Raw genomic sequence first — 230,686 nt, 5'->3', positions numbered from 1 at the left:
TGGAGCGTCTTCTGGCCGCGCCCGCCCCCTTCGCCGACGACGACGGCTCGATCAGGCCGGAGGTGCGCGACGCCCTGGAGGCCGTGGACCTGCCGCGTCATCAGTACCTCGATGAGCTGTGGACGGCTCTGACCGGTGGCCGGCTGATCGTTCCCGTGGCCGCTCACGCCCTTCCCGGACGCCTGGAGGGGAGTCTGGCGCAGTCCGCGGGCCTGCCGCATGGCCCGTCGGGCGATGGTGCGCCGCAGGTCCCGGCTCATGAGGTGCACACTGCTGACGCCTGTCAGGATGCGGCGACCCTGGCGGTGAACCTGCCCGACGGGCACATCGCCCTGCCGGTATTCACCAGCGCCGAGGCCATGAACCAGTGGCGCAGTGACGTGCGTCCCGTGCCCGTCTCGCCCCAACGAGCGGCCCAGGTCGCCTGCCTGTCCACCGACCAGCTGTGGGTGCTCGACCCCGGCAGCCGGGACCTGCGTCTGCCGCGCCCCGCCGTCGTGGCCCTGGCCGGGGGAGAGGCGTGGGTGCCCTCATGGCGCAACGAGCCGGTTCAGGCCGAGGCACGCGCCCAGCTCCAGGAGGTCGACGGAGTCACCGGTGTGGCCTTCGGACCCGGTGAGAGCGCCGAGCTGCGGGTCTTCATCCGCATCGACGCCGCAGGCGGTCGCGCCGGCGTGGCCCGCAGCCTGGAGGGCTGCCAGCACGTCATGGTCAACCCGGCCTGGGGCGACCTCATCGACACCGTGGAGCTGTGCCCGCTTCCCGCCTGATCCGAGCGGCTGGCACCCGATTTCAGGAGCGGCCCAGGATGAGGGCCTCCCACTGCTCGACCTGTCCGTAGTGGTCCTCCAGCGGCCCAGCCACCTGGTCGAAGCGCGCAACGACATCGCGCAGAGCCTGGCCGTCCTGGGGACGTTCGTTTCTCTGAGCGATCCGGGCGCAGGCCTCAGCGATCCCACGGATCTGGGCGAGATCCCGGGTCGAGACCATCACCCGACCGGGGCCCGGGTCCCTCGTGGTGCTCCAGTCGGTCCCTGCCTCACGGGAGAGGGCGGAATCGTCGTCGGACGCGCCATTCGGGTCCGTGGTCCTCACGCTGTTCCAATCCATGACAGCGGAGCGTAAGGCATCCGATTCGACCAGGCCACCGAAAAAAACGTGTGTTGGAATAGTACCGATGAGCACGAAGTCGACCGCCTCAGTCCCATCTCGTCCAGACTCGGCGTCAACACCCGGTTTCCGGCATGATGTCAATGGCGGTACCCAGCCCCCGGCGGGGAGTCGTGAGCCGCTGGTGAGCGCTCGCGACCTCAGTGTCGGATACGGTGACCAGCCGGTCTGCGCCCCGGCGACCTTCGACCTGCTTCCCGGCCAGGTGCTGGCCCTTGTCGGGGTCAACGGGGCCGGCAAGTCGACGATCCTGCGTACCTGCTGCGGGCTACTGCGCCCGTTGTCGGGGCAGGTTCACGTACTCGGACACCTTCCGGATCCCCGTTCAGGCGCCCAGCGCACCGCCCTCGCCACGGATCTGGGGCAGGAGTCCTTCTTCCCCACCCTGACCGTCGCCGAGCACCTGCGGATGGTCTGCTTCGGGCATGGCGTCGTCGAGGCCGATGAGCGGGTCAGTGACCTGCTGGAGGACCTGGAGCTGCGACGACTCGCGGGACACCTGCCCGAGGAGCTCTCCTCGGGGCAACGGCGCCGACTGGCACTGGCGTCAGTCCTGGTCCGGCCCCGCAGGCTGCTGGTCCTCGACGAGCCCGAGCAGCGCCTGGACCGGGTGACCCGTCTGCTCCTGGCCGACATGCTCGTTGAGGAGCGTGAGGCCGGCGGGGGAGTTCTCATGGTCTCCCACGACCCGGAGATCGTGGAGGAGGCGGCCACCGACGTGCTCCTCGTCGGACGCGACACCCGGATGCTCAGTGTGGACGACGGCGTGCGCGCCATTGAGGAGGGGCTGCGGTGACGCCGCCGGGTGACCGGACGGCGCCGGTCCTCTCCACTGAGCTGGAAACGATGGCCTTTCCCGATGGGGCCGCGTTGCGTAGGTGGGTGCGGCGCCGTACTCGGCGGCACCTCCACGGTGTCTGGGCGCTCGTGGGGGACGTCTACTCCGTACTCCTGACACTCATCGTCGTCGTGACGATCCTGGCCCCGTATCTGCGTCGGGTGGTTGTGACCCCGCCTGGTTCAGCGGTTGGGGCCGGTGCGCTCGGCGGCTTCGCCACGGTGGGCCTCGACCCCGGGTGGGGGCTCCTGGCGCTGCTCATGCTGCTGGTCGCGGTCGGTGTCGGTTCACTCGGCCGGCTCGGCCCACTTTTCCTGCGCCCCCACGAGGCGGCCTGGTGGCTGCCCATGCCTGGAGACCGGGGCAGTCTCCTGGTGCCGGTGGCCCGCGTCGAGTACCTCATCGCGGCCACCGTGGGAGCCACGGCGGGCGTGCTCCCGGCGGTGGCGGCCGGAGGCGGCTGGCTCGCCGCCATCGCGTGGCCTGCCCTGCTTTCGGCCGGGACTTGCCTGGTCCTCACCGAACTCATCAAGGCCCAGATTCTTGACCGCGATGTCGAGCCGCTGCGGCGCCGTCTCATCCTGGCGGGGGCCGCAGCATGCCTGGCCGGTGTGGTGCTTGCCTTCCCACGCTCCTTGCTCGGCAACACGGCGGTCGCCCTGCTGGCCGGCGTGCTGGCCTTCCTGGCTGTGCTGGGATGGCGGCGGGCCAGAGGCGGCCTGGGACAGGTGCATGATGCTGCCCTCCTGGCCGTCGTCGCGCGATCCTTCGGCGCGCACGTCTCGCTGCTGTCGTTGGACACCAGGGCCCTGGGGCGGCTGCTCTCCCCGGATCCCACCCGGCCCGCCGATCCTTCATCGCTGCGGGCGGCGCGGATCGGGAGTCGACTGCCCCGACCCCTGGGGGTGCTGACAGCAGTGGCTCAGGCGGACTGGATCCTGCTGCGCCGCCAGCGCCGGCGCCTGCTTCAGATGGGGGTCGGGCTGGCCATTGCGATGCTGCCGCTCCTGTCCGGGGCGGTCGGCGCCCCGCTGCGCGCCGTCGGGTACCTCATCGGAGGCTGGATCGCGACCCTGGCCGTTGCCGAGCCGGCGCGCCAGGCCTGGTTCGACGGCGGTCCTGACGCCTCCTGGCCGGTGGCGCCGTGGGTGGTGCGAGCAGGCCACCTGCTCGTGCCGGCCGTCCTCATGAGCGCCTGGTCCCTGCTGAGCTTGGCTCCGGCCCTGGCGGCCCTTGGGGCCGCGGCCGCCTGGAATGAGCTGGGAATCGTGGTGGCCCTGGCCCTGGTGAGTGGCTGGGCCTGGGCCGGGGTGGCGCTGCGTTCCGGGTACCGGGAGATGCCTGACTTCGCCGCCGGACTCATCGCCTCTCCCATGGGGTCCCTGCCGCCGGGAGTGCTGCAAATGCTGACTCAAGGGCCCGACGCCGTCGCCGTCGGAGCACTGACCGTGGCGCTGGTCGCCAGCGGTATCGCGGTACCGACGACGATGCTCCTCGGGATCCAGGCCGCCGCCGGTGCCGTCGTCGTCATGTGGGGAGTCCGCACGAACCGCCGGGCCTTCTGACGACCTGCCTCGCCTCGACGCCCGCCTCACACGTGGGAGGACTCACGTCAATAGGGGTGAGGGAGCGGTGGGAGAGCGAGCCCGTGTCCTGGTAGTATCCCTCACTGACCACCCGGGGTTCGCCCCGGTGCGCAAGCGGAGCGATCCCACCTGGGTTCCTTTCGGGAATCGGGTTCATGCGAGGGTGACCAGCCCTTCGCGGTCCCTGCTCGGCCACGGCCGTGCCGAGATCGCGCTCATCACGAGGCCTCCGACCTGCGCGGCAGGAACGGGGGCCTTTCCTCGTTCCGCAACCATCCGTGACTCAGAGTGAGGAACCGACATCAGCGAGCCCCGTATCAACGAACGGATCCGCGTTCCCGAAGTGCGTCTCGTCGGCCCCAGCGGCGAGCAGGTCGGCGTTGTCCGCGTGGAGGACGCCCTGCGTCTGGCTGAGGAGGCCGATCTCGACCTGGTCGAGGTGGCACCCGACGCCCGCCCCCCGGTGTGCAAGCTCATGGACTACGGCAAGTTCAAGTACGAGTCGGCCATGAAGGCGCGCGACGCGCGACGCAACCAGGCAAACACCCAGCTCAAGGAGATCCAGTTCCGCCCCAAGATCGATGAGCACGACTACGCCACCAAGCGCGGCCACGTCGAGCGATTCCTCAAGGGCGGGGACAAGGTCAAGTGCATCGTCCGCTTCCGCGGCCGTGAGCAGTCCCGGCCCGAGCTCGGTATCAGGCTCCTGCAGGGCCTGGCCGAGGAGATGGCCGAGCTGGGCACTATCGAGTCCCACCCCCGTCAGGACGGCCGCAACATGGTCATGGTCCTGGCCCCGGTCCGCAAGAAGGCCGAGGTCAAGTCCGACCAGCGCCGCCGCCGCGAGGAGGCCCGCGCCGCCCGCCGTGCCGAGAAGCACGCGGGCCGGGCACCCAAGGGCGCCAAGGCCTCGGACGGGGCAGCTGCCGGCGAGAACGCCTGAGAGCGCCCGAGGGTGCACTCGACACTCACCTGACACCACCGACCCACCCCCTCGCCACCGTGAGCGGGGTCCGCAGTCCCGGCGACCACTGGTCTCCCAGGGACCGAGAAGAGGAAATTACCCATGCCGAAGAACAAGACGCACTCCGGTGCCAAGAAGCGCTTCCGGGTCACCGGCAGCGGCAAGCTCATGCGCGAGCAGGCCAACAAGCGCCACCTGCTGGAGGTCAAGTCCTCCCGCCGCAAGCGCAAGCTGTCCCAGGACCAGCCGGTCGCCCCGGCCGACGTCCGCCAGGTCAAGAAGCTGCTCGGTCGCTGACCGCCCAACCCACCAAGGAGTCTCACCATGGCACGTGTGAAGCGGGCTGTTAACGCCCAGAAGAAGCGTCGTTCCGTTCTCGAGAAGGCCTCGGGCTACCGCGGCCAGCGCTCGCGCCTCTACCGCAAGGCCAAGGAGCAGGTCACCCACTCCGGCGTCTACGCGTTCCGCGACCGTCGCGCCCGCAAGGGCGACTTCCGTCGCCTGTGGATCCAGCGCATCAACGCTGCCGCCCGCGCCGAGGGTCTGACCTACAACCGCTTCATCCAGGGGCTTGGCCTGGCCGGCGTGGAGATCGACCGCCGTATGCTCGCCGAGCTGGCCGTCAACGAGCCGGCGGGCTTCAAGGCCCTCGTTGAGGTGGCCCGCAAGGCCCTCCCCGAGGACGTCAACGCCCCCAAGGCCTGAATCACCAGTGCAGCCGGGCACCAGCTCTGCTGACACAACATCGTCGAGTCCTCGCCACACACCCTGAACCGGTTGGTGGCGAGGATTCGGCGCTCTGGGAGGCTGCTCGCGTAGGCTGACGGCATGAGCCCTACCGCCTCCGCCGTCCCCGATGAGTTCCTCGACGACTCCGCCGAGCGTCCTCAGGCCCGCGGGCCGCGGCGGCGCACCGTCAGCGAGGGGCCGGCCGCCGGCCACGAGGTGCTGAGCAATCCGGCATCGGCCCGCATCTCCCGAGTGGCGGGCCTGTCCCGCCGCAACGCGCGGGCCAAGCACCGACGCTTCCTCGTCGAAGGCCCCCAGGGCGTGCGCGAGGCCGTCCGGCACGTCCCCGGCCGCGTGCTCGATGTCTACCTCACCGAGGCGGCCCTCGAGCGCCACAGCGAGATCTGGGACCAGGCCGTGGCAGCCGGGCTCTACGTGCACGTCACCACCCAGCAGGTCATGGACGCCATGAGCCCCGACGCCCAGGGCCTCCTCGCCGTCGTGGCCACCGAGGAGGCCACCGGCTCCGAGGCGCTGGCCGCTGCCCTGGAGGGGGCCAGGCTCGTCGCCGTCCTCACCCAGGCCCAGGACCCCGGGAACGCCGGCACCATCATCCGGGCCGCCGACGCCGCCGGCGCCGACGCCGTCGTCCTCGTACGCGGCAGCGTGGACCCCACCGCACCGAAGGTGGTGCGCTCCACCGCCGGAAGCCTCTTCCACCTGCCCGTGGTCACCGGCGTGGCCCTCGACGACGCCGTCACCGCCCTCCACAACGCCGGACTCACCGTCCTCGCCGCAGACGGACGCGGGGACTTCGGCCTCTTCGAGGCCGAGTCCCTCCTGGAGGCCCCCAGCGCCTGGCTGCTCGGCAACGAGGCCCACGGACTGCCCTCAGAGGCGTTGAGCCGAGCCGACGCCGTCGTCTCCATCCCCATCTACGGCAAGGCGGAGTCCCTCAACGTCGCCGCGGCCGCGGCCGTCTGCCTCTACGCCAGCGCCCGGGCACAGGCCCAGAACTCTGGCCACAGCTGACTCACAGCAGCTCGCAGATCGCCTCAGCGGCCCGGCCCGGTCCGTCCAGTCCCTCCATGAGCCCGGCCATCCGCCTGGCGCGTGAACGCATGCCGTCGTCGGCCAGGGCCTGGCGCACCAGCTCCGCCCAGTCGGTCCTGCGAGCCTCCCGCTGCGACACGAGCCTGGCCGAGCCGAAGGCCGCACAGCGCTGCACGTTGAAACGCTGCTCGAACTGCAACGGAATCCCGATGAAGGGCCACCCCTGGACGCAGCTGGTCTGCACCGTTCCCTCCCCGCCGTGAGTGATGGCCAGGTCGACGGCGTCGCCCAGCTGGTGGGCCGGAAGCCAGTCAGTGACGTGGACATTGCGTGGAAGAGTCCCCAGGTCCTCCTGGCGAAGGTGGGAACGCACCGGAGCCAGCACCTGGCAGTCCGCCCGGCCCAGGCCTGCCAGCACGTCAAGGACGAGGTCACGGTTCCCCGATGAGCCCATGGCGAAGTACACCAGGGGCTGGGGGCCGGCGGCCAGGTCGGCCAGGAGCTCGGGGAGCTCCCCGGGCAGGCGGGCATAGACCGGCCCCACCACCCGGTGCCCCTGAGGCATCCTCAGCCACCCGGGCAGCAGGTGCGGGGCAGTGGCGATGAGATTGAGATCGGCAGTGAGTCCGTTGAGCACCCCCTGGGGCAGCGAGACGCCGTTGGCTCTGGCCACACAATGGAAGGAACGAGGCAGGGGGAGCCGCGTCCCGAGCGCATGGAGCGCGTGAGCGGCCACGTTGTCGACCAGGCACTCCTCCGGGGAAGTGCGGGGCAGGAAGCCGGTGGCCCCGGCGGCGCGCGCTGCTTCCAGATGCGCCAGGGAGTAGGCGAAGGGCCGTACGAAAACCAGCGGCACGCACTCGGCCCGCGCAGAAATAAACTGGCTGGGAGTTACTCCGATGACAACGGCGTCCGGACGCAAGGAACGCAGCAGCACGCGCTCACTCGTCACCCGCTGGGCGAGCATCTTCTCCGTGAACGGGTGACGCAGGCTGCGACCCTGGTCGAAGTCCAGCGCCAGCCTTCCCTCCTCCTCACTGAGGTAGGGGGTCAACAGACGGAACTCGAAGCCCGCGGCCCTGATGTACTCAGTGTTGCGTGGCGAGAAGCCGGCGAAGACGCACTCAACGTGTGAAGGCATCCGGCGGGCCACCTCGATCGCACGGGTCACCTCGGCGAAGTTGAATGTCTCCGGAGCGAAGAGGACGCGCGACGTCCTGCGGCGTACAGCCACCACATCTCCAGTGGTGCCTTGAGGCATGATCGGCTCTCCTTCTGAGAGCGAGGGGTGCCACAGTGCGGGTGAGCCCTCATCGTTGTTCTATTGTACGTCTTGTACAACCGGGGGAGAGAGTAGCACGTTCGCGCCTACGCGAACGCCTTTTTTACGATAGGTTCGAAATACTGGAAGAAAGTGTGAGCGGCCCCGGAGAAGGTCTGAGTCTCGATGCGGCTCGGTTCGCCCCTAGTGATCGCCCTCAGCGGTCGCTCACCGGCTCGGGGGCAGTGGCCGGCGTCGCGGCTGGCTCGGGGGTGTGCTCGGCGCCTTGACGAGCCTGGGACACCAGGCTCCGCAGTGTCTGGGCGGACATGTTCGTGATGGTCTCCTGGCTGATCTCGGGGTGATCCAGCCAGGCCAGGCACAGGGAGATCATGGTGCTGATCCACACCCGGGCGGCGAACATGGCGCGCGTGTCGGGCTCGGGGATGCCCATGAGCATGAGGACGAGGCGTTCGTAACGCTCGAAGCTGGTGGCCAGCGCGGCCGCGATCTCAGGGTCCTGGTCAAGACCTCCGGTGTGAAGCGCTCGAAGGCTGTCTGGCCTGGCCTTCACGTAGCCCGCGAACGTGGAGATCGCCCCTTCCAGGGTCAGTGCCGTCTGCTGCTCGACTAGGCCGTGAAGGTGAAGGATCTCGTACTCCACGATGGCTCGGGCGAAGGCCATCTTGGAGGGGAAGTAGTGATAGAAGAGCGTGCGTGAGACGCCGGCCCGCTTGATGATCTCGTTGACGTGAGTGCGGTCGAGCGTCCCCTCCGCGAACAGCTCGACGCCGACTCTCACCAGCTCCTCCCGACGCTGCTCGGGCTGGAGGCGGCGGCGCGGATCGGTGGTATTCGCGGGGCTCATGCAGATGAGACTACGACCGCGTGGTCGGCGTACGCGGTTAGGCGCTCTGTATGGCGTGTGAGCATCGTCCCAGGTTCGGGGGAGTTGTGAGACGATTGACGCTCCGGTTGGAGACGGTGCTACTCTTCCTGACGAGAGGTTGGAACTCTCTGATATGTGTAGGCCGACACAAGCCAAGGAGGAATGCAGTGCGCATGCGGATGTGTTGCTGTTGCTGTCGATGAGACAGATGACGCTCCCATACCCATGTTGAGACGAGGTACTCGTGACCGCATCCGCACCCTCTCCTGACCAGACCGCCGCAGACCGGGACGATGACGTCCTGGTGCGGATCAGCAACGTCACCAAGTACTACGGCCGTTTCAAGGCTCTCGACGACGTCTCCCTCGACATCCACCGTGGTGAGGTTGTCGCCGTCATCGGTGCCTCCGGATCGGGCAAGTCGACCCTGTGCCGTACCGTCAACCGCCTCGAGCCGATCCAGGAAGGGCAGATCGAGATCGACGGAATCCCGCTGCCTCAGGAGGGCCGGGCCCTGGCTCAGCTGCGCGCCGAGGTGGGAATGGTCTTCCAGTCCTTCAACCTCTTCCCGCACCGCACGGTCCTGGACAACATCACCCTGGCGCCCATCAAGGTGCGCGGCATCCCCCGGGGGCGGGCTGAGGAACGTGCCCGTGAGCTGCTGGCCCGAGTCGGCCTGGAGGACCAGGCCGACAAGCGTCCCTCTCAGCTCTCCGGAGGTCAGCAGCAGCGCGTCGCTATTGCCCGAGCGCTGGCGATGGACCCCAAGCTCATGCTCTTCGATGAGCCCACCAGCGCCCTGGACCCGGAGATGATTAACGAGGTCCTCGACGTCATCAAGGACCTGGCGGCCTCGGGTATGACCATGCTCGTCGTCACCCATGAGATGGGCTTCGCCCGCTCGGTCGCCGACCGGGTCGTCTTCATGGACGGCGGCCAGATCGTTGAGTCCGGCCGGCCTGCCGAGTTCTTCTCCTCCCCGCGCACGGAGCGCGCCCGCGACTTCCTCTCCAAGGTGCTCAGCCACTGAGCCCCGAACCGCATCCTCTCCCGAGTGCGGCGACCACCGCAGGCCCAGCGCCTGGGACGGCCCCTCCCCGTCCGAACGAAAGGAACACCATGACCACCCTCTCCCGCCGCGGACTCCTGGCCACGACCGGCACCCTCTCCCTGGCAGGCGTCCTGGCCGCCTGCGCAGACACGGGCGCCGATGGCAAGGCCGTCGCCTCGTCGTCGGCCTCCGACGCCGACTACGACAAGGCCATCAACTCCGGTCCGGTGGCCGCCGACGACGTCGTGGCCGCCTCCCCCTGGGCCGCCTCCGTGAAGCAGGCGAAAAAGCTCGTCACCGGTGGGACCAAAACCTCCGAGGTCTTCTCCTGGGAGGACTCCAAGACGAAGAAGATCTCCGGCTTCGATGCGGCCATCGCCCAGGCGCTGGCCCGCTACATCATCGGCGGAGACGACGCCCGCTCCCTCCTCGAGGTCCAGCAGGTCACCTCCGAGACGCGCGAGACCGTCCTGACCAACGGCACGGTCAAGGCCGTCATCGCCACCTACACGATCACCCCGGAGCGGGCCAAGAAGATCGACTTCGCAGGCCCCTACTACGCCTCCAGCCAGGCCATCCTGGTCAAGGCCGATAACAAGGACATCACCGGCGTCGACACCCTCACCGGGGACGTCGCGGTCCAGTCCAACTCCTCGTCGGCCGCCGCCCTGAAGAAGTACGCCCCCAAGGCCACCGCCAAGCCCTTCGACACCCAGGCCAAGTGCGTCGCCGCCGTCGAGAGCGGGCAGGTCAAGGCCTACGTCGTGGACCAGTCCCTGCTCAAGAGCGAGGTCCTGTCCAATGACAAGGTCAAGATCGTCGGTGCGACCTTCGCCGAGGACCCCTACGGCATCGGACTTCCCAAGGACTCCGGGGCACAGGCCTTCGTCAACACCTTCCTCAAGACGATCGAGGATGACGGCACCTGGAAGAGGATCTGGGAGGCGACGATCGGCAAGTCCCTCGGTGGCACCGCCCCTCAGCCCCCGGCCCTCGGTTCGGTGCCCGGGTCCTCGGCCGGCGGCGACGCGACCCCGCAGAGCTCCTGAACGACCTCACTGCCTGTCAGGCTCGCTGCGTCGTCGACTCGAGCGGACCCGCCGCAGGGCCGACGGCGCAGCAGCCGACAGCATTCCCGTCATGGTGACGACCCGCATCGTTCAAGGAGGCGACTGTGAGTGCCATTACCGACAATCTCCCCGCTATCGGTTGGGGGCTGCTGGTCACGCTGGTGATCTCCGTCCTGTCCTACCTGGGTGGGCTGCTCCTGGGATCGCTCATGGCCATCTTTCGGGTCGGTCCCATCCCTCCGCTGCGTGCGCTGGGTGCGGCGTGGGTGACAGTGGCCTGCAATATCCCCAATCTGTGCCTCATGGTGCTTGTCGGCCTGGCGCTGCCTCATGTCGGCATCACCATCCCGCTGTTCTGGTCGGTGATCGTGGCGCTGGTCTTCTCCTCATCGGGATTCGTGTGTGAGACGGTCCGCAGCGGGATCAACTCGGTGCCCAAGGGGCAGATCGAGGCCGCCCGTGCACTGGGCATGCCCTTCGGGCTCATCATTCGCGGCATCGTCCTGCCCCAGGCGCTGGCCCGCACGATCCAGCCACTGGTCAACATCTTCATCGCCTGCCTCATCGGCTCCTCGCTCGCCGCGGCGATCGGCGTCGTCGAGCTGACGGCCGTGACGCAGAGAATCAACCAGGAACGAGCCGCGGGAGTCATCACCTTCCTCACCTCCGGCCTTACCTATCTGGCCATCGCCTTCGCCGCCACAAAGGTCGGCGGGCTCCTTGAGAGGCGCCTCGAGTTCATGGGGAGGGGGCGAGCATGAGCTCAGACATCATGCCGATGACAGAGCCCCGTCCACGCCGTCAGCGGAGTCAGGGCTCCGGGGCGGCGGATGCGGCACTGCTCTTCGATGAGCCCGGGCCGCGGGGGCGCATCCTGATCGCCATCGGATCAGTCGTCGCCGTCATTGGAATCGCGGCGCTGGCGGCCGCGGTCCTCTACCGGCTCGACCTCGCGGGACAGCTCGACTATCCCAAGTGGCGCTACTTCCTGGGGCAGTCGGTGGTCAGCCAGCTCCTGGAGGCGGCCGGGACCACGTTGACCCTGGGGGGTGTTGCCGCGGTGCTCACCTTCCCTCTGGGAATCGCCTTGGGCTGGCTCCGCTTGCTGGACAACCGCCCCATCAAGTGGCTGGTAGGCCTGTGGATCGATGCCATGCGAGCGGTGCCGATGCTGCTGCTCGTCTACTTCTTCCTCTTGGTGGTTCCCCGCTTCGCCACGATCTCGGACTTCTGGAAGCTGGCACTGCCCATCGTCATGTGCACCTCGGCGACGACGGCGGAGGTCTTCCGCTCCGGTGTTCGGGCGCTGGACCGTGGTCAGACTGAGGCCGCTTGGGCACTGGGGATGAGTCCATCGCTCACGATGCGCCTCATCCTGGCGCCGCAGGCCCTGCGCCTCATGCTCCCAACCCTTATCACGCAGATGGTGACCATCATCAAGGGGACGACGCTGGCATACGTGCTCGCCTACCCCGAGCTCATGTATCGCGGCTCCACCATGATCGGCCAGGCGAAGATCGATGCCCATTTGTCGGTCTTCTTCCAGACCTACGTCATCATCGCCGTGCTCTACATCATCGTGAACTGGTCCCTAGGGGCACTGGCCCGCTACATCGAGTCGCGTACCCGCTGAGGGCGGGGCGACCTCTTGCCCCACCCTTGCCAGCGGAGTCAGCTCTTAAGAGGGTGCCACTGGAGAGAGGTTGCAGTAACGTGCGCCATTTTGCATCTCGATGTCATAGGTGATGATGGCGTCTGCTTGAATATCCAGTGCCACTGTCAGGTGGATGGCGTCTGCTGCCCTCAATCCCAACGATGTTCTAGCTGCGTCAATGAGCTGCGACCTTGATATGTCGATAAGGTTGATCCCTGAAAGGAGAGATGCGACCGTCTCCTGATCGAGTTCACTACGTCGTCGAGCGGCGCAGTGGAGCTCAGTGTGCAGGAGGAAAGAGGAACATAGTGAGTCTCCATCGGTTGTATGCGATGTGAGCCAGGCAGCCAGTGGCTCAGACTTCTTCTCCTCAATGAGGAGCTTCAAGGCCGCGGAGGTATCGAGGTAGTAGACGCTCATTGTTCCCCGCGAAGATCGTCCAGTACGGCTTGGGAACTCACGTCTGCTGTGCGTTTCAGGGCCCTGAAGTCGACATGCGTCGCTTCACGGACCGCTCCTTGCCGCTTGAGGATGGAGAGCCGGTCCCGGGAAATAGGAGAGAGTATCGCAACAGGTTCACCATTGTTGGTGATCTCAAACGTTTCACCAGCCTGAACTCGGTGGAGGATCGCGGCGCTGTTGTTGCGCAGTTCCCGGTGCATGATCGTCTGCATGTACATCACCCCGTAGCAACTGTAGCACCGCCTTCCGTCGTCAGGCGGGCAGGTCGCGTCGGGCGTAGGCGACCAGACCGGTCATGATGCCGATGAGGCCAACCAGGGCCTGGACGGCCAAGGGCTTCCAGTCCGGGGTTCCGACGACGTCGAGATGGTGGCCGAGCACGCTGAGATCCTTGGCCCAGTCCTTAAGCTCGACGAGTCCGCCGAAGAACTGGGCGAAAGCGCTCCAGGTGACGGCCGCCCAGGACAGGCCGGCCAGTTTTGGCGCCAGACCCACCAGGGCCGTCGCGATCCCGATGGCTGCCACCATGCCGGGCAGCTGGCTCACGGTGAACACGAAGGATCGCGCCACGGCGTGGTCGTCGGTGAGCTGAGTCGCCGTCGTCGCCGCCAGAACCGTCGCCGAGACCAGCAGCAGGACGATTGACTCGATCAGTGCGCACAGAACCTGGGAGAGGAGCACTCGGCCACGACTCACCCCGACGGCCAGCTCGACCTCCACCAGTCCCGCGCGCTCCAGGCCCGCCAACCCGTTCACCCGTCGCACTGCCGCCACGGCCACAAGCAGCGTCGTGACCACCGTCATGAGGGACATGAACTGCTCCACCGGGGACCCCACGGCCATCTTGCCGACCCAGGAGGCCGTCGGAGAACCGGGGGCCAGCAGATCCTTGATGCTGCCGGACACCGAGCCGTACAGGAGTGCCAGAGCCGTCGAGGCCAGGGCCCAGCCGACGAGGCTCCGCCATGACAGGCGCCCGAGCAGATCCATGTGCCCCCGCACCCGCCACCGACGCCGAGACGAGCTGCGGTCGGGCAGGTAGCCGTCCAGGTACTCACGGCGCGCGGCGAGCACTGCGGCGCTGAGCATCACAGCGATGGCGATGGCGCAGCAAGCCAGGAGCACCGCGAACCGGTCATCGGTATAAGGGCGCACGAGGTCGCGCCACCCCAGGGGAGTCGGCCACCGGAGCCAGTCCGAGTCGGTGCCGTCGGAGATCTGGTCGGCGCTCACCCGTATCGTGAAGGCAAGTGCGAGCACCAGCATGGACAGGCCCCTGGCCTGGCCCACTTGACGACCCAGCTGGCAGGCCACTGCCGCGATTGCCGAGAACGCCCAGCCCGTCACGCAGATCGTCCCGGCCAGTGCCCAGGCCCCGCTCACCGTCAGCTCCTCGATGCTCCCGGTCTGCCAGGTCAGAAGGCCTCCGACGCCCGCAGACAGGGCGCCGACCACCACCCAGACCAGGGCCACCGGTACGAGAAAAGGAACCGACCTGCCCGCGCCCGTGGCGCGCAGAACCTCGACGAGCCCCTCATCCTCATCGGCCCGCAATACCCGGCAGGTCAGCAGAATCGCCATGAGTGCGGTGCACACGAGCAGGAAAGTCCCCGTCTCCCACTGCAGGAGCTGACCGAGCCGGCCGGGCAAGGGGACATAGCCGTAGAGGAGGCGCGTTCCCGGAGACTTGCGCATCTGCTCGATGAGCACCGTCCGGGTCGCCAATGAGGGGTAGACGCTCTCGTAGCTCGGTGCGGTGACACCGACCAACAGCCACAGGGGCGCCAGCCAGGCCACGATCTGAAACCGGAATCGTCTGAGCAGAATCCACAGGTAGGCGTCCCAGCTGGCAAGGGCGCTGGTTGCGTTAGAGCTGATAGCTGGTGCTGACACGCCCGCAGCTGTGCTCAATGCGGCGCTCATCAGGCCTCCTCGTAGTGACGCAGGAAGAGATCCTCCAGGCTGGCCGGCTCGCAGGTGACGTCCTGGATCCGGTGCTCACCGGCAAGGCTCAGCACCGTCGGCACCTGCTCCGCCGCCACCTCAAGGCTCAGGCGGCCACCGTCCTCGACGACATCGAGCCCCAGGGCCTCCACTGCCTGCCTGACGGTGCCGAGCTCAGCGTCCGCAGCGCCCAGCTCGATGCGGGTGCGCGACAACCGCCGCAGGGTCCCCAGGTCGCCCTGCTCGACGACCCGGCCGTCCTTGATGATCGTCACCGCACTGCACAGGTGTTGGACCTCGGCCAGGATGTGACTGGAGAGCAGAACCGTGCGGCCCTCGGCAGCGGCTCTGGCAACCTCCTCGGTGAAGACCCGCTCCATGAGCGGATCCAGACCGCTGGTGGGCTCATCGAGCACCAGCAGGCTTGTCGGCGCGGCCAGGGCGGCCACCAGCGCCACCTTCTGCCGGTTCCCCTTGGAGTAGGTCCGTACCCGTTTGCTGGGATCCAAGTCGAAGCGCTCAATGAGCTCGGCCTCCCGCTTGGCGTCGCGAGAGCCGCGCAGCCCGGCCAGGGCGTCGAGCACCTGGCCACCGGTCAGGGCCGGCCACAGCGCCACGTCACCGGGAACATAGGAGACCTGCCGGTTGATGAGCGCGGCCTGCCGCCACGGTTCGCTGCCCAGCACGTTCACGCTTCCGCCATCGGGCCGGTAGAGCCCCAGCAGGACACGGATCGTGGTGGATTTCCCCGCCCCATTGGGGCCGAGGAAACCGTGGACGCTGCCCGCCTCCACCGTCAGGTCCAGGCCGTCGAGCGCCCTGAAGCGCCCGAAGTGCTTGACCAAGCCGTACACGCGCACCGGCGGCTCGCCGCCGGCGCCCAGATCACGGACCGCGCCGGGAGAGGAATCCGTGGTGGGCTCGTCCGTATCCGAGCGGGACGTCGCTGCTGACATACTCGTTGCCTTCTGCACCTTGGCGCTCTTGACTCTCACAGCACTGGCTCCTCTCCCGCCGAGCGGCGGATCGTTGCGGCGAAGTCCGGATCGGTGAGCATGAGCTCGATGAGCTCAGCCACGAAGGCCTGCTGAGCCGGATGGGGGTAGCTGGAAGTGGTCAGCACATGGGTCAGTCGCCACATGGCGCGCCCCAGAGCGCCCGAGGGAAGATCGTTCAGGACGGCCAGGGCGTGCTTCTTGTGGCGGCAGGCCAGACGCCAGCTGTTCTGTGCGAGCCGGTGCGCCTCAGCGCGCCCCTCGGCCTCGCTCAGCGTGGCCAGACGGGCGAAGTCCGCGACCTGCTGAGCGGACAGCTCGCGATCATCCTCATCGAGCGCCTCGATGAAGGGGATCGCACTGTCGGGCACCATGCCCAGAGAGGCGAGCACCACCATCATCTGACGCTCAGCCCGCAGGCCTCGCACATTGCCGCCCAGCCTGGTGATCCGGGCCTCGATGTCGTCGTAGAAACGGGTCAGGGCGCTGGGAGCGGGGGACAGGCCCTCACCGCGCTCCACCCGGGCGATGAGCTCATCGACCCGGGAGGCCTGCTCGGCCAGGCTGCGCTGCTGCGCCTCGATCGTGCCCCGAGTGGCCCTCAGGTCGCGCAGCACCGCCTCGCGACGGGAGTCCTGATCGGTGCCGATCGTGTCCGAGGCGAGCATCTCCGCCACCTGGGTCAGCGACAGTCCGCCGTCGGCCAGCCACCGGATACGCAGCAGGCGCGCCACGTGCTCGACGCCGTACTCGCGCCGCCCGCGCACCGTGGGCGGAATCTCCAACAGACCCAGGTGGTGGTAGTAGCGCACCGCCCTCGGCGTGGTGCCGGCGATCCGGGCGAGCTCCTTGACGTGCATGAATCCATGACAGCAGGTGACGTTACGTCGCCGTCAAGTCCCACGTGGCGGCAACCTCGTCGGAGCCCAGAACCAACCCATGCCCAACCCACGACCGAGTTGGGTAGCGGCCACCGCGCCACCCCGGTGACGGGACGATTCACACCCACACGACGGCGCGGACTACCCTTAAGGGCGGACAACTCCGGAGACACCTGGTGGAAGGCACCGCAATATGACTGACGCTCCCGGCGCGCTCTCGCCCCTGGACGAGGACGGCATCAACGCCGCCGTCGAGGAGGCCCTGGCCGCCTTCGCCGCAGCCGGCACCCTCGCCGAGCTCAAGGAGGCCCGCCTGGCCCACACCGGCGACGCCTCGCCCCTGACCCTGGCCAACCGGCTCATCGGCACCCTGGACAAGGCGGACAAGCCCACCGCCGGCAAGCTCCTGGGCGGCGCTCGCGGGCGCATCGCCAAGGCTCTGACCGCTAGGCAGGAGACCCTCGAGGCCGCCGCCGAGGAGGAGATGCTGCGCACCGAGGCGGTCGACGTCACCATCCCCACCTCGCGGACGCAGGCCGGTGCCCGTCACCCCCTCGACGTCCTCATCGACGAGGTCTGCGACTTCTTCACCTCCATGGGCTGGTCCATCGCCGAGGGGCCGGAGGTCGAGCACGAGTGGTTCGACTTCGACGCCCTCAACTTCGACGCCGACCACCCCGCCCGTCAGATGCAGGACACCTTCTACATCGACGGTGCCAGTGTCGGGGCCGGAGAGGGGCAGGCTGCCAACCTCGTGCTGCGCACCCACACCTCCCCGGTCCAGGCCCGCGTCATGCTCGAGCAGCAGCCCCCGCTCTACGTGGCCTGCCCCGGCAAGGTCTTCCGCTCCGACGAGCTCGACGCCACCCACACCCCCGTCTTCCACCAGGTCGAGGGCCTGGCCGTGGACAAGGGCCTGACGATGGCGCACCTCAAGGGCGTCCTGGACCACTTCGCCAAGGCCATGTTCGGCCCCGAGGCGCGCACCCGCCTGCGCCCCTCCTTCTTCCCCTTCACCGAGCCCAGCGCCGAGATGGACCTGTGGTTCCCCCAGAAGAAGGGCGGCGCCGGCTGGATCGAGTGGGGAGGCTGCGGCATGGTCAACCCCAACGTGCTCACCGCCTGCGGCATCGACCCCGAGGTCTACACGGGCTTCGCCTTCGGCATGGGGCTGGAGCGCACCCTCATGCTGCGCCACGGAATCGCCGACATGCATGACATCGTCGAGGGCGACATCCGCTTCTCCCAGCAGTTCGGCACCACCGGAAAGGGAAACTGACATGCCTTACGTCCCCATTGAATGGCTGCGCGAGCACGTCGACGTCCCCACCGGCCTGGGCGCCGAGCAGCTCGCCGCCGACCTCGTGCGCGTGGGCCTGGAGGAGGAGCGCATCGTTCCTCCGGCCGTCACCGGCCCCCTCGTCGTCGGCAAGGTCCTCACCCGCGAGGCCAAGGAGCAGTCCAACGGCAAGGTCATCAACTACTGCCGTGTCGACGTCGGCCCCGAGCACAACGACGCCCCCGGCACCGGCAAGGAGCCCTCCGACCTGCCCAGCCGTGGCATCGTCTGCGGCGCCCACAACTTCGACGTCGGTGACTACGTCGTCGTGTGCCTGCCCGGCGCCGTCCTGCCCGGCGACTTCCGCATCGCCGCGCGTAAGACCTACGGGCACGTCTCCGACGGCATGATCTGCTCGGCCCGCGAGCTCGGCATCGGGGAGGACCACTCCGGCATCATCGTGCTCCAGCAGTGGCTGGCCGAGCACGGCCACGAGGGAGAGGAGCCGCCCGCACCCGGGACCGACGCCATCAGCATCCTCGGCCTGGGGGAGGAGGTCCTGGAGATCAACGTGACCCCGGACCGCGGCTACTGCTTCGCCATGCGCGGCGTGGCCCGCGAGTACTCCCACTCCACCGGCGCCCGCTTCACCGACCCTGCCGACGCCACCAACACGGGGCTGTACCCCAACGGCGTGGCCCCCGCCGGGCAGGGCGGCTACGACGTCGTCGTCCCCGAGGACCCCCAACCCATCCACGGGCGCCCCGGATGCGACCGCTACGTCGCCCGCCTCGTGCGCGGCATCGACCCGAGCGCACCGTCGCCGACCTGGATGCAGGACCGCCTCACCGCCGCAGGCATGCGACCCATCTCCCTGGCCGTGGACGTCACCAACTACGTCATGCTCGACCTGGGCCAGCCGCTGCACGCCTTCGACGCCGGCAAGCTCACCGCCCCCATCGTCGTTCGTCGGGCGAAGGACGGCGAGCGCCTCACCTTCCTCGACGAGGTCACCCGCAGCCTCGACCCCGAGGACCTGGTCATCGCCGACTCCCCGGACGGCGAGGGCTCACGGGCACTGGTCCTGGCCGGTGTCTTCGGCGGGGCCCTCAGCGAGGTCGACGCCGACACCCGCGACGTCCTCATCGAGGCCGCCCACTTCGACCCGGTCAGCGTGGCCCGCTCCTCGCGACGCCACAAGCTGCCCACCGAGTCCTCCAAGCGCAACGAGCGCGGCGTGGACACCGAGCTGGCCCCCATTGCCGCCCAGCGCGCCGTTGACCTGCTCGTGGAGTACGGCGGCGGCACCGCCGAGCCCGTGGCCACCGACATCAACCGCACCCGGGCCCCCGAGCCCATCACCATGCGCGCCGACGCCGCCGAGCGCCTCACCGGCGTCGCCTACGGAACCGAGCGCGTCACCGAGCTGCTCACCACCATCGGCTGCACCGTGGAGCGCGGTGGCTCCGCCGACGACGGAACCGCGCTGCTGACCGTCACCCCGCCGACCTGGCGCCCGGACCTGGTGGGGCCTGCCCACCTGGCCGAGGAGATCGCCCGCCTCGACGGATACGACGCCATCCCGGTCATCGTGCCCACGGCCCCCGCCGGCACGGGGCTGAGCGCCGACCAGAGGGCCCGCCGCGACATCGTGCGCGCCCTGGCCGACGCCGGACTCACCCAGGTCCTGTCCTACCCCTTCATCGGGGACATCCACGACCTGCTCGAGATTCCCGCCAACGATGCTCGCCGACAGACGGTCCGTCTGGCCAACCCCCTGGCCGAGGACGCCCCCTACCTGCGCACCAGCGTGCTCGACTCCCTGGTCGACGTCGCCCGGCGCAACGTCTCGCGCGGCCTGACTGACGTTGCCGTCTTCGAGGTCGGCTCCGTCACCCACCCGGCCGGTACCGTTCCCGCCCCGATCCCCGGAGTCTCCGGGCGCCCCAGCCAGTCCGAGGAGGCAGCCCTCGAGGCGGGCATTCCCGCCCAGCCCACTCACGTCGGCGCCGTCATGACCGGTGAGCACGAGCGCTCCGGGGTGCTCGGGGTCGGCCGGCCCTGGGACTGGGCCGACGCCGTCGAGGTGGTCCGCACCGTGGCCGCCGCGCTCGGGGTCACGATCGAGGTCCGCGCCCCCGAGTACCCCTATGCCCCCTGGCACCCCGGCCGCACCGCGGAGATCCGCCTGCCTGGCCGACGTCGGGGCAAGGAGATCGAGCCCGGCAGGCTCGTCGCCCACGCCGGCGAGCTCCACCCGCGGGTCGTCCGCGCGCTCGGACTCCCCGAGCGGGCCTGCGCCGTCGAGATCGACCTCGGCCCGCTGCTGGAGACCGCCCGCGACGCCGGGGCGCTCCAGGTCAAGGCCGTCTCCACCTTCCCTGCGGCCAAGGAGGACATCGCCCTGGTTGTCGACGAGACCACCACCGCCGCTGAGGTTGAGGCCCTGGTCAGGCAGGCCGCCGGGGACCTGGCCGAAGAGGTCCGCCTCTTCGACGTCTTCCGCGGCCCCCAGCTCGGCGAGGGCAAGAAGTCGCTGGCGTTCTCCCTGGTGCTGCGAGCCCCTGACCGCACGTTGACCGCCGAGGAGACTGCCGGCGTGCGCAAGCGCGTGGTCAAGCGCGCCGCCAAGCTCCTGGGAGCCGAGCTGCGCAGCTGATCCACGCAGGTCATGCCAGTTGTCCTGGCAGCACTGAAGGCCGTGATGTGATGCACATCATGGCCTTCAGTGCTCCTTCCGTGCTTTTGTCGAGCAGAGGATCCCGGACAGCGGGTGTGGTCTCGGTAATACTAGGCGGCATGAAGATCCTGCTGACCTCTTCCTCCAAGCACGGGTCCACCGATGAGGTGGCCGCGGTGATCGCTGAGCGGCTCCGGGCCGCCCACATCGATGTGGAGACCAAGCGCCCCGAGGATGTTGACAACGTCGATGGGTACGACGCCTTCGTCCTGGGCAGTGCGGTCTACATGACCACGTGGATGCCGGAGGCCGTCGACTTCACCACGCGTTTCCGAGACACCCTCAGAGGCAGGCCCGTGTGGGCCTTCTCCGTGGGGCTCTCCGGCCTACCCAAGGGCAAGGTCTCCGACCCCATGCGCATCGGACCGGTGCTGCTGGCCATCGACCCGGAGGATCACATGACCTTCGCGGGCCGCTTCGACCCCTCCAAGCTCAGCCTGCGGGAGCGCTCCATTGCCAAGCTCGGGGGAGCGACCGAGGGCGACTACCGCGACTGGGACGAGGTGCGCCAGTGGGCCGACGCCATCGCCACCTCCCTCTATGACGACACACTCACCAGTCGCCGCGACCGCTCCTAGCCCCCGGCGTCCCTGGCGTCCCCGGCCCTGAGGGTGGAGGGGAGATGAGTCACAGCAACCGACGATGAATGCATTTCTATGCATGCGGATGTATGGTTGTTGCATGACTTGGTCAGTTGCTGTTGCTGGAGCCACCGGGTACGCCGGTGGTGAGGTTCTGCGCCTGCTCACGGCCCACCCGGAGGTGGAGGTCGGTGCACTCACCGCGGCCTCGTCCGCCGGCAGTCGGCTCGGTGAGCACCATCCGCACCTGCTTTCCCTGGCGGACCGCATCGTCCAGCCCACCGAGGCGGAGATCCTCGCCGGGCACGACGTCGTTGTCCTGGCCCTGCCGCACGGGGCCTCCGGAGCCATCACGGCGGCCCTCGAGGAGCTCGCCTCGGGCGGCAGCAACGCACCGCTACTCATCGACTGCGGCGCGGACCACCGTCTGACCAGTCAGCAGGCGTGGGAGGCCTTCTACGGCTCGGACTACGCCGGTGCCTGGACCTACGGCATGCCCGAGCTCCTGCACCACGGTGAGACGCGAGCCCGCGCCCAGCGCGAGGAACTGGCAGCCTCCAGGCGCATCGCCGTCCCCGGCTGCAACGTCACCGCCGTCACCCTGGCGGTCCAGCCCGGCATCGCCGCCGGACTTCTCGACCCCTCCCGGCTGACCGCGGTGCTGGCCGTCGGATACTCCGGCGCAGGCAAGGCTCTCAAGCCCCATCTCACCGCTGCCGAGGCGCTGGGATCGGCTCAGCCCTACGCCGTCGGAGGCACCCACCGGCACATTCCCGAGATCGTCCAGAACCTGGAGGTGGCCGGAGCCGCCGCCGGTGCAGCACGCCTGTCCTTCACCCCGGTCCTGGTCCCCATGAGCCGCGGCATCCTGGCCACCGTCACCGCCCCCATGACTGCGGCTCTGCGCGAGGCCCCCGACCCCGAAGCCGCCCTGCGAGCCGCCTGGGATGACGCCTACGGAGCCACCGGTAGTGGCGAGAGCCTCATCCAGCTGCTGCCCGAGGGGAGCTGGCCCACCACCGGCACCGTCCTGGGGAGCGGAACCGCCACCGTTCAGGTCACCATCGACCGTGGTGCGGAGGCCGTCGTGGCCATGTGCGCCATCGACAACCTCGGCAAGGGCACCGCCAGCGCCGCCGTTCAGTCCCTCAACCTCGCCCTCGGGCTGGAGGAGACCACCGCCATCACCACCCAAGGAGTCGCACCGTGAGCGTGACTGCAGCACAGGGTTTCCGCGCCGCCGGCGTGCGTGCCGGCCTCAAGGCCTCCGGCAAGCCCGACCTCGCCCTTGTCGTCAATGACGGGCCGCTGGACACCGCGGCCGGGGTGTTCACCACCAACCGCGTCGTTGCAGCCCCCGTGGTCTGGTCACGCCGGCTCCTGGCCGGTCCTGAAGGCGGGCAGGCGGGCCATGCCCGCGCCGTCGTCCTCAACTCCGGCAGCGCCAACGCCTGCACCGGCGCCCAGGGCCTGGAGGACACCGAGGCCACCGCTGTCCGTGCCGCCGGCCTGCTGGACACCGAACCGGACCAGGTCCTGGTCTGCTCCACGGGCGTCATCGGGGAGCGTATCGACATGCCCGTCCTCCTGGAGGGCGTCGATGCCGCGGCCCTCGCCCTGGCCGATACGCCTCAGGCCGGTACCGACGCCGCCACCGCCATCATGACCACCGACACCGTCTCCAAGGAGGACGCCCTCACGGTCGGTGCCGGCGAGCAGAGCTGGACCATCGGCGGCATGATTAAGGGCGTGGGCATGCTGGCCCCAGGGTTGGCCACCATGCTCGCCGTCATCACCACCGACGCCGTCCTCACCCCTCAGCAGGCCCAGGACGCCCTGACCTCCGCCACAACGCGAACCGTCAACCGGATCAACTCCGACGGGTGCATGTCCACCAACGACACGGTTGTCCTGCTGGCCTCCGGAGCCTCCGGCACCACGCCCTCCCAGGACGAGCTCGACGAGGCGCTCACCGAGGTGATGAGCCGGCTCGGCCGGCGCCTGGTGGCCGACGCCGAGGGGGCCACCCACGACATCGCCATCACCGTCTCCGGCGCCGTCAGCGAGGAGGCCGCCGAGGCCGCGGCCCGCACCGTCAGCTCCTCCAACCTCCTCAAGTGCGCCGTCGCGGGGGCCGACCCCAACTGGGGGCGCATCCTCTCCCAGCTGGGGACCGTGCCCGAGGACGTTTGCCCCTTCAACCCCGACGAGGTCGACGTCGCCATCAACGGCATCACGATCTTCAGCCACGGCGCCCCCCAACCCAATCGGGGCGCGGTGGACATGAGCCCACGCGAGACCCGCATCGACATCGAGCTGTCGGCGGGCCCGGCCCAGGCCACCGTGTGGACCAATGACCTCACTCACGGATACGTCACCATCAACGCGGACTACACGACATGAAACGTACCCCTCTTGACCCACAGACCAAGGCATCCGTCCTGCTGGAGGCCGTGCCGTGGCTGCGCACCTACAAGGGCGCCACCATGGTCATCAAGTACGGCGGCAACGCCATGGTCAACGATGAGCTCAAGCGCGCCTTCGCCCAGGACATCCTCTTCCTGCACCAGGTCGGGGTGCGCCCCGTCGTCGTTCACGGTGGCGGGCCCCAGATCAACGCGATGCTCAAGCGGCTGGGCATCACCTCGGAGTTCCGCGGAGGACTGCGCGTCACCACACCCGAGGTCATGGACGTGGTCCGCATGGTGCTCACCGGCTCTGTGCAGCGCGAGCTCGTCTCCCTGCTCAACACCGACGGCTCCGCCGCCGTCGGCATCAGCGGTGAGGACGGCGGGCTCCTACGAGCCCGGCAGCGCCTGGCCACGGTGGACGGGCACAAGGTCGACGTCGGCCTGGTCGGCGACGTCGTCGACGTCAGCCCGCAGCCCATCATCGACCTGCTCGACCAGGGCCGCATTCCAGTCATCTCCTCGGTCGCCCCGTTGACGACGGACTCCGAGACCGTCCTCAACGTCAACGCCGACACGGCCGCCGCCGCGATCGCCGTGGCCCTCAAGGCCCGCACCCTGCTCATGCTCACCGACGTCGAGGGGCTCTACTCCGCCTGGCCAGACCGCAGCACACTGGTGCCCTTCATCAGTACCGCCGCGCTGGAGGATCTCCTGCCCACGCTCGAGGCCGGGATGATCCCCAAGATGGAGGCCTGCCTGCGGGCCGTCTACGGGGGAGTCGCGCAGGCGCACGTCGTCGACGGACGCCAGGCCCACAGCATGCTGCTCGAGATCGTCACCGACCAGGGAGTCGGCACCGTCATCCACCCCGGAGACGCTCCGGTCCCGCCACTGAACGGAGGCAAGAGCCTATGACCCACTCCTCGCAAGCACCGGCACCCACCGCGGAGGCGAAGGGACCCGGCACCGGCAACGCCGGCTGGCTGGCGCGCTACACCGACGCCGTCATGAACACCTTCGGCACCCCCGGCCGGGTCCTGGTCCGGGGGAGGGGCGCCCACGTCTGGGACGCCGACGGTCAGGAGTACATCGACCTGCTGGCAGGCATCGCCGTCAACTGCCTGGGCCATGCGCACCCCGCAATCATCCGGTCCGTCACCGAGCAGCTCTCCGAGCTGGGGCACGTGTCGAACTTCTTCACCACCCCCGCCCAGGTCGGCCTCGCCGAGGAGCTCGTCAGGCTCACCCTCCCCGACCGTCCCGCTCACGACTCCCGCGTCTTCCTGGCCAACTCCGGCACCGAGGCCAACGAGGCCGCCTTCAAGATCGCCCGCCGCCACGGCGGGAGCCGGCGCCCCCGCGTCCTGGCCCTCCAGGACGCCTTCCACGGCAGGACCATGGGCGCGCTGGCCCTGACCCACAAGGCCGCCTACCGCGAGCCCTTCGAGCCGCTGCCCGGAGGAGTCGAGTTCATCCCCGCCGGCGACATCGAGGCCCTGCGCACCGCGCTGGGGCCGGATGTGGCGGCACTCGTCATCGAACCCATTCAGGGCGAGGCCGGGGTGCGTGAGCTGCCCGCCGGATATCTGGAGGCGGCCCGCGAGCTGACCGAGGCCGCCGGCGCGCTGCTCATCATCGATGAGGTCCAGACCGGAATGGGACGCACCGGCGCCTGGATGGCCCACCACCTGCTGGCCCCGGGCGTCGTCCCCGACGTCGTCACCCTGGCCAAGGGACTGGGCGGAGGAATCCCCATCGGCGCAGTCGTCGCCACTGGGCAGGCCGCCGCTCTTCTCGAGCCGGGGCAGCACGGCACCACCTTCGGCGGCAACCCGGTGGCCTGTGCAGCAGCCCTCGCCGTCATCGGTACCATCCGCAGCCAGTCTCTGCTGGAGCGGGTTCAGCAGCTCGGCTCGGCCTGGTCCAGGCAGCTGGCAGCCGTTGACGGAGTCGATCAGGTGCGCGGCCGGGGCCTGCTGCTCGGCGTCGGGCTGGAAGACGGGCTCCCACCCGCTGCTGAGATCGCCGCTGCCCTGGCGGCCGGCGGCTTCATCGTCAACACGCCTCGCCCCGACACGATCCGCCTGGCTCCCCCTTTCATTCTCTCCGACGATGATGCCGGGGCGTTCACCACCACGTTGTCCGAGGTTCTTGCTCGGGCACAGTCAGAGAAAGCCGGTTCATGAGCACCACCATCGAGGCCTCTCAGCGCGATCTGGAGGCAACGGCCCCCCTGGTGCCCGGGACCAAGACCGCCAGGCACGCCAGCATCGTCCAGATCCTGTCGCGCGAACGCATCCGCTCCCAGGCCCAGTTGCGCAAGGCCCTGGCACAGCGCGGCATCAGCACCACTCAGGCCACGCTCTCACGGGACTTGGTGGAGCTGCGGGCCACGAAGATCCGCGCCCCGGGCGGAGAGCTCATCTACTCCATGCCCGAGGCCGGTGCCCCCGGCCAGGTCCCTACCGGTGCCCTCTTAGAGACGGAGGAGACCGAGGACTCCCTGCGCGCCCACACCACCGCCCGCCTGTCCCGGTGGTGCGCCGAGCTGCTGGTCACCGCCGAGTGGGCCGGCCCCCAAGTGGTCCTGCGAACTCCCGCCGGCGCCGCCCAGCTGCTCGCCGGGGCCGTCGACGACGCCATGATGCCCGGTGTCATGGGGTGCATCGCCGGCGACGACACCGTCCTGGTCATCACCCGCGGCGCCCAGGTCGCGGCCGACGTGGCCAGACACCTGCTCGCCCTGGCCGACCCCTCGGCCCGAGCCTGACCTCTCCCCACCGCCCTTGACATCCCCCAGTCACCTCGGCGCCGCTGCGGCGGCGTCATCATGAAGAGAAGAGTGATCCCATTGAGCATCCACAAGGACCGTGTCGTCCTGGCCTACTCCGGAGGCCTGGACACGTCCGTCGCCATCGGCTGGATCGGCGAGGCCACCGGTCGTGAGGTTGTGGCCGTCGCCGTTGACGTCGGCCAGGGCGGCGAGGACCTTGAGGTGATCCGTCAGCGAGCCCTCGACTGCGGCGCCGTCGAGGCCTATGTCGCCGACGCCCGCGACGAGTTCGCCAACGACTACTGCATGCCGGCGCTCAAGGCCAACGCCCTCTACGAGGGGACCTACCCGCTCGTCTCGGCCCTGTCCCGCCCCGTCATCGCCCGCCACCTGGTCAAGGCCGCCCGCGAGTTCGGCGCGCACACCGTGGCGCACGGCTGCACCGGCAAGGGCAACGACCAGGTCCGCTTCGAGGTCTCCATCACCTCCATGGCCCCCGACATGGACTGCATCTCCCCGGTACGCGACCTGGCGCTGACCCGTGACGTAGCCATCGACTACGCCGAGAAGCACAACCTGCCGATCGAGACCACCAAGCACAACCCCTTCTCCATCGACCAGAACGTCTGGGGCCGCGCCATTGAGACCGGGTACCTCGAGGACCTGTGGAACGCCCCCACCAAGGACGTCTACGTCTACACCGACGACCCCGCCTACCCGCCCCTGCCCGACGAGGTGATCCTGACCTTCAAGGAGGGCATCCCCGTAGCGATCGACGGTCGTGACGTCAGCCCCCTGCAGGCGATTCAGGAGCTCAACCGCAGGGCCGGCGCCCAGGGCGTGGGGCGTATCGACATGGTCGAGGATCGGCTCGTGGGGATCAAGTCCCGTGAGATCTACGAGGCCCCCGGCGCCGTGGCCCTGATCGAGGCGCACCGGGCGCTCGAGGCCGTCACCCTGGAGCGCATGCAGCTCCGCTACAAGCGGAGTATGGAGCAGACCTGGGCCGATCTCGTCTACGAGGCCCAGTGGTACTCCCCGCTCAAGCGCTCCATGGACGCCTTCATCGAGGACACGCAGCGCTACGTCAACGGTGATATTCGCATGGTCCTGCACGGCGGTCGGGCGACCGTCAACGGGCGCCGCTCCGAGACGGGCCTGTACGACTTCAACCTGGCCACCTACGAGAGCGGAGACACCTTCGACCAGTCCTCCTCGCGGGGATTCATCGAGATCTACGGGATGCAGTCCAAGCTCGCCGCCGCCCGCGACGTGCGCGCCGGCAACGGTCGGGGATTCTGACTGAGCCGCACCGCCGGTCCCACCACCTCGAAGCACTCGGCTACGTGGCCGCCTGCGCCTCGTTGTGGTGGGGCTGGCGGCGCAGCCAGCGGGAGTCGTCATTGGCGTAGGCGTAGTAGCCGCCGATCAGCAGCCCTCCGCCCACGAAGTTGCCCAGCAGGGCCACAGCCACGTTCCCCAGCGCCGGCAGGACATCGATCCCGTGCGTCAGGCCGACGACGGTGAACAGGACCGTGTTGGCCACGGAGTGCTCCAGGCCGAGGAAGGCGAAGACGAACACTGAGATGAGCATCGCGAAGATCTTGGACCAGTCCTCGTGGATGAAGCCGTTGTAGATGAGGAGCATCGCCAGGTTAATCATGAAGTTGCACAGGACCGCCCGCACGAAGAGGTCCCCGATCCCCGAGGCCGACGACAGGTAGTGGAGCTTGGCGGCCACGGAGTGCACGGCCTGCTCGCCGGTTGCCGCCCCCACGAGGGTGGAGAAGCGGTACATGGCCGCGAAGACCAGCCCTCCGGCGAAGTTGCCGGCCAGGCACATGACCAGCACCCTCAGGGCCCGCCACGTCGAGATTCGCTTGTAGTAGTGGCCGATGGCCACCACCATCATGTTGCTGGTGAGCAGCTCGGACTTCGTGTAGTAGATGAAGACGAGAGCGGGGCCGAAGGACAGAGCCCCGAGCATCTTCCCGAGCCCCGCCAGCGAGGTGTTTCCGACGCGCAGGCCGTCGAAGACGCCGACGATGGCGTAGTTCACGATATAGAAGACCGCCACGATCATGCCGGCCATGGCCGCGCGCATGAGATAGCGGTGGGCGATCACACCGGTCATCCGGGTCTTGGTCTCGAGGGCCTCAAGCACGGTGGAGATGAACTGCTTGCCTGGGAAAAGTGCGTCTTGTTCGGCGGGCATTGGCTCATCATGGCATTGCGTGCCAACCGAGATACAGGCCTTTCTTCCTTCCCGTTGGTCGGGGTCGCTGGTCCTGGTCCCGCTTCCGTATCTTCCTCAAGATTGCGTGGGTCGTTTTGTCTACGAGCCACGACAGGGCCTGTCCAGACTGATCGTTGAGGAACCTGTGCGGGCAGATGGGCCATGATGGAGCCATGAGTCAGTTCTCCAGCCAGTCCGCTCAGCCATCCGCTGCCCAACCCGTCGCCTCAGAAGCTCAGCAGGACGCGACCCCCGCCGGCGTCAGCCTGTGGGGCGGACGCTTCTCAGGAGGACCCGCCGAGGCGCTGGCGGCCCTGTCGGTGAGCACCCACTTCGACTGGCGCCTGGCCCGCTACGACATCGCCGGTTCCCGGGCCCACGCCCGCGCCCTGGCACAGGCCGGTCTGTTGGATTCGGGCCAGCTGTCCGGCATGCTGGAGGCCCTGGAGCGTCTCGAGGCCGACGTCGTCGCCGGCATCTTCGTCCCGGAGGCCACCGACGAGGACGTTCACACCGCCCTGGAGCGCGGCCTCATCGAGCGTGCCGGTGACGATCTGGGGGGCCGTCTGCGTGCCGGGCGCAGCCGCAACGACCAGATCGCCACCCTCATCCGCATGTACCTGCGCGACCAGGCCCGCCACGTCGCCGGACTCGTCCTTGACGTCGTCGATGCCCTCATCGACCAGGCCGCCCAGGCCTCCGACGCCATCATGCCCGGACGCACCCACATGCAGCACGCCCAGCCGGTGCTCGTCGCCCACCAGCTGCTGGCTCACGCCTGGCCGCTCATGCGTGACGTCGAGCGCCTGGAGGACTGGGACTCCCGTGCCGCCGTGAGCCCCTACGGCTCCGGCGCGCTGGCGGGCAACACGCTCGGCATGGACCCCGATGCCGTGGCCGCCGACCTCGGCTTCGAGGCGGCCGTGGAGAACTCCATCGACGGCACGGCCGCCCGCGACGTCGTCGCCGAGCTGGGCTTCGTCCTCGCGATGGTCGCGGTGGACGTCTCGCGCCTGAGCGAGGAGATCATCGTCTGGAACACCAAGGAGTTCGACTTCGTCACCCTGGACGACTCCTACTCCACGGGCTCGTCCATCATGCCGCAGAAGAAGAACCCGGACGTGGCCGAGCTCGCCCGCGGCAAGGCCGGGCGCCTCATCGGCGACCTGACCGGGTTGCTCGCCACCCTCAAGGCCCTGCCTCTGGCCTACAACCGGGACCTGCAGGAGGACAAGGAGCCGGTCTTCGACGCCGTCGACACTCTGGCCGTCCTCCTGCCGGCCGTCAGCGGCATGGTGAGCACGATGACCCTCCACTACGAGCGCATGGCGGAGCTCGCCCCTCAGGGGTTCTCCCTGGCCACCGATATCGCGGAGTGGCTGGTTAAGAACGGTGTGCCATTCCGCAGCGCCCACGAGATCTCCGGTGCCTGCGTGCGCGAGTGCGAGAAGCGAGGCACTGAGCTGTGGGACCTGACCGATGCCGACTTCGCCGCCATTGATGTGCGGCTCACCCCGGGGGTGCGGGAGATCCTCTCAGCCGAGGGGTCGGTGGCCGCCCGTACCGGGCACGGCGGCACCGCCCCGGTGCGAGTAGTGGAGCAACTCGCCCGCGCCATCGCCCGCAGCGCCGAGCTGCGAGTCTTCGCCTGGGAGGGATCCTTGCTGGACGGCCCCGCCGGTCCCCAGTGGCCCGAACCCAGTGAGACCGATGAGGAATGGGGCGAGGAGGACCAGGACTGAGCCGGGGCGGCAGGACGATGTCAGACGCTTCCCTGAGAGAGACGGCGATCGAGCTGAGCGCCGAGGTCGCCTCACTGCTCAGATGTGACAGTCTGGAGGCGGCCCCGGCGCTGCTGGGCGCCGTCATCACCGTTGCCGACTCGGCCGGGCGTGTCGCGATCCGCCTGACCGAGGTGGAGGCCTACCGCGGCGAGAAGGACCCGGGCTCCCACGCCTTCCGGGGACGCACGGCGCGCAACGGCTCCATGTTCGAGGCCGGCGGGTGCATCTACGTTTACTTCACCTACGGCATGCACCATTGCCTCAACATCGTCACCGGACCTGCCGGGGTCTCACGCGCGGTGCTGCTGCGCGGGGGAGAGGTCGTCGAAGGGCTCGAGCAGGCCAGGGGACGCCGCCCCGCAGCCCGCACTGACCGCGACCTGGCCCGTGGCCCGGCCAGACTGTGCGCCGCACTGGGACTGGACCGCTCCGACGACGGCGCGCTGCTGGGCGGGCCGGGATCACGCATCAGCCTGACGCTGCCGCAGCAGGCACCGGATGCCGGACGCATCCGCCGTGGGCCACGCACCGGGGTGGCCGGCCCCGGGGGAGACGGAGAAGCCTTCCCGTGGCGCTTCTGGCTAGACGGAGAGCCCACCGTCTCGCCATACCGGCCGGCCGTCACCAGGCGACGCTCACAGGGCTGAACCTCGCCGAGCCGAACTCCGATGGGTCTCCACTTGCCCGCGCCACTCCTGTCCGCTAATAATGGGTACACAGATTATCGCTACAAAGACTATTTGTGGTGCGGAACCGCCGAGCGCGGAGGACGAGGAAGGGGACGGCCATGTGGTCGACTGAGTGCCAACGGACAGTGGATCTCCCGGCGGAGGTCCTGTGGGAGACCTGGATCAAGGTTCTCTCCGGTGACATCGAGCTCCCCCAGGGAGATCGCTACGAGCCGCGCGAGCCTGTGGGACCCGGCGCCTCGATCACGATGACTCCGGAGGGGCAGGACAGTATCGAGATCACGGTGATCCGCTGGGAACCCCCTCATGTCCAGGCGGACCGGGTCTCCTACGGGGGAGTGGAGCTGACCTTCACCCACTCCTTCATGCCCGCGCAGACACAAGGGAAGAGCGTTGTGACCACCCGCCTCGACATCGACGGCCCCGGTGCCGACGATGTAGGCCCGACGATCGGTCCGGGAATCGCCGAGGACTTTCCGCAGGCCATCGACTCGCTCGTTGAGGCTGCTAGGGTCGATATGTGAAGACAAGGTTCCAGGGTCCTGAGGCGAGCCCCGGCTTCCTCATGTGGAGGGCCGCGCTGGCCTGGCAGCGAGACATCGCTGCCGCCCTGGAGCCAGTTGGACTGACACACTCCCAGTTCGTCCTCCTGGCCTGCACGCAGTGGCTCGAGGAGCACGGGGACGGGGCCAGTCAGGTGATGGTCGCGACCCAGGCGGGAATGGACGTGAAGACCACCAGCCAGGTGCTGCGCCGGCTGGAGCGGGCCGGTCTGGTGTCGCGGCAGCCGGATCCCAAGGACGCCCGTGCCCGGATCGTGACCATGACAGCGGCAGGGAGAGATGTCGGGGCCCGGGCAACGCGTTTGGTGGAGGACGCCGATGAGGCGTACTTCGCAGCAGTGCCCCACCTGCGCGAGGCACTGCTGCGTGAAGCCGGCGTCGTAGCGCGCGGATCAGCGACGCAGCCCAACGAGGAGACCGCTGCGTCTACCGACCGGGCTGAGAGCCCCAAGACCTCGAGCGACACAGCCAGTCCGACCACGGCGGCTGCTCCACCAGGCTCCCGCAGTGGCCAGTGACTACTGGAACCACAACGTCGCCTTTCACCGGCGCATCGTGCGGGACGCGGCGCTGCGCGGTGGAAGCGCGCTCGATGTCGGATGCGGTGACGGGCTCCTGCTCGCACGCCTGGCGGCGGTGTGCCGGCGCGCCGTCGGACTTGAAACCGACGGGCAGGCAGTTGCTCGAGCGCGCAGACGTCTCGAGCGGACTCCGCAGGCCGAGGTGCTGCTCGACGACGTCATGGATCTGGACCTTCCTCAGCGCATCGGCACCTTTGAGACGGTCACCTGCGTGGCCACGCTGCACCACCTCCCACTGGAACCCGCCCTGGTGAGGCTGAGTCAGCTGGTGGCACCCGGCGGGCGTCTGATCGTCGTCGGCTTGGCCGCCAACAAGAGCCTGTGGGACTGGACGCTGTCCGCACTGGCCGTCCTGCCTCTGCACGTGGTCGGCGCCCTTCGACGGGAGAGCTCAGACATCGGTGTGGTCACTCGTGTTCCACGAGAGTCCCTGTCCGAGATTCGTCGGGCGGCAGTCCGGCTGCTTCCAGGGGCCAGGACTCGACGGCGCTTCTACTACCGATACACCCTCATATGGGATCGCCCGACTGAGGGCTCGTGAAGGCTCCCCGTATCCGGCTCACGGCTCCGTAGCCCGGCCTCTTCGTGGAAGCCGAGCCGGAGCATGGCAGACTATCTGCGCCGGAGGTATCAGCCGGACCCGAGCGTGACGCGCCGGGATCATGCGTGCGGCAAGCACGACAACCCACGGAAGGCGACTGGACAGTGACGGACATCCTGGACGAACTGCAGTGGCGCGGGCTCATCGCCCAGCACACCGACATTGACGCGCTGCGAGCGGCGCTCAGCAACGGGGCCGTTACCTTCTATTGCGGGTTCGACCCCACGGCACCGAGCCTTCACCACGGGCACCTCGTAGCCGTCAAGGTCATGCGCCATCTTCAGCTGGCCGGGCACCGTCCGCTGGCGCTGGTGGGTGGGGCGACCGGCCTCATCGGCGACCCGCGCGCCAAGGGGGAGCGCAGCCTCAACACCAAGGACGTCGTTGCCGGCTGGGCGGCCAGCCTGCAGGAACAGCTCGAGAACCTTCTCGACTTCAGCGGGGACAACCCGGCACAGATCGTCAACAACCTGGACTGGACCCAGGCGATGAGCGCCATTGACTTCCTGCGGGACCTGGGCAAGCACTTCCGCATGGGCACCATGCTCTCCAAGGACATCGTCGCCCGGCGCCTGGCCAGCGAGGAGGGCATCTCCTACACCGAGTTCAGCTACCAGGTCCTCCAGGCCAACGACTATCTCGAGCTCTACCGACGCTACGGATGCACCCTGGAGGTCGGCGGCAACGACCAGTGGGGCAACCTCGTGGGCGGGATGGACCTCATCCACAAGGTCGAGGGCGCCTCGGTCCACGTCATGACCAACCCCCTCATCACCAAGGCCGACGGCACCAAGTTCGGTAAGTCCGAGGGCGGGGCGATCTGGCTCAACCCCGAGATGCTCAGCCCCTACGCCTTCTACCAGTTCTGGCTCCAGGTCGACGACGCCGACGTCGTGCGCTTCCTCAAGGTCTTCACCTTCCTGGAACGCGAGGAGATTGAGCGCCTGGAGGCGGTGACGGCCGAGAACCCGAAGGCACGTGAGGCGCAGCGGGTTCTGGCGCACGAAGTCTGCACGTGGGTCCATGGAGCCGACGCGACTGCCCAGGCCGAAGCGGCGACCTCCGCACTGTGGGGCCGCGGCGACCTCGCCGACATCGATGAGGCGACGATCCTGGCGGCCACGGCTGATCTCGCCTCCGGTGACGTGACAGTCGGACAGACCACGATCGTGGACCTGCTCGTGGGCACGGGGCTGGAGCGCGGGCGCAATGCGGCCCGCAAGACCATTGCCGGAGGCGGGGCCTACATCAACAACGTCAAGGTGGCCGACGAGACCGCGGTCATCGGTCCCGAGCACCTGCTCGCCGGGGGAGTGGTGCTGGTGCGCAAGGGACGGCGGAACCTGGCCGTCGGACGTGCGGTTTAGGCTCCACCGTCAAGGGAAAGCCTTACTTTGCGAACACGGTTGTTGAGCGGTGACGATGCCTTGTGGGCACCGTCACCGCTCAACAGTTTGACGGGTTGGTGGTCGGTGCGTAATGTTCTCTCCGGCCCGAAACGGGGAGGATGAATTTCCTCAGACCGGCCGGGGACTGAGAACTGAAGAGAGCCGAAGAGAGACGAGGGTCACCGCCCATTCGTTTGACTCAGAAAATCCGGCTCGCTAAAGTTTCTCAGGCGCTTCTGAGAGCGAAGCGAAAGGCAAAATGCCTTACGATAAGTTCTCGGTGGGTGTGTTGTTTGAGAACTCGATAGTGTGTCATGTTTTTTATGCCATGGCCCTGGGGGCTGCGCATGGTTTTGGTTGTGTGTGGTTTTTGGGGTTTTGTTTTGTTTTGGTTTGCCTGGCCCTGTGTTTGGGGTTGGGTTGGGCCTGGTCTGGTTTTCTGGACTGTTGTACTGACTGTGGGTTCTGGCTGGCTGTTTGTGGTTGGTTGGGGCCTGGTTTTGTTGGTTTTGTTTGGAGAGTTTGATCCTGGCTCAGGACGAACGCTGGCGGCGTGCTTAACACATGCAAGTCGAACGGTGAAGGGATCAGCTTGCTGGTTCTGGATGAGTGGCGAACGGGTGAGTAACACGTGAGTAACCTGCCCCCTTCTTCTGGATAACCGCATGAAAGTGTGGCTAATACGGGATATTCTGCGCCTGCTGCATGGTGGGTGTGGGAAAGATATTGTTTCGGTGGGGGATGGGCTCGCGGCCTATCAGCTTGTTGGTGGGGTGATGGCCTACCAAGGCGGTGACGGGTAGCCGGCCTGAGAGGGTGGACGGTCACACTGGGACTGAGACACGGCCCAGACTCCTACGGGAGGCAGCAGTGGGGAATATTGCACAATGGGCGCAAGCCTGATGCAGCGACGCCGCGTGAGGGATGGAGGCCTTCGGGTTGTAAACCTCTTTCGCCAGTGAAGCAGGCCTGCCTCTTTTGTGGGTGGGTTGACGGTAGCTGGATAAGAAGCGCCGGCTAACTACGTGCCAGCAGCCGCGGTAATACGTAGGGCGCGAGCGTTGTCCGGAATTATTGGGCGTAAAGAGCTCGTAGGCGGCTGGTCGCGTCTGTCGTGAAATCCTCTGGCTTAACTGGGGGCTTGCGGTGGGTACGGGCCGGCTTGAGTGCGGTAGGGGAGACTGGAACTCCTGGTGTAGCGGTGGAATGCGCAGATATCAGGAAGAACACCGGTGGCGAAGGCGGGTCTCTGGGCCGTTACTGACGCTGAGGAGCGAAAGCGTGGGGAGCGAACAGGATTAGATACCCTGGTAGTCCACGCCGTAAACGTTGGGCACTAGGTGTGGGGGGCCTTTTCCGGGTCTTCCGCGCCGTAGCTAACGCATTAAGTGCCCCGCCTGGGGAGTACGGCCGCAAGGCTAAAACTCAAAGGAATTGACGGGGGCCCGCACAAGCGGCGGAGCATGCGGATTAATTCGATGCAACGCGAAGAACCTTACCAAGGCTTGACATGTGCCGGTCGGCTCCGGAGACGGGGTTTCCTCCTTGTGGGGCCGGTTCACAGGTGGTGCATGGTTGTCGTCAGCTCGTGTCGTGAGATGTTGGGTTAAGTCCCGCAACGAGCGCAACCCTTGTCCCGTGTTGCCAGCACGTTGTGGTGGGGACTCGCGGGAGACTGCCGGGGTCAACTCGGAGGAAGGTGGGGATGACGTCAAATCATCATGCCCCTTATGTCTTGGGCTTCACGCATGCTACAATGGCCGGTACAGAGGGCTGCGATACCGTGAGGTGGAGCGAATCCCTTAAAGCCGGTCTCAGTTCGGATCGGTGTCTGCAACTCGACACCGTGAAGTTGGAGTCGCTAGTAATCGCAGATCAGCAACGCTGCGGTGAATACGTTCTCGGGCCTTGTACACACCGCCCGTCACGTCATGAAAGTCGGCAACACCCGAAGCCCGTGGCCCTACGGGGAGCGGTCGAAGGTGGGGCTGGTGATTGGGACGAAGTCGTAACAAGGTAGCCGTACCGGAAGGTGCGGCTGGATCACCTCCTTTCTAAGGATTGGTTATGCGGGGGTGGCTTCCTGGTCGTGTGTTGTCTGGATCGTTGAATGGGTCTGGGCCGGCCGGGGCTTGCCCTTGTGGAAGGCTGGGCGGCTGACCGTGTCTCGTGGGTTTGTTCTCGCGGGGTGGTTGGCTTGCCTGGTGCTGGCATAGAAGACACGCCCGCTGTGGTGGGCTGCTGGGGCTGTTGTGGTCGTGGTGGTCTGCTGGTGGTGGGTGCCCCTGCGTGTGTGGGGGTGGCATGCTGTCGGGGTTCTGGGGCAGTGCGCCCTGGTTGCCTGGCCTGTCTGGGGCTCCTGGTTGTTGGGGGTTGTGGGTGGGTGTGGGTGGGTTGGTTGTGAACTGTATAGTGGACGCGAGCATCTTACTGTAAGATTTCTGCGACAAAGTGTTTCTTGTTTTGTTCGTGTGTCTTTGTTGTTTGTTTTTTTGAGCGTTCGGTGGATGCCTTGGCATCAGGGGCCGATGAAGGACGTGGTGGCCTGCGATATTCCTCGGGGAGCCGGCTGGCGGGCTGTGATCCGAGGGTTTCCGAATGGGGGGACCCGGCACGAGTTATGTCGTGTCACCTGCATCTGAATTGTATAGGGTGTGGGGGGTGACGCGGGGAAGTGAAACATCTCAGTACCCGTAGGAGAAGATATTCCGTGAGTAGTGGCGAGCGAAAGCGGATGATGGTTAAACCGTGTGCGTGTGATACTCGGCAGGGGTTGCGTGTGCGGGGTTGTGGGGCTGTCCTGTTTCTCTTCTGCCGGAGAGGGGGCGCGTGTGCTGGCTGGTAGCTGAATCGTCTGGGAAGGCGTGGCGTAGTGGGTGATACCCCCGTAGGCGGAACTGGTTGGTGCGTGTCTGGGACGGTTTGCCCGAGTAGCACGGGGCTCGTGGAATCCTGTGTGAATCTGCCAAGACCACTTGGCTGCCTGAATACCTCCTGATGACCGATAGTGGATAGTACCGTGAGGGAATGGTGAAAAGTACCCCGGGAGGGGAGTGAAATAGTACCTGAAACCGGGCGCTTACAAGCCGTCAGAGCCTTCCGCACCTTGTGTGGGGGTGGTGGCGTGCCTTTTGAAGAATGAGCCTGCGAGTCAGTGGCGTGTCGCGAGGTTAACCCGTGTGGGGTAGCCGTAGCGAGAGCGAGTCCGAATAGGGCGTTTGTAGTGGCGCGTTCTGGACCCGAAGCGGGGTGATCTACCCATGGCCAGGTTGAAGCACGTGTAAGAGCGTGTGGAGGACCGAACCCACCTAGGTTGAAAACTGGGGGGATGAGCTGTGGGTAGGGGTGAAAGGCCAATCAAACTCCGTGATAGCTGGTTCTCCCCGAAATGCATTTAGGTGCAGCGTCGCGTGTTGCCCGGCGGAGGTAGAGCTACTGGGTGGCTGATGGGCCCCACAGGGTTACTGACGTCAACCAAACTCCGAATGCCGTCGGGTTGTAGCGTGGCAGTGAGACCGCGGGGGATAAGCTCCGTGGTCGAGAGGGAAACAGCCCAGATCGCCGGCTAAGGCCCCTAAGCGTGTGCTAAGTGGGAAAGGATGTGCGGTCGCGCAGACAACCAGGAGGTTGGCTTAGAAGCAGCCATCCTTGAAAGAGTGCGTAATAGCTCACTGGTCAAGTGATCGTGCGCCGACAATGTAGCGGGGCTCAAGCACACCGCCGAAGCCGCGGACCCATGACGTTGTTCCCTTCACTGTCCGGCTTGCCCGGGTGGTGGCAGGGGTTGTGGGTGGTAGGGGAGCGTCCTGCACCGGGGGAAGCCTGTGGGTGACTGCTGGTGGACGGTGCGGGAGTGAGAATGCAGGCATGAGTAGCGATACTAGGGTGAGAAGCCCTAGCGCCGAATGACCAAGGGTTCCAGGGCCAGGCTAGTCCGCCCTGGGTGAGTCGGGACCTAAGGCGAGGCCGACAGGCGTAGTCGATGGATGACGGGTTGATATTCCCGTACCGGCGAAGCACCGCCCATGCTGACGCGCGGGTGCTAACCCACGCCCAACCACCATAAAGGCCGCATGTGTCAGGTTCGCCTGACGGTGTGGTTGTGGTGGTGGGGTCTGGGGATCCTCCGTGCAGGTAGGCAAGCGTGTTAACAGGGGTGACGCACAGTGGTAGCCCGGCGGACCTGATGGCTTGGTCCGTTCAAGCGCGCAGCCCGTCTCCCAGGTAAATCCGGGGGACTGTCTTTGATGACGGGGGTGAGGCGTGATGGTGACCTCACACTGGTGGGGGATAACAGGGTGATCCTGGGGTGCCGAGAAAAGCCTCGACGCGATGGTGCCAGCCGCCCGTACCCTAAACCGACACAGGTGGTCGGGCAGAGTATGCCTAGGCGCACGAGTGAATCATGGTTAAGGAACTCGGCAAAATGCCCCCGTAACTTCGGGAGAAGGGGGGCCTGATCCCTGAAGCCCCATCGCGGGCTAGGGGGGAGGGTCGCAGAGGCCAGGGGGAAGCGACTGTTTACTAAAAACACAGGTCCGTGCGAAGCCGTAAGGCGATGTATACGGACTGACGCCTGCCCGGTGCTGGAAGGTTAAGAGGAACCATCAACCCCCTTGTGGGGTGAAGTGGTGAATTTAAGCCCCAGTAAACGGCGGTGGTAACTATAACCATCCTAAGGTAGCGAAATTCCTTGTCGGGTAAGTTCCGACCTGCACGAATGGCGTAACGACTTCCCCGCTGTCTCAACCATGAGCTCGGCGAAATTGCAGTACGAGTAAAGATGCTCGTTTCGCGCAGAAGGACGGAAAGACCCCGGGACCTTTACTACAGCTTGGTATTGGCGCCCGCTATAGCTTGTGCAGGATAGGTGGGAGACTGTGAAGCCGCCACGCCAGTGGTGGTGGAGTCGTCCTTGAAATACCACTCTGGTTATGGCGTGCGCCTGAACCTGGGCCCGTGATCCGGGTTAGGGACAGTGCCTGGTGGGTAGTTTAACTGGGGCGGTTGCCTCCTAAAGTGTAACGGAGGCGCTCAAAGGTTCCCTCAGCCTGGTCGGCAACCAGGTGTTGAGTGCAAGTGCACAAGGGAGCTTGACTGTGAGACCGACGGGTCGAGCAGGTACGAAAGTAGGAACTAGTGATCCGGCGATCCCGTGTGGGTGGGTCGTCGCTCAACGGATAAAAGGTACCCCGGGGATAACAGGCTGATCCTGCCCAAGAGTCCATATCGACGGCATGGTTTGGCACCTCGATGTCGGCTCGTCGCATCCTGGGGCTGGAGCAGGTCCCAAGGGTTGGGCTGTTCGCCCATTAAAGCGGTACGCGAGCTGGGTTTAGAACGTCGTGAGACAGTTCGGTCCCTATCCTCTGCGCGCGCAGGAGACTTGAGAAGGCCTGTCCCTAGTACGAGAGGACCGGGACGGACGAACCTCTGGTGTGCCAGTTGTCCCGCCCGGGGCACGGCTGGTTGGCTACGTTCGGGAAGGGTAACCGCTGAAAGCATCTAAGCGGGAAACCATCTTCAAGATAAGGTCTCCACAGAACACCTTTGGTGTTCTGGTAGGCCCCCAGCAGACTACTGGGTTGATAGGCCAGAAGTGGAAGACCGGCAACGGTCTGTGAGCTGACTGGTACTAATAGGCCGACACAAACAACAACACCCCCCAATCACACGCGCCCAGCGTGCCTGGGAGTACCGGTGGGGGGTGAGTGATACGGTAAACGCGAGCGTCCACTATACGGTCCACACCCAACCCAACCACCAACCACACACGCACGCGCAAGCGCGTGTGCGGGTTGAGAGGCGAGCCGACAACAGAATCAAGGAACACACTGACGCACTGCCCATGTAGTCGTCTCGGTGGTCACAGCGACAGGGAAACGCCCGGACCCATCCCGAACCCGGAAGCTAAGCCTGACAGCGCCGATGGTACTGCACCCGCCAGGGTGCGGGAGAGTAGGACACCACCGAGCACACACTTGAATAAGGTTCAGCCCCCGGGGGACTCCACAAAGGAGCACCCCCGGGGGCTGAACCGTTGTCTGTCGGAGCGCTCATCTCGCCTCGAATCTCCACAACGCTACGGCCCGCCCCTCCGCCCCCACCCAGACACGCACCACACCACGTGTTGCCGAGTCCCGTTACGCCTGAGCACCTCGGCCCAGGTAGGCTCCTCTCAGGTAAACGACAGCACCAAGGCAACTGGCGGCAGTGCCGGAGTGAAAGAAGGACCATGGCGTATCAGGACCGTCAGCACGGCTCGGACCACAGCGAGGCAGGCCGGCGTCGCCGCAACGATGAGCGTCACGGCTTCGGGGCACGTCGCCGTTTCACAGGGGAGGAAGGTCGTTCTCGCCGCAGTGATCGGGCGGGACAGGACGACGATTCCTCGGGCTCTCGGGTGCACTCCCAGCGGTCGTACCGCGGGGAGCACTCTGCTCGCGGCGATCGTCGGCACCGTGACGACTGGCGCGACGAACGGCGTCGAGACGGTGAGGGCGGTAGCAAGCGTGGCGACCGCAATGGTCGCAGGCCAGGTCGTTTCAACGACCGCTCCGGGAGGAATGACTCGCGTGACAGGCGAGACGATCGTCGCGGTCGTCCTCCGCAGCGTCAGCGCGTCCCCGAACCCAAGGTCCCGGACAACGTCGAGCCGGCTGATCTTGAACGGGGCGCCAGGGCCGAGCTGCGCGCCCTGGGGCGTGCCAACGCTGAGAACGTTGCCCGGCACCTGGTCATGGTTCAGCGCCTCCTCAACGACGATCCTCAAGCCGCCTACGAGCACGCGCGCTACGCCGCCTCCCACGCGGGCCGGGTGGCCGTCGTCCGGGAGACGGCCGGAATCGCGGCATATCTCGCCGGCCACTACAGCGAGGCGCTCCGAGAGATTCGCGCCGCCAGGCGCCTGTCCGGTCTCGACCTGCACCGGGCCATCGAGGTCGACTGCGAGCGAGCACTGGGTAACCTCGACAAGGCCCTCCAAGCCGCTCAAGCGGCAGACCCTCGCCAGCTCGACGACATTGAACGGGCCGAGCTGGCCATGGTCGTCTCCAGTCTTCGCCACGACATGGGCCAGACTGATCTTGGCCTGCTCATCATCGAGGACGCCATCAGGGCGCGTCCCTCCGACAGCGACACCCTCAGGCGCCTGCACTCTGTGCGTGCCGACAGGCTCGCAGAGCTCGGACGCAACCGGGAGGCTGAGGCCATCCGTGACCGGATCGGTCCAGAGCCGGTTGAGGAGGATGAGGTCGAGGTCTTCGACATCGAGGACGACTATGACTCCGAGGCCCACGAGGAGAGCACCCCGGAGAGTTCCGGCACTCAGTCCGCCACGGATTCCGATGGGGACACGATCGGTGATGCAGTGAGCGAGACGACCGAGACCTCACAGGCTCCTGGAGAGTCGGCTCAGGACGAGGCCTCACTGGACCTCGAGGAGCACGACGAGCCTGTGGACCGGGATGAGGACGCTCAGTGGTCGCAGTCCTTCGCCGAGCGCGTTGAGGCCGAGATGGCCGAGTTGCTCCAGGATGCGCAGGACGCGCCGACGCCTTCTACCAACGCTTCTGAGGAGCCCCGATGACCATGCCCCAGGCCTGTGATACCGCCGCCCCTGCGACCCTGCTCGGCAGCGAGCAGCCCCTGTGCACCGCCTACGATGTCGCCCTGCTGGACCTCGACGGCGTCTGCTTCGCCGGTCAGGCTCGGGTTCCCCACGCGGCGGACAACGTCAACGCCGCCCGCAAGGCCGGAATGCATCTGTCATTCGTCACCAACAACGCCTCACGGGCGCCCCAGACGGTCGTGGACAAGCTGGTGGACAACGACATCATTGCCGAGGCGTCGGAGGTCTTCAGCGCCGCCATGGACGCGGCCGCCATGCTCACCGAGCATGTCGAACCGGGCTCCATGGTGCTCGTCGTCGGCGGCGACGGCGTCCGCCAGGCCCTCCTCGACGAGGGCTTCCAGGTGACCAGCAGTGCGCAGGACGGGCCCGTGGCCGTCGTCCAGGGCTGGGACCCTGCGGTCGACTGGGCGCTGCTGTCCGAGGGCGTCTACGCCATCAATGCCGGGGCCCTGCACGTGGCCACCAACCTTGATGCGACCCTGCCCACCGAGAGGGGCTTCGCCCTGGGTAACGGCAGCCTCGTGGCCGCCATCGTCCATGCCTCGGGCAAGGAGCCCCTGGCCGGGGGCAAGCCCTTCCCAGGCATCTACACGCGTGCCCTCAAGCGGGCTGGTGGTACCAGGCCCTTGGCGGTCGGCGACCGGCTCAACACTGACCACGTCGGGGCCCGGGCCGCCGGGATCCCGGGGCTTCACGTCCTCACTGGTGTCTCCGACGCGCGAGACGTCATCTGCGCGCCGGCCACCGAGCGTCCCAGCTTCCTCCACACCGACCTGCGTGGCCTGACCGAGCCTCACCCCGAGGCCATGCGAGTCGAGGTCGACGGCCAGGTGTGGTGGAGGGTCTGCGACCGCAGTGCCCGAGTCCTCGGCTCCCGGCTCGAGCTCCAGGGCTTTGGCGCTGTGACGTCCCCGGACGGCAGTGCGGTGCGTATCGACCTGGACTCCTACCGGGCGCTGGCCGTGGCCGCCTGGGACTGGGCAGACGCTCAGGGCCGCCAGGGTGAGGCCGCGACGCTGGAGGTGCCCGAGATCGAGGTGATTGAGCCCTGAGATCCCGGCCGGGGCCGGTGAGGCTCCTACCGGAGGAGATGAGGAACCACAGCGTCAACGCGAGCAATGTCGATGGGAGTCAGGAATGAGCGGCAACGAGTCGAGAACCGACGTCGGGGAGGAGACGCCGGCGACGGCGGACTCCGCATACCGGCCGGCTCATCGGCCGCCGGTGCCTGCACCCCCGCGAGCCGACGTCGCCCTGACGGCGGCCCAAGGCCTCCACGACCACACCGATGAGCTCGCCCAGATCGCTCAGATGCCCCTGGAGGAGCGCGCAGCCGCCCTGGCCGCCATTCACGAGGACCTCGCCTCCGTCCTTCACAAGGCGGAAGGCTGATATGGCCAGGCTCATCCGCATCGACTCAGAGCTCGTGCGCCGCGGGCTGGCCCGCTCCCGCACCCATGCCGCCACGCTCATCGCCGACGGTCACGTCACCCTCGACGGCGAGGTCGTCACCAAACCCGCCCGTCAGGTCAACCCGGCCCAGGCCATCGAGATCCTCGTGCCCTCCGGAGACGACTACGTCTCCCGCGGTGCCCACAAGCTCGCCGGCGCGCTGGACGCGCTGGGCCGCCGCGGCCTAGCACCCCGCGTCGAGGGACGCCGCTGCCTGGACGCCGGCGCCTCGACCGGCGGCTTCACCGACGTCCTCCTGCGCCGCGGTGCTGAGCACGTCGTGGCCGTCGACGTCGGCTACGGCCAGCTGGCCTGGTCGCTGCGCTCCGACCCCCGCGTCACCGCCCTGGACCGCACGAACATCCGCACACTGGATCCCGAGGTCGTCGCCCCCGCCCCGGAGCTCGTCGTGGGAGACCTGTCCTTCATCTCCCTGACCCTGGTCCTCGAACCGCTGCTGCGCGCCGCGGCCGACGACGCCGACCTCCTGCTCATGGTCAAGCCCCAGTTCGAGGTGGGCAAGGACCGGATCGGGCACGGGGGAGTGGTGCGCGACCCAGAGCTCCATGTGGACACCGTCATGACGGTGGCCGAGCGGGCCCACTCCCTGGGCGTGGGAGTCGAGGCCGTGACAGCCTCCCCTCTGCCTGGACCGGCCGGTAACGTTGAGTACTTCCTGAGCATGCACGCCTCCCGCGCCGGTTGCCCCGGGGACCTGAACGGGGACGAGCTGCGCTCCAGCATCGAGGACGCTGTCGCCGCCGGCCCCGCGGCGGGCGGTACACGACGACGCAGAACAAGGACCCACCCATGAGCAAGCTGAGCCCCTCAGACACCAGTGCTGCGGCGCGGCCGGCCGACTCCGTCGACCCTTCCGACTCCGCCGCTCTTCACCGGTCCTCGCAGCAGCCGGGTACGGAGCAGCACGGCCGGAGGATCTCGCGTGTCATGCTGCTGCAGCGCGAGCTCAATGACAAGCCCGTCCCCGTCCCCAGGCCCAGTGCTCCCACGGCCAGCGCCGTGGCCCGGGCCTCGGAGGCGCTGCGCGCCCGAGGTGTTGAGCCGGTCGGACCGGACTGCACCGACCACATCGACCTCGTCCTGGTGCTCGGTGGCGACGGCACGATCCTGCGCGCCTTCGAGATCGCCCGAGAACGGGACATCCCCCTGGTGGGTATCAACACCGGCCACGTCGGCTTCCTGGCCGAGGCCGACCCCGACGGCATCGAGCAGGTCGTCGCGGATCTGGTCGCCGGCCGCTACACGGTCGAGACCCGCACCACCCTGGACGTGGAGGTCATCTGTCCTGACGGGACGGTCACACGCGACTGGGCACTCAACGAGGCTGCCTTGGAGAAGCGCGACCGCGCCCGCATGATCGAGGTCGCCATCGGCGTGGACGGCCAGGCCGTCTCCTCCTTCGGCTGCGACGGCCTCATCATGTCCACCCCCACCGGCTCGACCGCCTACGCCTTCTCCTGCGGGGGCCCCGTCATCTGGCCCGAGGTCGAGGCGCTCCTCCTGGTGCCGGTGGCCGCGCACGCCCTGTTCACCCGCCCCCTGGTCCTGGGCCCCAACTCCTGCATGGAGGTCGTCGTCCAGCGGGTGGGCTTCGGAGGCGCCGAGATCTGGTGCGACGGCAGACGCAGCCTGGACGTGCCGGTCGGCGCCAGGATCCGGGTCACCCGGGCGGAGCGTCCGGTACGCCTGGCACGTTTCAACCAGGCCCCCTTCGCCAGCCGCCTGGTGCGCAAGTTCGACCTGCCCGTGGAGGGCTGGCGGGCCTCCAGCAGCGCCGATGAGGCCTACTCACCCGAGGAGGACGCGCTGCACCAGCCGATGGTCTCCTCCGCCGACACGAGCACCGACGGCGGAAGCCGGCCGGACTCCTCGGGAGGGACAGCGTGATCGAGTCTTTGCACATCGAGGACCTCGGTGTCATCGAGGAGGCCGATCTTCCCCTCAGCCGCGGCCTGACCGCCCTGACCGGTGAGACCGGCGCCGGCAAGACGATGGTGCTCACCTCGCTCGGGCTGCTGCTGGGGCAGCGGGCCGAGACCACCATCGTGCGCACCGGTGCCGAGCGCAGCCTGGTCGAGGGCGCGTTCCTGGTCGACCCGGACTCGCGTGTCGCCGCCCGCGTCGTCGAGGCCGGGGGTGATCTCGACGATGACCTCCTCCTGGCGTCTCGTACGGTCCCTGCCTCCGGACGCTCCCGCGCCTACCTGGGAGGGCGCTCCGTGCCGGCCTCGGTCCTCAGCGAGGTGGGCGGCCGGCTGGTCTCCGTCCACGGCCAGGCAGACCAGTTGCGACTGCGCTCGACCGCGGCCCAACGCGCTGCCCTGGACTCACTGGGCGGCCAGGATCACGCCGCCCTGTGCCGCCGCTACGCCCGGGCCTACCAGGCGCGCCGACAGGCCGACCAGGAGCTCCAGGAGTGGCAGGCATCCGCTCAGGCTCGAGCCGTCGAGGTCGCCCAGCTGCGCACCTGGCTCGAGGCCCTGGAGGAGGTCGCCCCCCGCAGCGGTGAGGACCGGGAGCTGACGGCGGAGGCCGAGAGGCTCGACCACGCCGAGGACCTGCGCCGGGCCGCCACCGGGGCCCGCACCGCACTCAGCGGGGAGGAGTCCGCCACCGGGCAGGCGCCCGATGTCGTCTCCCTCATCGCCTACGCCCACCGCAGCCTGGCCGCCGAGTCCGACCGCGACCCCGCCCTGGCTGAGCTGGCCACGCGCACCCAGCGACTGGGCATCGACGCAGCCGATATCGCCGCCGAGCTGGGCGGGTACCTGTCCTCGCTGAGCGCTGACCCGGCTCGCCTCGCCCAGGTACAGGACCGCCGCGGAGAGCTCGCCCGCGCGTGCCGGGAGATCGGCGGGCCTCAGGAGCAGCTCGACGACGTCGATGCCCTCCTGGCCTGGGGCGAACGGGCGGCCGCGCGTCTGGCCGAGCTCGACGGTCCCCAGGACACCGCCACCGTCCTGGCCGAGCGCCTGGCTGCTGCTGACGAGGAGCTGGCCGGTGTTGGTGCCGAGCTGAGCCGGGCCCGTCAGCAGCTCGGCGAGCGTCTTGAGCAGGCCGTCACCGCAGAGCTGGAGGGCCTGGAGATGAAGGGCGCTCGGCTCGTCGTCGAGCTGGACCGGCTTGATGAGCCCGGGCCCACCGGCCTCGAGAGCGTCGCCCTCTTACTCGTCTCACACCCCGGCGCGCCAGCCCTGCCCCTGGGAAAGGGGGCATCGGGAGGCGAGCTGTCCCGCATCATGCTCGCCCTGGAGGTGGTGCTCGCCGACGCCGCCGCCCTGTCTCGCCCCTCGACCCACACCCGCACCCTCGTCTTCGACGAGATCGACGCCGGGGTGGGAGGCCGGGCCGCCCGGGAGATCGGCAGGCGCCTGGCCCGTCTGGCGCGACACCACCAGGTCATCGTCGTCACCCACCTGGCGCAGGTGGCGGCTTGGGCAGACACCCACCTCGTGGTGCGCAAGGAGACCGTGACCGAGCCTGAGTCCCGTCCCGGCCCCTCAGAGGCGGCCGCAGGGAATGTGAGAAAGTCCCAGCCGGGGCGCGCCCGCACACAGGTGTTCGTCGTCGAAGACCAAGAGAGACAACGAGAGCTGGCCCGAATGCTCTCCGGGCACGAGGACTCCCAGGCCGCGGTCCGGCACGCCGCTGAGCTTCTCCAGGAAGCAGTCATGGGACAATCCGAGCCGTGAGGAATCCCTTCCGCAGAAAGTCTGCGTCCGTCTCCGAGCATCCCAGCGGTGTTGTGCGCGTCGATGCGCGCACGAAGAAGCTCACCAAGCGTCTCCAGCCCGGGGAGATCGCCATCATCGACCACACCGACCTCGATCGGGTGGCCGCGGAGGCGCTGGTGGAGTGCGGCGCCTCCGCGGTCCTCAACGCCTCACCGTCCATCTCCGGGCGCTACCCCAACCTCGGCCCCGGAATCCTCCTCGACGCGGGAATCCCGCTCGTGGACGACCTGGGCCCCGACATCATGCGCCTGCACGACGGCCAACGCATCACCGTCGAGGACGGCTCGGTGCGGGTCGAGGGCAAGGAGCAGGTCATCGCCGAGGGAGCGGTCCAGACCAAGCAGACCGTCGCCGAGGCCATGGACGAGGCTCAGAAGGGCCTGTCCGTCCAGCTGGAGGCCTTCGCCGCCAACACCATGGAGTACATGCGCGGGGAATGGGACCTGCTCCTCAACGGCGTCGGCATGCCCTCGCTGACCACGCAGATGAGCGGCAAGCACGTCCTGGTGGTCGTGCGCGGTTACTCCTACAAGGAGGACCTGCAGGCGCTCAAGCCCTACATCCGCGAGTACAAGCCCGTCATCATCGGTGTCGACGGAGGCGCCGACGCCGTCCTGGACGCCGGCTTCAAACCGACGCTGATCGTGGGCGACATGGACTCCGTATCCGACAAGGCACTGACCTGCGGCGCCGAGATCGTCGTCCACGCCTACCGCGACGGACGCGCCCCCGGCCTGGCCCATGTCGAGGAGCTCGGGGTCGAGCACCACGTCTTCGCCGCCACCGGCACCAGCGAGGACATCGCCATGCTCATGGCCGATGAGGCCGGCGCCGAGATCATCGTGGCCCTGGGGACGCACGCCACCCTGCTGGAGTTCCTCGACAAGGGACGCGCCGGCATGTCCTCGACCTTCCTGACCCGGCTCAAGGTCGGCGGCCGCCTCATCGACGCCAAGGGCGTCTCCCAGCTCTACCGCACCCGTATCTCGGGATGGTGGCTGCTGTTCCTGGCCCTGGCAGGCACCTTCGCCCTGGCCATCGCCCTGATGTCCACCCCCGGTGGACAGACCTTCCTGGGCCTGTCCGGCGCCGTGTGGGACGACATCGTCAACTTCTTCCGCTCACTGCTGGGCCTGGCCCCGAACTCACCCACCGTCTAACGACCCCCGCCCATCTGAGAGGCAGCCCCTCTCACGGTCATCTTCAAGGTCTTCAACCATGATCGACTTCCGCTATCACCTGGTATCGCTCATCTCCGTGTTCCTGGCCCTCGCCGTCGGGGTCGTCCTGGGTGCCGGCCCGCTGCAGAACTCCCTGGGAACCGCGCTCAACGACCAGGTCACCGCCCTGCGTGAGAACCGCAACGCCACCCAGGCCAAGCTCGAGCAGACTGAGACGGCCGTCAACGAGCGGGACTCCTACATCACTCAGGCCGCCACCAGCCTCCTGCCCGGGACCCTGGCCTCCAAGAACGTGGCCATGGTGCTGCTGCCGGACGCCAAGGCTGAGGACGCCGACGCCATCGCCGCCCAGCTCAAGAACGCAGGCGCCACCGTCACCGGCCGGGTGAGCCTGACCAGCACCTGGGTGGACCTGTCCCGGGAGAACTACCGCTCCACCTTCTCCGGACAGGTCCAGGGGCACCTGGGCAGCACCAACTCCAAGGACGCCAACGGCATCCTGGGGGAGGCCCTGGCCAAGGCCCTGACCGCCAACGACGACTCCTCCCGGGTCCTTATGGACATGCTGTCGGTGACAGTGGACAAGTCCGGCACTCCCTTCATCTCCGTGGACTCCACGCCCACCGCTGCGGCCGAGATGATCGTCGTCGTTGGGCCGCGTCCGCAGGCATCCTCCGGCAAGGGAGCAACCGTCGAGGCCTCGCCGGGCGAGGACCCCAAGGCCTGGGCCAAAGCGCTGGAGGGCACAGCCGGTAGGGCGCCCACAGTCGTCGTCGGCTCCGCCGACGGTGACGGCGGCGTCGTCGGCATCATCCGCTCCGAGAAGGCGAAGGTGACCACCATCGACTCCGTCGGCCAGATTGCCGCCTCCGTCTCCACGCCCCTGGCCCTGGCCTCCACCCGTGCGGGAACCACCGGGCACTACGGCTTCGACAAGGGGGCCGAGGCAGTCATGCCGCCAGTGACCAAGTAGTCCCTGTCCCCAGCGACGCAGGTGACTCGGCCGGCCCGGACGCTGCGGCCGCGTCATGGGTGGCGACGCCGCGATCGGTCCCCGCCCTGCCTTAGGCTGAGTCCATGGCTGGCACGATCACGCGAGTAAGCTCCTGCGCCCGAGACCTGGCGAGGACGGGTCTCAAGGCGGCGGGCACCGCCCTGTCCTGGTCCACCTGTCTGGCGCCCATTGCCCAGAGACTGGAGCGCACCAACTTCCACGGCCGCACCGTGAGCCTGCGCGGGGGAGTCGGGGCAGCAGCCGGCGCCGTGACGACTGGGATCGAGGCCGGCAGGCTCCTGCGGGGCAGGACGGGCTCATCCTCACGGGCAGGACTGGCCGCCACCATCGCGGCTGGGGCCGGGGGATGCGCCGGCCTGGTCGACGACCTCGATGCCGGGGCCCACGACGGCGACACCCCCGCCAAGGGTCTCAAGGGTCACCTCACCGCCCTCGCCCACGGGCGCGTCACCACCGGAGCCCTCAAGATCGCCGTCATCGGCTCAGGGGCGCTCGTCGGCGGTGTCCTCCTGGCCCGCCACCGAAGCACGGGCGCCGGCGCACGTCCGCTGGCGTCCAGCGCCGTCGACGCCGTGTCCAGCGCCGTGGTCATCGCAGCCTGGGCGAACCTGCTCAACCTGCTCGACCTGCGCCCCGGACGGGCGCTCAAGACCGCCTGCATCGTGAGCACCCCGCTGCTGGCCACCCCCGGACGCGACGGCGAGCCCAGCCGGATGCTGGCCGCGGGCACTCTGGGCGTCAGCCTCGCAGCCCTGCCGGAGGACCTCCTGGAGAACACGATGCTGGGGGACACCGGGGCCAATGCCATCGGCGCCCTGCTGGGAACCGCTCTGGCCTGCCACCCCCACGCCGCGGTGCGTGCTGGGGCCGCCCTGAGCGGGGTGAGCCTCATCCTGGCCAGCGAGAAGGTCTCCTTCTCCCGCGTCATCAGTGAGACCCCGGTGCTGGCCGCACTCGACGGGCTGGGACGCCGCCCCTGATGGCATCCCAGCAACGCCGCGGCGGACTGCTCTCAGTGGCCGGGTCCGTCGCCGGCCTGACCCTCGTCTCCCGCATCCTGGGGTTCCTGCGCTGGCTCGTCCAGGCCGCCACCGTCGGCACCGGTACGGTGGCGGGCGCCTACACCACGGCCAACCAGCTGCCCAACACCCTCTACGAGGTCGTCGTCGGCGGGGTCCTGGCCGCCACCGTCGTCCCGCTCCTGGCGGCACCGATCGCCGCGGGCAGGCGTGAGGAGGTCACCGCCACCGCCTCGGGGCTGCTGGGCCTGGTCCTGGCGGTCCTGACCCCACTGTCCCTGGGGCTCATCGTCCTGGCCGCCCCGATCGCCTCCCTGTTCCCCACCTCCCAGGGCGTGGATCCGACGCTTCAGCATGAGCTCGTCGCCTCCTTCCTGCGCATGTTCGCCCTGCAGGTGCCCATGTACGGGGTGGCCGTCGTCCTCACCGGCGTCCTCCAGGCTCACAACCGCTTCACCTGGCCGGCGCTGACACCGATGCTCTCCAGCCTCGTGGTCATGGCGACCTATGGTCTCTACGGGGTGCTGGCCGGCGGCGACGACGCGGCCGCCTCCAGCCTCGCCCTCCAGGTGCTGGGTTGGGGGACGACCCTCGGGGTGGCCGCCCTCAGCCTGCCGCTGCTGTGGCCGGTCCACCGGCTGGGGCTGGGACTGCGCCCCACCCTGAGACTCGGGGGAGCCCAGGCCCGGCGGGCGCTGCGGCTCGGCGGGGCCGGGGTGTGGACGATCCTGGCCCAGCAGGTGAGCGTCCTGGTGGTCCTGGCCATGGCCCGTTGGGGTGGGCAGACCGGAACTGCTGCGGTCTATCAGTACACGCAGGCCGTCTACGTCCTTCCTTACGCGGTGCTGGCCGTCCCCTTGGCCACCGTCCTCTACCCCCGCCTGACCGCCGCCTTCGAGGCCCGCGAGCTGTCGGCGGGCAGTCCCGGTGCCACAGGCGAGGAGAACGTCAGGAGGCTGGTGACCACCTCCACGGCCCTGGTCACCGCCGTCGCCGTGGCCGGAACCGCCATGCTGCTGGCCGCCAGCGCCGCCGCCGAGCGCTTCTTCTCCTTCAAGCAGGTCGATGGGATGGGCCAGGCGCTGGCCGTCCTGGCTCCGGGACTGATCGGCTACGCCCTCATCTACCAGGTCACCCGGGTCCTGTTCGCCGCCGACCGCTCTCGGCCCGCCGCTCACGCCACCGCGGCCGGCTGGCTGACCGTGGCGGTGGCCTGTGCCGCCTGCGTGCGCCTCATGGCGCCCGCAGGTGGGGACGGGCGCGCCACCCTCGTGGCCCTGGGAATGGGCACGACCATTGGGATGACGGTGGCGGGAGCGAGCCTGCTGATCGTTCTGGCCCGAGTCATGGGGGGCCGGGTGCTGCGCGCGACCCTGACCGCGCTCGGTGCGGGGCTGCCCGTGGCCCTCGTCCTCGGGCTGGCCGTCCGAGAGGCGACCACCCGCGTCACCTCCCTGCCCCTGGCCGTCATCACCGCCGTGATCGGTGCCGCTGCGGCCGCGGCCCTCGTCCTGGTGGTCATCCACCTGGCTGACCGCAGCCTCCTGACATCGGTACGTGGTGGCAGGCCGACGGTGACAACGAAGGACGACAAGGAGCAACCATGAGCGACGTCGACGCCACGAATGAGCCCGGTGCCGTACAGGACCCTCAGGTCGGGCGCCGGAGGATCCTCCAGGTGTGCGGATCGGCCGCTGGAGGGGTGCGGGCCCACCTGGCTGACTGCGCCCGCCTCCTGGCCGCCGACGGCCACGACGTCATTGTTGAGGCCCCCGCCGCGGTCCTTGACGGACTGGATATCGAGCCGGCTCGCGCCGAGCCACTCGAGATCGGCCCCCGCCCCAGCCTCAACGACACCCTGGCCGTGGCCAGGCTGCGTCGCCTGGGCCGGCGCGCCGACGTCCTTCACGCCCACGGCCTGCGAGCCGGGGCCCTGGCCGCCCTGGCCCTGGGACGACGCCGCCGCGGACGCACGCGGCTGGTCGTCACCCTCCACAACCTCACCGTCGGGGGGCGCCTGACCACCTTGGTGGGGGACAGGCTCGAGCGGCTCATCGCTCGGCGCGCCGACCTCGTCCTGGCGGTCAGCCCCGACCTGGCCGAACGGGCCCAGGAGCTCGGTGCCCCACACGTCGAGCTCGCCATCATCCCCGCGGTGCCACCACAGCAGCCCGCTGAACCGGGCGCCTCCGACGCGGCCGCGGCGGAGGATGCCTGGCCGCGAAGCGGGGCCCGCCTCCTGACCGTCGCCCGCCTGGCTCCCCAGAAGGGCCTGCCGCTGCTGCTCGAGGCCGCCGCGATCCTCTCCCGCGAGGTTGACGCCGGCCGGCTGACCGCCTTCACCTGGGCCCTCGCCGGGGACGGCCCCGGCCGCGAGCAGGCCGCTGAGCGCATCGCCGCCGAACAGCTCCCGGTCACCCTCCTGGGGCGGCGAAGCGATGCCCCGGCCCTCATGGAGGTCGCTGACGTCGTCGTCCAGACCAGCCTGTGGGAGGGCCAGCCCCTCACCATCCAGGAGGCTCTGCGCGCAGGCACCGCGATCGTGGCCACCGACGTCGGAGGCACCGCCGTGACCGCCAGAGGAGGAGCCGTCCTCGTGGACCCTCAGGCCCAGGCCATCGCGGAGGCACTTCGAACCCTCCTGAGCGACCCCGAGGCCCGCACCCGCGCCGTCGAGCGCGCGCAGGCGGCGGCCAGAGGCCTTCCCGGGCTCGAGGACCTGGCGGCCCAGCTGCGACAGACGGTCCTCGACCTGCACTGAGCCGCCCTGTCCCGAGCGGTAGCATCGTGGTGCCCGAGCGCCCAGCAGCGACGACGCCGGCAGCGAGAATGAGGAGCCAATCGTGGATCATCCGGTGATGAGGACCCGCAGCGGCGAAGGCTTAGAGAACAGCCTCGCCGACACGCGCGAACCTGGGCGGGAGCTGGTCTCCAGCGAGCGGGTCTGGAGCGGGCCGATCTTCGCTGTCGACGCCGACCAGGTGCGCCTGGGTCCCGGTCAGGAGCCGGTGGCCCGTCAGGTCGTCGTCCACCACGACGCCGTCGCTGTCGTCGCCCTGCGCGAGGGCGAGGCATCCTCCCAGGCCGACGGTGCCGCGGAGATCCTCATGATTCGCCAGTACCGTCATCCCGTGCGCGCCTGCCTGTGGGAGATCCCCGCGGGACTGCTCGACGTGGCGGGGGAGGAACCGGCCGTCGCCGCCGCCCGAGAGCTCGCCGAGGAGACCGACTACGAGGCGGCCACCTGGCACACGCTGGCCGAGTTCTACGCCTCGCCCGGCTTCACCACCGAGGGGGCCCGGATCTTCCTCGCCCAGGACCTGAGCCTGCTGCCCGAGGACCGGCGCACCGTCCGCGAGGACGAGGAGGCCGAGTTCGTGCCCACCTGGGTCCGCCTGGACGAGGCCCTCGACGCCGTCATGGGCGGCCGCCTGCACAACCCCTCCACGGTGCTCGGAGTCCTGGCCACGGCCCAGGCGCGCACCCGCGGCTGGGTGGGACTGCGTCCCGCTGACGCCCCCTGGCTGCGCAGCCCGGAGAGCCTCTAGAACCCGCACCGGAGTAACGGCTGCAGGAGTAGCAGACAGTACAGGGCAGCAACGGGCCTCACAGCCGTGGAATCAGCGCCATTCTACTAGTTAGGTATTCCTAAGTGAGGCTCACCTTTGATTAGGTGGCGTGTTCAATCCCACCCTGCGACGCTCCGTCGTGAACTTGCCAGTGTTGAATTCGGCAAGCAAGATCTTGGTTAAACTCGTGGCACAACGACCAGCGACGCCTCGCAGGTCAGTGCCTGGAGCCGGTCCAGGGCATGGCCGAACCGGCCGCAACGGGGCAGGCCGTGAGGCGTCGGAAGCGACTAGGGGAGGAGAACCGTCATGACGCAGAGCGACGACGACTCTACCCGGGCACGCGTTCTCGACCTCATCGCCGAGAAGGGGCCGGTGTCGGCGGCGCAGCTCGCCAAGGTCCTGAGCCTGACGCCGGCCGCCGTGCGCAGGCACATCACCGCCCTTGAGGACGCTGAGCAGATCGAGGTGCACACGCCGGCCCAGACGGGCAAGCGCGGCCGCGGTCGCCCGGCCCGGCACTACGTCCTGACGCCCAAGGCCCGCACCTCCTTCGCGGAGGGCTACTCCGACCTGGCCAACCGTGCCCTGCACTACCTGTCCCAGGTGGCTGGTGACAAGGCGGTCGACTCCTTCGCCGCGGCCAGGGGCCGTGACCTCGAGCGCCGCTACGCCACCGTCGTCGAGGCGGCCGGCAAGGATCCCTCGGAGAGGGCCCGCGCCCTGGCGGACGCCCTGACTCTCGACGGCTACGCGGCCTCGGTGCGCGACGTCGGGGACGGCTCCTTCGCCGTCCAGCTGTGCCAGGGCAACTGCCCGGTGCGCGATGTGGCCGGGGAGTTCCACGAGCTGTGCGACGCCGAGACCCAGGCCATCTCCCGGCTCGTGGGCGTCCCGGTCCAGCGTCTGGCCACCCTGGCCGGAGGCGAGCACGTCTGTACCACCCACATTCCGATCGCCATGCCCGCGCTGCGCAAGCGCGCGGTTCGGGCGGCGGCTAAGACGCGAGGCCTTGAGACCAAGCGAATGGAAGGAACCCGATGACACTGCCGACAACCGAGACAACGCGTAGCACCGACGACGAGATCATCGACTCGATCTCGACGAGCTACGACTTCGGCTGGCACGACTCCGACGAGGCCGGTGAGAAGGCCAAGCGAGGCCTTGATGAGCAGGTGGTCCGCGAGATCTCCGCCATCAAGGGAGAGCCGGAGTGGATGCTGGCCAAGCGTCTCAAGGCCTACTCCACCTTCGAGCGCAAGCCCATGCCCACCTGGGGCGTGGACCTCTCCCAGCTCGACATGGACGCCGTCAAGTACTACGTGCGCTCCACGGACCGGCCGGCCAACTCCTGGGACGACCTGCCCGAGGACATCAAGAACACCTACGACCGCATCGGCATCCCCGAGGCCGAGCGCGAGCGCCTGGTGGCCGGCGTGGCCGCCCAGTACGAGTCGGAGGTCGTCTACCACCAGATCCGCGGTGACCTGGAGGAGCAGGGCGTCATCTTCGTGGACACCGACACCGCCGTGCGCGAGTACCCCGAGCTCGTCAAGGAGTACTTCGGGACCGTGGTGCCCGCCGGCGACAACAAGTTCGCCGCCCTCAACACGGCCGTGTGGTCCGGGGGCTCCTTCATCTACGTCCCCAAGGGCGTCCACGTCGAGATCCCGCTCCAGGCCTACTTCCGCATCAACACCGAGAACATGGGCCAGTTCGAGCGCACGCTCATCATCGCCGACGAGGACTCCTACGTCCACTACGTCGAGGGCTGCACCGCCCCCATCTACTCCACCGACTCCCTGCACTCGGCGATCGTGGAGATCGTGGTCAAGAAGAACGCCCGCGTGCGCTACACGACCATCCAGAACTGGTCCAACAACGTCTACAACCTGGTGACCCAGCGCGCTACCTGCGAGGAGGGCGCCACCATGGAGTGGATCGACGGCAACATCGGCTCCAAGCGGAACATGAAGTACCCGGCCGTCTTCCTCATGGGCCCCCACGCCCGCGGCGAGGCCCTGTCCATCGCCTTCGCCGGCGCGGACCAGCACCAGGACACCGGCGCCAAGATGGTCCACATGGCGCCCCACACCTCCAGCCACATCGTCTCCAAGTCGATCGCCCGCCACGGTGGCCGCAGCGCCTACCGCGGACTGGTGCAGATCATGAAGAACGCCCGGCACTCCAAGTCCAACGTGCTGTGCGACGCGCTCCTGGTCGATGAGATCTCCCGCTCGGACACCTACCCCTACGTCGACGTGCGCACCGACGACGTCGAGATGGGCCACGAGGCGACCGTCTCCAAGGTGAGCGCCGACCAGCTCTTCTACCTCATGCAGCGCGGGCTGACTGAGACCGAGGCCATGGCCACGATCGTGCGCGGCTTCGTCGAGCCCATTGCCCGGGAGCTGCCCATGGAGTACGCCCTCGAGCTCAACCGGCTCATCGAGTTGCAGATGGAGAACTCGGTGGGCTGACCCACCGCAGCGGATCCTCCCTCGTCAGCCCACTCAGCCTTCGACCCACACCTCATCACACCGGCCTGCTACCGGCCAAGGAGCACCTCCACATGCCTGAACTCTCGACCGACCACTCGAGCGCCACGCTCGACGGCGCCCACTCCCACGGCGGGCCGCGCTACGTCTCCTCGCGCGCCGACCGCCCCACCTCCTTCGACCCCGCCGACATCCCGGTGCCGCGCGGCCGTGAGGAGGAGTGGCGCTTCACGCCGATGAAGCGCTTCGCCCCACTGTTCGACCTCGACGCCATCCGCGCGGCCACCGCCGGCCAGAGCGATGCCGGTGTCCGTATCGAGACGGACCTGCCCGACGGCGCGAGCCTGGAGACCGTCGCGCGCAGCGACGCCCGCATCGGCACCGTGGGTGCCCCGGTCGACCGCACCGGCGTCACCGCCTGGAACGGCACAGAGACCGCCACGGTGCTCACGCTGGAGCCCGGCGCCCAGCTGAAGCGGGCCGCCCGACTGAACATCATCGGCCAGGACGCACAGCTCGCCCGCCCCACCGCCCAGCACATCCTCGTCGCTGCCGAGGCCGGTTCCAAGGGAACCGTCGTCCTGGACCACACCGGCACCGCCGCCCTGACTCAGGGTGTCGAGGTGACGGTCGCCGACGGCGCCGAGCTCACCCTGGTGACCGTCCAGGGCTGGGAGGACGAGGCCGTCCACGCCTCCAACCACCGGGTCAAGGTCTGCGGCCGCGGCGTCCTCAAGCACGTCGTCGTCAGCCTCGGCGGAGACGTGCGCATCTGCCCCGACCTGGGCTTCTCCGGCGAGGGCGGCCACATCGACGCCTACGGCGTCTACTTCACCGATGCCGGCCAACACCAGGAGCACCGCCCCTACGTGGCCCACACCGAGCCCCACTGCTACTCGCGTGTCACCTACAAGGGCGCCCTCCAGGGCGAGGGCGCGCACGCCGTGTGGGTGGGGGACTGCCTCATCGGCCAGGCCGCCCGTGGCACCGACACCTACGAGCTCAACCGCAACCTGGTCCTCACCGAGGGGGCCAAGGCCGACTCCGTGCCGAACCTGGAGATCGAGAACGGCAACATCGAGGGTGCCGGCCACGCCAGCGCCACCGGCCGCTTCGACGACCAGCAGCTGTTCTACCTGCGTGCCCGCGGCATCCCCGAGACCGAGGCCCGTCGCCTCGTCGTCCTGGGCTTCTTCAACGAGATCGTCGCCGAGATCGGTGTCGATGAGGTCGAGGAGCGCCTCATGGCCGCTATCGAGAAGGAGCTCGAGCTCACCGGACTCATCACCGCCCGCACCGACCAGGACCCCGCCGCCGAGCCGGCAGCCGAGTGACAGGCCGGACCCGCACGACGGTCCGCCCACCCGCAACCAGACCACAACCCAGCTGAAAGAAACGTCGCATGAGCACTCTGCAGATCAAGAACCTCCACGTCCAGGTCGCCACCAATGACGGCCCCAAGCCCATCCTCAAGGGCGTCGACCTGACCATCGACTCCAACCAGGTCCACGCCATCATGGGCCCCAACGGCTCAGGCAAGTCCACCCTGGCCTACTCCATCGCCGGGCACCCCGACTACGAGGTCACCGACGGCGAGGTCCTCCTCGACGGCGTCGACCTGCTGGAGATGAGCGTGGACGAGCGCGCCCGGGCCGGCCTCTTCCTGGCCATGCAGTACCCCGTCGAGGTCCCCGGCGTCACCGTGGCCAACTTCCTGCGCACGGCCAAGACCGCCATCGACGGCCAGGCTCCCAAGGTGCGCCAGTGGGTCGGCGAGGTCAACCAGGCCATGAAGAACCTGCGGATGGACCCCGCCTTCTCCCAGCGTGACGTCAACGCCGGCTTCTCCGGCGGTGAGAAGAAGCGCTTCGAGATCCTCCAGATGGAGCTGCTCCGTCCCCGCTTCGCCGTCCTGGACGAGACCGACTCCGGCCTGGACGTTGACGCCCTGCGCATCGTCTCCGAGGGCGTCAACCGCCTCCACGACGAGTCTGACGCCGGCTTCCTCCTCATCACCCACTACACGCGCATCCTGCGCTACATCAAGCCCGACCACGTCCACGTCTTCGTCGACGGGCGCGTGGCCGAGGCCGGCGGCCCCGACCTGGCCGACCGCCTCGAGGAAGAGGGCTACGACCGCTACCTCGCCTGACAGTCCTCACCGTGCCGGGGCCGACGACGGCGGGCCGCGCAACAAGGCGCCGTCGCCGGCCCCGGCATTGAGGCAGGGGGACTAAGGTTCCTCGTGACCTCAGCCCCCGCCGTCGGCGACCATGCCCGGAACCGCCCCGCACCGAATCGGAAAGGCACGTCATGACTCAGTCCACGGCCCCACTCACCGGGGCGCCTTCGACCGGCGCGCTCAACGCGGAGGAGGTCGCCGCGATCCGCGCTGACTTCCCCTACCTGGAGCGGGCCGCCCGCAACGGCGAGGCTCTGGCCTACCTGGACTGGGCGGCCACGAGCCAGAAGCCAGCCGGCGTCATCGCCACGGAGGCCGACTTCTACCGCATGTCCAACGGCGCGGCGGGGCGCTCGACCTACCAGCTCGCCGATGAGGCCACCGCCACCTTTGAGGACGCCCGCGACGCCGTCGCCGCCTTCGTCGGGGCGCGCGGCAGTGAGCTCGTCTTCACCAAGAACGCCACCGAGGCCATCAACCTCGTGGCTCTGGCCATCGGGCACGCCAGCCAGGGCCGGTCGGCGGCCCGCGGTGGAGGGCCCGCCGCGGCCGATGACCCGGCTCGGCGCCTCATCATCGGAGAGGGCGACGAGGTGGTCGTCACCCGTGCTGAGCACCACGCCAACCTCGTGCCCTGGCAGGAGCTGTGCGCCCGCACCGGCGCGACCCTGCGCTGGCTGGACCTGACCGAGGACGGGCGCATCGATGCCGCCACCCTGGACGTCATCACCGAGCGAACCCGCGTCCTGGCCCTGACTCACGCCTCCAACGTCACCGGTGCGATCAGCCCACTCGACCTCATTCTCCCACGCGCCCAGCAGGTCGGTGCGCTCGTTGTCCTGGACACCTGCCAGTCCGCTGCCCACCTGCCGCTGGACTTCGGCGCCCTGAAGACCGCCGGCGTGGACGCCATGGTGCTCTCCAGCCACAAGATGCTCGGCCCCACCGGCATCGGCGCGCTCGTGGCCACCGAGGAGCTCCTGGCTGCGATGCCACCGGTGCTCACCGGCGGCTCCATGATTGAGATCGTCACCATGGAGTCGTCGACCTTCATGAGCGGCCCGCCCCGTTTCGAGGCCGGCAGCCAGCCGCTGGCGCAGGCCGCGGGATGGCGCACCGCCGTGGAGTACCTGGCCCGGATCGGCCTTGACCGGCTCCACGCCACCGAGCAGGCCCTGACCCAGCAGGTACTCGAGGGCCTGGCCCAGGCCCCCGGGCTGCGCCTGGTCGGCCCGACCGACACCACCGACCGCCTGGGCGTGGTCGCCTTCTCCATCGAGGGAGTCCACCCCCACGACGTCGGCCAGGTCCTCGACGCCGCCGGCGTCGCCGTGCGCACCGGCCACCACTGCGCCCAGCCCATCCACCAGCACTTCGGCATCCACGCCTCCTCGCGCCTGTCCTTCGGGGCCTGCTCCACTCCCGAGGAGGTGGACCGCTTCCTGTCCGCCATCGCCGACGTCCGGCGCTACTTCCAGAGGTGAGCATGAACGAACTCGACCAGCTCTACCAGCAAGTCATCCTCGACCACTCCCGCGAGCGCCACGGCTCCGGCGCCCTCGACGCCCCGGACGCCACCAGCCACCAGGTCAACCCCACCTGTGGTGACGACGTGACCCTGGGGGTGCGCGTCAAGGACGGCAAGATCGAGGCCATCGGCTGGGAGGGGGACGGCTGCTCCATCTCCCAGGCCTCCATCTCCGTCATGCACGACCTCGTCAACGGCGCCGACCTGGCCACCGTGGCCCGCCTCGAGGCGGACTTCGATACCCTCATGCACTCGCGCGGCAAGGGCGTCGACGACGCCGTCCTGGATGACCTGGAGGACGGGGCCGCCTTCGAGGGCGTCTCGAAGTACCCCAACCGCGTCAAGTGCGCCCTGCTGGGGTGGATGGCCCTCAAGGACGCCCTGGCCAAGTCCGGCGTCGCCCTGCCCGCCGTTGAGCCGAACGGCGCCGAGTAGATCAACTGTCCTGACACCACTGTCCGACCCGCGAGGAAGAAGGAAGAAGCCATGAGTGACAACCCCAGTGGGATGCCGGCAGCCGCCGACAACCCCATGGCCGCCCAGCAGCCGCCGGCCCCCGTCGCCAGCACCGAGGGCGTCGATGTCGCCGCCGTCGAGGAGGCCCTGCGCGACGTCATCGACCCTGAGCTCGGTATCAACGTCGTCGACCTCGGCCTGCTCTACGGGGTGTCGATCGAGCCCGACGGCACCGTCGTGCTCGACATGACCCTGACCACCGCCGCCTGCCCGCTCACCGACGTCATCGAGGAGCAGGCCCAGCAGGCCCTGTCCCTCATCGCCGACAAGGTCCGCATCCAGTGGGTCTGGCTGCCGCCGTGGGGGCCGGACAAGATCACCCCTGAGGGCCGCGAGCAGCTGCGCGCCCTGGGCTTCAACGTCTGAGTCTTCTTCGTCTCCTTCGAGGCCGCCGTCAGGTCAGGTCCTCTTCGACACCGAGGACCGCCTCGCGCAGGACACGCGCGTGGCAGTGGACGTGGTCGTGGCCGGCGAACAGGAGCGTCACGCGCCCCGTCAGGGCCTCGTGACGCAGGTGCTCGACGGCGGCGACCGCCTCGGGCCTCTCGGTGAGCTCGGCCCGGTAGGCCTCGACGAACTGGGGCCAGGGCAGGTCCCCGCTGTGGAAGGCCCGCCGCAGCTCGGTGGTGGGGGTGGCGTCCTTGGCCCACTCGTCGAGAGCGGCGCGCTCCTTGGACACGCCGCGGGGCCAAAGCCGGTCCACCAGGACCCGTGCTCCGTCCTCGGCGCTGGGCTCCTCACGGATGCCTTTGAGAACCACGTTGTCAGATGAAGGAAGGCGTTGACTCATACCAGCGACGCTACTCGCCTCAGCTGCTGGTGCGGTCCCATCGGCTCGCAGTGAACCGGGCATGTGAGCGGCGCTCACTTAGCTGGGGCGCCATCGGTCGATCGCGGTGAGGAACTCCCGTTCCAAGGCCCGGGTGAGCCGCGCATCGGGGTACCCCGTGGCTCCGATGAGGCTGAAGAGCCCTCGGACCGCATCGCTGTCGACGCTGCTGGCAAGGGCTGCACGGCGCTCAGGCGGCAGCCGGGCCTCCATCCGGGAGACCATGACCTGGGCGCGCTGCTCGATCTGCGCCTCTGACATCTCGGTCGGCTCCTGGGAGTAAAGGGCCAGTGACTCGGCGTCGTAGTCAGGATCCGGGTCCACGAAGAGGAACTCCGCCTCCGGCGGCATCTGGCCGCGATAGCAGGCCAGGTCGGTCAGGTCCCGCTCCTTGCGCACCGCGCAGCGGGTGGCCTCATCGGCAGCGGCCTGCTCCAGCCGGTCGAAGAAGGCCGCCATACGTGGGGACATCGGTGAGACCGTCGAACCGGCTTTGGCTCGCTCCAGCAGGCCGGCGAGCATGTCCCTCTGCCTGGCGACCTCGGCCAGGTGATCCTCCACGGCGGCCAGTGCCCCGGCCAGGTCCTCGACCACGGAGCCGGCCTCCGCGCGTGCTTCAACCGTTCCGGCCGCGGGCGCGTCGTCGGGTTGCTCGACGCCGGTAGCCTCGGAGTCGTCGAGAACGCGCCTGATGGTCTCCAGCGACACACCGGCCTGGACCAGCCAGCGGATCCGGGAGAGCCGGGCCACATGGCTCAGGTCGTAGTCGCGCCAGCCGCCACGTTCACCGGGAACTGGAAGCAGCCCCAGCGAGTGGTAGTAGCGCACCGTGCGCACGGTCGTCCCGGTCAGCTCGGCGATCTCAGCAACGCGCATGGGGACAGTCTCACACGGCACCCGGATCCTGAGCCGTTCGGATCCGCTTGGTGGGGGCGAACCATGGGGAGAGCGAACCGTTTGCCGGGGCATGCCCGCGTTGCTACTGTGCCCGCGTGATGACAGGCGGATCAGGTACCGACGGCGGCAGCGGCGCCCCGTCTCGCCCTCCGCAGGCGGGAGGGACCTGGTGAACGGCACGCGCGGCAACCTGCAGGTCGGCGACCTGCTCCAGGGCAGTGCAGGCGCCCTGTCAGTCACAGGTTGCCTGCTCTTCAAGGAATGGGACTCCCAGGACCACTGCTTCTACTACTGGGAGGAGTGGCAGCTCATCGGGGCCAGCAACTCCGACACCTGGGTCGAGGTCGACCACGATCCCGGCGAAGTCCTCTTCTACGAACCCGTTCGTCTCCAGGAGACGATCGAGCCGTGGGCCCTGACCGTCGGCCAGACGATGCCGCTGACGATCAACGGCGTCCTGCACCGGGGCATGGTTGAGGAGGTCACCACCGGCACCCTTGAGAACGTCATCGGTTCCCCGGTGTGCCCGCTCAACATCGGCGAGACCATGACCTACGCCGAGGTACGGCTGACGGACCCGGCCGGCGTGACCAGCAGACTGACCATCGACAGCCACCGTTTCCGTGACCTCCTGGCATACCGAAAGACCTCCTTGTCCACTGCGCAGCAGAAGCAGCTCTTCGGGCGGGTCCTGTACAACCGCCGATCTGCCCCCGGAAGAACCGGACGAAACGTCGGATGCGCCGTCGTCGCAGCCTTCGTCAGTATCGTGCTCGTCGGCGGACTGTTCTCCGCCTGCTCCACCCCTGGCCGTTCCAATGGCGACGCCAATCCCACCAGCACCTCGCACTCGGGCTCCTCACGGAGCTATCGTCACCGCCCGGTCTACGGAGGCGGCGGAGGCGGAGTCGGCAAGTAGGAGGCCCGCCCCGTCGGTGACGGGCTTCCCGCCATATGTCGTCGACGGCGGGGGAGCGAGGATGGGGACCTCAGCCCGTTTGTCGGCTGCCCGCCTCGTTGCTACCGTGCTCGCGTGAGTGCGGTGAGCCTGTGTTCCGTCAGCTACAAGATCAGTGGCGCCGAGCCGTATGTGCTCAACGACCTGTCCACCGTGGAGTCGATTCTCCTTGGTGCCGCCCAGACTGCGGGACTGACTGCCGTCTCCAGTGCTCATCACCGCTTCGAGCCCCAGGGACTGAGCGCCGTCATCATTCTGTCCGAGTCGCATATCGCCGCCCACACCTGGCCCGAGTCCGGCACCGGCTACGTGACGCTCACCAGCTGTCGCACACTGACCCCCGCCCAGATCGAGTCCGTGGGGGAGCTGGTGCGCAAGCGCCTGCGGGCCCAGCAGGTGACCAGCTCGGGGATCACGCTGTGAGTGTCAGAGGCGATCTGAGAGTCGGTGAGACGCTTCGCGGTTCCTTGAGGAAAAGGAGCCGCTCCTACACCGTCATGGGGCGAGTTGTCCTGAAGCGACGGGATCAGGAAAGCCGGCGCTTCATCACGTGGGAGCAGTGGCGCCTGATCGACGACGAGGGTCAAGAGATCTGGCTGGAGATCCGTCGGGACACCAACAAGGTGGTACTTCACGAGCCGGTTCTTGTTCAGCCGGCGATTGACCCGCTCACCCTCGAGGTCGGTTGGAGCCGGCAGCTGAGAGTCCGCGGCCGGCCGTGCACCGTCGAGGTCACGAATGTGCGCCGTGCTGAGATCGACCACGAGACCGGGGCTGTAAATCATCCCAATGGGGCTCTTACCACGACAACCTGCGCCGATCTCCGCGTGGTGGATGCGCACGGCTCGATCTCCACCATGGTGGTCGATGCACATCGCCTCCACACCCGAGAGATCTACAGCGAAACAGGTCTGTCCTCCTCGAAGCAGTCCAGGGTCTTCGGTAGGCCCGTGACCCGACCGTGGTGGATACCCAGTTTCATGCGAAGGTTCTGGCGGTGGTTCCCCGCGGCGATCTCCGGGGCGAATAGAAGCGATTGGGCCCCCGTGTTCTGGATCGTCCTCATGTTCGTCGTTCTGGTGCTTGCCGAGCTGATCGATAACGATGATGGTTTCATCCCCTCAGGAGGCGGCATCCCCTTCCGGAACCGCTCGGTCTACGGCGGCGGGGGCGGCGGCGTCGGAAAATGACCTGGAGCCCACGGACTCAACCCCCTCGACGGTCACACACGAAGGAGAAGACATGTCGCTCATAACCATCGCTCACCACTCATCGGTCGACCTCAACTGGCAGTCACTGCTGAGCACCGTCGTCTACGCGGTGCTCGGAGTGGTTCTGCTCATGGTGTTCGCGCTGCTGGTCAACCGCATCTTCCGCCTCGACCTCAGACGTGAGCTCATCGAGGACCAGAACATCGGCCTGGGGGTCGCCTTCGCCGGCACGGCGCTGGCCATCGCCATCATCATCGCTGCCACCATCCTGAGCTGAGCCGCACACCATGACCCACGGCCGAATCGGGCGACGAGAGAACGTCGCCCTGTTCACTGCGGCGCTGCTCGCCGCGATCGGCGGGCTCATCTACGAGCTCATCCTGGGCACGGCCGCCTCCTATCTCCTGGGCGACTCCGTGCTCAGCTTCAGTCTGGCCACCGGCATCACCCTGTTCGGCATGGGCATCGGCTCACTGTTGGTCAACCGCTTCCGTGCAGCGCCGGCAGTCGTCTTCGGTGTCAGCGAGGTGCTCCTGGGCCTCATCGGTGGCAACTCCGTCCTCCTGCTGTACCTGGCCTTCGGGCGCACCCGCCTGCACTGGGTCGTCTTCGGCGGCATCAGCCTGACCATCGGCATCCTCATCGGCCTGGAGATCCCGCTGCTGGTGCGGACCTTCGCCGCCTTCGGACGCCGCTCGACCAGCGAGCTGCTCGGCAAGGTCATGGCTATCGACTATTTCGGCTCACTGGTGGCCTCCCTGGTCTTCCCCCTGGTGCTCCTGCCGCAGCTCGGCCTCATGCGCGGGGCCTACCTGGTCGGTGCCCTCAACGTCCTGGTCGCACTGCTCGTCCTGCTCCAGGTGCGCACACCGCGCAAGATCCTGTGGGCGGCCACCGCCGCCGTCGTGGCACTGGTCGGCATGTTCGCAGCCGCCAACCGCATCGAGCGCAGCGTGGAGGCGCTGACCTACAACGACCCGATCGTCTACTACCAGCAGACCGCCTACCAGAAGGTCGTCCTTACCCAGTACCAGGACGACCTGCGCCTGTACCTCAACGGCCAGCTCCAGTTCTCCAGCCTGGACGAGGCCAGGTACCACGAGACCCTGTCCGCCAGTGCCATGACCTCGGTGAAGGAACCCGCCCACGTGCTCGTGCTCGGCGGCGGCGACGGCCTGCTGGCCCGGGAGATCCTGCGCTACCCCGGCGTCACGGACGTCACCATCGTAGACATCGACCCTGACGTCACCGAGCTGGCACGGAATAACCGCCTGCTCAAGGACCTCAACCACGCCTCCCTGTCCGACCCCAGGGTCAAGGTCGTCAACGACGACGCCTTCACCTACGTCCAGAACTCCAAAGCGACCTACGACGTCGCTCTCATCGACCTGGTCGACCCCTCCAACGAGAAACTCGCCAAGCTCTACTCCACCGAGTTCTATCGGAACATCGAGGCGCGGCTGGCACCCGAGGGCGTCATGGTCACCCAGGCCACCTCCACCTTCTTCTCACCCCACGCCTTCTCCACAGTGGCCAGCACCGTCGCCGCCGCTCAGCCGGATCGACAGATCCTGCCCTTCTCCACCAATGTCCCCTCCTTCGGGGAGTGGGGCTTCGTGCTGTCCACCAGGACGCCGCAGAACCTCATCAGCCAGCCGCTGCCCAAGGGCCTGACCTACCAGGATCGGAAGACGCTGGAGTTCATCATGCGAACCAAGCCGGCCCGCACCGAGTTCATGGAGCCCTCCACCCTTCTGCATCCGCGGATCGTCGAGGTCTACAACCAAGACATGCGGCAGTGGCGCTACTACTGAACCGCCCGGGAAGAGACGGCGAAGCCGGTTCGGTCTGAATCGTCCCGAAGCGACTTCGCCGTCACCCTGTTGCCGCATCGCGGCGGCCGCCTCACCTCATCTCAAGATTCTGATGGACAGCCAGGCGGCGATTCCGCCGATCATCACGCAGCTCATGAGGGACATGATGACTGCCATGCCGATGATGAACAGATAGTGCATTGCCGCCAGTGTTGCCAGCCAGATGAGCGTGACACGAGCAGCGCGAGGAAGTGCCGTCGCCAGGCATGCTCCGGCTGCGACGGTCAGCAGCCCACTGACGGCGAAGGACATGAAGCCTGGGTCAGTGGCGTTGACGGGCTCGAGTGTCGCTCCCCAGATGATGACGAGGAGACCACAGACGGCCAGGCACGCTCCGGCGATGCTTCGTCCGCTCAGCTGCTGCCGGGCCGACTTGTCCTGATTCGTTGCTGTCATGTTGTTGCTTTCCTTCCGATGATGCGATGTGCAGTCGTTGTCGCGGCGGCGCCTGTCGCTATCCGGTCTTCGCCGAAGCCGCGAGCTCGCGTCCCCAGCTGTGGGCGTCGGTCTCCTGGCCGGTGGCCAGCGGGCCCTTGCTCGCCGTGACCACGAAGCTTCTGACCGACACCGTCCGCCGACCCTGCCGCCGCTGTAGCGTCTTGGCAATCGCCTTGGCCGCAGAACCGCTGAGCCAGCCCTTGGAGATGACCGTGTCGAAGGCCGCGGCGTCGATGGATGCCGGGATCGCCACGGTCTCCAGCCACCCACCGATCCCGTGGGATGCCTTGCCTGATCCCGCCTGCGCACAGGCCTTGGCCCGTGTGGCCGCCGTCGGCAGGCCCCGGTTGTGGGTGGGGGCTCCCAGGACGAGCAGATCCAGGTCCGCGGGCAGGGCACTCGGAGCCCGGGCAACGTCGACGACCTGAGCCTCGATGCCGCCCTCGATCAACCCGGAGGCGACGGCCTCGGCGATGACCCGGGTATTGCCGAAGTAGGACTCAACAACGATGAGTGCCCTGGTCATGGTGTCCTCCTGAAGGCTGGTACCGGCGATGTCACTGGCGACGTGTGCGTCATGAACCCACTGTCAGGTGTGACGCCACGTCGCACGCAAACGGGGCCCGCCGCTCTCAAGGCAGCGGGCCCCGTCAGACCGAGAGGATCGGTGGGGAGGAAGGACGATCCGGGGCGACGAACGGCGTCGCCCCGGCGTGTCTCAGAGCTGGGAGGCGTCGACGGCGAAGGTGTTGCAGGCCTGCACTGAGCCGGAGTTCATCCCGGTGGTGAACCAGCGCACACGCTGCTCGGAGGATCCGTGGGTCCACGTGTCGGAGTCGACGTGCCCCTTGGCCCGCTCCTGGATGTGGTCATCGCCCACGGCCTCGGCCGCGCCCAGCGCGCCCTTGATCTCCTCACTGCTGGGACGATTGAGGAAGGGCTTGCCGGTGTCCGGGTCGGGGGTGGAGGAGGCGTGGTTGACCCAGATCCCCGCGTAGCAGTCCGCCTGAAGCTCCAGTCGCACCGAGTCCGACGTCGCACCGCTGCCCGAGCGGTCGGCCTTGGCCATCTGCCCGGTCAGGTGCTGGATGTGGTGGCCGAACTCGTGGGCCACGATGTACTCCTCCGCCAGGGGCGTGTCAGCGGCCCCCAGGGAGCGCTCCATCTCGGAGAAGAAGCTCATGTCCAGGTAGACCGTCCGGTCCCCTGAGCAGTAGAAGGGACCGACTGCCGAGGAGGCGTTGCCGCAGGCCGAGGAGATCTGGGTGCCGTCCCACAGGACGAACTCGGGCTTGGCGTACTTGAGCCCCGCCTGGGCCGGCAGCTGCTCGGTCCACACCGCGTCGAGGGACTCCGCGGTAGCCACCATGCGGCACTGGGTGTACTTGTTGGCACTGTCCCCGCTGGTGCAGACGGAGGTGTCGATCGATGAGGCCGTCGACGTCGTCGTCCCGGTCTGCTGCTGCGCTCCCAGCATGGAGGTCAGGTCCACTCCCGTGAGCTGGGAGATGAGGACGACGGCGATGACGGTCAGGATGGAGCCGCCACCGATCACGGTGCCCCGACCTCCGCCGGAACGGGTCTGGACCCGGTTGGGGTCGAGCTGGATATCGCGGTTGAAGGACACTGGCCACCTCTGAGAAGACGCCTGCAATGAGGCTCGGACGAAGCCCACGCTACCGTGACACCGTCACCGGCGCGAAGCGGGGATACCGAGGAGAATAGCGGCGGGACCCTGCACAGTCCCTGGAAGGCCTGGTCGGGGTAGCCTGATGCCGTGCTCTACGACCTGCTGTACAAGACCGTGCTGACCCGTATCGACCCCGAGCTGATCCACGACGTGTGCCTGGACGCGATCGAGATCACCGGCAAGGTTCCCCTCGTCAGGGACGTGGTGCGCCAGATGTGGGGGCGCAGGCCGGTCTTCCCCGTGCCCTCGGCCAACCAGGGCGGCCCCTTCGCCCGACCCGTGCCCGGCATCCTGGGGCTCGCAGCGGGCATGGACAAGGAGGGACAGGCCGTCGAGGGCCTGGACATGCTCGGCTTCGGCTTCATCGAGGTCGGCACCTTCACCGCCCACCCCCAGGGCGGCAACGACAAGCCCCGCATGTGGCGCTACCCGCAGATGCGCGCCGTGCGCAACCGCATGGGCTTCAACAACTCCGGGGCGGATGAGGCCGCCAAGCGCCTGCGGGCACTGCGCCGCACCCCTCGAGGGCGATCCATCGTCGTCGGCGCGAACATCGGCAAGACCAAGGTGACCCCGCTAGAGGAGGCGGTGGAGGACTACCGCTACTCGGCCGCGGCAGTGGCCCGCTGGGTCGACTACCTCGTTGTCAACGTCTCCAGCCCCAACACCCCCGGGCTGCGCAGCCTGCAGAGCGTTGAGACGCTGCGACCGATCCTCGAGGCGGTGCGCGAGGCCGCCGACCGCGCCGCCAGGCGGCACGTGCCGCTCCTGGTCAAGATCGCCCCGGACCTGGCTGACGAGGACATCGACGCGGTTGCGCAGATGGTCCTGGACATGGGCCTCGACGGGGTGGTGGCCACCAACACGACCATCGACCACGACCTGGGGGAGGGCGGCCTGTCCGGCGCCCCACTTCTGCCCCGCGCCCTGGAGGTCGTGCGCCGCCTGCGCCGCGGGCTGGGGCAGGAGCCCACGATCATCGGCGTCGGAGGCATCTCCTCCGTCATGGACGCCGAGCTCATGCTCGACGCGGGTGCGGACCTGCTTCAGGCCTACACGGCCTTCATCTACAACGGTCCCGCCTGGCCGGGGCGCATCAACCGGGCCCTGGCCACGGGCTCCGCCGCCCGGGCGACTGCCTGAAGCCCCGGGCGACCGGGGCCGCCCCACAGCGGCCCCGGAGCGGATCAGGAGGGGTACTGGCCCCGACTGACCAGGGCGGCGGGACGGCGCCAGCGCCGCAGCATGAAGCAGCGCGACATGATGTAGAAGAGGATCGTCCCCTCGTCCTTGACCTTCTCCTGACCGAACTTCGCGATGAGGCGGCGGCGCAGGCGCGCCCAGCACCAGACGGCGTCGGCGATTGCCAGAAGCAGGTAGCCGTTCATCGCCAGCACTGTGTAGAAGCTGACGAGCGGGTAGTGGGGCAGGATGCGGCTGAATCCGAAGGAGATGATGAGCAGGACGAAGATGAGGGGCATGAAGTACTCGCCCAGGTTGAAGCGCGCATCAACGAAGTCGCGGATGTAGCGCTTGATCGGCCCCTTCTCACGGGAGGGAAGGTACTTCTCCTCGCCGGTGACCATGGCCTCGTTCTGGCGCTTCCAGGCGGCGTCACGGGCCGCTCGCGCCTCCCGCTTGGCGGCCGCACGGTCCTTGGGGACCACGGGGTGCAGGTTCTTGGCCTGCTGGTCCTTACGCCGGGGCGTGGGGCGTCCCTTGCCTCCGGGCTTGGGGGAGGGCTCGGCCACGGGCTCCGGCTCAGGGGTCTGGCTGCGCTTCTTGAACAGGCTCACGGTGCCAAGACTAGCGGCAGCGGCGCGATACCCTGAAAACCATGATCACCGTTGATGCCGTGCGCACCGCCGTGCACACCTCCATGCCCACCATCGTCTCCGACCTGACGGATCTGGTCGCGATTCCCTCGGTCTCCGCCTCCAGCCACGACCAGTCCGAGGTCCAGCGCTCCGCCGAGGCCGTGGCCGCGCTCCTGCGCGACAGCGGTCTGGATGCCGAGATCCTCTCGGTGCCCGCCCCTGACGGCACCCCCGGTCGGCCCGCCGTCCTGGCCCACAAGGCCGGCCCCCAGGGCAGCCCGCACGTCCTGCTCTACTCCCACCACGACGTCCAGCCCGTCGGCGACCCGACCGGCTGGGACCAGGCCGACCCCTTCACCGCCGCCCGGCGCGGGGAGCGGCTGTTCGGACGCGGAACCGCTGACGACAAGGCCGGCGTCATCACCCACGCCCACGCCCTGCGCATCCTGGCCTCCCTGGCCGACGGCGAGCTGCCCTGCTCCGTGACGGTCTTCATCGAGGGTGAGGAGGAGGTGGGCAGCCCCTCTTTCGAGAACTTCCTGACCACTCACCGCGACCGCCTGGCCTCCGACGTCATCGTCGTGGCCGACTCCTCCAACTGGAAGGTCGGCATCCCGTCCCTGACCACCTCGCTGCGCGGCGTCGTCCAGGTTGACGTCCGTCTCGACATGCTCGACCACGCGCTTCACTCCGGCATGTACGGCGGCCCCGTGCTGGATGCCGCCACCGCCATGTGCCGACTGATCGCCTCCTGCCACGACGACGCCGGTGACGTCGCCGTGGCCGGACTGGTCAGCCGGTCCCAGGCCGACGCCGACTTCCCCGACTACCCGGAGGCCGACTTCCGCGCCGACGCCGGCATCCTCGACGGCGTCGAGCTCTCCGGCACCGGTGACCTCACCGCCCGGCTGTGGACCAAGCCCTCCCTGACGCTCATCGGCATGGACGTCACGCCCCTGGACCTGGCCGGCAACGTCTTGACCCCCTCGTGCACGGCCCGACTCTCGCTGCGCATCGCACCCGGGCAGGACCCGGCCGCGGCCCAGGAGGCCCTGGTCGCCCACCTGGAGAAGCACGTGCCCTTCGGGGGCCGGCTGACCGTCACCGGCCGTGAAGCCGGGCCGGCCTTCGACGGCTCCGAGGTCACCCCCGCCTCCGAGGCCGCCCACTGGGCCCTGTCCACCGCCTGGGACACCGAGGCTGTCAACATCGGACAGGGCGGCTCCATCCCCTTCATCGCCACCCTCAAGGAGACCTTCCCGGGTGCCCAGGTGCTCGTCACCGGGATCGAGGACCCCGACACCCGCGCCCACAGTGAGAACGAGTCCATGCACCTGGGCGAGCTCGAGCACATCGTGGTTGCCGAGGCCCTCCTCCTGGCCCGTCTGGGCGGTGCCATCGACTCATGACGGCCAGTGCTCACCGAGACCGCAACCGGAGAACGAGCCCATGAAGGTTCTCCTCGCCCCTGGCGGGCTGTGGCCCGAGCCCGCTGGAGTGCCTCTGGCGGGCTCGGGCAGTGGTCTTGCCTCGGGCCGGGTCGCCTCCGGTCTGGCACGTGGCTGGCGGGCGGCGCGCCCCCATGACTCCCTGACACTGCTGCCCATAGCGGACGGCGGACCGGGCTCGGCTCAGGTGATCGCCCCCGATCAGGTCGCCTCCCGGGAGGTCATTCAGGGACGGGGCCCGCTCGGACAGGTCAGAGAGGTCGACCTGGTGCGTCTGGTTCCCAGGCCCTCACGATCCGGGAGCCGGCACCCCGCAGAAGCGAGCACCTGGTTCCTGGACGCCGCCCGTCTCCTGGCGCTTCCCTCAGATCCCGATGAGGCGGCCCAGGAGGCGCTGGAGGGCAGCACCTCCGGTTTGGGAGAAGTCATCGGTGCAGCCCTGAGCCGTACCGGCACCTTGGACACGCTTGTGGTGGGGATGTCGCGCTCCGCCGTTCACGACGGGGGCCTGGGAGCCATGGACGCGCTCGGCGGCCTACGAGCTGCCAAGGACCTGCTGTCGCATCGCAGTCTGGGACTGGCCCTGGCCGACGACATCTCCCTGGGAGGCATGAACGGTGCCGGGGCGGCACTGACGAGTATCACCTCCATCAGCCCGGAGCGGGCCCAGGAACTGGACCGCCGCGCCTGCACCAAGGCAATGGAAAGCGTCAGGGCGGCCGAGGACCTCGATCCCGATGGCCTCGGTGTACGCAGGAGTCTGCCTATCGTCTCTGCACTCGGCGACGCCGGGCCGTCCGCCTCTGCGCACGCGGCGGACTCGGCAGGGACGGCTCGCCTGAGCGTGTCGACCTGGGGGACCGGGGCGGGCGGGGGCAGCGCCCTGCTGCTGCGGGCCCTGGGAGCCTGGGCGCGGCCCGGGGCGCGAGTCATGGCTGAGCTCGTCTGTCTGAGCGAGGCCGCCTACGGGCAGGACCTGGTGGTCTCGGCCTGGGGAGAGCTCTACGACGTCCTGGCCGACGGCGTCGTGGGCGTCGTCGGCCAGCAGGCCGCCTCACAGGCACAGCCGTGCATCCTGGTGTGCGGGCGCTGCGCCGTCAGTCGCGGCGAGCTGGCCGCAGCCGGTGTCACCAACGCCTACGGCCTGCAGGAGGCTCACACCGCCGAGCCCTGGGAAGCGACTGACTCCCACGGGCTGGAGGCACGGCTGGTAGACCTCGGCTCCCGGTTGGCCCGCACGTGGTCGCGCTGACCGGAGCACTGGCGTCAGCACACCGCTGCCGGCCAACCGGGGCTCAGTCGATGGGGGCCGCGGCAGTCGAGTCGCGCACGATGAGGTCGGGGGCGAAGAGCATCTCGGTGTCGGCCGGCCGCTGCCCGTTGAGCTGCGCGAGGAGCGTGGATACGGCCGCCCGGCAGATGGACTCCACGGGCTGACGCACCGTGGTCAGCGGCGGGTCCGTCATGGGGATGAGTGGCGAGTCGTCGTAGCCGATGACGGAGACGTCATGAGGCACTGACCTGCCCGTCTGGCGCACCCCGTGGACCACACCCAGGGCCATGACGTCCGAGGAGCAGACGATGCCGGTGCAGCCCTGCTCCAGCAGGTGCAATGCTGCGCTGACCCCGCCCTCGTAGGTGTAGAGCGTCTCCACGATCCGCAGCGGCTCCTCGGGAAGGCCCTCGCCCATGGCGTCCTCGTAGCCGGAGCGCTTGCGCTGAGCCGGCACCATGCGCATCGGCCCCATGGCCAGGCCAATGCGCTGGTGACCCAGGGCGATGAGGTGATCCACCGCGATGCGGGTCGCCCGGCGGTCATCGGTGGCGAAGCCCGGTGCCTTGATGGTCGGCGCGTTGCCGTTGATCGTCACCAGTGGTACGCCACGCTCACGCAGGCGCTGGTAGCGGGTCACGTCACCGGTGGTGTCCGCGTGGCGTCCGGAGACGAAGATGATGCCGGCGACACCGCGGTCCACGAGCATCTCGATGTACTCGTCCTCGCTGATACCGCCGGGGGTCTGGGTACACAGCAGGGGAGTGTGCCCGGAGGGTGCCAGGAGCTGTTCGATCTGCTGGGCGAACAGCGGAAAGATCGGGTTGCTCAGCTCAGGCACGATCAGCCCCATGAGACCGCGGGAGGTCTGGTGCACCGACTCGGGCCGCTCGTAGCCCAGGATGTCGAGGGCAGCGAGTACCTGCCGACGGGTCGAGTCAGCCACGTTGGACTTTCCATTGAGCACACGGGAGACAGTCGCGGTGGAGACGCCCGCCTGGTCGGCGATGTCAGTGAGAGTGAGTCTCTGTGGCATGAGTGAATCCTACGAAGAACGGTCAGGATGGAGGGGCTGACTCGCCTGAACCGACAGCGGAACGTCGCGTCCCTCGACTGACCATCATCGCAGGTCATGTCCCGTTTGTGGGAATCCGGGACGGTGAGGTGGCGCCGTCGGCCCCTGATTCCCGGCTGATGGGACGGGAAGGATGCGTCAAGGCGCCCGGCCCCGATCAGCCCTTGACCGCACCCGAGATCGATCCGCCGACGATATAGCGCTGCAGGTATTGGAACAGAGCGATCACCGGGGCCATGGTGAGGACCGCTCCGGCAGCGAAGATGCCCAGGTTGTTGGAGCGGTCGCCGACGAGCATGCCGTAGAGCCCCACTGCGAGCGTCTTCTGGGAGTTGTCGGTCAGAATGATCGAGCCCAGGAGGAACTCGCTGATGACACCCACGAAGGCCAGCAGGAAGGTGGTGGCGATGATCGGCTTGAGCGTGGGCAGAAGGATGATGCGGAAGACCTGCCAGTGCGTGCAGCCGTCGATGATGGCGGCTTCATCGAGCTCGCGGGGAATCGTGTCGAAGGTTCCCTTGATGAGCCACACCTGCCCCAGTGCTCCGCCCATGAGCGCCAGGCTGTAGCCGGCCAGGGTGTTGAGGCCGAGGAAGGGGACGACCTGGCCGATGTCGGAGATCATCGTGTAGATGGCGATCATGGACAGGATCGCGGGGAACATCATAATCAGGAGCAGGGCGAGCAGGCCGCCGCGGCGTCCGGTGAAGCGGAACCGGGAGAAGGCATAGGCCCCCAGCAGGGACAGGAAGACCTGAGCAGTGGCCACCACTGTGCAGATGATGATCGTGTTGAGGTACCAGCGCAGGAATGGGCCTCGCGCCCCCGACAGCAGGTTCTGGTAGTTGACCAGGCTCACCTTGGTGGGGATCAACCCGGTGGATGCCACCGTGCCCAGGGGGTTGAGAGAGGCGGAGATGACGTAGAGGACGGGGAAGGCTGCGAAGACCAGGGCGATGACGCCGACGACGTGTCTCCAGCCGATCTCTCGGAACCAGCGTGAGAACGGCATGTGATTCTCGATGACGACGCTGTCCTCGGACCTGTTTGATGCGGACCGGGACACGGGCTGCGATGAGGTGCTCATGATGATGTTCTTTCCGAGGTCGGCTGGTCAGTTGACGTCTTCGAGCTTCTTGGTGGCTCGGAACTGCAAGGCGGCCAGGACGCCGGTGACGGCGAACAGGACCACGGAGACGGCCGAGGCGAATCCGAAGTCCGAGCCGGCACGGCCGAAGGCGATGCGGTAGACCATGGAGATGAGGATGTCGGTTCCGCCGCGTGTGTACTCCCCGGCCGGGAAGGGTCCACCCTCGGTTAGCAGCTGGATGGCATTGAAGTTGTTGAAGTTGAAGGCGAAGGTGCTCACCAGCAGAGGGGCGACGGCGACCAGGAGCAGTGGGGTGACGATGCGCCATGTGGCCTGCATGCCACTGGCGCCGTCCATCTTGGCCGCCTCCTTGACATCGCCGGAGATGGACTGCAGAGCGCCGGTGCACACGATGAACATGTAGGGGAAGCCCATCCACGTGTTGGTGAGCAGAACGGCGATCTTGGCCATGGTCGGGTCGGACAGCCACGGGATACTGAGGTGCATCATCCGATTGATGAGGCCGAAGTCCTGGTTGTAGAAGTTCGACCACACGAGCAGCGAGATGAAGCCGGGTACGGCGTAGGGCAGCAGGAGGAAGGAGCGGTAGAGCTTCTTACCCTTGATGCGATCATCATTGAGGGTCAGCGCCAAGAAGAAACCGAGGCCGAAGGTGAGCAGCACCGAGCCCAGGGCGAAGATGATGGTCCATGCGAAGGCCTTGAGGAACTGGGAGGCCAGGTTGCCCTCAGTGAAGAGCCGTGAGTAGTTGGCCAGTCCCACGTTCTGCTTCCAGGACTGGGCCAGGCTCTCTCCCTCGGCGTTGACGAAGTGCTCGGACAGCCCCACCTTCTTGACCGAGTAGATGTCGCCGGTGGCGGTGTTGGTCATGGTGTCGGAGGACTTGTTGTAGACCATCCGCTTGGTTCCCTCGAAAGCGGTCCGGATGCCCTGAACCTTGACCGTGGTCTTGTCCGTGAAGGGAACCGACATGGCGCTGATGTCCTCGTAGGCGGTGTTGATCTGCCTGGGGGACAGGATCGTGTATCCCTCCGCCTTGGTCACCACGCCGTTGTCGACGGTGACGGTGCTGGCGTCGACCTTCTCCAGCTTCTTCCCGTCACTTCCCCGCAGCACCTCCTTGGTCTGCGGATTGACGAGGAACAGTGAGAAGGGGCCCTTGGTGACGTCGCCGTCGGTCGCGACTGACAGACCATAGGTGGGAGAGTCCTCGGTGCGGACCATGGAGTTGTTGGTGATGGAGGCGATGGCCTCCTCCTTGGTCCCGCGGTACCCGTCCCCGAAGTTGGTGAAGGAGGTTTGAATGGTCAGCACGATGGGGACGATGAGGAAGACGGTGAGGAAGAACGTGCCGGGGAAGAGGTACTTGGCGGGCACGAATCTCTTGGTCGAGTACAGCAGGAACATGGCCCCCGTGGTCAGGACGACGATTCCCAGCCACAACCACATCCGATAGGCGATAAGAAGTGGGACGAGGTAGATCGCTGCGACCAGCGTGAGGGACAGCACCATGATGCGACCGACGAGACCTCTGATGGTCGTGGTCTTCTCCCTCGGGGTGGTGGATGCGGACGTCATTATCTGCGGGTCCTTTCCAGAAGTGGGAAAGCAGTATGAGGAATAGTCGGGTGCGTGGAGAAGCGTTCCGCTCTTCGGCGTCGAGGCGGTTTACGAGCCCTTGATCGACGCCTTGATGGTCTGGCCGACCCCGGTCATGGTGCTGGCGGGATCGGCGCCCGCGACGATGTTGGCCTGAGCGCGTCCAAGGGGTTCCCACACTGAGGACATGGCGGGGATCGCGGGCATGGGGTCGGCCTTGGCGGAGAGCTCCGCGAAGGTGACCATGTCGGGGTGCTCCGCCTTGAGCTTGTCCGCGAGGTCCTTCTGGGCCGGGGGCAGCTCGTTGCTGGGGAACATCGAAGCCGCGAAGGTCATATCCTTGGCGGCATCGGCCACGAAGGTCTCGGCGAAGGCCTTGTTCTTCCCGTTGGAGGCGACATAGAAGCAGTTGACTCCGACGAAGGGGCTCGCCTGACTGTTCTTGATGTCTTTGAAGCCCGGAATCCGAGTGAGCTGGTAGTCGATACCGGCCTTCTTGATGTCCGCCAGGGCCCATGGCCCCGAGATGAGGTAGGGAGCCTTACCATCGGTGAACAAGGAAATGTGGTTGGCGGTCGTGACTGACTTCCTGAGGACTCCCTGCTGGCCGAGCTGGCGGATCTTCTCCGCGGCCTTGATGGATCCCTCCTTGCCGATACCGAGGTCATTGGGATCGTAGGAGCCGTCCGGGTTCTTGCCGAACATGTAGCCGCCGGCGGCGGTGTAGATCGGCTCCATGTTGTAGGCGTCGCCCTTCTCGTCGATGGCCTGCGACAGGACGAGCTCGGTTCCGGCCGCCTTGCCGGCCTCGATCATCTCCTCAATGCTGGCCGGCTGGGTCACTGAGGTCAGTGCCTTGTTGACGAACAGGCCCAGGCACTCGACGGCGTAGGGCGTTGCGTAGATCTGGCCGTCGTAGGTGACCGCCTTGAGCGCGATGTCGGAGTAGTTGGATTCGGCCTCGGGGCTCAGAACGACCGGCCGGATCGCGCTGTTCTGCACCAGGTTGCCGATCCAGTCGTGTGCGCCGAGGACGATGTCAGGGCCGTTGCCGGCCTGGTTGGCGGTGATGAAGTTGGGCTGCAAGTCATTGGCGACGGTCTGGACCGCCACCGACATGCCCTGCTGCTTGCCCCAGGTCTTGGCGATCTCCTTGAGGGAGTCCGCCTTTTTCTGATCCGCCCAGATGACCAGGTCGGCATCGGAGTCGCCTGCCGAGGCGTCAGACGCCTGTGAGGCAGCGCCGCCCGAGGCCGCCGTACCCGCAGTATTGCGCGAGCCGGAGCAGGCGGCCAACGTTGGCACGGTGGAGGCCAGAGCGGCCATCGTCAGGAAGGATCGGCGGGTGGGTGCCGCAGGGATTCTCCTTCGAATCAGATCCGCAGCGAGGAGTTCCTCGCCTGGCACCATAATTTAATCGGCTTATGTAAAGATTGCAAGAGACTAATGAAACTTGCATCCGTGTGCCCTAGGTGTACTGATCGGGAGGGTTGGTTGAGGGGGTGTGATCTGAGTCTTTGAGGTGAGGAGAGCGCCTTGGGCTGGTTGAGTGGAGGTGTTGCAGTTCCCCATCAGCCAGACACGAAAGGTGCTCTCCTCATGTCCCACGCTAACGCAGCCCTGACCCCGCGTGCTCGTTTGAGGGTCGCCCGTCTGGTGGTTGAGGAGGGCTGGCCCGTCAGCGAGGTTGCTGCCCGGTTCCAGTGCTCATGGCCCACCGTCAAGCGCTGGGCCGACAGGTACAGGGCCGGCCAGCCCATGACCGACCGCTCCAGCCGCCCACGCTCGTGTCCTCACCGCACACCCAAGGCAGTGGTCAAACGGATCGTCTCGCTGCGCATGCGCCTGCGTGAGGGCCCCGTCCAGCTCGCTGCCCGCACCGGGGTCGCAGCCTCGACCGTCCACCGCATCCTGCGAGCCGCCCACCTCAACCGCCTGTCGTACACCGACCGGGCCACCGGTCAGGTCGTGCGCCGCTACGAGCACCCCTACCCCGGATCTCTTGTCCACGTCGACGTCAAGAAGATCGGCAACATCCCCGACGGTGGTGGATGGCGCTACGTCGGTGCGCGCCAGGGCGCGCGCAACCGCGCCTCCACCCCCGGCAAGGCCCGTAGCCAGGCCAGCCGCAGACCGGTGATGGGCTACGCCTGCGTGCACTCGGTGATTGATGACTACTCCCGCGTGGTCTACAGCGAGATCCACGACGATGAGAAGGCCGATACCGCCGTCGGAGTGCTCCAGCGCGCGGTGTCATGGTTCAGCGCCCGAGGAGTCAAGGTGGAGCGAGTCCTGTCCGACAACGGTTCTGCCTACCGTTCCCAGGCCTGGCAAGCCGCCTGTCAGCAGCTGGGCATCAAGGCCAAGCACACCCGCCCCTACCGCCCCCAGACCAACGGCAAGATCGAGCGCTTCCACCGCACCCTGGCCGACGGCTGGGCCTACGCCCGCCACTACACCTCCGAGACCCAACGCCGCCAGGCCCTACCCGCATGGCTGCACCTCTACAATCACCACCGACCCCACACCGCCACCCAAGGCCACCCACCCATCACCCGCCTAACCAACCTCCCCGATCAGTACACCTAGGCAACGGTTGTGGCCTCCAGCCACGTCGTCGTCGCCGGGGGTACGAGTAGACGCCCCTCCTCCTGGCGCAGGGGCTGGGAGGATAGGAGAACCTTGGCCTCGGCCGGCAAGGTGACGGGGGAGTCGGAGGTATTGACGACGACCAGGACGCCACGCACCAGGAAGGAGAGGGTCTGGGGCGGGCACCACTCCAGCCCGGTGACGAAGGCCAGGGGAGCGCAGGCCAGGTTGTACTCGTGCCGCACGTGGGCCGCGTGGCGCACGGTCGCAGTCGGAGAGCCGAACTGAGAGGACTGCACCTGCGTGTGCTCAGCCACCATGTCGGCCAGCTCCAGGGGAGCGGTTGGCTTGTCGGAGTCGGACAGGGCGATCTCATCGCCCTGACGTAGGTAGAGCGAGCCGGGCAGGGCCAGCATCATGGCCTGCAGGGCGAGCCCTCGACGCAGCCGTTCATCGCGGTTGACGGAGTACCAGCGCTGCCCGTCGCCCGGATCCAGGTGCTCGGAGAGAATGTGGGGAGGCAGGAATCGCCAGGTGGGGGGTGCCCCGAAGCGGTCGTGCTCGTCCAGCGACCGGGTCAGGTGGGACGTGAGCGACTCGGCGTTCCACCGTGTCAGTGTCAGACAGTCGTCGCGCAAGTGGTGCACCCAGTCGTCCTGGAGGTGATGACGCAGTGACTCCGGGTAGTCGGCGGTCACGTCGGCACCGATGATGCCCTCGTCGACGTACTCGGCCAACTGGCCGTGCAGCATGGCGCAGTAGGTGCTGAGTCGATCCAGCCGGATTCCCCTGGTGAGTTGGGGAGGCACGATCGTGCCCAGGTCGATGCCGGCCGCACCGGCCTGCAGGTAGGCCTCCGAACGGCGCAGCAGGTCGTCAGCGGCGCCTTCGAGGCCGGTGAGGAAGCCGGTGGTCTGCTTGGCGTAGGGGCCCGTGATCGGACCCAGCGCACCGGAGATGCGCACGATGGTGCGCAGCCCCTGCTCCCCGGCCTCGTCGATGAAGCGGCGGATCGAGTCCATCTCGGTGTCGATGTCGAGCAGGCTCGGACGGATGAGTACCGCGTCCATGCCCAGGTAGCGGGCGTGCTTGATGATGGGATCGGTGCGGTCCAGCTCGGCTGCTCCCAGGGCAGGTGAGGGGATCTCGTAGACCAGTGCGTGGCGCCACCACTCTTCCGGACCGTCGTAGGGTCGGTGAACGAGGGTTGTGGTGGTGGTCACGGCAGGTGTCTCCCTTCCACCGGGTGTGCTCCCGGGGACTTGACGTCCAAGAAGTGATTCATCGATGTGAGGAGGGTGCGTGGTGACCACAAGCTGGAGGGATCGGGTACCGGTGCTCCCCTGGGATGGTGTCGGAGGTTTCGGAATGGTGACGACCATGGTAACCCGCTTCTGCGCTACCTTGTGACTATGTCAGCGCAGAAATCTGGATCCGAACCTGTGCGTATCGACGGACGAGACGCCCTTGACCTGTCCGGGTACCGGGTGCAGGACGTGGAGCGCTTCGTTCACGAGCAGGCGAAGAATCCCCAGCGCACCCCTTTCGAACGCGACCGGGCCCGGGTCCTGCACTCCTCGGCGCTGCGGCGCCTGGGGGCCAAGACCCAGGTGCTGGGGCCCGCTGCTGACGACTTCGTGCGCACCCGGCTCACCCACTCCCTGGAAGTGGCGCAGGTGGGGCGCGCCCTGGGGCAGGCGCTGGGATGCGACCCCGACGTCGTCGATACCGCCTGCCTGTCCCATGACCTGGGCCACCCTCCCTACGGGCACAACGGTGAGAAGGCGCTCGACGTCGTGGCCCGCCAGATCGGGGGCTTCGAGGGCAATGCCCAGACCTTCCGGATCCTCACCCGGCTGGAGCCCAAGACCCTTGATGCGGCCGGGAGGCCGGTCGGCGTCAACCTGACGCGGGCCAGCCTCGATGCCGTCGCGAAGTACCCGTGGCTCAAGGGGAGGGGGCCGGGTGGACCGAGCGGGCGCAGTGCGCGCAAGTACTCCGCCTACGACGACGACGCCGAGATCTTCGCCTGGATGCGTCAGGGGGCCCCGGAGGGCAGGCGCTGCATCGAGGCACAGATCATGGACCTGTCCGACGATGTCGGCTACTCCGTCCACGACGTCGAGGACGCGATCGCCCTGGGACGCCTGGACCCGGCCTGCCTGACAGACCCCAAGGAGGTCGATGAGCTGCTCGGGGCCACGCGGGCCTGGTACGGCACCGACCTGAGCGCCGACGCCCTTGGGGCGGCTTTCGACAGGCTGGCCGGCCGGCCCTACTGGATCCGCTCCTACAACGGCTCGGTGGCCGACGCAGCGCATCTGAAGAACCTCACCAGCGAGATCATCGGACGCTTCGTCTCCGCGGTCGCCTCCGCCACCCGCCAGACCTACGGCGACGGGCCCCTGACTCGCTACGAGGCCGAGCTCGTCATCCCCGAGGAGACGGCCGCGGAGATTCTCCTGCTCAAGGGCATCGCCGTGCGCTACGTCATGGAGCCGCGGGAGCACGAGCCGGTCTACCTGCGCCAGCGCACCCTCATCTTCGACCTCGCCGACGTCCTCATGACCGGCGGCGGGAAGGGCATCGACCCGGTTCTGCTCGATGTCTGGCACCGGGCCGAGAACGACGATGCGCGCCTGCGGGTGGTGGTCGACCAGATCGCCTCCCTGACGGACACCTCCGCGCGGGCCTGGCACGCCCGGCTGTGCGGCATGTTCTCCGAGGTCTAGCTGTACTGGTCGGGGAGCCCCTTCAAGCCCTGGCGCAGGATGTCGGTGCCCTCGCCTACGATGGCCCTGTGGCGGGACTGATTAGACGTGAGGACATCGAGGCGGTGCGCGAGCGCGCCAGGCTTGAGGACGTCGTCAGTGAGCACGTGACCCTCAAGAGCGCCGGCGTCGGCTCGCTCAAGGGGCTGTGCCCCTTTCACGACGAACGCACCCCCTCCTTCCACGTCCGCCCCCAGCTCGGTTACTGGCACTGCTTCGGCTGCGGTGAGGGCGGTGACGTCATCACCTTCATCGAGAAGATCCACCACCTCGGATTCGCCGAGGCCGTCGAGTACCTCGCTGACCGCACCGGGGTCCAGCTGCGCTACGAGGAGGGCGGCGCGGTGCGGCGCGGGGTCGAGCCGGGCACTCGGCAGCGCCTCATGGACGCCAACCGCCTGGCCGAGGCCTGGTTCCGCGAGCAGCTCGCCACCCCGGAGGCACAGCCAGGGCGGGACTTCCTCACGTCCCGGGGCTTCGACCGCCATGCCGCCGCGCACTTCGGCGTCGGCTACGCGCCCGCCGGATGGGACAACCTCGCCCGCTACCTGCGCAGCTCCGGCTACACCGAGGCCGAGCTGGTCGACTCCGGCCTGTGCAGCCGGGGCGGGCAGGACGGGCGCCGCGTCTACGACCGCTTCCGCGGCCGCCTCATCTGGCCCATCCGGGACGTCACCGGAGCCACCGTCGGCTTCGGGGCGCGCAAGCTCTCGGAGGAGGACCAGGGCCCCAAGTACCTCAACACCCCCGAGACCCCCGTCTTCCACAAGAGCCAGGTCCTCTACGGGCTGGACCTGGCCAAGCGGGAGGTCGCCCGCTCCCACCGGATCGTCGTCGTCGAGGGCTACACCGACGTCATGGCCGCCCACCTGTCCGGGGTGACCACGGCCGTGGCCACGTGCGGGACCGCCTTCGGTGCGGACCACGTGCGGGTCGTGCGCCGCCTGCTAGGGGATGTGGACGACCCGGCAGCGGGGGTGGTCACCGGTCAGGGGCGCGAGGCCCGTGGCGGCGAGGTCATCTTCACCTTCGATGGTGACGCGGCCGGTCAGAAGGCCGCGCTGCGTGCATACGCCGAGGACCAGCGCTTCGCCACCCAGACCTTCGTGGCCGTCGACCCCGGCGGCCTGGACCCCTGCGACCTGCGCATGAAGGAGGGGGATTCGGGCATCCCGCGCCTGCTGTCCCGACGGGTGCCGCTGTTCGAGTTCGTCATCCGCACCTCCCTGTCCCACCTGGACCTGGACACCTCCGAAGGCCGCGTCCGGGGGCTGCGCTCGGCGGCGCCGGTGGTGGCCGGGATCCGGGACCGGGCGCTCAAGCGCGAGTACACCCGGCGCCTGGCCGGATGGCTGGGCCTGCCCGATGCCGAGGTCCACGCCGCAGTCCAGGCCGCAAGCAGGCGAGGGGCCCAGCCCAGCACGGCGCGGGGCGGCCAGTGGCCCGCCGATGAGACTGCCGGTCCCGATGCCGCCGCCCCCGTGCGGGGGCTGCCGCCGGTGACCGACCCTGTTGAGCAGCTCGAGCGTGAGGCCCTGGCCGTCATCATCCAGTTCCCGGTGGCGGCCCACCAGGCCGGCGCAGACGAGCTGGGGGCCGACTCCTTCGGCCAGCTCACCCACCGGGCCGTCTACGAGGCCGTCGCCGCCGCCGGAGGCACTGGGGAGGTGCCGGGGCTGGTCCAGCAGGCGGTGGCCGCCGGCATGGGGGAGCAGGAGGCGCAGCGCCGGGCCACGCTGCGTTGGCTCCAGCAGGTGCGCGACGGCGCCATCGGCCTGGTCGAGGCCGCCATCACCGAGCTCGCCGTGGCACCCCTGCCCCTGCCCACGATCCGGGGGCGGGGCACCGAGGTGGACGCCTCCGGTCTGGAGCGCTACGCCAAGGGCGTGCTCGACTCCCTGGCCGTCATGGGCATCAACCGCCGGCTGGTCGAGATGCGCTCACGCCACCGGCGGATGTCACCGCAGGAGGAGGGCTACCGCGAGCTGTTCTCACAGATCGCCGCCCTCGAGCAGCGCCGCATGCAGATCCGGCAGGGGACCTGAGGCCGGGCGGCGGCCCACGTGGGCGAGCAGGTGCAGGTAGCCTGGCGGTCATGCCGATCCTGCGCCGTCGTCAAGGCACATCCACCCGCTCCACCGCCACGCTTCCGCTGGAGATGCGCGAACAGCTGCGCGAGCCCGCCCTGGGTGCCGTTCCCCTGGACGCGGAGGGCTCGACATGGGCGGTGGCCACGGCAAGCTCCCTGGTGGTCTTCAACGGGCGCAGCGGGCCCGAGACCCACCCCTGGGACGAGGTGGAGCAGGGGAGCTGGGACGGCCAGGACCGCGTCTTCACCCTGAGGTGGACGCAGCAGGACCGCGAGGACCTTGCCTTGAAGGTCCCGGCCGGAGTCCGCAACGGCGATGCCTACGCCTCAGCGGACGTGGCCCCCTTCGCCAAGGCCCTGCGCCAACGGGTCGAGGCCGCCATCATCCACAGCGCCGTGGCAACGCTCCCCAGTGGCGCCACGGCCACAGCCAGCGTGCGTCGGGGCAGTGACGGCGAGCTCTACTCCGTCACCCGGCCACTGATCTCACAGGTCGACGAGGCGGAGGATCGCCGCACGCTTCGAGAGCTGGAAAACCGCGTCCGTGAGGGTGTGGGCCTGCCCACACGGTAGGATGTCCTTGGAATATCAGCGTTTCCTGTGCTTCGCCGGATTCGACGCCGCCGCGGGATGTTGCTAAAGTTCACTGCGCGTCAAACGCATTCCTGCGTAGCTCAATGGCAGAGCATCCGACTGTTAATCGGACGGTTGCTGGTTCGAGTCCAGCCGCAGGAGCCACCAGGAGAGTCCTCGGTCAATCAGACCGGGGACTCTTCCTTTTCACGTACTCAACCCTGGGGCCAGGTGGCCTGTTCTCGATGGTGCCGGTGCGCTGTGCGAGCAGCAGATCACGAGATGGGTCGAACATGACCGCGTCGCTGCGGTCATGGGAGGATGCCGCCATGGCATACCGCGACATCCGCATCATCGGCGACCCGATCCTGCGCACCGAGTGCGACTGGATCACTGACATCGACGACTCCGTCAAGGCCCTGGTTGAGGACCTGCTCGAGACAGTCGATGAGGACGGCAGGGCCGGCCTGGCCGCCAATCAGATCGGGATCGGTCTGCGCGCCTTCTCCTGGAACATCGACGGCGAGATGGGCTACATCCTCAACCCCAAGATCGTCGAGGTCTCCAAGGACGAGTACCAGGACGGGGACGAGGGCTGCCTGTCAGTGCCGGGTCTGTGGTTCCCCACGGAGCGGGCCTGGTACGCCCGTGCTGAGGGAGTGGACCTGGACGGCAAGGAGGTCGTCGTCGAGGGGGAGGAGCTCATGGCTCGTTGCATCCAGCACGAGTGCGACCACCTGGAGGGCCACCTCTACCTCGACCGCCTCGACCGCAAGAACCGGGCCAAGGCGATGAAGGAGCTGCGAGCGCAGGGACTGTAACGTCCCCAGGACGCAAACCGGGTGGGGCAACAGGTTGCGAGACCTGTTGCCCCACCCGGTTTTCAGCAGGCGATGAGGCGTCCTGTGCTCGGCGTTCCTAGCCGACGCGGTGCAGCCAGCGCACGGGCGCGCCGGCTCCGGCGTAGCGGAAGGGCTCGAGCTCGTCATCCCAGGCCTGTCCCAGAGCCAGGTCGAGCTCGCGGCGCATCCTGTCAGGATCAGCCGCGTAGACGAGCGCGGCACGGATCCGGTCCTCGGGGACGACGACGTTGCCGTGAACATCCGTCTGGGCGTGGAAGATGCCCAGGTCCGGGGTGTGGGACCAGCGGCCGCCGTCGGTGCCGACACTCGCCTCCTCGGTCACCTCATAGCGCAGGTTCGCCCAGCCGCGCAGGGCGGAGGCAAGGCTGGCTCCTGTTCCAGCGGGCCCCACCCAGCTGGTCTCGGCCCGCATCATCCCCTGGGCCGCAGGCTGCTCGGTCCAGTCGAGATGGACACGCGAACCGAGCACCTCGGCCGCTGCCCACTCGATGTGGGGGCAGAGCGCCCGAGGTGCTGAATGCACGAAAAGTACACCGCGGGTGTAGGCACCGATCATGAGTATCGCCTCCTGGTTGGTTTCGAGATTCGCCTTCCCCAACGGTCTCGACCCACAACCGGGCTCATGTCATGACGTACGCGGCATGCACTGCTATTGTGCCTGACCGCACCGGCCGGGTCCAGCGCCGTGGGTCACAGGCGAGGTCTCACGGCGGCTCCCGCCTGAGCACGGCTACTGGCGGATGAAGACCAGGGCGACGTTGTGCCCTCCGAAGCCGAAGGAGGTGCTGGCCGCCGCCGTCAGCTGGGGTAGGTCCCGGCCCTGCGGCCCAACAACGTCCAGCCCGAGCTGGGCCAGCTCTGGATCCACTCCGGCCGGCAGCAGCGTGGGCGGGGCCCAGCGCGCCTGCAGCGCCATGACGGTCAGTACCGCCTCCAGACCCCCGGCCCCACCCAGGAGGTGACCGGTGGCGGACTTCGTGGCGCTGACCGCCGCGTTCGGAGCCGTCCTGGCCAGGACACCGGCCTCGACGACGTCGCCGGCCGGCGTCGAGGTGGCGTGAGCATTGACGTGCCCGACACAGCCGGGGTCAAGCCCCGCGCGCTCCAGAGCCAGCCGTAGGGCCCGCTCCTGCTCCGCACCCGATGGCTCCGGGCGTGCGACGTCGTAGGCGTCGGCGGTGACCCCGGAGCCCGCCAGCACGGCCAGAATCCGTGCTCCTCGGGCCTTGGCATGCGTGGCGCGCTCCAGGACGAGGAGCCCGGCGCCCTCACCCAGGACGAAGCCGTCGCGGTCCGGGGCGAAGGGGCGTGAGGCGGTCTGCGGGTCGGCGTTGCGCGTCGACAGGGCCCGCATGGCAGCGAAGGCGGCCACGGTCATCGGGTGGAGGGCCGCATCCGTCCCCCCGGCCACGACGACGTCGGCCCGCCCCAGAGCAATGAGATCCGCACCGTAGGCGATGGCCTCGGCCCCGGAGGCGCAGGCCGAGACCGGAGCATGAATGCCGCCGTGGGCCCCCAGCTCGATTCCGACGGCCGCCGCCGGGGCGTTGGGCATGAGCGCCGGGACCGCCGTCGGCAGAACCCGCCGGGGCCCCTTGTCCCTCAGCGTGTCCCAGGCCTCCATGACCGACAGGACCGGCCCCATACCCGGGGAGACGGACACCGCCAGACGCTGGGAGGCGACCTGCGGGGCCCCCGCCTGCTCCCAGGCCTGGCGGGCGGCCAGCAGTGCGCACTGACTGGCGCGGTCGAGACGGCGCAGCTGGCGCGGCGGGAGCATCTCGGCAGGATCGACCGCCATGGGGGCACCGATCCGCACGGGCAGGTCATGGTGGGTGACCCACTCGTGCTCGAGGGTGCGAACTGCGCAGGTCCCCTCGTGCAGGGCGCTCCAGGTGGACTCGACGTCTGCGCCCAGAGGATTGATGGTCCCCAGTCCGGTGACGACGACGTCGTCAGGGCGGCATTCGGCTTCCGGGCTCATGTGTGTCGTCAGGCCTTCTTGGAGGTCACCAGGTCGACCAGCGCTCCAACAGTGGGCAGGGTCGGGATGAGGGAGTCGTCCAGGGCCACGCCGAAACGCTCCTCGACCTGGGTGGCGATGGTCAGCAGACCCAGCGAGTCGACGTCGAGGTCCTGGGCGAAGGCGGTCTCGCGGGTAATGTCCTTGGCGGCGACGCCGGACTCCTCGCTGACGATCTGGGTGATGACGGACAGGACGTCGTCCTTGCTCTGCTCAGCCATGGTGGCTCCTTCTGGTGCCGTGACGGAGCATCCAGGTTCCGTGACGGCGCTGTGACTCGATGATGGTTGTGCTTCGCCGGCGGCTGCGCCGCAGGTCAGACCATTGTCCCAGATGAGAAGGGGTGCTCCTGCATCGATGCGCCACAGGGGCCGGCTTGCGGCCGGGGCACGGTCATAGCGCCACGACCGGACCTGTCCGAGGGTGACGGACGGGTCCGGTCGTGAAGGAGTGGACGAGAGTGCGTATTAGGGCGCTGCGCGTCAGGCCTCTCGGCTGACAGCGAGTCGGCCCACGATGATTGCCATGTGCAGCATGAGGCCGTCACGGGCGTTCGTCGCGTCCCAGCCGACCTGCTCGCTGACCCGGCCCAGGCGGTATCGCACCGTGTTGGCGTGTACGAACAGGTTCCGAGCAGTGGCCTCCAGGCTGCCGCCCAGGGCCAGATAGGTGGCCACCGTGCACTCGAAGGGGTCGCCCATCTCGTGCAGGGGGGCGTGCACCAGGTTGAGGATCTGCTCGCAGGCGAGCTCATCGCCGGCCAGAAGGCGCTCGGGAAGGAGATCGTCGGCGTGAACCGGGTTGGGAGCCTCGGCCCAGCCGGGCAGCGCGCGCAGCCCGGCCAGGGCCGAGCGCAGCGAACGACCCGCGTGCGAGATCCCTGGAACCACCGGGCCGACGACGGCTGACCCGCCCAGGCCGCCGGCCACCTGCATGGCCGCCTGGTCCACCAGCTGCTCAGGGGTGGCCTCCCGGCCGGAGTGCTTGGACGTCCCAGCGTGAGCCGCCTGGCTGTCGCCCAGGACGATGAGGACGGAGTCGCCGCGTACGGATACCAGACAGTCGCTGGCCAGGTTGCGGCACTCGTGGCGCAACCTGGAGACGCCGAGCGCATCCAGAGTGGTCTTGGCGGCGATGGCCGCCACCGGCCCGGTCCCGTTCCAGCCGGCGGTTCCGGCCCGGGTCGCGGCGTCCTCGGGGGCGTCATGAAGCATCGCGTCGACCGCTACGGACTCCAACCGTGCGTCCCAGGCGCCGCGGGCCTCAGCTGCCCGGGCGTACACCTCGGCCGCGGCGAAGCCGACGTCACGTCCGAAGGTCAGGACGAGGATGCGGACGGTGTCATGGTCCTCCTCGGGCACGGCTCGAGGGGCTTCGTCAACAACAACGTCGAGGACCGTGCGCACCAGAGCCAGGGTCTGCTCCAGCGTGATGACGCCGGTCAGGGCCGCAGGCGCCACGGAGAAGATCTGCGAGGGGGTCAGCGGTGTCGAGGGGTTCTCCGCCGAGTCGACGAACATGGTGACGCCCAGGCGGGCCACCGCCGCGATCTGGTCGCGCGATCCTTCCGGCAGGGTTCGGTAGAAATCGTGGGCCGAACTGATGCGGTCCAGTGAGTGTTCAATAATTGTGTCCTGCGCCTGTCGCAGTGCAGACACTCCCGGAGCGCTCAACTCATCCATGCTGTGGATGCTACCGACTGGAATATCCTGAGGACAGTAGGTTCTCGATTGGCGCGGCGTGTGATCCGACACGAGTTTGTCTTGAAAATACGGGGATAACCGAGGGTGGTGTGTCGTCGAGGCGGAGCGGATTAGGCAGGTTACAATAGCGTAACCATTGTGGAAGCCATGGTATGTGAATCTGCAATGACCTGAACGTGCGCGTCGTATGTCAGCATGGATGTGCGCAAGCAGGTGCCTAGCTAGACAACTCGGAGGCTCAGGATGACGAAGGCAACCCGCACAGAGGAAGATCTTCTTGGTGCACGGGAAGTTCCATTAGAAGCCTATTGGGGAATCCATACCCTACGTGCGATGGAGAACTTCCAGATCTCTGGATCAGTGGTTGGCGACGAAGAGGCCTTTGTTCGCGGCATGGTGCAGGTGAAGAAGGCGTCGGCGTTAGCGAACAGTGATCTTGGGGCTCTTGACCCGGAGGTCGCTGGTGCGATTGTGTGGGCGTGTGACCAGGTGCTGGTTGCTGAGCGTTGCCTCGATCAGTTCCCGGTCGACCAGTTCCAGGGGGGTGCTGGGACCAGCGTCAACATGAATACCAACGAGGTGATCGCCAACCTCGCGCTGGAGTACCTGGGATACGCCAAGGGCCGTTATGACATCATCAATCCCAACGATCATGTCAACAAGTCCCAGTCGACGAACGACGCTTACCCGACCGGATTCCGTTTGGGACTGTTCGCCCTCGTCGGTTCGCTCATCGAGGAGCTCGAGCGACTCATCGCGGCGATGCGAGCCAAGGGAACCGAGCTCGTCCATGTTCTGAAGATGGGGCGTACTCAGCTTCAGGATGCCGTTCCGATGAGCCTGGGGCAGGAGTTCGAGGCCTTTGCCGTTCTGCTGGAGGAGGAGGTTAGCCGGCTTCACAACAATGCCGCCCTGCTTCTGGAGGTGAACCTCGGGGCCACGGCGATCGGCACGGGGCTCAACACGCCTCCGGACTATCAGAGCACTGTTGTCGGGCGTCTGCGGGAGATCACCGGTCTGGACATTCGAGGAGCGCATGACCTGCTGGAAGCCACGAGTGACACGGGTGCCTACGTCTCGATGCACGCGGCAATCAAGCGTCTGGCGGTGAAGCTGTCCAAGATCTGCAACGACCTGCGCCTGCTGTCCTCCGGACCTCGCGCGGGGCTGGGGGAGATCAGGTTGCCTGAACGCCAGGCCGGATCCTCCATCATGCCGGCCAAGGTCAATCCGGTGATCCCCGAGGTGGTGAACCAGGTCTGCTTCAAGGTCATGGGAAACGATGTGGCGCTGACCTTCGCCGCTGAGGCGGGACAGCTTCAGCTCAACGTCATGGAACCGGTGATCGCCCAGGCGATTTTCGAGTCGATCAATCTGCTCACCCGCGGGATGTTGACCCTGCGGGAGCTGTGTGTCGTGGGGATCGAGGCCAACGAGGAGGTATGTCGCCGCAATGTGCTGGACTCGATTGGAATCGTTACCTACCTCAACCCGGTGATCGGTCATCACAACGGCGACGTGGTGGGCCGTGAGTGCGCCCGTTCAGGACGCAGCGTGCGAGAGGTGGTTCTGGAGATGGGGCTGCTCGAGGAGTCTGTTCTTGATGAGATTCTCAGCCCGGAGAACCTTCTGCGCCCCCATTTCCGCGACTTGAACGTCTACTCAGGATCCGATCCGTCAACTCCGCCGGTTGTGTCCGCGGCGCCTGACTCGGAGGAGTAAGGGGAATCGGCCTTCCGAAGGCCGGCGGGCGGTCAGCGGCCTGTTGCACTGCCTCGCCGACCTCGGAAGGCCGATTCCGGCTCTATCCCGCAGGGCATCATGAGAAGGAACGGCAGGAGCGGATGACCGGGGCGTGAACGTCCTTGCCGATGATGTTGAGGCCTTGCGGATCCACCTTCGCCTGCGGAGGCCTGGAGTGCCAGAAGACGTAGTTCTGGCTGTCACCGTCGTTCGCGCCGAACGTGACTTTATTGGAAGCGCCGACCCAGACCGTGTTGTCGAAGCCGTTGATGGTTAGTGACTCGATCTCTCCTTCGATGACAATCACGAGACTTTGTGCGGTGATTGTTACGTCTTGAGCGCCTGCCGAGACCTTGACCACCTGATCGGTGGAGAGCTCGTTAGCGGTGACACTGACCTGCTCGGAGGCTGGTATGACCTTGGTGACCTGGGCCTCCGCCTGGGCGCGGGTGTCCTCCGCGTCGTTGTCGGTGAGCTCGTCGTCGTAGTCCTGGATGTCGGAGGACGTGCAGTTGCCGTACTCCAGCGGATCCATGGGGCTGGTGTCCTCCAGCTTCCCAGTCGGCTCCTCCGCGGCCTCCGGGGCGGTGTCCTGAGCCTGGTCCGGCGGGGCCGAGGACGTCCCCCTGGTGCCGGTCCAGCCGACTGAGCAACCGGACAGGGTCAGTAGGCACGCGGCCATGAAGGCGGTGGAGCGCAGGAGCTGGGAGCGGGACAAGGGGGACCTCATTCGGCAGACATGGTGGTGCCGGTGGAACACGGAAGACCGCGCTCCACCGGCACCACAATTGGTCAGTGCGTCCAACTATAGCCGCACGGGGCGGATCAGGACTCCCCTCCCTGGGAGCCGGAGGTGCCTGCGTTGACGTTGGTCAAGTCATAGCGGGCAACGGCCTGGGCCAGGACGGAGCGGTCGAGGCGTCCCTGCTCCACCAGAGCCTGGAGGGCGCGCACCACCACCGACTGGGCGTCAATGAGGTAGTGGCGCCTGGCGGCGGCCCGAGTGTCGGAGAATCCGAAGCCGTCGGCGCCCAGTGTGTAGTAGTCGCCGGGCACCCAGGCGCGGATCTGGTCGGGGACCAGGTGGTCGTAGTCGCTGGTGGCGATGAAGGGGCCAGTGGCCTCGGAGAGCTTCTGCGTCAGGTAGGGGACCTGCCGCTCGCCGTCGGGGGTCAGGAAGTTGGCCTTCTCCACCTCCAGGGCCTGGCGCCGCAGCTCGTTCCAGCTGGTGACGGACCAGGTGGCGGCGCGCACGCCCCAGTCCTCGGCCAGGATGCGGCGAGCCTCCTCGATCCAGGGCACTCCGACGCCGGAGGCCAGGAGCTGGACCTCGGGACCCTCGCCGTCAGGAGCCGTGCTGATGCGGTGAATACCGCGCAGGATTCCCTCGACGTCGACGCCGTCGGGCTCAGCGGGCTGGTGGATCGGCTCGTTGTAAACGGTCAGGTAGTACATGACGTCGCGGTTGCGACCCGAGTCCGGGCCGTACCAGCGCTCCAGGGCGTCGCGCACGATGTGCCGGATCTCGTAGGCGTAGGCCGGGTCGTAGCTGACGACGGCGTCGTTGGTGGCCGCGATCATGGGGGAGTGGCCGTCCATGTGCTGGGTGCCCTCACCGGTCAGGGTGGTGCGCCCGGCGGTGGCCCCGATGATGAAGCCGCGGGTCAGCTGGTCGCCGGCGGCCCAGAACTGGTCGCCGGTGCGCTGGAAGCCGAACATCGAGTAGAAGATGTAGACCGGGATCATGGGCTCGCCGTGGGTGGCGTAGCTCGTCCCGGCCACCTGGAACAGGGAGACCGAACCGGCCTCGTTGATGCCCGTGTGCATGAGCTGACCGGAGGCGGACTCCCGGTAGGACAGCATCATGTCGGCGTCGACCGGCGTGTAGTTCTGACCCTGGGTGTTGAAGATCTTCTTGGTGGGGAAGAGAGACTCCAGCCCGAAGGTACGCGACTCGTCCGGAACGATCGGGACGATGCGCCGTCCGATGCCCTTGTCCTTGATGAGCTCCTTGAGCAGACGCACGAAGGCCATCGTGGAGGCGACCTCCTGCTTGCCCGAGCCGCCCTTGAGGATGTCGTAGGTCTTGTCACCGGGCAGCTCGAGCTCGACGCCGGCATCGCGGCGCTCGGGGATGAAGCCGCCGAGCTGGCGGCGCCGGTCCAGCATGTAGAGCAGCGAGGGGTCGTCGGCGGCCGGCCGGTAGTACGGCGGCATCTTCGGGTTGGCCTCGAGCTGCTCGTCGGTGATCGGGATGTGGAGCCGGTCGCGCAGGGCCTTGAGGTCGTCCAGCGTCAGCTTCTTCATCTGGTGGGTGGCGTTACGGCCGGCGAAGTGGCCGCCCAGGAGGTAGCCCTTGACCGTGTGCGCCAGGATGACGGTGGGCTGGCCCTTGTGCTCCGTGGCCGCCTTGTACGCGGCGTACATCTTGCGGTAGTCGTTGCCGCCGCGCTGCAGGGCCCAGATCTCGTCGTCGGTCCAGTCCTTGACGAGCTCGGCGGTGCGCGGGTCGCGGCCGAAGAAGTGCTCGCGGATGTAGGCGCCGTCGTTGGCTTTGAAGGTCTGGTAGTCGCCGTCGAGGGTCTCCATCATGAGGTGCTCGAGGGCGTGGTCCTTGTCCGCGGCGAGGAGCTGGTCCCAGCCACGGCCCCAGATCACCTTGATGACGTTCCAGCCCGCGCCCTTGAAGAAGGCCTCGAGCTCCTGGATGATCTTGCCGTTTCCGCGCACCGGGCCGTCGAGGCGCTGGAGGTTGCAGTTGATGACGAAAGTGAGGTTGTCCAGCTGCTGGTTGGCGGCCAGCTGCAGCATGCCGCGCGACTCGGGCTCGTCCATCTCGCCGTCACCCAGGAAGGCCCAGGTGTGCTGCTGAGAGGTGTCCTTGATGCCGGCGCCCTGGAGGTACTTGTCGAACCAGGCCTGGTAGATCGCCTCGGACGGGCCAAGACCCATGGAGACGGTGGGGTACTCCCAGAAGTCCTCCATGCGGCGCGGGTGGGGGTAGGAGGGCAGGCCGCGGCCACCGGCCGGGCGCGACTCCTCCTGGCGGAAGCCGTCCAGGTCGGCCTCGGTGAGACGGCCCTCGATGAAGGCGCGGGCGTAGTTTCCCGGTGAGGCGTGGCCCTGGAAGAAGACGTGGTCGCCGCCGCCGGGGTGGTCCTTGCCGCGGAAGAAGTGGTTGAAGCCGACCTCGTAGAGGGTCGCGGTCGAGGCGTAGGAGGAGATGTGTCCGCCGACCCCGACCCCGGGGCGCTGGGCGCGGGTGACCATGACGGCGGCGTTCCAGCGCAGCCAGCGCCGGTAGGTGCGCTCGGCGCTCTCGTCACCGGGGAAGTAGGGCTCGTTGGCGACGTCGATGGTGTTGATGTACGGCGTCGTCGTCTCGGTGGGGACCGTGACGTTCTTCTGCCGGGCCTGGGCCAGCATGCTCAGCAGGATGTAGCGCGCACGCTTGGCGCCCTTGTCCGCGATGAGGGCATCGAGGGACTCGTGCCACTCCTTGGTCTCCTCTGGGTCGTTGTCGGTCACCTTTGTCAGGAGGCCGTCAATGAGCGGCGTGGAGTCACTGGTGGGGCTCACGGAATCCTCTTTCCTCGCGTCTGTGCGGTCGGCCCGAGCCTCATTGCGTGCCGTGGCGCCGAAGGCGGCGTCGGCGTGCGCCTGAAGTCAGGCCACTGTGGATGACGGCCCTAATCTACGACCTGCAACGGCGCGAACGCTGCACCCAACGGGAGGAAAGTCCTACCTCACGTATGGTGTGGATCACAAAATAGTGGGTTGATTTCGGTGCCTGGGGCAGAGGGGAAGGAGCCTCGAGTTCGCGGCCGCGCAGGAACCAGCCTTCAAAGGAAAGTCCAAGGTAACCTGACGTGCGTGTTCACTTGCGCGGCTGGTGCCCGGTGCGGTGGGCTAGTACCTATCGCCCAGCAACGGGCGAGCGGTAGACGGGCTGGGCCCAGAAGGACGGTGTAAAGACGTGGCGAGTACAGCGGGTGGGGCTTTCGGCTTCGCCTCCGGTCTCATCATTCAGGAGTTCGGCTACGACGACGACGTCGACGAGACCTTGCGGCAGGCCGTTGAGGCGGAGACCGGAACCACTCTGGTGGATGAGGACTATGAGGACGTGGCCGACTCGGCCATCGTGTGGTGGCGTGACGACGACGGCGACGTCGACGACCTCACCGATCTCCTCGTGGACGCCCAGGCCAACCTCGACGGTGCAGGACTCATCTGGGTGCTGACGCCCAAGGCGCGCACCACCGGCGCCGTTCCGGCCGCTGAGGTGGAGGAGGCCGCCCAGACGGCAGGCATGCATGCGACCTCCGCAGCCTCCATGGGGCAGCACTGGAGTGGCATCAGGGTCTCCAGCCGAGGGCGCTGAGACCACCCCGATGGCCGCGTGACATTCTCCGCTCTCCGTGGCGGAGATGATTGGTGGCACGTCCGGCGGAGACGGTAAAGTCTCCGGCTGAGGCGGCTCGCGCCGTCAGTTTTGTGTGCAGGCACTGGGAACTCGGGCAACGTGCTCCCGGGAGCCACTGCACCTGGACCTGTAGCTCAGTTGGTAGAGCAACGCGTTTACACCGCGTCGGTCGTCGGTTCGAGTCCGGCCGGGTCCACCATGATCGTGGCCTGGCACCGGCGGGCCCGCAGAGTACTTCAGGCCTCACCCTGCGAGCCGAGGCGCCGAGCCAGGCCGGCGACGGCGTCGACGAGTTCCGTGACTCCGGGGTCCTCGACAGGGAAGTGGCCGCACTCGCGCAGAATCACCAGATCGGCCGGACCCGCGGCCCGCGACAGAACTCGGGCGCTGAGCTCGATCGGCGTCCACGTGTCCCGACCTGGGTGCAGCAGCGTCACCGGCGTGCGGTTGTGCTCGGGTGGGGTGTGTGTGAACTGCAGGTAGGAGGCGAGAAACCCTAAGGGGACCCTGGCGGCGCCCCCACGCGGATCGATAGAGCACAGACGAGACAGTGCGCGATCGCGGCTCATCCTCCGCAGGTTCGCCACCGCGCTCATCGGGACCATGGTGTGCGCCAGTCCTCCTCGGGCGAGCATCGACAATGGCCCGCCCAGGACGCCTAGTGCTCCTGCACGCGTCATATGCGCTCGGGCGCGCCAGTTGCCCGGGTCGAGCAGACACGTGGCTGCCACCGCGGCAACATGCGGCGAATGGGCCGCCACCTCATAGGCGAGAAGGCCACCGATGCTAGCGCCCAGAAGCACCAGGGGGCGGTGGTCGCGCTCGGCTTCGACGAGGTCGATGAGGAGATCGACCCAGGTGTCGTAACGCACGGCTGCGGGATCCGGTGACCTCGTGCGCCCGTACAGAGGCAGGTCGACGGCACTGATGTCGATACCGCGTGAGGCCACCAGTGCGGCGATGGGCCACAGCGCCCCGCTGTGCCCGCCTGCCCCGTGGATGAGCAGCACCCTGGCTGGCGCCTCCGGTTCGGGTGCACGTGCAATGTGCACACGATGGTCCTGCCACCGCCACCACGTCGACCTAGGCACCAGCGAGGCCGCGTGCTGGTGGTGGGGCGGCAGGAAGGGCACGTACGGATTGGCCTGCATACGTCGATGCTAGTCGCGCGAGCCTCTGCACCTGTGCTTGGGTCTACGACGGAGGCCCATTACGAGCTGCCTAACTGTCCCTTATCCGTGCGATGGTTCTGTCAAGCGGCCGGAGGAGAGGCAATGAGTGACGAGCAGACGGGCATACCAGCGGAGCTGTCCGAAGCGCTGAGGGCGAATGAGACGGCGGAGAGGATATTCGGGGCTCTGCCTCCGTCGCACCGCAACGAGTACCTGCGATGGATCGGTGAGGCGAAGCGCGCCGAGACCCGTCGTCGTCGGGCCACCAAGGCGGCAGAGATGATGGTGGAGAAGCACGGGGAAGCCAGTCGCGGTTGAGTGTCCTCGCCGGCTCGTTGCAGCGGCAGGCATGGGCGTGGACCGATGCATCTATGGTGTCTCATGACTTCTGAGAGTTTCGGATGTCATGACATCTGAGACACTGGTGGGGTGCGTCTGCCAGACGGGAGAGCTGCTGCTTCAGCCTGGCGGAGCGGGGTGCCCCGGCCACTGTGGTGGCTTCCGGCGTCGTCTGGACGCACTGCACGAGGGTGGGGTGCTACTGGAGGAGGGGCGGGGGTACTCCACGTAGGTGGGGCCTTCGTGCAGTACGCGCAGCCCCTGGCCAGTGGAGCCCGACCCTCGTGGAGCAGGCCGCCTCGAGCCGACTCGGGGCGGGGCCGGCGTCTAACCATGACCACCGGGACCCTGCGCGGGAGCCAGCGAGGACCAGGCAGGGAGAAGCGCGGCCGGCCCCAGGGTGAGGGTGCCGGGCTCTGCCGTACGAACCACCGACTCCCTCCTGCCCTGCCCGGTGTCCACAGCGCTGACATCAACGGGCCCGGCGTCAGCGCGCCCAGCGGGGATCGTTGGAATCCTGCGGTTTCTCTCCGGCACGCAGCGCCGGTGCGGGGTTGATGTCAGCACCATGGACACCCAGACCCCGTCATGCCTCGCCTCTGAGTCACCCTCGCCTCCTGGACCACCAGCCTGCCCAGGACTCCCGCCCGAGCGAGTGTCTCAGAAGTCATGACACTCAAATGTCTCAGAAGTGAGGAGACAGCACAGTGGACCGGTGCATCATTACTGAGCCGCCGTTGACGCGATTCCTCAGGCGCGCTTGGCGAAGCGGTGATGCTGGTCGGCGTGGGTGCCGAAGTGCTGGGGGCGGTGCTGCCCGCGGGTGATGACCTGGTCGTCGACCCAGCGCTCCCACTGTGTGGCGCGCTTCCGATCACCCGCACTCAGTGGTGCGGCCACGCCGCCGTCGAGCAGGTCGTCGAGGATCAGGAACGAGGGCTCGGGGGTCTCGACGTCCCAGTCGATGAGCCCCCATGGCCCATCGGGGCTGAGGAGAACCAATGAGCGGTTGAGGTCGTGCAGGTCGTTGAAGTGCTCGTCCTTGCCGCTCGTGGAGTTCCAGTACCAGCGTGCCAGCCGGAATGACTCCGACACCTGCGTCCAGCTCCGATAACGCTCTCGCAGCCCCTGATCCAGGATCGCGAGCGTGTCCCAGGTCTCGTCCTCGGTCAGCCACCCCAGCGCGAATCCACAGCGCGTCAGCATGCTGGCACGCACCAGGTCCCAGGCGGCGAAGTCCACGTTGCGGATGTCGCGATCATTGTTGAGCATGCGCTCGAGGCGCCACAGTGTCTCTGCTGCGTCTGAGGATGACTCGGCAGTCTCTCGTAGTTCGTGGCGTTCGGCCTCCGCCAGGGAGGTGTCGACCCAGCGGGCGCGCTCGGCATCGAAACTGGTGCGGTGCCCGGAGGTGATGAGCCAGTGGACCTGGGAGAGAAGGTCTGCGCGCGAGCACACTCCCCAGTCGAGGGAGAGCATGGTGCGCGTGCCGTCAAGATCGGAGCAGGCGAGCCGGTCCCACGGGTCCCGGCGGCACAGGGAGTACGGCGCGCAGATCGCCAGGAGTCGCTCATGCGGGCCGGCGGTGAACTCCTCGGGCTCGGAGTGTCTGACGGGTCGATGATGCTCGGTGAGCTCATTCCATGTGGACTCCTCACCTCGGTGCGGGGCCGAGGCTGCCTTATCGCGGCGCAAGCGTATTTTTTGATGGATTGATTTGGAGATCTCGATGGTGGCGATCACTCCAAAAAACACCAGCGCGGCGGAGAGGAGTAGGGTCTGCATGGACATGACGAGAATTGTGCAACATGTGAACAGGTGAGTGCCACATTGATGTGCACGCCTCGACTCAAGATTATTGAGTTGAATGCCTGTTTATTTACAGACTGTTGATGAAAGCTTCGAGGCGCTTCATTCCTTCGTGCAGCTCGTCGCGGGAGGCCGCGTAGGACAGTCGAACGTGCGTGCGGGCCGTGGTCGTGGAGAAGTCCTGTCCCGGAGTAAGGGCCACATGAGCCTCCTCCAGGGCGCGGTGACAGAAGGTCTGGGCGTCAAGACCCGTGGAGGAGACGTCGAAGTAGACGTAGAAGGCGCCGTCGGGCAGGACCGGGACCGGAAGGCCGATGCGTTGCAGCCCGTCGAGCACGATGCTCCTGCGGGCGAGGAGCTCTTGTCTGCGTTGCTCGCACACGGATATGGATTCGGGGGAGAAGGCTGCCAGTGCGGCCTGCTGAACAGGCGTCGAGGCGCACAGAAAGTAGTTGACCGCCAGGTTCTCGGCGGGGGCCACGAGCTCCTCGGGAAGGATCGCCCAGCCCAGGCGCCATCCCGTCATCCCGAAGTACTTGGAGAAGGAGTTGATGACGATCGCATCAGGATCGGTTTCCAGGACGGTGCACGCAGGCCTGCCGTCCTCGCCTGGATCAGCCAGGCCCAGGTAGATCTCGTCGACGATCCGCCAGGCGCTGCGTTCGCGGGCCAGTTCGCAGATCGATGCCAGCTCATCGAAGGGGATGGATGTGCCTGTGGGGTTGGACGGGGTTGCCAGCATCACCGCGCTCGTCTGAGGAGTCCATGCCGCCTCGGCTGCGGCCCGGTCCATCTGGTATCGGCTGGCAGGACTGGTGGGTGCCAGAACGATCCGGCCGCCGTAGGTCTCCACCAGCTGCCGGTTGCAGGGGTAGGACGGGTCGGCGATGACGACGTCGTCGCCGGCCTGCGTGGTGGCGGCGGCCACCAGCAGGAGCGCCGACGACGCACCAGTGGTGACGACGATCCGGGCGGGATCGACCTCGACGCCGTGCCTGTCCCGGTAGAAACCTGCAATGGCCTCACGCAGTGCGAGCAGGCCCAGGGCGGGGGAGTAGGGAAGTGGCCGGCCGTCCATGATGCTGCACATCTCCTCGCGGACCGCGGGAGGGGCGCCGAAATCAGGTTCACCCAGGCTGAGCTTGGCGATCGAGTGGCCCTCCGCCTGGAGGATTCCGGCGCGTTCGCCGATGCTCATCGCATAGAAGGGCTGAGCGGCTGTGGCCCGGGCGGCGATCTTCATGACGACTCCTTGACGCGGGGGCAGAACAGGACCAGTGTCCCCCTTCCGGTAGCGGGAGGGCAAAGGTGTGTTGACGGGACGCCGATGTGTCGAGAATCGGAGGTGAGGGTTTGTATAGCGATGCTGTGGTGCGCTTCAGCGAGCTCGATACAAACAACTGGAAGCCCCTGCTCGCCTTCCGCAAGCGTCTCATCGCGGGTGAGGTGACTCTGGAACCGAGCACGGCTAGCGTAGCGCCTACTGGGCAGGCGAGCGAGACCACGACGGCTCGCCGCATCCGCAACGCGGCTTGTCGTCCGATCAGTGCGGCGAAGAGGCAGCAGATTCTCGACCTGGCCCGCAAGGGCATGTCTGTCAGCCAGATCGCTGCCGAGGTCGGCGTCGCAGAGACCACTGTCCGTGCTACCTGTCGCCAGGTCACGCAGCCGCCTCGTCGCAGGCGACGCTTCACCAGCGATGACCTCCAGCGTGCTCAGCAACTCCACGCTCAGGGGCGTACCTACATTGAGATCGGGCTGGAGCTCGGCTTCGGGCGGGATACCGTCAAGAAGCATCTGGCGACGCAGATGTGAGTAGCCAGAACGGCACCGTGATGTTGGTGCAACGCCTCCAACGTCCAGCCGGTCTATTCACGCGCGGCATATCTTCTGCACCCACATTCACCACACCGCCCATACACCGTCATGCTTGGTGCGAGTCGCGTGCGCTGGCGCAGGGCATGCCGCGTGATGGCATGCCCGCAGGCGCACAGTGGCACTTGGGCCAGGCACTGCGGTGGCGGTTGGACTCGTGTCTTCTTGCCAAGCACGACACTCCCGTCGCCGAGGAGGACGTACGGTACCAGGGGGAGTGGTCCGCCTGGCTGATCCTTCTTGAGCCAGCTGTTGTACCGCTCGATGACAACTCGCTGACTCTTGGGATCAAAACCACGGAGCTTTCCATCTGACTGTTGTGGCACTAGGAACGACCGATGGCGGCCCGGCTCGATGGTTCTATTGATGCTGGCAGATGCTGTCTCAACGAGGAGGGGCCCTAGGAGATCGCCCTTGGGATTGATGCGTCTGGTGCAGACAGACCAGCGTGGCCGCAGGTGTGCGGGCATGGCACCGACTCGGCTGATGTAGTGCTCAATGGGGCCGTAGTTAGTGATGTGGATGCAGCAGCCTGGGTCGCCGATGGCCGGCTCAAGGCCAAGCCGGAGTCCCTTGGGCTGGCGGATGGCGGTGGGCACCGTCCGGAAGAGGAAGACGCTGGCAGCAATCGCGACAGGGATAGCGCTGATGATTGTGGCCCAACTGGCAACTGTATTCAGCATGACCATCCTGTCCGCTTGGGAGAGTGCAGGCCAGCAGCGGCACCGCTGGCTGGGTGAGGTGTGGCCGTCGCTGACCAGCCTGGTGTCATCTCGTTCGTTTGGCCTCGTGCAGCGGCTTCATCATCGTAGGTCGCCCAGCCACGCCAGACCCGCGCCTCCGCGCATCTTCAGCATCGCACTCTGGTAACGATGCACGCAGTCGGCAACCCGTTCCCCCTTCTTCACAAGCAACCTGCACCTTGCCAGCAGCAGGCACTTGCTGGCAGAGGCAGCTCGCACGCTCGACAGAAGGAGATTGCGATGGACGCTAGCGTCAGCGACGTAACTTCTCCAGCAACGGGATTGAACGGGCTTCCTCAGTGTCATTAGATGAATTACGCCGCAGCCGCACCAACACAGTCGACACGACCAATACGCCAGCGACTAGCCAACCACCCATTGACTTTGCCACCCCCTTGGCAGAATGTAGAACTTCCTGTACGGCTGAGCACTCATTGGTGACTGGTAGGTCGCTGCCTGTAGACAACATTGAGTTAGCTACCCATCCCTCGTCATATCCTTTTATCTTGTACCAGAGGGTACTGCTGCCGTAAGGGCCGTTGGCTTCACCTCCGTACTGATAGCAATCTAACTCGACTGCGCGGCCAGCTTGGATTTGTGCGATCGGTTGCCTATCGGTGCCAGGGCTCGGCCGGACGTTCGCGTAGTTCCAGCCAGGTGCGGAGTAGACGGTTGCGGTGGCCCCATCCGCGTGAGCCGGCGGTGCCACCGTCGTCACGCCAGTTGCCATGGCTGTGGCCAAGCCGAAGAGTGCGAACCGCTTGATCCTGTTGGTTGTCGTGCACATCGTGATCCTCCTCGGGAGTGAGGGCGATGGAGTGGACTCCAGCAGACTGCTTCGCCTGCGTATCGCAGGCTATATCGCCCGGGCGGTCGGTAGTGGTGCGGGCCGTGAAGTGTGATGAAACCGTAATAATTAGTGGAGCAAGGCTAGCGTTGGCGGCGTGTTGTCGAAATAACTACCTCGGAAGATGACGCCCCAAGATAGAAGACTGTGTGAGTGAGCGACGTAGGGTGACGCTATGGCAACAGCATACAGTGGACTATCTGTCTCCTATACTACACGTCAATGTCAAGTCCACTTTTGACTAATGTCTAACTTGCGCGCGGTTTCATCTTCTATGTCGCCTGCTCCAAATAGCGCAAATACATGCGGATCGCAGTTGAATTTGAGAGTTATAGACAAGTTGCCAGCGTCAGCATCTTTTCCGGTTGTCAGATATATGCCATCTGCAGGTATTTCTATGTCGGCAACCATTTTCCATGGGCCCCACTGAAGATGAATTCTGTGACGGGAATTGACTAAGTCTGCTGCAGGCTTAAGATGGATCCAAACGAGACCAGAATACTCTGGTGGCCATTGATGAGAATAGTTTCGTTCCGGCTTTGCTCGGCTGTGATGGTCTGGGTTCCATGTATGATGCCGTAGTTTGGCTAGAAGTAATTCCACCTTACCGTCGGCGTTGTATAGAGTGTCGAGGTGTTTGGCCTGATCTAATCCGGGAAGGGTTATACCGCGCTCATATCGAGATAGTGTGGACCTTGAAATTCCATCCCTACCTTGGTTGTGTCTGCTCTTTTCTAGCTTACGAAGACTGACTCCTCGAAAACTTCGAAGGGCACGGCCGAATTCAACCCGCTCTTGCTTCTGCCTGGCTCCCTCCCGCTCCTGTTCTTGCTTGTCTTCCTCTTGCTTGTCGTCTGAGTTGGTCACGCTGCAAGTGTCTCACTTTGTCTCACCAGTGTCTCACTTTGTCTCATATGGCTCCAGGAGCGCGGATGGGGTGCACTCTGGTACCACCATCTGACGCAAGGAGGACGTCATGAAGCACATCAAAGTTCCTATCAGAAGACTGACGAAGCTCAGCACGAGGAGGATCGCGATGAGTAAGGCAACCATCAAGGTCAGACAGTTCGCACTTTTCGGCCTGGCTACAGCCATGACAACTGGAGTGACGACAGTGGCACCATCGGCTCATGCAGACGAGGTCACTGCCACAGTGTTCTCCGCTCCTGGATGGGACTACGCCAATATCCGGCCAGGCCCCAGTACGGATGGGCAGCCGGTCGGTAAGGTCCAAGCGGGTCAAACGGTTCAGCTGGATTGCTACCGCAACGGCGGTGAAGTCAAAGGCCCCTACGGCAGCAGTACCCTCTGGTACAAGGTCAAAGGATACGACTCGGGATGGGTAGCCGATGCGATGTTGTCGACGGGCAGTGATCTGCCGGTCACCAGTGAGTGCCCGGCCGAGCAGGGCACTCCGCCGCCCGCGGAACAGCCCGAGCCGGTATCTGGTCGAGCGGTCGATCTCTCGAGCAAGGTTTCTGTATCGGAGCAGTTGCTCAACTATTACTACAGGAACAAAGACGGCGGCGACGTGGTGATTGATTGGGAATTCTTCGGCTCCCCCGGCAGCAGGTTCGTTAGGTGGGCCTACGCCAACGTTCCTGTCGGAGAGACTCGAAGCTACACGGCTGACATCTACCAGGATAAAGGCGACTTGTACTGGTCGTTGCACACCTTCAATGTGAAGAGGACCTCGGATAACTGCTTTAAGGTATCCGACAGGTACGACTATGATGCGCCATACATCCCACTGAAATTCGACGCGATGACGGGTGCGGCTCACGAGTTTAACATCCGCTCCTCCGGCTGCTACCCGCCCGGGAGCGGCCAGGTGTAAGAAGATTCGATGCGGATCTTCTTCGTATCTAGCGGCCTCCACCTATAGTGCCCTATAGTGCCGTTGAGGTGGAGGCCGCTAGACTACTCGAAATGATTGACCTATAAACATAGGTAGCATAATATACACATATATGCATGAACTCCTCCTCGACAAAATCACTATACCAATCCTTATCCTTGGCGTGTTTGTCGTTGCTGCGATTGACTGGTGGCTATATGATACGACGATCGGCAGCTTCATAACGATGATCTTCTATGAGCACTTGGATCGTGATGGAATTCGCCATATGAGTGTGAGTTATCAGTCGGGACGTGGGGGCAATCCCTGTCGTTAGCGGGGTGGTACAAGTGGCGCCTGTCGATATAGTCGAAAACGTCAGAGTACGTAGCGACTGTCGTCAAGTGAGTACGTGTGCCAAAGGGTGCTGGCGTGATACCTCGTCTCACAATGTGGTCAATCGGTGAGGTGGTAGAAATTGATCTGTATCAAAGCGGGGTGTTGAGTCGTCAATCATTGAAGTGTCTTCCTGAGAGTTATTTGGCTTCATTCTCAGGGAAGGTCTCGCCTGGTGCGCCTGGAAGGTTGGCGAAAGTTTGCTGATTCGCCTGGTGGGGGTGTTGACGTCTTCGTACCGTAACTAATCTGTCTGCTGGTGCTGGCCGGCTGCGTCGGCTGGCTTCGTTATTGAATCATGCGTAGTGATGAGGAGATCAATGTGGATCAGGCGTGCTCGATCATTGTGGTTGACGACCACGACATCATTGCCAAGGGCTGCCGCCTGGTGTTCGAGGACGCCGGGCTGCCATGGTCGGTGCGGTGGTACGCCAGCCTGCATGATGTGGAGTGGCCCGATGGCCGGGCGCTGGTGATCCTGGATCTGCGGCTGGAGGACGGCTCCACGCCAACGCAAAACCTGCACGAGATCGAGCGGCGCGGCCTGCCCGTCATCGCCTATACATCGGCGGAAAGCCCGATCCTGGTGCGTGAGGCGATTGCCGGGGGAGTGCTGGCGATCGTGCGCAAGTCTGGGCCGTCGAGCGACCTGGTGCTGGCGATCCAGGACGCGCTGGACGGCAGGCCGAGTGCCGGCCTGGACTGGGCAGCGGCGCTGGATGCTGATGAGGACTTCGTTGTCGACTACCTGGCGCCGATTGAGGCTGACGTCCTGGCGCACTACGCGGAGGGAGAGAAGTCTGAGACGGTGGCTCACATCTTGAGCCTGTCGAAGAACACCGTCAACACCTACGTGGCGCGCATCCGAGACAAGTACCGCGCCGCTGGGCGCCCAGCGGACACCCGCGTCGACCTCTTCCGCCGAGCGGCCGAGGACGGGCTGGTGAGCTACTATGACTGACCGCCTCGGCAGGGCCGCTGAGCGAGTCAGTTCCCCAGGGGAGTACCAGTTGCATGTGCGCCGTCTGGTGGCGTTGTTCGCCGGCCTTGGTGTCCTGGAGATTGGCATCCTGTCGGGCCCCACGGTCTACTTGACCGAGGATGTGAATCCGATTGCGGCCGCCCTACTCCTGGCGCCGATAGTGGCGCTGGCAGTGGTGATAGCCGGCGTGGCGGCGGGCGCGATCCATCTGCGCCGCTGTGGGAGTCCTCGGCGAGACTTGCTGCGCAGAGCCGATCGGTTGCTCGCCGGCCTGCTCGCAGCGCTTCTCGGTGTCTATGTCGCTGTTGCGTGTGTCCTTGCTGCGACCCGGCTACTGCCGATTGCGGCGCCGGGCGACGCGCTGGCGCGGATGCACCCGATGCTGGGGTGGTACTTCGTCATCGCTGCGGCAGGTGCTGTGGTACTGACGCGGCGGTGGCGCTTCACGTTCGTGGTGGTGCTGGCGCCGCTGCTGCTCATGGTCAATGCCACGGCGATCGGTGAGCTGCAGTTCGTCTCGGTGGAAGACGTCATGCTCGATATGACAACCAACCTGGCCACTATCGGCGCACTGACTTGGCTCCTCCGACTGGCGGAGACCTCGGACGCCAGCGGTGCCCAGCAGCGTGCACAGGCTGTGGAGCTGGCTGCCCGGCAGGCCAGCACTCGAGCCCAGCATGAGGCCAACAGCTTCATCCACGATCACATCCTCTCTGCCTTGATCGCCGTCGCCAACGGCCTGCCCGACCGGGCCGCCCTCCGCGATAGCGCCCGCCAGGCGCTCGACTCACTCAGCGCAGGCACGACAGTGGCCAGCCCGGTTGCCACCAGGACACTGCTGAATGACGTTGCCGGACGGGTTGGCGTCATGGCTGGCGATATCCGTACCGACGTCGTTCTCACCCGCGAGCACGAGATACCGTCCGAGGTAGCACAGGCGGTCACCGAGGCCACGCTGGAGGCCGTGCGCAACTCACTGCGCCACGCCGGTAGCGACGACGCCCCGGTGACGCGCAGGGTGACTCTTACCAGCGACGCCTGCGGTATCTCCATCGAGGTGAGTGACAATGGATGCGGCTTCGACCCTGCCGTGGCTGGGCGTGGCAGGCACGGCGTGTCTGGCTCGATCATCGCTCGTATGCAAGACGTCGGCGGCCGTGCGACCGTTGACTCAGTGCCGGGGGAAGGCGCCTGTGTCACCTTGCGATGGCGACCTAACCTGGATTCGGCCGATCAACAGCGACCCGAGCGCGATGCCGCCCAGAACGAAGCAGCCAGCTGGGAACGGTCGCTGTCTGCCTCCATGGAGTCCGCTGGTGCCCGTGCCATCGCCGCAGGGCTCGCCCTGGTGCATTTCATCCTGCTCGTCTACGAATGCGCCGTGCACAGCTATTGGCACTGGCCTCCAGCCGCACTGAGCTTCATCGCACTGCTGCCGCCTGCTGTCCTTCTGCTCAAGGCATGGCCGGACGCCCTGCTTCCGCGCTGGGTGGCGCGGTTAACTGTCGTCGTCATCGCTGCGGTCAACTTTCTCGTGCTCCCACAGATCATCACCACCGGCTGGCCCGGCTACGCGTCCTGGTGCACCGGCGCTGGTAGCGATCTGAGCCGTGGCCTACTGATGCGCGGCCGCCCCGTGTATGCCTGGGCAGGCAGCGCAGCCACGACACTGGCCACCGCCTACTGGGTCATCTCCACCGGGCGGCCACTACTCATGATCTTCACCTACATGCTCGGCCACTACTTCACCCTCGTCAGCTGGCACGGCGTCGCCCACCTGTCCACCCGAGCCACCACACAGATCGCCGCCACCCAGCGAGAAACCGCCCGGCTCCAGGCGCAGCAGCACGCCCACGAAGAAGCCGACCGCATCATGACCAGCCGCATGGCCTCCGTCCGCCAACGCGTCACACCCCTCCTGACCCAGATCGCCAACGGCAAAGCACCAACGCCGAAGCTACGCAGCCAGGCCTACCTGCTCGAGGCTGAGCTGCGCGACGAGATCCGTGCGCCGTTCTTCACCGGCACCAGCATCGTGACAAGCGCCCAGGCTGCCCGCCGACGCGGCACCGAAGTCATCCTCCTGGACGACTCCGGCGACAACACCACCATCGACGACCAGGTACGGACTAACGCGGTCAACTACGTCACCAAGTTCCTTAACGTCACCCAGAGCAACCGCGTCGTCATCCGCCTCAACCCACCCAGGCGTCCCACACTCCTGACCATCGTCACCGACGACACCCGATACCGACTCGACCGGCAGGGAGAGTTGATAGCTGAAGGAATGGGAGCCCCGGTGATTTGATCCTGGTGCCTCCGGCGGGACTCGAACCCGCACGCCCGTAGGCAGCGACTTTTAAGGTCGCGGTGTCTACCGATTCCACCACGGAGGCGAGACGCGCCCCAATATATGAATAAAAGGGCGACAGTACCCCCACTGGGATTCGAACCCAGGACCTTGTGTTTATCAGACACGATACGAGGTATAAGCTCGCTGCTCTAACCGCTGAGCTATGGGGGCGCGGCCACGACATCGACGGCGTCGAGGAGGCCGACGCTGCCGCACTGGAGGGGGCAGTAGCGCGGAAGTAGGTTACCCCAGACAGCGGCCGTGTCGGTCGTTTTCCCCACTGTGTTCCGTCAGGTACGCCCGCGCGCAGGCGCCACGCTCCGTTGCCCCTGACATCTCAGGAACTGCTCGCCATGCCGCTAGCCTGGTCGCATGAGTCACACTCCTGCACCCGCATCCCCTGAGGCCGGACACGGGCCAGCACGCAGCACGTCGGAAGGCCACCTGACTGTCGGTGACATCGTCGCCCTCGTGGAGGCCGCTGCACCTCCCGGCCTGGCCGCCTCCTGGGATTCCAACGGGCTCATCTGCGGCGACCCCGCCGAGCCAGTGCGCAGCATCCTGCTGGCCGTCGACCCGGTGACAGCCGTCGTCGACGAGGCCATTGATGCCGGAGTCGACATGGTCATCACCCATCACCCCCTCTACCTGCGCGGTACCGACCACGTCGCGGCCACCGACCCCAAGGGCCGCACCGTCCACCGCCTCATCCGCGCCGGCATCGCACTCCTCAACGCCCACACCAGCCTCGACGCCGCCCACGGGGGAGTGGCTGACGCCCTGGCCGAGCACGTCGGTCTCGTCTCCACCGTCCCCCTCGAGCCCGACCCCGCCTCCCCGGATCAGGGCATCGGACGGATCGGCACGTTACCCCAGCCCATCACCCTGCGTCGGTTCGCCGAGGGCGTCGCCTCAGCCCTGCCCGACTCCGCCCCCGGCCTCCTCGTGGGCGGGGACCTGGACGCCGTCGTCGAACGCATCGCCGTCTCAGGTGGAGCGGGCGACTCTCTCCTGCAACGGGCCCGGCATGCTGGAGCCGATGTGTTCCTCACCGCCGACCTGCGCCACCACCCGGCCTCCGAGCACCTGGAGGACGGCCGCCCCTATCTCCTGTGCGGAACCCACTGGGCCACCGAGTGGGTCGGCCTGGAGCCCCTGGGCCGCCGGCTCACAGAGGACGCCCACTCCCGTGGAGCCTCCCTGGCCGTCCAGGTCTCCCGCATTGTCACGGATCCCTGGGCGCTGCGCCTGCCGACCGGAACAGACCGGGCATGAGAGGATTCGCAGCAACAACTTGTACGCACCTGAAGGAGCACACGCCGTGACCAGCGCCCCCATCGCCCAGCAGCGCCTTCTCATCGACCTCCAGGACCTCGACTCCCACCTGGCACGGCTGCGTCACGAGCGCAAGCACCTTCCGGTCCTCACCCGCATCGAGGCGGTCATCGAGCGCCTCAAAGCCAACAAGCGCGCAGCCATCCAGGCCGAGGCCGCTCTCGACGAGGCCAAGAAGCAGGCCACTCGCAGTGAGGACGAGGTCGGGCAGGTGGCGCGCCGCGCCGAGGTGCTGCGCGAGCGCCTCCACTCCGGCAGCAGTGCGGCCCGCGACCTCTCCGCTATCCAGGGGGAGATCGACCAGCTCGGCCAACGCCAGTCAGCCTTGGAGGAGGCGCAGATCGTGGCCATGGAGGCCCTCGACTCCGCCCGGCAGGAGGCGGAGCGCCTCAGCCAGGAGGAGGCCGAGATCCGGGCGGCCGGCCGGGAGCTCACCGCCAAACGCGATGCCGAGTTCGCCCGACTCGATGAGGAGATCGAGTCCCTGGAGAACCAGCGGGCAGACCTGGCCGGAACCATTGAGGCGCCCCTCTTGGCGGACTACGAGGCCGTGCGCACCTCCACAGGCGGGCTCGGCGCAGTCGCCCTGAGAGGACGCACCGTTGAGGGCGGCGCCGTCGAGATCAGTCCCCAGGAGCTGGCCCGCATCGTGGCCGCCCCGGCCGAGGAAGTCATCCACGCCGAGGAGAACGACGTCATCGTCGTACGGATGGACATCTGACGGCGCGGTCCGCCTGAAGCCGGCCGTGACCGACTTCAGCGGGTCACCAGGGTGAGAGCCCGACGACCCTGCCGGTCCGGCTCGCCGATCTCGACGTCGTCGATGCTCTCCAGGTGCCCGGCGATGGTTGCGATGTCCTCCACGTGGACGTGCTCAGGCACGGATTCGGCGGCGACGGCCCTGAGGAGCTCTCCGGTGAGCAGTCCGCGAGCGTGCTTGGCCATGTGGGAGACCACCTTGCGCGAACCGTCGTCGGCGGTGCGCACCACGCGTATGCTGACGACCTCAATGCCGTCGCGCGCGGACGGCTTCCATGCGGCCGCATAGTCCGCCGACCGGCAGTCCACCACCAGTCCCTGTTCAGCCATGTCAGTGAGCGACGGCGCCAGGTGCTGCTTCCAGAACGCCGGCAGGCGCCCCGGTCCAGGCAGGGACGTGCCCATCGACAGGCGGTGGTCGGGCACCAGGTCAGTGGGGGACAGGATGCCCCACAGTCCCGAGAGAACAACACAGTGGCGCTCCAGAGCAGCCCGGCCGGCCGCCTCCTCGGCGATCGAGTCGAGCCGGGCGGCCTCGTACAGGACCCCGGTGAACAGCTGATGGGCGGGGACACAGGGCGAGGTCTCCAGCGTCAGATTCGTTGTCACTTGCTCTGCGCTGCGCGGCCCCAGTCCCAGGATGGAGGCCGCCTCATCGCTCCGGCTCACCTCAGCCAGCGCGGACATCACCTCGCGGCGCGCAGCAGTGAGCCTGTCCGCGTCCAGGAGCGAGTCAAGTTCCAGCGACGGTCCACTGGCAGGAGCGGTCTTTCCCTCAGAGGGAGGCAGCAGGATCAGCACCCGCACATGATAGGCGGCTCCCAGCAGGTCAGGGGCCGACGGCGAGCGAGACTCCGTGCTGATGCTCCACGGCGCTACACTGACCCGTGCGGACGAGCCGACCGGGCGGCCGCGGTACGGGCCACCGCCTTCAGGGCGGTGGCGGGCTGAGGAACGTCCGGGCTCCACAGAGCAGGGCGGTGGCTAACGGCCACCCGGGGTGACCCGCGGGACAGTGCCACAGAGAGCAGACCGCCCATCGAGTACCGGTGGGTAAGGGTGAAAGGGTGGGGTAAGAGCCCACCAGCGCGGCGGGTGACCGTCGCGGCTCGGTAAACCCCGCCCGGAGCAAGACCGCACAGCTGGCGCTTGAAGGCTGCTCGCCCGAGTCAGCGGGTAGGTCGCATGAGGCCGCTGGCAACAGCGGTCCAAGATGAATGGTCGCCACCGCCCAGGCCGGCAACGGTGGGCGGCAACAGAACCCGGCGTACAGGTCGGCTCGTCCGCCCCATAGAACCTGTTGAAACGGCTGTGGCCCGCCAGGATGATCCTGGCGGGCCACAGCCGACACGTGGTCAGAGGCGGGTAGTGCGTTTACTTCGCCGCCACGTAGACCTCATTCTTGTTGTCCACCTGAGAGAAAGCGCTCACCGCGAAGGCGCCCTTCTTCTCATTGGCAGCCGACTCGTCAACGAGGAAGACGAAATCACCCTTCGCCTTACCTCCATCTCGAGGCATGCTCTGGCGAATGAAGAGCGACTGCCCGCCGATAGACAGCTCAGCCTCCGAGGTGTTCCCCTCGTGGGTGAACCCCACCTGGAGCCTGAACTCCTGGAACTGTCCCTCTCCGTGGTAGGTGATCTCAACGGGGACGCGAAGGTACACCTTGCCGGCAGGAGGCTCCTTGTAGCTGTACTGGTTCGTGGCGGCCTTCACCGACTCATTGGCGTTCCACTCGACATCGCCGATGGTGACGTCAACCGAGGCGTTCGGGTCGTCGTCGTACTTACCGGCATTCAGCGTGATCGGCCCGGCCTTCGGGTCGAGGGGGTTCTTCTCGCTGGAGCCCGGGTCGTTGCTGCCCGGCTTGCTGGTCTTGGTGGTCTTCTTCTGATCCGAGCTGCCAGTCTCGTCAGAGTCGCTGGCCTTCTTCTTGGAGTCAGAGTCAGAGTCAGCCTTCTTCTGGCTCTTCGGCTCCGAGGTTGACGTGCTGTCCGCCTTGTCGTCCGAATCGCTGGAATCGCCCTTGAACATGAAGATGCTACCGATGACCAGGGCGACCACGACGACTGCAGCAATACCGGTCCAGAACCACCACTGCTGGGTCAGCGGCTTGGAGCCGTTGCCAGGGCCGGCCGGAGCGGCGGCGTTGGGCTGCCACCCGCCAGCGGGAGGCTGCATGCCTCCGGCGGCCCCCTGGGGCTGGTAGGGCGTGGGCGACTGGGCGTAGTCCATGTTGGCCGCGTAAGGGCTGCCCCCGGTTGCGGGAGCGCCGGCGTAGTCCCCGGAGGGGGCGGAGGCCGACATGCCTGTCGGGTCGGCAACCGGTGAGGCAGTGCTCAACGACGCCGTCGGGGCGGTCGACACCGCCTGGGTTGGAGCCCACGCCGGGTCGGCCTCGGAAGCGGCGCCTGCGGCCGAAGCAGCGGAGGCGGCGGAGTCGTCGACCCAGATCTGCCAGCCCTCTGGAGCCGGTCCCCAGGCCGGGTCGGGCTGCCAGCCTGCAGGCGGTTCGAAGCCCTCGGGTGGCGCGGGCCAGTTCGGCGGTGGATTGAAGCGCAAAGCCATGAGAACCTCCGGGAGGAAATAAACAGGGAGAAACCCGCATGGGTTTCCTGGGCAGAATAGAGATGTCCGCTACTCAAGGACCCTACGTCGTCACCTTATCGTGAGGCAACGTGACGGCGCTCGATCGTCCTGGATGTGGATGGGTAGCGATACCCACTGCCTCAAGGCAGGGTGAGCACCTCGGCGCCGTCCTCGGTCACCACGAGCGTGTGCTCGAACTGGGCAGTACGGGAACGGTCCTTGGTGACCACCGTCCAGCCATCGTCCCACTGCTCCCACTCGATGCCACCGAGTGTGAGCATCGGCTCGATGGTGAACACCATGCCCGTCTCGATGACGTCGTCGTGCAGAGGGGCGGCGTCGTAGTGGGGGATGATGAGACCGGAGTGGAACGCCTCGCCGACGCCGTGTCCGGTGTAGTCGCGCACCACCCCGTAGTCGAAGCGCTTGGCGTAGGCCTCGATGACGCGGCCGATGACGTTGACCTCGCGACCCGGCTTGACGGCCTTGATACCCCGCTCCATCGCGGTGCGGGTGCGTTCGATGAGCAGCTCCGTCTCGCGGTCGACCTCACCGACGGCGTAGGTGGCGTTCGTGTCGCCGTGGACCCCGCCGATGTAGGCGGTGACGTCAAGATTGATGAGGTCTCCCTCGTTCAAGCGGGTCGAGTCCGGGATACCGTGGCAGATGACCTCATTGATCGATGTGCAGATCGACTTGGGGAAGCCCATGTAGCCCAGGCACGAAGGGTAGGCGCCGTGGTCGCACAGGTACTCGTGGGCGATCCGGTCGAGCTCATCGGTGCTCACCCCCGGGGCGATCGCCTTGGCGGCCTCGGCCAGGGCTCGGGCGGCCAGCTGCCCCGCGACCCTGATCCGCTCGATCGTCTCGGCGTCCTTGATCTCCGGGGCCGTGACGCGCTCGGGGCCGTCGTGGAACATGTATTCGGGGCGTGCGATGGACGCAGGCACATGACGCTCAGGACTGAGCGTCCCGGGAGTCAGCGTGCCACGCGGCGCGCGGTCGGCCAGTGGGGCCGAGGACGCAGGGGAAGCCGAAGAAGTCATGGTCGTAAGCATAGAAGGAGGTATCCGGTTCGCGGGACCTTCCCTCCAGCCGGTGGTTCAGGGCCTCCACCATGACGCTGTGGGTCTTATCACTGTCAGGGGCCGTCAGGAGCTGAACCAGTGCTTCTCCGCGGGGAAGGACTCCTCACGCACCGCGGCCCCATAGTCGGCGGCCGCCTGCCGCAGGGCCTCGCCGACCTGCCCGAACTGGTGGGCGAAGCGCGGAGACCAGTCCGTCATCCCGGCCATGTCCGTCCACACCAGGACCTGCCCGTCGCAGCGCGCGCCCGCGCCAATACCGATCGTGGGGATCGTGAGCGACTCGGTCACGCGCGCGGCCAGGGGCTCGGGCACCATCTCCAGGACCAGGGCGACCGCCCCCGCCTCGGCCAGTGCCTGCGCGTCGGCCATCAGTACGTCAGCGGCCTCGCCACGGCCCTGAACCCGGAAGCCGCCGAGCATGTTGACGCTCTGCGGGGTGAACCCCAGGTGCCCCACCACCGGGATGCCCGCCTGGGCCAGTGCCCTCACGCTGGCTGCCCGGGGGGTGCCGCCCTCGAGCTTGACGGCGTTGGCCCCGGCCTTCATGAGACGCACCGCGCTGGCCAGTGCCTGCTCCGGACCGGCCTCGTACGTGCCGAAGGGAAGGTCGGCCACAACCAGGGCGCGCTTGGTCGCCCGGGCCACTGAGCGGGTGGCCACCACCATCTCGTCGAGCTCCACCGGGAGTGTGGAGTCGTGCCCCAGCATGACGTTGCCGATGGAGTCGCCCACCAGCAGCAGATCGGTTCCCGCCGCATCCAGGATCCGGGCGGTCACGGCGTCGTAGGCGGTGAGCATGACCAGCTTGGTGCCGTCCTTCTTGGCGGATGCCAGGTGATGGACGCGCACGGGCTTGCCGCCTCCGACAACGGGAGCGGACGTACCGTAAGGGGACTCGGGTGTAGCCATGGCATGAGGCTACCTGAGGTGTTGCAGTGCGCCTGCGCGTCGGACGGGCCACTGGCCTTCCTCTGACGTCCTTCGCCGAGGGCGTTGTCCGAAACCTGCCTGACGCACCCGCGCACTAGGCTGGTCCAAGCAGAACGTCTCAGGCGCAAGAACGCCGGCCACGCCGTCGGCCCGCTGCCGCACCCCACGCTGAGGAGGACCATGGACAAGCAGCAGGAGTACGTGCTCCGAGCCATCGAGGAACGTGACATCAGCTTCATCCGCCTGTGGTTCACTGACGTCTCCGGACAGCTCAAGTCCGTGGCCATCGCACCGGCCGAGGTCGAGAGCGCCTTCGAGGAGGGCATCGGCTTTGATGGATCGGCGATCGAGGGACTCACACGCGTCTTCGAGTCCGACATGCTCCTGGCCCCCGACCCCTCCACGTTCCAGATGCTGCCGTGGCGGGACGGGGACAACGGCGTGGCCCGCATGTTCTGCGATGTCCTCACGCCCGACGGCGAGCCTGCCCGCACCGACCCGCGTTCCGTGCTCGAGCGTCAGCTCGCCCGGGTCGCCGAGGCCGGCTTCACCTGCTACATCCACCCTGAGATCGAGTTCTACCTGGTCAACCGCGACGCCGACGGGCGCATCCGCCCCACTGACGACGCCGGTTACTTCGACCATGTGCCCGGGGGCACCGCTCACGACTTCCGCCGCCAGGCCATCCTCATGCTCGAGCAGATGGGGATCTCGGTGCAGTTCTCCCACCACGAGGGTGGCCCGGGCCAGAACGAGATCGACCTGCGCTTCGCCGACGCCCTGTCGATGGCGGACAACATCATGACCTTCCGCGCCGTCGTGGAAGAGGTGGCCCTCAAGGAGGGCTGCCTGGCGACCTTCATGCCCAAGCCCTTCCCCAACGAGTTCGGCTCGGGCATGCACACGCACTTCTCCCTGTTCGAGGGTGACCGCAACGCCTTCTTCGACCCCGCCGGCCAGTACCAGCTCTCCGCCACCGGTCGCTCCTTCATCGCCGGACTGCTGCACCACGCCTCGGAGATCACGGCCGTCACCAACCAGCACGTCAACTCCTACAAGCGCCTGTGGGGAGGGGACGAGGCCCCCAGCTACGTGTGCTGGGGCCACAACAACCGCTCCGCCCTGGTGCGCGTCCCCATGCACAAGCCCGGCAAGGCCCAGTCCGCGCGGGTGGAGTTCCGCGGCATCGACTCCTCGGCCAACCCCTACCTGGCCTACGCGGTCATTCTTGCCGCCGGCCTCAAGGGTATCGAGGAGGGCTACGAGCTCCCCCCCGAGGCCGAGGACGATGTCTGGGCCCTGTCGGAGATGGAGCGAAAGGCGCTGGGCATTCACGCCCTGCCCACCTCGCTCAAGAGCGCGGTCGCCGCCATGGAGCGCTCCGACCTGGTGGCGGACACCTTCGGCGAGGACACCTTCGAGTTCTTCCTGCGCAACAAGCGCCGCGAGTACCGGGCCTACGACGCACAGGTCACCGACTTCGAGATCAGCCAGTTCTTCCCGCGCGCCTGAGCGGAGCAGGAGACAGCTGTGAGAGACCGCAGCGAGAAGCGAGCGCCGATCGGGTCCCCCTCCCGGCACAGCTCCTCGCCCAGGACCCTGCTGCTGCGGGCCGGATTCCACGACGCGGCCCGCGCTGGAAAGCTCCTGGGCGACCCGGCGCTGCTGCCCTTCCTGCCGGACGGCACTCAGGCCGACGACGTCGGCGAGGCAGGCGACCACGGTGGGCGCGCCTTGGCGGACCGCTCCACGCGGCTGGGTGGCCGACCCGCTGAGATACGGCTGGGGCCTGAGCGTGAGGAGCTCATTGACTCCCTGGCACTCACCGCCGATCCCGACATGGCTCTGCTCAGCCTCGTCCGGCTCGCCGAGGCCGCCACCGCGGCCGAATCAGCTCACCGGGCATCGGTGGGCGGTGTCGAGACTGGGGGTACGACGACGCCAGCAGCACTTCTGTGCAGCGTCATGAGCGATCCTGCCGCAGGGCCGCGTGAGCACAGGCGCCGCCTGCTCGCGGTCCTGGGCGCCTCGCAGGCCCTGGGCGACTTCCTCGTGGCCCATCCTGAGCGCCTCACCGCGCTCGCGCCTGACAGGGCGTGGGACGCCCCGCAGGAGCCCGGCGCCGGTGAGGCGCTGCAACGGACGGTCCGCGACGCGCTGGGGCAGGCCGCCCCCGTGAATGCGGACCCCTCGAACAGCGACGAAAGGCCCCCACACCCGGGAAACGCTGCCGTCAGCCGGGCGACCGCGGCGCTGCGACGCGCCTACCGGGACCGGCTCACGGCGATCGTCGCCGATGACCTCACCAGCGCCGACCCGATCGAGCACGTCCCCACCGTGTGCCGCCGCATGACCGAGCTTGCCGACGCCGCCCTGGACGCGGCCCTGCTTGTCGCCCGCGCCGCCGTCGGACCGCAGGCCGACGACGTGGCCCTCGCCGTGATCGCCATGGGAAAGACCGGGGCCCGAGAGCTCAACTACATCTCGGACGTCGACGTCGTCTACGTCGTCGGCCCCACCCACGAGGCCTGCGGTGCTCAGGAGCCGATCAGCGAGGAGCGCCTCGTGGAGGTCGGCACGCATGTGGCCACCGAGCTCGCCCACGTCGTCTCCGCCACCGCGCCCGAACCTCCCCTGTGGCCACTGGACACGGCGCTGCGTCCCGAGGGCAAGGACGGTGCGCTCGTGCGCACGCTTGACTCCCACCTGGCCTACTACCGCAGATGGGCCGCCTCCTGGGAGTTCCAGGCCCTGCTCAAGGCCAGGGCCTGCGCCGGCGACGTCGAGCTCGGGGCCCGCTACGAGCAGGGCGTGGCGCCCTACGTGTGGGAGGCCAGCCGACGGGAGAACTTCGTTGAGGACGCCCGTGCCATGCGGCGCCGGGTTGAGAAGGAGTCCGTGCCGCGCGGAGGAGTCGACCGGCGTATCAAGCTGGGCCCCGGGGGACTGCGGGACGTCGAGTTCACTGTCCAGCTCCTCCAGCTCGTCCACGGCCGCTCCGACGAGAGCCTGCGCGTGCGTGCCACCCTGGAGGCTCTCGACGCTCTCAGCGCAGGCGGATACGTCAGCCGCACCGACGCAGCGGCCTTGAGCGGCTGCTACAAGGCCCTGCGGCTGCTGGAGCATCGCAGCCAGCTCTTCCGGCTGCGCCGCACCCACAACCTTCCTGAGAAGGAGGAGGACCTGCGCCGTGTCGAGCGGGGCATCAGTGACTGCCTGGGCCGCGGAGACAGCCTGTGGGAGGACTTCAAGGACCTGCGCCGGCGGGTACGGGCCCTCCACCAGGAGATCTACTACCGTCCCCTGCTGGCCTTCGCGGCCGCCCTCAGCGCCGATGAGATGGCTCTGAGTCCTCAGGCGGCGCGCGAGCGTCTGGCCGCAGTCGGCTACGCGGATCCCGACGGGGCCCTGCGCCACATCCAGGCCCTCACCGAGGGGGTCAGCCGCCGCGCCGCGATCCAGCGCCAGCTGCTGCCGGTCATCATCGGCTGGATCGGTGGGGGAGCCGACCCCGATTTCGGTCTGCTCTCCTTCCGGCGGCTGTCCGAGGCCATCGGGGGCTCGCACTGGTACCTGGCCATGCTGCGAGACTCCCCGGTGGCGGCGCGCAGACTGTGCCAGGTCCTCTCCAGCGCCCACTGGGCCACCGAGCGCCTCGCGGAGTTCCCCGAGTCTATCGCCTGGCTCGACGACGACGACGAGCTCGCCCCCCGCCGATCCGGCGCCCTGGCGGAGGAGGTCACCGCCGTCCTGCGCCGCCGCAGCCTGACCGGCCCCGATGACGCTGCCCTTGCAGAGCAGGCGCTCGAGGCGGTTCAGGCGATCCTGAGAGTGCGCGCCCGCGAGGAGGTACGTGCCTCACTGGCGGACTGCCTGGACGGCATCGACCCTGCACGCACCGCCTCCATCCTCTCCGACGCCACCGACGCGGTCCTGGACGGGGCGCTGACCGTGGCCACCGGGCTGGTCATCGCCCAGCGCGACGGGTTGGAGGCCGTCTCCGCCGGGCCCGACGCCAGCGGGTGCTGGCAGGCCGCCCGCGCCCGCCACGCCATCATCGCCATGGGACGCCTGGGAGGCCGCGAGATCGGGTACGCCTCGGACGCGGACGTCCTCTTCGTCCACCAGGCCCGCGACGGGGCGGGTGAGGAGGATGCCGCCCAGGAGGCCGAGGCCGTCGCCAAACAGGTCATGGGACTGCTGGCCGCGGCGCTCCCGCACCCCCTTGAGGTGGACTGCGATTTGAGGCCCGAGGGACGCAACGGCGTCATGAGCCGCTCGCTGGACGCCTACCGCGAGTACTACGGCCGCTGGTCCGCCCTGTGGGAGCGTCAGGCACTGCTGCGCGCCCGTCCCTGCGCCGGAGACCGAGACCTGGGTCGGCGTTTCGAGGAGCTCATCAACCCGCTGCGCTGGGCGCAGGAGGGCCTGGCGCCCCAGGACCTGCGGGAGATCCGCAGGATCAAGGCGCGGGTGGAGGCCGAGCGCCTGCCACGGGGCATTGACCCGGCCCGCCACCTCAAGCTCGGCCCCGGTGGGCTCAGTGACGTGGAGTGGAGCGCCCAGGTGCTTCAGCTCGCCCACGCCGGTCGGATACCCCAGCTGCGGACCACCTCGACCGTCGGCGCGCTCCAGGCCGCGGTCCAGGCCGGGGTACTGAGCGCGGACGGCGGGGGAGAACTGGTCGCGGCCTGGATCCTGGCCAGCCGCCTGCGCTCGGCGATCGTCCTCGGAACCGGGCGCGCCTCGGGGCCGCGCTCCCAGGTCCTCCCCATCCAGAGCCGGGAGATCCGCCTGGTGGGGCGCCTCATCGGCCTCAGTGCGGGCAGGGAGCGAGAGCTCGAGGACCTCTACCGCCGTAGCGCCCGCCACGCGCGCGCAGTGGCCGAGCGCATCGTCTTCACCGACGCCGCTGCCCACGGCCCCACCGCTTCAGCGCCGTCGAGCACCGTGTCAACGGCTCAGCCGCACAGCCAGGAGTCACCGCCGCCACGTTCAGCAGGCTCGGCCCGGAGCTCTCGCGCACGGTCTCGTCGGGATAGTGGATCGTCAGCCGCCAAGGGCTCCAGGCGGGCCAGCCGTCCCCGCACCACGAGAAGGCGACCGGAGGGACCCTACCCCTGGAGCTGACCGAGTGCAGACGGCACTGGACGTAGGCCCCGGGCGATGAGGATCGCATCGTCGTCGTGGGTCCCCGCGCTACGAACCTGGCAGACTTGCCGCCGTGAGGCTCATTCTTGTACGCCACGGTCGCACCGAGGCCAATGTCATGCAGGCACTCGACACCGCCTTCCCCGGAAATCCCCTGGATGAGGTGGGGCTGGGGCAGGCCGACGGGTTGCCGGACCGTCTGGATAAGGCCGGACTGCTCCAGGGGCTGGGGTCACTGTGGGTCTCCCCGATCCTGCGCGCCAGGCAGACCATCGCCCCTATCGAGGCCGCCACCGGCCTGAGCGCCACCGTCGACTCGGGACTGCGTGAGGTTCTGGCCGCCGACCTGGAGATGAACACCGACGCGCGCTCGGTGGCCTGCTACGTGGACACCACCCGGGCTTGGATGGCGGGGCGCCCCGCCTGCCGCATCCCCGGCTCCCCGGAGGACGGGCACGACACGCTTCAGCGCTTCGACGAGGCCATCGACCGCATCTGCGAGCAGGCCGCACGGGCGGGAGACTCAGCGGCCCTGCTCGTCTCCCACGGCACCGCGCTGCGTCTGTGGACCTCCCTGAGGGCCGCGGCCGGAGGCGGCGTGGACCCGCTGTGGGTCGCCGATCGCCCCATGCACAACACCGGGATCACCGTCGTCGACGGCGATCCCGGCGGTGGATGGAGCCTGACCTCCTGGGATGACGGGGCCTGGGACCAGGCCCCCTCCTGAACCGGCCCGACCCTACAGGACCGAGGAGAGGAAGGCCCGGGTGCGTTCGGCCTGGGGATCGTCCAGGACCTTGACGGGGTCACCGGACTCGCAGATGACACCGCCGTCCATGAAGATCAGCTGGTCGCCGACCTCCCGGGCGAAGCCCATCTCGTGGGTGACCACGACCATCGTCATGCCGGAGGCGGCGAGGTCCTGCATCACCTGCAGCACCTCACCGACCAGCTCGGGGTCCAGGGCCGAGGTCGGCTCGTCGAAGAGCATGAGCTCGGGGTCCATCGCCAGGGCCCGGGCGATCGCCACTCGCTGCTGCTGGCCGCCGGAGAGCTGGGAGGGGTAGTGGTCGAGGCGATCCCCCAGCCCCACCCGCTCCAGTAGCTCGATGCCGCGTTCACGGGCCTTGGCCTTCGGAGTCTTCTTGACCAGGACCGGTGCCTCCATGACGTTCTGCAGAGCCGTCATGTGGGGGAAGAGGTTGAAACGCTGGAAGACCATCCCGATCTTGGCGCGCTGAGCGGCGCGGGCCTTGTCCGACAGGGCGTGTAGCTCGATGCGCCCCCTGCGCTCGACCTCACGCATCCCGATGAGCTCACCGTCGACCTTGATCCGGCCGGCGTCGATGGACTCCAGCTCGTTGATGCAGCGCAGCAGCGTGGACTTTCCCGAGCCCGACGGGCCGATGAGCACCGTCACTGAGCCGGGCGGGACGATGAGGTCGATGCCCCGCAGCACGTGCAGCTCACCGAAGAACTTGTGCAGGTCGCTGATCTCGACCTTGGGCGTGGCGGCTGCTGCCTGGGCGGATGTGCTCATGGGGTGACCTCCAGGAAGGGATCGTCCTTGGTGGTGTGCGCATCGAGGATGGCCTGCTGACGGGCCGACAGGCCCCGGCCCGAGGAGCCGGAGGACTTGTCAGAGTCGAAGCCCTTGCCGTAGTAGCGCTCGATGTAGTGCTGTCCCACCATAAGGATCGAGGTGATGATGATGTACCAGATGGCCGCGACCAGAAGCAACGGAATGATCTGGTAGGTCAGCGACGCGTAGGAGTTGGTGACGAAGGTCAGATCCAGGGTGAAGGGGACCGCCAGCACCAAGGAGGTCGTCTTGAGCATGGAGATCGTCTCGTTGCCGGTGGGCGGGACGATGACCCTCATCGCCTGGGGAAGGACGATCCTGCGCAGGATCTGGCCCCTGCTCATGCCCAGGGCCCCGGCGGCCTCGCTCTGGCCCTTGTCCACTGAGTTCAGGCCCGAGCGGACAATCTCGGAGAGGTAGGCGCCTTCGTTGATGCCCAGCCCCAGGACCGCCGCGACGAAGGGGGTGAAGACCGTCGTCGTCTTGAAGGTCAGCAGCTCGGGGCCGAAGGGGATGCCCAGACTCAGCTTCTGGTAGAGCGCGGACAGCGCACCCCAGAAGACCAGCTGGGTGTAGATCGGGGTGCCACGGAAGAACCACAGGTAGGCCAGCGCCACCCAGCGCAGGACCGGGTTGGAGGACTGGCGCAGGATCGCCGTGGTGACCGCGAGCACGATGCCGATGGCCATGGCCATGAAGGTCAGCAGCAGCGTCCAGCCGACGGCCTTGACCACGTGGACCTCGCGCAGGAAGAACCAGACCGTGGACCAGTGGAACTTCTCATTGGTGACCAGCCCGTGGATGAGCATGGCCCCCAGGACCGTGACGATCGCGGCACTGATCCACGTCCCCGGGCGGGGGACGGGCTTGGGATTGTTGAGGACGACCTTGTCGTCCTCAGAGGCGGGTGAGGCGGTCACTGCTCACTCCTTCACTGCGGGATTGAGTTCTGCGGTGGTCAGGGCGGCGTCCTTCACGCCCCAGTTGTCCAGGATCTTCTGCCAGATGCCGTGGTCCATGAGGTACTGGACGGCGGCCTGGATCGCGGCGGTGAACTGGGGGTCGGCCTTGGCGGTCACCACCCCCTGGGGGGCGGCGTCCTCGATCTCACCGAGGGTGACGATCTGGCCATCGGTCAGCTCGACGGCGTAGCCGGCCACGGTGGAGTCCGAGTAGGTGGCGTCGATGGTGCCGCCCACCAGGCCGGTGGTGGCCTCGGACTGCTTGGAGTAGGAGCGTACGGACAGCACCGGCTTGCCCGCCTGGGCGCACTTGTCGGCGGCGTCGCGCATGGTGGTCTCCTGGGCGGTTCCCACCTGGACGCCGATGGTCCGTCCGCACAGCTTGAGGTGGTCGGAGGTCTCGACGCCCTTGGGGTTGCCGGCCTGGACGTTGAATCGCGAGCCCACGTTGATGTAGGCGCTCATGTCGACCTCCGCGGTCCGTTCGGGGGTGACGGTGAAGGAGGAGATGCCGGCGTCGTACTTCGAGCCGATCGAGGCGATGATGGAGTCGAACTCGGCGGTGTGCACTTTGCCCTTGACGCCCAGGACGGCGGCGATCGCGTTGGTCAGGTCGACGTCGTAGCCCACGGCCGTGCCCGAGGGGTCGAGGAACTCGGCCGGCGCGTAGTCCGTGGAGGCGGCCACGTCGAGGACACCGTCCTCAAGGGCGCCCTGAGGGAGCTTGGCAATGATGTCGGGCTGCGCCTGGATCGACGAGGTGTCGAAGGAGTGGATCTGCGAGCTCCGGTTCGCGTTCCAGTCAGCGGCGTTGGTGCATCCGCTGAGGACCAGGCAGGCGGTGGCTGCCAGCCCGAGGGAGGCGTGATGGCGGATCCTCATCGTGGGATCTCCTCTTCGGAGTGGATCAAGACAGAGAAAGAATATCCGCAATGCAGTATAGATATGCAAACTGGGGTGGTGGCGTACAGCACGACGGCGGCTCTGAGCCTCGTGCGTAGGAGGCTCAGAGCCGCCGTCTGAGCTGGGTCACCGGCTCACAGGTCGTAGTAGAGCTGGAACTCGTAGGGGTGGGGGCGCAGCCGCAGCGGCTCGATCTCGTTGGTGCGCTTGTACTCGATCCAGGTCTCGATGAGGTCGGGGGTGAAGACGTCTCCCTCAGTGAGGAAGTCGTGGTCGTCCTCCAGGGCCTCCAGCGCCTCGTCCAGGCTGTCGGGGAGCTTGTCGATGTCGAAGTACTCCTCGGGAGCCAGCTCGTAGAGGTCCTTGTCGATGGGCTCGCGGGGCTCGATGCGGTTGCGGATGCCGTCAATTCCGGCCATGAGGACGGCGGCGAAGCACAGGTAGGGGTTGGAGGAGGGATCCGGCACCCGGTACTCCACCCGCTTGGCCTTGGGGGAGGAGCCCGTGACCGGGATGCGGATGCAGGCCGAGCGGTTGCGGGCCGAGTAGACCAGGTTGACCGGCGCCTCGAAGCCGGGGACCAGGCGGTGGAAGGAGTTCACCGACGGGTTGGTGAAGGCCAGCAGCGCTGGGGCATGGGCCAGGATCCCACCGATGTACCAGCGGGCGAGGTCCGAGAGCTGGCCGTAGCCCCGCTCGTCGAAGAACAGTGGCTTGCCGTCCTTCCACAGCGAGTGGTGGGTGTGCATGCCCGAACCGTTGTCGCCGAAGATCGGCTTGGGCATGAAGGTGGCTGTCTTGCCGTTGCGCCAGGCCTCATTCTTGATGATGTACTTGAACTTCATCATGTCGTCGCCCGCGGCGAGCAGAGAGCTGAAACGGTAGTTGATCTCCTGCTGTCCGGCGGTCCCGACCTCGTGATGGGCCCGTTCGATCTCCAGTCCGGAGGCGAGGCAGGTGCGGACCATGCGGTCCCGGATATCGGCCATCTGATCGTTGGGGGAGACGGGGAAGTAGCCGCCCTTGAAAGCGGTCTTGTATCCCTTGTTGCCGCCCTCCTCCTCGCGGCCGGTGTTCCAGGCCGCCTCGCAGGAGTCGATGGTGTAGAAGGACTCGGCCGGTGAGGCCTCGTAGCGCACCGAGTCGAAGAGATAGAACTCGGCCTCGGCCCCGATGTAGCAGGTGTCGGCGATTCCGGTGGAACGCAGGTAGTCCTCGGCCTTGGCGGCGATCGAGCGGGGGTCGCGCGAGTAGACCTCGTCCGTGAAGGGGTCGACGATCGAGAAGTTGACGACCAGGGTCTTCTCCTCGCGGAACGGGTCCAGGAAGGCGGTGGTCACGTCGGGAACCAGCTTCATGTCCGACTCGTGGATCGCGGTGAAGCCTCGGATTGATGAGCCGTCGAACATGAGGCCGTCAGTGAGTGCCTCGTCCTTGAAAGCGGCCACAGGAATAGTGAAGTGCTGCATGACGCCGGGTAGGTCGCAGAACCGCACATCGACCAGCGCGACATTCTCCTTCTCGATGAACGTCAGTGCCTCGGATGCGTCCTTGAACATATCTCCTCCAGGTGGGAACGGCGCACATACTTCACGCGTATGTACTGTGGCTGACGGCAGTCACTATATTGACGTTACCGTGACAAAGGAATGGCGTCAGTGTTGCCTGAGTGTTTCGCCCGTTGATCGCCGGACTCCTCGAGTCGGCAGGGCCCTGTGTCATGGGAGAAGGAGGTGATCTGGGGCGGAGATTCAGCGTCCGCGCATGGCACGGCGGTCGGGGCGGACCCGATTAGGATCGATGTGCTTGGGGATCGGCAGGTTCTTGCCGGCCATCGACGTCAAGCGCTTGGAGACCTGCGTGATCTCGCTGTCAGTCAGTGACGTGGGCTTGGTTGGAAGCTGGCGCAGCGTCTTGGACAGGTCCGTCAGGCGTACCTGGCCGGCGTCAGTGCCCACCTGAAGGGTGTGGATGGGAACGGTCGACAGCAGCCGATGGACCTTGCGCTCCTCCTCGGCCAACATGCGTCGGGTGCGGGTGCTGGGTCCCTCCGCGATGAGAACGACACCGGGGCGTCCCACCAGCCGCCACACGAGGTCCTGGTCCTTGGTGAAGGCCACGGGCTCGGGCTCCACGAACCAGCCCCGACCGATCTGGTCCAGAACGGCCTTCGCCGCTCCTGGCATTCCCTCGATCTGGGAGAAGGAAGCGCGGCGCACCACGACTGACAGGATGACCATGTCGATCATGAGCGCCATGAGGATGCCCACCATCAGCCAGTACCACAGGGACAGTCCGTAGCCGAAGGAGACAGCGGCCCCCAGGGCGAGGCAGGTGGCGAGCACCGCCAGCATCACCCATCCGATCCACGGGTAGCTCCGCCGCGAGATCGTGTAGGAGTCCTTGATGTTCTGAAGGTACTGAGCCAGCCGGCGCTTCTTCTTCGGCTGGGGGGACTGGGCACTACTCACGGGCACACCATAGACGACGTTGGTGCGCCGGCACACATGCTCTCGCCGTCAGCGTGGCAGGCCGGTGCGCAACGGGAACCCGGTCGGCTGCGTGGGACCCGCGCCTCGCCTTCAGCAGGCGGCGGCGAGGTGGGGGTGGGCTCCCAGCAGGGCCGACGCCTCCTGGCGGGCGGTGGCCGGCTCGGCGAGCTGCGAGAGGTGCTCAGGGATGGGACGGCCGCGCTTGACCATGGCCCGTCCCCACAGCATGCCGGCGCGGTAGGAGGAACGCACCATGGGGCCGCTCATGACGGCGGCGAACCCGATCTCCTCGGCCAGGCGGCTGAGATCCACGAACTCCTGGGGCTTGACCCAGCGGTCAACAGGGTGGTGCAGCTTGGAGGGGCGCAGGTACTGGGTGATGGTGAGGATGTCGCAACGCGCCTCCACCAGGGCGGACATGGCCGCCTCGATCTCGTCACGGGTCTCGCCCATGCCCAGGATGAGGTTGGACTTGGTGACCAGTCCTGCCTCCGCGGCGGCCGTGATGACGTCGAGACTGCCCTGGTAGGAGAAGGCCGGCCGGATCCGCTTGAAGATGCGCGGGACCGTCTCCAGGTTGTGGCCGAGAACCTCGGGGCGCGAGGAGAAGACGTCCTCAAGCGCGTCGGGGTTTCCTTTGAAGTCGGGGATGAGCAGCTCGACACCGGTGCCCGGCGAGAGCTCGTGCACCTGGCGGGCGGTCTCGGCGTAGAGCCAGGCGCCACCGTCGGGACGGTCGTCGCGGGCCACCCCGGTCACAGTGGCGTAGCGCAGGTCCATCTCCTTGATCGAGACCGCCACACGCCGGGGCTCGTCGACGTCGTACTCGGTGGGACGTCCGGTGGCGATGTCGCAGAAGTCGCAGCGTCGGGTGCACATCTCGCCGCCCACCAGGAAAGTGGCCTCACGGTCATTCCAGCACTCGTAGATGTTGGGGCAGTTCGCCTCGGCACACACCGTGTGCAGGCTCTTCTCCCGCACCAGGCCGCGGACCTCCTGGTAGGTGTCGGAGACGACGGCGCGGGTGCGCAGCCAGTCGGGCTTGGACTCAATGGGGGTCTGGGCATTGCGCGCCTCAACCCGCAAGAGCTTACGTCCCTCAGGGGCCACGGTGGTGCTCACGTCTACCTCTCCTCGCTGACGACGGTTCTACGGGGAGTCTAGTACGCTCCCGAGGTTCTTAGGACCTCCGGCCTAGGAGTAAGGCCTGTTGTCACGTGGCATCCGCCACCAAGGGCAACAGGTGGCTCTCCAGGGTGGATACCAAGGCGTCCGCGGGAGCGCCGGTCGCCAGGTGCCGGCCGGTCTCCGCTGCCAGTGAGGTCACTCCGGCGTCGTCGATTCCGCAGGGAATGATGCGATCCAGGGAGAAGGCCTCCAAGTCGGGATCGACGTTCAGGCCGATCCCGTGCATGGTCACGCCTCGGGCGACCCTCACCCCCAGGGCGCAGATCTTGCGCTCGGGGCGCGCAAGCTGATCCGCCTCGCCCGCGGCTTCAGGGTCGGCCGGCAGCCAGACCCCGGAGCGCCCCTCGACACGGATCGTCTCCAGTCCGTAGAGGCCGCACAGGTCAATGACGGCGGCCTCCAGGGCCCGTACGTAGCGGATGACGTCAATGGGCTGGGCCAGGCGCAGGATCGGGTATACGGTCAGCTGTCCGGGCCCGTGCCAGGTGGTCTTGCCGCCACGGTCCACGTCGACCACCGGTACGTGACCGGGCTCGACGACGTCGGCGCTGGGCCGCTCCCAGGAGTGGGCCCTCCTGCCGACGGTGTAGACCGGTTCGTGCTCCACGAGTAGAAGGGTCGAGGGGCGGCGCCCCTCCACGATCTCGCCGTGAACATCCCTCTGCCGCTGCCAGCCCTCATGGAAGGGGATGAGCCGGGAACCGAGCTCCATGTCCTCACGCAGCACGGGTGCAGTCTACGTGACCACAACCGGCCCCCGAACCCGAGTTATCCACAGGCCGGTCGAAAGGGCTGGTCATCACGGTGCGCCGTGGTGACCATGGAGTGCATGAGCCCGACGACGTGCCCCCGCCCCGCCGACCGCCCCGGAGATGGCGCCTCCCACCGTCCCCGGCCCCGACGCCGTCCCGTACCTCGCCGGCGACTGCGGCCGCGCCGCGCGGGCGCCCCTCGCGCCGGCTCACTGCCTCCCTCGGACGCGGAGCCGAGCATCCCTGACTCGGCGCTCGGCGCCCTGTCGCAGCAGGGCTACACCATCGGTGAGGTCATGGGGCGCTCCACTGCTCCCAGCGCCCCTCGCCGTGGCCTCGATGCGCAGGGCCGCCATGTGGTCATCCGGGTCGTCGACCTGCCCCACGGACGTGCTGGAGCCATAGTCCTGCGGCGCTTGGCCGACCTGCGCGTCCTGCGCCACCCCGGCCTGGTCACCGTGCGGGAGGTGGTCTCGCTGCCCGAGCATCGGGCGGGCGTCATCATGGACCTCGTCGACGGGGCGGGACTCGACGTGGTTCTGGGGGCACGAGGACGGCTGAACGTCTCCTCGCTGGCCACGCTCCTGGACGTTCTGGGCTCGGCACTGGCCTACCTGCACGAGCACGGAGCGACCCACGGGGACGTGTCGAGTGGCAACGTCCTGGTGACCGCCGATGGGCACCCGGTCCTCGTCGACCTGCTGGGCTCCGTCATGGAGACGGGCACGCAGGAGTATGCCGCGCCGGAACGCCTCGCCGGTGCCCCGCCTTCCGCGGCCGGTGACGTCTACGCCCTGGCCCGTCTGCTGACCGAGTGCTCGGGACAGGGCGGTACCGCCTCCCGGCGCCTGGCGGGAATCCTGACTGATGCCCTGGCCGAGGAGCCCGCAGACCGTCCCACCGCACGGGATCTGGCGGCCCGGGCACCTCAGCTCGGGCAGGCCTCACCCATCGAGCTGCCTGATGGCGCCCGCATGGCTGCCGGCTCCCTGCGAGCAGCAGCCCGCACCCCGACCCGCACGGTCGGCTCCAGGCTCACGCCCAAAGCCCGACCGAGCCGCCGGCCGAGGACGAGGAGCGAGCCACGGAACAACCATGGCAGTGCCGGCCGCACCGGGCGAGGGCCCGCGGCCATACGCTGGGGGAGAAGGGCGGGAGCGGGGCGCAGACGCACCCGCGCCTGGGGACTTACGGCAGTGGCGCTGGTGGCCATCTGCCTGGCCGCCTGGGGGTCGGCCAAGGCCCTGGTGTCGCACAGGCCCGCGTGGGCGCTCGGAGCGGCCGCCGGCCCGACAGCATCGGCGCGGCCGCTGACCTCCTCCCGCGCTGGAGCCATCCCTTCAGGTAGCCCGTCTCCCTTAGTCGCCGGGAGCTCAGTCGCAACGGCGTCGACGCAGGCTCCTGGCGGGAGCGGCGGCGTCGATGTGGCCAGCGTCGTCGTCGGACTGTCCGCGGCTCGAGACCGGGCCCTCATGGCCGGCGATGCCGTCGCTCTGGCTGCCACGACGGTACCGGGGTCGCCCGCGGCGCGGGCCGACACTCAGGTTCTCACTGACCTGTCGGACTCCGGTGAAGGCGTCAAGGAGCTGCACACCTCCGTCAGCCAGGTCGCTGAGGTGAGGCTGCCTGACGACGCGGCGGAGCAGTGGGCCGGCGCGAGAGCGGTCCAGGTGACGCTGTCTCAAAGCGCCTCAACGCGTTCGGGGCCTGCGGGAACTCGGACAGTCCCGGCCCTCGCACCCCGCCAGGTCGTGCTCATCGTCGTCCCGGAGCCGTGGCGCGTTGCCGACATTCGAGCCGTGAAATGACCCGCAGGTTCGCCCGCCTGTGACGCGCGGCCAATGATCGGGGTGGACTCGGGGTGGGCTTGGACCGCACGGCGCTCAGTACGGCTCGGTGAGGACCGACGTGTAGCCCTCGTGCTCGAGCACGTCTCGTGCGTCTGCCACCATCGCCGCTGAACCGCACAGGTAGACGTCCGTGCACTCGGGATCGAGCTGGAGGTCGTGAGCGAGCGCGGTGAGGGCCTGGGTGACTCGTCCGTGGAATGCGCCTGGAGCCTCCTGGCGGCTCAGACAGCGCACGACGGTCCCCGGCAAGGGGGAGCTGATCCTGGTGGTCAGGTCCTCCTCCTGGTGACGGGACCCGAAGAGCAGAATGTCGCGTTCCAGACCGGCAGCCTGAGCGAACATGGCCAGCATGGGTGCGATCCCCGTGCCGGTGGCGATGAACAGGCGGCGCCTGCCCGAGTCGGCGAGCCCGAAACCGCCCAGGGGCAGCTCCACCACTGTCTGCGCGCCCGTGTCCGCGTTCTTGATGAACTGGGATCCTCGGCCGCCTGTCCGGGTGGAGATGAGCAGACGAAGACGATCCTCCTCCAGCCCCGCGATCGAGTAGTCACGCCATGCGTCATCGCCCACGTGCAGACGGGCGAACTGCCCTGGCGCCCACGAGCCGATCCTGCCGTCCAACTGCAGCTCCGCCTCCCACACGCTGGGAGTCAGACGCCGTTTGGAGACTAGGGTGGCGAGGTGCTTGCCCTCGGGCAGTGGGTGCACTGCTCGAGACTCAGGAGCCTCGGGCCTCTCTCGCAGGGCGGAGGCGATGGTGGGATACCCACGGGGCCCAAGGACCTGGCACGCGGCTGCGACTCCGCCCATCATGGCTCCCATGATGCCGGCGCTCCCGGCGTCCTGGCCGGAGAGGAACAGACCGGGGACGGCCGTGCGCGGCCCCAGGGGGCGGGACCGGAACCTCAGCGGAGTGGCCGGAGGACCGTAGAAGGCCCCGGCGGGATGAGCGGTGTAGTGCTCGTAGGTCAAAGGAGTGGAGGTTTCCACGTAGTCCACGAGCTCGGTCAGCCCCGGGGCCGCGCTCTCAGCCAGCTCCAGCATGCCTTGGGCGATGCGCTCCTTGAGAGCGAAGTACTCGGGGCCGCGGTTTTCTCGGGGCTGCTCGGCCCACTGTCGGAAGGCTCGCGCGTCACAGAAGGAGATGAGCTCGGCGGTATGTGGGGACTCGCCGGACTTCAGAGAGGGGAAGGAGACGAAGACGTCGTGAGGGCGCCCCTCGAGCAACGAATCGCTGTACCGTTGTGCGCCCTCGTGATCGAGGTCCCGGTTCACCCAGATGTTTCCACCATCGATGCCGATGCGGCGCGGGTCCTCACGTAGGCGCAGGAACACGGTGACTGCGGACGTGCCGGTACCCAGGTGCTCCAGCGTGCGGCGTGCGGGCCCGGTGCGCCGCCCGATCTCACCGAATGTGGGCAGCAGGCGGTTGAAGGTGTTGGAGGCGCCAATGGCGGAGACGATGACCGGGGCGCGGTAGACGCGTTCGCGTACCTGGGCGCCTCTGTGGTCCATGACGCGGACCCCGACGGCCGCTCCGTTCTCGGTGAGGATCTCGGTGACCTCCTGAGCGACGCGGACCGCGCCTCCGGCCTGCTCGATGCCCTTCTCGAAGGTGCGGGCAATCCGAGCGCTGCCGCCGCGGGGGAACCAGCCGCCCTCGAGGTAGTGGGAGACGATCATCGCGTGCACGGCAAAGGCCGATCGGGACGGCGGCAGGCCGTAGTCCCCCCACTGACTGGCCAGGACGGCCTTGAGCCTGGGGGAGCGGAAGTGGGCATCCAGATACGCCTTCGTCGTCTGAGTGGCACTCCGGCCTCCCAGGCGCTGAGCGGCCCTGAGCAGCGAGGCCGCAGGTCGGGGGACCATCCCCTGGACGAAGCCCAGCGCCACCCACCGTGTCACCCGGCGAACATCCTGGAAGTAACGGTGAATGGCTCTGGCCTCCTGGGGGAATGCGGCGACCAGATCACGCTCGTACCGAAGCGGATCACTGCTGACGCGCAGGTCCACGCCCGGGTAGACGAACCTGTCGTAGGAGTCGGGCATACGGTTCCACTCCAGCTCGCCACCAGAGAGGTAGTCGAAGTAGGCGCGGCCCTGGCTTCCGGGGCCAAGCTGACCGATGTAGTGCACCCCCACGTCCCAGGATGCGCCGTCACGCCGGAAGGTGTGAGTCAGTCCGCCCGGTTCCGTATGCCGCTCCAGGACCAGAACTCGCTTGCCGGCGGCCCGCGCCAGCAGGCCGGCAGTCGTCAGGCCTCCAATACCCGAACCGATCACGATGACGTCGTAGGACATCCTTTACCCCTCCCATGACTAGACAGTGTCAAGTCAGCATAGCAGTCAACTGGACACTGTCTAGTAGCTCGGTTCTAGACTCCTTCCATGACCTCTGAAACGACAGGCGCCTCAGGGCGCCGCGGCGGCCGGGATCTACGCTCCGAGTTGCTGCGAACCAGCAGGGAGCTCCTCGATGAAGCCGGCCCCAGTGCCCTGAGTATGCGAGAGGTTGCACGTCGTGCCGGCTGTACGCACCAGGCGCCGTACCACTACTTCGCAAACCGCGAGGCCATCCTGGCGGCCTTGGTATGTGAGGGCTTCGATGAGCTCGCGGACAGGCTCGCTGTGGCGCACGAGGGGCTTGGAAGTGCGGATCTGCATGCGGTTTTGGTGGCCTCGGGAAACGCCTATGTTGAGTTCGCGCTACGTCACCCCGGGGTGTTCCGGGTGATGTTCCGACCCGACGTCTGCGATCCCGAGCGCTTCCCGGAGGTGGTGCAGGCCGGTGAGCGTGCGCGTCATGAGCTGGCCCGTCTGGCGAGGGCCGTGATGGGTGATGGTGCTCAGGTCGAGGCGGAGGTCCTGATCTGGTCCGGTGTGCACGGCCTGGCCTCGCTGCTCCTCGACGGCCCCTTGGCGGGCGAGTTCAGCTCCACGGAGGATCGCATTGACTTCGCTCGCGGCGTCGTCGGTCTTGCTGAAGTGTCTGTGGCGAGCAGGAACTGAGGGTGTGGGAGTCGGCTCAGTGGTGGGTGTGTGGCGTAAGTGGAAGAAGGTGCTCGGCCTCCGGACTGAATGTCCTTGTTGGAGATGAGTAGCAACCTAGGTTGACAAAGTAGTTCTGTCAACCTAAGTTGCTTACATGGATGCGCTCACCGCAGCCACTGAGGCTGCTGACACCACTCGCCCCGAAGATGGGCTACGAGCCGTGGCGGCTCTGCGACGACTGACGGACAGCCTTGAGCTTGCGCAGGTCGAGGCCGCTCTGCGCGCGGGCATGGGATGGAGCGAGATCGCCTCCTGTCTTGGAGTCTCTCGTCAGGCAGTCCACAAGAAGTACGCCAAGCGAGTCCAGCCCGGTTTGGCCCCGACCCGAAGGAGATGACGATGCCCGCCGTTAACCACTACCTGACCTGGCTCGAAGCCACGCACGCGGAAGCCGCGCGCCTTCGCCACCGGGAGGTCGAGCCGGAGCACATGCTCCTCGGTCTCCTCGCCCAAGGCGGGACGGCTGCAACCGTCTTGGCGGCCCAGGGCGTGACACTCACGCGAGCGCGTGCCGCCGTCGACGACATGGCTCATGCGGATCTTGCGCGCGTGGGCATCAGCCTTCCCGACGCGCTCAGGCCTGCGCCGATCTCAGCCGAAGAGCTGACTGCGAATGCGGGAGGGGAGATTCCCCTCTCGGACGCTGCCGCCGAGTTCATTGACGACACGGGGGCTTCGTTCAGCACCAGCGCTCAGGCTTTGCAAGCGCTCATCTCCTCATCCACCGTCTCGCTCCAGTCCCCGGTCGTCAGGCTTCTTGCTCACTGCGGTGTCGATGTCGGCTACCTGCGCACTGAGCTCAGTGAGATAGTGGCCGACGAGGAATCAGCCCGGGGACGCTACCGGATGACTGATGAGTACCGTGGGTACGGCCTGGACCGGGACCTGAGTCAGGAACGCTTCATCTCAGCGCCGGTGGCTCAGTTGGCCGCCCTACTGAGGGACCCGGACCGGCTCACGTGGTGGGGGATGCCCCAACAGCAGCTGGTTGAGGTTCTTTCCGACGGCGCCGTGCAGAGGGTGGAGGGGCGACGTCGGACCGTCTTCCTGAGGTGGCGGCTGGAGACGGCCGTGGACACGAGGGTTACCTGGTCGTGCACCGTCGTCTCAGGGCGTCGCGACGGTGAGGTGGCCTTCGTGAAGGATCTGCACCTGATCGAGGCACCGGGTGGCACTCGTGTCCGTCTGGTCCTGGCGCATCGCACATGGGGGCGGCTGGGGGCGCTGCTCTACCCGATCGTCTGGCGCGGGACTCGTCTGGGGCTGGAGAACACGCTCGCCGGTATCGCGCGGGCTGCAGCGGAGGACTCCTGAGCCGAGCCGTGAGCCCGGGAACGGACAGCGGCGGTTGTCGTATGCCCGAGTACAGGACCCGATAGCCCGGGTGCAACGAACGGGGCCCCGCACCGTGATGGTGCGGGGCCCCGTTGACGGCCTAGCGGGCCGAGCGCAGGCTCACAGCCCCAGCTCGCCGCCGAAGTCGCCCTCCTCGAGGCGCTTCTTGACCGTCATGAGGTAGCGGGCCGCGTCCGCGCCGTCCACCAGTCGGTGGTCGTAGGACAGGGCCAGGTAGCACACCGAGCGGATGGCGATGACCTCGCCGCCGTCGGCATCCTTGATGACGCGCGGCTGGCGCTGGATGGCGCCCAGCCCCAGGATCGCGACCTCCGGCTGGTTGATGATCGGGGTGTCGAACAGGGCACCGCCGCTGCCGGTGTTGGTGATCGTGAAGGTCGAGCCGCTGAGCTCATCGGGGTTGACCTTGTTGTCCCGGGTACGGGCGGCCAGGTCGTTGATGCGCTTGGCCAGCCCGGGGATGTTGAGGTCCCCGGCGTTCTTGACCACCGGCACGAGCAGGCCGCGCGGCGTGTCCACCGCGATGCCGACGTGCTCGACATCGTGGTAGGTGACGTTCTTGCCCTCGATGGAGGCGTTGATCTTCGGGTGGGCCTTGAGGGCCTCCGTCGCCGCCTGGACGAAGAAGGGCAGGAAAGTCAGCTTGGTGCCGTTCTTGGCCAGGAAGTCGTTCTTCGCGCGGGCCCGCAGAGCGGCCACACGAGTCACGTCCACCTCGACGACGGTGGTCAGCTGGGCGGAGGTCTGCAGGGAGTCGATCATGCGATCGGCGATGACCTGACGCAGTCGGCTCATCTTCTCCGTGCGGCCGCGCAGGGTGGTGTCCACCTCGGGCTTGGCCGAGGCCGGCTTGGCCGCGGCGGCGGTCGCCGAGGCCTCAGCAGCCGGAGCCGGGGCGGCTGCCGCCGCGCGGGCCTCCTCAGCGGCCTTGGCGGCAGCCTCCACGTCCTGCTTGCGGATGCGTCCGCCCACACCCGTACCGGTGACGGTGGACAGGTCCACACCCTTGTCCTTGGCGAGCTTGCGCACGATCGGCGTGACGTAGGAACCCGAGGCTCCAGAGCTCACCGGGGCGGCGGCTGCAGGCGCCTCGGTCGCAGCCGGGGCGGCGGGGGCCGGCGCTTCAGCGGCCGGGGCCGGGGCGGGAGCCGGTGCCGGGGGCTCGGGTGCGGCCTGCGGCGCGGGCGCCGCGGGGGCCGGGGCGGAGCCCGCCTCGGAGGGGTCGCCGATGATGGCCAGGACGGTGCCGACCTCGACGGTCTCGTCCTCGGGGACGCGGATCTCCAGCAGGACGCCGGATGCGGGGGAGGGGACCTCGGTGTCGACCTTGTCGGTGGCGACCTCCAGCAGGGGCTCGTCGGCCTCGACGGTGTCTCCCACGGCCTTGAGCCAGGAGGAGACCGTCCCCTCGGTGACGGACTCACCCAGAGCCGGCATCTTCACCTCAGTGCCCTCGGCCGAGCCGCCGGCCTGCGGGGCGGCGGGGGCCGGCGCTTCAGCGGCCGGGGCCGGGGCGGGAGCCGGTGCCGGGGGCTCGGGTGCGGCCTGCGGCGCGGGCGCCGCGGGGGCCGGGGCGGAGCCCGCCTCGGAGGGGTCGCCGATGATGGCCAGGACGGTGCCGACCTCGACGGTCTCGTCCTCGGGGACGCGGATCTCCAGCAGGACGCCGGATGCGGGGGAGGGGACCTCGGTGTCGACCTTGTCGGTGGCGACCTCCAGCAGGGGCTCGTCGGCCTCGACGGTGTCTCCCACGGCCTTGAGCCAGGAGGAGACCGTCCCCTCGGTGACGGACTCACCCAGGGCGGGCATCTTCACGGACTCTGACATTACTGTCTTCCTTACTCTCGTCTAGCTGGATCAGCCGTGGTTGTGCAGCGGCTTGCCGGCGAGGGCCATGGCGGCCTCGCCGAGGGTCTCGTTCTGGGTGGGGTGGGCGTGGACCAGGGCGGCGACGTCGTCGGCGTCGGCCTCCCAGGACACCATGAGCTGTCCCTCACCCACCTGCTCGCCCATGCGGGCGCCGATGGCGTGGAAGCCCAGGATCGGGCCGTCCTTGAGGGAGACGAGCTTGACGAAGCCCTGCGTCCCCAGGATCTGGCTCTTGGCGTTGCCGGCCACGTTGAACTCGGCGGAGGTGATGTTCTCCTTGCCGTGGATCTCGGCGGCCTTGGCCTCCGACAGCCCCACCGAGGCGATCTCGGGCTCGCAGAAGGTCACCTTGGGGACCAGGACGTCATCGACCGGGGTCGGGTCCAGGCCCGCGATCTTCTCCGCCACGACGATGCCCTGGGCAAAGCCGCGGTGGGCGAGCTGGACACCGGGGACGATGTCACCCACGGCCCACACGCCCGGGACGTTGGTGCGGCCGTACTCGTCGGCCAGGACGAAGCCGCGGTCCATGGCGACCCCGACCTCCTCGTAGCCGAGGTTGGCGGTCGCCGGTCCACGGCCCACGGCGATGAGGAGGACCTCGGCCTCATGGGTCTTGCCGTCCTGGGTGCGCACGGTCACCCCGCCGTCGTGGCGCTCGACCGACTCGAACATCGTGTTGGTGCGGAAGGTGATCTTGCGCTTGCGGAAGGCGCGCTCGAGCTGCTTGGAGATCGCCTCGTCCTCGTTGGGCACCAGGTGGGGCAGCCCCTCGATGATGGTGACCTGGCTGCCCATGGAGGCCCAGGCCGAGGCGAACTCCACCCCGATGACGCCGCCGCCCAGAATCACTGCCGAGGCGGGGACGTGGTCCATCTCCAGGGCCTCCTCGGAGGTGATGACGCCTCCGGAGATCTCCTGTCCGATGGTCTTGGAGTAGGAGCCGGAGGCGAGGACCACGTTGCGGCCGGTGATGCGACGGCCGTCAACCTCGACGGCGTCGGCGGCCACCAGGCGTCCCCACCCCTGGATCAGGTCAATGCCCCGCGAGGACACCAGGCCCTCCAGGCCCTTGTGCATCCGCGAGACGATGCTGTTCTTGTACTTCTGGACGCCAGGCATGTCCACGCCCTCGAAGGCGGCCTTGATGCCCACCGTGGCGGCCTCGCGCACGGCGTCGGCGGTCTCGGCGGCGTGCAGCAGGGCCTTGGTGGGCACGCAGCCGCGGTGGAGGCAGGTGCCCCCCAGCTTGTCCGCCTCGATGAGGGCGACCTTGAGGCCCAGTTGGGCGCCGCGCAGGGCGGCGGCGTAGCCCCCTGATCCCGCGCCCAGAATGACCATGTCGTAGACGGTCTCTGTCACGAACTCACTCCTTGTTGGTTGGTCACGTCGCCCCCGCGGGGCGGCTCGGCACGGGGCCATTGTTCCACCTGAAGAGGGAGTGCAGGAGCCACGGGGGTTGCTGTTTAGGGACCAGAGTCCTGAAAACGGGGTGAGACGCATCACCGTTCATGGGTGGTTTCGGCAACGAGCCGTGCCGGGGCGCTCGTGTGAGGCCCCGGCACGGCTCGTCGTCAACTCGTCTCCGCTGGGCGCGGGCTCAGGAAAGGATGCTGACCTCGGCGGACAGCGAACGGAGCAGCTCCACCAGTGTGGAGACCCCCATGCCCGTCCCGCCGGTCGGAGTCAGGCCCCAGGGAGAGGAGTCGTTGTAGGCGGGACCGGCGATGTCGAGGTGAGCCCACGGCCGGTGCCCGACGAATTCGCGCAGGAACAGCCCGGCCGAGAGCATCCCGCCAGCACGCGAGCCGACCTTGGTGTTGCGCAGGTCGGCGAAGGGCGAGTCCAGGGTGGCACGCAGGTGCGCCGGCAGCGGCATCGGCCAGAAGGACTCCCCGGCCCGCTGTGCCGCGGCGACGACCTCCTCGCGAAGGTCCGGTGTCCCCATGACGGCGGCCACGTGGTCGCCCAGGGCCACGATCTGTGCCCCGGTGAGGGTGGCCACGTCCAGGACGGCATCGGGCTCCTCCGTGACGGCCCGTGCCAGGGCGTCGGCCATGACCAGGCGCCCCTCGGCGTCGGTGTTGGTCACCTCCACGGTGGTGCCGTCGAACATCGTGATGACGTCGCTGGGGCGCTGGGCGTCGGCGCCGGGCATGTTCTCGGCCAGTGCCAGCCACGCGGTGACGCGGATCGGAAGTGCCAGGTGCGCGGCCGTGACGATGGCGCCCAGCACGGTGGCGGCCCCCGCCATGTCGGACTTCATCTCCGGCATGGAGGAGGCCGGCTTGAGGGACAGGCCGCCGGAGTCGAAGGTGATGCCCTTGCCGATGAGGGCGACGTGCTTGGGGCGGACGGCTGCTCCGTCGCCCTCGGCCTGTGAGCCCGCCTGCCCGCCGGAGGCCTTGGCTGCGTGCTCCGGCGACCACTCCAGACGGACCAGGCGCGCCGGGTGCACCGAGCCCTGAGCCACGCCGAGGATCCCCCCGAAGCCCTGCTCGACCAGTGCCGGGGCGTCCCAGATCTCAACGCGGATGCCGGCCTCCTGCCCGGCTGTGCGGGCCCTCTCGGCGAAGACCTCCGGAGTCAGCCGGTTCGGCGGCTCGTTGACCAGATCCCGGGTCAGTGCCGTGGCCTGGGCCAGCGCCAGGGCTCCCGCCAGCGCCTTCTGCCCCTCGGGGGTGTCGGCCAGGGGGGAGATGATCGAGATGGTCGTGAGCGGGGAGGTGTTCTTCGAGGCCGTCTCCTGTCCGGGGCGGTCCTCGTTCTTCGTCGCGCTCCAGGAGTAGGCGCCCAGGGCGGCTCCGTGCGCGACGGCGGCGAGCTGCTCCTCGCAGAGCGTGGGCAGTGCCAGGACCGCGGAGTCGGTCCCGGCCAGTGCTCGGGTGGCGCGTCCTGCCGCCCGGCGCAGGAGACCGGTCTGGTCGTAGCCCAGTGCGGCCTCGTCGTCAGTGGTGACGGCGAGCGGATCGGTGTCGGCCCAGCCCGTTCCGACGCCGACCACGAGGATCGTCGCCGGTCCCCGGTAGCCCTGGGCAGTCACCGCGGATGAGGGCAGACGCACCACCGAGTCCTGGGCGCCTGAGAAGCCCAGGGCGGGCAGCAGGGTCACCAGGGCGTTGATGTCCAGGTCCTCCAGGGCGGTGCTCGACGGCGGCTCGAGGCCCTCCAGGAGAATCTCGGGGGCCTCGGCCCCGTCCCGGCCCGGCGCTGCGGCCAGGACGAGCACGTCGGCCTCGGTGCCGGAGGCGTCATCAGGGACGACGTCGGATCCCACCTCGGATCCGCTGCCCTTGACGCTGGCACCGTCGGCGTTGCCCTCCTGGTCCTCGGAGGCGTCCTCGTCGCCGTCGGAGTCCTGCTTCAGGTCCCGCTCGGCGGCTTCGGCATCTGTCGAGCCGGCCCCGTCGCCGGCTGCGGGAGCCTCGGAGCTCTTGGCCTCCTCGACCGTGTCGACCTCGGCCTGACTGCTGAGGTCGGTATCCTTGCGGTCATCGTCCGCCGAGGCGCGTGCGTTCAGGGATTTGGTCAACTTAATGGTGCTCACGTTGTGAATAGTAACGTTCTGGCATTGGTTGGAGGTTGAACCGGTGCTGCGCGTGCCGAAGGTCATCACACGGAAAGGTCGTTCCTCATGGACGAGCGCTCATCGGTACGCCCGGTTCAGGACACCCGCCGTCCCGCATACGGGTGGGGGCGGATCCTGGTCGGCGTCTTCGCCGTCTTCGGGGCGATCGTCCTCGTCCCCTCCCTGACGACGCTGTTGAGAAGCCCCGATGAGGAGCCCGCGGTGTGGTCGCTCAACCTCCTGGGGGGCGTCCTGTACCTCCTGCTGGCCGTCTGTGTGGCTCACAACGGGCGCCGGATGCGCAATATCGGCTGGATGTGCCTGGGGGCGCTGGCCACCATGGCGGTGCTCATCGGTGTTCTCACCCTGCCCACCCCTTCGCCCACCGACCTCAGCGTCTCGGTGTGGGCGCACTGGGGCCGGTCCCGGTGGTACCTGCCCGCGATCCTCCCGGTGGTCGCCGCTGCGTGGATGTGGATGTCCGACCCCCGGCGCATCGTGGCCAACGCCGAGCGCATCACCGAGCTGTCCGACACCCTCACCGAGAGCATCAGCGAGAAGGCCCGGGCGGTCCAGGAGGGCCGGACTCACAAGACGTCCCGCGGTGGTCGGGACCGGTGAGGCGCTGCGGCGAGTCCTGAACGGGGCCGCAGCGCGTTGAGCCCCGGCGGACTTTCATCGGCGCCGGGAACGGCGTGAGCTGCGCGAGCTGACTCGGCTGATACGGCTGATCCTTCCGATTCTGCGCCGAGGAACGGGGCGGGAGTGCCACCTGTCCTGAAGCCGTGAGCCCCAGGAGGTGTAGGTGGCGGCGGCTGTGCGGGCCTGCGCCTGGGCCTCGTAGACCCGCTCGACGACGATCCTCTGGGACACCCAGCCCACCAGCTCCTCCGCACCGGAGCCGGCGGTGCGGGTGACCACCGGAAGGCCCTCCAGGCGGGTATCGGTCAGGGCCTGAAGCACGTCGGTCGCCTCGTCCTCGCAGTCGAGACGGTCACGGACCAGCGTCAGGTCCGCCACCGTCGCCGGCCGGGCAGAGACGTCGTCGGAGTCCTCGCTCAGGAGCGACTCGGCGAGCTGTGCGGCCGTCACGCAACCGAGCAGCTCGCCGCCGGTGCGGTCCTGTCCGGTGGCGACCACGGGCAGGGCCGAGAGGCCACGCCGGCTCATCACGGAGGCGGCCTGGCTGAGTGACGCCGTGGCCTGGAGCACCCCGGGAGGATCCACCATGAGTCGGGAGGCGCGGGTGCGTCCCAGGAGCGTGGTGGCCATCGGGTCCTCGACATCCTCTCCGCGACGACGCAGCTCCTCGGTGAACAGTGTGCCGCGTGACAGGAACCGGCTGATGAAGGTGGCCAGCACCGTGGCCAGCATGAGGGGCACCAGGAGCGCGTGCTGCCCGGTCATCTCAATGATGAGCAGGACCGCCGTCATCGGGGCGCGAGCCGCACCGGCGAAGACCGCCCCCATGCCGATCACCCCAAAGACTCCGGCGGCCGGCGCGTAGCTGGGAGCCACGAGGGTGCCGAAGGCGGCGCCGAGCGTCCCACCGATGAACAGGGACGGGGCGAACACTCCGCCGACGAAGCCCATTCCCAGGGTCAAGGAGGTTGCCAGCATCTTGGCCACGCACAGCACCAGCAGCAGCGTCAGGGCGTAGCGTCCTGCCAGCGCCCGGTTGAGAGCGGCTGATGACTCGCCGTACATCTCGGGCAGAACCAGGAGAGTCGCACCGACCGCCAGCCCGCCAATGCCCGGACGCGCCCAGATCGGAACGCCCAAGCGCTGCCAGGCTCGGGTCAGGGCATCGAGGATGACGAAGCGAAGACGCATGAAGCCGATACCGACGACCCCGCCCACGGCTCCCAGCAGCGCGACCCAGCCCAGCTGGGCGTCACCGGACAGGTCCAGGTAGGGGAGCGACAGAGACAGCGTCGTTCCCAGCAGGTGGTGCGACAGGACCGTCGAGGAGACACAGGCCAGGACAATGACGATGAAGGCGTCGGCGCTGAAGCCCATGAGGATGACCTCCAGGGCGAAGAAGGCCCCAGCCAGTGGCGCGTTGAAGGCGGAGGCGATGCCGGCGGCCGTTCCGGCGGCGGCCAGGTGGCGGATCGAGGACCGGCGCAGCCGCAGCCCCCGTCCGATGATGCTTGCTGTCGACGCGCCCAGCTCGGCGATCGGCCCCTCCGGACCGACTGAGCCCCCGCCACCGATCGTCAGCGCAGCCGACGTCGTCGCGGCCAAGGCCGGCAGGGGCGCCATGGTGCCGTCGCCGTGACGAGTCGACCAGATGACGCCGGCCACCCCGTGGCCCGTGGGGGTACGGCCCAGTCGGGACATCAACGGTCCTGTCAGTAGGCCGGAGAGCACCGGGGTGACTAGGACGAACCAGGTTCCCAGAGACGCCAGGAGCCCGACCGAAGGCCCCATCGACACGGTGTAGTCGTCGGCTCCGCTCAGCAGTTGGGACCAGGCGTCGATTCCCAGCCGGAACAGCACCGCACCCAGGCCCGAGGCGAGCCCTACCAGCACCGCCAGGATGTAGAGGCCGAAGCGATGATGGCGGAAGAGGCTGCCTGCGCGCTGCGACAAGGGGGCGGACAGCCTCTTCCAGACGCGATCCATCAGTGCAGGTTCTCCACCTTGACCGTGAAGGTCTCCTCCTCACCCTGCCCCTCGGCATGGGAGGAGGCTGTGCCGATCCTCCACACCTGCCGGTAGAAGCTCAGCTCGGCCTCGTAACGCCGCCGGATGTTCGTCGCCAGACGGAAGCCGTGGCCCTCACCCTGGAAGACCTCCAGGGCCACCGGGGCGCCGGCTTCCTTGAGGGCCTCATACATGGCGGTGGCCTGCTCCGCCGGGACGATCGGATCCTCCGAGCCCTGGATGAGCAGCAGCGGGACGTTGATGTCCTCGATGTGGTTGATGGGGCTGCGCTCATCGAGCACCGGGTCGTCGATGTCCTGGGTTCCCATGAGCTGGCCGATGTAGTGCGACTCGAACTTGTGGGTGGTGCGCACCAGCCTCTTGAGGTCGGTCACCCCGAAGCAGGAGCTGGCCGCCGTGAACACGGAGGAGCGGGTGATGGCCGACAGCACCGTGAAGCCCCCGGCCGAACCTCCGCGGATCGCGATACGGCGCGGGTCGACGAGCCCGGCGTCGACCAGGTGCTGGGCCCCGTTGACGCAGTCGTCGACGTCGTAGATGCCCCACTTGCCCTCCAGGGCCTTGCGGTAGCCGGTTCCGTAGCCCATGGAGCCGCGGTAGTTGACGTCCAGGTAGCCGAAGCCCCGGCTGGTCCAGTACTGGATGCGCAGGTCGTAGCCGGGGACCGCCGTGGCCGTCGGGCCGCCGTGGACGTTGACGATCAGCGGCGCCAGCTCGCCATCGGGGCCAGTGTGAGAGGCCGAGGTCGGCGGGTAGTAGAAGCCGTGGGCGGTGGCGCCGTCGCTGGTGGGCCAGGAGACCGGCTCGGGGAAGGACACCCCGGTACCCTCAGGTACGAACTCGCCCGAGCCTCGCAGCACCTTCACCGTGCCGTTCTTGACCTCCACGATGCTGGGCATCGACATCTCGTTGGAGGCCAGCATGACGACGCGCCCGGCGTTGGAGGCGACGTTGCCGATCGGCTGCCACCCCACGTTCCACTCCTCGAGCTCCCCGTTGGCGAGCTTGATGGTCCCCAGGTGCGAGACCGCATCGCGGGCCCAGGAGGTGATGATGTGCTCGGAGTCGAGCACGTCGAAGGAGTGCGGCCCCAGCTGCCAGGAGGCCGGGTTGGTGAAGGTGGCCTCGGCCGGGTGCAGGGGGCGGGTGCGCAGCTTCTCCGACCAGCCGGTGCGGTTGGTGCCGCGTACCGGGAAGCCCTCAGTGCGGTAGAGGTTCCAGAAGCCCGAGGCGTTGGAGCCGTGCACGAGCTCGCACTCCTCGGTCCAGCGGGGCTCGGAGACCGAGTGCCCGTTGCCGCCGTCCACCAGCGTCTGCTCGCCAAGAGTCCCGTCCGGGCCGAGGTCCCCCACGTGCAGGCTGGCGTTGTCCCACGGCATGCCCGGGTGGTCCCAGGTGATCCAGGCCAGGTGCTCGCCGTCGGGGGACAGCGTTGGGGCGACCACGAAGTCCGTGCCCGACACCAGTGTGCGCACGCGGGAGTCATCGCGGGCGGCCGAGCCGTCCAGGGGAATGGCGACCAGAGTGTTCACGGCCTCGCCGCCGCCTCGGTGGTCCTCGCGGACGGCGTAGACCAGGCCCCGGCCCGTGTCGATCTCCAGGTCGCCGTGTCGCACGTCCCCGTAGATCGTGAGCGGGACCAGGCCCCGCATGCGGTGCGCCACGTCGTACCGGTAGAGGCGCCCGTCCCCGGCGTGCGAGACCACGATGATCCCGCTGTCGACGGCGTAGGCCCGCCCTCCGTACTCGTGCACCCGGGTGCGCACATCGACCAGCTCGTCGGCGGGTGTCAGCGGAAGCACCTCACCGATCTGGCCGTCGCCGTTGCGGCGGAGCAGTACGTTGCGGCCCGCCTGTGAGGCGCGCTGCTCCACCCAGTAGGTGTCTGCGCCGTCCACACGGACCTGGGAGAGCAGGACCGTCCGGGTCGTGATGGTGCCCGGGGTGATGGGCGAGGGCCAGGTACCGAAAGGGGCTGTGGTGCTCATGGTTCCTCCTGGAGGGCAGTCCTGAGGGGCGGTCGGGCGATCAGGAACGACGCCGTCGACCGGTGGGCGCGGACGGTTCGACACCCAAGGCATACAGTACGTGCTCAGCCGTGACCCGCGTGACACGTGGCCGCACAGTGGTCGTGGCGGCTCTATGCTGAGCACCCTCGGTCGACTCAGGAGCGTCGCTCCGGGAAGCCTGGCGGTCCCCGGGCCCGGGAAGGAGACTCCTGGGAAGACCCCTTCGCCTCGTCAACGGCTACCCTGTCCCGAGTGCCGCTTCAGCGACCCGCCGCGGCTCGCTCTTGAGCGACACGAACAACTCGTCACCACCTTCGACAAGGAGGCGCACCGTGCCAGCAGCTGCTGAGCGCCCGGCAGGGCCCGCCGGACAGACCGGCAAGGCGCTCCTGCCCTGCGTGCGCAAGCCCGCCGACCTCGATCGGCTCACCAGCGAGCAGCTGGTGACGCTCGCCTCGGAGATCCGCCAGCATCTTGTCGCCTCAGTGGCGCGCACCGGCGGCCACCTCGGCCCCAACCTTGGGGTCGTCGAGCTGACGATCGCGCTGCACCGCACCTTCCGCTCCCCGCGGGACACCATCGTGTTCGACACCGGCCACCAGGCCTACGTCCACAAGCTGCTCACCGGTCGTCAGGACTTCTCTCATCTGCGCGAGCGCGGTGGCCTGTCCGGATACCCCTCACGGGCCGAGTCCGTCCACGACGTCGTGGAGAACTCCCACGCCTCCACCTCCCTGTCCTGGGCCGACGGCATCGCCCGGGCCAACCACCTGCAGGGCCACGACGAGCGCCACGTCGTCGCCGTCATCGGGGACGGCGCCATGACCGGGGGAATGGCCTGGGAGGCCCTGGACAACATCGCCGACTCCTCGGACCGCCACCTGGTCATCGTCGTCAACGACAACGGCCGCTCCTACGCCCCCACCATCGGGGGACTGGCCCACCACCTCGACGCGCTGCGCACCAATCCCGGTTACGAGCGTGTCCTGTCCGGGGTCAAGCGGACGCTCCTGTCGCAGGGCGCCCCCGGTCGGGCCGCCTTCGACGCCCTGCACGGACTCAAACGGGGGCTCAAGGACGTCCTGGTTCCCTCGGCCTTCTTCGAGGACCTGGGGATCAAGTACACCGGACCGGTCGACGGCCACGACATCACGGCCGTCGAATTCGCCCTCACTCGCGCCCGCGAGTACGCCGAACCGGTCATCGTCCACGTCATCACCGAGAAGGGGCGGGGCTACACCCCGGCCGAGGAGCACGTCCCCGACCGCTTCCACGCGGTGGGCCAGATTCATCCCGAGACCGGTTTGCCGGTGGTGGCCGAGCGTTTCGGCTGGACCGCCGTCTTCGCCGAGGAGATCGTCTCCCTGGCCCGCGGCGATGAACGGATCGTCGGGGTCACCGCCGCCATGCAGGCCCCGGTGGGCCTCCAGCCCCTGGCCGATGAGATGCCGACGCGGGTCATCGACGTCGGCATCGCCGAGCAGCACGCGCTGACCTTCTCCGCCGGCCTCGCCTTCGCCGGCATGCACCCGGTGGTCGCCCTCTACGCGACCTTCCTCAACCGCGCCTTCGACCAGGTGCTCATGGATGTCGCCCTGCACCGGGCCGGAGTGACGATCGTCCTGGACCGGGCCGGAATCACGGGAACTGACGGGGCCAGCCACAACGGCATGTGGGACATGGCGCTGTTGGCGCACGTTCCTGGTCTGCGCCTGGCGGCCCCCCGCGACGAGGCGACGCTGCGCGAGAGCCTGCGCACAGCCGTGAGCACTGACGATTCCCCCACCGTCGTGCGTTACCCCAAGGGCGCGCTACCCGAGCCCCTGACCGCGTTGCGACGCCTCGGTCCGGAGTCGGAGGAACCGGGGCGCGGCGGAGATCCGGCGCACCAGGACACGCCTTCCGTGAGTGTCTTCGACGTCGTCGATGTCCTGCTCGAGAGCCGCCGGCCGGCCGGTGGCGCGCGGATCCTGCTGGTGGGGGTGGGTGCCATGGCCACCCAGGCCTACGAGGCCGGCAGGCTCCTTGAGCAGGAGGGGTACGCCGTCACCGTGGTGCACCCGCACTGGGTGATTCCTGCCCCGGCTCCTCTCGTGACGGCCGCTGCCGACGTCGATGTCGTCGTCGTGGTCGAGGACGGTCTGGTCGACGGCGGTATTGGTTCCCAGCTGCGTGACGCGGTCGAGGAGTACCAGGCCGCCCACAGCACCACCGGGGACTCGCCGGTCTTCCGCCGCATCGGCGTTCCGCGCCAGTTCGTCGACACGGCCACCCGTGCTCAGCTGATGGAGGACTTCGGCATGCGAGCGGCTGATATCGCCCAGACGGCCCGCAGGGCGGCCGACGGCGTCGCAGGGCCCCGCGCCGACCAGGACCTTAGGGCCGAGTAGGGCACGAGTAGGGCAATGGAGGCGGCGCCTCGGCTCCGGTTCCCCGCACGGTAACAGGAATCCGCTGGGACACCTGTCCTAATCATTCCGATAGGTTGATGCGCTGGGAACGCGGCCCCATTCGTCCTCGTTGTCGAAGGCTGGAGGGAGTTGGTGGCTGGTGGCGGAGATTTTCCTGAGGGGTCGATATAGGGACTTATGTCCTGGATTGCGACGACGGTGATCGCCCTGTGAGTCATCTAACCGGCTCTTCTTGGGACCAGCGACCCACAAGCCATCCTCTGAGTTCTAGTCTGAGACCGACGGCGCGCCGATGTGCCGCCTCGCCTCGCAAAGGGCGATCACAACCGGGTGGCTCTCCGGTCACCCACATGAGGAGGGCACGGATGACCACTGAGGTCACAACATCTGCCACCACGGCGAGCGGCAATGACGCCTGGGAGGGCTTCGTTACCGGACCGTGGACCGAGGACATTGACGTCCGCGACTTCATCCAGCGCAACTACACCCCCTACGACGGCGACGCCTCGTTCCTTGCCGACGCCACGGACAAGACCCTGCGTCTGTGGGACACCCTGGAGAAGAACTACCTCTCCGAGGAGCGCAAGGTTCGCATCCTCGACGTCGACACCCACACCCCCGCCGACATCGACGCATTCCCGGCCGGCTACATCAGCGAGGACGATGACGTCATCGTTGGTCTGCAGACTGACTCCCCGCTGCGTCGCGCCATGATGCCCAACGGTGGCTGGCGCATGGTGGAGACCGCCATCAAGGAGGCGGGCAAGGAGGTCGACCCCGAGGTCAAGAAGATCTTCACCCGCTACCGCAAGACCCACAACGACGCGGTCTTCGACATCTACACCCCGCGCATCCGCGCGGCGCGCTCGAGCCACATCATCACCGGTCTTCCCGACGCCTACGGCCGCGGGCGCATCATCGGTGACTACCGCCGCGTGGCGCTCTACGGCGTCGACTTCCTCATCGAGGAGAAGCAGAAGGCCAAGGACGCCGTGGCGGACAAGCCCTTCTCCGAGCACTGGGCCCGCTACCGCGAGGAGCACTCCGAGCAGATCAAGGCGCTCAAGAAGCTCAAGGTCATGGCTCAGAGCTACGGCTACGACATCTCCGGCCCGGCCAAGAACGCCCACGAGGCGGTCCAGTGGACCTACTTTGCCTACCTGGCCTCGGTGAAGTCCCAGGACGGCGCTGCCATGAGCATCGGCCGTCTCTCCGGCTTCCTGGACATCTACTTCGAGCGGGACCTGCGCAACGGGGTCATCGACGAGACCCGCGCCCAGGAGCTCATCGACAACATCGTTATGAAGCTGCGCATCACCCGCTTCCTGCGCACCATCGACTACGACCAGATCTTCTCCGGCGACCCCTACTGGGCCACCTGGTCCGACGCCGGCTTCGGTGAGGACGGTCGTGCCCTGGTCACCAAGACCTCCTTCCGTCTGCTGCAGACCCTGCGCAACCTCGGTCCGGCCCCGGAGCCGAACATCACGATCTTCTGGGACGAGAACCTGCCGCAGGGCTACAAGGACTTCTGCGCCCTCATCTCGATCACGACCTCGTCCATCCAGTACGAGGCCGATGAGCAGATCCGTGAGCACTGGGGCGACGACGCCGCGATCGCCTGCTGCGTGTCCCCGATGCGCGTGGGCAAGCAGATGCAGTTCTTCGGCGCCCGCGTCAACTCCGCCAAGGCCCTGCTCTACGCCATCAACGGCGGCCGCGACGAGATGACCGGCAAGCAGGTCGTCACCGGTCTGCCCGGCATTGAGGGCGACGGCCCCCTCGACTTCGACGAGGTCTGGGACAAGTACGAGAAGATGCTCGACTGGGTGGTGGCCACTTACGTCGAGGCCCTCAACATCATCCACTACTGCCACGACCGCTACGCCTACGAGTCCATCGAGATGGCGCTGCACGACTCCGACATCGTGCGCACCATGGGCTGCGGCATCGCCGGCCTGTCGATCGTGGCCGACTCCCTGGCGGCCATCAAGTACGCCAAGGTCACCCCGGTTCGCGACGAGACCGGCCTGGTGGTCGACTACGTCACCGAGGGCGACTTCCCGATCTACGGCAACGACGACGACCGCGCCGACGACATCGCCGCCACCGTGGTCCACACGATCATGTCCAAGATCAAGGCCCAGCCCTTCTACCGCGACGCCATCCCGACCCAGTCGGTGCTGACGATCACCTCCAACGTGGTCTACGGCAAGGCAACCGGCTCCTTCCCCTCGGGGCACCAGAAGGGGACCCCCTTCTCGCCCGGAGCCAACCCGGAGAACGGGATGGACACCCACGGCATGGTCGCCTCGATGCTCAGCGTCGGCAAGCTCGACTACAACGACGCCCTCGACGGCATCTCGCTGACCAACACGATCACCCCGCAGGGACTGGGGCGCACGCTCGACGAGCGCGTCGCCAACCTCGTGGGCATTCTCGACGCCGGCTTCGTCCCGGACGACTGCGCCGAGATCTGATCGAGCCGCTCAATCCGGTCGATCACACCGCAGCAATTTCCACACATCGATCACATCACCTCAGAAAGGGGCCACCATGGCCACGTACGAAGAGCGCCTCGCCTCCATGAAGGCACAGCGTCAGGACAACGGCGGCGTCAAGGGTCTGTACCACGCCAACATCAACGTCCTGGACCGCAACACCCTCGAGGACGCGATGGAGCACCCGGAGAACTACCCGAACCTCACGGTTCGCGTCTCCGGTTACGCCGTCAACTTCGTCAAGCTGACTCGCGAGCAGCAGCTTGACGTCCTCCACCGTACCTTCCACTCCCAGGCCTGAGCCCTGGAGCACGGCGAGCGGTCATGACGCAGACCACGACGACCGTGCGCGACGGCGGTCGGGACCAGGACTTCCTGGCCCCGGCCGCCCGCTTGCGCGGTGCGGGTATCGGCGGGCTCGAGGAGCTGACGGATCTTCAACGCTCGGAGCGCCTGGCTCGGATGCGCGATGGCGAGCTGGGCTCGATCCACTCCTGGGAGCTCGTGACCGCGGTGGACGGCCCCGGCACCCGGATGACGGTCTTCCTCAACGGATGCCCCCTGCGGTGCCAGTACTGCCACAATCCCGACACCTTCCTCATGAAGGACGGGGAACCGGTGGAGGCCTCGGAGCTTCTCCGCCGCATGCGCCGCTACCGGGGGGTGTTCCGCGCGTCCAAGGGCGGGATCACGCTGTCGGGCGGCGAGGTCCTCATGCAGCCGGCCTTCGCGGGCAGGCTCCTGGCTGGGGCCAAGAAGATGGGCATCCACACCTGCATCGACACCTCAGGATTCCTGGGCGCCAATGCCAGTGACGAGATGCTTGATAACATCGACCTGGTCCTGCTCGACGTCAAGAGCGGTGACGAGGAGACCTACAAGAAGGTGACGGGGCGCTCCCTGGCCCCGACCATCACCTTCGGTGATCGTCTGGCGGCCAAGGGGATCGAGATCTGGGCCCGGTTCGTGCTGGTCCCGGACCTGACGGATGACCCTGAGAACGTCCACAACGTGGCCCGGATCATCGAGCGCTGGGGCTCGGTCAGCCGCGTCGAGGTGCTGCCCTTCCACCAGATGGGTACCGACAAGTGGGACGCCTTGGGACTGACGTACCAGCTTCGTGACACCAGGCCCCCGGAGCCGGAGCTGGTGGAGTCCACTCGCGCCATCTTCCGTTCCTACGGCTTCGAGGTCCACTGAGGCCGGCGAAGGTCACTGGTTTCTCGAGCCGAGCTCCTCTGACGAGAATTACGTCGTGCGCCGTCCACGTCACCGTGGGCGGCGCACTGTGGTACGCGCGTGATGGCGCGTCAGCCCAGTGCTGCGGCGAGAGCGGGGGCGGCCTGCTCGATCTGCCACGGCCTGGCCCCCATGGCGGCCAGACGCTCACTGATCTCCTGAGCAGTGACTCTGCCGGTACGACCGGCCTCGATCTCCGCGCCGAGGTCCCAGGCCAGATGACGTTGGCACTCCGGGGTCAGGAGGAGCTCCTGGGGCACGCGGATCTCCTCAGCGTGCTGTCTGATGGCCGCGCGTACCTCGGTGAGCCGCTCGGCGGCCGCGGCGTGGTGGCGCTGCCAGGAGCGCGGATGGGGGAGCTCGCCGGGCGCCAGTGGTGCGCGGGTGGGGGGAAGCTCGTCGTCGGACAGCTCCAGGGCGCGTTCGATGGCTCTCCACCAGCGCTCCTGGTTCTGGCGGGCCTGGCGGGAGGAGAACTCCTTGAGGGCGCTCATCTTGCGTCGTGACCGGGGGCGGGCGACGGCAGCGGCGACGAGTGCCTGGTGGGGCAGGACCTTGGAGGGGGTGCGGTCGAGCTCTGCGGCCAGCTGCTCGCGCGAGTTCCACAGCTCGCGCAGGATGGCCAGTGAGCGGGGGGAGCGTACGGAGCTGCCTGCTCGTGGGGTCTTGCGCCACGGGTCGACCTTGGCCGGCTTGGCCGGCTTGGTGCGCACGTGCTCGAACTCCTGGGCGGCCCACTGGTCCTTGCCGGCTGCTTCGAGCTCGGTGGCCAGAGCGTCGCGCAGGTCGATGAGCAGCTCGACGTCGAGGGCGGCGTAGGTGAGCCAGGAGGTGGGCAGGGGTCGGGTGGACCAGTCCGCGGCCGCGTGGTCCTTGGCCAGACGCAGGCCCAGGGTCTCCTCGATGACGGCGCCGAGCCCGACGTGCTGTCGGCCCAGGAGGCGGGCTGCCAGCTCGGTGTCGAACAGGGAGGCGGCCTTCAGCCCGCGTGCGGTCAGGCAGGGGATGTCCTGGTCGGCGGCGTGGAGGATCCACTCGGGTCCGTCAAGGGCTGCGGCCAGCTCGGTCAGAGGCCCGGTGGTGACCGGATCGATGAGTAGAGTGCCGACGCCGTCCCGGCGCAGCTGGATGAGGTAGGCGTCCTGTCCGTAGCGGAAGCCTGAGGCTCGTTCGGCGTCGACGGCGACGGGGCCCCGACCGGCCGCCAGGAGCTGAGCGGCTCGGTTCAGCTGGGTGGGGGTGGCGGTGATCTCGGGGAGCCCGTCCTTGGGACGGGGGTAGTCGACGATGTCGTGCGGGTTGATGGGGTGATCTGTTGTGCCAGGGGGGACGGCTGGGCGGGGCACGGCCGAGGTCGCAGCTGGGCGGGGCACGGCCGAGGTCGCAGCTGGGCGGGGCACGGCCGAGGTCGCAGCTGGGCGGGGCACGCCGGTGCGGCGGGGCGTCACCTTCCGGCTCCGGCGAGAGTGAGGGGGTGGACTGCGGCCGGTTCATGGCCGGAGGCGACCAGCAGCAGCTCGTGCCAGGCGGTGAGGTGGGGGCCGAGCTGGGGGGTCGTGGGGGACCAGGACGCCCGGATCTCGGCGTGGGCGCATGAGTCGGTGAGGGTCAGTCCACCGAAGGTCTCGGACAGGACCCTGGTGACGGTTCCGACCAGTGCGTGGTAGCCGGCGCGGGAGTCCTCCAGGCCGTCGGTGAGCCAGCTCCAGGCGGCGGACTCGAAGACGGGGTCCATGCCGATCTCGTCGTCGATGCGGGCGCGCGCCTGCACCACGATGCGGAAGTCCCCGTCCCAGGCCTCCTGGCCGTCGGGGTCGTGGAGGACGACGAAGCGTCCGGTGGCCATGGGGGTGGCGCCGACTGTCTCCACGGTTTCGGCGCTCAGGGCGGCGGAGTAGGGGGCCAGCTTCTTGGGGGCGGGCACCTCCTCCATGAGGAGCCCTCGGGGGCGGGGCGCGTCGCGAAGGGACAGGAGCGCTTCCTCGAATCGTTCGGGGATGCCACCTGCCTCGTTCTGACGCGGCCTACCGTTGACAGTCACGGATGCCACGCTAGTGCGCTACCGCAGTGGGCACATGAAGCCACGCCGCTGGGAGGGTTGCATTGTGTCAACGAGGTGCCTGCCTTTCTGAACGGATGTGCATCGGCCGCTTCCGGTTCGCCGGCATCTGGTCGGCCGGGGAAGCCTCCTGGTGAGGCTCGTCAGCGTCGGGCGATGAGCGTCTGTCCGGGGGGCAGGAAGGACGGGGCGGAGCCGACCGGGGCCCAGGAGAGGAGCACGTCACTCAGCTCGGGAGCGGGCCGTGGCCTCCCGGAGAGGTTGGTGACGACGACGATGTCCTCGTAGGTCACGGTGACAACGTCGTCGGTGTCATCGATCTGCGGCCACGCGGTGCGCTGGGACCAGGCCAGCTCGCGGCGTAGGGCGGTCAGTGCCCGGTACCAGGACAGCATGTGGGCGTGTTCGGTCTTGTCCAGCTCGGACCAGTCCAGGCGTGAGGCCTCGACGGTCCCGGCATCCTGGGGGTCGGGGATCTCGTCGGCGTCCCAGCCGAAGCCGGCGAACTCCCGGGCGCGCCCCTGGCTGACGCTGCGGGCCAGGTCCTCCTCCTCGTGGTCGGTGAAGAACTGGAAGGGGGTGCGGGTTCCCCACTCCTCGCCCATGAAGAGCATGGGTGTGTAGGGCGACAGGAGCACCAGGGCGGCAGTGGCGGCCAGGGCGGCGTCGTCGAGACCGGCTGAGGGGCGGTCCCCGACGGCTCGGTTGCCGATCTGGTCGTGGTTGGATCCGAAGACGACGAAGCGCCTGGGGTCGGTGTCCTCGGGGACGGGGGCGCCCCAGACCCGGTCCCGGAAGGTGGACCAGATGCCGTTGTGGAGGAAGGCGCCGCCATAGGCCTTGGTCCACGCCCCGGGCTCGGCGAAGTCGGCGTAGTAGCCCTGCGCCTCCCCGGTGATCCGTGTGTGCAGGGCGTGGTGGACGTCGTCGGCCCACTGGGCGGTCATGCCCAGGCTGGGGGTTGCGGCGGGGGGCTCCTGGTCGGTGGGGGTGATGACTCCGACGTCGTTGAGGTCGGCCTCGGCCACCAGGCTCAGGGGCCGGTCCAGCTCGTCGGACAGCGCGGCCACGGCGTTGGAGAGCTCGGCCAGGACGTGCGTCTGTGGAGGGTCGGCGGCTGCGGCGTCGTCCTTGATCTCGTGGATGGCGTCCAGGCGCAGGGCGTCGATGTGGAAGTCTCGCAGCCAGCGCAGGGCCGAGTCGATGACGAAGGCACGCACCTGATGACTGCCGTCGTGGTCGTAGTTGACGGCCTCACCCCAGGGCGTGTGATGGGCGGGGGTGAAGTAGGGGCCGAAGACGCTGAGATAGTTGCCCGACGGGCCCAGGTGGTTGTAGACGACGTCGAGGCACACGCCGATGCCGGCTCGGTGGGCGGCGTCGACGAAGCGCATCAGGGCCTCGGGGCCCCCGTAGGCCTCGTGGACGGCCCACAGGCCCACCCCGTCGTAGCCCCATCCGGCTCGACCGGGGAAGGCGGCCAGGGGCATGAGCTCGACGATGTCGACGCCCAGCTCGGCCAGGTGATCGAGCCGGGAGATGGCGCTGTCCAGGGTGCCCTCGGGGGTGAACGTGCCCACGTGGAGCTCGTAGATGACTGAGCCGAGCAGGTCCCTGCCCATCCAGTCCTGATCGGTCCACTGCCAGGTGGTCGGGTCCACGGTTCGTGAGGGGCCGTGGACGCCGTGGGGCTGGAAGGCGCTGCGGGGGTCGGGGCGGTCGGGGGAACCGTCGACCCGGAAGGCGTAGTCGGTGCCCGGCTCCAGGTCGAAGGGGGCGGTCCACCAGCCGTCGGGGACCGGGACCATGTCAACCAGCCGGTCATCCAGTCCCTCATCGCCGGGCAGGTGCAGCTCGACCCGCCTCGCCGTGGGGGCCCACACGGGAACGCGGGGGCCCACAGGCAGGGCCGGTGACTGCCAGGTCCGGGATGCCGGGCTCATCGGGCGGCCTCCTGCTCCTGGACGGCCTGGTCTGAGTCGGTCTGGGAGTCGGGGGAGCCGACCCTGGACAGGACGACGACGGCATCGTCCCCGACCACCTCGGCCAGAGGCTGGCTGCCTCCCTCCACGGTGCCGGTGCGCAGGACGTGCTCCCAGGTCCCCTCCGGCAGGACGATGCTCTCCTCACGCCATCCCCCCAGCTGCTCGAGCCGCCGGGACAGGCGCCTGACGATGACGACGACGTCGGGGATCTCGTCGAGCAGGCGGGCGTAGGCGAAGGCGAAGGAGGTGGTCACCGGGATCGTGCGGTAGCCCGAGCGGGGACCGACGAAGGTGTGGGGGCGAGCGGCGCGCAGGCGCGCCAGGCGGGAGGTGAGGAAGAGCTTGTCCTCATCCAGGCTGCGCGGTGCGGCTCCGGAGTCGAGGCGCTCCAGGGCGCTGATGAGACCCGAGGGCCCGGCGTAGTCGACCGTGCGGCGGTTGTCGGGGTCCACCAGTGAGGTGCGGGTGATCTCGCTGCCCTGATAGATGTCGCTGACCCCCATCCAGGTCAGGGCGAGCGCCTTGCCGGCGAGGATCGCGGTGCGCACGGACCTGGCCGTCAGGGCCGCGAAGGCCTCGAGCTCGTCGCGGACCTCCTCGCTGGTGAGCAGATGGGCGGCGTAGTCGGTCAGGGCCTGTTCCCGAGCCAGGTCCGGGGCGGTCCAGGTGGTCCAGATCTTCTGCTCCCGGGAGGCTTTGATGAGATAGGCGCTGAGCCGCTCGGGGGTCATGGGGTCGTCGCTGTCGGGCGCCCAGGTCCCCCACAGGGTCTGCCACAGCAGGTTCTCGCTGCGTCCGTCGAGGTCCAGGGGGCGGACCTGCGCGGTCATGGCGCGCAGACGGTGGATGAGGTCGCTCCACTCCTCGGCATAGGAGGCCAGCACGTCCAGGCGGGCGCGCACGTCCTCACCACGCTTGGTGTCGTGGGTGGTGGAGGTGACCATCGTGTCGGGCCAGGTGTTCTGGACTCGGTCGGCCCAGGCGTGGGCCTCGTCGGCACTCAGCGCGAAGCCGGCCGGGTTGCCGCCGACCTCGGTGAGGCTGGTCAGGTGGGTCCAGCGGTAGAAGGCCGTGTCCTCCACTCCCTTGGCGGTGACGGCCCCGCACACCTGCTGGAAGCGGATGATGGCCTCGGTGCGCTCGGGGGACTCAGACAGGCCCTCGGAGCCGACCGGCTCACCCAGGAGGATGGCGACCACGAGGTCGAGGGTCTCTCCCTGGTCCGGCTCGAGGCGCTGGCGCGCCCGTTCGGCGTCCGCCTGGAGGACGGCGGCCGTCTCCGGGCCTGGGGGCGTCCCGGGAACGACATAGACCCGGTACTGGTCTGCGGCCACGAGCAGCTCGACGACGCAGGCCCGCAGGTCGCGCAGGGTGTGGTCGCGCAGGCGCACGTCCTGGGAGGTCAGGGAGTCCAGGATGCGGGCCAGACGGTCGACCTCCGCGGCCAGTGAGCCGGCGATGACCTCTCGCTTGGCCTCCTCGACGATGCGGTCGTAGTCCACCGGAGCGTCCCCGGTGAGCTCCTGCATGAGCGCGCCCAGGCGGGCCGCGCCGGCGGGGTCCACCTGGAGCTGGTCGATCCGCCAGGCGGCGTCGTAGCCGGTGGTTCCGGCCACCGGCCAGGAGGTGGGCAGGGACTCGTCGGGCGCCAGGATCTTCTCCGCGGCGATCCACGCCCCGCTGGTGGCCTCGGCCAGCTGGGTGAGGTAGCCACCGGGGTCGGCCAGGCCGTCGGGGTGGTCGACCCGCAGGGCGCTGATGACTCCGTCTCTCATGAGATCGAGGATGAGGCCGTGGCTTCCGGCGAAGACGTCGGGCTCCTCGACGCGGATCGCGGCCAGGGTGCCGACATCGAAGAACCGTCGGTAGTTGATCTCCTCATCACCGACCTTCCAGTAGGCCAGGCGGTAGTGCTGGCGCTCGACGAGGACGTGCATCGGCAGCGCCTCGGTGCCCTGGGCAACGGGGAAGGCGTGGTCGTAGTAGCGCAGCACCCACTGCTCGCCCAGATCCTCCTGCCCCGGAACCACCATCTGCTCCAGGGTGAGCTCATCATCGGCCAGGACGGCGCCGATGCGCTTGCCCAGGATCGGCATGAGGATGGGCTCGTCCAGAGAGAGGTCGAACCAGGCGGCGTAGGGGGAGTCCGGTCCCTCACGCAGCACCGACCACAGGGGCAGGTTGTGCCAACCGGGGGTGGGCACGGCCATGTGGTTGGGAACGATGTCCACCACAACGCCCATCCCATGGGCGTCGGCCTCGGCGGCCAGGGCCTCGAGCTGCTCCCTTCCTCCCATGACGGCCGAGACCCGGCGGTGATCGACGACGTCGTAGCCGTGGGTGGAGCCCGGCGCGGCGGTGAGGATCGGGGAGAGGTAGAGGTCGGTGACTCCCAGATCGGCCAGGTAGGGGACCAGGGCCTTGGCGTCTGCGAAGGTCAGATCCTCACCGAGCTGGAGACGGTAGGTGGTCACCGGCGTCCGGTGTTCCGGAGCCGGCACGTGCCCCGACCACGGTGCGTAGGCGGGTGTCTCCGCAGAACCCGCCGAACCTGCCTGATCCACTGCTGCGTCCACTGCGTCGGTCATGTCACTTCCTGAAGCTCGTCTGGTCTGCGTCGGGTGGTGCTGCTTGATGGGTGATGTGCGTTCGGTGGTGCGCCGGAGGGCCGCGGAGAGCCCCTACCTCGGGTGGCGCTCCGTGGTGGCGGCGGACTCGGGGGCGTCGATGAGGAAGAGCATGGAGCGGGCCTCGACCACGACGGTGTCGTCAGCAGCGAGAACCGGGTCGGAGTCCCCGTCCACTGCGGGAGCCGTGTCCAGCGCGACCTTCCAGGTGGGGGCGTACCCCTCGCCGGGCAGGGTGAAGGTGATGTCCTCGTCGGAGGCGTTGATGAGTACGAGGAAGGAGTCGTCCACGATCCTCTGGCCCCGCTCATCGGGCTCGGCGATCGCCTCCCCGTTGAGGAAGACCATCATGGCCCGGGCGTACCAGGTGGTCCAGTCCTGGTCGGTCATGGACTCACCGGCCGGAGTGAGCCACTCGATCTCGCCGAGCTCGCTCTCCCCGCCGTGGCGGGCGTCCCCGGTGAAGAAGCGCCGACGCCGCAGCACCGGGTGGTCGCGACGCAGCCACATCATGGTGCGGGTGAACTCCAGCAGGTCGTTGTCCTGCTCACTGAGATCCCAGTTGACCCAGGAGATCTCGTTGTCCTGGCAGTAGACGTTGTTGTTGCCCCCCTGGGTGCGTCCCATCTCGTCGCCGTGGCAGATCATGGGCACGCCCTGACTGAACAGGACGGTGGCCAGGAAGTTGCGGGTCTGGCGCTGACGCAGCTCGGTGATCGTCGGATCGTCGGTGGGCCCCTCGGCGCCGCAGTTCCAGGACCGGTTGTTGTTGTCCCCGTCTGCGTTGCCCTCGAGGTTGGCCTCGTTGTGCTTCTCGTTGTAGGAGACCAGGTCACGCAGCGTGAAGCCGTCGTGGGCGGTGACGAAGTTGATGCTGGCCACCGGGGTGCGCCCGGCATGCTGGTAGAGGTCGGAGGAGCCGGTGATACGGGAGGCGAACTCGCCCAGGGTGGAGGGCTCCCCGCGCCAGAAGTCGCGCACGGTGTCGCGGTACTTGCCGTTCCACTCGCTCCACAGGGCCGGGAAGCCGCCCACGTTGTAGCCGCCGTCGCCCACGTCCCAGGGCTCGGCGATGAGCTTGACCTGGGAGAGCACCGGGTCCTGGTGGATGATGTCGAAGAAGGCGCTGAGCTTGTCCACCTCGTGGAACTGGCGTGCCAGAGTGGAGGCCAGGTCGAAGCGGAACCCGTCGACGTGCATCTCGGTGACCCAGTAGCGCAGCGAGTCCATGATGAGCTGGAGGACCGCCGGCGAGCGCATGAGCAGCGAGTTGCCGGTACCGGTGGTGTCGAAGTAGTGGCTGGCCGAGCCATCGACGAGGCGGTAGTACGAGCTGTTGTCGATGCCTCGGAAGGACAGCGTGGGGCCCAGGTGGTTGCCCTCGGCCGTGTGGTTGTAGACCACGTCCAGGATGACCTCGATGTCGGCCTCGTGGAAGGCCTTGACCATGGACTTGAACTCCTGGACCTGCTCACCCTCGGCGCCGTAGGCGGCGTAGGTGTTGTGCGGGGCGAAGAAACCGATCGTGTTGTAGCCCCAGTAGTTCGACAGGCCCTTCTCCTGCAGGTGGGTGTCGTTGACGAACTGATGGACCGGCATGAGCTCGATGGCCGTCGCACCCAGGTTCTTGAGATGGTCGATGACGGCGGGCTGTGCCAGACCGGCGTAGGTGCCCCGCAGGTCCTCGGGAACCATCGGGTGCAGCTTGGTCATGCCCTTGACGTGGGCCTCGTAGATGATCGTCTCGTGGTACTCGTGGTTCGGGGGACGGTCGTGGCCCCAGTCGAAGTAGGGGTTGATGACCACCGAACGCATGGTGTGGCCCGCCGAGTCCTCCTCGTTGCGCACCTCCGGGTTGTCGAAGGAGTAGGAGTACAGCGTCTGGGACGGGGTCACCTCGCCGGAGATCGCCTTGGCGTAGGGGTCCAGCAGCAGCTTGGAGGGGTCGCAGCGGTGACCGGAGGCCGGGTCGTAGGGGCCCGCCACCCGGTAGCCGTACTTCTGGCCCGGAGAGATCCCGGGCAGGTAGGCGTGCCAGACGTCACCGTCGACCTCCTTGAGCGCCACCCGCTCCTCGTGGCCCTCGTCGTCGAACAGACACAGGTCGACACCGGTGGCGGCCGAGGAGTAGAGGGCGAAGTTCGTTCCCGAGCCGTCATAGGTCGCCCCGAGTGGGTAGGGGTGGCCCGGCCAGATCTGGCGCTGGGGGCCCTCCTGAGGTTCCGGTGCGGCCTGAGGCGTCGGTGTTGTCGGCGTGGTCATGGGGACTACCCTGCCACGACTGAGGTGCGAAGGCAGGAGAGTGGGAGAAAGACATGTCACGTCGGAGCGTCTCCCGGCACGTCCCGGGTGCTGCTCGGTGATCGAGGCGGGTCGGCGGGGCGTGAGACACCTCATGAGGACACGGGCTCGGCTGCGTTTTGCCTCCGAGGGATACCTCTGCTAACTTTCTTCCCGCACCCCACAAGGGTGTCACGCGGATGTGGCTCAGTTGGTAGAGCATCACCTTGCCAAGGTGAGGGTCGCGGGTTCGAGTCCCGTCATCCGCTCGGGCGATTGGCGCAGCGGGAGCGCGCTTCCCTGACACGGAAGAGGTCACTGGTTCGATCCCAGTATCGCCCACCAGAACCGATAGTCGAAGTGAGCCCGGAGCCCAGCGCTCCGGGCTCTTGTCGTTCTTCGGGAAGGCGGCCTCGCGCAGGGTGGCATGTGTCACCGTCAGGCCGCGATGTCGTCGTCGAGGTGCGGATTATCGCGCGGAATCACGCTGGATTGAGGGGGTGGGGTGGAGACGGTCGGGGACGGTCCCGTGTCTGGATCGTGATGTTCCTGGAGCGGTCGGGAACGGGGCGTCCCGGCGTGCTCTACCATCTGGGGAGGAGTTGGCCCCTGCGGCAAGAAACGGATGGTTATGACGCAACGCTTCAGGCACCTGCTGCCCGTGGTCCTCGGCGGTGATATCGGCGCCTACGCCCTGGCGCGGCAGCTTCATGAGGTCACCGGCACGTCGGTGACGGTTGTGGCCTCAGATCCGATCGTCGCGATCTCCGAGTCGGCCTACATCACCGTGGTCCACCAGGAGGCCGGGGCCCCGCCGGAGCGGACCATCGCGCTGCTGCGAAAGCTGGCCCAGGGCCGAGGGCCCCGCAGCGCTGTGCTCATGGCCAACACCGACGCCGCGGCCGCCATGATCTCGGCCCACCGCGGCGAGCTCGAGCCCACCTATGTCCTGCCCTTCCCGGACATTGACGTGCTCGACGCCGTCAGCGACAAGGCCTCCTTCTCCCGTCTGTGCGCCGAGGTGGGGGTGCTCACGCCCCGGGAGGTCGTCGTCGACCTGGCCGACCCCGACTGCGTGACGCCGACCAGCGCCGACGAGCTCGGCATGGAGTTCCCGCTCGTGGCCAAGGCCGCCATCGGCGCTGACTACGACCGTATCTCCTTCCCCGGCAAGCGCAAGATCTGGTTCATCGACGACGCCGCCGAGCTGGCAGGCATGTGGAGGAGCCTGAAGGAGGCCGGCTACCGCTCCACCTTCCTGGTTCAGGAGTGCATCCCCGGTGACGACACCGCCATGCGCTCGGTGACCGCCTACATGGACTCCACCGGTGAGCTGCGCCTCATCGGCTCGGCGCGCGTTCTGCTGCAGGACCACGCGCCCACCATGATCGGCAACCCGGTGGCCATGATGACCGAGGCCTTCCCCGACCTGTGGGAGGCCACCGGCCGCCTGCTGCGTCATGCCGGCTACCGCGGCTTCGCCAACCTCGACATCAAGGTCGACCCCCGTGACGGACGGGAGCTCTTCTTCGAGGTCAACCCCCGTATCGGCCGCAACTCCTTCTACCTGACCGCCGCAGGCGCCAACCCCATGGCCGTCATGCTCAAGGACCTGGTCCTGGACCAGCGTGACGAGCCCATCGAGGTCACCCGGCAGATCCTCTACTCCCTGGTTCCCGACGGCGTCATCGCACGCTACGTGTCCGACGAGGCTCTGCGCCGCAAGGCCAAGGGCCTGGGGCGGGGCGTCGACCCGCTGCGCGACCCGGCCGAGCGCTCGCTGCGCCGTCGCGTGACGATCGAGCTCCAGCGCCTCAACCACTACCGCAAGTTCGCCCGCAACTATCCGCAACGAGTCGACAGGTCCCGCTGAATGCCCGAGAACGAGAACATGCCCGACAGCACCACCCCCGACGCCACGACTGATTCCGCGACTGACTCCACCCCTGAAACCAAGGTCGAGGCTGGTGCGCCGGCCCCCCAGAAGGCTCAGGCGACTCAGCCCAAGAACAACAAGGGGCGCAAGGGCGGCGAGCCCGAACAGCCCAAGCAGCCCGAGCAGAAGGTCGACCCGACCGACAAGCCCGCCCAGCCCGCTAGGGCTGACAAGGCTGACAAGCCCAAGGCGCCTCGGCTCACGCACCCCGAGCCGGTGCACTCCACCCCGGACCGTTCCGAGACCCTGCGTCGGGTCGACGGACGCGAGATGCGTCTGGCCGTGGGCAACAGCCACTTCCCGGTTGAGCAGACCGAGGCCTGGGAGCGCTTCGAGGAGGCCATGGGCCGCCCCCTGTGGGGCCGCTACCTCTATGAGGACGAGGGCAAGCCCGTGGCCGCCATCGCCCTGTACCGTTACGAGATGGGCGGCCAGACCTTCCTGTGGGCCAAGCACGGCCCGGTCTGGCTCAAGGAGCAGTCGCCCGAGCGCGAGGCCCACCTGCGTCGTCTGCTGCGCTCCGTGGTCAAGGAGCGCGACCGCTCCGTGCGCTTCATCCGCATGCACGCCCGCTACGGCGCTGCCGACCTGCGAGAGCTGCTGTCCACCATCACCTATGACCGCACCTACGTCATCGACCTGGTGCCCAAGACACCGGAGAAGATCGCGGCGATCATGCCCAAGGACGGGCGCCGCGCGGTCAAGCGCGCCGAGCGTGTCGCCCGGGAGGCCGGCTGCACCATCAGCGACGAGACCGGCCTGAGCCGCGAGGAGTTCGACCAGGTCTACGAGGTCCTGCGCGAGACCGCCGAGCGCGACGGCTTCAAGCCCCACGACGCCGAGGTCTACTGGACCATGCTGACCTCCCTGGGGGAGAAGAACGCCCGCCTGTTCGTCCTGCGCAAGGACGGCATCCCCCACGCCTGGGACCTCATCCTCACCTCGGGCAAGGACTCCGTGGCCTACTACGGCGCCTCCTCCAACGAGTCGCGCACCTTCCGCGGGGCCGAGGCCCTGGACTGGTGGGCCGCCTGCACCCTGGCGCAGGAGGGCTACCGCGGCCTGGACCTCATGGGCGCCGGCTCCACCCGCGTCCCCTCGCTCTACACGGTGGGCCAGTACAAGAAGCGCTACGCCCAGCACGTCACCGAGGTGGACGGGGCCTGGGACGTCCCGGTCTCCCGAGTCATCTACTCCGGGATGTCCGCCGCCAAGCGCCTGCGTGACGCACTGCGCGCGCGGCGTGGCTCACGGGAGGACTGAGCCCGCGCGACCACGACGTAGACTCGCGGTCGAACCGGGGTGCACCAGTACAGCGCCCCGCACCGATGCAGCAGAGGAGACGAACCCGTGTCAGACCAGCCCATGATTGAGATCACCCTCGACGGCGCGCCCCGCACCATTGAGGCGGGCATCACGGGGGCGCTCCTCCTGCAGGACGCCGTCAAGAAGGACGGCGTCGTCGCGATGCGCGTCAACGGCGAGCCCTGGGACCTGGAGCGCCAGGTCCCGGCCGGCGCCGTCGTCGAGCCCATCACCCTGGCCAGCGAGGACGGCCTCAACATCCTGCGCCACAGCGCCACCCACGTCATGGCGCAGGCCGTCCAGGAGATGTTCCCGGACGTCAACCTCGGCATCGGCCCCTTCATCACCGACGGCTTCTACTACGACTTCGGCGCCATTGACGCCGTCACCCCCGAGATGCTGCGCGAGATCGAGAAGCGCATGAAGCGGATCGTTAAGGAGGGGCAGCGCTTCGTGCGCCGCGACATCACCGAGGACCAGGGGCGTGAGGAGCTGGCCGACCAGCCCTACAAGCTCGAGCTCATCACCACCAAGGGAGCGGGCGCCGAGGGCGCCTCGGTCGAGGTCGGCGCCGGCGGGCTGACCATGTACGACAACGTCCGACGCGACGGCACCGTCGCCTGGACCGACCTGTGCCGCGGCCCCCACCTGCCCTCGACCCGCCTCATCGGGCAGGGCTTCGCGCTGACCAAGTCCTCGTCGGCCTACTGGAAGGGCGACCAGTCCGGCGACTCCCTCCAGCGGATCTACGGCACCGCCTGGGCCACCAAGGACGATCTCAAGGCCTACCAGACCCGCCTGGCCGAGGCCGCCAAGCGCGACCACCGCAAGCTCGGCGCCGAGCTCGACCTCTATTCCTTCCCCGAGGAGATCGGCCCCGGCCTGGTGGTCTTCCACCCCAAGGGCGCCATGCTGCGTCACCAGATCGAGCAGTACGTCGTCGACCGCCACCAGGACTACGGCTTCGACTTCGTCCACACCCCCGAGATCTCCAAGGGCGGGCTCTTCCATACCTCCGGGCACCTGCCCTACTACGCCGACACCATGTTCCCGCCCATGCTCGCCGACGAGGAGCGCGACGCCGAGGGCAACATCACCAAGGCCGGCCAGGAGTACTACCTCAAGGCCATGAACTGCCCGATGCACAACCTCATCTTCCGCTCCCGCGGACGCTCCTACCGCGAGCTGCCGCTGCGCTTCTTCGAGATGGGCCACGACTACCGCTACGAGAAGTCCGGTGTCGTCCACGGGCTCACCCGCATGCGCGGCTTCACCCAGGACGACTCCCACACCTACTGCACCCCGGAGCAGGCCGGCGAGGAGATCCGCGCCCAGATCGACTTCTTCCTGTCCATCCTCAAGGCCTTCGGACTGACCGACTTCTACCTCGAGCTGTCCACCCGCGACGAGGACGGCGCCAAGAAGGACAAGTTCATCGGATCCGACGCCGACTGGACCGCCGCCACACAGGCCCTCCAGGACGCCTGTGACGCCTCCGGGCTGGAGGTCGTTCCCGACCCGGGTGGCGCCGCCTTCTACGGCCCCAAAGTCTCGGTCCAGGTCAAGGACGCCATCGGCCGGACCTGGCAGATGTCCACCATCCAGTACGACTTCAACCAGCCCGAGCGCTTCGACCTGGAGTACACGGCCGCTGACGGCACCCACCAGCGCCCCATCATGATCCACTCGGCCAAGCTGGGCAGCGTGGAGCGCTTCATCGGGGTGCTCACCGAGCACTACGCGGGCGCCTTCCCCGCCTGGCTCTCCCCGGTGCAGGTCCGGCTCATCCCCGTGGCCGAGGCCTTCGACGCCTACGTCGATGACGTCGCCGCCCAGCTGCGCGCCCAGGGGGTGCGCGTCGAGGTGGACCACTCCGACGACCGCTTCGGCAAGAAGATCCGCAACGCCTCCAAGGACAAGATCCCCTTCACCCTCATCGCCGGGGGAGAGGACGCCGAAGCCGGCGCCGTCTCTTTCCGGTTCCGCGACGGCCAGCAGACCAACGGCGTGCCCGTCAAGGAGGCCGTGGCCCACATCGTCAGCGTCATCGACGCCCGTATCAACGACCCGGCGGGGGAGAAGCTGCACAGTGACTGAGGAAGTGACCGGAGAGACGATCAGCGCCCCCGGGGGCGGTGACGACGTCGAGGTGGAGGCTCCCTTCTACCACGAGGGCGCTCCGCAGGCCTTTCAGCGGCTGTGGACTCCGCACCGCATGGTCTACATCGGGGGGCAGAACAAGCCCTCCGATGACACCCCCGCACAGTGCCCGTTCTGCACCGGGCCGCAACGCGGTGACGAGGAGTCCCTCATCGTCCACCGGGGCCAGACCAGCTACGTCATCATGAACCTGTACCCGTACAACACCGGTCACCTGCTGGTGTGCCCCTACCGGCACATCTCGGACTGGACCGAGGCCACCCCGGCCGAGCGCCAGGAGATCGGTGAGCTGACCGCCACGGCCATGAGCGTCGTGCGCTCGGTGAGCCGCCCCCACGGGTTCAACCTGGGGATGAACCAGGGTGAAGTCGCCGGTGCGGGGATCGCCGCCCACCTCCACCAGCACATCGTGCCGCGCTGGAAGGGGGATGCGAACTTCATGCCCATCATCGGTCGGACCAAGCCCGTTCCCCAGCTGCTCGGAGAGCAGCGGGACATGCTCGCCGCCGCCTGGGCCGCCCCGGTCGGGCAGAGCGGGGACTGATCCCCCTGGCCTCGATCGACGTGCTCCGGCAGGCTGAGGGGCGCCCCTGCGTCCCAGTCCATCCCGTGCCCTCACGGCCCGTCTCTTAGACAGCTCCACCCCAGTGTTAAGGACCTCATGCTCGGCAACCACGGCCGCGGCCTGACCAAGGCCCTGTTCACCCGACCCGCCCTCGCGCTCGGGCGGCTCGGGGTGACTCCCAACATGCTCACCGTCACCGGAACGGCCCTGTCCGTGACGGCGGCGGTCACCCTGCTGCCGAAGGGACACTTCGTGACCGGGCCCCTGGTCCTGCTCGTGGTGCTGGTGGCCGACTCCTTCGACGGCATTCTGGCCCGGGCCACTGGCAAGAGCTCGGTGTTCGGGGCCTTCCTGGACTCCACCATGGACCGTCTCGCAGACGGCGCCGTCCTGGGATCCCTCGCGGCCTGGGCGGCCCTGTCCATGCCCGTCGGCGCGCTGCGCACCGTGACCGTCGCGGCTGCCCTGGTCGCCGTCGTCATGGCGGCCACTGTTCCCTACGCCCGCGCCCGGGCCGAGTCCATCGGCGCCACCGCCTCCGTGGGGATCGCCGAGCGCACCGACCGGCTCCTGGTCGCGCTCGGCTCCACCTTCCTCGTGGGGCTCGGGGCGCCCCAGTGGGTGCTCGCCGCGGGGCTCGTCTACGTGGCAATCGCCTCCTTCATCACCGTGATCCAGCGCGTGCGCACCGTCCACCAGCAGGTCCGGCAGGAGGGTGAGAAGGCATGAGGATGCGCCTGCCAGCCGTCTCCGACGCCTACCGCCTGGCCTGGCGCGGCACTCGCCACCTGCCCCCGTCGGTGGGCTACGGCCTGGCGCACACCGTCGCCGACGCGCTGTGGGCCTGGCAGCGACTGCAGCGCTCCACCGCCGGGGTGGGACAGCTCGAGCGCAACCTCTCACGCATCCTCCCGGCGGGAACACCACCGCGCGCGCTGCGCCGGGCCACCCGAGCCGGCATGCGCTCCTACATGCGCTACTTCTACGAGGCCTTCGCCCTGCCCGGTATCACACCGGAGCAGATCCTGGCGCGCGTGCGCACCGACATCGACCCCCAGCTGCACGAGGATGTGCGCGCCGGCAGCGTCGTCATGGCCCTGCCACACATGGGCAACTGGGACCTCATCGGAGCCTGGGCCTGCCGTGAGCTCGCCACCGTCCTGACCGTCGCCGAGCGCCTGGAGCCCGCGGACCTCTTCGAGCAGTTCGTCTCCTTCCGCCAGTCACTGGGCATGCGCATCATCGGCCAGTCCCACGGGGAGAAGGTCTTCGACCGCCTCCTTGAGGCGGCGAGCCAGGGGCACTACGTCGTCGCGCTCCTGGCGGACCGGGACCTGTCCTCGGCCGGCATCACCGCGCAGCTGGGCGGCGCCACCGCACGGGTGGCCGCCGGCCCCGCGGCGATCGCCCAGCGCCTGGGACGCCCCCTGTACGCCGCCTCGATCCACTACGAGCCGCTCACCGGGCAGAGGCTCCGTCGGGCTGGATCGCCCTGGGGAATCGTGCTGACCGCCCGCAGGGTTCCGGCGCCCCACCAGCTGGAGGGACGCGAGCAGGTCGTGGCGCACACGCGCGCCTGGGTCGCCGCGCTGGAGCCTCTGCTTGCCGAGCACGCCGAGGACTGGCACATGCTTCAGCCCGTCTTCGATGCCGACCTGGACCAGGAGCGCCTGGCTCGCAGCCACGCCCGCGACCAGCAGGGCGCCCACGAGGAGGACGTATGAGGATCGGTATCGTCTGCCCCTACTCCTTCGACGCTCACGGAGGCGTCCAGGTCCACGTCATGGACCTGGCCGGTGAGCTCTTCCGCCGCGGCCACGAGGTACAGGTCCTCGCGCCGGCCTCCCAGGACACCGAGCTTCCCGACTGGGTCACCAGCGCCGGTGACTCCATCGCCATTCCCTACAACGGCTCGGTGGCGCGGCTGAACTTCGGTGCCCTCGTGGCCAGGCGGGCCCGACGCTGGCTGGATGCCGGGGACTTCGACATCCTGCACATCCATGAGCCCATCACCCCCAGCGTCGGGATGCTGGCCCTGCAGGCCGCCACCGGGCCGGTGGTGGGCACCTTCCACGCCGCCATGGACCGCTCGCTGGCCCGTGAGCTGCTGAGCCCGGCGACGGTGCCGCTCATGGAGAAGCTCTCGGCCCGCATCGCCGTCTCCGAGGAGGCCCGCCGCACCCTCATCCAGTACCACGGCGGCGACGCCGTCGTCATTCCCAACGGCGTCAATGTCAGGCCCTTCGCCGACGCCCCCAAGGACGACCCCCGGTTCCTGGGCACGGACGAGGCCCCCACCATCTCCTTCCTGGGGCGTCTGGACGAGCCCCGCAAGGGACTGCGGGTCCTGGCCGATGCCATCCCGACGGTGCTGGAGTCGGTGCCCAGGGCGCGCTTCCTCATCGCAGGGCGCGGGCAGGCCCAGGAGATCCGTGAGGAGCTGGCCCGCTTCGGCGACTCCGTGGTCTTTCTGGGGGGTGTCAGCGACGAGGACAAGGCCGCCATGCTGGCCTCGGCCAGCTGCTACGTGGCCCCGCAGACCGGAGGGGAGTCCTTCGGCATCGTCCTGGTGGAGGCCATGGCCGCCGGCACCCGGGTCGTCGCCTCCGACCTCAAGGCCTTCTCGGACGTGCTTGGCGAAGGCCGTTATGGGGCCCTGTTCCGCAATGAGGACGGCGGCGACCTGGCCCGAGTCATCATCGACACCCTGCAGGACGCCACGGCCGCTCAGGCTCGCGTTCAGGCGGCCAGTCAGGTGGTCGGCCGCTACGACTGGTCTGCGGTCACCGACGAGGTGCTCGACGTCTACGACATGGCTCTGTCCACCGCTCACACCCGGGTCGAGCCCGCCCCCGGTTCGCGCACCATGCTGGGCCGGTTGCGCGATGCTCTGGACGACTAGCAGCTGATCTCAGGAGTGATGAGGAACCGACCATGGCAGCAAGCATGACGACGGCCATGACGCAGGCCGTTGATACCCCGGCCAGTGCGACCACGGCCCTACCGGCACTGTCCTCCACAGAGTCCGGCGCGATGACGGCGCCGCTGTGGAGCGTCGTCGTGCTGCTGGTCGGGCTGGCCGTGACCGCCGGGTGGGCCCTCTACGCCAGGGCGGTGCGGGTGGACCGGCTGCACCGGCAGGTGCTGGGCGCTCGGGCCACGCTTGAGGCCCAGCTCGTTCACCGGGCCGAGGCCGCAGCGGAGCTGGCCACCGTTCCCGCCCTGGATCCGGCCTCCGGCCTGCTGCTCAGCCGGGCCGCTCGCGAGGCGCTGGACGCCGAGGGGCCGCTCGTCGATGACGGTCTGGACACCTCCACGCCTCTTGAGGGCATCCCCTCCTCCCATCCTGCTTCCAGCGGCGCGGCGCTCCCGGCGCCGACCGCCCGCAGTCGGGCCCTCATCGAGTCCGACCTCAGTCGGGTCCTGCGAACGGTGGTCAGCGAGCCCGCACGCCGCGAGCTGTCCGCCGACCCGCTGAGCCTGCCCGCGCTCAACCGCCTGGACCGGGCCTGCTCCCGCCTGGTCCTGGCCCGCAGGTTCCACAACACCCACGTCAGCGAGGCCCAGGCCCTCAGGGCACGGCTGCTCGTCCGGATGTGCCACCTGGCTGGGCACGCACCCATGCCCCAGACCTTCGATGCCGACGACGACACCACCCCTGAGACGCCGCCCGAGCGCGACGACGAGGTGCAACCGAGGTGATTCCATGAGCATGCCCCCCAGTCCCTGGGCTCCCCGTCCCGGATACCGGCGCTCCAGTGCCCTGCCGCGGACCCCAGCCGACTCCGGCCCCCTTCCCGGAGTCGGGCAGCGGTATCAGGTTCATCGTGACACTCAGGGCACGCCTCCTTCGCGGGCCACGGATCCTGAGGATGGCCGGCAGCAGCACGAGCAGGTGGCCTCCCTCATCCCACCTGGTATTCCGGCGAGGGTCGGGGCGATCGTCATGCTCACCGCGATCGTTCTGTTCTCGCTGCTCACCGTGTACTTCTTCTCAAGGCTTCGAGACGATTTCGGTCCGGTCGTGCTTCCATCGTTTCTGCTGGCGCTCATCCCCTTGGGCGGGGTGCTGGTGGTCACGATGCTGCTCGCGGGAGTGTTCTGGTACGTCCGCTGGGAGCCCAGGCCTCCCGGTGTGTTCACGGTGGTCACGCTCCTGGTGGCGTTCCTGTGGGGGACGAGCGTGTCCACCCTGTGCTCGTTGGTGGTCAACGGCTGGGTGGGTCGGGTCATCACCGAGGCCATGGGGGACCCGAACGCGGCCGGTGTCATTTCAGCGCCTCTGGTGGAGGAGCTGACCAAGGGACTGGGCGTCCTGTTCGTCTTCCTCATCTGGCGCCGCACGATCAATGGGACGATCGATGGGGTCGTGTATGCGGCGTTCACCGCCGCAGGCTTCGCCTTCGTGGAGAATATTCTCTACTTCGTTCAGGGCTGGGAGTACGTGGGGACGATCTTCGTCATGCGAGGGGTCCTGTCCCCGTTTGCCCACCTGACCTTCACCGCCTGCACCGGAGTGGCCATCGGTGTCTCCTCCCGCCGGCGCTCTCAGTACGCCTGGGCGTGGATGGCTCCTGTTGGTCTGGTCGGTGCGATTTTGCTTCATGCGACCTGGAACGGCTTTGTTGCTGCAAACTTCGGGGTGTATCTGCTGCTTCAGTTCCCCTTCTACGCTCTGTGCGCCGGACTGGTCTCGTGGCTGCGTTGGAGTGAGCGCCGGTCGATGCGTCGCGGGCTGGAGGACTACGCCCGCGCCGGCTGGTTCTCCCCGGCCGAAATCCAGATGCTCACCACCGGTGCGGGGCGCCGGTCGGGCAAGCGGTGGGCCGCCACCAGGGGACTGCATGCCTCAGCGGCCATGAACACCTTCCAGAAAGGTGCTGCGGAACTGGCCCAGCTACGCCAGCAGGCGGTGGACAGCCACGATCTGGGCGAACTGTCCGTCAAGGAGACCGAGCTGCTCGACCGGATCAGCCAGGCGCGCCGGTCCTTCCTCGGGGCCGGCTAGAAGACGGCAGTAGCCGGATATCCTGCGACGGTTCAGGTCTCGCTGCGTGAGTATCGGGGACTGTTACGGAGGCGCGGGGTAGCATGCGTGGCGTCAGCATTTTCTCGGAGACGTTGCTGCCGCCCCCGTGCGGCGGCCGCGGCTCACGGCCGGAGGACCACGATTGAGTACAGAACAGACCACTCCCAGCACCGGCACCCTCACCGTCAAACGCGGCATGGCGGACATGCTCAAGGGAGGCGTCATCATGGACGTCGTCACGCCCGAGCAGGCCCGTATCGCCCAGGACGCGGGAGCCGTCGCCGTCATGGCGCTCGAGCGCGTCCCCGCCGACATCCGAGCCCAGGGCGGCGTCGCCCGCATGAGCGACCCCGACCTCATCACCGGCATCATCGAGGCGGTCTCCATCCCGGTCATGGCCAAGGCCCGTATCGGTCACTTCGTGGAGGCCCAGGTCCTCCAGAGCCTCGGCGTGGACTACATCGACGAGTCCGAGGTCCTCACCCCGGCCGACTACGCCCACCACATCGACAAGCAGTCCTTCACCGTTCCTTTCGTGTGCGGAGCCACCAACCTGGGTGAGGCGCTGCGCCGCATCACCGAGGGCGCGGCCATGATCCGCTCCAAGGGAGAGGCCGGAACCGGGGACGTCTCCAACGCGGTGACTCACATGCGCACGATCCGCGATGAGATCCGTCGTCTGACCTCGCTGCCCGAGGACGAGCTCTACGTGGCCGCCAAGGAGCTCGCCGCCCCCTACGAGCTCGTCGCCGAGGTCGCCCGCACCGGGCACCTGCCGGTCGTGCTGTTCACCGCCGGTGGCATCGCCACCCCGGCCGATGCCGCCATGATGATGCAGATGGGGGCCGAAGGCGTCTTCGTGGGCTCGGGCATCTTCAAGTCCGGCGACCCCGCCAAGCGGGCCGCCGCCATCGTGCGCGCCACCGCGCAGTTCGACGACCCCGACGTCATCGCCGAGGTCTCGCGCGGACTGGGCGAGGCAATGGTGGGGATCAACGTCGACGAGATTCCCGAGCCCCACCGCCTGGCGGAACGCGGTTGGTGACCGGCCGCCTGGTCGATGGGCGTCACCCGGTGCTGGTCCCGGAGGACTGGGACCAGCACCTCGACGCCGGCGAGTGGAGCCTGGGGGAGGACGGTCTGCCCTTCAGGACGGCCGGCCGGGTCCTGGCCGTGACCCAGGACGGCGAGGTACTGCTGTTGGTGGGGCACGACGCCGCGGACCCGGATCACAGCTGGGTCTTCACCCCGGGAGGAGGACTCCACAGCGGTGAGGACCCCCGTGCCGGGGCCGTGCGTGAGCTGGTCGAGGAGTCCGGGATCGAGGTCGCCCCGGAGGACCTGGAGGGGCCCATCGCCCACCGGGAGGCGATCTTCCGCTTCGCCTCAGTCACGTGCCGACAGGACGAGATCTTCTTCCTCCTGCACCTGCCGACCCGGCACCCGATCAGGAAGGACGGCTGGACGTGCCTGGAGCGCGACGTCGTCGACTCCATCTCGTGGTGGAGTGCCGAGCAGCTGCAGGCCGCCCAGCAGCGGGGGCAGGAGATCTACCCGGTGCGCCTGCCCGAGATCGTGGAGGAGCTCGCCTCGGGCTGGAACGGCCGGTGCCTCGACCTCACCGATCCGGTGGACCACGAGGTCCTGGCCGAGCTCGCGAGCAACCCTCCCCGTTACTGCGACCCCAGCGCCTGAAGGAGCCTGATGACCGACCCGAGCCACGCCCACCGCCCGGCCCACACGATGGACGCCCGCCACCCCCGGGCGCTCTTTCCCGCGCTCGCAGCGCCCGACTCCCGGCCCACGGTCGGGATCCTGGCCCTTCAGGGCGACGTGCGCGAGCACTCCTTGGCCCTCGAGGCGGCCGGAGCGCGACCCGTCGTGGTGCGCCGCGCCGCCGATCTGGGTGAGGCCCCCGGCCACCGGCTTGACGGCCTGGTGATCCCCGGAGGGGAGTCGACCACCATGAGTACGTTGCTGGTCGCCTTCGAGATGCTTGCGCCCCTGCGCGAGCTCATCGGCGCGGGCCTGCCCGCCTACGGGTCCTGCGCCGGGATGATTATGCTGGCCGACCGCGTCGAGGGGGCTCAGGAGGGTCAGGCCTTCCTGGGTGGCATCGACATGACCGTGCGCCGCAACGCCTTCGGCCGACAGGTGGACTCCTACGAGGAGGACCTCATCGCCCCGGAGCTCGGCGCGGGGCCGGACCGACCGCTGCGCGCCGTCTTCATCCGGGCCCCCTGGGTGGAGGAGGTGGGCCCGGGCGTCGAGATCCTCGCCACGACCCGCGCCGGACGTGCGGCTGGGGTCGGTGGGGCCGACGGCGGTAGGATCGTCGCGGTTCGTCAAGGATCCCTGCTCGCCACGTCCTTCCACCCGGAGGTCGGAGGCGACCACCGGGTCCACGACGTCTTCGTCTCCATGGTGACGCGCCGGGCCTGAGCAGGTCCGGCAGCGCCCTCAGTATCGACTCCCAAGGAGCACTTATGTCGGGTCACTCCAAGTGGGCCACCACCAAGCACAAGAAGGCCGCCATCGACGCCAAGCGCGGCAAGCTCTTCGCACGTCTCATTAAGAACATCGAGGTTGCTGCCCGCACCGGCGGTGGTGACCCCACCGGTAACCCCACTTTGTTCGACGCCATCCAGAAGGCCAAGAAGAACTCGGTGCCGGCGGACAACATCACCCGCGCCGTCAAGCGCGGCAGCGGCGAGGAGGCCGGTGGCGCCGACTGGCAGACCATCATGTACGAGGGCTACGGCCCCGGCGGGGTCGCCTTCCTCGTCGAGTGCCTCACCGACAACCGCAACCGGGCCGCCTCCGACGTGCGCGTGGCCTTCTCCCGCAACGGCGGAAACCTGGCCGACCCCGGTTCGGTGGCCTACAACTTCACCCGCAAGGGCGTCGTCGAGGTCGCCAAGGCCGACGGCGTGGACGAGGACTCCATCCTCATGGCCGTCCTGGAGGCCGGCGCCGAGGAGGTCGAGGACATGGGCGAGTCCTTCGAGATCTACTCCGAGCCCGGTGACATCGTCGCCGTGCGTACCGCCCTGACGGAGGCGGGGATGGACTACGACTCCGCCGAGGTCCAGTTCGTCGCCGGCACCAAGGTGGAGGTCGACGTCGAAGGAGCCCGCAAGGTCTTCCGCCTCATCGACGCCCTGGAGGACTCCGACGACGTCCAGAACGTCTACACCTCGGTGGACCTCAGCCCAGAGGTGGCCGCCGAGTTCGCCGGCGACGAGGACTGAGCCCCTGGACCTCGCCGGCCCCCGGCCGCGTTCGGCTCGCGCCGTCGTCGCCCAGCAGCGGGTCCTGGGTATCGATCCCGGACTGACCCGCTGCGGTCTGGGATGCGTCGATGTCGACCCTCGCCGTCAGGTGCGCCTCGTGGAGGTCGGCGTGGTTCGCACGCCGCCTTCCCAGAGCCCCGAGCTGAGGCTGCTGACCATCACGGAGGCCATTGAGGACTGGATCGCCCGCCTGGGCCCGTCGGTGGTCTCCATCGAGCGGGTCTTCGCGCAGGACAACCTGCGTTCGGTCATCGGGGTCGCCCAGGTCATGGGGACCGCGATGGCCACGGCGGCGCGCGCGGGCCTGGAGGTCGCTCAGCACACGCCCAGTGAGGCCAAGGCCGCCGTCACGGGCTCGGGCACGGCTGACAAGGCTCAGGTCCAGGCCATGGTCACCCGCATCCTCGGCCTCGACGCCCCACCCCGGCCGGCCGACGCCGCCGACGCCCTGGCGCAGGCGATCTGCCACGGCTGGCGAGGGGGCGGAACGGGCACGGACGACGCCACCGAGATGGTCTCCGCCGGGGGAGCGGTGCGTGTCTCCGCCCGCACGCCGGCACAGCGCCAGTGGGCCGCCGCCCAGGCCGCGGCCCGGCGCACCGGCGCCGTCGACCCGCGACGAGTGCGGCGCTGAGGACCCCGCCGACGTCGGGCTGCTAGGATCCGAACGTCTGTTCGAGCCCCGTCGGTGTCCGTCAAGGCGGCCTGAGAGCGCTCGATCCGCTGAGAACCCCAGGAGAAGTCGCCCATGATCGCCTCCCTGCGCGGCACTGTCCTCAGTGTCGGCCTGACCAACGCCGTCATTGAGACCGGCGGCGTCGGCATGAGTATCCAGGCCACGCCCACCACGCTGTCCGGCCTCAGGGTCGGCGAGGAGACCCTCGTGCACACCGAGATGGTGGTCCGTGAGGACTCGCTGACCCTGTTCGGCTTCGCCGACACCGACGAGAGGGACAGCTTTCGCACCCTGATGAGCGCCAAGGGTGTCGGAGCCAAGCTGGCGCTGGCGATGCTGGCCGTCCACACGCCCAACGCACTCAGGCGGGCCATCGCCTCCCAGGACGTCGCCGCCCTCACGCGGGTACCCGGCCTGGGACCCAAGGGCGCTCAGCGCGTCATCCTGGACGTGGCCGACAAGCTGGGCCCTGTCACCGGGGACGATCTGGGGGCCGCGCAGACTGCTGCGCAGAGCGCGCAGGGGGTGGGGGCGATGAGCGACGGCGGTCCCGAGCCCCACGCTGACGTGGTCGCCGCCCTGGTGCAGCTCGGCTGGAACGAGGCCAGCGCGCACCAGGCGGTCTCCTCAGTGACGGCTGATGCCGCCGATGGAGGCCAGGAGCCGGACATGGCGGCGGTGCTGCGGGCCTCCTTGAGGTGGTTGGGAGGCGGACACCGTGGCTGAGCCCGATGAGCTCGATGGGCAGCGTTTGGTCGGTGGCGGCGCCGACGCCACCGAGCGCGCCGCCGAGGCGGCCCTGCGGCCCAAGCGCCTGGAGGACTTCACCGGGCAGGAGGTGGTGCGAGGCCAGCTCTCGGTGGTGCTGCGCTCGGCCCTTGCCCGTGGAGTGACGGCTGACCACGTTCTGCTCTCGGGGCCGCCTGGGCTGGGCAAGACCACCCTGGCCATGATTATCGCCGCCGAGGTGGACGGTTCTCTGCGCCTGACCTCGGGGCCGGCCATCCAACACGCCGGAGACCTCGCGGCCATCCTGTCCTCCCTGGAGGAGGGGGATGTGCTGTTCATTGATGAGATCCACCGCCTGGCACGCACCGCCGAGGAGATGCTCTACCTGGCGATGGAGGACTTCCGGGTCGACATCGTCGTGGGAAAGGGACCCGGTGCCACCTCCATCCCCCTGTCCCTGCCTCCCTTCACCGTCGTCGGGGCCACCACGAGAGCGGGGCTGCTGCCGGCGCCGCTGCGGGACCGCTTCGGCTTCACCGGGCACCTCGACTACTACGGGCCGGGCGAGCTCACCCGTATCCTCACGCGCAGCGCGGGGCTGCTGGGGGTGAGCCTGGAGGCGGACGCCGCCAAGGAGCTGGCCTCACGTTCGCGCGGCACACCCCGAATCGCCAACCGGCTGCTGCGCCGGGTCCAGGACTGGGCGGAGGTGCACGGGCGTCCCGGTCGGCTGGACCTGGAGGCGGCGCGTGGCGCCCTGGATGTCTTCGAGGTCGACGCCCTGGGCCTGGATCGTCTGGACCGCCAGGTGCTTGAGGCCCTGTGCACCCGGTTCGGCGGCGGCCCGGTGGGGCTGACGACGCTGGCAGTCAGCGTGGGGGAGGAGCCCGAGACGGTGGAGACCGTGGCCGAGCCCTACCTGGTGCGAGAGGGGCTCGTGGTGCGCACCCCGCGGGGGCGGGCGGCCACGCCGGCGGCCTACAGCCATCTGGGACTCGAGCCCCCTGCCGACGGATCATTGTTCTCCTGACTGACAACCGGGTAATGTGACCATTTTGTAACCGGTTGGTACCCAGTTGTGCCCGACCACTCGCCGACGGTCGGTAAGGCTCTGGCCCGCGTGCCATAGACTCGCCACCGCCGGCCTGTGACAGTCGTAGGTCTGCATCAGCCGGGACTGCCTAGTCGAAACGGAAGAGGCCTCCATGTCGTCGTATTTCATCTGGATCATGCTCATCGGGATGCTCCTGATGATGTGGTTCGTCAGCCGCAGGCAGCGCGCGATGCAGGAGGAGCAGAAGCGCCGTACCGAGAAGGGCCTGGTACCCGGCAACTGGGTTCGCACCATCGGCGGCTTCTACGGCACGGTTGTCGAGGTCGACGGCGACGTGGTCACCCTGGCCACGCCGCTGGGCGACGAGACTCTGTGGAGCAAGCGGGCGATCGCCGCCATCGAGGAGCCGCCCTTCGGCTCGGCCTCCGCCCACGAGGAGTCCGGCTCCGACGTCGAGCAGACTGACAACGACATCCAGGACTCCGAGCAGGACGCGGCCGAGCCGCAGTCCTGATGTCGAGAACCGAACGCTCTGCTCCGATGTGAGCGCGGCGGCTCCCCGCGGAGCCCTGCACACCCCACCCGCGCCTGGCGACCAGACTCGCCGAGTCCACCGGAAACGGTGCGTCTCATGGTGGTGCCCGCCAAGCATCCCTACCCCACACTCACCTCAGCCTTCGGGCCATGTGCTCGAGCACACTCCACTCCAGGAAGGGACCACGTGTCCAGTAAGCAGCGAAAGCGCCCAGGGCGCCGCCTCCTGATGTTCATCCTCGTCCTTGTCATCGGTTTCGGTGCGCTCGTGGCGGGAAGCATGAGGCACAAGGCCTCGCTCACCCCCGGCCTCGCCCTCGATCTGGAGGGCGGGACCCAGCTCATCCTGACGCCCACCACCTCCGACGGCTCGGCGATCAGTGACAACGACGTCGAGCAGGCCATCGAGGTGATCCGCCAGCGCGTGGACGCCTCCGGTGTCTCCGAGGCGCAGATCTCCCGCCAGGGCGGTCAGAACATCGTGGTCTCGCTGCCGGGTAAGCCCAGCCAGGCCACCCTGGAGCTGGTGCGCACCTCGGCCGTCATGTACTTCCGCCCGGTCCTGCGCATTCTGCCGGGCAGCGCCCAGCAGGCCGCCAAGAACATCGCCAGCCAGAACCCCTCTGGTGGGCCGACCCCGGCGCAGGCGGCTCAGCCCAGCCCGAGCGCCAGCAGCGAGGCGACTCAGCCGGCGGCGGACTCCGAGGGCGCCGAGGAGGGCTCGGGCCAAGGCGAGCAGCCGGCTGCGACTCCGGCCCCCACCGCGCAGCCCACGGCTCAGTCGACGGCACAGCCCAGGACTCCCGAGGAGATCGCCAAGCAGCTGGCGGACGTCAACCAGGACGGGGTCATCTCCTCCGACCCGCTCCCCGCTCAGGACAAGACGAACTCGTCGGACTCCTGGATCACCGAGAAGCTCCTCTACGACGGCTACATGACCGACTGCTCCGACCCGAAGAACCTCACCGGTCAGACGCAGGACCCCAAGGTCGCCGTCATCTCCTGCTCCAAGGAGGCCGGCTCCCAGCACCAAGGCGCCTACATCCTCGGCCCGGCCGAGATCACCGGCACCGAGCTCAAGAGCGCCAACTCGGGCCTGGAGACTGACTCCCGAGGACAGGCCACCCAGCAGTGGGTCGTCTCGCTGGCCTTCAACGCTGACGGCACGAAGAAGTTCGCCGAGATGTCCAAGCGGCTGCTGGCCTACCGCGACCAGGCCAGTGCCGCCGGCGCGCAGGGTGCTCAAGGCGCTCAGAACCAGGACAGCCAGGCCAAGGCCCAGTTCGCCATCGTCCTGGACGGCCTGACCATCATGGCCTCCGGCTTCAACGAGACCGTCCACTCACCGATCACCGACGGACGGGTCCAGATCACCGGTGGCTTCAGCCAGAACCAGGCCAACACGCTGGCCAACCAGCTCTCCTTCGGCTCGTTGCCGCTGAGCTTCACGGTGCAGTCCGAGCAGCAGATCTCCGCCACCTTGGGAACCGAGCAGCTGCGCAACGGCCTGATCGCCGGACTCATCGGCTTCGCCCTCATCATCCTCTACCTGGCCTGGCAGTACCGCGGCCTGGCGGTGGTGGCTGTGGCCTCCTTGGTGGTGGCAGCAGCCGGCACCTACCTGGTCATCGCGGCCCTGAGCGCGACCATGGGGTACCGCCTGTCCCTGGCGGGGGTGGCCGGGCTCATCATCTCTATCGGCATCACAGTCGACTCCTTCATCATCTACTTCGAGCGCGTCCGCGACGAGGTGCGTCAGGGACGGACCCTGAGGACCGCGATCGATGAGGGATGGAAGCACGCCAGGCGCACGATCCTCGTCTCCGACGCCGTCAACCTCGTGGCCGCGATCGTCCTGTACTTCCTGGCCGTCGGCGGGGTGCAGGGATTCGCCTTCACCCTGGGGGTGACCACGTGCGTGGACCTGGCCATCATCATCCTGTTCACCCACCCGATGATGGAGTGGATCGTCCGATTCCGCTTCTTCGGCGAGGGGCACCGCCTCTCCGGCCTCGACCCCGAGCACCTCGGGGCGACGTCCTCGACCTACGGCAAGGGGCGCGAGGCCGTCGCCGACCGCGTGACCGGGTCGCTGGCGCGCCGCAAGGCCGAGGCCCGCAGGAACGCCGAGAGCCCGGAGGACGCGGCTGAGGAGTCCGACGGCGAGGCCGCCGACGATGATGCTGAGCAGCAGGAAGGTGACGCGGTCGATGCCGCGGCCGACAAGGGAAAGGACGGTGAGACGAAGTGAAGTCTCTCGCCACGCTCGGTAACGAGCTCTACTCGGCCAAGACATCCATCCCTTTTGTCGGCAAACGGAAGATCTGGTATCTCATCGCCGTCGTCATCATTCTTGGCTCGGCCACGCTCCTGGGCACTGTGGGCCTGACTCCGGGCATCGACTTCAAGGGCGGTTCGGAGATCACCGTCACGGGGCTGTCCTCCCCCTCAGAGCGTCCTGCCAACGAGGTCCTCTCCAAGAGCGACCTGGCGGCCGGCTCCTCGGTGACGACCATGGGGTCGTCGTCGGTGAGGGTGCAGACCTCTGAGCTGAGCAAGCAGCGTCTCGACTCGCTGGCCGGTCAGCTCGCCACCGCCTACAAGACCGATTCCTCCAACGTCTCAGCGACGACTGTGGGACCGACCTGGTCCTCCGACGTCACGAAGAAGGCGGTTCGAGGACTGGTCCTGTTCTTCATCTTCGTCGGACTGCTCATCTGGGCGTACTTCCGCACCTGGAAGATGGCGGCGGCGGCCCTGCTCGCCCTGTGCCACGACATCATCGTCACCGTGGGCATCTACGCCCTGTCCGGATTCGAGGTCACCCCGGCCACGATCATCGGCGTGCTGACGATTCTGGGCTACTCCCTCTACGACACGGTGGTGGTCTTCGACAAGATCCGGGAGAACACCGAGGACTTCGAGTCCCAGAGCCGATCCACCTACGCCGAGCTGGCGAACCTGGCGGTCAACCAGACCTTCATCCGCTCGATCAACACCTCCGTGGTCGGCGTGCTCCCGGTGGCCTCGCTGCTGTTCGTCGGCGCCTTCATCCTGGGGGCGGGAACGCTGCGCGACATCGCCTTGACGCTGTTCATCGGCATGATCGCCGGAACCCTGTCCTCGATCTTCCTGGCCACCCCCCTCCTAGTGGACCTGCGCTCACGTGAGACGCGCATCAAGGAGCAGGCCGCCAAGGTCGCCGCGGCGCGCCAGCACCGTCGGGAGGAGGCCGGTGACGACGCCGAGGAACTGGCTAAGATTGACGCGGCTCCGGCCGCCTCACCAGTCACTCCCGGCCACCACCTCGGCGTGGCGGCTCAGCCGAAAAGGAAGAAGAAGCGCAGATGACCGCTCCCGTGGCCCATTCCGAGTCGGTGCCCGAGTCTCTGACCAGGCTGGTCATGAGCCACTTGCGCGAGATTCCCGACTTCCCCGAGCCGGGGGTCCTCTTCCGGGACATCACTCCGCTCCTGGCCGATGGGCAGGCCTTCGCCGCTCTCGTCGAGGGGCTGGCCGATCACTACCGGGGTCGGATCGATGCGATCGCGGGGCTCGAGTCGCGCGGCTTCATCCTGGCGGCGCCCTTGGCGGTTCGGCTCGGGGTCGGCATGATTACGGTGCGCAAGGGCGGCAAGCTGCCCGGCCCGGTCATCGGCGTGGACTACGCACTCGAGTACGGCACGGCTCGGATGGAGCTGAGGCCCGAGACCGTCACCAAGGGTGCGCGTGTCCTGGTCATCGACGACGTGCTGGCCACCGGTGGGACGGCCGCTGCCTCCATCTCCCTCATTGAGCAGGCCGGCGCCACGGTGGAGGCCATCTGCATGCTGCTGGAGCTGTCCGATCTGGGCGGTCGCCGCCAGCTCCAGGGGCGTGAGGTCGACTCGATCGTCATCTTCTGAGGCGGCTGCTCGTCGCAGGCCTGCTGCTCGACGGGTAGCCGAGGCTGTTTCTCGTGCGGTGTCGTGATCCTGAAGGATGCGACACCGCACGGTCACCGGCAGTGCCGGCACGCCTCGGTGTGCCGGCCGCTATATGATGCGTCAATGACGGAGACGAAGAATACCCCGGATACGTCAGGTGACAGTGTTGTCCCCGGCTCGCGCGTGCGCAGCCGACTGGCGTGGTTCGGCTCCCGGGGACACTCCACACCGGCGGCCATCGAGCCGCTGCTGCGCGCGGTGCGCGCCAACCATCCCAAGGCCGACACGAGCCTCATCGTGCGCGCCTACGAAGTGGCGGAGAAGGCTCACTCCGGTCAGCGACGCAAGTCGGGGGAGCCCTACATCACCCACCCGGTGGCAGTGGCGACCATCCTGGCCGAGCTGGGAATGACGGCCCAGACGCTGGCAGCTGCCGTGCTGCACGACACCGTGGAGGACACCGACTACACCCTCGAGCGTCTGCGCGCCGACTTCGGCGACGAGATCAGCCTGCTCGTCGACGGCGTCACCAAGCTCGACAAGCTCCAGTACGGTGAGGCCGCCCAGGCCGAGACGGTGCGCAAGATGATTATCGCGATGTCCAAGGACATCCGGGTGCTGGTCATCAAGCTCGGCGACCGCCTTCACAACGCCCGCACCTGGAAGTACGTCTCCGCGGAGAACGCCGCCCGCAAGGCCAAGGAGACCCTGGAGATCTACGCGCCCCTGGCCCACCGTCTGGGGATGAACACGATCAAGTGGGAGCTGGAGGACCGGTCCTTCAAGGCCCTCTACCCTGGCGTGTACGAGGAGATCGAGCACATGGTGGCCGAGCGGGCCCCGGCTCGTGAGGAGTACCTGCGCCAGGTCCGACTCCAGATCGAGGAGGACCTGAGGATCAACAAGATCAAGGGCGCCGTGACCGGACGGCCCAAGCACTACTACTCGATCTACCAGAAGATGATCGTGCGGGGGAAGGACTTCGACGATATCTACGACCTGGTGGCGCTGCGAGTCATCGTCGACACCGTCCAGGACTGCTACGCGGTGCTCGGCTCCCTGCACTCGCGCTGGACCCCCATGAGCGGGCGCTTCAAGGACTACATCGCCGTCCCCAAGTTCAACCTCTATCAGTCGCTGCACACGACTGTCGTGGGGCCGGGTGGCAAGCCGGTGGAGATTCAGATCCGCACCCACGAGATGCACCGCATGGCCGAGTACGGCGTGGCCGCGCACTGGCGCTACAAGGAGGACCCCAACGCCTCGGGCCCCAGCGCCCTGGGAGGCAGGCCCGGAGACTCCGACCAGGGCGACCTGGGCTGGCTGCGTCAGCTCGTCGACTGGCAGAAGGAGACCCAGGACCCCACCGAGTTCCTCGACGCCCTGCGCTACGAGATGGCCGGGGACCAGGTCTACGTCTTCACCCCCCGGGGTGATGTCCTCGCACTGCCGGCGGGAGCCACCCCGGTGGACTTCGCCTACGCCGTCCACACCGAGGTCGGCCACCGCACCGTGGGCGCACGCGTCAACAGCCGACTGGTGCCCCTGGACACGCGTCTGGAGAACGGTGACACGGTGGAGGTCTTCACCTCCAAGGCCATCAACGCCGGACCCTCGCGCGACTGGCTCTCCTTCGTCGCCTCCACCCGGGCCCGCAACAAGATACGTTCGTGGTTCTCCAAGGAGCGTCGTGAGGAGGCCATCGAGGAGGGCAAGGGCGCCATCGCCCGCACCCTGCGCAAGCAGAACCTTCCCCTGCAGCGCCTCATGAGCCACGAGACCCTCATGAACGTGGCCAAGACCCTCGACAAGGTCGACATTGACGGCCTGTACGCCGCGGTGGGTGAGGGACACGTGTCGGCCCAGCACGTCGTCGACACCCTGGTGGCCACCATGGGCGGGGAGGACGGCGCCGAGGAGACCCTCGCGGAGGGGATCCTGCCCACCCGGGCCACGACGCACCGCCGGCCGCGTACGGCCGACGCCGGAGTCGTCGTCGCCGGTATGGACGAGGGCGACGTCTACGTCAAGCTGGCGCGCTGCTGCACCCCCATGCCGGGTGACCCCATCGTCGGCTTCATCACCCGCGGTTCGGGTGTCTCAGTGCACCGGGCCGACTGCCAGAACGTCGAACAGCTCCAGCGCGAGCCCGAGCGCCTCATCACCGTCTCCTGGGCGGATCACGCCCAGTCGGCCTACCTGGTCCAGGTGGAGGTCGAGGCCCTGGACCGCGGGGGCCTGCTCGCCGACATCACCCGAGCGCTGGCAGACAGCCACGTCAACCTGGTGAGCGCCTCCATCGCCACGAGCCGTGACCGGGTCGTCACCGGGCGGTTCGTCGTCGAGCTGGCCGAGGTTGGGCACCTGGACCACACGCTGGCGGCCCTGCGGCGTATCGACGGCGTCTTCGAGGCGCGTAGAAGCCTGTCAGCCGCGCGCCGCTCCAACTAAGTGCCATGGTCCTGGGCGCCTGCTACGGCACGCAGGCCATGATCTCCTCGATGATGTGCTGCGCCCGCGGGCAGCCTCTGCTGGCAGCCCCGCGACAGTGATTGAGCGTGAGCAGGAGACGGACTCGGCTCACTCCGTGGTTGCGGGCGGTCAGGATGGCTTGCACAGCCTGCACCGGTGTCCCCAGACGAGCGATGTCGACGGCGGCTCGGGCGATCGTGGCGCAGGTGATACCCCCGATCACGGTCGTGTCGCAGTGGGGCAGCCGACCTCGTTTAGTCACCAGGTAGGGCAGTCGACTCCGACGACCTCCGGGCAGGCTCACCTCCAGGGAGTCGGGTGGGGGCCCACCGACGTGCACCCACAGGGCAGTGCTCGCCAGAAGCACACCTCGGCAGGGCAGCGCAGCGGCAATGGCCCGCATACGTCCCTCGGCCGAGCGCAGCGTGTCGGCCGGTTGCAAGTTGCCCAGAATGTTGACCAACAGCCGGGCATCGAGGCTGGCGCACCTGAGCACCTCCATGTCCTGAGGCGGAAGCGTGCCCAGAACCGGGGTCAGCGGGCGGGCGGACAGATGGGCCACGGCGGCGTGGCCGGGTACCGGGACAAAACGAGCCATATGCCATCGTGGACGTCAACCGGGTGCGGGCGCCACAGTGAACCGGCCGCCTGTGGATAACCTCGTGGTGACCGCGCGGAATTGACCCTCACGCGGCGGGAGGCTCCACGGTGGACGACACGCATCCGGACACGCGCCAGGTGGAACCAGTACTGAGGAAGGAGACTACGGTGAAGGACTCTCAACACCGTCATGCTGGAGCTGAAAGGCCTGGCACGGCAGCCGAGGCCACGGTCGATGCCGTGTCGGACGATGCTGACATCGCCATGACGGTCGGTGAGGTCTCAACGCTCCTGGGCGTCAGCGTCAGGGCGCTGCATCACTGGGACGAGTCCGGCCTGGTGCATCCCTCCCAGCGCAGTGCCGCCGGCTACCGGCTCTACAGCGAGGCGGACATCATGCGCATCCAGCAGGTCCTCGTCTACCGGCAGACCGGCATGAGCCTGGCCGACATCAAGGCAGTCCTTGACGAGCCGGGCGCCGATGCACTGACGCACCTGCGCCGTCAGCGCGAGCTGGTGCAAGGACAGATCTCCCACCTCCAGCACAAGCTCAGCTCCATCGACATGGTGATCGATATACATCAGTTGGGAGCGAGGATCTCCGTGGCTGAGATGGCGGAGATCTGGGGGACCGACTGGGACCCCGTCTATGTCGAGGAGGCCCGCGCCCAGTGGGGTGATACACCGGAGTGGGCCGAGTCCTACCAACGCAAGGCTCGGATGTCTCGCGCCGACTGGGTGCAGGCGCACGAGGAGACCGTCGCTCTGGAGACCGCGCTTGCCGAGGCGATGCGCAACGGCGTCGAACCGGGCAGCCCCGAGGCCAATGCCCTGGCGCGGTGGCACCGCAAGGACTTCAACCGGTGGTTCGAGGTCTCCACCTCTAAGCAGGTCATTATCGCCCGCGGCTATGTGGCGGACGAACGCTATGCCCGCTACTACGACAAGCGTGCGCCGGGCCTGGCGGCCTGGCTCAAGGACGTCATCGACGCCTGCGCCAGGTCCGAGGGAGTGGATCCAGAAACCGCCACCTGGGAGTAGCAGATCGCCCGACCAGGGCCACCAGGACGAGACCTGAGGCGGGGCCGACACCGGTGGGTGGTATCGACCCCGCCTCAGGTGCTCCTTCAGTCTCAGAGCTGAGCGGAAGGTGCTCGGCTCAGGCCTTGGCTGAGCGCAGTACCTGCTCGAGCCAGGCCCGGCGAGCCGTCAGCGCGGCCTCGGCCTCGGCGATCTTCTTGGCGTCACCGGCGGCCTGGGCGGCTGCCAGGTCCTTCTCCAGACCGGCGATCGCGTCCTGGAGCTGACCGGCCAGGCCCTCGGCGCGGGCCTTGGTCTCCGGATCGGTGCGGCGCCACTCGGCGTTCTCGGCCTCACGGATCGCGTCCTCGACGGCGCGCATGCGGCCCTCAATGCGACGCACGGCGCCGCGCGGGACCCGCCCGGCCTCCTCCCAGGCGTCCTGAATGGGGCGCAGGGCTTTCTTGGCGGCCTTGATGTCCTTGATGGGCAGGAGCGCCTCGGCCTTGGCCACCAGCGCCTCCTTGACCTTGAGGTTCTCGGCGAACTCGGCGTCGACGGCCTCGTCCTTGGCGCGGCGGGCGTCGTAGAAGACCTGCTGGGCGGCCCGGAAGCGGGCCCACAGGGCGTCGTCCTCCTTACGGGAGGCGCGTCCGGCCTTCTTCCACTCGGCCAGCAGGTCACGGTACTTCGCGGAGGTGCCGGCCCAGTCGGTGGAGGTCTGCATCTCCTCGGCGCGCTTGATGAGCGCTTCCTTGGCGGCCCGCACCTGCGCCTGCTTGGCGTCCAGCTCGCTGAAGAACTGGCGGCGGTGACGGTCGAAGGTGGTGCGCGCGTGGGAGAAGCGCTTCCACAGCCCGTCCTCGGTGGGACGGTCCAGGCGCGGCCCGCGCCGCTGCGCGGCCTTCCAGGACTCGAGCAGCTCACGCAGCTCGGCGCCGGAGTTCTTCCACTGCGTGCGGGCCGGGTCCTGCTCGGCGATGGCCTCAGCGCGCTCGACGATCGCCGTGCGCTCCTTGAGAGCCTGCTCCTTGGCGGCCGCGCGCTCGGCGGAGACGGCCTCGCGTCGCTCGGCGGCCACGGTCTTGAGCGCGGCGAAACGGGCCCGCAGTCCCTCCAGGTCGCCGACGGCGGCCGGCTCGGTGAGGGACTCGGAGATCGAGGACAGGGTCGAGTCGATCTCTCGGACGCTGAGCTGGGGCAGGCGGGTGGCGAACAGGTCGATGGTCGCCTTGAGGTCCAGGTAGCGGCGCACGTAGAAGGCCATGGCCTCGGCGATCGGGGCATCGGGGAACTGGCCGACCTCGCGCTCGGCGCCACCGTCCTGGACGTAGACCCGGCCCTCACCGTCCACGCGTCCCCACTTGGCGGCGTCCATGGCCTCCTGCGGGTCGACGGCCGGCTCGGCAGGTGCCGCAGACGCCGCTGCCGGGGCGGGAACCTCGGCCGGGGTCGGCGTGGCGTCCTCGGAGGTGGTCTCGGTGGCCTGAACCTTCTCGGTCGGCTGCTCGGTCTGGGCAGGCTCGTCGGAGGCGTGAGACGCCGGCTCGTCAGAGGACGTCGCTGTGGACTGCTCGACGGGCTGGTCCGCGGGCTCGCCGGGCTCGGGCTCCTTGGAGGACTCGTTGGAGGACTCGACGTCGGCATGTGTCTGCGGGGTGCTGGTCTGCGTTGACGCAACGGCCTCGACCGCGGGATCGGCGGGGGAGGCGTCGGCCGTTGGTGCCTGCTCCGTCGGGCTGGGCGCTGCCGACTCGTTCAGGTCGGTCGGCTGGATGGTCTGCTCAGTGTCTGACTGGCTATCAGGCTGGTTGTCAGACCGGTTGTCGGGCTGGATCCGCTCAGTCACGGGATGCTCCTTCATGGTTGACGGGGAGGGAGCGGTGTGACCGCTCCGTTCCGTTCGCGCCCGGCTCTCAAGCCGGGTGGTGGTGAGGTGCCGTCGGAGGACGGCAGTGCCGAAAGTCTACGTTCCCGCTGGCTCCATTCACCATCCTTCGCCCCACTGATTTCAGTTGATTCGTTGAGCGCCGGTGGCCCTCACAAGCGGGCCGGTGTCGGTTGCCCCAACCTCGTCGACGGATGGCGCTGTTAGCATGTGACCATGCTCGCGTGACTCGCCCCTGTGCCCCCACCGCCTCATGCCAAGGACGAGTCATGCCTGCGATCAGTTTCTCCCATGTCAGCTTCTCCTACACCTCCGCCCCCTTGCTGGAGAGCATCAACCTCACGGTCTGCGACGACGAACGCGTCTGCGTCGTCGGCCCCAACGGATCGGGGAAGTCCACGCTCCTGCGCCTGGCCACCGGTGACCTGTCGCCTGACCAGGGGACTGTCAGCATTCCTGAGCAGCCTGGCCCGCAGGCGGCCGACTTGGAGGAGGCGACCGCCACGTCGATCGAGGGCTATCTCGACGCCGTCTGCGCTGAGACTCTGGACGCGCTTGATCGTTTCGAGCGCATGGGCGAGGCCATCGCCCATGCCGGAGCTGAAACCGGCTCCCTCGCCGAGGATTACGACGTGTTACTGACCCGGCTCGAGTCGCTCGACGCCTGGAACCTGCCGGCTCGGCGGGCTGAGGCGCTCGCCGGGCTGGGACTGGGACGCGTGGATACAGGCCGCCTTGTCTCCTCCCTGTCGCCGGGCCAACGGGGGAGGCTGGAGATCGCGGCTCTGCTTCTTTCAGCCGGTCAGGCGCTGGTGCTCGACGAGCCTACCAACCACCTGGATGCCGGTAGCAGTAGCTACCTGAGCGAGATGATGGTGTCATGGCCAGGACCGGTCCTGTTCTCCTCTCACGATCGTGCCTTCATTGACGAGGTGGCCACCGCCGTCGTCGACCTGGACACAGCGCCGTGGCAGGCACTCGCCACCGCCTCCGGGGACAGCGGCCCCATGGGTGCCTACCGGTGCGCGGGGCGATACAGCGACTACCTCGTGGAGAAGGCGCACGCCAGGTCGTCCCACCGCAGTCTTCACCAGCGTCAGCAGGAGCAGCGGCGCAAGCTCGTGCGTCACCGTCGCGACTCCGAGATCGTTGGGCACAGCGGGGCAGCGCCCCGGACCGAGGCCCGCATAGCCCGGAAGTTCTACGCTGACCGCGCCCAGCGCGTCTCCACCCGGCGCCAGACGCAGGACGACCGCCGGCTGGAGGCGCTCGCCAGTGCCGAGGTGCGCAGGCCCCGCTCCTACGACCTGCAGCTGGGCCTGAGAGAACCGGCGCCGCGAACAGGGATGGCGGTCTCGGCCCGGTCAGCTGCCGTACCCGGGCGCCTTGCACCGGTCACGGTCGACGTCATGGCAGGCGAGCACCTGCTGGTCACCGGCGCCAATGGGAGCGGCAAGTCCACGCTTCTGGCCTGGATGGGTAGACGGTCAGCCCCCACGCAGGACTCCGTCGGCAGGCTCACGGTATCTGGTTCAGTGCTCCGGATACCCCAGCACCTGCCGAAACTCGGCGACCCTGGGATGGATGAGAGCGTGTGGACCGAGGGGATTGGGGACCGCGGCCGGGGCGCACTGCACCCGCGCCTGTGGAACCGTCCCGTCAGCGAGCTCTCCGACGGTAACCAGCGCCGCGTTCAGCTGGCCCTGGCCGCTGCTGCTGGGCCTGAGGTGCTTGTCGTCGACGAGCCCACGAACTACCTGGACCTGGACGCCCTCGAGATGCTCGAGGCCGCTCTGAGGACATGGACGGGCACGCTCATCGTCGCCAGCCACGACCGCTGGCTCATTGAGCACTGGTGGGGGCGGCGGCTCCACCTTCGGTGAGCCAGCCGGGTCATGTGGACCGGAGCAGTTCTTTTATCCGTATCGTCACTGTTCTCAGACGACCCAAGTAGGGTTGGGGGCATGATCTTGGAGCGCACCATCGCACCCGTGTTCGCCGCCAACTGCTACGTCCTGGCCGCAGGTCCGGGCGAACCCGCCCTCGTCGTCGACCCTGGAGCCGGTGCCGCCCGCGGTGCTCTGGCCCTGCTTCGCTCCCATCGGCTCACCCTGAGCGCCATCCTGCTCACCCACGGTCACGCCGACCACGTGTGGGACTGCCAGGCGCTCATCGAGGCCGCCCACGCCGAGGGCCTGCTCACCAGTGACGACGCCGTCGACGTGCCGGTATACATCCCCGAGCGCGACCGCTACCGGCTCGAGGAGCCCGACATCACCACCGGTATCAGCGCCAACGGCATGACCTTCACCGACATGGCCGGCAGTGAGTGGAAGCAGCCCGCCGACATCCGTCTCTTCCCGGGAGACGGCTTCTCCCAGGCCATCGAGCTGGCCCCCGGTATCGCGCTGCGCGCGGTCCCCGCCCCGGGCCACTCGGAGGGCTCCACGCTGTTCTTCTTCGAGGCCCGCCTGGCCGACAACGCCTTACTCTACGAGGCCGAGGTCATCGATGACGACCCTGCCGTTGCCGACGAGGAGCACTCCTACCTCATGGCCCTCGACGGCGACGTCATCTTCAAGGGTTCCGTCGGACGCACCGATCTGCCCGGCGGGGACCAGGTGCAGATGCTCGCCACCCTGCGCTTCCTGGCCAACGCCGTCGACCCGGCCACCATCCTGCTGCCCGGGCACGGCGCAGTGACCACCATGGAGCACGAGCACCACGGCAACCCCTACCTCGCTGAGGCCAAGATCCGTGGGGGAGACCTCAAGGCCTGATGACGCCAGGGCCCGACGGCGACGCGCAGGCTCACTGCTCGTCATGACACAATGCGGACCATGGCACAGGTACGACAAGCTCTCTCCTCACTGTCCGGCTTCCCCGAGTGGCTCCCCGCGGGCCACATCGTCGAGCAGCACTTCGTCGACATCCTGCGCCGCACCTTCGAGCTCCACGGCTTCAGCGGCATCCAGACCCGCGCCGTCGAGCCGCTGAGCGAGCTGACGAAGAAGGGGGAGACCTCTAAGGAGGTCTACCTGCTCAGCCGCCTTCAGGCCGATCCCGCCGACGCCGAGTCCGAGACGGATCCGCGCAAGCAGCTGGGGCTCCACTTCGACCTGACCGTCCCCTTCGCCCGCTACGTCGTGGACAATGCCGGGCTGCTGACCTTCCCGTTCAAGCGCTACCAGATCCAGAAGGTCTGGCGCGGGGAGCGGCCCCAGGAGGGACGCTTCCGCGAGTTCATCCAGGCCGATATCGACATCGTCGGTGACGGCGCCCTGCCGCTCCACCACGACGTCGAGGTCCCCCTCATCATGCACGAGGCGCTCAGCGCCCTGCCGGTGCCCGCGGTGACCATCCACGTCTCCAACCGCAAGGTCGCCCAGGGCTTCTACCAGTCGATCGGCATTGACACGGACCGGCTCATCGAGGTCCTGCGCGTGGTCGACAAGCTCGACAAGATCGGTCCCGAGAAGGTGGCCGCCGAGCTCACCCAGAGCGTCGGCACCACCGCGCAGCAGGCGGCACAGGCCCTCAGGCTCGCCACCATCACCGGCACTGATGGTCAGGACGTCTCCGATCAGGTCCTGCGGGCGCTGGCCGGCGCCGAGCCCACCGAGCTCCTCATCGAGGGCCTGGCCGAGCTGACCGCCCTGCTCGAGGCCACTGGACGCCGCCGCCCCGGCGCCGTTATCGCCGACCTCAAGATCGCTCGCGGACTGGACTACTACACCGGCACGGTCTACGAGTCCTTCATGGCCGGGCACGAGGATCTGGGCTCAGTGTGCTCCGGGGGCCGCTACGACTCCCTGGCCACCAACGGCAAGCGCACCTTCCCCGGTGTGGGCATCTCCATCGGCCTGTCCCGGCTCCTGGCCCGCGTCATCGGCGAGGGCCTGGTGCAGGTCAGTCGAGCCGTGCCCACGACGGTGCTCGTGGCCGTCACCGACGAGGCCCACCGCTGCGCCTCTGACACCGTCGCCGATGCGCTGCGCGCCCGCGGCATCAGCGCCGACGTGGCCCCCAGCGCCGCCAAGTTCGGTAAGCAGATCAAGGCCGCGGACAAGCGGTCCATTCCCTTCGTGTGGTTCCCCGGTGCCGACGGCGAGTTGGACTCGGTCAAGGACATCCGCTCCGGCGAGCAGGTCGAGGCCGACGCCGCCACCTGGCAGCCGCCCGCCGAGGATGCCACCCCCCGGATCACCGTCAGCCCGGCTGCGGATTGCTCCCCGGCCGATGGCCAGGACGGCTGCGAGGTTGACTCAGCCTCATGACCACGAGCCGGAGCGAGTCCAGCAGCACGCACCACGTCCAGCAGGCGACCATGGCGCTGTCTGCTCTCCGGGACAGCCTGACGGCCCTGTCCATGCCCTATGTCCTTCAGGGAACCGCCGCCGCCTCGGACAAGGCCACGCTCATCCGTGACCAGCTCGGTGACTACGTCCTTCCCCGCCTGGCCAGCCTGGATGCACCACTGCTGGCCGTGGTGGGCGGCTCGACCGGGGCCGGCAAGTCGACCCTCGTGTCCTCGCTCGTTCGCCGGCATGTGGCCAGGGCCTCGGCGATCCGCCCCACCACGCGCCGCCCCTTGCTGCTGCACGCACCGACCGACGCCGCCTGGTTCGACACCGACCGGGTCCTGGGGTCTCTGTCGCGCATGCGCGTGGACGCCGACGCACCGGCGAGCCCGGCCACCGATCACACCCCCAGAGAGCTCGAGCTGCGGGCCTGCGAGGGGTTGCCCGAGGGACTGGCGATCGTGGACGCACCTGATGTCGACTCCGTGGTCGAGGACAACCGGGATCTGGCTGCCACGCTCCTGGCCGGGGCGGACCTGTGGATCTTCGTCACCACGGCGGCCCGCTACGCCGACGCCGTTCCCTGGGAGCACCTGCGGGCCGCGGCCGAGCGGCACATCACGGCTGCGATCGTCCTGGACCGCGTACCGCAGGGCGCGCAGATCGAGGTGGAGGCCGACCTGCGGCGCCGGCTCGCGCAGGCGCACCTGGCCGAGGCACCCGTCTTCACGATTCCCGAGACCGCTCTGGACGATGACGGCTTCCTGCCCGAGTCCTGCGTCTCGCCGCTGCGCCAGTGGTTGGGGGCGCTGGCCTCCGACGCGGCTGCTCGCCAGGACGTCGCGCACCGCAGTCTGACCGGCGCCATTGGTTCCCTCCTGGCGCAGAGCGAGCTGCTCGCCGTCGAGCTGGCCTCCCAGGAGGCCGAGCACGCCGAGCTGCGGCGGGCAGCCACCTCCGAGCACGATGACGCTCTCGAGCGCGTCATCGAGGCCACCGAGGACGGCTCCATGCTGCATGGCGAGGTGCTGGCCCGCTGGCAGGAGTTCGTGGGCACCGGAGACCTGTTCCGGTCCTTGGAGGTGCAGGTGGGGCGGGTCCGCGACCGCGTCACGTCGCTTCTGCGGGGACGTCCGGCGCCGGCCAAGCGCGTCGAGCAGGCGATCGGCTCCTCCTTGGTTGAGCTCCTGGTCGCCGAGTCCCAACGGGCCTGCCTGGCCACGGAACGCTCCTGGAGACGGGCCGGCACCTCCCAGCAGGCGCTCAACCGGGCTCTGGCGGAGGTGCCCAGTCAGACCGGCCTGGAGGTTGTCGCCGCGGCCCTCGTCCACGACTGGCAGCGTCAGGTTCTCACGCTCGTTCGATCCGAGGGGTCTGACAAGCGGCTCACTGCCCGTTTGCTGTCCCTGGGGGTCAACGGCGCCGGAGTCGTTCTCATGATTCTCGTCTTCGCTCACACCGGTGGACTGACCGGGGGAGAGGTGGGGATCGCGGGAGGTACCGCCATCCTGGCTCAGCGTGTCCTGGAGGCCGTCTTCGGGGACCAGGCGATGCGTGGCATGACCAAGCGGGCCCGGGAGGACCTCAGCGAGCGTGCCACGGCTCTGTTCGCCAACCAGGCGAAGTGCTTCACCGACGCTCTTCCGCTGCCCACCCCGAGCGCGGACACGCTGCGAGAACAGCTTCGGGCCTGCCAGGAGGCGGCCACGTCCTTGCGCGTCCTGCCGGCTGCCCGCGGTCGCCGTACGGCCGGGAGGAGGGGCAGGTGACCACCGACCGCTCCGAGGCGTTCGACCTGCCTCAGGTTCTTGAGGACCTGGCCAGGGCGGTCGACCTGGGCGAGCAGCTCGGTCTGCGCGAAGAGCTCACCCAGGCCCGGGACGTCCTCACCCAGGCCTCCCACCGACGGCGTCTGGCGCCGCAGACCACGGTGGCGGCCCTTCTCGGGGCGACCGGGTCGGGCAAGTCCAGCCTCACCAACGCCATGGCCGGCTCCGAGGTGTCCCGAACCGCCCGCACCCGCCCGACGACGACCCAGCCCCTCGCCGTCGTCCCGGAGACGGCTGCTGAGGCCACTGAGCTGCTGGACTGGCTCTCCATCAACCACAGAGTGCGCGTCGACGGCGGCTGGGCCCTGGGCGAGACGACGGTGCTGGTCGATCTGCCCGACATCGACTCCGACGAACCCGCGCACCGGGCCATCGCCGAGCGCATGGCGGGCAAGGTCGACGTCCTGGTGTGGGTCCTCGATCCAGAGAAGTACGCCGATGGCGTCGTTCATCGCGACTTCCTCATCCCTATGGCGGCGCACGCCGAGGTCATGGTGGTCGCCCTCAACCAGGTGGATCGGCTCGACCCCGAGAGCCGGGACGCAGTGCTCGCCGACCTCAGAAGGATCCTGGACCGAGAAGGTCTTGGAGCCGTCTCAGTGATTGCCGTCAGCGCCCGCACCGGACAGGGCGTAGAGACCCTGGCACGCACCGTGGCCTCGGTCGCCTCGAACAGGCTGGCCAGTGCACGAAGCCTTGCCGCCCACGCCCGGCGCGCAGCCAGCGAGCTGGGCGAGCGCACGGGGCTCATCGCTCCATCCGGCCGTGGTGCGCCAACACCGGGCCCGGTCGACCAGCAGGAGCCGCAGGTACGTCATTCCCTCACTGCCCTGCGGCAGGCGGCCGCGAGCCTCGCCGGGGTCGACGTCGTCTCACAGGCGGTTGAAGGATCGGACCGTCACCGGGCCAGCACCCGAGTCGGCTGGTTCTGGCTGCGGTGGATCGGGCACCTCAGACGCGACCCGCTTCGAGCCCTTCACCTGGGGACCGGGCGTCCGCCGGCCCCGAAGTCCGCAGACGCGGAACGATCCGACGGCGCCACGGGCTCCGGCGTCATCGACCTGACCTCTCTGCCCCCCGCAGGACCTGCCGCAACGGGCAGGCTGCGCAGCAGTGCTCACGTCTACGCCGTGGCGGTCTGCTCCGCCCTGCCCGGTGACCTGGCCGCTCAGGCCGTTCTGCGCAGCGACGAGCGCGCCGAGAGGCTTGCCGAGCCTCTGGAACTGGCTGTGGCCCAGGTGGACTACGGGACGTGGAAGCGCCCGGTCTGGTGGAAAGCTGCGAACGTGCTGCAGTGGGTGACCGCACTGGCTGCGCTCATCGGCGGGTTGTGGCTGGTGGCCATTCACGTTCTGGAGGACTACCTCCTGCTCATCAGCATCGACGTTCCGCGCTGGGGGGCAGTCCCCTGGCCCACCGTCCTCCTGCTCGGAGGCCTGCTGATCGGACTGGTCCTGGCGGGTCTGGGGACGTTCCTGGCCGGCCTTCAGGCCAGGCGTCACCGCAGGCGGATCGTCGAGCGCTTGCGCCGGGCCACCGACGAGGTCGTGAACGCCGAGCTCATCGAGCCGCTCAGGGCCGAAACACATGGATGGGTGGAGCTCGCGCGGATTCTGGAGCGAATCGCCTGATGTGACACCATCATGTTCCGATCTGACATCAACTTGACACCAAACTCTCTTGACTGGGGTGGCTAATAGTGTCAGCATGGTGTCATGCATGTGGATGCCTACACCGAGACCCTGCGTCGTACCCTCGTGGAGACCTCGTCCCTGGGTGACGACCGGACCCAGGACGTGGCCCGCTCCCTGGCGGCTGCACTCGATCCGGCGCTGCGCCTCGTCGCCGTGCAGATGCTCACGGACACCGCAGATGAGCTCAACGGCGAGCTCGACGGAGCTCATGTCGCCGTTGTGATGGACGGTGCGACGCCCCATCTCCTGGTGACCCAGGCTGATCGGTCTGATGAGCGGGAGCAGGACCACGTGACGGGCCCGAACCGCCATGCCGAGACTCCGGTGCACGCAGTACCTGAGGTGGAGGAGGGCCCGGAGGTCCGCACGACGCTGCGCCTGCCCGAGTCACTCAAGCAGCAGATCGACGCCGCCGCCCGGATGCAGGGACGTTCGGTCAACGCCTGGCTCGTGGAAGCGGCTCGAGGTGCGCTGTCTGAACAGTCGTCCGCATCGGGCTCCCAGCGCCCGCCGAGCACCGGGAATGACTGGGCGGGGTCTGATCGCTCTGCGAGTGGCTCCGACGGAGGACGCCCCATCGACTGGCGTGCCGGACCGGCGCAGCACCGGAGCTCGGGGGCGACGCTCACCGGCTGGTTCGGCTGACCCCGTGCCAGTGCGTCGTCGTGCCACTGATCTCACCTGATCCCAACGACTCACCCGCTGGATGACCACATCGTGGCGGTCCACGCAGATACCTGAAACCTGAGGAGACCACCCATGCCGATCTGGACCTTCGACCTTCCCGATGACGCTCAGCCGAACCTCGTCCTGGACCTGTCCACCCTGAGCGTGGTGACCGCGCCTGGGACGGGAAGCGCGATCACCGTCGAGGCCGATGAGAGCCTGACACCCCTCCTGGACGTCACCGCCGACGGGGCCGAGGTGAGCATCCGCCAGATCGCTCTCGTGGGACGTGAACGATTCGCTGGCATCTGGCCGTGGGGCCCGCAGACATCTCGAGTTCGGGTCACGGTGCCGCACGGCACGCACCTGGACGCCCGCCTCGATGCCGGATCGATCAGCGCTGAGCACTCCTGGGAGCACGTGCAGATCCGGACCTCGGCGGGATCGATCCGGCTGGGCGACTGCATGAGTGCGCAGGTGCACGCCGACGCCGGCTCCATCGTCATCGGCGCCCTGCATGAGGGGAGCGTGCGGGCCCAAGCCGGTTCTGTGCGCATCCGCTCGACCTCCGGCACAGTGTCTGCCCACACGGAGGCCGGCTCGGTCAAGATCGTCGAGGCCCATGAAGGATCCTTGGATCTGTCCAGCGAGATGGGAACCGTGTCGGTGGGAGTGCCCGAGGGAACCGCGGTCCTGGCCGACTGCCACTCCGACTTCGGTCGAGTCGCCACCGACCTGCCCCGCCAGGAGCGCCCCGATGCCCTCGAACGATGCCTCGAGCTGCGGGCCCGCACCCAGATGGGGACCGTGCGGGTGCGCAGGGCCTGAGCACCCACCCATGCGACGACCAGATGGCGGAGTAGGGGAAGAGTAGTGGGGGCGGCAACATGTGTTGCTGCCCCCAATCGCATCAGACGAGTCCTCGGGACTCAGCGCTCGCCGCGCCCTCCACGGAAGCCGCCCCGGTGGCCGCCGAAGCGGTTCTGGTTGCGCTCGCCGTAGCCACGGCGCTCGCCCCGGTGCCCGTCGCGGTTGTAGCCGCGGCCACCCCGGTCCTCGCGCCGGCCACGGAAGCCGTCCCGATCGCCACGGCGCTCATCCCACCGACGGTTGTCACGGCGCTCCCCGCGCTCCGAGCGGTCGTAGCCGCCCCTGCCGCCGCGCCCATCACGGTCCTTCCAACCGCGCTCGCCGTCCTCACGGCGGGGACGGAAACCGCGTTCTGACCGCTCGCCGCGGTCGCTGCGGTCGCCACGGTCCTTGCGGTCCTCCCAGTCACGCCGCTTAGGACGCCGCTCGGCGCCGTTGGGGCCGGACCAGCCGTGCCCCGGACCCTCGTCGGGACGGATTCGCAGCTCGCGGCCGGCAAAGGTCGCCCGCCCCATGACGCTCAGCTGCTCGGGGCTGAGGTCGGCGTAGATCGTGACCAGGGAGAAGGACTGGAGGATGTCGATCTTGCCGATGTCGGAGCCCTCGATACCGCCCTCGTTGGCCAGCGCGCCCACGATCGCTCCGGGCAGGACCCGGTCGCGGTGCCCGACCTCCACGCGGTAGACGGTCCCAGGGCCCTCGTGCTCGCGGCGCCCGGAACGCGTGGCCGAGCGGCGTCCCTCGCCGCGGTCTCCTCGCTCTGCGCGACGGCCCTTCTCCCGGCCGCCTTCGAAGGAGGCCGACAGGAAGGTCCCCTCGGAGTCGAGGTTCTCCTCCCGGCGGGCGCGCTGCGGGCGCTCACCGCCCCGGTCCTCGCGCCTGCGCGGTCCCTCGTCTCCCACGGCCAGGGCCAGCAGCGTGGCCGCCAGCTCCTCGACGTCGATGTCCAGCTCCTGGGCGGAGTCGGCGACCAGCGGCAGGTACATGTCCAGACGGCCGCGCTCGTGGCGGGCGGCTGCCTTGGACAGGAGCTTGCGGGCGCGGTGCTCGGAGACGTCCGCGGGGGAGGGCAGGGTGATCTCCTCCAGACGGCTTCCGGTGAGGCGCTCGATCTGGCGGAGCTTGCCCTTCTCCTTGGGGGTCAGGAAGGTGACGGCCTCGCCGTGGCGGCCGGCGCGGCCCGTGCGACCGATACGGTGCACGTAGGCCTCGGCCTCGCGGGGCACGTCGAAGTTGACCACCAGGCCGATGCGGTCGACGTCCAGGCCTCGGGCGGCGACGTCCGTGGCCACCAGCACGTCGAGGGTGCCGGCGCGCAGCCGCTCCACCAGGCGCTCGCGCTCGCGCTGAGGCACGTCACCGGAGATCGCGGCGGCCTGGATGCCCCGGCCCGCCAGCTCGATGGCGACGTCCTCGGCCGTGGACTTGGTCCGTACGAAGACAATGGCGGCCTCGGCGTCGGTGACGGCCAGGACCCGGGAGACGGCGCCGATCTTGTGACGGAAGGGAACCACCGCGTAGGTCTGGTGGACGGTGGCGACAGTGGAGGCCGGCCTGGAGACCTCGACCTGAACGGGCTCGTGGAGGTGCTGGCGCGCCACGGCCTGGATGGCCGGCGGCATCGTCGCGGAGAACAGGGCGGTGCGCCGATCGGCGGGAAGAGACTCCGCAATCGTCTCCACGTCCTCGGCGAAGCCCATCCGCAGCATCTCGTCGGCCTCGTCCAGCACGAAGTAGCGCACGTCGTCGAGCTGGAGCGCGCCCTTGTCAATGAGGTCGATGACGCGGCCGGGAGTGCCGACGACGACCTGGGCGCCGCCCTTGAGCGCGCCGATCTGGGGGCCGTAGGGGGCGCCGCCGTAGACGGCCACCACCTCCAGTCCGCGGGAGCGGGCGGCCATGTCGGTAATGGCCTCGGCGCTCTGGAGCGCGAGCTCGCGGGTGGGGGCCAGAACGAGCGCCTGAACGACGTTGTCACGCGAGTCGACGGCGTCGAGCAGCGGAAGCCCGAAGGCCGCCGTCTTGCCGGTTCCGGTCTGGGCGACGCCGACGACGTCACGGCCGGCCAGCAGAACCGGGATCGCCTCCTTCTGGATGGCGGTGGGGGTCACGAAGCCCATGTCGGTGACGGCCTTGAGCAGGTCACCGGGAAGACCCAGGTCGGCGAAGGTGATCTCCTCATCCTCGTGAGCGGTCCTCACCTCGCTCTTGTCCCGGTCGCGCGGCGAGGCGGCGCGCTCGACGTCGCGCTGGTGGCTGTCGGAGTCAGTGTTGGAATCGGCATCGGTGTCGATGAAGGGGGTGTGGCCGTCAACCTCGTCCTCATCAATGTCGACGCCGTCGTCCTCATCGGAGTCGTCGATCCCGTCCTCCGGGTCGGCCTCGGGGAGGTCTCGGTCGACGTCGTCCGCCTCCTCCTCGTGGTCGACGTCCTCCGGGTCCTCAGGGGAATCGGAGGAGGCGGGAGTGGCGAAGTCCTCGGGGGAGGAGGTGGTGCCGTCGCGGTGGTGCGGCGCGGCGACAGTGCTCTCCTCGTCGTTCTTGGTCGGGCCGGTCTGCTCGCCGCCGGAGAGCTCGGCGGAGAAGAGCGCATCGAGGCTGAGGGGGCCGTTGCCGTCCTTGCTCTGAGCGTCGGAGGCGCCAGGCGCAGTACTGCTGGAGTGAGTCATGAAGTTATCCCATATCTGTCCCCATGAAGATGGTGGGGACCGCGGCGGAGTGTGGGGGAGGACCTTTTGTCCTCCGCTCTTTGCCGTACCTGGCCCACCACACTCGCCCCGCACCCGGACTGGCCGGGTGACTCATGGGCTAACACGCACAGACTCACGGGATACTCGTGCCGCACACCGGGTGCGACAGGACCCGAACGGGGTCAACAGGGCACGGATCGCTCCTGCACCCAGGCTACGGGAGAATCAGCGGAACTCCGCGCTCCACGGGCTGGATCACAGGTGAGGTCGGTCTCGTGGCCTGTTCACCGCCCCAGCAGGCCGAGGATCTTCCGACGCAGCTCGCGGACCTCGTCACTCGACTCGTCGTGCTCGGGCACCTCGATGTCGGCGACGACGCGCGCAGGGCGCTCTGACAGGACGACCACTCGGTTGGACAGGCGCAGGGCCTCGTCCACGTCGTGGGTGACCAGGACGGCGGTGAAGCGCTGGGACTCCCACAGCTTGAGGATCTCGTCCTGGAGCTGGAGGCGTGTCAGGGCGTCGAGCTTGCCCAGGGGCTCGTCCAGGAGGAAGAGCCGGGGCCGGTTGACCAGGGCTCGGGCCAGTGAGGCCCGTTGAGCCATACCGCCTGAGAGCGTGGAAGGGTAGGAATCGGCGAAGTCCCGCAGCCCAACGATCTGCAGGGCCGCCTCCACCCGGCGTCGGTCGCGCTCCACCCGGCCTCTCGCCTCAGGGCCCAGGGCGACATTGTCCCGCACGGTCCTCCACGGCAGCAGCGTGGAGTCCTGGAACGCGAGCGCGCGCAGAGGCGAGGGCCCGGTCACCTGCTTGGAGTCGACGGTGACGCTGCCCTCGACGGGCTGCTCCAATCCGGCCAGCAGTCTCAGGATCGTGGACTTCCCGCAGCCGGACGGCCCCACGAGTGAGACGAACTCCCCGGGTGCCACCGTCAGGTCGATGTCATTGAGGACGGCAAGCTGATCCGGCTTGGCAGCCTCAGCCTCATAGCGAGCCCTCGCAGCGGGGGAGAACCGGCGCAGCAGCAGATGGAGCCAGCCGTGCTCCAGGTCATGGGACAACGGGTAGCTGTGGGAGACACCAGCGAGATCGACCTGTGCCCCGCGGGGGACGGACGGAGTCGAGACCTGCGGCGCGGCAGTAGCCGCCGACGAATCAGCAGACATCGGTTCACCACCTCACAAGGTTCTGCTGCCATGCCAGCAGCGAGGAGCGGATCTTGAACAGCAGGACCATGAGTGTGCGGCAGAAGGTCACCAGAATGATGAGGCCCACGTACATCCGGGGGTAGTCCGCCCAGCCCTTGACCCAGTTGATGTACCAGGCCAGGCCCTTGTCGACGCCGGTCAGCTCGGCGGTCATGAGGGCGGCGAGCGAGGTTCCCAGTCCCGTGAACAGGCCGGTGAGCATGTCTGGTAGCGCGGAGGGCACGGCCACTCGTCTGATAAGGAAGAGCTCGTCGGCTCCCAGTGTGCGGGCCATGTCGATGTAGTCGCGGCGCACGGAGCGAACTCCCGCGCGAGTCATGGTCGCCATGGGGAACCAGGCGCCGAAGCCGACGATGAAGGCTGCCGAGGTGTACGTCGTCGGAAGCAGCAGCAGCGCCAGCGGAAGCAGTGAGGCCGCGGGAACTGGGCCGATGGTCTGAAGGAGTGGATGGAGCCAGTAGTCGGCGCGCCTCGACCAGCCCATGAGCAGGCCTGTGAAGAACCCCAGCACCGATCCGGCCGTGTACCCGATGATGAAGAGCAGCGCCGAGGCACCCAGGCAGCTGAGCAGCAGCCTCCAGTCTCCGAGGAAGGAGGCAATGAGTACTTCTGGGGCGGCGAAGTACGGGGGCGTGAGCAGTCCGAGCTTGGATGTTGTCAGCTGCCAGACGATGAACCATGCGCCGGCGGCGTTGATCCAGGGCAGGAAGTGCGTCAGAGACCTCGCTGCCGAAGAGGCCGGTCGGACCCGTGCGGTGAGTGTCCACGCGATCAAGGCGGTCAGCCATGCCCCGGCAAGGACTGCGACTGGAGTGGTTGACTCCTTGCGGAGAAGGTCGGCTTCCGGCAGGGCGATGAGGAGGACCAGGTAGGCCGACCACAGGAACAGCGCCGTCGTGCTCACAAGCGCGCCTGCGCTGGAACGGCGATCGCTTGGTGTGCTCTGCCTGGCTGTGGAGGAGGGCGGTCGTGGATGCCCATCGTCGACGGGCTTGGAGGACGCGGTCGATGCGGTCGCGGGAGTCACTTCAGTGGGCATCGTCACTCAGTCCTTGATGCCGAGGTCGGCGACGACGGTGTCGGTCAGCTTCCGGGCGGAGACGTCGGATGCGATGAAGCCGGTCCCCTTGAACTTCTCGATGCCGGGCTCGATCGCGGCCCGGAACCTGGAGGCCGAGGCCTTGAACCCGTATGTCTTGAGCACCCGGACGACGACGTCCTGGTCCGCGGCGACGTAGTCGTTGTCAACCTCGATCTTGGCGATCTCCTCAATGTGGCCCGGTACGTAGGCCGAGCCCTTCAACCAGGCCTCGGTCAGAGCCTTCGCCTCCTTGGGCTGCCGACGTACGAAGTCCCCGTTGAGTGCCACCGAGCAGCAGAACTCCTCAGCGTCGTTGTTGGCCAGCTCACGGGCCGTCCCGTTGAAGACGGGAAGCAGCGGTCCGGGGTCAGAACCCATGATGGCGTCTACCTGGCCGTCAGTCAGCGCGGTCCCCAAGGAGTCCGCATCGACTGTGCGCCACGTGATGTCGCCTCCGTCCGGCTTGACGTTGATGCCGGCCTCCGACAGCCCGATCGCGAAGTAGGCGAAGGCGGATGACGACAGTGACGGCACGCCGATGGTGGCGCCTTTCAGGTCAGCCAGCTTCTGATACGGAGAGTCCCTGCGCACCACCAGGCGCAGGCAGCCGGCGTGGAGCCCCGCGGTGAGCCTGGCGTTGAGGCCGTTGTAGATCGGCTCCAGCCAGGAGAAGAAGATTCCCGGAGCGCCAATGTACTTACCGGCCCCCACGCCGTCCTTGGTGTCCTCGGTCTGCTGGGTGCGCGCCAGCGTGACCTTCAGTCCCGCGTCGTCGAAGAAACCCCGGTGGTACGCGGCGTACAGTGGTGCAGCGCAGATGTCGCCGCCAATCACCAGGGGGAGTGCCTCGTGGGCTCCGATGACACCCTGGTTGGTGCGCCGAATCGTCAGGTACGCGCCGGTACCGACTACGGCAGCGGCTGCGAGTCCCCCAATCGTGAGCAGCGTGCGCCGTGACGGTTTGCCGCGATGCGACTGATCCGTCTCATTGGCGTCGGGATCATCGATGTCGTCATCGGCTGCCAGAATCGCGGCGGCGTTCTCAGCCGTGACCTCCTGAGTCTCCACGACCTCGGCCTCCGATGGGACGGAGGACAAGGAGTCGGAGGACTGGGACGGATCGGAGGAAGAAGAGGACGATGAGGACGTGGACATGGTTTCTCCTGTAGTGGTGGGAACGGGCCTCGATGCGCATGACGCAGCAGCGTCCCAGTGAAAATGGTGGAGGAGGAGCACGAGAAGCCGAGCGGAGCAAGCCGAGTAAGTGCGGACACAGCCTCAGGCCATCAGAGCGTGTGAAAGGGCGTCTCCGTACTCTGGCGAGCGGAAAATACGCGGCACGGGAGCCCACAACGTCATGGCCGGTTGTCGTTCTCGGCCGGCGTCAACGCTGCTTTGAGGTGTCGTCACGCTCCCCGGGCAGGTTCAGCGCCGGGGGAGGGGACGGAATCAACAGGCTCGACAACAACACATCTGCGCACCACACATGACCGCGAGCGCCTGTGCGCCAGGAGCGGTTGTGGCCGTAAGAACGATGTGCGTCATGACGACTACCCTATGCCACGCTCTCCGGAACAATGCAAGCCTGCCATGTGTCCCATGATGCGAGCCTCCCATCGCCGGATCACTGTGGAACCGATACGTGGAACCGATACTGAGTGGCTGTAGAGTCGGCGACGTGAGTGGGGGGTGTGGCGATCAACCGCCTGTGCCGCAGGCACGGTGGAGACAGCTGGCCGCGACTCCTGTGGCCCAGGACGGTGGCCCGCTTCGCATCACCCCGGCGTGGTGGCCTCCGGTTCCCGACGATTCAGCCTTGGCCGCTGCCGCGGTGCACGGCACTCCCGTCCTGGGGGAGGGACACATCATCAACGGGGTTGAGATGGTGGAGGCGAGCTTCCTGTGGCGTGATGACCACCGGCACGGCGCCAGCCCCAGTGTGCTCATCCATCTCAATACCCTGACCGACAACCATCGCGCTCACATCGCGCCGGCACTGGCCGCCCGGGTTCCCGGGACCGGCTGGTGGGCGCTTCACGTCCTGCTGCCGCAGGATGCGCTCTTGAGTTACCGGATCGTTGTGACTCATGACGCCCTGCCTGACGATGCCGGGGCCCGACGCGAGTGCTGGAAGCGCGTTCACGCACTGGGACGGCCCGATCCCCTCAATCCCGAGCGGCTGCATGACGGCTTCGGTCTGGTGTCCTCGCTATGGGCGGGCCCCAAGGCCATGCTGCACCCGGATTGGATGATCGGCTCGGGCGCTTCGGCAGAGGGGGCGTGGCAGGCGCTGAGCCGTCCCCAGGATGAACACGCTGGGTACGTCCTCCGGTTCGACCTGGAGAACGAGGTGCTCACAGACTTTGATGAGCCGGGAGACCCCGGACGGCGAGTCACACTGTGGTGCGGGGGCCGTGTCCAGGAGGGCTCCTGCGGGCACGGTGAGCGGGGTCTGCTGATCCTGCTCGACGGAAACATCTGGCGTGGCAACCATGCCGTCGATCACCTGGCCCCCAGATCCCGCCAATGGGATGTGCTGCTCATCGACTCCGGCAGCCTGGCCATGCGCTCACGCGACCTGGGGGATCCGCGACGCAGCAGAGAACTGCTCCGTAGGTGTCTGCAGGCGGCACATCGGGCCGTCTGCGGACGAGGCTGCAGGATAGCTGTGTCCTCTGAGGATGATGCTGGTTGCATGTGGCGCCCGGATCGGACCGTGGTGGCTGGGCAGTCTTTGGGAGGGGTTGCTGCGGCCGACCTGGTTCTGCGTCATCCCGAGCTGGCTACTCGTGCCATTGTCCAGTCCGGATCCTTCTGGCTCGGCTCTCAGCGCCGAGGCGAGGGTGAAGGGGAGCTGCTGCGCTGGTTGCGTCACCGCTCCGAGGCTCGGAGCCTGCAGCGCCCGAGAAGCGACCAGCATCCTCATGATGGTCAGGGGCTGGGGGCGCGACTGGTGGTCCAGTGCGGGGTCCATGAAGACGGCCTGCGTCAGGGGGCTCGCACCGTCTCAGAGCTTCTTGGGGTCGAAGGAGCGCTGCTCGAGTATCGCGAGGAGCGTGGCGGGCACGATTACGCCTGGTGGCGTCATGCCTTGTCGTGGGGGCTTGACGCTCATGAGCAGGACCTGGGGATCTGCTCATGAGCCATCTGAGGTACTCCGCGTGCGGCTGTCGCCAGCTCGGGGCGCACTGCAGGGGCGGATCCGCTGCGCAAATAAAACCGTGACACAAAAGAAATCTTGGCAACAAAGGGGTCACGTATCCCAATTTATCGTTACCATTGCTCGAGTTTCCTCAAGTCTCCCGGTTCTGAATGGTCTCAACCCGACCGATTGACGGGTTACCGCTGTGTATACTTAACCCGGAATCGACAACGCGGACGATGTTTTCGGGTGATAGCGGATTCTTAGAAGGGAGGCGTCCGTCTATCATCGTTCGCGAAAGGCAGTCGCGCCTGCTTCGTGGTGCGTCCTTTCCTCGTGCATCTCGGTTGTCAACCATGTGCTGTACGAGTAAGTCCATCTGCCCCTGCCCATGAACGAGACCACGTCATGCAATACGCTCAGCGGCTGCTTGCCGCCCTCCCTTCCGTCAGGAGCGGCCTGCGCGCGATTCTTGCTGTTCTGACAGCCTTCGGCATTGTTCTGGCCACCGCCGGTGTTGCCGCCATGCCCCTTTTGAATGCAGGCAATGCTGTTGAGGACTATGAGAGCGGTTCGGCCTGCCACCCCGCAGCCAGAATGGTCTACCCCGAGGGCCAGTCGGCGCCCGAGTACGTGGTGCCGGTCTATGAGACCGGGTTCGGCGTGGGGGTCGAGTCGATCCTGTCGGGCTGGTGCAGTACCGCTGGGGAGGTCCTGGAGGACCCCACCATCACGCTCAACGTCGTCGAGGGCAAGACCGTCACTCCCTACCTGCTTCCAGGTATCAAGGCCGAGCTTGAGCGTCCGGCTCCCACCAACGGCGAGCAGGATGTGTTCATCCCGACTGACTACCTCGTCAAGGGCGTGCGTCAGGCCACCGGAGACAAAGGCTGGGAGGTCGGCACGAAGGTCTTCAGCCTCACCTACACCAGTGGAACGGTGAGTGCGACCACGGGCCTGTTCTCCTTCGTCAAGCAGGACCCGGATGTCATCAACCCTCCGGCTCCCGAGCCGACTCCCGAGCCGTCGCCGGAGCCGACTCCCGAACCCTCTGCGGAGCCCACCGCGGAGCCGACGCCGGAGCCTACCGCGGAGCCGACTCCCGAACCCTCTGCGGAGCCGAGTGCTGCACCCGGTCCGGTGCCGACTGCTGAACCGACGACCGCACCTACTGCGGAACCGGCTCCTCATGCCTCGAATGAGCCGTCGCCGGCACCCTCGGCGTCTCCCACGCCGGTACCGACACCGACGCCTTCACCGAGTCCCTCCGCGGCACCCAGCCCGTCAGCAGCCCCCTCACCGACTCCTTCTGCGGCGCCCAGTCCGACGGTCACTCCTTCCGCGGCTGCTTCACCCAGCGCATCGCCCTCGCCTTCCAAGTCGCCCGAGCCGGCTGCCTCTACCCAGCCGAGCGCGACCGCTAAGACGTGCCAGGTCAAGCCCGCCGTCCAGGTGCTCGGTTCCGATGGCTCGGATCTCCAGGGGGTAGAGCCCTCCTACGACCCGGATACTGCAGTCAGGGTCCGGGGTACGGGCTGGTGCTCGCAGGGGACGATGCTCGACGGCGAGAAGCCGGTCGAGATCAAGGTCGCGGCCTACGGCGGGTACGTGGTTCCGGGAACGCTCTCGGTTCCCGTCACCTTCCGTCACGGGTCCTTCGACGCCCAGCTCAACCTGTCGGCCCTCTACACCGGGGGGAAGGTCGACAAGGGGCGCTACTACCTGCAGCTCTCGCCCATCGATTCCGGGCTGACGGCCGCGACCAACATCTTCGCCCTCAACAAGGCCGTCGCCCCGCAGCCCACGCCGGAGCCGTCCCCCGCGCCGAGCCCGGCTCCTCCTGCGACCGCGGAGCCCTCGGCCACTGCGGAGCCCACCAGCGAACCCGCACCGGAGCCGACTGGTTCACCCACCAGCCCTGCTCCCACGCCCTCGGCTGCTCCGTCGTCGGAGCCCTCCGCCTCGCCGGCTCCCTCGGCCCACCCCTCCGAGAAGGCGTCCCCGGCTCCTGCACCTCAGACCACCGAACCCGACCAGAACGCTCCGAAGCCGAACCCGGATGACAGTGGGCGCCCCGGAACGGACAACGCCGCGGGCAACCACCCAGGTGGCAACCCCGGCGGCTCGGGTTCCGGCTCGGGCGCTGGTTCAGGTGCGGGCGCGGACACAGGCGCAGGCAGCCAGGCCGACTCCTCCGCGCCGCATGCCCCCGATGCCGGATCGGACTCCCGTTCGACCTCGCAGGACGGCTCCGCCCAACAACCGGCCAACGCTGGGGCGGCGCCCGCCCCGAACGCCGGTGGCTCAGGAGGCGAACGCGCCCATACCTCGGAAGACTCCGCGGCCTCGGCGCAGGCCTCGCCTGAGGCTGACGCGAGCTCACAGCGCACCGTCCGTCCGGACCGGAGCCCGGTGGCCCCGGTGACCAGCGCGGCCCACCTGAGCGCGGACAACGCCGGCTCCCTGTCCGGCTCCCGCCAGGGCAACATCGTCAACCTCGTCCTGCCCAAGTCCAAGGCGCAGGCGGGTGAGTGGGTCTCGGTGTTCGTCTTCCCCGGAGCCACCACGAAGGGATGGGTGCAGGTTGATGATGCCAACAGCGTCTCCATCGATATCTCAACATTCGACTCCGGCTCCTACGAGCTGGCGGTGGCCGATCGCGACAACAGCCTCCTGGGATGGGCGAAGCTGGAGATCTCCTCTGCGTCCTTCGATCCTCGCAACCCGGCACAGGCTCAGCTGCTGACCTTCCCGGACACCGCGGCTGCGCCCACCAAGGGCTTGAGTGCCAACGACATGCTCCTGGGGAGCGCCGGAGGGCTGCTGGTCGTCGGAGCCGTGAGCCTGCTGGTCGCCGCGTTCTCCGGGATGCCGCTGCGTGCACCACGGACCTCCCTGCGGCTTCCGCGCAGGCGCTGAGACGGTGTAGTAGGAGAGCGTCAATGACATCGTCAAGGGGCCGGAGCACGCGGCCGTGGAAAGGAGGTGTGAGCGGATGATCCGGATATTCCGGATGACTGAGCGCGTACGGCGTGAGCGGCGTGCCGTGCCGAGTCGGTATCGGAGTGCCTTGAGGCGCCTTCAGGGGTCTCCTCGGATGCTGGTCATCGTCTGCTCCGTGCTCCTGGCCTCCCTGGTGGCGGTGGTCTCCACGAGCCCCGTCGCCAGCGCGGACACCAAAACCGGTCCCTCCACTACAGGAACCGCTTCAACAGTCAGCCCCTCGACGGTCGCCGTCGGAGGAACGATCATGTACACGCTCTCGGGATTCCCCAGCGGCGTGACGGTCCAGGTCCTCATCGACGACGGTGCCCTGGTCGCCTCGCGCCCCGGGGAGTCCGAGGTGGTCACCACGATCACCGTCAAGAAGGACGGCACCGCCGCAGGCTCCTTCGAGCTGCCCGAGTACGTCGAGCAGGGCAACCACTGGCTGCGATTCCGGGTCTTCGGGGCCCAAGGGGAGAGCGGCCAGGAGGGCAACGCGGCGGACTACACCAACAAGAGCCCCTACTTCACGGTATCGGGTGTCACGGTCATAGGCGGGTCCGCCCCTCCCACCGTTCCGCCGGCTCCCACCCCGCCGCCCCGTCAGGTCGCGGCCTCGGGCCGGGCCAACGGCACCGCCGCCGGCATCCAAGCCGCGGGGCCAGGTGGCGAGTCGGCCGGTTTCCCAATCATCGGTGCCTTCGTCCTCGGGCTCAGCGTGATCCTGGTGGTGCTGTCGGTGCTCGTGGCAATCAACCGTCGCAGGATGGCCGCCTATCAGCGTCGTCGGGCCATGGCCTGAGGACTGAGACCCGAGCTCCTTGTAAACTGCCGCCGGCGCCCACCCGTCTCGTGGTGCGCCCCGACGGGCACCGGCTCAGTGCCCCACACGGAAGGAACTCAGCACCGTGCTGCGAACCCGAACCGCAGGCTCCCTGCGCGCCTCAGACATCGGCCAGGTCGTCACCCTCACCGGATGGGTGGATCGACGTCGTGACCACGGAGGCGTGGCCTTCATCGACTTGCGGGACGCCTCGGGGATCGCCCAGGTCGTCATCCGCGAGGAGATCGCCCACGACCTGCGCGCCGAGTACGTTCTGGCCGTCACCGGGGAGGTGAGCGCCAGGCCCGAAGGCAACGCCAACCCGAACCTGCCCACCGGCGAGATCGAGGTCGTCGTCTCCGACGTTGAGATTCTCAACGCCTCCGCGCCGCTGCCCTTCCAGGTCTCCGATCATGCCGAGGACGCCGGACAGGTCGGCGAGGAGGCGCGTCTGCGCTACCGCTACCTCGACCTTCGGCGCAGCGCCATGCAGCACGCCATCCGCCTGCGGGCCAAGGTCAGCCAGGCCGCCCGCAGGGTTCTGGACTCCCATGACTTCGTGGAGATCGAGACCCCCACCCTGACCCGCTCCACCCCGGAGGGCGCCCGCGACTTCCTGGTTCCGGCTCGACTGGCACCGGGCTCCTGGTACGCCCTGCCGCAGAGCCCGCAGCTGTTCAAGCAGCTCCTCATGGTGGCCGGCATGGAGCGCTACTACCAGATCGCCCGCTGCTACCGCGATGAGGACTTCCGCGCCGACCGCCAGCCCGAGTTCACCCAGCTCGACGTGGAGATGAGCTTCGTCGAGCAGGACGACGTCATCGCCGTCGCCGAGGACGTGCTGCGTGAAGTGTGGGCGCTCATCGGCTACGAGCTGCCCACGCCCATCGCCCGCATGACCTACCACGACGCCATGGAGAAGTACGGCTCGGACAAGCCCGACCTGCGCTTCGGCTGCGAGCTGGTGGACCTGACCGACTACTTCAAGGACACCACCTTCCGGGTCTTCCAGAACCCCTACGTGGGCGCCGTTGTCATGCCCGGCGGGGCCTCCCAGTCCCGCCGCACCTTCGACGCCTGGCAGGAATGGGCCAAGCAGCGCGGCGCCAAGGGCCTGGCTTACGTCACCGTCGCCGAGGACGGGACCCTCGGTGGACCCGTCGCCAAGAACATCACCGACGCTGAGCGCGAGGGCCTGGCCCAGGCCGCCGGCGCCGCGCCCGGCGACTGCATCTTCTTCGCCGCCGGGCCCGTGGACTCCTCCCGTGCCCTGCTGGGCGCCGCCCGCCTGGAGATCGGCAAGCGCTGCGGTCTCATCGATGACGACGAGTGGTCCTTCGTCTGGGTCGTGGACGCCCCCCTGTTCAAGCCCTCCGCCGAGGCCAAGGCCGACGGCGACGTGGCCCTGGGCAAGTCCGCCTGGACCGCGGTCCACCACGCCTTCACCTCGCCCAAGCCCGAGTGCCTCGACACCTTCGACACCGACCCGGGAAGCGCCCTGGCCTACGCCTACGACATCGTCTGCAACGGCAACGAGATCGGTGGCGGCTCCATCCGTATCCACCGCAGCGACGTCCAGGAGCGCGTCTTCAACGTCATGGGGATCGGTGAGCAGGAGGCCCAGGAGAAGTTCGGCTTCCTGCTGGACGCCTTCAAGTTCGGTGCTCCGCCGCACGGCGGCATCGCCTTCGGCTGGGACCGCATCGTCTCCCTGCTGACCCGGGCCGACTCCATCCGCGACGTCATCGCCTTCCCCAAGTCCGGGGGTGGCTTCGACCCGCTGACCGAGGCACCCGCCCCGATCACGCCCGAACAGCGCAAGGAGGCCGGGGTTGACGCCGTCCCGGACAACGACTCCGGCTCTGCGGCGCAGGGCTAACAGCAAGGGACGAAGCAGATCTGAGTTCGCAGGTCGCGTCGTTGGGTAAGGACCTGCGGACGGGGCGGTGATCCCGGCGCCGAGTTCGGTGCTCCCAAGGGTATCCCCCAGGGGAGTACCGAACTCGACGACTTTCACCTCAAGCTCTAGAAGACTCGCCCTCATCGGAATCGATGAACTCAGTGGGGATCGAGGTGAGCACGGAAGTCGTGTGCGCTCTTCGCCTACACTCGATGAGGTGACGATGCTTGCGTTGCACGAGTGGGGCGACCCGACGGGTCTGCCGCTGCTCTTAGTGCACGGCCTGACTGAATCAGCTACCGCTTGGCCGGATGCCGTAGTCCGCTGGTCCTCCCAGTATCACGTCCTCGCGATCGATCAGCGGGGACACGGGGCATCCCCGCGGTGGGACGATGAGGCCCTGGCTCGGGCGCCGCAGACGATGCACGAGGACCTTACGAGGACATTGGCGCTGTTCCCGGAGCCGCCGGTCGTCGTGGCGCACAGTCTGGGTGGGCTCATATCGCTGCGGGTGAGTGTCGCCCGGCCCGAGCTGGTTCGGGCATTGGTCCTGGAGGACGTCGCGCGTCCCACCGGGCACTGGGCTCCGGCCCCCTGGTTCGTGGAGCATCAGGAGCACTTCCTGGACGCCTTCGCCGACGGCGGCGCTGCCGAGCGGGAACGTATGCGGCGCGAGACCTCATGGACCGAGTCCGAGATTGAGGCCTGGGCCGCGTGCAAGAGGCAGGTCGACCGCCGTTACATCCGCGAAGGTACCTATCTCGGCGAGGCCGACCTCGTCAGCGCGATCAACCGGCTGCGGAGGCCGACGCTCTACCTGGCGCCTCGGCGCGGTGAGATGGCTCCTGACCCCTCTGAGGTGAGCAATCCTCTCGTACGTTTGGTGCTGCTCGACGGCGTCGGCCACTGCGTGCGGAGGGATGCCCCGGAGGCCTACCACGGGCTGGTCGATCCCTTCATCGAGGAAGTCTTCGCCGGCACCAGCCGGTGACTCGCCTCCCGGGGGCTGACCTGTTGACGTCGGCGCCGGCCGACGCCTGCGGAGGGGCATGTGAGACCGCTGCAGATCTACAACCGGCCCAGGACGCAGGCGAAACCCCGACTGCCCGCGGCCCACTCCTCATCATTGGGACCGAGCGTGTTGATCGTGTAGCTGGTGGACAGGTCGAGTCCGTAGCGCTGCGCGTAGGCGCTGGTGCAGGCGGCCTCGACCTGAGGGTCATTCGCCATGGCCTCGGTGGCGCTGGAAGCGGTCGTGGCCGGATCGAAGGTTCCGCCGGCGAAGACGATCCAGTCGGCCTGGGAGCAGTCGACCTGGCTGACGCTCGTGCCGCCCACGACCGAGGTCGTCCGGCTCAGGCAGGTCCCCAGAGGCCACGGCATGTCGTCGGAGTAGGGGATGCCCTGGGCGTTGACCTGCGCGGGAGTCGGGGCGGCTGTCGGGGAGGGCGAGGCCTTCCGGGAGCCGGGGACGGTTGCCCGGGCCGTAGCCGAGGGGCGGCTGCCGGCGCCCTGCTCCGCTCGGGCCCCCGCATGTAGGACGGGCGAGGCAGAGGCCCGCTGGGCTGCCCGGTTCGCTGACGGCACCGAGTCGATGAGCCTGACGGCGCCCAGCACAGCGGCGGAGATGACGACGCCCGCTGTCACCCCCAGTGCCAGGAGCATCAGTGCCCTGCTCGAGCGGCGCGATCCGGCTGTGGGCGTCGAGATCGCCGCAGGTAGGGGGTGGGAATCCCGTAGCGCCGAGTGAGGGGTGCTGAACGCGCCGTTCGAGAGCCCGCCGGCCCGAGTCAGTGCTTCGGTCAGCTCGTTGCCGTCGCGGTACCGCTGAGCGGGGTCGGGGTGCAGCGCCCGGTCGAGCAGCGGACGTAACGCCTCGGGGATGCGTGCGTCGGAGGTGTCGATGGGCACCGACAGGTGGTTGATGATCTCCGGCAGGCTCTGGGGTGCGCCGTCGGCTGTGCGTCGAGGACCGCGTCCGGTCAGGAGCGCGAAGAGAACGGCCCCCATCGACCACACGTCGCCCCTGGGTGAGGGCGCGGCCAGGGTGAAGGCCTCCGGGGGAGCGAAGTCCGGCGTCATCGTCTCCAGGGTGACGGAGGAGTCGATGCCCTCGCGCTGGACGGCGGCCAGGCCGAAGTCGCTCAGACGCGGGCTTCCATAAGCGTCAATGAGGATGTTTCCGGGCTTGATGTCGCGGTGGAGGACCCCGGTGTCGTGAGCAGCGCCCAGGGCGGAGCACACGGCCGTGACGATGCTGACGGCCTGAGCGGCGCTGATCTCGCCGTGCTGCAGGACCTGGGCCAAGGAGCCTCCGTCACAGCGTTCCATGACCAGGTAGGGGCGCCCGTCGGGAAGCACTCCGGAGTCGATCAGCGAGACCGCGTTCGGGTGCCCGCTGATCCGGCTGGCGGCCGCCATCTCCCGCATGAAACGTCGGCGGTTGCGCTCGTCGTGCAGCGGCCTGGAGTCGATCTTGACAGCCACTGGGCGCCCCAACGAGACCTGCTCCCCGGCGTAGACGGTGGCGAATCCTCCCTGACCCAGCACCTGTCCTAGACGGACACCGGGCACAGGCGGTGCGACGTGCCCAGAAGCACCGGAAACAGGGAGGGGACTTCTCATGGGCACATGATCGTTGCGCGTGCGCATCGGTGCAAACCCGCCATTCCCTGAGCCTCATCGTCCAGGGGCCTCCCGCTGACCGTCTGCGTCGGGCGCCGCCGGCTACAGCGTTGCCGCAAACCGTGAGGGCCTCCTGCCGACATACGTCATTCGGCAAAAGGCCCTCACAGGGGCGCACCTCCTGAAGGCGGAGCCCGTCCAGGGGTGACTGACTGAGTCGCTCAGGCGGCGTGCGTGCAGGTCGGGCAGGTGCAGTCCTCGCAGGTGCACGAGGAGCAGGAGTCCGAGCAGTGCTCGCACGAGCAGGTGTTGTGGTTGCAGGTGGGGCAGGTGCAGTCCTCGCACTCGCACACGGCGCAGGGGTCCGAGCAGTGCTCGCACGAGCAGGTGTCGCACTCGTCGTAGTGGCCGTTGTCCTCGTGGTGGGCGTGGCCGTTGTGAATGTAGTCCACGTGGTCTCCGTGGATGACGGCCAGGTGCCCGCAGTCGGGGCCGTGGGTGTGCTGGTGGGCCTCAGCGGGGCGGTGCTCAGTGGTGGCAGTCATGATCGTGCTCCTTCGTGTGCTCGAGGGTGTCGATGAAGATGGATGCGACATGGTCGTCAATGAGGGAGTAGCTCTGGCGCTTGCCGTCGCGGACCGACTCGACCAGGTGGGCGTTGCGTAGGACCCGCAGGTGGTGCGAGACCAGGGGCTGGGAAACGCCGAGGAACGTCACCAGCTCGGTGACGTCAGCCGGTGAGCTGATGAGGCGGTAGACGATGCTCGCCCTCATGGGGTGAGCCAGCGCCTTGAACAGCTGCACCACGGCCGAGTCCTCCCCAAGGGGGGCCTCCGGTGGTGTGGCGACCTTTCGCATACAAGGGATTTTATATCAACTCGCCTTGATGTCAAAGCGTTCTTCCGCGGAGTGCGTTCGTGCGGCTCATGTAGCATTCCGGCCATGTCATCGGTGACCTCAGACAGTGGTGGGTGCGTACGCGGAGACGAGCGCATGATCTTCGGGCACCGGGGCCTGAGCTCGCTGGCCCCGGAGAACACCATGGCCGCTTTCCGTTGTGCGGTGGATCATCAGGTGAAGTGGGTGGAGGCCGACGTCGACGTCATCGCCGACGGAACAGTCATCATCTGCCATGACTCCACCCTGGACCGGACCACGAATCGCACCGGTCGGTACGACGACCTGACGGCGGCCGATCTGGCGGGCATCGACGCCGGAGGCTGGTTCTCCCCTCGGTTTGTGGGTGAGCCGCTGCCCGCCCTGAGCGATCTCATCGACCTCATGAACGACAGCGGTCTCAACGCCAACATCGAGATCAAGCCCAATGAGACCGGCAAGGAGGCGACCTTGCGCCTCATCGATGGCGTCATCGCACAGCTCGAGCGCCTGCGCCCCGACGTCAAGGTCATCGTCTCCTCCTTCAGCCACCTCCTGCTCCACCTGTTCAAGCAGCGCGCCCCGGAGGTCCCCGTGGGGTGCCTCTATGAGAGTCGTGCGCTGTCGGGTGACTGGAGGAGCACCCTTGAGATCGTGGGCGCCGACTTCATCCATCCCGAGGACTCCGGCCTGACCCGGCGGCAGGTCCAGGAGTTTCGGGATGCGGGCTACGGCGTCAACGTCTGGACCGTCAACTCGCCAAGCCGAGCCGGCGAGCTCTTCAGCTGGGGGGTCACCGGCGTCTTCTCCGATATCGCCCATCAGATCCCTGGCTGCTGACACCCGTCTGCCCCCAGAACGCTATGTGAGAACCATCACCCGGGGTAGGGTGGGGGCATGGCACGTTACATCGAGCTCCACCCCGTCAACCCGCAGGTGCGTCTGGTTGAGAAGGTCGTCGACACGTTGCGCGACGGCGGCCTGGTCGCCTACCCCACCGACTCCGGATACGCCCTGGCCTGTGCGCCGGGCAACAAGGAGGGGCTGGACCGGATCCGCACCATCCGCCAGCTCGACGGCAAGCACAACTTCACCTTCGTGTGCGCCGACTTCGCCCAGGTCGGGCCGCTGGCCATCGTGGGCAACAACGCCTTCCGGCTCATCAAGCGGCTCACCCCTGGGCCGTGGACCTTCATCCTCAAGGGGACCAAGGACGTGCCCCGGATGACGCTCAATCCCAAGAAGCACACGCTGGGCGTACGCATCCCCGACCACGCCATCACCCAGTCCCTCGTCGCCGAGTTCGGTGCCCCCATCCTGTCCTCCACCTTCATCCGGCCCGGCCAGGAGGAGCCTGAGACCAACGGGTGGGAGATTCAGGAGTCGCTGGGGCACCTCATCGACGTCGTCATCGAGGGGCCCGTAGGACAGGGGGAGTCGACCACCGTCGTCGACCTGACCGACGACGTCCCCGAGGTGCTGCGTGAGGGTGCCGGAGACATCAGCCTCCTGTGACCGACCTGTGGCCGACTCGGCCATCGCCGAGCTCGTGTTGCTTGCCGGCCCCGCCTTCGCGTGAGGCCTTGCAAGTTCCTGGAGATCGTGCGTCCGTGGGGCCGGCGTCAGGGGAGATAGGGTCGGTGCATGGACCTGTTCGAGTCGGCCGGCACGGATGACGCCGGGATCCCCGTGGACTCCCACGCGCCGCTGGCGGTGCGGATGCGACCGCGCACGCTCGACGAGCTTCAGGGGCAGGCACACCTGCTCACCCCCGGATCGCCTCTGCGCCGCCTCGTGGAGCCGGCCGAGGCGAGCGGGGGCTCCCATGCTGGTGAACGGGGCGCCGCCGCGCGGCCGTCTAGCTCCTCCCTGTCCTCGGTCATCCTGTGGGGCCCACCCGGAACCGGCAAGACGACGCTGGCCTACCTGGTGGCACGGGGCAGTGGCCGCAGGTTCGTGGAGCTGTCAGCGGTGACGGCCGGCGTCAAGGACGTGCGCGCCGTCGTCTCCGATGCCCGGCGCCGTTTGGCGGCGGGGGAGGAGACGGTGCTGTTCATCGACGAGGTGCACCGATTCTCCCGCTCCCAGCAGGATGCCCTGCTGCCGAGCGTGGAGAACCGGTGGGTGACGCTCATCGCGGCCACCACGGAGAACCCGTCCTTCAGCGTCGTCTCACCGCTCCTGTCCCGCTCCCTGCTCCTGACGCTCCAGCCTCTGGGGGCCGATGACATCGGGCGCCTGATCGATCGCGCGCTGGATGACGAGCGGGGCCTGGCCGGCACCGTGGGCATTAGCGAGGAGGCGCGCGAGCAGATCGTGCGCATGGCCGGCTCCGACGCCCGCAAGGCGCTCACCGTGCTGGAGGCCGCCGCCGGCACGGTCCTGGCGCAGACACCTGCTTCCAACTCGTCGCCCCTCATCGAGGTGGCCGACGTCGAGCGGGCCGCGGACGTGGCAGCGGTGCGTTACGACCGCGCCGGAGACCAGCACTACGACGTCATCAGCGCCTTCATCAAGTCGATGCGCGGCTCGGACCCCGACGCCACGATGCACTACCTGGCGCGCATGATCGCCGCCGGGGAGGACCCCCGCTACATCGCCCGCCGCATCGTCATTCACGCCGCCGAGGACGTGGGCCTCGCCGACCCCACGGTGCTGTCCACCGCCGTTGCCGCCCAGCAGGCGGTTGCCATGATCGGAATGCCGGAGTCCGGGCTCATCCTGGCCGAGGCCGCACTCGCCGTGGCCACTGCGCCCAAGTCCAACGCGGTCACCGTGGCGCTCAACGAGTCGCTGGCCGATGTGCGGGCCGGTAAGGCCGCGGCCGTTCCCGCTCACCTGCGCGACGCCCACTACGCCGGGGCCGAGGGGCTCGGGCACGGCAAGGGCTACCGCTACCCGCACGACTTCCCCCACGCCGTCGTCGGCCAGCAGTACCTGCCCGAGGGGCTTGAGGGCAGCCGGTACTACCGACCCACCGGCAACGGCTTCGAGAAGCAGCTGGCCTCCCGCCTCGAGGCGGTCAGGCGCATCCTCGATGAGCGATAGTGCGTACGCCTTGAGCACCCCATCCGGGCAGAGCTTGAGGACCGTCTCACACCGGGCGGTTCCGACATGGGTTTTCGCCGGTGAGCACGCTAGAGTTCTCGAGTTGTCCACATCGGAAACGGCAGGCGCCTCCCGCAGGTGTCACCGGCCGACGACGATGCGGACCTCCTGGGGTCCCGGCCCGAACCGAGGCTTGACCCCGCGCCGTCGGCTCCCGCCACGGCGTGCGACCATCGATCCGACAGGAATGACACACATGAGCTCTTCACGCTCCCGCCGCCAGGTGCGCCTCTCCCGCGCCCTCGGCATCCCGCTGACCCCCAAGGCCGTGCGCTACTTCGAGCGCCGCCCCTACGGCCCCGGTGAGCACGGCCGCGCCCGCCGCCGCACCGAGTCCGACTACGCCGTCCGCCTCAAGGAGAAGCAGCGCCTGCGCGCCCAGTACGGCATCCGCGAGGCCCAGCTCCAGCGCGTCTTCGAGGAGGCCCGTCGCGGCCAGGGCCTGACCGGTGAGTCCCTCGTCGAGCTGCTCGAGATGCGCCTGGACGCCCTCGTTCTGCGCTCCGGGATCGCCCGCACCATCGCCCAGGCCCGCCAGGACGTGGTCCACCGCCACATCCTCGTCGACGGCAAGGTCGTGGACCGCCCCTCCTACCGCGTCAAGCCCGGCCAGACCATCCAGGTCCGTCCCCGCTCCCAGGTGATGGTGCCCTTCCAGGTCGCCGCTGCCGGTGCGCACCGCGACGTGCTGCCCCCCGTCCCGGAGTACCTCAACGTGGACCTCGAGAAGCTCTCGGCCACGCTGGTGCGCCGTCCCAAGCGCGACGAGGTCCCCGTGACCTGTGACGTCCAGATGGTCGTCGAGTACTACTCGCGCTGACCCTCACGCCCACCTGACGCCGGGGCGCCCCGGACCCATGAGAGGTTCGGGGCGCCCCGGCGTGGGAGTACGCTCACCATGGAGCAACTCGACCGGCTCTGCGTCCGCAGGCGACTGATTCCACCGTCTCCGTCGAGTACCTGGCCGGCCGGTCGGCCACACCACACCGTCCACCCGCCCAGCACCAGGCCCAAGAGCCGCAGTGCCCGGGCACACCTCGAACAGGATGAGGACCCCATGCGCACATCCGAGATCCGCAGCCGCTGGCTGGACTACTTCGCCGCGAACGAACACGAGATCCGGCCCTCGGTCTCCCTGGTGTCTCCCGAGCCCTCCATCCTGTTCACCGTGGCCGGCATGGTGCCCTTCATCCCCTACATCCTGGGTACCGAGGAGGCCCCCTGGCCCCGGGCCGCCTCGGTGCAGAAGTGCATCCGCACCAATGACATCGACAACGTCGGTATCACGACGCGCCACGGCACCTTCTTCCAGATGAACGGCAACTTCTCCTTCGGTGACTACTTCAAGGAGGGGGCCATCTCCTACGCCTGGGGCCTGCTGACAGGCAGCCGCGAGGAGGGCGGCTATGGTCTGGACGGGGACCGGCTGTGGATGACGATCTGGGAGGAGGACCAGGTCTCCCTCGACTACTGGACCCGTGAGATCGGGGTGCCCGCAGAGCGGATCCAGCTCCTTCCCTTCAAGGACATCTCCTGGTCCACGGGCCAGCCCGGCCCTGCCGGATCCTGCTGCGAGATCCACTACGACCGCGGCCCCGCCTACGGGCCCGACGGCGGTCCCGCCGTCGACACCCAGGGTGACCGCTTCCTGGAGATCTGGAACCTCGTCTTCGACGAGTTCCTGCGCGGAGAGGGCAAGGGCCACGACTTCGAGCTCCTGGGCAAGCTCGACCAGACGGCCATCGATACCGGTGCCGGTCTGGAGCGCCTGGCCTTCATCATGCAGGACAAGCCCAACATGTACGAGATCGACGAGGTCTTCCCTGTCATCAAGGCCGCCGAGGAGCTGTCCGGAAAGGTCTACGGCCGCGGCTCGGCCGGTCCCGAGGCGGGCGAGGCCTACCACGATGACGTGCGCATGCGGGTCGTCGCCGACCACGTGCGCTCGGCCCTCATGCTCATCTCCGACGGCGTGCGTCCCGGCAACGACGGCCGCGGCTACGTCCTGCGCCGCCTCATCCGCAGGGCGGTGCGCTCCATGCGCCTGCTCGGCGTCGACGAGGCCGCCATGCCCACGCTGCTGACCGTCTCGAAGGACGCCATGAAGTCCTCTTACCCCGAGCTGGAGACCGGCTGGAGCACCATCTCCGAGGTGGCCTACGGTGAGGAGGACGCCTTCCGCCGCACCCTGGCCGCCGGCACCACGATCCTGGACACCGCGGTGGCCTCGGCCAAGAAGGAGGCTGGCCGCTCCGGGCGCCCGCTGGTGTCGGGCAAGAGCGCCTTCGAGCTGCACGACACCTACGGCTTCCCCATCGACCTGACCCTGGAGATGGCGGCCGAGCAGGGGGTCGATGTCGATGAGAGCGCCTTCCGCAGCCTCATGAACGAGCAGAAGGAGCGTGCCCGGGCCGACGCGCGCGCCAAGAAGACCGGACACGCCGACATCCGCGTCTTCCGCGAGCTGGAGAAGGAGATGGGCGGCGGCTCGACCTTCCTGGGCTACACCGAGTCCTCCGCCGATGCCACCGTCGCCGGGATCCTCGTTGACGGCGTCCCGCAGAGCGTCGTCACCGCCCCGGCCTCGGTCGAGGTTGTCCTGGACCGGACTCCGTTCTGGGCCGAGATGGGCGGCCAGCTCGCCGACCAGGGCACGATCCGGCTGGCCGACGGCGGCACCGTCGAGGTCGACGACGTCCAGGCCCCCGTCAAGGGGCTGCACGTCCACCGCGGCACCCTGACCGAGGGCACGATCGCGGTGGGGGAGAAGGCCTTCGCCCAGATCGACTCGGCGCGCCGCCTGGCGATCGCCCGCGCCCACACCTCCACCCACATGGTGCACAAGGCGCTCCACGAGATCGTCTCCGACAACGCCACCCAGGCCGGCAGCGAGAACTCGCCCTCCCGCATGCGCTTCGACTTCCGCCACGGTTCAGCCCTGGCCTCGGACCAGATCTCCGGCATCGAGGAGCGGGTCAACGCCAGGCTCTCGGAGGACCTGGCCGTCACCGACGAGGTCATGGACATCGACGCCGCCCGCGCTGCAGGCGCCATGGCCCTGTTCGGAGAGAAGTACGGCAAGCAGGTGCGGGTCGTCTCCATCGGGGGTGACTGGTCCAAGGAGCTGTGCGCCGGCACTCACGTCCCCAGCACCGGCCACATCGGCCGCATCGCGGTGCTGGGCGAGTCCTCGATCGGTTCGGGCGTGCGCCGTATCGACGCCCTCGTCGGTGAGGGCGCCTACGGCTACCAGGCCAAGGAGCACGCGCTGGTCTCCCAGCTATCAACCATGGTCGGGGGCCGCCCCGAGGACCTGCCCGAGCGCGTCGAGAGCCTCATGACGCGCCTGAAGGACGCCGAGAAGCGCCTGGCTGCGGCCGAGCAGGCGGCGCTGTCGGCGCGCACGGCCGGCATCGTCTCCGACGCCGTCCGGCTGGGCGAGGTCCGTCTTGCCTCAGCCGACCTCGGGACCGTCGGCTCGGCCGATGCTGTACGCTCGCTGGTCCTCGACACCCGCAGCCGACTCGGTGACGCCGAGCCCGCCGTCGTCGCCGTCGGCGCGGTCGTCGGTTCGCGTCCGGTCGTGGTGGTGGCCACCAATGCCGGTGCTCGTGACCTGGGCATCCGTGCCGGTGCCCTGGTGCGCACCGCCGCCCAGGTTCTGGGCGGCGGAGGCGGTGGCAAGGACGACCTTGCCCAGGGCGGTGGTCAGAACCCCCAGTCTCTGGACGAGGCGCTGCGCGCCGTGGCCGAGCAGATCCAGGCCTGATCCGGGAAACCGGATTGCCCCGCACGCGTAGCAGATCCTGTGACAGGCTCATCGGCTCAACCGGATTCGACGCAATTCCGTCCCGGTGTCCGCATCGCCTTCGATGTCGGAAAGGCACGTATTGGTGTCGCTCGTTGCGATCAGGACGCGATCCTGTCGTTTCCTGTGGTAACTCTCAGGCGGGACCGCTATGGTGCAGACCTCGACGAGGCCGTTGACCTCGTCGAGGAGTACGGTGCCTTCGAGGTGATCGTCGGTCTGCCCAAGCACATGGGCGGCGGCAGCTCGAGCTCAACCAGGGACGCCCGCCAGTGGGCGCGAGACCTGGCGAGCCGCCTGCCTCAGCGGGTGTGCGTCCGGCTGGTCGACGAGCGGCTCACCACCGTCTCTGCTCACCGGGATCTGCACGCGGCCGGCCTGAAGGAGAGGAGCTTCCGCGGTATTGTCGACCAAGCGGCAGCGGTCGTCATCCTCGAACAGGCCATCACCACTGAGCGGATGTCCGGGGTCCCGGCCGGTGAGCGAGTCCACCCGATTAAGAGAGGCAGAGCGTGAGCCACGACGATTTCTTCGCCGAGCTCGGCATCCAGCGCGATGAGGACGCTGGTGACGCCAAGGACAAGCCCAAGAGCCGCAGGCAGCGGCGCATGGAGAAGGTCGAGCGCCGTCAGCGCAAGCGGCGTCGGCACTGGCTGACCAGCCTTGTCATTGTCATCACCCTCGTGGCTGTCGGCGTTCTGGGCTACAAGGCCATCGGGATCATGCGCGACGCCTCCGCCCAGGCGACTCACGCCGAGGACTACAAGGGTGAGGGTGAGGGCGAGGTCACCGTGACGATCCCGGAGGGGGCCTCCGGAGCTGACATCGGAGACATCCTCCAGAGCAAGGGCGTCGTCGCCTCCGGTAAGGCCTTCACCAATGCGGCGAAGAACAACCCGAAGGGCAATACGATCCAGCCGGGTACCTACAAGCTTAAGAAGAAGATGTCCGCCAACGCCGCTCTCCAGGCGCTGCTCGATCCCGAGAGCAAGGGCGATCACACGCTGACCATCCCCGCAGGTGTCTCCAAGCAGATCGTCAAGGACCGGCTCAAGAAGGTCGGCAGCTTCACCGACGAGCAGATTGAGGCGGCCTACGCCGACTCCGCTGCCATCGGTCTGCCTGCCGAGGCCGGCGGCAATGTCGAGGGCTGGCTCGCCCCGGGCACCTACGACGTCACTGAGAACGCTACGCCGAAGGACCTGGTCAAGAAGATGGTCTCCCAGACCGTCACCCAGCTCAAAGAGCTCCAGGTGCCCAAGGAGGACTACCAGAAGGTTCTGACCAAGGCCTCCATCGTCGAGCGCGAGGTCAACAGTGAGCGGTACTACGGGCAGGCAGCGAGGGTCATCGAGAACCGTCTGTCGCAGACAGACGGCGAGACCCATGGCCTGCTCCAGATGGACTCGACAGTGCAGTACGGCCTGGGACGGTATGGAGGCATCCCCACCGAGGCGGAGACTCAGGACGCCAACAACCCGTACAACACCTACGTTCACAAGGGTCTCCCGCCCGGGCCGATCGGCAGCCCCGGCGAGGCGGCCATCAAGGCGGTGCTCAACCCGCCGGCCGGGAGCTGGCTCTACTTCGTCACGGTGAACCTCGAGACCGGCGAGACCCTGTTCGCCTCCACCAACGAGGAGCAGAAGACCAACACCAAGAAGCTCAACGACTACTGCAAGAAGAACCAGGAGATCTGCAACGGCGAGAAGAAGAGTGGCTGAGTCGCCGGCGGGGGAGATCCGCCACCGCGCCGCCGTCATCGGCAGTCCGGTGAGCCACTCGCTGTCACCCGTGCTGCACCGGGCCGCCTACGCCGGGCTCGGACTGGACGACTGGTCCTACGAGCGGCGCGAGACTGACTCGGATGCGCTGTCGGCCCTGCTCGCCGAGCTGGCCGCTCCGGTTCAGGCCGGTCCGGCCTGGGCGGGCCTGAGCGTCACCATGCCCCACAAGCAGACGCTCCTGGCGCGCCTGGACGTCATCGACCCTCTGGCCGAGGCCGTCGGCGCTGTCAACACCGTGGTGGCACAGCGCAGCGGCGCAGGAGGTGCGCTCCTGGCCGGTTTCAACACCGACGTCGCTGGTATCGTCGGCGCGCTGCGGGAGACCGCCCGTACACAGGCACCGGACTGCCCAGGCGGCCGCCTGCGAATCGAGCAGGCCGTGGTGCTCGGATCGGGGGCCACCGCCTGCTCCGCCCTCGCGGCGCTCGGAGAGCTCCGGGCCGGCCGGATCACCGTCGTGGCCCGACGACACGCCGGCCCCGGTCGCGCACTCAGCGCCGCCCACCGCATGGGGCTGGACATTGAGACTCTCACCTGGAAGCCGTCCGACTCCGCCTCCAACACCGAGGCGGCCCGCCGCCTGGCCGCAGCCGACGTCGTCATCTCGACCCTGCCCGCGCATGCGGCCGACCCACTGGCAGCCCCACTGAGGCAGGCCCTGGACCAGGTCGAGGGCACCCGCCCAGGAGCCGTCATGCTCGACGTCGTCTACGCCCCCTGGCCCACCGCCGTCGCCGGTGCCTGGGCTCACGCCGAGGGAGCCCTCGCCCCGGGCTGGCTCATGCTCCTGCACCAGGCCGTGCCCCAGGTGCAGCTCATGACCGGGCAGCAGCCCGATATCGATCTCATGCGTACTGCGCTCCTCGCAGCCATCGCCCCCACCACGGATACCTCGACAACCGCATACTGACCCGCGCAACATCAACGTTCCAGGTCGGGCGAGGCAGGTAGCGGCATCGGCGTGTGAGAGTATCTACCCCATGCTTCGATGGATGACGGCCGGGGAGTCCCACGGCGAGGCTCTGACCGCGGTGCTGGAAGGTGTGCCCGCGGGTGTGCGGATCACCAGTGAGGACATCCGGGCGGCACTTGCCCGGCGGCGACTGGGGCACGGGCGTGGTGCCCGCCAGGCCTTCGAGCGCGACGAGCTGCGGGTACTAGGGGGCATCCGCCACGGGAGCACCATCGGCAGCCCCATCGCCCTGCAGATCGGCAACTCCGAGTGGCCCAAGTGGTCCACGGTCATGAGCGCCGACCCCGTGGACCCCAACGACCTGCTCATCGACGCCGGCACCGGTGACGAGCGCGAGATCGCCCGTAACCGCCCGCTGACCCGCCCCAGGCCCGGGCACGCGGACCTGCCGGGGATGCTCAAGTACGACCTTCCTGAGGCCCGCCCGGTCCTGGAACGGGCCTCAGCCCGCGAGACCGCCGCCCGTGTGGCGCTGGGGGCCGTGGCCGAGGCCATCCTGGAGCAGGTCGCCGGTGTCGGGCTGGTCAGCCACGTCGTGCGGATCGGATCGGTCGCCCTGCCCGATGACGTACCCCCGCCGAGAGCTGAGGACTCCGAGCGACTGGACGCCGATCCCGTGCGCTGCACGGATCCGGCCACCAGTGCCGCCATGGTCGCCGAGATCGACGCCACCAGGAAGGACGGCGACACGCTCGGGGGCGTCGTCGAGGTCATCGCCACCGGTGTCCCGGTGGGACTGGGCACCCACGTCAGCGCCGACCGCCGCCTCGACGCGCGCCTGGCGGCCGCTCTCATGGGGATTCAGGCCGTCAAAGGCGTGGAGATCGGTGACGGCTTCACCGAGGCTGCCCGGCGGGGCTCAGCGGCTCACGACGAGATCGTCTCAGTGGACTGCGGAACACTCACACGGTCCACCAACCGCGCCGGCGGCATCGAGGGCGGTATCTCCAACGGCTCCGACGTGCGGGTACGGGCCGCCTTCAAGCCGATCTCCACGGTGCCCAGGGCCCTGCGCACCGTCGACCTGGCCACGGGCGAGCCCGCCATCGGGCTCCACCAGCGCTCAGACGTGTGCGCCGTCGTCCCCGGAGCGGTCATTGCACAGGCCATGACCGCCCTGGTTCTGGCCGATCTTCTGCTGGACAAGACCGGAGGAGACTCGGTCGATGAGGCCGGACGAAACCTGCGTTCCTACCTGGACCGCATCGCTGAACGGACGCAGTGGCGAACCGAGCGGTGAATCTTGTGGCAAGTCGGTCTGCTCGGGCGATACTGGTAGCACCCACAGCGATCTCGACGGAGAGGGAATCACGATCATGACCTGGAAGCGTGTTCCGACCATCGCTCTGCGCGACGACCAGCTGCCCCTGGTTCTGGTGGGGCTGCCCGGCGCGGGCAAGACCACTCAGGCCCGGCTCCTGGCCCAGGCCCTGGGCGTCCAGGTCACTGACACCGACGCTGAGATCCGCCGGCGCGCCCGCATGACGATCCCAGAGATCTTCGCCGCCGAGGGGGAGGAGAGCTTCCGCGACCGCGAGCACCGGGCCATGCGGGCAGTCCTGGACTCGCCGGCGGCCGCTCAGGGTGTCATCGCCCTGGGCGGGGGAGCGGTGCTGCGCCCTGAGAACCGAGACCTGCTGCGCGGTCACACGGTCATCTACCTGTCCGCCTCTCCGAGCACTGCGGCCAAGCACGTGGGGGACGGGGCCGGGCGCCCGGTCATGGCCCCGGACGCGGACTCGGACCAGGCCCGTGCCGCTCAGCAGCGCTGTGAGGAGCAGGGCGAGCACGCGGGCGTCCTGGCGCGGATGGAGGCCCTCCATGCTCAGCGCTCGCCGCTGTACTCCGAGGTCGCCACGCTGACCGTGCCCACTGATGGGCTCAGTCCCCAGCAGGTCGCCGCTCTCATCCTGGTGGCCCTGGGGGTCCAGACCTCTCAGGCAGTCAGTGTCCTGGCTCCCATGGCCGAGACGCAGACAGACTCGCCCGCTGCCCCGGACGGGGCCGACGCCTCGCCACGGCGCGTCCGGCCCGTGGCAACCAGCGAGGGCAGCAGCGGCGCACGGAGGGTCTCCGTCGGCGGCCCGAGCCCCTACGACGTCCTCATCGGCCACGGGATCCTGGCCGAGCTGCCCCGCATCGTGCAGGACGTCCCCGGAGCAGGTGCGGGTGGCGTCGCCGTCATCCACGCCAAGGCGCTGGCCGACCGCGCCCGCGCTGCCGAGGCGGCGCTGACCGCCGAGGGGCTGCGCGTCCTGCGCCTCGAGGTCCCCGATGGGGAAGCAGCCAAGAAGGCGCGCGTCGCGGAGTACCTGTGGGAGCGGCTCGGCTCCTTCCGCCTGGGCCGTGACGGGCTCGTCGTCGGACTCGGTGGCGGAGCGACGACGGACCTGGCCGGTTTCGCGGCCGCCACCTGGCTGCGAGGCGTTCCCGTGGTTCAGGTGCCCACCACGCTTCTGGCCATGGTGGACGCCGCCGTGGGCGGTAAGACGGGAATCGACACGCCGGCAGGCAAGAACCTGGTGGGTGCCTTCCACCCGCCGGCCGCCGTCATCGCCGACCTGGAGATGCTCTCCACTCTGCCGGCCGCTGAGCTGCGGGCCGGACTCGGAGAGGTCATCAAGTGCGGCCTGATCGCCGACTCGGTCATTCTCGACCGGGTCCTGGCCGATCCCGCCGACTGCTTGACCTGGGACTCGCCAGTGCTGGCCGACCTGGTCGCCCGGTCCATCGCGGTCAAGGCCGCCGTCGTGGGGGAGGATCTCACCGAAGCCGGCCTGCGGGAGGTTCTCAACTACGGGCACACCTACGCCCACGCGATCGAGAAGGTCACCGACTACTCCTGGCGTCACGGAGAGGCGGTCGCCGTCGGATGCGTCTTCGCCGCCGAGATCGCCCACCGCAACGGCAGTCTGAGCAGTGACGCACTCGCCCTGCACCGTCAGAGCCTGGAATCGGTCGGTCTGCCGACCCGCTTCCCCGAGGGGGAGGGGCGCTGGGAGGAGCTCAAGGAGGCCATGATGAGCGACAAGAAGGTGCGCGGTGGCCGGCTGCGCCTCATCCTGCTCGACGACATTGCCAGACCCGTGCGGGCTCAGGCGCCGGCGGAGAGCGTTCTCCTAGCAGCTCATGAGGCCGTCACCGGTGGGTCCGACCGGCCAGAAGGGGACCTCGGTTGAGCGCCACGGTACCGGGCTCCCTCATCCTCATCGGCCCGCCGGGTGCCGGGTGCTCCAGCGTGGCCCGTGCCATTGGGAGTGCCCAGGGCCTGACCGTGCTCGATCTGGGCCGGCTCGTCGCCGACGAGCTGGGCACCCGCCCCGACCTGGCACTCGTCGCGGTGCCGGAGACCGAGTACCGCCGCATCGAGGCCGGCACCGCTGAACGACTCCTGGAGCGGGCCGAGACCGGGGGCCTCGTCGTCGCCCTGGGATCGGGCTGCCTGGAGGCCACTGGAGTGCGTCAGGGCCTTGAGCGCCTCGGGCTCGCCAATCGGGGAACTCACCATGTCGTGTCCCTGACGTGCGCCACCCGGGTCCTGGCCACCCGTAACGGTCTCGACGCACCGCGGTCCGTGGCCCTGGGAACCATCCACCACCAGTTCGTCCAGATGCTCCACGAGCGTCAGGCCCGGTGCCAGGACCTGGCCGACGTCGTCATCGACACCACCTCAACGACCCCAGACGAGGCCTGCGAGAAGGTCATGAGTGCCGTCGGAGCTGATTTGTCCCGCCACTCGTGATCGGTGCGACACGCCCGTCGCCGGGGGAGCGCAGTGCCTCGCGGTAGGATCAGCGCGTCCCAGATGCAATGCAACAGTGAGGAAACCCTCGTGGCCACGACGAACGACCTGAAGAACGGCATGGTGCTCAACCTTGAGGGCCAGCTGTGGCAGGTAGTGGAGTTCCAGCACGTCAAGCCCGGCAAGGGCCCCGCCTTCGTGCGTACCAAGATCAAGAACGTCCTGTCCGGCAAGACCGTTGACAAGACCTTCAACGCCGGCCTCAAGGTCGAGACCGCCACTGTCGACCGGCGTGACATGCAGTACCTCTACAAGGACGGCGACGACTACGTCTTCATGGACGTCAAGTCCTACGAGCAGACCTACGTCCCCTCAGCCACCGTCGGCGAGGCCGCCACCTTCATGCTGGAGAACCAGGAGGTCATCGTGGCCTTCCACGAGGACTCGGTGCTGTTCGTCGAGCTGCCGGCCTCCGTGGTCCTGACGATCTCCCACACCGAGCCGGGCCTGCAGGGCGACCGCTCCAGCGCCGGTACCAAGCCCGCCACGGTCGAGACCGGTGCTGAGATCCAGGTCCCGCTGTTCCTCAACACCGGTGACAAGGTCAAGGTGGACACCCGCTCCGGCTCCTACATCTCCCGCGTCAACGACTGATGACCGAGCATCCCGAGGAGGTCTCGAGCCACTCGAGCCCCGCATCGCGCCACCCGGTCACCGCCCGCACCAAGGCGCGCCGGCGTGCCATCGAGATCCTCTTCGAGGCCGATCAGCGCGGGATGCTGAGCTCCGAGGGCTCCGAGGAGCTGCGTTCCTTCGCGCAGCTGCGCGCCGTCAGCTCGGCCAACCACACCGAGGCTCCCGCCTACACGCGGGAGATCCTCGACGGTCTGTGCGATCACCTGGGCGACGTCGACGAGACGATCCAGACCTACGCCCAGGGGTGGACCCTGGGGCGGATGCCGGCCGTCGACCGCGCCATTGCTCGAGTCGCCACCTGGGAGATCGTCTACAACGACGAGGTGGATGCGCCCGTCGCCGTGGATGAGGCCATGACGCTGAGCCGGATGCTCTCCACCGACGAGTCACCCAGGTACCTCGGTGGACTTCTGGGGCGTATCGGAGACCTTGCGGACACGTTGCGCTGAATCACGGCGCGCAGGGGCTCACGGCATGGGGATGACTCCCTATGCCGTGAGTTGCGTCCGTCCTGCATCGGTGGCCTAGGCTGAGGCCGCCCCCTCTGCCGATGCTGGAGTGCTCCGTGAGTCAGCTACCTCCCCAGGATCCCAACGACTACCCCTACATCAAGGGCGTCGGCGCATCGCAGGATGGGGTAGGCGGTGTCGACAACCCTGTAGCAGTACTGTCCGGCCCCCACGTGGCCGGCTACCCCTGGGCGGGATCGGGAATGCCCTACCCCACCGGGCCCCATCCCTTCGGAGGCCTCCCGCCGTCTCCAGCAGCGCCCGGAGGCCATCCGTGGAACGCACCCACGCCTGTTCCTCACGGCCCCTACCCTCCAATGGGACTGAACCCGGTTCCTGGATTCGTCTGGAACAACCCGGTCCTCATGTGCGAGCGCAAGCGCTCCGCGACCCGTAAGGTCTCGCTCACCAGCGGCATCATCGGGCTCATCACCATGGTGATCCAGATGGCCATCATCGTCACCATGTTCCTCGTCATCGGGTACACGGGGCAGCAGGGCGAGTTCTTGCTGTTCATGTCCCTTCTCATCGTGGTCCTCGCTCCGATGGCCGTTGGCCTTGGATGGGTCACCACCTTCATCCTGGCTCTGGTCGCCTGTATTCAGGCTCGTTCCCGTATGCCTCAGGTTCAGCCGGACGGATGGATCCAGGCCAAGACACCAACGCTGGCGCTGCTGGTCACCAGCATCGTGACGGGACTGCCCACCCTCATCATGTACGTGGTCCTGTACGAGGCGCTCTCACGCGACTACACCGATGATTTCATCGATGGCTTCCTGGAGCCATTACTCATGTTCTGCGGCCTGACCCAGGTCCTGATCGTCGTGGCGTTCGTGTTTCTTCTCCGTATGAGCAAGGCACTGGACCCGGCGGTCAGAGCATCTCAGGCCTCGGGAGGGCAGCCCGCATGATCTGTTCGCAGCGGCGATGCGAACTCGGGCGACGACGTGTCATCGAGATGCTTGTCGACGCCGATCAGTGTGGGATGCTGGGCGCTGGTACAGGGTGCGAGGAGGCTCGCGGCATGGGGCGGGCTCCCTATGCCCTGAGTTGCACTTATCCGACGCGGTTGACCTAGGCTGCGGCCATCCCCTTTGCCAATGCCGGAGTAGCCCATGAGCCACCTACCTCCCCAGAATCCCAACAACGACCCCCATATCCAGGGCGCCGGCCACCCACGGAACGCTCCCACGCCGGCTCCTTACGGCCGCTACAACCCTCCGGTGGGGCAGACGTCTGCTGCCGGCTTCGGCTCGATCGACCCGGTCTTGATGGAAGCTCAGCGCAAGCGCTCCGCGACCCGCAAGGTCTCAGTCGCCGGCAGCATCATCGGGCTCATCACCATGAGTATCCAGGTGATCGCCACCAGCTCCGTATTCGCCGCTTACATCTTGCCGCCTCTGGAATTCACGTTCCTCGCCCTTCTCATGGCGATCGTCGCCCCGTTCGTCGTTGGCCTCGGGTGGATCGTGACGTTCATTCTCGGTCTTATCGCCTGTATTCGGGCGAATTCCCGGACGCCTCAGGTCCAGCCCGACGGATGGATTGAGGCCAAGATGCCAACGTCGGCTCTGCTGGCCGCGAGTATCGTGGCGGGACTTCCCACCTTTATCGTTTGTGTCGTTTGGCCTTTGATGTCCTTATCTGGCTCCGCTCTCGAACCATTGCTTGTCGTTTGCGCCCTGGTGGAGGTTCTGATCGCAGTGGGGCTCGTGTTTCTTCTCCGTATGAGCAAGGCGCTGGACCCGGTGGTCAGAGGGTCTCAGGCCCCGGGAACGCAGCCAGCATGATCTGTTCCCGGGCCCAATGAGAACAACGGGCGCTGTATCAGCTACTCATCCATCGCCCGTACGACGATGTAGTCAATATCCACCTGGGCCTGCGTGAATCCCTCGTGCTTGAGCCGTCCCCGGTGGATGCTTCCGCTGTGCGTGGTCAGGCAGATGTGGTAGGCGGCGTCGTCACCGAAGCAGGCATCGAACTCCTTCTGCGATGCTGAACGCAAGACCTCGTGATAGGGCTGACCGTCGAAGAGGAAGAGAATGCTCTCGGGGGTCTTCTCCATCCCGTAGGTGTGCCACTGGGTGAGATCGGGTCGCGGCGAGACCCCCAGGTTGCTTCCCTTGCCCCCCGCCTGGCCGTAGTGCACAGTCGACTCGGCGATACCGGCGGCGCTGCCGCCGCCGTAGGTCTCCACGACATCGATCTCGCCCCCGTTGTCGTCGTCGTCCGCCCGCAACCAGATGCCGGCGAAGAGTCCCTCAGCCGACTGGGGGAAACGTGCCCTGGTCTCCAAGGAGCCGTAGACGAAGGAGAACAGCCCCTGCGTGGTGACAAAGGCCTGGTCGACGTAGCGCAGGGTCGGCTCCTTGTCGAAGCGGTTCTGGAAGCCCTTGAGGGGGGTGGCGCGCTTGCGCCACAGGACGTGCCCAACACCGTTGCTGACGCTGTGTGTGTCATGGGTGAACACCCCCCAGTCGTAGCTGGCGCAGGACTCGGGCTCCGAGCGGTTGTCCCGCCACCGTGACGGGGAGAAGTCCGATCCGTCAGAGAACTGCTCATTGAAGATGACGCTGCTGAAGTCGTAGGAGGACTCCGCAGCCGCTGCCTGCGAGGGGGAGGCGAGACTGGCCGCGGCCAGTCCTGCCCCGGCGCTGAGGCCGGTGATGATCGAACGTCGAGTGGGGAGTATCATGAAAGCGTTCCTTGCTTGAGAAGAAGTCGCTGACGCAGCAGCAACACCGGACCGTGCCTGCTCTGCGACATCGTTCAGCTCTCAATCGGGCTCAGATGGATCCGGCACTCACTTCTCAAGCTCTCGACATGTTGTGACGATCTCGCAGTCAGCGTCTGACGACGCCTGGGCATTGGGCTAAGACTAAACATTGTTACGGATAGTTTGTAGGTGCGAAACACGTCCCGCTGACACTGGAGTCAGGTGCTGAGCCGTTCCGCAGCCGTTGGCGTGACCTTCGTCTCCGAAGGTCGTGCTGTGTGGGCGAGCACATCCTGCCGGAGGTGACGTACACTCGATGGCGACCAACATCCTTTAAGTCCGTCCAGAGAGGCGGGGAAGGAGGCCTGAAATGGCCGAAAGTTTGTCAGGCGC

The 230,686-nt window shown here is 68.0% G+C and carries 193 protein-coding genes, 6 tRNA genes, 3 rRNA genes and 1 other RNA gene (2 of these 203 cut by a window edge); 137 read left to right on the top strand and 66 right to left on the bottom strand.

Annotated features, from left to right (window positions below; genetic code table 11):
• On the top strand, positions 1-770 hold the 3' portion of the coding sequence (locus tag JJJ14_RS07635) for an SseB family protein (protein WP_236592766.1). Its footprint begins 133 nt before the window's first position; only the last 770 of its 903 coding nucleotides appear in the window; its start codon lies beyond the left edge, outside the window; it ends in the stop codon at positions 768-770.
• Between the two features lie 22 nt (positions 771-792).
• Here JJJ14_RS07635 and JJJ14_RS07630 read toward each other — a convergent pair whose 3' ends face one another.
• Positions 793-1,110: a hypothetical protein gene (locus tag JJJ14_RS07630; RefSeq protein ID WP_075413913.1), complete on the bottom strand. Its 318-nt coding sequence runs from the start codon at positions 1,108-1,110 to the stop codon at positions 793-795.
• A gap of 67 nt (positions 1,111-1,177) precedes the next feature.
• On the opposite strand from JJJ14_RS07630, the gene JJJ14_RS07625 reads away from it, so the two are divergent.
• The 6 genes from JJJ14_RS07625 to JJJ14_RS07600 all read left to right on the top strand — a co-directional run bounded on the left by JJJ14_RS07625 (position 1,178) and on the right by JJJ14_RS07600 (position 6,319).
• A complete protein-coding gene (locus JJJ14_RS07625; RefSeq protein ID WP_009405915.1) occupies positions 1,178-1,966 on the top strand; it encodes an ABC transporter ATP-binding protein in 789 nt (262 codons plus the stop codon).
• Entirely contained in the window at positions 1,963-3,573 is a 1,611-nt protein-coding gene (locus JJJ14_RS07620; protein WP_201443765.1) for a DUF6297 family protein, read from the top strand. Before JJJ14_RS07625 ends, JJJ14_RS07620 begins: the two co-directional genes overlap by 4 nt.
• Before the next feature lie 364 nt (positions 3,574-3,937).
• A complete protein-coding gene (gene infC / locus JJJ14_RS07615) occupies positions 3,938-4,537 on the top strand; it encodes a translation initiation factor IF-3 (RefSeq protein WP_060957747.1) in 600 nt (199 codons plus the stop codon).
• Positions 4,538-4,660: 123 nt separating this feature from the next.
• Positions 4,661-4,855: a 50S ribosomal protein L35 gene (gene rpmI / locus JJJ14_RS07610; protein ID WP_003780493.1), complete on the top strand. Its 195-nt coding sequence runs from the start codon at positions 4,661-4,663 to the stop codon at positions 4,853-4,855.
• Positions 4,856-4,882: 27 nt separating this feature from the next.
• Positions 4,883-5,263 carry a 50S ribosomal protein L20 gene (rplT, locus tag JJJ14_RS07605; RefSeq protein ID WP_003786223.1) on the top strand — a complete coding sequence of 127 codons (381 nt, stop codon included), beginning with the start codon at positions 4,883-4,885 and terminating at the stop codon, positions 5,261-5,263.
• Positions 5,264-5,386: 123 nt separating this feature from the next.
• The gene (locus tag JJJ14_RS07600; RefSeq protein ID WP_201443764.1) at positions 5,387-6,319 is read left to right on the top strand and encodes a TrmH family RNA methyltransferase; all 933 of its coding nucleotides are present in this window, start codon (positions 5,387-5,389) and stop codon (positions 6,317-6,319) included.
• A 1-nt stretch (position 6,320) separates the two neighbouring features.
• On the opposite strand, the gene JJJ14_RS07595 is transcribed toward JJJ14_RS07600, so the two are convergent.
• Positions 6,321-7,601: a glycosyltransferase gene (locus JJJ14_RS07595; protein WP_201443763.1), complete on the bottom strand. Its 1,281-nt coding sequence runs from the start codon at positions 7,599-7,601 to the stop codon at positions 6,321-6,323.
• A gap of 217 nt (positions 7,602-7,818) precedes the next feature.
• The gene (locus JJJ14_RS07590) at positions 7,819-8,469 is read right to left on the bottom strand and encodes a TetR/AcrR family transcriptional regulator (RefSeq protein WP_143226095.1); all 651 of its coding nucleotides are present in this window, start codon (positions 8,467-8,469) and stop codon (positions 7,819-7,821) included.
• Positions 8,470-8,734: 265 nt separating this feature from the next.
• On the opposite strand from JJJ14_RS07590, the gene JJJ14_RS07585 reads away from it, so the two are divergent.
• The 4 genes from JJJ14_RS07585 (at position 8,735) to JJJ14_RS07570 (ending at position 12,244) form a co-directional block, all read left to right on the top strand.
• Complete coding sequence (locus JJJ14_RS07585) at positions 8,735-9,520, top strand: amino acid ABC transporter ATP-binding protein (RefSeq protein WP_003786219.1); 786 nt, start codon at positions 8,735-8,737, stop codon at positions 9,518-9,520.
• Between the two features lie 89 nt (positions 9,521-9,609).
• Entirely contained in the window at positions 9,610-10,590 is a 981-nt protein-coding gene (locus JJJ14_RS07580; RefSeq protein ID WP_201443762.1) for a glutamate ABC transporter substrate-binding protein, read from the top strand.
• A gap of 125 nt (positions 10,591-10,715) precedes the next feature.
• The gene (locus JJJ14_RS07575) at positions 10,716-11,372 is read left to right on the top strand and encodes an amino acid ABC transporter permease (RefSeq protein WP_003786217.1); all 657 of its coding nucleotides are present in this window, start codon (positions 10,716-10,718) and stop codon (positions 11,370-11,372) included.
• Positions 11,369-12,244: an amino acid ABC transporter permease gene (locus JJJ14_RS07570; RefSeq protein ID WP_201443761.1), complete on the top strand. Its 876-nt coding sequence runs from the start codon at positions 11,369-11,371 to the stop codon at positions 12,242-12,244. The genes JJJ14_RS07575 and JJJ14_RS07570 overlap by 4 nt, the downstream gene beginning before the upstream one ends.
• A 45-nt stretch (positions 12,245-12,289) precedes the next feature.
• Here the strand turns inward: JJJ14_RS07570 and JJJ14_RS07565 are convergent, their stop codons facing one another.
• The 5 genes from JJJ14_RS07565 to JJJ14_RS07545 are packed head-to-tail and all read right to left on the bottom strand — an operon-like array spanning position 12,290 to position 16,526.
• Positions 12,290-12,685, bottom strand: a complete 396-nt coding sequence (locus JJJ14_RS07565) for a type II toxin-antitoxin system VapC family toxin (RefSeq protein WP_201443760.1) — start codon at positions 12,683-12,685, stop codon at positions 12,290-12,292.
• On the bottom strand, positions 12,682-12,939 hold the full coding sequence (locus JJJ14_RS07560) for a type II toxin-antitoxin system Phd/YefM family antitoxin (RefSeq protein ID WP_029316436.1): 258 nt from the start codon (positions 12,937-12,939) through the stop codon (positions 12,682-12,684). Before JJJ14_RS07560 ends, JJJ14_RS07565 begins: the two co-directional genes overlap by 4 nt.
• 40 nt (positions 12,940-12,979) lie before the next feature.
• Positions 12,980-14,650: an ABC transporter permease gene (locus tag JJJ14_RS07555; protein ID WP_201443759.1), complete on the bottom strand. Its 1,671-nt coding sequence runs from the start codon at positions 14,648-14,650 to the stop codon at positions 12,980-12,982.
• Positions 14,650-15,666 carry an ABC transporter ATP-binding protein gene (locus tag JJJ14_RS07550; protein ID WP_236592764.1) on the bottom strand — a complete coding sequence of 339 codons (1,017 nt, stop codon included), beginning with the start codon at positions 15,664-15,666 and terminating at the stop codon, positions 14,650-14,652. Before JJJ14_RS07550 ends, JJJ14_RS07555 begins: the two co-directional genes overlap by 1 nt.
• On the bottom strand, positions 15,663-16,526 hold the full coding sequence (locus JJJ14_RS07545; protein ID WP_201443758.1) for a MerR family transcriptional regulator: 864 nt from the start codon (positions 16,524-16,526) through the stop codon (positions 15,663-15,665). Before JJJ14_RS07545 ends, JJJ14_RS07550 begins: the two co-directional genes overlap by 4 nt.
• Before the next feature lie 214 nt (positions 16,527-16,740).
• On the opposite strand from JJJ14_RS07545, the gene pheS reads away from it, so the two are divergent.
• From pheS to JJJ14_RS07500, 9 genes are all read left to right on the top strand, one after another.
• On the top strand, positions 16,741-17,826 hold the full coding sequence (gene pheS / locus JJJ14_RS07540) for a phenylalanine--tRNA ligase subunit alpha (RefSeq protein ID WP_010613724.1): 1,086 nt from the start codon (positions 16,741-16,743) through the stop codon (positions 17,824-17,826).
• Position 17,827: 1 nt separating this feature from the next.
• Positions 17,828-20,485, top strand: coding sequence for a phenylalanine--tRNA ligase subunit beta (pheT, locus tag JJJ14_RS07535; RefSeq protein ID WP_201443757.1), 2,658 nt, complete (start codon positions 17,828-17,830; stop codon positions 20,483-20,485).
• A 140-nt stretch (positions 20,486-20,625) separates the two neighbouring features.
• On the top strand, positions 20,626-21,144 hold the full coding sequence (locus JJJ14_RS07530) for a flavodoxin domain-containing protein (protein ID WP_201443756.1): 519 nt from the start codon (positions 20,626-20,628) through the stop codon (positions 21,142-21,144).
• Between the two features lie 103 nt (positions 21,145-21,247).
• On the top strand, positions 21,248-22,357 hold the full coding sequence (gene argC / locus JJJ14_RS07525; protein WP_201443755.1) for an N-acetyl-gamma-glutamyl-phosphate reductase: 1,110 nt from the start codon (positions 21,248-21,250) through the stop codon (positions 22,355-22,357).
• Complete coding sequence (gene argJ / locus JJJ14_RS07520; RefSeq protein WP_201443754.1) at positions 22,354-23,550, top strand: bifunctional glutamate N-acetyltransferase/amino-acid acetyltransferase ArgJ; 1,197 nt, start codon at positions 22,354-22,356, stop codon at positions 23,548-23,550. Before argC ends, argJ begins: the two co-directional genes overlap by 4 nt.
• Positions 23,547-24,473 carry an acetylglutamate kinase gene (argB, locus tag JJJ14_RS07515; protein ID WP_201443753.1) on the top strand — a complete coding sequence of 309 codons (927 nt, stop codon included), beginning with the start codon at positions 23,547-23,549 and terminating at the stop codon, positions 24,471-24,473. Before argJ ends, argB begins: the two co-directional genes overlap by 4 nt.
• Positions 24,470-25,744: an acetylornithine transaminase gene (locus JJJ14_RS07510; protein WP_201443752.1), complete on the top strand. Its 1,275-nt coding sequence runs from the start codon at positions 24,470-24,472 to the stop codon at positions 25,742-25,744. The genes argB and JJJ14_RS07510 overlap by 4 nt, the downstream gene beginning before the upstream one ends.
• A complete protein-coding gene (locus tag JJJ14_RS07505) occupies positions 25,741-26,328 on the top strand; it encodes an ArgR family transcriptional regulator (RefSeq protein WP_201443751.1) in 588 nt (195 codons plus the stop codon). Before JJJ14_RS07510 ends, JJJ14_RS07505 begins: the two co-directional genes overlap by 4 nt.
• Before the next feature lie 81 nt (positions 26,329-26,409).
• A complete protein-coding gene (locus JJJ14_RS07500) occupies positions 26,410-27,633 on the top strand; it encodes an argininosuccinate synthase (RefSeq protein ID WP_201443750.1) in 1,224 nt (407 codons plus the stop codon).
• A 40-nt stretch (positions 27,634-27,673) separates the two neighbouring features.
• Here JJJ14_RS07500 and JJJ14_RS07495 read toward each other — a convergent pair whose 3' ends face one another.
• Complete coding sequence (locus JJJ14_RS07495) at positions 27,674-28,546, bottom strand: formate/nitrite transporter family protein (protein WP_075413892.1); 873 nt, start codon at positions 28,544-28,546, stop codon at positions 27,674-27,676.
• A gap of 176 nt (positions 28,547-28,722) precedes the next feature.
• On the opposite strand from JJJ14_RS07495, the gene argH reads away from it, so the two are divergent.
• The 9 genes from argH to rrf all read left to right on the top strand — a co-directional run bounded on the left by argH (position 28,723) and on the right by rrf (position 40,148).
• Positions 28,723-30,309 (top strand): argininosuccinate lyase, encoded by a 1,587-nt coding sequence (gene argH, locus JJJ14_RS07490; protein ID WP_201443749.1) that lies wholly within the window; start codon positions 28,723-28,725, stop codon positions 30,307-30,309.
• Positions 30,310-30,326: 17 nt separating this feature from the next.
• The gene (locus JJJ14_RS07485; protein ID WP_075376292.1) at positions 30,327-30,998 is read left to right on the top strand and encodes a DNA-3-methyladenine glycosylase; all 672 of its coding nucleotides are present in this window, start codon (positions 30,327-30,329) and stop codon (positions 30,996-30,998) included.
• Between the two features lie 140 nt (positions 30,999-31,138).
• On the top strand, positions 31,139-31,564 hold the full coding sequence (locus JJJ14_RS07480; RefSeq protein ID WP_009393965.1) for a hypothetical protein: 426 nt from the start codon (positions 31,139-31,141) through the stop codon (positions 31,562-31,564).
• Positions 31,561-32,121, top strand: coding sequence for a MarR family winged helix-turn-helix transcriptional regulator (locus tag JJJ14_RS07475; RefSeq protein ID WP_201443748.1), 561 nt, complete (start codon positions 31,561-31,563; stop codon positions 32,119-32,121). The genes JJJ14_RS07480 and JJJ14_RS07475 overlap by 4 nt, the downstream gene beginning before the upstream one ends.
• Positions 32,111-32,725 carry a class I SAM-dependent methyltransferase gene (locus tag JJJ14_RS07470; protein ID WP_201443747.1) on the top strand — a complete coding sequence of 205 codons (615 nt, stop codon included), beginning with the start codon at positions 32,111-32,113 and terminating at the stop codon, positions 32,723-32,725. The genes JJJ14_RS07475 and JJJ14_RS07470 overlap by 11 nt, the downstream gene beginning before the upstream one ends.
• A gap of 164 nt (positions 32,726-32,889) precedes the next feature.
• The gene (gene tyrS, locus JJJ14_RS07465; RefSeq protein ID WP_201443746.1) at positions 32,890-34,152 is read left to right on the top strand and encodes a tyrosine--tRNA ligase; all 1,263 of its coding nucleotides are present in this window, start codon (positions 32,890-32,892) and stop codon (positions 34,150-34,152) included.
• Positions 34,153-34,683: 531 nt separating this feature from the next.
• Positions 34,684-36,227: ribosomal RNA gene (locus JJJ14_RS07460) — 16S ribosomal RNA — on the top strand.
• A gap of 426 nt (positions 36,228-36,653) precedes the next feature.
• Positions 36,654-39,831, top strand: a 23S ribosomal RNA gene (locus JJJ14_RS07455).
• Between the two features lie 200 nt (positions 39,832-40,031).
• Positions 40,032-40,148, top strand: a 5S ribosomal RNA gene (gene rrf, locus JJJ14_RS07450).
• The 16S, 23S and 5S rRNA genes sit together here, the layout of an rRNA operon.
• 203 nt (positions 40,149-40,351) lie before the next feature.
• Here rrf and JJJ14_RS07445 read toward each other — a convergent pair.
• Entirely contained in the window at positions 40,352-40,945 is a 594-nt protein-coding gene (locus JJJ14_RS07445; protein WP_144033448.1) for a hypothetical protein, read from the bottom strand.
• On the opposite strand from JJJ14_RS07445, the gene JJJ14_RS07440 reads away from it, so the two are divergent.
• The 19 genes from JJJ14_RS07440 to JJJ14_RS07350 all read left to right on the top strand — a co-directional run bounded on the left by JJJ14_RS07440 (position 40,913) and on the right by JJJ14_RS07350 (position 60,887).
• Positions 40,913-41,761 carry a hypothetical protein gene (locus JJJ14_RS07440; protein ID WP_101559890.1) on the top strand — a complete coding sequence of 283 codons (849 nt, stop codon included), beginning with the start codon at positions 40,913-40,915 and terminating at the stop codon, positions 41,759-41,761. The two genes, JJJ14_RS07445 and JJJ14_RS07440, sit on opposite strands and share 33 nt — an antisense overlap.
• Positions 41,758-42,858: an HAD-IIA family hydrolase gene (locus JJJ14_RS07435; protein ID WP_201443745.1), complete on the top strand. Its 1,101-nt coding sequence runs from the start codon at positions 41,758-41,760 to the stop codon at positions 42,856-42,858. Before JJJ14_RS07440 ends, JJJ14_RS07435 begins: the two co-directional genes overlap by 4 nt.
• An 85-nt stretch (positions 42,859-42,943) precedes the next feature.
• Complete coding sequence (locus JJJ14_RS07430) at positions 42,944-43,198, top strand: hypothetical protein (RefSeq protein WP_009405667.1); 255 nt, start codon at positions 42,944-42,946, stop codon at positions 43,196-43,198.
• 1 nt (position 43,199) lies between these two features.
• A complete protein-coding gene (locus JJJ14_RS07425; protein ID WP_075378982.1) occupies positions 43,200-44,072 on the top strand; it encodes a TlyA family RNA methyltransferase in 873 nt (290 codons plus the stop codon).
• Between the two features lie 134 nt (positions 44,073-44,206).
• Positions 44,207-45,166: an NAD kinase gene (locus JJJ14_RS07420; protein ID WP_075379042.1), complete on the top strand. Its 960-nt coding sequence runs from the start codon at positions 44,207-44,209 to the stop codon at positions 45,164-45,166.
• Positions 45,163-46,971 (top strand): DNA repair protein RecN, encoded by a 1,809-nt coding sequence (recN, locus tag JJJ14_RS07415; protein WP_101559892.1) that lies wholly within the window; start codon positions 45,163-45,165, stop codon positions 46,969-46,971. Before JJJ14_RS07420 ends, recN begins: the two co-directional genes overlap by 4 nt.
• Positions 46,968-48,173, top strand: coding sequence for a putative cytokinetic ring protein SteA (gene steA / locus JJJ14_RS07410; RefSeq protein WP_075378984.1), 1,206 nt, complete (start codon positions 46,968-46,970; stop codon positions 48,171-48,173). Before recN ends, steA begins: the two co-directional genes overlap by 4 nt.
• Before the next feature lie 58 nt (positions 48,174-48,231).
• Positions 48,232-49,167, top strand: a complete 936-nt coding sequence (locus JJJ14_RS07405; protein WP_004564682.1) for a copper transporter — start codon at positions 48,232-48,234, stop codon at positions 49,165-49,167.
• A gap of 104 nt (positions 49,168-49,271) precedes the next feature.
• Entirely contained in the window at positions 49,272-50,189 is a 918-nt protein-coding gene (locus tag JJJ14_RS07400; RefSeq protein ID WP_201443744.1) for a hypothetical protein, read from the top strand.
• Complete coding sequence (gene murJ / locus JJJ14_RS07395; protein ID WP_201443743.1) at positions 50,189-51,835, top strand: murein biosynthesis integral membrane protein MurJ; 1,647 nt, start codon at positions 50,189-50,191, stop codon at positions 51,833-51,835. Before JJJ14_RS07400 ends, murJ begins: the two co-directional genes overlap by 1 nt.
• Positions 51,832-52,989, top strand: coding sequence for a glycosyltransferase family 4 protein (locus JJJ14_RS07390; protein ID WP_201443742.1), 1,158 nt, complete (start codon positions 51,832-51,834; stop codon positions 52,987-52,989). Before murJ ends, JJJ14_RS07390 begins: the two co-directional genes overlap by 4 nt.
• Positions 52,990-53,086: 97 nt before the next feature.
• A complete protein-coding gene (locus tag JJJ14_RS07385; protein WP_201443741.1) occupies positions 53,087-53,776 on the top strand; it encodes an NUDIX domain-containing protein in 690 nt (229 codons plus the stop codon).
• 330 nt (positions 53,777-54,106) lie between these two features.
• Complete coding sequence (locus JJJ14_RS07380; protein WP_009747484.1) at positions 54,107-54,841, top strand: helix-turn-helix transcriptional regulator; 735 nt, start codon at positions 54,107-54,109, stop codon at positions 54,839-54,841.
• Positions 54,838-56,277: a Fe-S cluster assembly protein SufB gene (gene sufB, locus JJJ14_RS07375; RefSeq protein ID WP_004564693.1), complete on the top strand. Its 1,440-nt coding sequence runs from the start codon at positions 54,838-54,840 to the stop codon at positions 56,275-56,277. The genes JJJ14_RS07380 and sufB overlap by 4 nt, the downstream gene beginning before the upstream one ends.
• 92 nt (positions 56,278-56,369) lie before the next feature.
• The gene (gene sufD / locus JJJ14_RS07370; RefSeq protein ID WP_201443740.1) at positions 56,370-57,629 is read left to right on the top strand and encodes a Fe-S cluster assembly protein SufD; all 1,260 of its coding nucleotides are present in this window, start codon (positions 56,370-56,372) and stop codon (positions 57,627-57,629) included.
• A gap of 68 nt (positions 57,630-57,697) precedes the next feature.
• Complete coding sequence (gene sufC, locus JJJ14_RS07365) at positions 57,698-58,447, top strand: Fe-S cluster assembly ATPase SufC (protein WP_010615421.1); 750 nt, start codon at positions 57,698-57,700, stop codon at positions 58,445-58,447.
• 161 nt (positions 58,448-58,608) lie between these two features.
• Positions 58,609-59,961, top strand: a complete 1,353-nt coding sequence (locus tag JJJ14_RS07360; RefSeq protein WP_201443739.1) for a SufS family cysteine desulfurase — start codon at positions 58,609-58,611, stop codon at positions 59,959-59,961.
• Between the two features lie 2 nt (positions 59,962-59,963).
• The gene (gene sufU, locus JJJ14_RS07355; RefSeq protein WP_010615419.1) at positions 59,964-60,440 is read left to right on the top strand and encodes a Fe-S cluster assembly sulfur transfer protein SufU; all 477 of its coding nucleotides are present in this window, start codon (positions 59,964-59,966) and stop codon (positions 60,438-60,440) included.
• 51 nt (positions 60,441-60,491) lie between these two features.
• Entirely contained in the window at positions 60,492-60,887 is a 396-nt protein-coding gene (locus JJJ14_RS07350) for a metal-sulfur cluster assembly factor (protein ID WP_004564698.1), read from the top strand.
• Positions 60,888-60,915: 28 nt separating this feature from the next.
• Here JJJ14_RS07350 and JJJ14_RS07345 read toward each other — a convergent pair whose 3' ends face one another.
• Both JJJ14_RS07345 and JJJ14_RS07340 read right to left on the bottom strand, forming a co-directional pair.
• On the bottom strand, positions 60,916-61,311 hold the full coding sequence (locus tag JJJ14_RS07345) for a DUF488 domain-containing protein (RefSeq protein ID WP_141406834.1): 396 nt from the start codon (positions 61,309-61,311) through the stop codon (positions 60,916-60,918).
• A gap of 78 nt (positions 61,312-61,389) precedes the next feature.
• Positions 61,390-62,226, bottom strand: a complete 837-nt coding sequence (locus JJJ14_RS07340; protein ID WP_201443738.1) for a MerR family transcriptional regulator — start codon at positions 62,224-62,226, stop codon at positions 61,390-61,392.
• Positions 62,227-62,416: 190 nt separating this feature from the next.
• On the opposite strand from JJJ14_RS07340, the gene JJJ14_RS07335 reads away from it, so the two are divergent.
• The 5 genes from JJJ14_RS07335 to JJJ14_RS07315 all read left to right on the top strand — a co-directional run bounded on the left by JJJ14_RS07335 (position 62,417) and on the right by JJJ14_RS07315 (position 66,230).
• Entirely contained in the window at positions 62,417-63,166 is a 750-nt protein-coding gene (locus tag JJJ14_RS07335) for a hypothetical protein (protein ID WP_201443737.1), read from the top strand.
• Positions 63,167-63,280: 114 nt separating this feature from the next.
• Positions 63,281-63,628, top strand: a complete 348-nt coding sequence (locus tag JJJ14_RS07330; RefSeq protein ID WP_233431799.1) for an S-adenosylmethionine decarboxylase family protein — start codon at positions 63,281-63,283, stop codon at positions 63,626-63,628.
• Positions 63,629-63,702: 74 nt separating this feature from the next.
• Positions 63,703-64,395: a hypothetical protein gene (locus tag JJJ14_RS07325; protein WP_236592763.1), complete on the top strand. Its 693-nt coding sequence runs from the start codon at positions 63,703-63,705 to the stop codon at positions 64,393-64,395.
• Positions 64,396-64,447: 52 nt separating this feature from the next.
• Positions 64,448-64,693 (top strand): DUF350 domain-containing protein, encoded by a 246-nt coding sequence (locus tag JJJ14_RS07320; protein ID WP_101559904.1) that lies wholly within the window; start codon positions 64,448-64,450, stop codon positions 64,691-64,693.
• Positions 64,694-64,703: 10 nt separating this feature from the next.
• Complete coding sequence (locus tag JJJ14_RS07315) at positions 64,704-66,230, top strand: polyamine aminopropyltransferase (RefSeq protein ID WP_201443735.1); 1,527 nt, start codon at positions 64,704-64,706, stop codon at positions 66,228-66,230.
• A 96-nt stretch (positions 66,231-66,326) separates the two neighbouring features.
• On the opposite strand, the gene JJJ14_RS07310 is transcribed toward JJJ14_RS07315, so the two are convergent.
• The 3 genes from JJJ14_RS07310 to ypfJ all read right to left on the bottom strand — a co-directional run bounded on the left by JJJ14_RS07310 (position 66,327) and on the right by ypfJ (position 68,355).
• Positions 66,327-66,686: a hypothetical protein gene (locus JJJ14_RS07310; protein WP_201443734.1), complete on the bottom strand. Its 360-nt coding sequence runs from the start codon at positions 66,684-66,686 to the stop codon at positions 66,327-66,329.
• Between the two features lie 58 nt (positions 66,687-66,744).
• The gene (locus JJJ14_RS07305; protein WP_201443733.1) at positions 66,745-67,254 is read right to left on the bottom strand and encodes a flavodoxin family protein; all 510 of its coding nucleotides are present in this window, start codon (positions 67,252-67,254) and stop codon (positions 66,745-66,747) included.
• A gap of 192 nt (positions 67,255-67,446) precedes the next feature.
• A complete protein-coding gene (ypfJ, locus tag JJJ14_RS07300; protein WP_201443732.1) occupies positions 67,447-68,355 on the bottom strand; it encodes a KPN_02809 family neutral zinc metallopeptidase in 909 nt (302 codons plus the stop codon).
• 150 nt (positions 68,356-68,505) lie between these two features.
• On the opposite strand from ypfJ, the gene JJJ14_RS07295 reads away from it, so the two are divergent.
• A complete protein-coding gene (locus JJJ14_RS07295; protein WP_004564709.1) occupies positions 68,506-69,561 on the top strand; it encodes a quinone-dependent dihydroorotate dehydrogenase in 1,056 nt (351 codons plus the stop codon).
• Between the two features lie 44 nt (positions 69,562-69,605).
• On the opposite strand, the gene JJJ14_RS07290 is transcribed toward JJJ14_RS07295, so the two are convergent.
• Positions 69,606-70,214, bottom strand: coding sequence for a DUF3043 domain-containing protein (locus JJJ14_RS07290; RefSeq protein WP_070513220.1), 609 nt, complete (start codon positions 70,212-70,214; stop codon positions 69,606-69,608).
• A 41-nt stretch (positions 70,215-70,255) separates the two neighbouring features.
• On the opposite strand from JJJ14_RS07290, the gene JJJ14_RS07285 reads away from it, so the two are divergent.
• Positions 70,256-71,644, top strand: coding sequence for a dipeptidase (locus tag JJJ14_RS07285; protein ID WP_201443731.1), 1,389 nt, complete (start codon positions 70,256-70,258; stop codon positions 71,642-71,644).
• A gap of 40 nt (positions 71,645-71,684) precedes the next feature.
• Entirely contained in the window at positions 71,685-72,935 is a 1,251-nt protein-coding gene (locus JJJ14_RS07280) for a glycerate kinase (protein ID WP_101559910.1), read from the top strand.
• Between the two features lie 43 nt (positions 72,936-72,978).
• On the opposite strand, the gene JJJ14_RS07275 is transcribed toward JJJ14_RS07280, so the two are convergent.
• From JJJ14_RS07275 to JJJ14_RS07260, 4 genes are all read right to left on the bottom strand, one after another.
• Complete coding sequence (locus JJJ14_RS07275) at positions 72,979-73,992, bottom strand: LacI family DNA-binding transcriptional regulator (RefSeq protein ID WP_004564713.1); 1,014 nt, start codon at positions 73,990-73,992, stop codon at positions 72,979-72,981.
• Between the two features lie 196 nt (positions 73,993-74,188).
• Entirely contained in the window at positions 74,189-75,043 is an 855-nt protein-coding gene (locus JJJ14_RS07270) for a sugar ABC transporter permease (RefSeq protein WP_162829191.1), read from the bottom strand.
• A gap of 102 nt (positions 75,044-75,145) precedes the next feature.
• Entirely contained in the window at positions 75,146-76,720 is a 1,575-nt protein-coding gene (locus JJJ14_RS07265; RefSeq protein WP_201443730.1) for an ABC transporter permease subunit, read from the bottom strand.
• 90 nt (positions 76,721-76,810) lie between these two features.
• Positions 76,811-78,067, bottom strand: coding sequence for a sugar ABC transporter substrate-binding protein (locus JJJ14_RS07260; protein ID WP_201443729.1), 1,257 nt, complete (start codon positions 78,065-78,067; stop codon positions 76,811-76,813).
• 273 nt (positions 78,068-78,340) lie between these two features.
• Between JJJ14_RS07260 and JJJ14_RS07255 the strand changes: the two genes are divergently transcribed.
• Positions 78,341-79,330: an IS481 family transposase gene (locus JJJ14_RS07255; protein ID WP_201443728.1), complete on the top strand. Its 990-nt coding sequence runs from the start codon at positions 78,341-78,343 to the stop codon at positions 79,328-79,330.
• Here JJJ14_RS07255 and JJJ14_RS07250 read toward each other — a convergent pair.
• Positions 79,327-80,553, bottom strand: a complete 1,227-nt coding sequence (locus JJJ14_RS07250) for a glycosidase (RefSeq protein ID WP_201443727.1) — start codon at positions 80,551-80,553, stop codon at positions 79,327-79,329. The genes JJJ14_RS07255 and JJJ14_RS07250 overlap by 4 nt on opposite strands.
• 189 nt (positions 80,554-80,742) lie before the next feature.
• On the opposite strand from JJJ14_RS07250, the gene JJJ14_RS07245 reads away from it, so the two are divergent.
• From JJJ14_RS07245 to def, 5 genes are all read left to right on the top strand, one after another.
• Positions 80,743-82,062, top strand: a complete 1,320-nt coding sequence (locus JJJ14_RS07245) for a deoxyguanosinetriphosphate triphosphohydrolase (protein WP_070513355.1) — start codon at positions 80,743-80,745, stop codon at positions 82,060-82,062.
• Between the two features lie 68 nt (positions 82,063-82,130).
• Positions 82,131-84,146 (top strand): DNA primase, encoded by a 2,016-nt coding sequence (gene dnaG / locus JJJ14_RS07240; RefSeq protein ID WP_201443726.1) that lies wholly within the window; start codon positions 82,131-82,133, stop codon positions 84,144-84,146.
• Positions 84,147-84,196: 50 nt separating this feature from the next.
• Positions 84,197-84,763: a hypothetical protein gene (locus tag JJJ14_RS07235; protein WP_101558055.1), complete on the top strand. Its 567-nt coding sequence runs from the start codon at positions 84,197-84,199 to the stop codon at positions 84,761-84,763.
• A 90-nt stretch (positions 84,764-84,853) separates the two neighbouring features.
• A tRNA-Asn gene (locus tag JJJ14_RS07230) sits at positions 84,854-84,928 on the top strand.
• A gap of 164 nt (positions 84,929-85,092) precedes the next feature.
• A complete protein-coding gene (def, locus tag JJJ14_RS07225; protein ID WP_201443725.1) occupies positions 85,093-85,584 on the top strand; it encodes a peptide deformylase in 492 nt (163 codons plus the stop codon).
• 97 nt (positions 85,585-85,681) lie between these two features.
• Here def and JJJ14_RS07220 read toward each other — a convergent pair whose 3' ends face one another.
• The 4 genes from JJJ14_RS07220 to JJJ14_RS07205 all read right to left on the bottom strand — a co-directional run bounded on the left by JJJ14_RS07220 (position 85,682) and on the right by JJJ14_RS07205 (position 89,331).
• Complete coding sequence (locus tag JJJ14_RS07220) at positions 85,682-86,182, bottom strand: DUF3145 domain-containing protein (RefSeq protein WP_004564722.1); 501 nt, start codon at positions 86,180-86,182, stop codon at positions 85,682-85,684.
• 174 nt (positions 86,183-86,356) lie between these two features.
• Entirely contained in the window at positions 86,357-87,610 is a 1,254-nt protein-coding gene (locus JJJ14_RS07215; protein ID WP_201443724.1) for a beta-ketoacyl-[acyl-carrier-protein] synthase family protein, read from the bottom strand.
• A gap of 8 nt (positions 87,611-87,618) precedes the next feature.
• Positions 87,619-87,870 carry an acyl carrier protein gene (locus tag JJJ14_RS07210; RefSeq protein WP_070513247.1) on the bottom strand — a complete coding sequence of 84 codons (252 nt, stop codon included), beginning with the start codon at positions 87,868-87,870 and terminating at the stop codon, positions 87,619-87,621.
• A gap of 261 nt (positions 87,871-88,131) precedes the next feature.
• Positions 88,132-89,331 carry a PucR family transcriptional regulator gene (locus tag JJJ14_RS07205; RefSeq protein WP_201443723.1) on the bottom strand — a complete coding sequence of 400 codons (1,200 nt, stop codon included), beginning with the start codon at positions 89,329-89,331 and terminating at the stop codon, positions 88,132-88,134.
• A gap of 264 nt (positions 89,332-89,595) precedes the next feature.
• On the opposite strand from JJJ14_RS07205, the gene aspA reads away from it, so the two are divergent.
• On the top strand, positions 89,596-91,074 hold the full coding sequence (aspA, locus tag JJJ14_RS07200) for an aspartate ammonia-lyase (protein WP_201443722.1): 1,479 nt from the start codon (positions 89,596-89,598) through the stop codon (positions 91,072-91,074).
• Between the two features lie 97 nt (positions 91,075-91,171).
• Here aspA and JJJ14_RS07195 read toward each other — a convergent pair whose 3' ends face one another.
• Together JJJ14_RS07195 and aceE are read right to left on the bottom strand one after the other, a co-directional pair.
• On the bottom strand, positions 91,172-91,813 hold the full coding sequence (locus JJJ14_RS07195) for a DUF3060 domain-containing protein (RefSeq protein WP_201445106.1): 642 nt from the start codon (positions 91,811-91,813) through the stop codon (positions 91,172-91,174).
• 107 nt (positions 91,814-91,920) lie between these two features.
• A complete protein-coding gene (gene aceE / locus JJJ14_RS07190; protein WP_201443721.1) occupies positions 91,921-94,674 on the bottom strand; it encodes a pyruvate dehydrogenase (acetyl-transferring), homodimeric type in 2,754 nt (917 codons plus the stop codon).
• Between the two features lie 397 nt (positions 94,675-95,071).
• Between aceE and JJJ14_RS07185 the strand changes: the two genes are divergently transcribed.
• A complete protein-coding gene (locus JJJ14_RS07185; RefSeq protein ID WP_009406144.1) occupies positions 95,072-95,476 on the top strand; it encodes a DUF3052 domain-containing protein in 405 nt (134 codons plus the stop codon).
• Between the two features lie 165 nt (positions 95,477-95,641).
• A tRNA-Val gene (locus JJJ14_RS07180) sits at positions 95,642-95,717 on the top strand.
• A 37-nt stretch (positions 95,718-95,754) separates the two neighbouring features.
• Here JJJ14_RS07180 and JJJ14_RS07175 read toward each other — a convergent pair.
• The gene (locus tag JJJ14_RS07175; RefSeq protein ID WP_201443720.1) at positions 95,755-96,669 is read right to left on the bottom strand and encodes an alpha/beta hydrolase; all 915 of its coding nucleotides are present in this window, start codon (positions 96,667-96,669) and stop codon (positions 95,755-95,757) included.
• A gap of 123 nt (positions 96,670-96,792) precedes the next feature.
• On the opposite strand from JJJ14_RS07175, the gene JJJ14_RS07170 reads away from it, so the two are divergent.
• Positions 96,793-97,008 carry a YdeI/OmpD-associated family protein gene (locus JJJ14_RS07170; RefSeq protein ID WP_201443719.1) on the top strand — a complete coding sequence of 72 codons (216 nt, stop codon included), beginning with the start codon at positions 96,793-96,795 and terminating at the stop codon, positions 97,006-97,008.
• 771 nt (positions 97,009-97,779) lie between these two features.
• Here JJJ14_RS07170 and JJJ14_RS07165 read toward each other — a convergent pair.
• Positions 97,780-98,820: a DUF1266 domain-containing protein gene (locus JJJ14_RS07165; protein WP_201443718.1), complete on the bottom strand. Its 1,041-nt coding sequence runs from the start codon at positions 98,818-98,820 to the stop codon at positions 97,780-97,782.
• 88 nt (positions 98,821-98,908) lie between these two features.
• Entirely contained in the window at positions 98,909-100,081 is a 1,173-nt protein-coding gene (locus JJJ14_RS07160; protein WP_201443717.1) for an aminotransferase class I/II-fold pyridoxal phosphate-dependent enzyme, read from the bottom strand.
• Between the two features lie 110 nt (positions 100,082-100,191).
• Here JJJ14_RS07160 and JJJ14_RS07155 point away from each other — a divergent pair, with 110 nt between their 5' ends.
• A complete protein-coding gene (locus JJJ14_RS07155) occupies positions 100,192-100,653 on the top strand; it encodes a helix-turn-helix domain-containing protein (protein ID WP_236592762.1) in 462 nt (153 codons plus the stop codon).
• Between the two features lie 1,056 nt (positions 100,654-101,709).
• On the opposite strand, the gene JJJ14_RS12800 is transcribed toward JJJ14_RS07155, so the two are convergent.
• Together JJJ14_RS12800 and JJJ14_RS07145 are read right to left on the bottom strand one after the other, a co-directional pair.
• Positions 101,710-102,186 (bottom strand): SH3 domain-containing protein, encoded by a 477-nt coding sequence (locus tag JJJ14_RS12800; RefSeq protein ID WP_442859497.1) that lies wholly within the window; start codon positions 102,184-102,186, stop codon positions 101,710-101,712.
• A 342-nt stretch (positions 102,187-102,528) separates the two neighbouring features.
• The gene (locus JJJ14_RS07145) at positions 102,529-103,170 is read right to left on the bottom strand and encodes a helix-turn-helix domain-containing protein (protein WP_201443715.1); all 642 of its coding nucleotides are present in this window, start codon (positions 103,168-103,170) and stop codon (positions 102,529-102,531) included.
• A gap of 109 nt (positions 103,171-103,279) precedes the next feature.
• Between JJJ14_RS07145 and JJJ14_RS07140 the strand changes: the two genes are divergently transcribed.
• The 3 genes from JJJ14_RS07140 (at position 103,280) to JJJ14_RS07130 (ending at position 107,826) form a co-directional block, all read left to right on the top strand.
• Positions 103,280-104,140 (top strand): SH3 domain-containing protein, encoded by an 861-nt coding sequence (locus tag JJJ14_RS07140; protein ID WP_201443714.1) that lies wholly within the window; start codon positions 103,280-103,282, stop codon positions 104,138-104,140.
• A 694-nt stretch (positions 104,141-104,834) separates the two neighbouring features.
• Positions 104,835-105,497 (top strand): LuxR C-terminal-related transcriptional regulator, encoded by a 663-nt coding sequence (locus JJJ14_RS07135; protein WP_201443713.1) that lies wholly within the window; start codon positions 104,835-104,837, stop codon positions 105,495-105,497.
• Positions 105,490-107,826 (top strand): sensor histidine kinase, encoded by a 2,337-nt coding sequence (locus JJJ14_RS07130; protein ID WP_201443712.1) that lies wholly within the window; start codon positions 105,490-105,492, stop codon positions 107,824-107,826. Before JJJ14_RS07135 ends, JJJ14_RS07130 begins: the two co-directional genes overlap by 8 nt.
• A gap of 3 nt (positions 107,827-107,829) precedes the next feature.
• Here JJJ14_RS07130 and JJJ14_RS07125 read toward each other — a convergent pair.
• Positions 107,830-107,914: transfer RNA gene (locus tag JJJ14_RS07125), tRNA-Leu, on the bottom strand.
• A gap of 36 nt (positions 107,915-107,950) precedes the next feature.
• Positions 107,951-108,042: transfer RNA gene (locus JJJ14_RS07120), tRNA-Ile, on the bottom strand.
• Between the two features lie 201 nt (positions 108,043-108,243).
• Between JJJ14_RS07120 and JJJ14_RS07115 the strand changes: the two genes are divergently transcribed.
• Positions 108,244-109,146: a Nif3-like dinuclear metal center hexameric protein gene (locus tag JJJ14_RS07115; RefSeq protein WP_201443711.1), complete on the top strand. Its 903-nt coding sequence runs from the start codon at positions 108,244-108,246 to the stop codon at positions 109,144-109,146.
• 46 nt (positions 109,147-109,192) lie between these two features.
• Positions 109,193-109,927, top strand: coding sequence for a zinc ribbon domain-containing protein (locus JJJ14_RS07110; RefSeq protein WP_201443710.1), 735 nt, complete (start codon positions 109,193-109,195; stop codon positions 109,925-109,927).
• A 35-nt stretch (positions 109,928-109,962) separates the two neighbouring features.
• On the opposite strand, the gene JJJ14_RS07105 is transcribed toward JJJ14_RS07110, so the two are convergent.
• Positions 109,963-110,772, bottom strand: a complete 810-nt coding sequence (locus JJJ14_RS07105; protein ID WP_201443709.1) for a YaaA family protein — start codon at positions 110,770-110,772, stop codon at positions 109,963-109,965.
• An 87-nt stretch (positions 110,773-110,859) separates the two neighbouring features.
• Between JJJ14_RS07105 and rnpB the strand changes: the two genes are divergently transcribed.
• Positions 110,860-111,251, top strand: an RNA gene (gene rnpB / locus JJJ14_RS07100) — RNase P RNA component class A.
• Between the two features lie 88 nt (positions 111,252-111,339).
• Here the strand turns inward: rnpB and JJJ14_RS07095 are convergent.
• The 3 genes from JJJ14_RS07095 to panB all read right to left on the bottom strand — a co-directional run bounded on the left by JJJ14_RS07095 (position 111,340) and on the right by panB (position 114,551).
• Complete coding sequence (locus tag JJJ14_RS07095) at positions 111,340-112,533, bottom strand: hypothetical protein (protein ID WP_101558082.1); 1,194 nt, start codon at positions 112,531-112,533, stop codon at positions 111,340-111,342.
• A 161-nt stretch (positions 112,534-112,694) separates the two neighbouring features.
• A complete protein-coding gene (gene map, locus JJJ14_RS07090) occupies positions 112,695-113,600 on the bottom strand; it encodes a type I methionyl aminopeptidase (protein ID WP_201443708.1) in 906 nt (301 codons plus the stop codon).
• Between the two features lie 105 nt (positions 113,601-113,705).
• Positions 113,706-114,551 carry a 3-methyl-2-oxobutanoate hydroxymethyltransferase gene (panB, locus tag JJJ14_RS07085; protein WP_201443707.1) on the bottom strand — a complete coding sequence of 282 codons (846 nt, stop codon included), beginning with the start codon at positions 114,549-114,551 and terminating at the stop codon, positions 113,706-113,708.
• 201 nt (positions 114,552-114,752) lie between these two features.
• Here panB and JJJ14_RS07080 point away from each other — a divergent pair, with 201 nt between their 5' ends.
• From JJJ14_RS07080 to JJJ14_RS07070, 3 genes are all read left to right on the top strand, one after another.
• Positions 114,753-116,084 carry a glutamine synthetase family protein gene (locus JJJ14_RS07080; protein WP_201443706.1) on the top strand — a complete coding sequence of 444 codons (1,332 nt, stop codon included), beginning with the start codon at positions 114,753-114,755 and terminating at the stop codon, positions 116,082-116,084.
• 18 nt (positions 116,085-116,102) lie between these two features.
• Complete coding sequence (locus JJJ14_RS07075) at positions 116,103-119,702, top strand: bifunctional [glutamine synthetase] adenylyltransferase/[glutamine synthetase]-adenylyl-L-tyrosine phosphorylase (protein ID WP_201443705.1); 3,600 nt, start codon at positions 116,103-116,105, stop codon at positions 119,700-119,702.
• A 94-nt stretch (positions 119,703-119,796) separates the two neighbouring features.
• Entirely contained in the window at positions 119,797-120,450 is a 654-nt protein-coding gene (locus JJJ14_RS07070) for a histidine phosphatase family protein (protein ID WP_201443704.1), read from the top strand.
• 12 nt (positions 120,451-120,462) lie between these two features.
• Here JJJ14_RS07070 and JJJ14_RS07065 read toward each other — a convergent pair whose 3' ends face one another.
• From JJJ14_RS07065 to lipB, 7 genes are all read right to left on the bottom strand, one after another.
• A complete protein-coding gene (locus JJJ14_RS07065; protein WP_141406899.1) occupies positions 120,463-121,263 on the bottom strand; it encodes an amino acid ABC transporter ATP-binding protein in 801 nt (266 codons plus the stop codon).
• Positions 121,260-122,225 (bottom strand): amino acid ABC transporter permease, encoded by a 966-nt coding sequence (locus JJJ14_RS07060; protein ID WP_075379035.1) that lies wholly within the window; start codon positions 122,223-122,225, stop codon positions 121,260-121,262. The genes JJJ14_RS07065 and JJJ14_RS07060 overlap by 4 nt, the downstream gene beginning before the upstream one ends.
• 3 nt (positions 122,226-122,228) lie before the next feature.
• Complete coding sequence (locus tag JJJ14_RS07055; protein ID WP_201443703.1) at positions 122,229-123,149, bottom strand: ABC transporter substrate-binding protein; 921 nt, start codon at positions 123,147-123,149, stop codon at positions 122,229-122,231.
• 155 nt (positions 123,150-123,304) lie between these two features.
• A complete protein-coding gene (gene glnA, locus JJJ14_RS07050; protein WP_201443702.1) occupies positions 123,305-124,729 on the bottom strand; it encodes a type I glutamate--ammonia ligase in 1,425 nt (474 codons plus the stop codon).
• A 192-nt stretch (positions 124,730-124,921) separates the two neighbouring features.
• The gene (locus JJJ14_RS07045) at positions 124,922-125,677 is read right to left on the bottom strand and encodes a DUF4191 domain-containing protein (protein WP_081296330.1); all 756 of its coding nucleotides are present in this window, start codon (positions 125,675-125,677) and stop codon (positions 124,922-124,924) included.
• Between the two features lie 75 nt (positions 125,678-125,752).
• Positions 125,753-126,784, bottom strand: a complete 1,032-nt coding sequence (locus tag JJJ14_RS07040) for a lipoyl synthase (protein WP_009405909.1) — start codon at positions 126,782-126,784, stop codon at positions 125,753-125,755.
• 91 nt (positions 126,785-126,875) lie between these two features.
• On the bottom strand, positions 126,876-127,577 hold the full coding sequence (gene lipB / locus JJJ14_RS07035) for a lipoyl(octanoyl) transferase LipB (protein WP_101558090.1): 702 nt from the start codon (positions 127,575-127,577) through the stop codon (positions 126,876-126,878).
• 102 nt (positions 127,578-127,679) lie between these two features.
• Here lipB and JJJ14_RS07030 point away from each other — a divergent pair, with 102 nt between their 5' ends.
• Positions 127,680-129,410, top strand: a complete 1,731-nt coding sequence (locus JJJ14_RS07030) for a serine/threonine-protein kinase (RefSeq protein ID WP_233431518.1) — start codon at positions 127,680-127,682, stop codon at positions 129,408-129,410.
• 75 nt (positions 129,411-129,485) lie between these two features.
• Here the strand turns inward: JJJ14_RS07030 and JJJ14_RS07025 are convergent, their stop codons facing one another.
• Positions 129,486-131,753 carry an FAD-dependent oxidoreductase gene (locus tag JJJ14_RS07025; protein WP_101558091.1) on the bottom strand — a complete coding sequence of 756 codons (2,268 nt, stop codon included), beginning with the start codon at positions 131,751-131,753 and terminating at the stop codon, positions 129,486-129,488.
• 87 nt (positions 131,754-131,840) lie between these two features.
• Here JJJ14_RS07025 and JJJ14_RS07020 point away from each other — a divergent pair, with 87 nt between their 5' ends.
• From JJJ14_RS07020 to JJJ14_RS07010, 3 genes are all read left to right on the top strand, one after another.
• Complete coding sequence (locus JJJ14_RS07020; RefSeq protein WP_201443701.1) at positions 131,841-132,461, top strand: TetR/AcrR family transcriptional regulator; 621 nt, start codon at positions 131,841-131,843, stop codon at positions 132,459-132,461.
• A 136-nt stretch (positions 132,462-132,597) separates the two neighbouring features.
• Positions 132,598-132,840: a hypothetical protein gene (locus JJJ14_RS07015; protein WP_201443700.1), complete on the top strand. Its 243-nt coding sequence runs from the start codon at positions 132,598-132,600 to the stop codon at positions 132,838-132,840.
• 2 nt (positions 132,841-132,842) lie between these two features.
• Positions 132,843-133,817 carry a Clp protease N-terminal domain-containing protein gene (locus JJJ14_RS07010; protein ID WP_201443699.1) on the top strand — a complete coding sequence of 325 codons (975 nt, stop codon included), beginning with the start codon at positions 132,843-132,845 and terminating at the stop codon, positions 133,815-133,817.
• Positions 133,818-133,958: 141 nt separating this feature from the next.
• On the opposite strand, the gene sucB is transcribed toward JJJ14_RS07010, so the two are convergent.
• The 3 genes from sucB to JJJ14_RS06995 all read right to left on the bottom strand — a co-directional run bounded on the left by sucB (position 133,959) and on the right by JJJ14_RS06995 (position 139,341).
• Positions 133,959-135,686: a 2-oxoglutarate dehydrogenase, E2 component, dihydrolipoamide succinyltransferase gene (gene sucB / locus JJJ14_RS07005; protein WP_201443698.1), complete on the bottom strand. Its 1,728-nt coding sequence runs from the start codon at positions 135,684-135,686 to the stop codon at positions 133,959-133,961.
• A 30-nt stretch (positions 135,687-135,716) separates the two neighbouring features.
• The gene (lpdA, locus tag JJJ14_RS07000; protein ID WP_060957826.1) at positions 135,717-137,090 is read right to left on the bottom strand and encodes a dihydrolipoyl dehydrogenase; all 1,374 of its coding nucleotides are present in this window, start codon (positions 137,088-137,090) and stop codon (positions 135,717-135,719) included.
• A 238-nt stretch (positions 137,091-137,328) separates the two neighbouring features.
• The gene (locus tag JJJ14_RS06995) at positions 137,329-139,341 is read right to left on the bottom strand and encodes a leucyl aminopeptidase (RefSeq protein ID WP_201443697.1); all 2,013 of its coding nucleotides are present in this window, start codon (positions 139,339-139,341) and stop codon (positions 137,329-137,331) included.
• A 21-nt stretch (positions 139,342-139,362) separates the two neighbouring features.
• Here JJJ14_RS06995 and JJJ14_RS06990 point away from each other — a divergent pair, with 21 nt between their 5' ends.
• Positions 139,363-139,917, top strand: a complete 555-nt coding sequence (locus JJJ14_RS06990) for a hypothetical protein (protein ID WP_201443696.1) — start codon at positions 139,363-139,365, stop codon at positions 139,915-139,917.
• Between the two features lie 54 nt (positions 139,918-139,971).
• Here the strand turns inward: JJJ14_RS06990 and JJJ14_RS06985 are convergent, their stop codons facing one another.
• Positions 139,972-141,924 carry a chloride channel protein gene (locus JJJ14_RS06985; protein ID WP_201443695.1) on the bottom strand — a complete coding sequence of 651 codons (1,953 nt, stop codon included), beginning with the start codon at positions 141,922-141,924 and terminating at the stop codon, positions 139,972-139,974.
• On the bottom strand, positions 141,924-143,954 hold the full coding sequence (locus JJJ14_RS06980) for an alpha/beta hydrolase family protein (RefSeq protein WP_201443694.1): 2,031 nt from the start codon (positions 143,952-143,954) through the stop codon (positions 141,924-141,926). The genes JJJ14_RS06985 and JJJ14_RS06980 overlap by 1 nt, the downstream gene beginning before the upstream one ends.
• A 353-nt stretch (positions 143,955-144,307) precedes the next feature.
• Here JJJ14_RS06980 and dxs point away from each other — a divergent pair, with 353 nt between their 5' ends.
• The 4 genes from dxs to pflA all read left to right on the top strand — a co-directional run bounded on the left by dxs (position 144,308) and on the right by pflA (position 150,087).
• Complete coding sequence (gene dxs, locus JJJ14_RS06975) at positions 144,308-146,365, top strand: 1-deoxy-D-xylulose-5-phosphate synthase (protein ID WP_201443693.1); 2,058 nt, start codon at positions 144,308-144,310, stop codon at positions 146,363-146,365.
• A gap of 386 nt (positions 146,366-146,751) precedes the next feature.
• Positions 146,752-148,866: a pyruvate formate lyase family protein gene (locus JJJ14_RS06970; RefSeq protein ID WP_201443692.1), complete on the top strand. Its 2,115-nt coding sequence runs from the start codon at positions 146,752-146,754 to the stop codon at positions 148,864-148,866.
• A 76-nt stretch (positions 148,867-148,942) separates the two neighbouring features.
• Positions 148,943-149,188: an autonomous glycyl radical cofactor GrcA2 gene (gene grcA2 / locus JJJ14_RS12710; protein WP_009406209.1), complete on the top strand. Its 246-nt coding sequence runs from the start codon at positions 148,943-148,945 to the stop codon at positions 149,186-149,188.
• Positions 149,189-149,211: 23 nt separating this feature from the next.
• A complete protein-coding gene (gene pflA, locus JJJ14_RS06960; RefSeq protein WP_004564789.1) occupies positions 149,212-150,087 on the top strand; it encodes a pyruvate formate-lyase-activating protein in 876 nt (291 codons plus the stop codon).
• A gap of 110 nt (positions 150,088-150,197) precedes the next feature.
• Here pflA and JJJ14_RS06955 read toward each other — a convergent pair whose 3' ends face one another.
• The 5 genes from JJJ14_RS06955 to glgX all read right to left on the bottom strand — a co-directional run bounded on the left by JJJ14_RS06955 (position 150,198) and on the right by glgX (position 159,059).
• Positions 150,198-151,472 carry an HRDC domain-containing protein gene (locus JJJ14_RS06955; RefSeq protein ID WP_201445103.1) on the bottom strand — a complete coding sequence of 425 codons (1,275 nt, stop codon included), beginning with the start codon at positions 151,470-151,472 and terminating at the stop codon, positions 150,198-150,200.
• 98 nt (positions 151,473-151,570) lie between these two features.
• Entirely contained in the window at positions 151,571-152,176 is a 606-nt protein-coding gene (locus JJJ14_RS06950) for a DUF3000 domain-containing protein (protein ID WP_442859438.1), read from the bottom strand.
• Positions 152,177-152,328: 152 nt separating this feature from the next.
• Entirely contained in the window at positions 152,329-154,128 is a 1,800-nt protein-coding gene (gene treZ, locus JJJ14_RS06945; protein ID WP_201443690.1) for a malto-oligosyltrehalose trehalohydrolase, read from the bottom strand.
• Complete coding sequence (gene treY, locus JJJ14_RS06940; protein WP_201443689.1) at positions 154,125-156,758, bottom strand: malto-oligosyltrehalose synthase; 2,634 nt, start codon at positions 156,756-156,758, stop codon at positions 154,125-154,127. The genes treZ and treY overlap by 4 nt, the downstream gene beginning before the upstream one ends.
• Before the next feature lie 93 nt (positions 156,759-156,851).
• Positions 156,852-159,059, bottom strand: a complete 2,208-nt coding sequence (gene glgX, locus JJJ14_RS06935) for a glycogen debranching protein GlgX (RefSeq protein ID WP_004564794.1) — start codon at positions 159,057-159,059, stop codon at positions 156,852-156,854.
• 214 nt (positions 159,060-159,273) lie between these two features.
• Between glgX and JJJ14_RS06930 the strand changes: the two genes are divergently transcribed.
• From JJJ14_RS06930 to JJJ14_RS06820, 23 genes are all read left to right on the top strand, one after another.
• Positions 159,274-159,346: transfer RNA gene (locus JJJ14_RS06930), tRNA-Gly, on the top strand.
• 1 nt (position 159,347) lies between these two features.
• A tRNA-Val gene (locus JJJ14_RS06925) sits at positions 159,348-159,422 on the top strand.
• A 286-nt stretch (positions 159,423-159,708) separates the two neighbouring features.
• Positions 159,709-160,950, top strand: a complete 1,242-nt coding sequence (locus tag JJJ14_RS06920; RefSeq protein WP_201443688.1) for a carboxylate--amine ligase — start codon at positions 159,709-159,711, stop codon at positions 160,948-160,950.
• Positions 160,951-162,276: a peptidoglycan bridge formation glycyltransferase FemA/FemB family protein gene (locus JJJ14_RS06915; RefSeq protein ID WP_201443687.1), complete on the top strand. Its 1,326-nt coding sequence runs from the start codon at positions 160,951-160,953 to the stop codon at positions 162,274-162,276.
• 87 nt (positions 162,277-162,363) lie between these two features.
• Positions 162,364-164,415 carry a threonine--tRNA ligase gene (gene thrS / locus JJJ14_RS06910; RefSeq protein ID WP_143225426.1) on the top strand — a complete coding sequence of 684 codons (2,052 nt, stop codon included), beginning with the start codon at positions 162,364-162,366 and terminating at the stop codon, positions 164,413-164,415.
• Positions 164,408-165,022, top strand: coding sequence for an HIT family protein (locus JJJ14_RS06905; protein ID WP_101558108.1), 615 nt, complete (start codon positions 164,408-164,410; stop codon positions 165,020-165,022). Before thrS ends, JJJ14_RS06905 begins: the two co-directional genes overlap by 8 nt.
• Before the next feature lie 117 nt (positions 165,023-165,139).
• Positions 165,140-165,772: a phosphatidylinositol phosphate synthase gene (pgsA, locus tag JJJ14_RS06900; RefSeq protein ID WP_201443686.1), complete on the top strand. Its 633-nt coding sequence runs from the start codon at positions 165,140-165,142 to the stop codon at positions 165,770-165,772.
• On the top strand, positions 165,769-166,767 hold the full coding sequence (locus JJJ14_RS06895) for a phosphatidylinositol mannoside acyltransferase (RefSeq protein WP_201443685.1): 999 nt from the start codon (positions 165,769-165,771) through the stop codon (positions 166,765-166,767). Before pgsA ends, JJJ14_RS06895 begins: the two co-directional genes overlap by 4 nt.
• On the top strand, positions 166,764-167,945 hold the full coding sequence (locus JJJ14_RS06890; RefSeq protein ID WP_201443684.1) for a glycosyltransferase family 4 protein: 1,182 nt from the start codon (positions 166,764-166,766) through the stop codon (positions 167,943-167,945). The genes JJJ14_RS06895 and JJJ14_RS06890 overlap by 4 nt, the downstream gene beginning before the upstream one ends.
• 32 nt (positions 167,946-167,977) lie before the next feature.
• Positions 167,978-168,745 (top strand): hypothetical protein, encoded by a 768-nt coding sequence (locus JJJ14_RS06885; protein WP_201443683.1) that lies wholly within the window; start codon positions 167,978-167,980, stop codon positions 168,743-168,745.
• 4 nt (positions 168,746-168,749) lie between these two features.
• A complete protein-coding gene (locus JJJ14_RS06880; protein WP_201443682.1) occupies positions 168,750-170,051 on the top strand; it encodes a PrsW family intramembrane metalloprotease in 1,302 nt (433 codons plus the stop codon).
• Positions 170,052-170,214: 163 nt separating this feature from the next.
• Entirely contained in the window at positions 170,215-171,117 is a 903-nt protein-coding gene (gene pdxS, locus JJJ14_RS06875; RefSeq protein ID WP_004564804.1) for a pyridoxal 5'-phosphate synthase lyase subunit PdxS, read from the top strand.
• On the top strand, positions 171,114-171,767 hold the full coding sequence (locus JJJ14_RS06870) for an NUDIX hydrolase (protein WP_201443681.1): 654 nt from the start codon (positions 171,114-171,116) through the stop codon (positions 171,765-171,767). Before pdxS ends, JJJ14_RS06870 begins: the two co-directional genes overlap by 4 nt.
• 9 nt (positions 171,768-171,776) lie before the next feature.
• Positions 171,777-172,514: a pyridoxal 5'-phosphate synthase glutaminase subunit PdxT gene (pdxT, locus tag JJJ14_RS06865; protein WP_020991492.1), complete on the top strand. Its 738-nt coding sequence runs from the start codon at positions 171,777-171,779 to the stop codon at positions 172,512-172,514.
• Positions 172,515-172,558: 44 nt separating this feature from the next.
• Entirely contained in the window at positions 172,559-173,323 is a 765-nt protein-coding gene (locus JJJ14_RS06860; RefSeq protein ID WP_004564807.1) for a YebC/PmpR family DNA-binding transcriptional regulator, read from the top strand.
• A 70-nt stretch (positions 173,324-173,393) separates the two neighbouring features.
• Positions 173,394-173,999: a crossover junction endodeoxyribonuclease RuvC gene (locus JJJ14_RS06855; RefSeq protein ID WP_101558115.1), complete on the top strand. Its 606-nt coding sequence runs from the start codon at positions 173,394-173,396 to the stop codon at positions 173,997-173,999.
• A 114-nt stretch (positions 174,000-174,113) separates the two neighbouring features.
• Complete coding sequence (ruvA, locus tag JJJ14_RS06850) at positions 174,114-174,767, top strand: Holliday junction branch migration protein RuvA (protein ID WP_101558116.1); 654 nt, start codon at positions 174,114-174,116, stop codon at positions 174,765-174,767.
• On the top strand, positions 174,760-175,800 hold the full coding sequence (ruvB, locus tag JJJ14_RS06845; RefSeq protein ID WP_009405798.1) for a Holliday junction branch migration DNA helicase RuvB: 1,041 nt from the start codon (positions 174,760-174,762) through the stop codon (positions 175,798-175,800). The genes ruvA and ruvB overlap by 8 nt, the downstream gene beginning before the upstream one ends.
• Before the next feature lie 175 nt (positions 175,801-175,975).
• Positions 175,976-176,338 (top strand): preprotein translocase subunit YajC, encoded by a 363-nt coding sequence (yajC, locus tag JJJ14_RS06840; protein ID WP_004564811.1) that lies wholly within the window; start codon positions 175,976-175,978, stop codon positions 176,336-176,338.
• A 207-nt stretch (positions 176,339-176,545) separates the two neighbouring features.
• A complete protein-coding gene (gene secD / locus JJJ14_RS06835; RefSeq protein WP_201443680.1) occupies positions 176,546-178,609 on the top strand; it encodes a protein translocase subunit SecD in 2,064 nt (687 codons plus the stop codon).
• Positions 178,606-179,709 (top strand): protein translocase subunit SecF, encoded by a 1,104-nt coding sequence (gene secF, locus JJJ14_RS06830; RefSeq protein ID WP_201443679.1) that lies wholly within the window; start codon positions 178,606-178,608, stop codon positions 179,707-179,709. Before secD ends, secF begins: the two co-directional genes overlap by 4 nt.
• Positions 179,706-180,263, top strand: a complete 558-nt coding sequence (locus JJJ14_RS06825; RefSeq protein ID WP_004564814.1) for an adenine phosphoribosyltransferase — start codon at positions 179,706-179,708, stop codon at positions 180,261-180,263. Before secF ends, JJJ14_RS06825 begins: the two co-directional genes overlap by 4 nt.
• 144 nt (positions 180,264-180,407) lie before the next feature.
• A complete protein-coding gene (locus tag JJJ14_RS06820) occupies positions 180,408-182,735 on the top strand; it encodes a RelA/SpoT family protein (RefSeq protein ID WP_201443678.1) in 2,328 nt (775 codons plus the stop codon).
• 22 nt (positions 182,736-182,757) lie between these two features.
• Here the strand turns inward: JJJ14_RS06820 and JJJ14_RS06815 are convergent, their stop codons facing one another.
• Positions 182,758-183,354 (bottom strand): hypothetical protein, encoded by a 597-nt coding sequence (locus tag JJJ14_RS06815; protein WP_201443677.1) that lies wholly within the window; start codon positions 183,352-183,354, stop codon positions 182,758-182,760.
• A gap of 170 nt (positions 183,355-183,524) precedes the next feature.
• Between JJJ14_RS06815 and JJJ14_RS06810 the strand changes: the two genes are divergently transcribed.
• Positions 183,525-184,397, top strand: a complete 873-nt coding sequence (locus JJJ14_RS06810) for a MerR family transcriptional regulator (protein ID WP_201443676.1) — start codon at positions 183,525-183,527, stop codon at positions 184,395-184,397.
• 118 nt (positions 184,398-184,515) lie between these two features.
• Here the strand turns inward: JJJ14_RS06810 and JJJ14_RS06805 are convergent, their stop codons facing one another.
• Positions 184,516-186,240: a DUF349 domain-containing protein gene (locus JJJ14_RS06805; RefSeq protein ID WP_201443675.1), complete on the bottom strand. Its 1,725-nt coding sequence runs from the start codon at positions 186,238-186,240 to the stop codon at positions 184,516-184,518.
• Between the two features lie 293 nt (positions 186,241-186,533).
• Here JJJ14_RS06805 and JJJ14_RS06800 point away from each other — a divergent pair, with 293 nt between their 5' ends.
• The 7 genes from JJJ14_RS06800 (at position 186,534) to JJJ14_RS06770 (ending at position 195,582) form a co-directional block, all read left to right on the top strand.
• On the top strand, positions 186,534-188,147 hold the full coding sequence (locus tag JJJ14_RS06800; protein ID WP_201443674.1) for an ABC-F family ATP-binding cassette domain-containing protein: 1,614 nt from the start codon (positions 186,534-186,536) through the stop codon (positions 188,145-188,147).
• Between the two features lie 81 nt (positions 188,148-188,228).
• Positions 188,229-189,044, top strand: a complete 816-nt coding sequence (locus JJJ14_RS06795) for an MBL fold metallo-hydrolase (protein WP_141406926.1) — start codon at positions 188,229-188,231, stop codon at positions 189,042-189,044.
• 51 nt (positions 189,045-189,095) lie between these two features.
• Positions 189,096-190,541: a histidine--tRNA ligase gene (hisS, locus tag JJJ14_RS06790; RefSeq protein WP_201443673.1), complete on the top strand. Its 1,446-nt coding sequence runs from the start codon at positions 189,096-189,098 to the stop codon at positions 190,539-190,541.
• Positions 190,538-192,334 carry a dynamin family protein gene (locus JJJ14_RS06785; protein WP_101558125.1) on the top strand — a complete coding sequence of 599 codons (1,797 nt, stop codon included), beginning with the start codon at positions 190,538-190,540 and terminating at the stop codon, positions 192,332-192,334. The genes hisS and JJJ14_RS06785 overlap by 4 nt, the downstream gene beginning before the upstream one ends.
• Entirely contained in the window at positions 192,331-194,025 is a 1,695-nt protein-coding gene (locus JJJ14_RS06780) for a GTPase (protein WP_201443672.1), read from the top strand. Before JJJ14_RS06785 ends, JJJ14_RS06780 begins: the two co-directional genes overlap by 4 nt.
• A gap of 84 nt (positions 194,026-194,109) precedes the next feature.
• The gene (locus JJJ14_RS06775; protein WP_101558127.1) at positions 194,110-194,733 is read left to right on the top strand and encodes a toxin-antitoxin system HicB family antitoxin; all 624 of its coding nucleotides are present in this window, start codon (positions 194,110-194,112) and stop codon (positions 194,731-194,733) included.
• A 114-nt stretch (positions 194,734-194,847) separates the two neighbouring features.
• Complete coding sequence (locus JJJ14_RS06770; RefSeq protein WP_201443671.1) at positions 194,848-195,582, top strand: DUF4097 family beta strand repeat-containing protein; 735 nt, start codon at positions 194,848-194,850, stop codon at positions 195,580-195,582.
• Between the two features lie 101 nt (positions 195,583-195,683).
• Here JJJ14_RS06770 and JJJ14_RS06765 read toward each other — a convergent pair whose 3' ends face one another.
• The 4 genes from JJJ14_RS06765 to JJJ14_RS06750 form a co-directional block, all read right to left on the bottom strand.
• Entirely contained in the window at positions 195,684-198,293 is a 2,610-nt protein-coding gene (locus JJJ14_RS06765; protein ID WP_201443670.1) for a DEAD/DEAH box helicase, read from the bottom strand.
• A gap of 305 nt (positions 198,294-198,598) precedes the next feature.
• Positions 198,599-199,480: an ABC transporter ATP-binding protein gene (locus tag JJJ14_RS06760; RefSeq protein WP_201443669.1), complete on the bottom strand. Its 882-nt coding sequence runs from the start codon at positions 199,478-199,480 to the stop codon at positions 198,599-198,601.
• A 4-nt stretch (positions 199,481-199,484) separates the two neighbouring features.
• A complete protein-coding gene (locus JJJ14_RS06755) occupies positions 199,485-200,561 on the bottom strand; it encodes an ABC transporter permease (protein WP_201443668.1) in 1,077 nt (358 codons plus the stop codon).
• Positions 200,562-200,567: 6 nt separating this feature from the next.
• Positions 200,568-201,758, bottom strand: coding sequence for an ABC transporter substrate-binding protein (locus JJJ14_RS06750; protein ID WP_201443667.1), 1,191 nt, complete (start codon positions 201,756-201,758; stop codon positions 200,568-200,570).
• Between the two features lie 592 nt (positions 201,759-202,350).
• On the opposite strand from JJJ14_RS06750, the gene JJJ14_RS06745 reads away from it, so the two are divergent.
• From JJJ14_RS06745 to JJJ14_RS06725, 5 genes are all read left to right on the top strand, one after another.
• On the top strand, positions 202,351-203,745 hold the full coding sequence (locus JJJ14_RS06745) for an enterochelin esterase domain-containing protein (protein WP_201445102.1): 1,395 nt from the start codon (positions 202,351-202,353) through the stop codon (positions 203,743-203,745).
• A gap of 408 nt (positions 203,746-204,153) precedes the next feature.
• A complete protein-coding gene (locus tag JJJ14_RS06740; protein WP_201443666.1) occupies positions 204,154-206,664 on the top strand; it encodes a hypothetical protein in 2,511 nt (836 codons plus the stop codon).
• Positions 206,665-206,842: 178 nt separating this feature from the next.
• The gene (locus JJJ14_RS06735; RefSeq protein WP_175284673.1) at positions 206,843-207,532 is read left to right on the top strand and encodes a DNA-directed RNA polymerase II; all 690 of its coding nucleotides are present in this window, start codon (positions 206,843-206,845) and stop codon (positions 207,530-207,532) included.
• A gap of 106 nt (positions 207,533-207,638) precedes the next feature.
• On the top strand, positions 207,639-209,432 hold the full coding sequence (gene aspS, locus JJJ14_RS06730) for an aspartate--tRNA ligase (protein ID WP_201443664.1): 1,794 nt from the start codon (positions 207,639-207,641) through the stop codon (positions 209,430-209,432).
• 244 nt (positions 209,433-209,676) lie between these two features.
• A complete protein-coding gene (locus tag JJJ14_RS06725) occupies positions 209,677-210,444 on the top strand; it encodes an alpha/beta fold hydrolase (RefSeq protein WP_201445101.1) in 768 nt (255 codons plus the stop codon).
• Positions 210,445-210,521: 77 nt separating this feature from the next.
• Here the strand turns inward: JJJ14_RS06725 and JJJ14_RS06720 are convergent, their stop codons facing one another.
• The 3 genes from JJJ14_RS06720 to JJJ14_RS06710 form a co-directional block, all read right to left on the bottom strand.
• The gene (locus JJJ14_RS06720) at positions 210,522-212,078 is read right to left on the bottom strand and encodes a serine/threonine-protein kinase (RefSeq protein ID WP_201443663.1); all 1,557 of its coding nucleotides are present in this window, start codon (positions 212,076-212,078) and stop codon (positions 210,522-210,524) included.
• A gap of 221 nt (positions 212,079-212,299) precedes the next feature.
• Positions 212,300-212,623 (bottom strand): hypothetical protein, encoded by a 324-nt coding sequence (locus JJJ14_RS06715; protein WP_009405546.1) that lies wholly within the window; start codon positions 212,621-212,623, stop codon positions 212,300-212,302.
• Positions 212,607-212,936: an ArsR/SmtB family transcription factor gene (locus JJJ14_RS06710; RefSeq protein ID WP_004564836.1), complete on the bottom strand. Its 330-nt coding sequence runs from the start codon at positions 212,934-212,936 to the stop codon at positions 212,607-212,609. The genes JJJ14_RS06715 and JJJ14_RS06710 overlap by 17 nt, the downstream gene beginning before the upstream one ends.
• Positions 212,937-213,020: 84 nt before the next feature.
• On the opposite strand from JJJ14_RS06710, the gene JJJ14_RS06705 reads away from it, so the two are divergent.
• From JJJ14_RS06705 to JJJ14_RS06635, 15 genes are all read left to right on the top strand, one after another.
• Positions 213,021-213,794: a glycerophosphoryl diester phosphodiesterase gene (locus JJJ14_RS06705; RefSeq protein ID WP_201443662.1), complete on the top strand. Its 774-nt coding sequence runs from the start codon at positions 213,021-213,023 to the stop codon at positions 213,792-213,794.
• A gap of 57 nt (positions 213,795-213,851) precedes the next feature.
• Complete coding sequence (locus JJJ14_RS06700; RefSeq protein WP_101558137.1) at positions 213,852-214,469, top strand: L-threonylcarbamoyladenylate synthase; 618 nt, start codon at positions 213,852-213,854, stop codon at positions 214,467-214,469.
• A gap of 129 nt (positions 214,470-214,598) precedes the next feature.
• A complete protein-coding gene (locus tag JJJ14_RS06695) occupies positions 214,599-216,002 on the top strand; it encodes a replication-associated recombination protein A (protein ID WP_101558138.1) in 1,404 nt (467 codons plus the stop codon).
• 256 nt (positions 216,003-216,258) lie between these two features.
• Entirely contained in the window at positions 216,259-216,882 is a 624-nt protein-coding gene (rpsD, locus tag JJJ14_RS06690) for a 30S ribosomal protein S4 (protein ID WP_009747225.1), read from the top strand.
• A 237-nt stretch (positions 216,883-217,119) separates the two neighbouring features.
• Entirely contained in the window at positions 217,120-219,831 is a 2,712-nt protein-coding gene (gene alaS, locus JJJ14_RS06685) for an alanine--tRNA ligase (protein ID WP_201443661.1), read from the top strand.
• Between the two features lie 39 nt (positions 219,832-219,870).
• The gene (ruvX, locus tag JJJ14_RS06680) at positions 219,871-220,386 is read left to right on the top strand and encodes a Holliday junction resolvase RuvX (RefSeq protein WP_201443660.1); all 516 of its coding nucleotides are present in this window, start codon (positions 219,871-219,873) and stop codon (positions 220,384-220,386) included.
• A complete protein-coding gene (gene mltG / locus JJJ14_RS06675) occupies positions 220,383-221,594 on the top strand; it encodes an endolytic transglycosylase MltG (RefSeq protein ID WP_101558141.1) in 1,212 nt (403 codons plus the stop codon). Before ruvX ends, mltG begins: the two co-directional genes overlap by 4 nt.
• Positions 221,587-222,567, top strand: a complete 981-nt coding sequence (locus tag JJJ14_RS06670; protein WP_201443659.1) for a shikimate dehydrogenase — start codon at positions 221,587-221,589, stop codon at positions 222,565-222,567. The genes mltG and JJJ14_RS06670 overlap by 8 nt, the downstream gene beginning before the upstream one ends.
• A gap of 70 nt (positions 222,568-222,637) precedes the next feature.
• Positions 222,638-223,870, top strand: a complete 1,233-nt coding sequence (gene aroC, locus JJJ14_RS06665) for a chorismate synthase (protein ID WP_201443658.1) — start codon at positions 222,638-222,640, stop codon at positions 223,868-223,870.
• Between the two features lie 76 nt (positions 223,871-223,946).
• Complete coding sequence (gene aroB / locus JJJ14_RS06660; RefSeq protein ID WP_201443657.1) at positions 223,947-225,809, top strand: 3-dehydroquinate synthase; 1,863 nt, start codon at positions 223,947-223,949, stop codon at positions 225,807-225,809.
• Positions 225,806-226,372, top strand: a complete 567-nt coding sequence (locus JJJ14_RS06655) for a shikimate kinase (protein WP_101558145.1) — start codon at positions 225,806-225,808, stop codon at positions 226,370-226,372. Before aroB ends, JJJ14_RS06655 begins: the two co-directional genes overlap by 4 nt.
• A 90-nt stretch (positions 226,373-226,462) precedes the next feature.
• Positions 226,463-227,026 carry an elongation factor P gene (gene efp, locus JJJ14_RS06650; RefSeq protein ID WP_009405746.1) on the top strand — a complete coding sequence of 188 codons (564 nt, stop codon included), beginning with the start codon at positions 226,463-226,465 and terminating at the stop codon, positions 227,024-227,026.
• Positions 227,026-227,517, top strand: a complete 492-nt coding sequence (gene nusB, locus JJJ14_RS06645) for a transcription antitermination factor NusB (RefSeq protein ID WP_070510749.1) — start codon at positions 227,026-227,028, stop codon at positions 227,515-227,517. Before efp ends, nusB begins: the two co-directional genes overlap by 1 nt.
• Positions 227,518-227,633: 116 nt before the next feature.
• Positions 227,634-228,488: a hypothetical protein gene (locus JJJ14_RS06640; RefSeq protein WP_236592761.1), complete on the top strand. Its 855-nt coding sequence runs from the start codon at positions 227,634-227,636 to the stop codon at positions 228,486-228,488.
• A gap of 312 nt (positions 228,489-228,800) precedes the next feature.
• Entirely contained in the window at positions 228,801-229,367 is a 567-nt protein-coding gene (locus JJJ14_RS06635; protein ID WP_201443655.1) for a hypothetical protein, read from the top strand.
• 41 nt (positions 229,368-229,408) lie between these two features.
• Here the strand turns inward: JJJ14_RS06635 and JJJ14_RS06630 are convergent, their stop codons facing one another.
• A complete protein-coding gene (locus JJJ14_RS06630) occupies positions 229,409-230,272 on the bottom strand; it encodes a glycoside hydrolase family 16 protein (RefSeq protein WP_201443654.1) in 864 nt (287 codons plus the stop codon).
• A gap of 391 nt (positions 230,273-230,663) precedes the next feature.
• Between JJJ14_RS06630 and pyrR the strand changes: the two genes are divergently transcribed.
• Positions 230,664-230,686 carry the beginning of a bifunctional pyr operon transcriptional regulator/uracil phosphoribosyltransferase PyrR gene (pyrR, locus tag JJJ14_RS06625; protein WP_201443653.1) on the top strand. The gene runs 646 nt beyond the window's last position, so the window shows 23 of its 669 coding nt (coding positions 1-23); the start codon lies at positions 230,664-230,666; its stop codon lies beyond the right edge, outside the window.

This window comes from Actinomyces sp. HMT 175 (assembly GCF_016694895.1).
Classification (GTDB): domain Bacteria; phylum Actinomycetota; class Actinomycetes; order Actinomycetales; family Actinomycetaceae; genus Actinomyces; species Actinomyces oris.
This window is presented reverse-complemented; position numbering and strand designations above follow the sequence as displayed.

Bases quoted from the DNA above. Each gene is read 5' to 3' on its own strand.
- JJJ14_RS07115 (WP_201443711.1), top strand. From the start codon at position 108,244: ATGAGTCACACTCCTGCACCCGCATCCCCTGAGGCCGGACACGGGCCA.
- JJJ14_RS07135 (WP_201443713.1), top strand. From the start codon at position 104,835: ATGCGTAGTGATGAGGAGATCAATGTGGATCAGGCGTGCTCGATCATT.
- grcA2 (WP_009406209.1), top strand. From the start codon at position 148,943: ATGGCCACGTACGAAGAGCGCCTCGCCTCCATGAAGGCACAGCGTCAG.
- JJJ14_RS07485 (WP_075376292.1), top strand. From the start codon at position 30,327: ATGTCAGACGCTTCCCTGAGAGAGACGGCGATCGAGCTGAGCGCCGAG.
- JJJ14_RS06985 (WP_201443695.1), bottom strand. From the start codon at position 141,924: ATGGATCGCGTCTGGAAGAGGCTGTCCGCCCCCTTGTCGCAGCGCGCA.
- alaS (WP_201443661.1), top strand. From the start codon at position 217,120: ATGCGCACATCCGAGATCCGCAGCCGCTGGCTGGACTACTTCGCCGCG.
- JJJ14_RS06765 (WP_201443670.1), bottom strand. From the start codon at position 198,293: ATGACTCACTCCAGCAGTACTGCGCCTGGCGCCTCCGACGCTCAGAGC.
- JJJ14_RS06695 (WP_101558138.1), top strand. From the start codon at position 214,599: ATGGACCTGTTCGAGTCGGCCGGCACGGATGACGCCGGGATCCCCGTG.
- sucB (WP_201443698.1), bottom strand. From the start codon at position 135,686: ATGTCAGAGTCCGTGAAGATGCCCGCCCTGGGTGAGTCCGTCACCGAG.
- JJJ14_RS06815 (WP_201443677.1), bottom strand. From the start codon at position 183,354: ATGGCTCGTTTTGTCCCGGTACCCGGCCACGCCGCCGTGGCCCATCTG.
- JJJ14_RS07030 (WP_233431518.1), top strand. From the start codon at position 127,680: ATGAGCCCGACGACGTGCCCCCGCCCCGCCGACCGCCCCGGAGATGGC.
- JJJ14_RS07510 (WP_201443752.1), top strand. From the start codon at position 24,470: ATGACCCACTCCTCGCAAGCACCGGCACCCACCGCGGAGGCGAAGGGA.
- JJJ14_RS06785 (WP_101558125.1), top strand. From the start codon at position 190,538: ATGACCACGAGCCGGAGCGAGTCCAGCAGCACGCACCACGTCCAGCAG.
- JJJ14_RS07020 (WP_201443701.1), top strand. From the start codon at position 131,841: ATGACCTCTGAAACGACAGGCGCCTCAGGGCGCCGCGGCGGCCGGGAT.
- JJJ14_RS07560 (WP_029316436.1), bottom strand. From the start codon at position 12,939: ATGCAGACGATCATGCACCGGGAACTGCGCAACAACAGCGCCGCGATC.
- aroB (WP_201443657.1), top strand. From the start codon at position 223,947: ATGACCTGGAAGCGTGTTCCGACCATCGCTCTGCGCGACGACCAGCTG.
- glnA (WP_201443702.1), bottom strand. From the start codon at position 124,729: ATGTTCAAGGACGCATCCGAGGCACTGACGTTCATCGAGAAGGAGAAT.
- JJJ14_RS06750 (WP_201443667.1), bottom strand. From the start codon at position 201,758: ATGTCCACGTCCTCATCGTCCTCTTCTTCCTCCGATCCGTCCCAGTCC.
- pdxT (WP_020991492.1), top strand. From the start codon at position 171,777: ATGACCGACCCGAGCCACGCCCACCGCCCGGCCCACACGATGGACGCC.
- JJJ14_RS06715 (WP_009405546.1), bottom strand. From the start codon at position 212,623: ATGACTGCCACCACTGAGCACCGCCCCGCTGAGGCCCACCAGCACACC.
- JJJ14_RS06860 (WP_004564807.1), top strand. From the start codon at position 172,559: ATGTCGGGTCACTCCAAGTGGGCCACCACCAAGCACAAGAAGGCCGCC.
- panB (WP_201443707.1), bottom strand. From the start codon at position 114,551: ATGGCTACACCCGAGTCCCCTTACGGTACGTCCGCTCCCGTTGTCGGA.
- JJJ14_RS07310 (WP_201443734.1), bottom strand. From the start codon at position 66,686: ATGACAGCAACGAATCAGGACAAGTCGGCCCGGCAGCAGCTGAGCGGA.
- JJJ14_RS07440 (WP_101559890.1), top strand. From the start codon at position 40,913: ATGGTTCAGCGCCTCCTCAACGACGATCCTCAAGCCGCCTACGAGCAC.
- aspA (WP_201443722.1), top strand. From the start codon at position 89,596: ATGACGAAGGCAACCCGCACAGAGGAAGATCTTCTTGGTGCACGGGAA.
- JJJ14_RS07280 (WP_101559910.1), top strand. From the start codon at position 71,685: ATGAAGGTTCTCCTCGCCCCTGGCGGGCTGTGGCCCGAGCCCGCTGGA.
- yajC (WP_004564811.1), top strand. From the start codon at position 175,976: ATGTCGTCGTATTTCATCTGGATCATGCTCATCGGGATGCTCCTGATG.
- rplT (WP_003786223.1), top strand. From the start codon at position 4,883: ATGGCACGTGTGAAGCGGGCTGTTAACGCCCAGAAGAAGCGTCGTTCC.
- JJJ14_RS07505 (WP_201443751.1), top strand. From the start codon at position 25,741: ATGAGCACCACCATCGAGGCCTCTCAGCGCGATCTGGAGGCAACGGCC.
- JJJ14_RS07215 (WP_201443724.1), bottom strand. From the start codon at position 87,610: ATGAGCCCGGAAGCCGAATGCCGCCCTGACGACGTCGTCGTCACCGGA.
- JJJ14_RS07345 (WP_141406834.1), bottom strand. From the start codon at position 61,311: ATGAGTCAACGCCTTCCTTCATCTGACAACGTGGTTCTCAAAGGCATC.
- JJJ14_RS06740 (WP_201443666.1), top strand. From the start codon at position 204,154: ATGCAATACGCTCAGCGGCTGCTTGCCGCCCTCCCTTCCGTCAGGAGC.
- JJJ14_RS07285 (WP_201443731.1), top strand. From the start codon at position 70,256: ATGATCACCGTTGATGCCGTGCGCACCGCCGTGCACACCTCCATGCCC.
- argB (WP_201443753.1), top strand. From the start codon at position 23,547: ATGAAACGTACCCCTCTTGACCCACAGACCAAGGCATCCGTCCTGCTG.
- JJJ14_RS07255 (WP_201443728.1), top strand. From the start codon at position 78,341: ATGTCCCACGCTAACGCAGCCCTGACCCCGCGTGCTCGTTTGAGGGTC.
- glgX (WP_004564794.1), bottom strand. From the start codon at position 159,059: ATGACCACGCCGACAACACCGACGCCTCAGGCCGCACCGGAACCTCAG.
- JJJ14_RS07380 (WP_009747484.1), top strand. From the start codon at position 54,107: ATGACGCAGAGCGACGACGACTCTACCCGGGCACGCGTTCTCGACCTC.
- JJJ14_RS07170 (WP_201443719.1), top strand. From the start codon at position 96,793: ATGAGTGACGAGCAGACGGGCATACCAGCGGAGCTGTCCGAAGCGCTG.
- sufD (WP_201443740.1), top strand. From the start codon at position 56,370: ATGCCTGAACTCTCGACCGACCACTCGAGCGCCACGCTCGACGGCGCC.
- pflA (WP_004564789.1), top strand. From the start codon at position 149,212: ATGACGCAGACCACGACGACCGTGCGCGACGGCGGTCGGGACCAGGAC.
- JJJ14_RS07325 (WP_236592763.1), top strand. From the start codon at position 63,703: ATGGGGCGAGTTGTCCTGAAGCGACGGGATCAGGAAAGCCGGCGCTTC.
- JJJ14_RS07210 (WP_070513247.1), bottom strand. From the start codon at position 87,870: ATGGCTGAGCAGAGCAAGGACGACGTCCTGTCCGTCATCACCCAGATC.
- JJJ14_RS07175 (WP_201443720.1), bottom strand. From the start codon at position 96,669: ATGCAGGCCAATCCGTACGTGCCCTTCCTGCCGCCCCACCACCAGCAC.
- JJJ14_RS06760 (WP_201443669.1), bottom strand. From the start codon at position 199,480: ATGTCTGCTGATTCGTCGGCGGCTACTGCCGCGCCGCAGGTCTCGACT.
- JJJ14_RS07205 (WP_201443723.1), bottom strand. From the start codon at position 89,331: ATGGATGAGTTGAGCGCTCCGGGAGTGTCTGCACTGCGACAGGCGCAG.
- JJJ14_RS07350 (WP_004564698.1), top strand. From the start codon at position 60,492: ATGAGTGACAACCCCAGTGGGATGCCGGCAGCCGCCGACAACCCCATG.
- JJJ14_RS07570 (WP_201443761.1), top strand. From the start codon at position 11,369: ATGAGCTCAGACATCATGCCGATGACAGAGCCCCGTCCACGCCGTCAG.
- JJJ14_RS07275 (WP_004564713.1), bottom strand. From the start codon at position 73,992: ATGCCACAGAGACTCACTCTCACTGACATCGCCGACCAGGCGGGCGTC.
- JJJ14_RS07025 (WP_101558091.1), bottom strand. From the start codon at position 131,753: ATGTCCTACGACGTCATCGTGATCGGTTCGGGTATTGGAGGCCTGACG.
- JJJ14_RS06890 (WP_201443684.1), top strand. From the start codon at position 166,764: ATGAGGATCGGTATCGTCTGCCCCTACTCCTTCGACGCTCACGGAGGC.
- JJJ14_RS06775 (WP_101558127.1), top strand. From the start codon at position 194,110: ATGCATGTGGATGCCTACACCGAGACCCTGCGTCGTACCCTCGTGGAG.
- JJJ14_RS07220 (WP_004564722.1), bottom strand. From the start codon at position 86,182: ATGATCGGTGCCTACACCCGCGGTGTACTTTTCGTGCATTCAGCACCT.
- JJJ14_RS07235 (WP_101558055.1), top strand. From the start codon at position 84,197: ATGCCGATCCTGCGCCGTCGTCAAGGCACATCCACCCGCTCCACCGCC.
- JJJ14_RS07265 (WP_201443730.1), bottom strand. From the start codon at position 76,720: ATGACGTCCGCATCCACCACCCCGAGGGAGAAGACCACGACCATCAGA.
- pheT (WP_201443757.1), top strand. From the start codon at position 17,828: ATGCCTTACGTCCCCATTGAATGGCTGCGCGAGCACGTCGACGTCCCC.
- JJJ14_RS07080 (WP_201443706.1), top strand. From the start codon at position 114,753: ATGGACAAGCAGCAGGAGTACGTGCTCCGAGCCATCGAGGAACGTGAC.
- JJJ14_RS07435 (WP_201443745.1), top strand. From the start codon at position 41,758: ATGACCATGCCCCAGGCCTGTGATACCGCCGCCCCTGCGACCCTGCTC.
- JJJ14_RS06725 (WP_201445101.1), top strand. From the start codon at position 209,677: ATGCTTGCGTTGCACGAGTGGGGCGACCCGACGGGTCTGCCGCTGCTC.
- sufC (WP_010615421.1), top strand. From the start codon at position 57,698: ATGAGCACTCTGCAGATCAAGAACCTCCACGTCCAGGTCGCCACCAAT.
- JJJ14_RS06885 (WP_201443683.1), top strand. From the start codon at position 167,978: ATGGCAGCAAGCATGACGACGGCCATGACGCAGGCCGTTGATACCCCG.
- aroC (WP_201443658.1), top strand. From the start codon at position 222,638: ATGCTTCGATGGATGACGGCCGGGGAGTCCCACGGCGAGGCTCTGACC.
- map (WP_201443708.1), bottom strand. From the start codon at position 113,600: ATGACTTCTTCGGCTTCCCCTGCGTCCTCGGCCCCACTGGCCGACCGC.
- JJJ14_RS06805 (WP_201443675.1), bottom strand. From the start codon at position 186,240: ATGAAGGAGCATCCCGTGACTGAGCGGATCCAGCCCGACAACCGGTCT.
- JJJ14_RS07270 (WP_162829191.1), bottom strand. From the start codon at position 75,043: ATGCCGTTCTCACGCTGGTTCCGAGAGATCGGCTGGAGACACGTCGTC.
- JJJ14_RS06970 (WP_201443692.1), top strand. From the start codon at position 146,752: ATGACCACTGAGGTCACAACATCTGCCACCACGGCGAGCGGCAATGAC.
- argC (WP_201443755.1), top strand. From the start codon at position 21,248: ATGACTTGGTCAGTTGCTGTTGCTGGAGCCACCGGGTACGCCGGTGGT.
- JJJ14_RS07565 (WP_201443760.1), bottom strand. From the start codon at position 12,685: ATGAGCGTCTACTACCTCGATACCTCCGCGGCCTTGAAGCTCCTCATT.
- sufU (WP_010615419.1), top strand. From the start codon at position 59,964: ATGAACGAACTCGACCAGCTCTACCAGCAAGTCATCCTCGACCACTCC.
- JJJ14_RS06705 (WP_201443662.1), top strand. From the start codon at position 213,021: ATGTCATCGGTGACCTCAGACAGTGGTGGGTGCGTACGCGGAGACGAG.
- JJJ14_RS07420 (WP_075379042.1), top strand. From the start codon at position 44,207: ATGCTGCTGCAGCGCGAGCTCAATGACAAGCCCGTCCCCGTCCCCAGG.
- JJJ14_RS06755 (WP_201443668.1), bottom strand. From the start codon at position 200,561: ATGCCCACTGAAGTGACTCCCGCGACCGCATCGACCGCGTCCTCCAAG.
- JJJ14_RS07385 (WP_201443741.1), top strand. From the start codon at position 53,087: ATGAGGACCCGCAGCGGCGAAGGCTTAGAGAACAGCCTCGCCGACACG.
- JJJ14_RS06720 (WP_201443663.1), bottom strand. From the start codon at position 212,078: ATGAGAAGTCCCCTCCCTGTTTCCGGTGCTTCTGGGCACGTCGCACCG.
- JJJ14_RS07430 (WP_009405667.1), top strand. From the start codon at position 42,944: ATGAGCGGCAACGAGTCGAGAACCGACGTCGGGGAGGAGACGCCGGCG.
- JJJ14_RS06825 (WP_004564814.1), top strand. From the start codon at position 179,706: ATGACCGCTCCCGTGGCCCATTCCGAGTCGGTGCCCGAGTCTCTGACC.
- JJJ14_RS06880 (WP_201443682.1), top strand. From the start codon at position 168,750: ATGAGCATGCCCCCCAGTCCCTGGGCTCCCCGTCCCGGATACCGGCGC.
- JJJ14_RS06995 (WP_201443697.1), bottom strand. From the start codon at position 139,341: ATGACCTTCGGCACGCGCAGCACCGGTTCAACCTCCAACCAATGCCAG.
- JJJ14_RS07130 (WP_201443712.1), top strand. From the start codon at position 105,490: ATGACTGACCGCCTCGGCAGGGCCGCTGAGCGAGTCAGTTCCCCAGGG.
- JJJ14_RS06735 (WP_175284673.1), top strand. From the start codon at position 206,843: ATGCTGGTCATCGTCTGCTCCGTGCTCCTGGCCTCCCTGGTGGCGGTG.
- JJJ14_RS07260 (WP_201443729.1), bottom strand. From the start codon at position 78,067: ATGGCCGCTCTGGCCTCCACCGTGCCAACGTTGGCCGCCTGCTCCGGC.
- JJJ14_RS07600 (WP_201443764.1), top strand. From the start codon at position 5,387: ATGAGCCCTACCGCCTCCGCCGTCCCCGATGAGTTCCTCGACGACTCC.
- hisS (WP_201443673.1), top strand. From the start codon at position 189,096: ATGCGGACCATGGCACAGGTACGACAAGCTCTCTCCTCACTGTCCGGC.
- JJJ14_RS06710 (WP_004564836.1), bottom strand. From the start codon at position 212,936: ATGCGAAAGGTCGCCACACCACCGGAGGCCCCCCTTGGGGAGGACTCG.
- JJJ14_RS06795 (WP_141406926.1), top strand. From the start codon at position 188,229: ATGATCTTGGAGCGCACCATCGCACCCGTGTTCGCCGCCAACTGCTAC.
- JJJ14_RS07010 (WP_201443699.1), top strand. From the start codon at position 132,843: ATGCCCGCCGTTAACCACTACCTGACCTGGCTCGAAGCCACGCACGCG.
- JJJ14_RS07545 (WP_201443758.1), bottom strand. From the start codon at position 16,526: ATGCACGTCAAGGAGCTCGCCCGGATCGCCGGCACCACGCCGAGGGCG.
- JJJ14_RS07495 (WP_075413892.1), bottom strand. From the start codon at position 28,546: ATGCCCGCCGAACAAGACGCACTTTTCCCAGGCAAGCAGTTCATCTCC.
- JJJ14_RS07630 (WP_075413913.1), bottom strand. From the start codon at position 1,110: ATGGATTGGAACAGCGTGAGGACCACGGACCCGAATGGCGCGTCCGAC.
- JJJ14_RS07245 (WP_070513355.1), top strand. From the start codon at position 80,743: ATGTCAGCGCAGAAATCTGGATCCGAACCTGTGCGTATCGACGGACGA.
- JJJ14_RS07320 (WP_101559904.1), top strand. From the start codon at position 64,448: ATGTCGCTCATAACCATCGCTCACCACTCATCGGTCGACCTCAACTGG.
- JJJ14_RS07530 (WP_201443756.1), top strand. From the start codon at position 20,626: ATGAAGATCCTGCTGACCTCTTCCTCCAAGCACGGGTCCACCGATGAG.
- JJJ14_RS06915 (WP_201443687.1), top strand. From the start codon at position 160,951: ATGCCCGAGAACGAGAACATGCCCGACAGCACCACCCCCGACGCCACG.
- JJJ14_RS06895 (WP_201443685.1), top strand. From the start codon at position 165,769: ATGAGGATGCGCCTGCCAGCCGTCTCCGACGCCTACCGCCTGGCCTGG.
- JJJ14_RS07390 (WP_201443742.1), top strand. From the start codon at position 51,832: ATGAGCGACGTCGACGCCACGAATGAGCCCGGTGCCGTACAGGACCCT.
- JJJ14_RS07580 (WP_201443762.1), top strand. From the start codon at position 9,610: ATGACCACCCTCTCCCGCCGCGGACTCCTGGCCACGACCGGCACCCTC.
- JJJ14_RS07015 (WP_201443700.1), top strand. From the start codon at position 132,598: ATGGATGCGCTCACCGCAGCCACTGAGGCTGCTGACACCACTCGCCCC.
- pheS (WP_010613724.1), top strand. From the start codon at position 16,741: ATGACTGACGCTCCCGGCGCGCTCTCGCCCCTGGACGAGGACGGCATC.
- treY (WP_201443689.1), bottom strand. From the start codon at position 156,758: ATGACCGACGCAGTGGACGCAGCAGTGGATCAGGCAGGTTCGGCGGGT.
- JJJ14_RS07065 (WP_141406899.1), bottom strand. From the start codon at position 121,263: ATGAGCACATCCGCCCAGGCAGCAGCCGCCACGCCCAAGGTCGAGATC.
- JJJ14_RS06980 (WP_201443694.1), bottom strand. From the start codon at position 143,954: ATGAGCACCACAGCCCCTTTCGGTACCTGGCCCTCGCCCATCACCCCG.
- argH (WP_201443749.1), top strand. From the start codon at position 28,723: ATGGGCCATGATGGAGCCATGAGTCAGTTCTCCAGCCAGTCCGCTCAG.
- treZ (WP_201443690.1), bottom strand. From the start codon at position 154,128: ATGAGCCCGGCATCCCGGACCTGGCAGTCACCGGCCCTGCCTGTGGGC.
- JJJ14_RS07625 (WP_009405915.1), top strand. From the start codon at position 1,178: ATGAGCACGAAGTCGACCGCCTCAGTCCCATCTCGTCCAGACTCGGCG.
- rpmI (WP_003780493.1), top strand. From the start codon at position 4,661: ATGCCGAAGAACAAGACGCACTCCGGTGCCAAGAAGCGCTTCCGGGTC.
- JJJ14_RS07055 (WP_201443703.1), bottom strand. From the start codon at position 123,149: ATGAGGATCCGCCATCACGCCTCCCTCGGGCTGGCAGCCACCGCCTGC.
- JJJ14_RS07140 (WP_201443714.1), top strand. From the start codon at position 103,280: ATGAAGCACATCAAAGTTCCTATCAGAAGACTGACGAAGCTCAGCACG.
- JJJ14_RS07165 (WP_201443718.1), bottom strand. From the start codon at position 98,820: ATGTCCATGCAGACCCTACTCCTCTCCGCCGCGCTGGTGTTTTTTGGA.
- JJJ14_RS07555 (WP_201443759.1), bottom strand. From the start codon at position 14,650: ATGAGCGCCGCATTGAGCACAGCTGCGGGCGTGTCAGCACCAGCTATC.
- JJJ14_RS12800 (WP_442859497.1), bottom strand. From the start codon at position 102,186: ATGGCAACTGGCGTGACGACGGTGGCACCGCCGGCTCACGCGGATGGG.
- JJJ14_RS07315 (WP_201443735.1), top strand. From the start codon at position 64,704: ATGACCCACGGCCGAATCGGGCGACGAGAGAACGTCGCCCTGTTCACT.
- JJJ14_RS07405 (WP_004564682.1), top strand. From the start codon at position 48,232: ATGATCGACTTCCGCTATCACCTGGTATCGCTCATCTCCGTGTTCCTG.
- JJJ14_RS07595 (WP_201443763.1), bottom strand. From the start codon at position 7,601: ATGCCTCAAGGCACCACTGGAGATGTGGTGGCTGTACGCCGCAGGACG.
- JJJ14_RS07305 (WP_201443733.1), bottom strand. From the start codon at position 67,254: ATGACCAGGGCACTCATCGTTGTTGAGTCCTACTTCGGCAATACCCGG.
- JJJ14_RS07095 (WP_101558082.1), bottom strand. From the start codon at position 112,533: ATGGCTTTGCGCTTCAATCCACCGCCGAACTGGCCCGCGCCACCCGAG.
- JJJ14_RS06920 (WP_201443688.1), top strand. From the start codon at position 159,709: ATGACGCAACGCTTCAGGCACCTGCTGCCCGTGGTCCTCGGCGGTGAT.
- JJJ14_RS07360 (WP_201443739.1), top strand. From the start codon at position 58,609: ATGACTCAGTCCACGGCCCCACTCACCGGGGCGCCTTCGACCGGCGCG.
- JJJ14_RS06800 (WP_201443674.1), top strand. From the start codon at position 186,534: ATGCCTGCGATCAGTTTCTCCCATGTCAGCTTCTCCTACACCTCCGCC.
- pgsA (WP_201443686.1), top strand. From the start codon at position 165,140: ATGCTCGGCAACCACGGCCGCGGCCTGACCAAGGCCCTGTTCACCCGA.
- JJJ14_RS07425 (WP_075378982.1), top strand. From the start codon at position 43,200: ATGGCCAGGCTCATCCGCATCGACTCAGAGCTCGTGCGCCGCGGGCTG.
- JJJ14_RS07340 (WP_201443738.1), bottom strand. From the start codon at position 62,226: ATGCGCGTTGCTGAGATCGCCGAGCTGACCGGGACGACCGTGCGCACG.
- rpsD (WP_009747225.1), top strand. From the start codon at position 216,259: ATGAGCTCTTCACGCTCCCGCCGCCAGGTGCGCCTCTCCCGCGCCCTC.
- JJJ14_RS06700 (WP_101558137.1), top strand. From the start codon at position 213,852: ATGGCACGTTACATCGAGCTCCACCCCGTCAACCCGCAGGTGCGTCTG.
- def (WP_201443725.1), top strand. From the start codon at position 85,093: ATGGCATACCGCGACATCCGCATCATCGGCGACCCGATCCTGCGCACC.
- JJJ14_RS07590 (WP_143226095.1), bottom strand. From the start codon at position 8,469: ATGAGCCCCGCGAATACCACCGATCCGCGCCGCCGCCTCCAGCCCGAG.
- JJJ14_RS07400 (WP_201443744.1), top strand. From the start codon at position 49,272: ATGGCTGGCACGATCACGCGAGTAAGCTCCTGCGCCCGAGACCTGGCG.
- JJJ14_RS06820 (WP_201443678.1), top strand. From the start codon at position 180,408: ATGACGGAGACGAAGAATACCCCGGATACGTCAGGTGACAGTGTTGTC.
- murJ (WP_201443743.1), top strand. From the start codon at position 50,189: ATGGCATCCCAGCAACGCCGCGGCGGACTGCTCTCAGTGGCCGGGTCC.
- JJJ14_RS07160 (WP_201443717.1), bottom strand. From the start codon at position 100,081: ATGAAGATCGCCGCCCGGGCCACAGCCGCTCAGCCCTTCTATGCGATG.
- JJJ14_RS06990 (WP_201443696.1), top strand. From the start codon at position 139,363: ATGGACGAGCGCTCATCGGTACGCCCGGTTCAGGACACCCGCCGTCCC.
- JJJ14_RS07480 (WP_009393965.1), top strand. From the start codon at position 31,139: ATGTGGTCGACTGAGTGCCAACGGACAGTGGATCTCCCGGCGGAGGTC.
- nusB (WP_070510749.1), top strand. From the start codon at position 227,026: ATGACCGAGCATCCCGAGGAGGTCTCGAGCCACTCGAGCCCCGCATCG.
- JJJ14_RS06630 (WP_201443654.1), bottom strand. From the start codon at position 230,272: ATGATACTCCCCACTCGACGTTCGATCATCACCGGCCTCAGCGCCGGG.
- ruvA (WP_101558116.1), top strand. From the start codon at position 174,114: ATGATCGCCTCCCTGCGCGGCACTGTCCTCAGTGTCGGCCTGACCAAC.
- sufB (WP_004564693.1), top strand. From the start codon at position 54,838: ATGACACTGCCGACAACCGAGACAACGCGTAGCACCGACGACGAGATC.
- JJJ14_RS06770 (WP_201443671.1), top strand. From the start codon at position 194,848: ATGCCGATCTGGACCTTCGACCTTCCCGATGACGCTCAGCCGAACCTC.